This window comes from Runella sp. SP2 (genome assembly GCF_003711225.1).
In the GTDB taxonomy this organism is placed as follows: Bacteria; Bacteroidota; Bacteroidia; order Cytophagales; family Spirosomataceae; genus Runella.
The window spans coordinates 5,474,410-5,705,095 of record NZ_CP031030.1; the positions used below are offsets into that span (position 1 = coordinate 5,474,410).

The following is a 230,686-nucleotide window of genomic DNA, read 5'->3' on the forward strand; positions in this document are numbered from 1 at the left end:
TAACATAAAAAAGAAATGAGATTTACCGACTCAACCGCTAATTTAGGATTTTTAATATCGAAAGGAGACAGCGTATTAGTGACCTTTTTTAGTACGACCATCTGTCGTACTGATTCAAGGTATTTTAATGCCAGTATATCTTTCCCTTTTTGAATTAAAATTCGGGCTTTCAGCAAATACACATGCGCTAAATTATCCCGTTTTGAAAGAAGATTTTTTTCGTAAACTTCGATGGATTTATCTATATTTTTCTCTGCTTCTTCGTACCTTTTTTCCTCAAAATGGCACGCTCCCATAAACCAATATTGCTTAAACAAAATAGTAAAATAGGTACTAGAGCTTTGAGGTGAAAGATGGGCTAGTAATACAATGGTTTTTTTACATGTAGTCAAGGACTGAGCGAAATCTTTCTCCTTATAAAAAGTCCAAGCAAGTCCAGATAAGTAAGCTGCTTTGTCTATATCTTGTTTCAGATGTAGGCGCAAGGATTCTCGACGATACAGAAGCGCCTTGGAATGCTCCTCCATCAAATCGAAACATTCGGCTATACTACTACTAATAGTAGGAATATTATCTTTCAAATTATACGTAATAGACAACGTACGTGCTTTTTGAAAGTAATTCATGCTTTGTTGATAATCCTGAAAAGTTAGGAGCATTCGTCCCAAATTGATGTAATGATACACCACATACGTCGGTAAACGGGTTTCAACAGAGGGGTTTTGTTCAAGTGTTTGGTCAGCTCGTTGAAAATAAAAATAAGAAGAATCGGTATTTGACCGTGATTGGTAGATTGCTCCTAGGAAAGAATAAAGTTTGAAATGCGTCGTATCTGGTAGGGTAGCTAACTCAAGGAGATGCGCTATGCCTTTATGGCCAAAATGCGCTGCTTCCTGCAACCTCCCTTGGCCATAGTACAAACTACAAATATTCATACAAAAATACCCCGAACGATTGGGGTCTGCTCGGCTTACCTGCTGATATGCTTTCTGATAAAAAAAAATAGCTAACTGGGTACTGTCTTGGCGGGAAAAATATTCTGCTTTGTATTGGTACTGCTGCCAAAGTTTTTTTTGCGCTTGTTGCCCCATCCCCAAAAAAGGAATAACAGCCGAACTAAGCCACCATACCAAAACCTTTCGATTGAACTTCATTTGTATTTCACTTGAACCTGATAAGCTCCTCCTAAATTATCCGATATGTTATTGTCGTTGATGTTAAATGTCAACTCAAGGTACTGATTCATACCTTCTGTTTCGATTTCACATTGGTTGCCACAAAAGCTCCAAGTTTTATCGTTATTCAGTCGATACATAAGCGCTCCGTGGTTCATTCCTAAAACAATATTATACTGATCAATAGGAAAATTAAACAACCCTCTGTCCAAGCCAATAGGGGTGCTCACTCCCAACCAAAACCCAACGACGATACTACCAGATGCTTTCACACTGAGGATACTTTTTGGCGAGGTAAGTATAATTTTTTGAGTTATTTCACGATTAACCTGAAAGTTGAGCGGCAAAAAACTATACGCCAAATCGCGGCAAGCTTGGGGATATAATTGATTCACTAATAAAGAATCTTGCGTGGAAAGTTTGGGCGCTTGTTTTCTAAAGACAGGATTCATCATCGAACCTACTTCAGACGAAGTGTTCAGCCCTAGAAAAACACCTATTTGGTGCGTAAGGACCCTTGAAAGTGATTCTTTATCCCAAGGGTAGGACTCATCTAGCAAAATGACATTGGTGGCATTCTCACGTCTTGAAGCAGAAAGTGTATTGGCCTCCCCTCTCACTAAGCCAACTGGCATTTGTAGCGTAGTACTACCCATGGAAGATTTTGGAACAAATCGAATAGCTATTTCAACGCCAGGGGCTTGATAGCGCACAAATTGTAAATTGGGATTGGCTTTTCGCCACACATCAAATGCCTGCTGAATCGCTTCCTGCTGCGTGTTGTCGTCTAACCGATTGTAGGTATTTTCAGTCGAATATCTAAAAAGACAGGTAGTTTGTAGCTTACTTGGTGTAGCAACATGCTGAGAAGTAATGTAGTAAAAGGGAGCACTCTCAGGTGGCGCCATCACACAACCTCCCATTTGGGCCACCACCAATAAAATAAGTACGAGACGTTTGCCCATTTTATTTAAACACAGACACTGTAAACTAAAATATCCCAAACGAATAAATAGTAAATTTACAGTTATTGCGTCAAAATAGGCATCATCGGTTTATTTCTTTTTGAAGAATTTATCAAGCGTAAAATCTCACCCTCTATTTATGCTTTTTAGGATATTATTTATCTTCTCTCAATTCTCCGCTACTGATTTCCGTACTTCACGGCAGTTCCTGCCATGACAAAACCTTGGTAATCTTTTCCTGTGTAATATTGGTATTTGACGTTTACAATGGCGTGAGCGCCCATGCTTGTCGCTTGAATGATTAATTGATCAAGCAAAGCCTTTTTTTGCTCTTCGTCGTTGCCCCGGTACAGCATTCGTCCGCCTTTGGTTTGCTGGTTGCTCAACGGCACTTCCTTTTCTACTTTCACGGGGCCAATGGGTGTGTAAACCCGCGTTGTAGGCTGATTTTCGTAAAATACATCAATCGGATACGTTGCATCCGCCAGTTTGATAGGAATTCCCAAACCTCCGTCGGGGGTTGTTACAGGTCGCGCACACGAAAATATACCCAGCACAATGACTACCAAATAAGTAAATGGAAAAAGTTGTCGAAGAAATCTCATGGTTCAATTTTTCTAAAGTTTGCAACAGGAAACGTCATTGTAAAGTTTTTCACGACCAACACTCCCCACGGTTTGAAAGGAGCAATGTTAGGAAACATGTCGGCATTTATCTTGATGTCGGTCAGTTTTCCAAAATAAGCCTTTCCTTTCGCGCTGGGCTGCGTCACGACCCACTCGTCGCGAAGTTGCTGCGTAATACGCAAAGGCAAAAAGGCCGTTGTTAAAGGAAACGAAAAACTCCCTCGGCGTATTGTCGCTTCAAAGAAGGGGATATTTTCCCGTTTTGCCACCAACTTGTCGGTACGTTCGTCAAGGGCTTGAAAGTCAAAATCACACAATTCTTTGGGAATCCCCCAATTTTCGATGCCGTTCCAGACACTATTTGCGTCAGAAACGTAAATTTTTGAAATCGAAAACGTGTTTTTTTCCAGCATGTCAAATACCCCTGGAATAAAGAGCAATTCGCGGTACGGGCCAACGGGTGTGGTATGGTAATCGACTAACATCATACTTGCTAGTAAACCTTTGTAGTTATCTCTTTGATAATCAAACAAAAAACACTTTTCTCTAACAAATTTTTTGGGCAAGCGGTACAGGAAAATATAGCCATTTCCAGTCAACGACCACGGGGCAGTAGCTATTAGAGAAGGCGGCGGTAAGTGTTCGGTAGAAAGCATCTTTTTCAATAAAAAAGGGAGGCAAAGGCCCGTTTTGTAACATTTTCAAGAAAGATATAGACGAAACAAGCAATATAAAAAATAGAGGCACTTGTTTAACAAAAAAAATGGTACGAAATTTGTCACCGCTTTTCTAAGCAAATTATTTTTATGAAACAACGGAAACTTTACACACGGGTTTTTTCTGCGGCGCTAGCCTTACTGTTGCTCTTGACAGCAACGGCAGGAAAAGCATTGTCGCACCGTAAAGTTAGCCCGAAAAAGCCCGTTGCCGAACAAACTGCTAAAAAACAACAAAGTAACGACGAGCGTCCAGTCATTCAGGAAATGTCCCTGGAGGCGGTAGTGGCCCCCGCTATTTCGTTTGATTTTGAGCAAACATTCTACCTTCTTCCCAGCATTTGGTGCATCGAGCTTCCTTCGGTCAGTCTTCTTCCCAAGCGTTTCGATGTGTTTTATTACTTTTTCTCCTTTTTTCGAAACGTTTTCGGCCATTTTATTGCCAGCAACGCCCCCTAGTAGGTGCGTCGTTGCGACTTTGTGCCCATTGCTTTTTATCCATTAAGATGAAAACTGGAACGAAGTTCTGTTCCCTTGTCTTCTATTTCCCAATTCATACAAACTTCCGAGCGTTAGACGCTTTCGGAAAACTCCAATTCAATTAGTGTAAACCAATTTTATCAATCATAAACTAATGCAAAACAGACTTGGTATTTGGATTTTGACAGTGGTAGTAGCGCTTTTGAGTATTTACTACTTGTCATTTACGTTTGTAGCGCGTAGCATCCGTAGCGATGCAGACGCATTTGCTACAGGCAAGGATGGTGTTATTGACACCAAGAAAAAAGAACGCTATTTAGATTCTCTTCGCCGCGAGCCTGTTTACTTGGGTTCTACGTACCAAGAAGTGACCCAACGCGAGCTTGGCCTTGGTCTTGACCTTCAAGGTGGTATGCACGTCGTGTTGGAAGTAGCTCCTACCGATATTATGAAAGGCTTGGCAGGTGGCAACGCCCGCAACAGCCAAGTAACTGAAGCCTTGAAAAAAGCCGTTGAAGCTCAGAAATCAAGCCAATCTAACTTTGTGGATTTGTTTGTGACTGAATTTAAGCGTTTGGCGCCTTCAACTTCGTTGGCACAAATTTTTGCAAACAGTACCAATCGTGGCAAAATCAACAGTACTTCTTCTGATAGCGAAGTAACCGCTTTCTTAAAAACAGAAGTAGATGGTGCTACTAGCCGTGCCTTCCAAATCATCCAACAACGGGTGGACAAATTTGGGGTTGCTAACCCGAACATTCAGCGTTTGCCAGGAACAGGCCGCATTTTGATTGAGTTGCCAGGTGTGGACAACCCTGAGCGTGTGCGTCGCCTTTTGACTGGCTCTGCCAAATTGGAATTCTGCGAAGTATATACACTCAACGAAATTTCTCCTGCCCTCAATTCACTCGGAGCGTATTTGACTCAATTGGATTTAGAGAAAAAAATTGCGACCAAAGGTTCTGCTGCTGCCGACACTAGCAAAGCATCTGACCTCGCATCACAATTGGCTAAAGGAGCAAAAGCAGATACGACCAAAACAGACACGACGGCTAACCAAACTGGTTTGGCAAGCTTGTTTGTACCTATTTCACAAGGCGAACTAGGCGTGTATGCCAAAGATACCGCTCGTGCTAACGAAATTTTGGCTCGTCCAGAAGTAAAGGCCATGTTCCCATCTGACTTAATTGTTATGTGGAACCGTAAAGGTGTTGAAACTCTTGACAAGCGTAACGAAATTATTGGCGTTTATTTCATCAAAAAATCAGGCGGTAAAGCACCACTTGAAGGAGATGTAATTGTGGACGCAGGAAACGATTACGACGACCGTGGCCGCCCAGAAGTGACAATGCGTATGAATGCCGAAGGTGCCCGTAAATGGAGAAACCTTACGGCCGCCAACGTAGGTCGCCAAGTAGCGATTATCCTTGATGGTTTTGTTTATACAGCGCCTAACGTACAAAACGAAATCCCGAACGGAAACTCAAGCATCACAGGAAGCTTTACGGTAGAAGAAACCAAGGATATGGCCAACGTGTTGAAAGCAGGTAAATTGCCAGCTCCAACTACGATTGTTGAAGAAGCGGTTGTGGGTGCAACCCTTGGTTCTGAGTCTATCAATTCAGGCGTAATTTCGTCGCTGGTAGGATTATTAGTAGTATTAGTCTTTATGTTGTTCTATTACAACAAGTCTGGTTTTATTGCCGACATTGCCTTGGTTATCAACCTATTCTTCTTGATGGGTATCATGGCATCGTTGGGTGCGGTTCTTACCCTTCCTGGTATTGCAGGTATTGTTCTTACCATTGGTATGGCCGTCGATGCCAACGTACTTGTCTATGAACGTATCAAAGAAGAATTGCTTTCGGGCAAAGACATAAAACTTGCCATCGCAGACGGTTTCAAACACGCACTTCCTTCTATCTTAGACTCCAACATTACAACCTTACTTACAGGTGGAATTTTGTTCTTCTTAGGTACTGGACTTATCCTCGGTTTTGCCACTACCCTCGTGATTGGTATCGTTACCTCACTTTTTGCTGCGCTATTTGTGTCACGCATTATCTTAGAATGGTGGGTTGGCAAAGGAAACAAAATTGAGTTTTTCTCTAATTTCTCAAAAAATTGGTTCCAAGATACTCACTTTGACTTTATCTCTCGCCGCCGTGTTTATTACACTATTTCATCGGTGATTGTCGTTGCGGGTATTCTCTCAATGATTTTCAAAGGATTTGGTCTAGGTGTTGACTTCAAAGGTGGGCGTAGCTACGTCGTACGTTTTGAAAAATCGGTTACTACGACTGAAGTCAGAGAAGCATTGACAGATCCTTTTGGTGCTGCACCAGAAGTAAAAACATACGGTGGAACGGGTATTGGTGCCAACGAGCAGGTCAAAATCACAACCAGTTATTTGGTAGAAGACACTGCACCTGATGCCGATAAGCGTGCCGAACTTAAACTCAATGAAGGTCTAAGTAAACTTGGAAATAAAGCAACCATCCAAAGCTCACAAAAAGTAGGACCAACGATTGCCCACGACCTTATCATGACCTCGATGAAGTCTATTTTACTGGCTATATTAATCGTTGGTATTTATATCTTCCTTCGTTTCCGTCGAATGGGCTTTGTGTGGGGATCTGTGGTGGCGTTGTTACACGACGTACTCGTTACATTGGCCGTATTCTCTATTTTCAACGGAATCCTTCCTTTCTCGTTGGATGTTGACCAAGCATTTGTGGGTGCGATGCTGACCATCATGGGTTACTCAATGAACGATACTGTCGTTATCTTTGACCGCGTTCGTGAGTACCTCAACGACAACCGTGGCAAAAAAGAAAATATCTCTACGGTTATCAACAATGCCTTGAACAGTACCCTTAGCCGTACGGCCGTAACGGGTATTGCCACGATTTTGGTGCTCCTCATTCTCTTCCTTTTTGGAGGTGAAGTAATTCGTGGATTCTCATTTGCCATGTTGGTGGGTGTTATCGTAGGTACCTACTCTTCGTTGTTTGTAGCTACTCCTATCGTGGTTGACTCACTTACACGTGCACAAGCAAAAGAAGACAGCACTCCAGCTGATGCGAAAAAAGCCGCTCCTACTCGCCTTATCTCTGATTTCCCAGATGGCGTAGGTGAATTGGAAGCTCCGCAAGACGAAGAGCAACAAGAAAAACCTAAAAAAGAGAAAAAGGCGCCATTGATTAAGCCTTCTTTGAAAAAATAAGGGACATCATTCGTCACCAACAAAAAACGGAAGGCAAATGCCTTCCGTTTTTTGTTGGGTTGATGTTAGCTAATCAAGGCTTTTGTGAAGGCTATTATAGTATCCTGCAAAAACTGCACTTTGGATGAGTGTACCAACAATACCCGTCAATACATCACCAAAAGTAAACAACAATACTACAATCAAAACATAGAATGTAATCAATACGCCTGGACCAACTTGTTGTTCCTTATGTGCTTCCATTGAAATCAATGTTTGAGTGGTTGAAGAAAAATATCGCCGCAATTTAGGCAAAAAAACGTTCGACGCCCTTCTCCTTTTGTGATTTATTCTCCCAATGCTTTATTCAGTGCTTGCTCCCAACGAGCATAATTTTCGGCATAGAGTCCGCGAAGTACCTCGTTTGGCTCAAAAGTTGCGATTTGGTTTAAACCTTCAAACGCCGACTTCACGTCGTAAACCCCTACGCCAATTCCTGCCGCACGCGCTGCCCCTTGCGCTCCATCGGTGTCGTACAATTCGATGGTAGCGCCTGTTGTGTTGGCAAAGGCTTCGCGGAAAAGTGGACTCAAAAACAAGTTGGCATGACCTGCCCGAACGGTCTGCGTTTCTACGCCCATTTGGCTCATCACTTGTAATCCGTAATTGAGCGCAAACACAATTCCTTCTTGTGCAGCTCGGAAAACGTGCGCCGACGAATGGATATTAAAGTTTAACCCTTGCAAATGACCTCCTACCAATCGGTTTTCGAGTACGCGTTCAGCTCCGTTTCCGAATGGCAAAAACGTGAGTCCTTCCGCTCCGATGGGGGTTTGGGCTGCCAACTGATTCATTTCATCATAACCCAGTCCACCTGCAAAACGGCGCACCCAGCTGTTCAAAATTCCCGTTCCGTTGACACACAGCAATACGCCGTTGCGTTGTGCTTCGGGCGTACTATTGACGTGGGCAAAACTATTTACCCTCGAAAGTGGGTCGGCCGTAGGTTGGGCATTGATTCCATACACTACCCCCGACGTTCCTGCCGTCGTAGCCACTTCGCCTGGGTTGAGTACATTAAGTGAAAAAGCATTGTTGGGCTGGTCACCTGCGCGGTAGGCAATCGGGATGCCCGCTTTTAGTCCTAATTCTGCCGCCGCCGATGCCGACAGTTGGCTTTGAGGGGCAAACGTCCCAACGATTTCGGGAATAAATGAATTGTCGAATCCGTAGTAATCCAGCAGTGCTTGCGACACTTTTTGTTCCGCAAAATCCCAGAAAATTCCTTCTGATAAGCCCGAAACGGTCGTTTGAGGCGTGCCCGACATCCGAAGTGCTAGGTAGTCGCCTGGGAGCATAAAATGCCGAATCTGCGCATAAATATCAGGTTCGTTGTCTTTGACCCATTTAAGTTTTGACGCGGTAAAGTTACCAGGAGAGTTTAACAAATGCCCCAAACAAGCATCGCCTCCCATGTCGGCAAATGCTTTATTTCCAATTTCAACGGCACGACTATCGCACCAAATAATCGAAGGACGCAACGGACGAAGGTCTTTATCGACCACCACCAAGCCGTGCATTTGGTACGAAATTCCAATTCCTGCTACTAGCTCTGGAGAGAAATTGTATTTATTTTTGAGTTTGTGCGTAGCGTTTACGGCTTCTTGCCACCAGCTATCGGGATGCTGCTCTGCCCAACCTGCACGGTGCGCAATCATGCCCATTTCTTGCTCAGGCGAAGTGGCGGTTGCTACCGCTTTTCCCGTTTCAATGTCTAGTAGCGCAACTTTTACCGACGAGCTGCCTACGTCATAGCCTAAAAGATATTTCACTGATGCGTTCAATTTTAGTGTTTACGATAAAAGGAAAAAATGGTAAGTTTTACCTTATCCCCCAAAATTCTCTTTGGCATTCCGCCTAAGGATGACTTATTATTGTTATTTTCGTAGAAAAAATTATCCAAAACAAATGCTTGATTTTTTTACCACCGAACGATTGATTTGGCTAGGGGCCATTTACCTCGTTTTGTGCTTATTGGCGTACTTTATTCAACACAAATTTATCTTTAAACCTGAAAAACTCCCGCAAGATTTCGTCTATAATTACGAAGACCTATTTGAGGAGTTATTTTTTGAACCCGAACCTAACGTCCGCATCAACGCACTTCGTTTTTATCAAGACGACATTTCCCGAGGTCTCGTGGTCTATTTTCACGGCAATACGCGAAGCATCAAAGGCTGGTCTAAATACGCCAAAGATTTTACCCAGCATGGCTACGATGTACTGATGATTGATTACCGAGGTTTTGGCAAAAGTACGGGAAAACAAACCGAAGAAGGACTCAAAAACGATGCGCAGCACGTCTATAATAAAATGCGCTCAAAATACGGTTATTCCGAAGAGAAAATCATCATTTATGGACGCTCCTTGGGGTCGGGTTTTGCCACAAAACTGGCCTCGGCCAATCACCCAAAAATGCTTATTTTAGACGCTCCTTACTACAGTTTTACCCGCCTCACTACCCGTTTTTTGCCTTTTTTACCCGTTTCTTATATTCTCAAATTTTCGATTCGTACTGATGTCTGGATAAAGTATGTCAAATGCCCGATTTATATTATTCACGGGACCAAAGACCTGCTTATCCCTTTTCGGTCAAGTGTACGGTTGATGAACCTCATTCCCCAATCGGCTCGTCTTATTCCGATTTATGGCGGCGGGCACAACAACCTTCCGAATTTCCCAGATTATCACCGTCATTTGGATGACATTCTCAACGACCGTTTTGATTTGATTTTTGATAAATATGAAAAGCCGTTTTGACTTTATCACGTTCATCGGGCGTATTGATATTTTGTAACCAACGTTCGTCGGGACAAGCAAGCCCTGGCACGCCCATCTTTCGCAACAGTTTGGTGAGAGAAAACTCTCCCTCAGCCACTGCTTCCCTCAACCATTTTTCGGACGTTGGCTCCCAAATCCCCACCAAAGGCTCTAAAAATCCCGTGGAAGGATGTTTGAAAACAGTGGCAGGCAAGTGCGCTTCCCGATGGGTCACCAAATATTCCAGTGTTTTTTGGTTGACAAAAGGCATATCACAGGCCACCACCAACCACGGGGTAGATGGTTGAGAAAAAATAGCACTCGCAATTCCCCCCATTGGCCCGACCTCCAACGAATCCAACAAAAGTGGCGTATTTCCGAACAGGTCTTGTTGCTCTTTCCTACATGATAGGTACGTCGGTGCAACACCTGAAACCAATTCAAATAAGTATTCCCACTGAGGTTTCGCGTGATAAGAAAGCTGGCTTTTGTCAACCCCCATGCGCGTACTACGCCCTCCTACCAGAATGAGCCCGTTCATGGTTTTTGTAAGAACTCTAGTGCCCTTACTTCTGACCAATAAGCCCCTTTTTGGTCAAAACGTCGGGGTCGAAACCCGCAATGCCCGCCTTGCGCAGTAAGTTCTAGCCACACATTAGGCATATCTGTAATGGTCTTGATGGGCAAACTTTGGTAAGGAACCAACGGATCGTTTTCGGCATTCACAATGAGGGTTGGCACCGCAATTCCTTCGACAAAATATGTAGAACTACAGCGCTGATAGTAGTCATCCGCCCCGATAAACCCATGAAGAGGCCCCGTATAAATATGGTCAAAATCCCAAAACGTTTTTACCTTTTCCCATTGCGAAACATCGAAACGGTCGGGATATTGAGTAGCTTTTGCTTCAATTTTTGGCTTTAATGTTTGCAAAAAACGCCATAGATAAACCTTGTTTTCTGGTTTTTCGATGTTTCGGCTACAGCCCAACAAATCCATTGGCACGCTAAAAACCACCACTTTATGAATCTGCTTGGGCAACGTTTTCCCTTGTTCGCCAGCGTACTTTAGCGTTACGTTTCCCCCCAAACTAAAGCCCATGAGCGAAATCTCAGTATAGCCTTTGGCAATGGCATACTTCACCACAAAATCCAAATCCGATGTTTCGCCACTGTGATAAAACCGAAGCTGACGATTGATTTCTCCGCTGCAACTGCGGTAGTTCCACGCCAAGCAATCGTATCCATGATGATTCAGCAAACGGACCATTCCTGTGATGTACTGACGCGTACTGCTTCCTTCCAATCCATGCGAAAGAATCACCAAGGGTGGCTTTGAAGCAATGTCAGTAGAAGTTGAGGGTGCGAAACTCCAGTCAATATCCAGAAAATCATCGTCGAGCGTCGTGAGACGTTCACGCTGGTACGGTGGTTTAATTTTCCGAAACAAGGCAGGAAATATGCTCTGATAGTGGCCATTGGGAAGCCACCGTGGAGGCTGGTGGGTGTGCGTACGCAAAAGAGGCATAAACAAAACAACTTTACAAAGACAAACATAACTTTTCTTTGTCAAAGTTCAGCGTTGTTGTTAGTGCTTAATAAAAGGCTTGGCAATCACCCGTCGCCCGTCGCTTACCCGAATAAAATACTGTCCAGTAGGCAATTCTGACACGTCAAACTGGTTCAAGAAAACGCTTCCATTGTCATAAAGAAGCTTTTGCGTGAGCGTTCGGCCATCGTTGGTGATAATTTCGGCCGTTAAATCGTACGTATTGTCCGATTCATAAGCCACCGTCAAGGCATCTACCACAGGATTGGGATACAGCGAGAGCTTTTCTTTTAAGATTAAAATTTCGGGTGGAGTGTTCGTAATCGGGCTATTGGGCGCGTATTGGGTGTTGGTAAGTTCAAGTACTTTTGACGCAATCGAACATCCTCGCTGGGTAATTTCTACGCTATATTTTCCTGCGAGGGTTGCAACCAATCGTGGCCCTGTTGCGGTAGGAATCACCGTACCATTCAAAAACCAGCGATAGGTCATCCCTTCTCCTGTACTCGTTGTAAGACGAATACTTCCGCTTGGCGGAATAATTGTCCCGCTATTGGTTGAAATAACGGGACGCTGTAGCGACGAAACAAGTTGGGTGGACGGGGTTGTGACCACACAGCGCCCTGCCGTAATCACCACACTGTAATTCCCTGCTTCGGTAGGATTGAGGGTTGAGGCGGTTGCACCAGCAATATTTTCTCCATCCCGACGCCATTGGTATCTATACCCCGAACCCGCACTGGCAGTCAACAAAATAGGCGTACCTGCACAAATAGTCGCGGTACCTTCTGGGGTTATTTTGGCATTGACATTGGTCACAGCAACCGATATTGTTTTCGATTGTGCCGAACACTGGTATCCGATGGCTTTTACACTATACACTCCTGCTTGCGTAATTTCGTAGATAGGCGTAGTGGTAGTACCAATCACATTTCCATCTTTCAGCCATTGATAGGTGATGGCGTTATCACCCTTCACTTGAAGCTGCACTTTATTGCTGCTACAAATGGTGGTGTCTTGTCCTTTCAACACTTGCACTGCTGCCACACAATCTTGCGGCTTTACACCGCTCATAATCAATGTATAAGGTTGTCCGTTATTTTTTAAGGTGCGTTTATGCCGTACGGTCACGGTATAAACCTTCCCCGTCGGAGGAGTCAGAATGAGCACCTGTTCTACATTGTCCCGAATGTTGTCACCACCCGTAGCTGCTTGCGTGGGCTTGGTAGGGTCGAGCACCCAAGGGAAGTAGGTTGTTCCTGTTTCGTCGGTCAGCCGAACGTCCAAATCATTGATTAATTTCAACGAAGGGCTATCTACATTTTGGCTGGAAATACCCGTCGCAATCCCTTCAGGGTCGGTCCAAGAAAGCGTTACTATCAGCGGTTCGGTACCTGCGGCGATGACTTTTTGTTGGTAGGTTTCGTTTTGTTTCAACGTATTTTCCAACAATACGTGTCTATTCGCCGTATTAAGCACTACCTGAGCGGCTTTTTCGGCGTTCAGCAAGCCCCATCCGTACTCATAACTTGGACCCACTTTTCCTTTTGGGGTACTTGCAGTGTGAAGCACCAAGCCTTTCAACGTAGCCGAACGCATAAAATAATTTTGACGACGATAAAAAAGCTCTTGTAGCAAAATCAATGACCCTGATACATTGGCGCTGGCGGTAGAAGTGCCCGACATGGTCGCGTAGGCATTGTTGGAGGACGCAATCGAGGAAATAATGTTACTCCCAACCCCCAGCAAATCGGGTTTAATACGCCCGTCGTCTGTAGGTCCCCAACCACTAAAATCTGCCACTTTAAAATCAGTAATGGACGACCCTTGCAGTTGAATAGCGGCACCGCCCACCGTTAAAATATTTTTAGCATTTGCCTCCGACGGAATAGCGTCATAGGCATCATTGCGGCTGCGTTCCAGCAAACTGGTTTGGCTAGTATTTCTCAAAAAATAAGGAGAACCAATAGGTGGTCCCGTTTCGGCATGTTTGTTATCGGCCGATTTTACGATTAAGTAATAAGGGCTATTTGCGGCTAGTTGGTCTAAATCGCGGGCTTTGTCGTCATAAAACCCAAAACGATAATCTTCTGTTGCGCTAATTGACGTATTTCCCCACCATTCCCATTTAAGGTTGGGGTTGGTTCCTGGGCGATTTTCGTTAAAAACCCAACCTACCACTGGGCCATAGGCATGATTTGAGATGAGCATTCGAGACGCTTCTCGGGCCATTTCTACCAAATCGTCGGTATAGTCCCAAACGTCCAATTTTGCCCCGTAGGCCATTCCTTTCACCTGCGCGTTAACTCCTGCGGCAGCCATCGTTCCCGACAAGTGGGTGGCATGATCACTCAAGACCGTACTTTGATCTTTTAGGCGTACTCTACCTCCAAATTCAACGTGCGACAAGCGCGGTAAGCCACCGTCCCAAATACAAAGGCGTCCATCTAGCTCAGGTAAATCTCCTTTTAAGTCCACGCCAAGCCCACCACCAACGTAAAGCCCAGTAGTATGTGTTCCCATCGAAGCGACGACATTATGGCTGGTATAATAGACAGGTTCGCCGACTGCATCCACCCCTTGCAAAGTCAAAATTCGTCCGTTGGCATATTTTTTGCTAGTAAACCAACCCTTCTTTTTTGCATTTTTGAAAGCCCATTGACGATTTTGGGTATAGCGTTGTTGAAGGCCCTTGATGAATAAATGGGAGACAGAATCGTTCTTCAAAACTGGTTTAACTTGCGCTTGAGCGCTAGCGAAGAAAGTAGCGGCTGACAAACAGAGCACCATAGAACGCCTGTTTATCAGCCGAGTAAAAAAAAATAATAGTGTAAGGGGTAAAATAATCGCCATTCCTTTCAAGTACAGCGCGCGCTCTAAAGCTTCTGTATCGTATGCACAACGCGCATTGGTGTACCCTCCTCTTCGAATATAGCAAAAAACGTACCGCTTTGCAAAGAAGTTACGTTAAACTGCGTCCGAAATGTTTTTTCAATTTTTTCCATTTGCTGTTGTCCTACCATTCGGCCGCTTAGGTCGTAGAGCGCTGCTCTGATAGCCGTCGGTTTGCTATTGGTCGGCGACACGTATTCACATACCAAAAATGCGTGCGCAGGATTGGGATACACCCTGGAGGTTGCAACCGTCGATGCAGCATTGTCGTCCAAGGCAGTAATGGTAATTCTGACTTCGTCCGACACCACTTCTCCGCAACCACTCACATTGGCTCTTACGGAATAACTGCCCGTTTGAAACGCCGTAAACGTAGCCGACGTTGCTCCAGGGATTGGCAAGCCATTGATCAACCATTGATTACTTGTCGTCGCATTAGAACGAAGCGTAATTCCATCTACCACAGTAATGGTAGGCTTCTCGGGCTTACGGGTAGTTAAGGCAACTGGCGTCGATAACGTTGGCAAACAATTATTTACCGAAGTGCTTACCGCATAATTACCTGCCTGTATTGCCTCAAAACTGTTCCCTACGGCTCCGCTAACTGGCTGACTGTTGAAATACCATTGATAAATCCCCGCATTTACTGGTGCTTTCAGGGTAAGAGAACTACCTTCACAAATACTTGCGGCCCCGTCAAAACTAATACTTGGCGTGGACTTAGTAGCGGTTTTGGCGGCAATTGCTACTCTTTCACTCGGACAGCCAAATGACTTCACTTTCAAATCGTACAAATAATAATACGCATTGGTAAGGGTATCCACGGTATTGTTTTGGGTAAATAACGCTCCGCGCAACGCAATCACCCCAGGAATGCTATACGGGAAACCCGTGACACCAACATTGCTACGGTAAATCGTGGCACCGTTTTCGTATTCAATGGTGATTTTATAATTCCCCGCCTGCGGAATCGACAAATTGAGTGGATACACTTTCCCTTCGTCTGATGGGTCATCCGCATATTGTCCCGCAGGTGCACCCGTATTCGGTACATTGGGGTTTCGGCTGGCCGTCACGTCTATTGTCGTACTCGACACAAATCGGTCGTCAAGCCCCATGACGGTAAAAGTCAATCGACCTGGCGTAGCCGTGTATAATCGAGCACTTTCAAGAATCAAAGGTACTTCGGTTTTAATCAACGGCGCAGGCCCAAAATTTCCCGCATACGACCCTCCTCCGTAAAGCGACTTAGACGCTGGGCCTACATTCCCACTGAAGTCATTTAATGCTACATAAAATGTTCCGTTGGGGACTTTCAACGAGCTACTTGCAAAATTTCCAATCGCAAATGGCTTTGCTTCCGTAGGACTATCATACCAAAAAGCCGTGCCCGAATCCCGCGAAATCAAGGATAACGGATCCGCGTCACAGTAAGTCGCCGTAGCCGAAGTAACCGTTGGAACGGTGGCGACAGTCCGAACCTCACGAAGAACATTATTGGCCGTGTCTTGGTCGTTTTCAAGGTTAGTACGACAAATAAACTGGTAATTTTGACCAGATACCAGTTTCCCTAACAGTGCATCGGAGAGTGTCATAGTAGCCGTTGAAAAAGGAGCAATCGCTTGGTTAACAGCCCCGTTTATTGTTCCCACCAATGCACCAGAAGCATCCCACACTTGCACTGAAACGGGTATATTTTGTTGCGTTTCGGTTCCTACATTTCTCACCTGTACGGTGATATTTTTCAGTTGGTTACCACAAAAATTATTTTCTGGTGTTACCAACGACGCCAAGGCAACATCCCGCGTTGGACGAACATAACGAACCAGGTATTCTTGCGTTTCGCCTTTGGCATAGACCCCGCACGCCACCACCGACGAAAGTGAATTGGTTTCGACGCATACAATCCGTAAACGTGCCAAATTTCCTACCACTAACCCAGAAGGCACTTTTACATCCGCTTTGAATGTCGCATTGCCTTTTAGTACATCCGATGTCGCTACGTTTTCATTGGGATCATCAAAATCTCCGTCACCATTCCAATCCACAAATGCCTTAACAACTTTGTCAAAATCGCCTCCACAGGTTGTTAGTTTCACTTCCAATGGCAGCGTTTGTCCTGCCGCCACAGCGACTACTTGCGTTGTAAAATCGCTGTAGTCTTGGCAGCCCTCTTTTCCTGCTTGCACCACATTGCCGAATGTTACTTGGGCAATTTTGGTATCTGCGTTTGAACTTGCCTTCGATTCGCAAAACGCCTTTCCACCTATTCCACTCATAATCAAAGCATAAGCCTGTGATGTATTGGTTAACGTGGTCCCTTTGTGCTTTATCGTGATTGTATAAGTACGCCCAGGAACGGGATTGACAATACGTATTTGTTCGACGTTATCCCGAATATTATCACCCTGCGTTGCATTCGCCGACGGTTGATTCGGGTCTAGTATCCACGGCAATGATTCCGTCGTTCCATCACTCACACGTATGTCTAAGTCATTGATTAATTTAGGCGTTCGATTGTTAAAATTCGCCGCCGATACACTCGTGGCCTGGGATTCAGGGTCCGTCCAGCAAATGGTAGCCACCAACGGACCACGTCCCGACGCAACCACTTGTGTACTATAGACTTCATTAATCGCCAGCGTGCGTTCTGCCAATACATGGTTCAAATCACGGTTCAGAATCACTTCAGCTGCTTGCTTCATATTCAAAAGCCCCCACCCGTATTGATAGTCAGGGCCAGGATTACCTGCATCGTCGGCGGTATGAATTGCCAAGCCTTTCAGCGTTGACGAACGCATAAATTTCTTATTTTGCTGCTGATAAAGCTCCTGTAGCAAAAACAACGACCCCGATACATTTGGCGATGCCATTGAGGTGCCACTGAGCACTGTGTAAGCATTATTGGAGGTGGATGTTGTCGAAAAAACACTCACTCCTACACCCACAATATCGGGTTTAATGCGACCGTCATCGGTCGGCCCCCAACTACTAAAACTGGAAATTCGTGGGTCTGAAACTTGGTTATAGCCGTTGCTTAACACACTCACAGCGCCCACCGTCAAGGTATTTTTAGCATTCCCATAGGTCGGAATTAAATCATATCCATCTTGAGCTGCGCGTTGGATGGTGCTTGTCCGAGTTGAACTTCCCAAAAAATACGGTGTTCCAGCTGGAGGGCCATTCGAGCCCCTTGCATTTCCTGCGGAATGGACAATTAAATAATAGGGCGCGTTGTAAGCGATACGATCCCATTCACGCGCACGGGTGTCATAGAACCCCATTTTATAATCGTATTGCTCATTTACCGTTGAATCTCCATACCATTCCCATTTACGGTTCACATCGGTACCAGGGCGGGCTGAATTATAACGCCACCCCGAAACTGTTCCGTAAGAATGGTTAGAAATCAACACATCGGGAGCCACATTGACCATTTCTGGAGTATCATTGTTAAAATCATGGGCCAGAAGCGTCGCGGCATTCGACATTCCTTTCGCCCTAGGATTCACTCCCGTTGCGATCATGGTTCCACTGACGTGCGTAGCGTGGGCATCCGCCGTAGTCGCATTGTCTAGCTGAGTCACCCGTCCTGCCAGTTCGGTGTGCGTTCCAAGTACCAGTCCACCGTCCCATATTGCCAAGCGGTCTTTCATTGGCGCACTACCTCCTGTCAAATTTAGTCCCAGTCCGCCATCGTTATAAAGTGTATTTGTGCGTGTTGTGAAGGCAGCCCCAACGTTGGTTGTAGTAACATCATACAAAGGTTGCCCCGTTTCGCTTACCCCTGCCAAAATCATCACCGACCCATCGGGAAAGGACTGTCGTTCTACCCAGTTATTTTTCTTTGCTAATTGCTGCAACTCAGCCGCCGCCAATCTATATTGATTATCAATTGATTGTCGTACATTTCTAATCTTTTGCTGTTGTTCAGTCGAATAAAGTGGCGAGCGCTGGGCATACATAGTTGACCCAATCAGTGCCGACACACAGAAAATCAAGTAAAAACGAAAGTGCATGATGAAGCGATTTTTCTTTTTAAAACGTGAAAATGGGGCTTGAAGTTATACAAAACTCCGCAAATCATAGCAGTTTTGTACTCGTACTGGCACGCCTCCAAATACTGAATTCCCCGTCAAGTCATCCAGCACTTGTTCATCCGTTAAGTCATTAACACTAACGCCCGCGTGAGCTTGCGCCACATTTAGCCTAACTCCGTCTCGTCCATGCCCATAGCCATGCGGCAAACTCACTACACCAAGCATTATTTTTTCGGTCAGTTCCACCTCTACCTTTACCTCTCCCACCCGTGAAAGTACTTGGACTTTCGTTCCTGTTTCAATCCCTCGTTGTTGGGCATCCTGTGGGTGCATCAATAACGTACAACGGTTGCGTCCCTTCACCAAGCGCTCCGAATTGTGCATCCACGAATTGTTATCTCGAACGTGGCGTCTATTGATAAGCAATAAGTCAAAGTCTGAGGGCGGAGTTTGCGCCAATGCTTTTTTGATTCTTTCTACATCTTTGACTAATAACGCTGGAGCCAACCTAACTTTTTTATTTGAAGTCTGCAAACGTGCGGGTAAACAGGGCTCTAAAGCCCCCAAATCCAAACCGTGTGGATGTTGCCGAAGCGTATCTAAACTTAATTTATATTTCCCAAAACGCAGGGCTAAATCGACTTTTGCGTGCGGGTCTTCAGGAGTAAATGAGGGAGAATAATGACCCGTCAAACGAGCTGTTAGTTCCTGAAAAATCTCCCAATCATATTTCGCACCTGTTTCTTTGGAAAATAACGGCTCCGACCATCGTGCTACATTTCGGATGGCCAAGGCATTAAAAGTCAAGTCATAATGAGCTACCTCTAAGCCTGTTGCAGGGGGCAAAATGAGATGAGCATGGCGGGTTGTTTCGTTGATATAAATGTCGATGGAAACCATAAACTCCAAAGCTTCAAACGCCCAATCCAACTGCTGCCCGTTTGGCGTCGAAAGAATCGGGTTTCCGCAACTTGTAATCAACGCTTTTATTTGTCCCTCACCTTCCGTCAAAATTTCCTCAGCCAAGGTCGAAACGGGAAGTTCTCCCATAAACTCAGGCAATCCACGTACCCGACTTTGGTAACGGTTGTATTTGTTGTACTCCCCTTTGGAGGTAGCTAAAATATCCATGGCAGGTTGGGTAAACATGGCTCCACCCGCTTTATCAAGGTTTCCAGTGACGCAGTTGAGGGCATTCACCAACCACTGACAAGCACCTCCAAAAGCCTGAGTTGACAACCCAATTCTCCCATACGCAACCGCCGATGGGGCATTGGCAAACTCCCTAGCCAACTGTCGAATATGTGCTGTTTCAATCCCCGTACGTTCAGTTACCTGTTCAGGTGAAAAAGCCGCTACTAGCGCTTTCAACTCCTCCAATCCATCAGCATAGGCTGGCACTTTTTCTAGTTTTTCTTCAAAAATCACCTGTAACATAGCCAATAACAAAAAGACATCGGTAGCAGGACGGATGAAGAAATGGGCGTCGGCCTTGGCGGCAGTTTCGGTATAGCGCGGGTCAACGACCACCACTTTTCCACCGCGCTGTTGAATCGCTTTCAAACGATTTGCCACATCAGGTGCCGTCATCAAGCTTCCATTAGAGGCAAGGGGGTTGGCTCCCAAAATCAACCAAAAATCGGTACGGTCAATGTCGGGAATAGGCAGTAAAAACGGATGTCCAAACTGCTGCCAAGCGGCAAAATGGTGGGGTAATTGGTCGGCCGAAGTTGCAGAGAAAATATTTTTTGTCTTCAAAGCCCTCATCAGATTCGTTCCTGCCAAATACGTCCCAGAATTATGCACCGATGGATTTCCCGCATACATTGCGACTGCATCAGGGCCATCATTTGCCTGAATTTTCCCCAAACGAGCCGCGACTTCTTCCAAAGCCTCCTCCCAAGTTATTTCCTCCCATCCAGTAGCGGTTCGGCGCACGGGTTTCTTCAAACGATTGGGATCTTCATAAATATCTTTTAACGCCACGGCCTTAGGACAAACGTGCCCACGGCTAAACGGATCGCTTTTATCTCCTGCTATCGAAACCACTTGATGATCCGTGTAGTGGATTTCAAGACCGCAAATGGCCTCGCAAAGATTACACGCACGATAATGTACACTCGAATTTGTCATATTTTACATTCGTTTGATGCAATATAAATATTTTTACCAAACTTCTTTGGGAGGATACTTTTTTGATTTTCAAAAAGTTACTATCTTTGCGTCCCGTTTTGAAACAAAGCATCGTAACATCATAAAGCGCTGATACAGAAATGAAAAAAGGAATTCATCCAGATTACAGAGAAATCGTATTTTGGGATTTAGCAACTGATGACAAGTTCGTAACACGTTCTTGCGCCCCAACAAAAGACACTATCGAGTTTGAAGGAAAAACTTACCCTGTGTTCAAGGCCGAGGTAACTTCTCAGTCACACCCGTTCTACACTGGTAAAAATACATTGATTGACACGGCTGGTCGTGTTGACAAATTCCTTAGAAAATACGGAAAGAGATAATTCTTCGTTTTTTTACCACAAAAAAGGAGCTGCCAAAACAGCTCCTTTTTTTATGTCCATTGTGAAAGCTACGAATGATAAGGCGACGGGCTCACCGACGTCCAGCCTCCATCTACAACCAGCGACTGCCCAGTCACGTGCCCTGCCCCTGGCGAGACCAGAAACAGTGCCGCATTGGCAATATCTTGCACCGTTGCAGGGCGCCCCATGGGTGTAATTTTACTCCAAGTTTGGTTATATGCTGGATCTTCGGCCGTGCGTTCTGTCATTGTTGCGCCTGGTGCTACGGCATTGATGGTAATCCCATGGGGAGAAAGCTCCACCACCAAACTCTTCGCCAGCATTTCGAGGGCCGCTTTGGTCATGCCATAAGCTGCCAAAAATTGGTGCGCTTGGTGGCCTGTTACCGACGACATCAACAATACACGCCCTCCTTGCCCTTGTAGGCGCATCTGGCGCGCCGCCGCTTGGGTTAGGAAGAAACTACCCCTAATGTTCAAATCTAACAGCTGTTGAAGCGATTCTGGGCGATATTCAAAAAAATCGCCAAACGTAGTCATACCTGCATTTGCCACGATTGTCGTCAGCTTTCCAAAAACCTTCACAGCCTCAGCTACCATTGCTTGCACAAAGTCAACGTCGGCCGCATTTCCTGGATAACTGATACAATTTCCTCCTTGCTGCTGAATAGCAAGCGCTCCTTCGTCCGACAATGTTTTATCGAGGTCGTTTAGCACAACCGCCGCGCCCCGTTCTGCCAACTGACGGGCTATTTCTAAGCCAATTCCTTGGCCAGCCCCCGTTACAATCGCCACTTGGCCACTAAACTCTTTTTCTTTCATGTATTCGCTTCTTAGTTCTACCTACTTATTCGGTTGGTTTTTTACTCCACCAACTCGCCAACAATGACCCTGTAATGTTCATAATTGGCCCAAACAACGCTGGCGCTAACCCCACAGTTGCTACTTTCCCCATTTGTAGGGCAATTCCTGAGGCTAACCCTCCATTTTGCAAACCTACTTCAATAGCGACTGTTCGACAATCTTGTTCGGGAAGTTTCAATAATCTTGCACTCCAATACCCGAGCACATAGCCAGCCAAATTATGAATCAATGTACATACAATGAGTATTCCGCCCACCTTCAACAAACTATCCCGCCCCGCAGCCGTAATGATACAAATAATAACGGCAATTCCTGCCATCGAAACCAATGGCATGTATTTGTTTAGAAACGCAGTTTGACTTCTAAAGATTTTATTCACGGCCAACCCCACACCGATGGGCAAAATGATGATTTTTAAGATTTCAACCATCATCTTCATAAAATCAATTTCTATAAACGACCCTCCCAATAATTTCATCAAAAGAGGTGTAAGAATGGGAGCCATCAAGGTTGCACAAGAGGTTATCGTCAATGATAATGCCACATTTGCCTTGGCAATATACGCCATCACGTTTGAGGCTAGGCCGCTTGGTGAACAACCAATTAGAATAATTCCTGCCGCAATTTCAGCAGGAAAGTCAAAACTTACAGCCAAAGTATAACCCACCAAGGGCATAATAGTGAATTGACAAACGAGGCCAATGATGACACTTTTGGGAGATTTTGCAACCGCTTCAAAGTCTTTTGGGCTCATGGTCGTTCCCATCCCAAACATGATAATCTGCAAGAGCGGAACAATAAGGGTTTTTAAATGAAAGTCCCCAATTTGGGTAAAAGTTTGAGGGAAAAATAGAGCAAGTGTTGCCGCTACAATGATGGATAAGGTATAAAGGTAATTTTTCATGTGAGGTTAAGGAATATAAAATTAGGCAAAAGCCGCACCCACAAAAGCGTTGGTGCGGCCAAAAATACCCTGCGATAACAGGTTATGCTAACGACTTTCTTGCGTCGCGGTCGGGGTCATTTTTTACCACTGGCACATCATCAAGAATCATCGTTTCTCCTTTTCCAGTGGTGTATTGTGGCCAGTTAGGCAGGCCACCTCCGTTGGGGTTTCCTGTCCGTGCAAAATTGACAAACGATTTGGCCATTTTCTCTGAAAGTCGCCTTGGGCGCGCTCCCCCGCCCGTGTGCGTGAGCATCAAATCGGTATTATAAAACCAAAAACAAATATCGTCGCAGTGGAAAGCCCGCATTCGTCCATCAAAAAGAGGTGGTTGCCATCCAAACCAAGCCACATAAACAGGTGCTTTCTGTTTTACTTTGGCATCGGCAGTCGCAATTGCATTTTTACGATTACTTAATATCATCGACCAAATTTCGACTGGCTTTTTATCAGGGAATGTTTTTGAATAAGCATCCGCTACTTCTCCCGACTTTTCACCAAAACGCACTTTTAATTTTTCTTTGACATCATTCATCGATACTTTTTCGAGTGCAGAATCAACCCTACTCGGCGACTGCTCGTTGAAGGTTGTGGAGATAATCATCGGAATATCCGCTGAGAAATGCGCCGAATCGCTATAAAAAGGCGTCGCCGACAAAAACGTCCCATCTGCTACTGGGCTAAACCCGCCTCGCGCTAGGTTCAACCGCTTTGCTTCTTCGGCCATTTTGGCTACGGCACGATTGGCAATATCTATGTACTCACGCCACGGTATTTGTTGTAGCTTATCAATTTCATTCGACCCTAGACCTGCTTCTTTGAGTACCACTGCGCCTAGTTTTTCGGCGTATTCTTTGTTTACACCTCCTAATGATGATCCACTCAATGCCACCGCTTTATGAAACAGCCCTTTGGCCGACGGCATTGCCATCAGTGTACAAACTTTTGCCCCACCGCCCGATTGACCAATGATAGTGACGTTAGAGGCATCTCCTCCAAAGTTAGCGATATTGTCTCGCACCCATTCAAGGGCAGCAACAATATCTAACATACCAACATTGCCTGAAGCGGCAAATTTTTCACCTCCTACTCCCGCGATATTGGTAAAACCTAACGCCCCAAGGCGGTGGTTGAGGGAACAAAATACCACATCCCCCATTCGGCTTAGATTTTCGCCATGATACCCATCTTGCTCGATACCATTTCCATTAACAAATCCACCACCGTGCAACCATACAACGACTGGGCGTTTTTTGGTATCTAAAGCAGGTGTCCAGACGTTTATCCGAAGGCAATCTTCGCTTACATCGTCATAGTTCCAATGATCAACAAATGAGGCGTATTGGTCAGCATACCGCTTTTCCATGATTTGAGGTGCCGTATTTCCCCACCAAACAGCAGGACGCACCTCCGTCCACGGCGCTGGTTTTTGAGGTGGCATAAACCGATTTGCACCTGAGGTATCTGCGCCATACGGGATTCCTAGAAAAGTATGAATCCCTCTTAAAACAAACCCTCTGACTCGGCCATAGCTTGTATTTGCAACGGCGATGTTATCACCAACAAATAAAATTTGGTCATCTTCTTTTGGTTCAACGTTGATAGGATGCGCAGTGGAAGCAAAAGGGGCGCTTACTCCCGCCGTTGCGGCACTAAGTCCCAGCGTTTGAATAAAACTTCGACGATTAGCTTTCATAAAGTGAAACGTGTTTAAGAGTGAACTGGTAAAAGTCAACACTTTACAAAAGCCATTTAAAACAAAAAACTCCCCAAGAAATTGGGGAGTTTTTTGGATATTACTTTGATTTTTTATGCTTTAAACAACTCAATAAAGTTGTCGAACAAATAGCGTGAATCGTGCGGACCTGGCGATGCTTCAGGGTGATACTGTACTGAAAATGCAGGCTTGTCTTTTCGCTTAATTCCTTCAATGGTTTTATCATTGAGGTTGATGTGCGTTACTTCAACATCAGGATGCGCTTCGATTTCCTCTGGGCTTACCGCAAAACCGTGGTTCTGTGAAGTAATCTCACAAAGTCCTGTTTGGAAGTTCTTCACGGGGTGGTTCAATCCGCGGTGGCCGTGGTGCATTTTGTAAGTAGAAATTCCACTCGCCAACGCTAGGATTTGGTGTCCCAAACAAATTCCAAAAATGGGTTTGCTGGTTTCCAAAAACTTCTGGACTGTTTCAACAGCATACGGCATTGACGACGGGTCACCTGGGCCATTTGAGATAAAGAAACCGTCAGGATTCCAAGCCATCACTTCTTCAAAAGGAGTTTTAGCAGGGAACACCTTGCAGTAGCAGCCGCGTTGGGTCATGTTCAAAAGAATACTTTTCTTAATTCCATAATCCATCACCGCGATTCGGTACTGAGCCGTTGTTTCATCTCCCATAAAGTAAGGCACTTTCGTAGAAACTACCGACGACAACTCCAAACCTGCCATGTTAGGCACTTCTTTTAAGTGCTCCATGAGTGTTTTCTCGTCCAAGATTTCGGACGAAATGATTGCGTTCATTACCCCTTGTTGGCGAACGTGACGCACCAATTGGCGGGTATCCACTTCGCTAATTCCAACGATATTTGCTTTTTCAAAATACGTTTGGAGCGAAAAGTCAGCTGTTTTGCGAGAATAAATACGCGAGAAAGAGTTGCAAACCATCCCGCTAATTTTTACAGAATTTGATTCTTCCTCGCTGTCCAACTGTACACCGTAGTTACCAATGTGAGAATTGGTGTTGACTACAATTTGCCCAAAGTACGAAGGATCAGTATAGATTTCCTGATAGCCAGTCATACCAGTGTTGAAGCAAATTTCGCCACCCATTGTACCAATTTTGCCAAGCGCCAACCCTCTGAGGGCTGTTCCGTCTTCGAGAAGTAAGAGTGCTGGTTGTTGAGAACCCATTTTTTAGTTGGTGTTGAATAATTTGTTTTGCAAATTTCCAAAAAAAGGGGCTAAACTTTCGTTTAACCCCTTCTGTATTTTAACTTTTCTTCATTTTATAAAAATAATTCTGAGAAAAGTTATTCTTGGCCTCCGTTTAATTCGTCTTGCCAAGCTTTCAATTCATCAAATTTACCATCGCGAGCGAGGGCAGCTTGCTGAGGCCATGTGGCAGGGCTCTTAGAACCGATACCCGCAGCCGATACGATTTCTTGAATTGCTTCAGGAGTTGAGTCTGCCAATTGAGCAAAGGTTGTTACACCCGCAGCTACAAGCGCGCTTGCGATTTTTGGACCAATTCCTTCGATGATTTCAAGGTCATCAGCAGCAGTTGCTTCCGCTGTTTCAGCAACAACTTCTTCCACAACTGGTGCAGAAGCTTTTACTTCAGTTTCAGCTTTTTTACCACCACGACGGCTACGACGTGTTTTTGCTGCTTTTTCTTCAACCGCTGCAAGAAGCGTTTCGTTGAAGTCAACTAACTCAATCATACAAACTTCGGCAGCGTCACCTTGACGAGTACCCAATTTGATGATACGAGTATAACCTCCAGGACGGTTGGCGATTTTGTCAGCAACTGTACTGAACAATTCTTTTACAACCTCTTTCTCAGGGATGTAAGAGAAAACGATACGGCGGTTGTGCGTAGTATCTTCTTTAGAGCGAGTCAAAAGGGGCTCAACATATTTTTTGAGTTCTTTTGCTTTCGCTAAAGTAGTTTCGATACGCTTGTGGATAATCAATGACGAAGCCATGTTACGTAGTAAAGCACTACGGTGTGAGGAGGTACGCCCCAAATGGTTGTCTTTTTTACCGTGTCTCATTAGTTTGAGTTTTTGATTAGCTTCGAGCTGCGGAAACCGCGCTTCAGAATACTAACCGGTTGAACAATACATAAAAAGACCTTTCTCGTTACAGAGAAAGGTCAAAAGATTTTAGTCTTCGTCGAGGCGGTATTTCGCTACGTCCATACCAAACGTCAAATTCTTCTCAGCAATTAATTGCTCTAACTCAGTCAATGACTTTTTACCGAAGTTACGGAACTTCATCATATCAGCCACTTCGAGTCTTGCCAAATCACCAAGAGTTTTGATGTCTGCCGACTTAAGACAGTTATAAGCACGTACTGATAAGTCGAGGTCTGCCAAAGGCGTTTTCAACAACTTACGCATACGCAACATTTCTTCATCTACTTCGCTCACTTCGTCATTTTTCTGAGTTTCAAACGTCATCGTTTGATCAGAGAACAACATAAAGTGTTGAATCAAGATGTAAGCAGCGCCTTTGAGGGCTTCTTCTGGGTGGATAGACCCATCAGTAGTAACCTCAATAAGTAGTTTTTCGTAGTCAGTTTTCTGTTCTACGCGCGTATTTTCTACGCTGTACTTAACGTTTTTGATTGGTGTGTAAATGGCGTCAATTGGAATATGACCAATCGGCAACTCCAATGAACGAGGTTCGTCAGCAGGGACATAACCACGACCTTTTTCAAGGATAATCTCCATTTCGAAAGTCATTTGGTCGTCGATGTGACAGATAACTAGGTCAGGATTCAAAACCTGAAACGATGATGTAAACTTAGCGATGTCGCCAGCTGTTACCACCGATTGGTTTTTCACACTTACCGAAATTTTGTTATCAACCAATTCCGAAATTTTCTTAAACCGAACCATTTTGAGGTTCAAGATAATTTCGGTTACATCTTCAACAACTCCCTCAATCGAAGAGAATTCATGAAGAACACTTGGAAAACGAACGCTAATGATAGCGTAGCCTTCCAGCGATGAAAGCAGGATACGACGTAACGCATTTCCTATTGTTACACCGAAACCTTTTTCCAGCGGCTTGAACTCAAACAACCCGTGAAAGTCGTCGGCTTTTTCCATTACGACCTTGTCAGGCATTTGGAATGCTAAAATAGACATAGGATTAGCAGTTTTTTTAGAGTCCGAAGAGCGGTTATTAACCGCAAAAAAGTATGTTTTTCTAAACATACAAAAACAAAACCCTTGACGTGGTAATCCACCCCACAAGGGTTTTGTAGAATAATTTAAGACTATTTCGAATACAATTCGACGATAGCTTGCTCATTCACGTTTTCAGGAATCTGATCACGTTCTGGGTACTGAACAAACTTACCAACCATCAAACCGTTATCCCACTCAAGCCAGTTAAAACGTTTCGCTGCAGCTGTACGAGCTACGATGCTATCGTTGATAGTTTCAAGTGATTTTGATTTCTCACGAACGCCAACTACTTGGCCTGGGCGCAACGAGTACGAAGGTACATTTACGACTTCGCCATCAATAGTGATGTGTTTGTGAGTAACCAACTGACGAGCAGCACGGCGAGTAGGAGCAATTCCTAAACGATATACTGTATTGTCAAGACGTGCTTCGCAAAGTTTAAGCAAGTTTTCACCTGTAATACCTTCACGTACTGCTGCACGGTGGAAAAGGTTGCGGAACTGACGTTCCAAGATACCATAAGTATATTTTACCTTTTGTTTTTCTTGCAATTGAAGTGCATATTCTGACTTCTTGCTACGACGACCTCTGCCGTGTTGGCCTGGAGGGTAGTTCTTTTTACTAAGCGCTTTGCTTGGCCCTAGGATAGCCTCACCAAAACGACGTGAAATCTTCGATTTCGGACCTGTATAACGTGCCATGTGAATTGATTTAGAATAAACACAAAAATTACCGTAGGAACAATCTAGCAACCCCAGTGTCCAAATTGCTGATTGTTCGTACGGTGTTATAAAATCTTAAAGATTATACTCTTCTGCGCTTTGGAGGGCGGCAGCCATTGTGAGGTAGTGGAGTAATGTCCTTGATAGTGGTCACTTCAATACCTACGTTTTGTACGGTACGGATAGCAGACTCACGTCCAGAACCTGGTCCTTTCACAAACACTTCTGCTTTACGCATTCCAAGGTCATATGCTACTTGGGCACAGCTTTGAGCGGCTGTTTGAGCAGCATAGGGCGTATTTTTCTTTGAGCCTTTAAAGCCCATTTTACCAGCTGATCCCCAAGAGATAACTTGACCAGACAAATTGGTAACTGAGATGATAATGTTGTTGAAGGAAGCTTTAATGTGAATTTGACCCACTTGCTCCACTTGTACAACGCGCTTTTTTGCTTTATCCTTACGCTTATTTTGAGCCATTGTTTTAATCGGTATCTGTTAGCAGTTATCTGTTATCCTACTCATTATTTCAAACAAATAACGGACAACAGTTAACAATTATGAATTACTTCGTAGCCTTCTTCTTGTTCGCTACAGTCTTACGCTTACCTTTACGAGTACGGCTATTGTTCTTCGTTCTTTGTCCACGCAAAGGAAGACCTTTACGGTGACGCAAGCCACGGTAACAACCGATGTCCATCAAGCGCTTGATGCTCAATTGAACTTCTGAGCGAAGGGCGCCTTCAGTAGTAAATTCACCATTAATGATTCCACGAATAGCATTAGCTTCTTCGTCCGACCATTCAGCTACTTTTTTGTCGTAACTAATTCCAGCTTTTTCCAAAATTCTACGAGCGGAGCTACGTCCAATTCCGAAGATGTAAGTAAGCGAAATTTCGCCACGTTTTTTGTCTGGAATGTCAACACCTGCAATACGTGCCATATCTTAAATTATCCTTGTCTTTGTTTGTACTTGGGATTTTTCTTGTTGATCACGTAAAGTTTACCTTTACGGCGAATCACTTTACATTCAGCACTGCGCTTTTTAATAGACGCTTTTACTTTCATTTTTGTATTTGATTTTGGATTTTAGACGATAGGACTTTCAAAATCAAAACGAACTACTTAAAGCCCTACTATCTATTATCAAGTTGTTACCTTTATTTATACCGATAGATAATCCGAGCTTTAGATAAGTCATAAGGCGACATCTCTAATTTCACTCGATCACCCTGCAAAATCTTGATATAATTCATTCGCATCTTTCCGGAAATGTGAGCAATTACTTCATGCTTGTTTTCGAGTTGTACTCTAAACATCGCATTTGAGAGTGCTTCTACGATTATTCCGTCAACTTCGATGAGTCCTTGTTTTGCCATATACTCTTTTGGTAAGGAAAATTAGACGCTTACCATTAACGTCGTATTTTGGGTTACTTCTTCGATATACTTAAACGTTGTAAGAATTTCAGCTTTACCTTTTCGAACTAATACTGTATGTTCAAAATGAGCCGCTGGTTTTCTATCCGTTGTTCTAATTGTCCAACCATCTTTTTCTTGAACTACATTACGTTTTCCAAGTGTAATCATTGGCTCAATAGCAATAACGATTCCTTCTCTTAGTCTAGGGCCTTGTCCTTTTTTTCCATAATTTGGAACTTCTGGTCCTTCGTGCAGATTTCGGCCTACACCATGCCCAACTAATTCTCTTACAACACCGTATCCAAACTTTTCCACATAGGTTTGGACAGCATATCCTATATCTCCTACTCGTTTGCCTTCAACGGCTTGTTCAATACCTAAATAGAGCGACTGTTTTGTTCTTTTAAGGAGGTTTGAAACTTCAGGAATCACATTCCCAATCGGATATGTATAAGCACTATCGCTATGAAACCCATTTAACTTTACGCCACAATCAATCGAAATAACATCGCCTTCCTTTAGTTGGTACTGGCTTGGAAAACCGTGAACCACAATATCATTCAAAGAAATACAAAGTGCTGAGGGAAAACCATTATAACCTTTAAATGACGGATGTCCTTTATGGTCTCTGATAAACTCATCAGCAACTTTATCGAGCTGCTTTGTGGCCACACCTGGTTTAATCCATTTGGCTACTTCTGCATGTGCTTTGCCTAATAGCTGGGCACTTTCCTTAATGAGTAGTACTTCTTCTTCTGACTTGAGAAAAATCATCTTCTTTATTAGGCAGCTACAGTCTCAGTACGTCCTTTCACGCGCCCTGACTTCATCAAGCCTTCATAATGCTTCATCAATAAGTAGCTTTCTACTTGTTGTAATGTATCAAGTACAACACCTACCAAGATAAGAAGCGAAGTTCCACCAAAGAACTGAGAAAACTCCCTTGTCATACCTGACATACTCGCAAGTGATGGTAAGATAGCAACAACTGCTAACAAAATTCCACCTGGCAATGTGATTCGATCTAATACAGTAGCAATGAAATCAGATGTTGCAATGCCAGGTTTTACTCCTGGTATAAAGCCTCCCCCACGCTTCATATCATCAGATATTTGTTGTGGGCTGATTGCAATCGCTGTGTAAAAGAAAGTGAAGACAATGATCAAAGTTGCAAACAATACATTGTATTGCCAAGTCGTATAGTCATTGAACGTTGTAGCTATTGAACTAGCAACCTCACTTTTTTCTGCAAACAAACCAGCCACTAACGACGGGATAAACATAAGTGCTTGCGCAAAAATGATTGGCATTACTCCTGACGTGTTAAGTTTCAGAGGCAAGTACTGACGTTGACCGCCCATTACCTTGTTACCAACCACTTGTTTTGCATACTGAATAGGTACTCGACGTACTGCTTGAGTCAATGCTACTGCAAACATTACTACCACAAAGAGAGCAACAATTTCTGCAACAAAAATCAACAGACCACCACTACCGCGTGAAGCACCTTCCTGAACAATTGCTTTTGGAAAACGAGATACAATCCCAATCATAATTAACATTGAGGTTCCGTTTCCAATTCCCTTGTCAGTGATACGTTCACCTAACCACATACAGAATATTGTTCCTGCAGTAAGGATAAACACGGCTGAAATGGTGAAAGCTGCACGATCAATCAATAGAGCTTCCGAAGAGATGGTTGTTTGTAAATAACTCACCGATTGTGCGATGGTAACAAAGATTGTTAGTACACGCGTAATCTGATTAAGTTTCTTCCGTCCAGACTCTCCTTCTTTCTGCATTTTTTGAAAGTAAGGCAACGCCATCGTTAACAACTGAATGGCAATTGACGCAGAAATGTAAGGCATAATACCTAGCGCAAAGATAGATGCTTTCGTAAAGGCACCACCGAGGAAGGTATCTAATAAGCCTAAAAGACCTGAATTATTCACCTCAAGCTTGTCACTATCAATACCTGGAAGTACGATGTACGAACCAAGGCGATAGACCGCGATCAATAGAAGAGTATAAAGAATTCTACTTCTAAGCTCTTCGATTGAAAAGATATTTTTTAAGGTCTGTATAAACCGTTTCATGCGTTTTTAGATTTACCTGTGTAAAAAATCAGGCAAAGTTACGAAAATCTTTTGAATCAAGATTATAATGTAACCGCTTTACCACCTGCTTTTTCGATAGCCTCGGCAGCAGTCTTAGAAAAAGCGTGAACTTTTACTTCAACGGCAGCTTTTAATTCGCCACGATTAAGCACTTTTACTAAGTCTGTTTTAGATACCAAGCCATTGCTGTAAAGTGTCTCAATATCGATTACAGTAGCATTTGTTTTTTCAACAACTGCTTGGATTGCATCCAAATTAAGAGCTTTGTATTCAACGCGGTTGATATTCTTAAAACCGAATTTAGGTACTCGTCTTTGAAGCGGCATCTGTCCACCTTCAAAGTGACTTTTTTGGCTATATCCCGAACGAGACTGCGCCCCCTTGTGTCCGCGTGTAGAAGTTCCGCCCATTCCTGAACCTTGACCTCTACCCAAACGTTTTTTTGTTTTTACCGAGCCTGAAGCTGGTTTCAATGCGCTAAGATTCATTGCTATATCGCGGATTAAATCTCTTCAATTTTCACTAAATGATCTACCTTGCGAATCATACCTTCAAGGGCTGGATTCACATTAATCTCGACACTACGATTGATTTTGCCAAGACCTAAAGCAGCGAGCGTGCGTTTCTGGTCTCCTGGACGGCCAATCATACTTCTAACTTGTGTAATTCTTATCTTTGACATTGTCTCAAAAGATTATCCATTAAACACTGTGGCCAACTTTACTCCACGTTGGAATGCAACTTGGTGCGGAGCTCTCATTTTAAGAAGCGCGTCAATTGTTGCCTTCACTACGTTGTGAGGGTTAGAAGAACCTTTTGACTTGGCTAATACGTCGTGTACACCTGCGGCTTCTAATACAGCACGCATCGCACCACCCGCAATAACTCCAGTACCTGGAGCTGCTGGCTTAACAAATACTAAGCCACCGCTGAATTTTCCGTGCATTTCGTGAGGAACTGTTCCTTTAAGGAGTGGAACTTGCACGAGGTTTTTCTTCGCGTCTTCAATTCCTTTTGCAATAGCGTCAGTTACTTCGTTAGCTTTTCCTAATCCGTAACCTACAACGCCTTTGCCATCTCCAACGACTACGATTGCTGAGAAGCTAAAGCGGCGTCCACCTTTTACTACTTTGGCAACACGGTTGATAGCTACTACCTTTTCTTTAAGGTCAGCTTCGTTGTATTTCAAAGGTTTGATACTGTTTGACATATCTTTTTAGAATTTGAGACCACCCTCACGAGCGCCGTCTGCCAATGCTTTTACTTTCCCATGATACAAATAACCATTGCGGTCAAATACAACCGCACTTACGCCTGCTGCGAGTGCTTTTTCGGCCAATTTAAGACCTACATTCTTTGCATCCTCAACATTGACACTCGCTTTTGTAGCATCAAGTTCAAGAGATGAAGCAGAGACCAATGTTAGACCTTTTGTATCATCAATTACCTGCGCATAAATACGAGCATTTGAGCGGAAAACAGAAAGACGAGGCTTTTCTGAAGTTCCTTCTACTTTTTTCCGAATCCGGTATTTAATGCGCTGTCTTCTTTCGCTTTTTACTGAAGCCATGATTGCTTACAATTTTTTCAGATTACTGATTACTTCTTAGCAGCAGCTTTACCAGCCTTACGTCTGATTTGCTCACCCACAAAACGAATACCTTTACCTTTGTAAGGTTCAACCTTGCGGAACGAACGAATTTTCGCCGCGATTTGCCCAAGTAGTTCTTTGTCAATACACTCTAAGAATACTTTCGGGTTTTGTCCTTTTTCCATCGTTGCGCTTACCTTCACTTCTGAAGGTACTGCGAAATAGATACCATGTGAGTATCCAAGGCTAAGCTCCAAAATATTGTTGTTAACAGAGGCTTTATAACCTACCCCAACAATTTCTAATTGTGCTTTGTAACCTTCGCTTACGCCCACAACCATGTTATTAATGAGTGCACGGTAAAGTCCGTGCAATGCTTTGTGACGTTTTTGCTCAGTCGGACGAACAACTGTCAACTCGCTGCCCTCTACTTCCACCTTGATATCACGGTCAATATCACGAGTTAATGAGCCTTTAGGCCCTTTAACGGTCACGACGTTATCGTCTGACACTGATATTGTAACGTTTGCAGGTAGCGTTATCGGCTTCTTTCCTATACGTGACATTTTCTTTCAGGTTTTATCAGTAAACGTAACACAGCACTTCTCCACCCACGTTAAGTACGCGAGCTTCTTTGTCAGTCATTACCCCTTTTGAGGTAGATACAATTGCAACGCCAAGACCATTCAAAACGCGTGGCATTTCTGCTGAACCAGAGTACTTACGAAGTCCTGGCTTACTTACACGTTGTAAATCAACAATGGCAGACTGCTTTGTTACTGGGTTGTATTTCAAGGCAATCTTAATAGTACCCTGCGGGCCTGTCTCCTCGAACTTGTAGTTCTGGATAAAGCCTTTATCGTAGAGTACCTTAGTAATCTCCTTCTTAATGTTAGAAGCAGGTATTTCCACAACCCGGTGCTTCGCCCTTATGGCGTTTCTGATTCTCGTCAGATAGTCTGCTATGGGATCGGTTATCATTTCTCTACTGATTTGTTGCGTCCCTTCTGTAAAAGGGCTGCAAAGTTACGGAATTGATTTTGAAAACAAAAGCGATTTTTACCAACTTGCTTTGGTTACGCCAGGAATTTTTCCTTGAGAAGCCATTTCGCGGAAAACAACACGGCAAATACCAAACTTGCGCATGTATCCTCTTGGACGGCCTGTAAGGCGGCAACGGTTATGCAAACGAACTGCCGATGAACTACGTGGCAATTTGTCTAAACCTTCCCAGTCGCCAGCTTCTTTCAAAGCAGCACGCTTTTCAGCGTACTTAGCAACTAGCTTTTGCTTTTTCAATTCTCTTGCTTTTACTGATTCTTTCGCCATTTCCTTATTTCGTTGAAAAAGGGATTCTTATTTTTTACCTTTTGTAAAGGGCATACCAAGAGATTTCAACAACTCGTAACTTTCTTCATCTGTCTTTGCAGAGGTTACGAATGTAATATCCATACCTGAAATCTTATTCACTTTGTCGATTTGAATTTCAGGAAAGATAATTTGCTCTTTTACACCGAATGTGTAGTTACCGCGGCCATCAAAGCCTTTGTCGCTAATTCCTTGGAAGTCACGAACACGTGGTAAAGCGATGCTTGTTAGACGATCCAAGAATTCGTACATTTTGTCTCCACGAAGCGTTACTTTCACGCCGATTGGCATTTTTTCGCGTAACTTAAAGTTAGAGACCGCCTTCTTAGACATTGTTGGAACTGCCTTCTGACCTGCAATAAGCGTGATTTCTTCCAATCCAGCATCAATCAATTTCTTGTCAGATACTGCTGCACCGATACCCTTGTTGATAACAATCTTATCAAGGTGTGGTACTTGCATAATTGATTTGTATTGAAATTTCTCTTGCAAGTGAGATACGACTTCCTTCGTGTATTTCTCTTTTAATCTCGTAGTTGCCATTTTGATTATTAGTTTGTGGATTTCCGACCCACAGTTAATTTATAAGTGACAAACGAAAACTACTTTGAAGGATCTGGAATAAACTTCCCTGATTCTTTTGAATAGCGTTGTAGTTTCCCTTGCTCGTTGAGCTTGCGTCCTGTACGGGTTGGCTTACCAGTAGCTGGATCAATCAACATCAAGTTACTGATATGAATTGAGCCTTCTATCTTTTTAAGCTCACCTTGAGGATTCGCGGCAGTTGGTTTAACGTGTTTTGTGACAAGGTTAACACCTTCCACAATCGCACGCTGTTTCTCAACCAACACTTTGGTGACTTTGCCCGACTGGCCTTTTGAGTTACCAGCTATCACTTCTACTGAGTCTCCAGTACGAATGTGTAACTTGGGCTGTTTGTTGAATTTTCTTTCCATTGCTTACAATACTTCAGGTGCCAATGAAACAATTTTCATAAAGTTTTTCTCACGCAACTCACGAGCAACGGGTCCGAAAATACGGGTACCACGTGGTTCATCTTGGTTGTTGAGTAATACGACGGCGTTGTCCTCGAATCGAATGTAAGAACCATCTTTACGACGGATTTCTTTCTTGGTACGAACAACAACGGCCTTAGAAACTGTACCTTTCTTTATGTTGCCCGAAGGAATTGCCTGTTTAACTGTCACCACAACTTTGTCACCAATAGATGCGTAGCGTTTGCCAGTACCACCCAATACACGGATGACAAGTACTTCTTTCGCTCCACTATTATCAGCAACAGACAGTCTTGATTCTTGCTGTACCATTGTTATTTCGCTTTTTCAATGATTTCGACTAATCTCCAACGCTTATTCTTACTGAGTGGGCGTGTTTCCATTACGCGAATTGTATCGCCGATTCCACACTCATTATTTTCGTCATGCACCATTAATTTGGTAGTTTTTTTCATAAACTTACCGTATTTCGGGTGCTTTACTTTACGCTCTACCGCGACAACGCAAGATTTCTCCATTTTGTTGCTTACTACGCGGCCAACTCTGACTTTGCGTAAATTTCTTTCTACGGTTGTTTGTGCTGCTGCCTCCATTGTGTCGGTTATTTTACAATTGGGGTCTCCTGACCATTATTACGCGCTTGCGACTTTATTTTTAGCCGACAATTCCGTGATCAACCTAGCTATTAGGCGGCGCGTATTGCGAATACGCATCGGGTTTTCGATCGGAGATACGGCATGAGCAAACTTTAACTTTAAAAGACGATCTTGCTCTTCAGCAATCGTTTGCGTCAATTGTTCTACCGTTAGCGCTTTTATTTCACTATTTTTCATTTGACTAATACTTATTCTGCTTCTTCTTGATGATCGCGACGAACTACGAACTTAGTCTTAACGGGAAGCTTCTGAGCGGCTAGACGAAGAGCTTCATTAGCTAATTCGAGTGACACACCTGTGGCTTCAAATAAGATTGTACCCGCTTTTACTGGGGCTACCCAATACTCAGGAGCACCTTTTCCTTTACCCATACGTACTTCGAGAGGCTTCTTTGTGATTGGCTTATCTGGGAAGATACGAATCCAAACTTGACCTTCACGTTTCATTGCACGGGTAACTGAGATACGAGCTGCCTCAATCTGACGGGCTGTAATCCAGCCAGGTTCGAGCGCTTTAATGGCAAACGTACCGAAAGCAATTTGGTGGCCACGAGTAGCCATGCCTTTTTCAGACCCTTTGCTTTTTTGTTGTTTGCGGAACTTGGTTCTTTTCGGTTGTAACATGGTTCAGCAGTATTATTCGGTGTCAACTAAGACCCGTTTGCTTTCGATAATTACTTTTTCTTGTTACGGTTGTTGTTGTTGCGGTTTTTGTTGCCGCCACCGTTTCCACCACGACGGTCACCACCTTCGCGGTCACCACCACCTCTACGACGGTCGCCACGCTCTCCGCCACGGTCATTTCCACCGCTACGTTCTGCTGCTGCTGCACCACCGCTGATTGGCGATAAGTCACGCTTTCCAAAGATTTCGCCTTTGAAAACCCATACTTTGATTCCAATCTTTCCATAGACGGTCAAAGCTTCTGAGATAGCGTAGTCGATGTCAGCGCGAAGAGTATGCAAAGGTACTCGACCCTCTTTATACTCTTCAGTACGTGCCATTTCAGCACCACCTAAACGACCTGAAATCCGAACTTTGATACCTTGTGCTCCTACACGCATTGCTGAAGAAATTGCTTGCTTCATAGCGCGACGATAAGAGATACGGTTTTCAAGTTGTTGAGCGATTGATTCACCTACCAATTTAGCATCAATTTCAGGACGCTTGATTTCGTAGATGTTGATTTGGATATCTTTACCCGTAATCTTTTTAAGCTCTTCTTTGATTTTATCTACCTCGTTTCCACCTTTACCGATTACGATACCTGGGCGAGCCGTGTGAATCGTAAGCGTAATGCGCTTCAAAGTACGTTCAATTACTACTTTAGAGATGGCGCCTTTTGGAATACGAGCGGAAATATATTTGCGGATCTGCTCATCTTCAATCAATTTGTCAGCAAACTCACGTCCGCCGTACCAGCTTGATTCCCAACCACGGACGATACCGAGTCGCAGACCTACAGGATTAACTTTCTGTCCCATTCGTTATTGAAAATTTTAGGCTTCTTGTTGGATTAATTCTGCTGATGCATCATCTACCACAAGTGTAATGTGGTTTGAACGCTTACGAACGCGATAGGCACGGCCTTGAGGAGCCGGACGCAGACGCTTCAACATAGTACCGCCGTCAACGAATACTGTCTTTACATACAGTTCAGCGTCTTCAAGTTTAACATCCTCGTTGAGCTGTTGCCAGTTAGCTACGGCTGACATCAAAACTTTTTTCAAAACCGGAGCGGCAGCCTGTGGCTGATACTGCAAAATCGCCAATGCGCGGCTCACTTTCTGGCCCCGAATCATGTCGGCTACTAACCGCATTTTACGAGGTGAAGTGGGTACGTTTCTTAATATAGCTCTTGCTTCCATTTTCTTTGTGACTATTACTATCGCTTACCTTTGTCCTTTTTGGCAATGTGCCCACGGAAATTGCGCGTAGGAGAGAATTCGCCCAACTTATGCCCAACCATGTTTTCGGTTACGTACACTGGGATAAACTTGTTTCCGTTGTGTACTGCAAAAGTGTGACCAATAAAATCTGGGGAGATTGTACTGCGTCTTGACCAAGTCTTGATTACTGATTTCTTGCCCGAATCATTCATGGCATCTACTTTAATTTGCAGACGGAAATCAATGTATGGTCCTTTTTTTATCGAACGTCCCATTTATCTTCGATTATTTTTTACGTTTGCTAATAATCAAACGGTTAGAATACTTTTTCGGAGTACGGGTCTTTTTACCCTTCGCATATAAGCCCGTACGAGAACGTGGGTGACCACCTGACGCACGACCTTCACCACCACCCATTGGGTGATCGACTGGGTTCATCGCAACCCCACGTACACGTGGACGAATACCTAACCAACGTTTACGACCCGCCTTACCAAGGCTCACGTTCATGTGATCGGGGTTAGATACTGAACCTACCGTTGCCTTACATACTGCAAGAACCATCCGCATTTCGCTTGATGGCATACGCAATACTGCATATTTACCATCGCGAGCTACTAACTGAGCATAAGTTCCCGCACTACGAACGAGCTGACCTCCTTTACCTGGGTGCAATTCCACATTGTGGACGATTGTACCAATTGGCATCACAGCAAGCGGAAGAGCGTTTCCTACTTCTGGAGCTACTTCGCTTCCAGAGATAATTGTTTGTCCTACAGCAATACCTTGTGGGGCAAGGATGTAGCGTTTTTCACCATCTTGGTACTCTACCAATGCGATACGAGCAGAACGGTTTGGATCGTATTCTACTGTCATTACAGTACCTGGTACGTCCAATTTATTACGCTTGAAATCGATGATACGGTACATGCGCTTGTGACCACCGCCAATGTAACGAGCTGTACGACGACCTTGGCTGTTACGTCCACCTGTCTTTTTGATAGGGGCTAACAAGCTTTTTTCTGGCTTGTCGGTCGTAATTTCGTCAAACGACGGAGCCGTACGGTAGCGCTGACCTGGAGTTGTTGGTTTGAGCTTAATGACTCCCATTGTTGTTGTTCAATTATTTGCTACTTCAACGGTTTATTAAACAATATCAGCGTAGATATCAATAATCTCGCCTGCTTTCAATGTCACAATGGCCTTTTTGTACGTTGAAGTAATACCACTAATGGCCTTACCGCGTGACATTCTTGTTTTCTTTCTACCAATCGAGCGCATTGTATCTACGCTTGCTACCTTAACGCCGTACATCTTTTCGATGGCATTGGCGATTTCAATTTTATTGGCAGTTTTTGTTACCTCAAATACATACTTGCCCAAGTTGCTAAGAGCAGTAGCTTTTTCGGTCAATATTGGTCGCTTAAGTACACTCATTGTCTTACTTGTTCAAGAGATTTTCTAACTTCGACACCGCTGTTTCACTGATTAACAACACCTCAGCATTGATAAGGTCGTATGTATTAACATCACCTGCTGTAGTAATATTTGTCTTAGGAATGTTACGTCCTGACAAATACACATTGTTATTGTATTCTGGCAAAATAAGAAGTGTTTTCTTACCAGTAAGTGAAAGCGCGCTCAAAAACGAAAGGTATTGTTTTGTTTTTGGAGCATCAAACGTAAAGTCTTCTACTACCGAAATACCATTTGCTTTAGCTTTCTGTGAAAGCACTGACTTACGCGCCAACGCTTTTACTTTTTTATTCAATTTGAAGCTATAATCGCGTGGTCTAGGACCGAATACACGTCCACCACCTACGAATACTGGCGACTTGATTGAACCCGCACGAGCTCCACCAGTTCCCTTTTGGCGCTTGATTTTTCTAGTTGAATAAGAAACCTCGGCACGCTCTTTTGACTTGTGAGTACCTTGACGTTGATTGGCCAAGTACTGTTTCACATCCAAATATACTACGTGCTCATTTGGCTCGATGCCGAACACTTCATCGGAAAGAGAGACTGTTTTACCAGTCGCTTGTCCTTTTATATTTAATACTGAAAGTTCCATTGTCTTGATTCGCCGTTGCGATTGATTACTTTTCAATGATTACAAACGAATTCTTCGCACCTGGCACTGAGCCACTGATAACGACGATATTCTGCCCAGGGATTACCTTCAACACTTTAAGGTTTTGCACCTTCACGCGGTTGTTACCCATACGACCTGCCATGCGAATTCCTTTGAATACACGCGACGGAAACGAACAAGCCCCAATCGAACCTGGGTGACGTTGACGGTTGTGCTGACCGTGAGTTTGGCCTCCAACCCCACCAAAGCCATGACGCTTTACAACACCTTGAAAACCACGACCTTTGGCAGTTCCAACCACATCCACAAAGTCTCCTTCAATAAAAACGTCAGCAACTTCTAGCGTCTGACCCAAAGCAAGTTCTTGTGTGAACTCTTTGAACTCGACGAGCTTGCGCTTAGGAGTAGTTCCTGCTTTCTTGAAGTGACCCATGAGCGGTTGAGTCGTGTGCTTTTCTTTCTTCTCACCGAAACCGAGCTGAATAGCTTGGTATCCATCGGTTTCTTCGGTTTTTACTTGCGTTACTACACAAGGACCAGCTTCAATAACCGTACACGCCAGAGCCTGCCCGTCCGCATTGTACACGCTTGTCATTCCGATTTTTTTTCCTATTAAACCAGACATCTTTTTGATTTACAGCAGGTTATACAATTTATTTTACAAAATGGACTGCAAAGGTCAACATTATATTTTTGCATTCCAAATTAGCCTTCGTATTTATTTTCTGAGAGACACAAAAAAAGTCAGATGATAGAACACCTGACTTCAGTTGCAACCAAATTAAAGCTAGCAAACTAGCTAATTTTTGCTTTGAACTCAGATGCGGTTTCCTTAATTCAGGACCTTCACCCAATGTATGTCTTGACTAGAAAATATACGTCTTTTGAAAAGGCTTGCAAAGGTCTTAATTATTATTCAATATTACAACACATTACAGCAAAAAAGAAAAAATATTTTTTTGTTTTTGAGGCAGTTACGGCTTCTTTTCGCAAAATCTACCTAAATCCATATTAACTTTGGCATCATTTTCGTTATTGTCGCTGTAAACATACGAGGCTTAACCCGTAAAATATGACACAACTCCCTCTTCGATTGGCTAGTTTGTTGGTATGTGTGATTGGTTCTGTATCTGTTCTAGCCCAATCCTCCCGTAATTCTCACCTGTATCGTAATACTCCTGCTTTTGGGATTATAAAACTTAGTGTGGGAACTGGTATTTCGTATTACATGGGCGACATGCGCGCTAAGACTGATTTGCGCTTTATTCAACCTCACATTGCTGCGGCCATTACTTATCGTTTGGCCGAACGTTTTTCTGTACGCGGAGAAATTGATTTTTATCGTATTTCTGGAAAACAAGAAGGTGGGCCTATTTGGTACAATAATCTTTCGTTTCGTTCTGACAATCCTGCTGGGTATGTGGGCCTACAAGCAGATTTGTTCCGTTATCACGACGAACGGGCAGTGAATCCTTATTTATTTGGTGGAATTGGAATCACTCGCATTACGCCTAAAGCGCAGTATCAAGGAACTTGGCATAGCCTTGCACCGCTCCAAACAGAAGGTGTTGCGTATAAACGCAATGTGCGCATTGGGGTCATCGGGATTGGTACCTCTTGGAAATACAACGAGCGCTGGAGTTTTGCCGTCGAGTTGAGTAATAATTACGCCAATTCTGATTATTTGGACGATGTCAGTACAGTTTATCCCAATCCAACAGGAATGTCTGAACTTGCACTCCAACTTTCTGACCGCCGCCCAGAGCTTGACCCTGCGACACTTCCAACAGGGTTTCCTGTTAGAAATGAGGCAGGTGCGCAACGTGGAAACCCTAAAGTAAAAGATTCGTACGGTTTTTTATCGTTTCGGGCAGAATATCTCTTGGGAACCCAAGCTCGCCGTGCGGAGCGCCGAAAACTTAAATGTTATTATTGACGATTATCAGCGACGACCAAGGAATGTCAACTATGTTCAAATTAATTTTTCTTTGCGCGCTTTTTCAATCGCTTCCGCTTTGGAATGAACCTCTAACTTCCAATAAATATTTTTGATGTGAGTCCGAATCGTTTCTTTGTCAACAAACAGTTCATCAGCAATGGTCGTGTAGCTTTTTCCTTGGGCAATTCGCTCTAATACTTCCGTTTCGCGGGCAGTAAGGGGCGATTGGTAATTTTTTTGGAAGGAAGCAACCACCATTCGAGCAATATTGGTACTCATGGGAGCTCCGCCTTGGCGGATTTCTCGAATGGCGTCAATCAAACGACTTGGGGGCATATTTTTGGTCAAATAACCTCCAGCTCCTGCACACAATGCCTTAAATACTAACCCATCGTTTTCATATACCGTCACAACGATGAGCTGAGTTTGGGGACGGAGCTTTTTGGTACGTTCAATCCCTTCCACTCCTCCCATGCGAGGTAATTCCAAATCCATTAATACCACATCAGGGCGGTCGGTGGCCAGATTTTTGAGGTAATCTTCACAGTTAGAATAGGCTCCTACCACCTCAAAATCAGAAGTTTGACTTAAAAGTGCTGCAAAGCCTTCTCGGATAATGTAGTCGTCTTCGACCAAACAAAGGCGTGTTTTTATCATATTAAGTAACTGATTTTTAGTTTAATTATACACAAGGCCGCTCAAATAAAACGACAAAACCTCCGTGTTTAGGCGAAGTGAGTGTCGCTACACCGCCAATTTTTTCGGCCCGCGTTTGAATATTCATCAAGCCATTACCTGGTCGGCTTCGTCCTAAGTCCACGCCTCGGCCATTGTCTTGCCATTCGATACGTAATGAGTCAGCAGTGGGAACAAACGAAAGCGTGGTTTCGGTCGCCTGCGCGTGTTTGAGGGTGTTGCTCATGGCTTCTTTGAACAAAAGCACCAAATGCCGACTTGCACCCGTCGGTAAATTTACGCCACGAAGCGCATCGTTTAATCCTTCCACATTGAACCGTACCCCAGTTTTATCAAAAACGTCGTCGCCAAAATCCTTCAATCGAACCGCGATTTCATACAGGCTATCGTGTTCGGGGTTAATCGCCCAGATAAAGTCTTTGGTCCCTTGGTACATTCGATTGGCATTATCGCTGATTTTGGTCAACAATTCCCCTACTTCGCCTCCCGCTTGGCCATTCATTCGGTTTTTCACCAATTCGGTCAAAAGGGAAATTCGCGTGAGGGTATTTCCAAACTCATCGTGTAAATCTTGGGCAGCTAGTTTCCGAACGCGCTCGTTTTCCTCCAATTTTGCTCGCTCAAGCGCAAGCAGTTGTCGAACATGATTATCATAAAGCAGTTTTGCCACTGCCGCCACCAGTAGAAAAAGGAGTCCATAAAACCACCACGTTTTCCAAAAAGGCGGGGTAATCACCAGCGATAGCTGTAGGTAATCTCGGTCGTTCCACTTTCCTTCGTTATTGGCCGCCTTCACCCATAATTTATAATTCCCAGGATTGAGGTTGGTAAAATCGACAAAGCGACGCGTGCCCGTATAGACCCAATCTTTATCGAAGCCTTCGAGACGGTACGCAAACTGATTGCTAGAAGGATTGGTATAGTCCAATGCTGCCCACTCAAAGGAGAAAAAATTTTCGTCGTAATCTAAACGAATGGGCTGACCGCTCGCAATGATGCTATCTAAATGAACAACTGGTTTTTCAAACTTTTTAAAAGAACGTAGCAAAATCCGTGGGAGGTGGTTGTTTATCACCAATTCATCGGGGCGAAAACTGAGCAACATTCCGTTTCCACCCACAAAAAACTCCCCATCGGGGCTGCGATGAAAACCTCCCGAGTTGAATTCTAATCCTCCCAAGCCATCTTGGCTGGTGTAGGTGCGAAATGTTTTCTTTTCAGGATTGAAGCGAATAAGCCCTCCGTTGGTCGTCAACCACAAATTCCCCGCTTTATCGCTCATAGCCCCATAGACAAACGAATTGGTAAGGCCATTTTTTTCGGTAAAATGTTCAAATTCTACTTTTCCATTTTGGTGTTTTGCCAAACTCAATCCCTTGGCCGAACATATCCAAACGCGTTGTTTGGCGTCCACATGCACGTCCAATATCATATTACTAATGAGTGACTTTACATCGTTGGGATTGTTTTGAAACAAACGGGCGTATTGATTTTGCGCGGGCCAATAGATTAACCCTTGCCGCATTCCAATCCACATTCCTCCTTTGGCATCACGCTGGATCGTCCCTACTGATTCCAGTTTTGCTTTGGTGGTCTTAGAAACAGGCAGCTCTTTCCACGTACGAACTTTTTTTTGCGGGTCAATTTGTGCCAAGTATCCCCGCGTCCCTACCCAAACTTGTTGGCTTGGGTCTTCATAAATTCGCAATACCCACGGCTGACCGCCTTCGTACAGTGGCAGGTTAAACGGTTCAAATCGTTGCTGGGCATTGTCCAAATGAAACAACCCCGTATTTCCTCCTACCCAAACACTACCCTGTGTATCTTCCAAAGAGGTTTCGACGATGGTATTGGGCGGAGTTTTATACGTTCGGATGTCGTGCGTTGCCCGATGAATACGGTACAAGCCAGAATAAGAACCCACCCACAGGTGTCCTTTCTTATCGGTCGTTAACCCAAAAAACGTACGAGTAGCTACTGACTCTTGGGTAAAAAGACGTTCCCAGTGTTTAAATGTATTTTTGGAGCGACTGTATAATTGCACGCCCGCTTCGCGCGTTCCTATCCATACAATATCTTCATCGGCCTCATTGCCCTCGTACAAACAAGTGATATAGCTACTTTTCAAGCCGTTGGTATCAAAAAAATCTTCATCAAAAGCATCTAAAGGCACATACTGTTGCTTATCCGCTTCGTAGCGAAACCGATAGATACCTTGGCCACGTGTTCCGACCCACACAATGCCCAGGTGGTCGGTCATGAGCGAAGAAACAGATACCTTCGCAGGAAGTAAGGGGGTAATTTGAGCCAATAATGCTTTTTTCGCATCATCGGGACTACGTTTTGTTACTTTAAACTCCGTTTCATTGGCAGCCATAACCCACCAAGTCGTTTTTGTCTGAACCCAAATGGCCTTATTTTTATCTTCAATGATTTGTAAAATGACCGTTTTGAGTTGCGAACTACGTCGAAACGTCCCTTTGGCAAAATCGTAACAGTTCAATCCTTTGGCAGTACCTACCCAAAAGCGCTGTTTGGAGTCTTCGTGAAGCGTAGTAATAAAATCATCGGACAAGGAGGTAGAGTCAAAAGGCGTTTGACGAAAAACCTGCACTCGCTGGCCGTCGTAACAATTGAGGCCATCTTGCGTCCCAAACCACATCAAACCACGGTGGTCTTGTAAAATACAGTGAACTTCGTTTTGGCTTAGCCCCTCGTTGGTTCCTAAATGATTCCAAAAGTCAAAGCCAATCGGTGGCGCAGCGTTTGCCCAAGCCGCCCACATCCACATAAGCCCGATGAGTAGTTTCGTTTTCATACTTTCAAACAAAAGTATTGGTAACTGAGGGTTTACGCTTCCCCCAAAGTGGGTGAAATGTATTTTTGTCGTACCTTTGCATATTCAAAACGGATTTCATCAGAGTATCTGCTCTACATACCCCCTCGCAAGGCCAAACTTCTGATTATCTGCGGGGCTATGTAGTCATCAAAGAAACACAAAATACCAATGTTAGAACAGTTAGAAGCTATAAAAGAGCGTTTCGAAGAGGTCTCGCAACAAATTGTGCAGCCTGAGGTCGTTTCTGACCAAAAACGCTTTTCAAAATTGAGCAAAGAATACAAAGACTTAGACAAAATCGTACAGAAGTACCAAGCGTACAAAAAAGTACTGAGCGACATCGAAGGCGCTAAAGACCTCGTTGCCAATGAAAGCGACGAAGATATGCGCGATATGGCTAAAGCGGAATTGACGGAGCTTCAACCGCAAGCCGAAGAACTTGAAGCAACGCTCAAAGATATGTTGATTCCCAAAGACCCTAACGATAGCCACAATGTCATTCTTGAAGTTCGTGGTGGAACGGGCGGCGATGAAGCAGCGATTTTTGCGGGAGACTTGTTCCGCATGTATCAGCGTTTTTGCGACCGTATGGGCTGGAAAGTCGAAATCATGGACTTTACCGAAGGAAGTACGGGCGGCTATAAAGAAATCATTGCCAGTATCATCGGCGAAGACGTGTACGGTAAGCTCAAATTTGAATCAGGTGCTCACCGCGTACAGCGCGTTCCTGTGACCGAATCGCAAGGACGGGTACACACTTCGGCAGCAACGGTAGCGGTATTGCCAGAAGTAGAAGACGTTGAAGAAGTAGAAATCAACCCTGCCGACATCGAAATCATCACTTCGCGTTCGGGAGGTGCGGGTGGACAAAACGTCAACAAGGTAGAAACCAAAGTACAACTTACCCACAAACCAACGGGTATCGTGGTAGTATGTCAGGTAGAACGTAGCCAACACGGTAACCGCGAGCGCGCCATGAATATGCTTCGTTCAAAACTGTACGAAATGGAATTGAAGAAGCAAAACGAAGCCGTTTCGTCGCAGCGTAAGTCGTTGGTGGGAAGTGGTGACCGTTCGGATAAAATTCGTACCTATAACTACCCCCAAAGCCGCGTGACAGACCACCGCATTGGTTACACCATTTACAACTTACCTGCCTTTATGGAAGGTGAAATTGGTGATTTTATTGAGCAACTTCGGATTGCCGACAATGCCGAACGCATGAAAGAAGGAATCACGGCGTAACACGCTCGCATTTATAGCACCTGACAGCAGAAAATGTTGTCAGGTTTTTTTATGCTTTCTGGTAGCGTGCGTAGCAGATTTTCGTTAGATTTCGTTGTTTTTGTTCCCCTTTACAATCTTACCTTATCACATGGAAAAGCAAATTACCAAACATTACACCAACGGCGAAGTAACCGTTGTGTGGCAACCGCACCTCTGTGTTCACTCTGCCATTTGTTTTCGCGGGCTTCCTAATGTTTTCGACCCACGCAAACGCCCTTGGGTAACGACCGAAGGCGGAAGCACCATTGCGATTGTGGAACAAATTCAGAAATGTCCTTCGGGGGCTTTATCGTATTTTATGAATACCCAAGTAGAAGAGCAAGAACCCGTAGAAGTCGAAACCGAAACCATCATCGAAATTCTTCCTAAAGGGCCTTTGTTGGTTTATGGCAATTTAAAGGTCAAAGACGCAGCAGGCAACGAAACCAAAAAATCACAGGTAACAGCCTTTTGCCGTTGTGGCCAATCGGGCAACAAACCATATTGCGACGGCTCACACGTCACGGCCAAATTTGAAGGATAAGTAAATAGTACATTCGACCTTTGCGGGCGTACCTTTCTAAAACCCGAATTATCTAACTACCCCTATGAATTCACCTTCTACCGATTCTCGCCCCAAACGGTTACTGTCGCTCGATGCCTTGCGAGGCTTTGATATGTTCTGGATTGCGGGGGGCGAAAACATTTTCCATGCGCTGGCTGAAGCTACTGGCTGGGCGGGAGCCATCTTAATGGCCGAACAACTCTCTCACCCCGAATGGAACGGCTTTCGAGCGTATGACCTTATTTTTCCTTTGTTTTTGTTTTTGGCAGGCGTTTCTACGCCTTTTTCGCTCGGCCGCCGCATGGAGCAAGGTGCAGACCGCTCGCAATTGCTTCGCAAAATCATCCAACGCGGACTCACACTTGTCTTGTTAGGTATTATTTACAACAACGGACTTGAAATCAAACCCTTGTCAGAGATGCGTTTCCCAAGTGTTTTGGCTCGGATTGGTTTGGCAGGGATGTTTGCCCAAATTATTTACCTTTATTTCAGCACAAAAGCGCAATACATCTGGTTTGTTTCGCTATTGCTGGGTTATTGGGCCTTTGTGATGCTTGTGCCAGTGCCAGGTTGCGGAGCAGGCCACATGACGATGGAGTGCAACCCCGTGAGTTATCTTGACCACCTGATTATTCCAGGGCATTTGCACAAGGGCATCCACGACCCCGAAGGTTTGTTTTCTACCTTCCCTGCCATTGCTACGGGACTATTGGGTATTTTTGCGGGAAATTTACTCCACGCCGATGAACGCTCTACGAGCCGCCAACAAAAAACGCTTTACCTTTTTGTGGTAGGCATCGTTTTTTTAGTGCTAGGAAAACTTTGGGATTACGTTTTTCCCATCAATAAAAACCTTTGGACGAGCTCATTTGTGTTGTTTGTAGGTGGCTGGAGCCTCGTTTTATTGTCCATTTTTTACTGGATTATTGACGTTCAAAACTGGAACCGTTGGGCGTGGGTACTGGCCGTTATTGGTATGAACTCCATCCTTATATATATGAGCGATAGCTTCTTCGATTTTCATTATACCTCGGAGCGCATGTTTGTAGGAATCGTCAAGTATTTCTCTGAACCCTTCCAAAAGGTATTTTACAGCATTGGATTCGTAGTAGTCGAATGGCTCGTTTTGTACTTCCTTTATAAGAAGAAAGTCTTTTTGAAGGTGTAGGTCAGGATTTGTTAAATAAAAAAGGCGCTGGAAATAAAATTCAGCGCCTTTTTTATTTAACAGCTACGTAAACTGGTACGCCCACCAAATAAGAACTCCTTGTAAGGGCAATCGTAAAACAAGTATCCATTGAGGAATTTTATGAAATTTACCTGAAGTCAACATATAGATATTCGCAGGAAAAATGGCAATAAACAGCAAGATACATCCCCATGCCGCCGAGTTTCTTGTAAAATTCACCAACAAGCCTATTCCTAAAAGTATTTCTGCCACTCCCGATAAAAAAATCCACAGTTGGTGAGCAGGTATCCATGGAGGCATCATTGGTTTATACAATTTCGGATTGATGAGATGCACTACCCCTGCAATTATCAAGAGTCCTCCCAAGACATAGGCACTCATTCTTGTTCCGATTTTTCACGGTTGGCTAACTGCCCACAGGCCGCATCAATGTCTTTACCTCGGCTGCGGCGAACGTTAACCACGACGCCTTTGTCTTCCAAAAATTTGGCAAACTGAGTCAGCTTATCGACACCCGTGTTTTTGAAATCGGCTTCGGCAATGGGGTTGTATTCGATGATGTTTACTTTTGAAGGCACTTTTTTGGTAAACTCCCACAATTCCCTGGCGTCCTGAATGGTATCGTTGAAATTGTAAAACACGATGTATTCAAACGTGATGCGGTTCTGGGTTTTACGGTAAAAATGCTGCAACGCCTCCGCCAAGTTTTTCAACGAATTCGACTCATTGATAGGCATGATTTTGTTGCGCTTTTCGTCGTTGGCCGCATGGAGCGACAATGCCAAGTTAAATTTTACGCCATCGTCGCCTAATTTGGTAATCATTTTGGCGATACCCGCCGTAGAAACCGTAATTCGCTTGGGCGACATTCCCAGTCCATCGGGTGAGGTGATTTTTTCCACTGATTCAAGCACGTTGGCATAGTTGAGCAGGGGTTCACCCATTCCCATATACACAATGTTCGACAAAGGAATTCCGTAGTTTTCCTTGGCTTGGCGGTCGATGGCCACCACTTGGTCGTACATTTCCGCCGCGTCGAGGTTACGTTTACGATCCATGTAGCCCGTCGCACAAAACTTACAGGTCAACGAACACCCTACTTGGCTCGACACACAGGCCGTCATGCGATCGTCGGCAGGAATCAAGACCCCTTCAATTAGATGGCTATCGTGCAGTCGGAAGGCCGACTTGATGGTTCCGTCCGAGCTTTTTTGGGATTTGGCCGTTGCAATCGACTTTATTTCAAAATGGGTATCCAATAACTCCCTTGTTTTGAGCGAGAGATTACTCATTTGTTCAAACGACGTAGCGGATTTTTTCCACAGCCATTCGGCAATTTGTTTGGCACGAAAACCTTGTTCTCCGTGGGCCGCTAACCAGTCTTTCAACTGTGCCACCGACAGTTTACGAATATCTTGCTTTTTTATGGTTGTTGTTTCTATCATGTTATAAAGACGACAGTTTGGCCATTGCGATGAGCCAAACTGTCTTATTTTCTGCAAAGTTACTGGCTTTCAGGGCAATCATCCAACTTTCAGGACAATCTTCCCAAATTGGGCACCACTATCCATGTGTTGTAAAGCGGTTTCAATCTCTTCTAAGGCAAAAACTTGATCCACAATAGGCTCAATTTGGTGCTCCCCCAAGAAGTAAATCATATCGGCAAATTCTGCCTCCGTCCCCATCGTTGACCCATATATATTAAGTTGTTTGAAAAATACCTTCCCAGGCACGATGTCGGTAATATTCCCCGTAGTTCCGCCAAAAAAACAAATACTTGCTCCTGCCGTGGCAACATCTATCAATTTCGTAAAACTTGCCCCGCCTGCACTGTCGATGATGACGTTGAAATACCCACTACGGTCGCCCCCCGTGGCGGCAATTAGGTTTTTGGCCCAGTTAGCATCTTTGTAATTCACACCGCCTTTAGCTCCCAGCGCAATTGCCTTGGCAATTTTTTCGTCCGAACCCGACGTTACCCATACTTCTGCTCCCGCCGCTACTGCAAACTGAAGCACAAACAACGCCACTCCCCCGCCGATACCTGTTACCAGCACACGGTCACCCGCTTTCATACTTGCGCGCGACATGAGTGCCCGCCAGCCCGTCAAGCCAGCCAATGGCACGGCCGCTGCGGCTTCGTACGACAAATGGGTGGGTTTTGTCGCAAGGTATTTGGCTTCTACTTTGAGGTATTCGGCGAATGTTCCGTTGTCGGGCATTCCCAAAATTTTAAAGCTTTTACTGTAAAAAGCAGGATTTTCACCCCAATTGTGCGATGGGTTAATAATAACGTCTTTGCCTAGCCATTCTTCTGAAACGCCTTCTCCTACTTCTACCACCGTACCTGCACCGTCGGAGCCTAAAGTGGCGGGAAGTTTAATCCCAGGATAAAGACCTTGTTGAATAAAAACATCGCGATGATTGAGGGCGGCGGCTTTGATTTGCACCAGCACTTCACCCTTGCCCGCGCTTGGTTTTTCAACTTCTTGTACCGTAACGGTTTGTTTGATTTCTGGAAGAATAGCGGCTTTCATACAAAACAAAAAAGTTTTTTGAGTGTCAACTTCTTTCACAAACAACCTTTTGGGATGAATGGTTGACAGACCTCCAAAAATTTCGCTATTTTTGAACTAATAAGCCATGAATAGTTATGAAAGCCCCCTCTTTACTTTTGCTAGTAATTGCTTCGCTTTTTGTCCGATGCGCTACGGGCGAAACTGCCTTCAAAAAAGGAAGGCTCGACCTTGCCATTAAGCAATCGTCGTACCGCTTGACCAAACGGCCTTCGCATACCAAAGCAGCGAAGGTCTTCATCGCTGCCTACCAAACGCAGGAACGGATTCATCAAGAAAACATACAACTGCAAATCAGGAACAATCAACCCTTTAAATGGGAGGACGTCTTGTACCAATACCAGCGTTTACAACAAAATTTTCAACAGTTTTCAAAGTGCGCGGCTTGTCGTTCATTGATTCAGCCCCTGCCTCGCCCCTACACCGAAAGCATAGAACAGGTACTCGACCTCGCCGCCGCCGAACGCTACGAGGCAGGTGTTCTTGCGTTGAAATACCAAGGCAACCGCCAAGCGTGCAAAGAAGCTTTTGAGCATTTTAAAAAAGTAAAACAACTGCGGTCGTCGTACAAAGACGTGGATAAATTGCTGCCGTTGGCCAAAGAATATGCTACGCTTCGGGTGGTGATTGAGCCTTTTAAAGACGTGCATTCACTTTCCAAGAATGACTACCAGTATTTGGAGGAGAAACTAGCGGATGCTCTGTTTGATACTCGCCAACCGCACGAATTGGTTCGCTTTTACCCTCCAGCCCTTGCTCGTTACGACAGCATTCCACCTCACCATTTGATTCAACTTAGTTTTACCAAATACAGCTCCCAAAGCGAAACTTTGTCGTCGAGCTGCACGACCGTTGAAAGTAACGAAACGTACAAAGTAGGCACAAAAAAAATCAATGATACCACCGAGGTGGACGTGATGGAAAAAGTGAAAGGCAGTCTCACTACGCACCGTCGGGAGTTGTCGGCGAGTTGTCGGTTAGAGTTTAGAATTATTGATTTAGATACCGAGCGCCCGCTTCATTCTGATTATATCAACGATTGGGCAGATTGGGCCGAAGAATGGCATGAGTTTAGCGGAGACACCCGAGCCTTAAACGGCAAAGTACTGACTACCTCCAAAAACCTTTTTCCGCCCTCGGATACTGATTTTTTCCGAGACATGAGTAAGTCACTGGCATCGCGGCTGCGGAAGCGACTCCAAGATTTTTACCGAAAAGAGTGATTCTATTACCAAAACAAACGCGAAGAAGTATAATGACTCCGTGGGCCAAGCGTGACTCCTAGCGTAATTTCGTGCGAACCGCGCGTAGCCACTTGCAGCGAGGAAATGGGGTATTCGTAGGTGTAATTAACCCTCAGTTGCTGCGCTACTTTTGCGCCAAAAAAGGCTGTAAAAGACTCTAATTGGCGGTAGGATGCACCAAACCACAAGTCGGAAGAATAGCTTATTTTTAGATTCAAATCCCAAGATAGCGGCGCGTTTGATACTTTTTTTAACAAAATAGAAGGAGTAAAATCCCAGTCTTCTACCAATGGCAACCGATACCCCGCCGTCAGAAAAAAGTGTGGCACGACCTTACCCTGCCAATTGCTGCTAGTGTTTTTAAACGAGAGCGTTGAAGGCCAAAGTTGGTTTACCGAAAATCCACCAAAGAAATCAGTCGAATACACCCAAATACCCGCGTTTAGGTCGGGACGAATGACGGATAGTTTTCCCGATGACACCAAAGGGTCTTGTGGATTTGCCAAACGGATTTGGTCAAAATCAAGCGTATGCTGACTTAGTCCTGCCGTCAGCCCTGCGCTTACTTGCCACTCTTCATTGATTGGATAATGATACGCCCCCGTTGCGCCCATCGAAAACCGTGTCCACGGCCCAGTTTGGTCTCGCACGACCGTCAACCCTGCCCCTCCGTGTGCATCGGGCTGCGACGAATACCTCTCCCGCCCAAAACGAAAACGAGGAGTAGAGGCGGGTTCTACGCTAAAATCAGGATGGCCCAAAGGCAGGTGAGCAGTCAAATAAAACGTACGAGGGGCATCTTCGAGCCCGCCCCACTGCTGTCGATAGCCCACTCGGGCATCGGCATAGCTTTCGATTCCAGCTACGGCAGGGTTGATGAGAAAATGATTTTGTAAATACTGCGAATAATGAGGCACCTGTTGCGCAAAACTTGCTCCCACTACCAAAACCCCCATCACGGCCCACAAGGTAGTCTGCCCAAACACACGTTTCTTCCTGTCCAACTTATTTTTTCAAAAGGGTATCAGATTCAAGGATTTATTGCAAAAATCGCGCCTAAAATACCCTTTAGCTGAACTTTTTCAAAGCTCGGCGGTCGCAATTTTAGCCGACAAAATCGCCAGCGGAATTCCGCCCCCAGGGTGTACGCTTCCTCCTACAAAGTAAAGGTTTTTGAACTGACGGGAAAAATTAGCGTGACGAAGAAAAGCTGCAAAGCGATTGTTGGAGCTATTACCATACAGTGCCCCTTGCGAACTTGAAGTCTTAGATTCGATGGTGCGTGGGTCTAAAATCGCCTCACATTCAATCAATTCGGCCAAGTCAACTCCTAAATTATGGCTCAATTTCTGGATAATTGCTTTTCTTGTTTGCGCAATCAAGGCGTCCCAATCTTGCCCTTCATTGTTGGGCGCATTGACCATCACAAACCAATTTTCGCCCCCTGATGGTGCGTCGTCAGGTTTATATTTGGAGGTAATGTTGATGTAAACGGTCGGGTCGGAGTAGATGGTCTTCTTTTGAAACAAATGCTCAAACTCAGTACGATAATCGTTGGAAAAGAAGATGTTATGAAGCTCCAGTTCGTTAAACTGTTTTTTTACCCCCCAATAAAAAATCAGCGCCGAACTTGATTTGGGTTGGCGCAAGATACGTTCAGGTTGACGGGCGTTGGGGAGTAATTTCCGAAAGGTATTCACTACGTCCATATTAGAGACGACGACATCGAAGGTTCGCTCTTCTACTTTTTCGTTATTACCTAGCTGTAAACCTTTTACCTGATTTGCTTCCGTTATAATGGTTGTTACTTTCGTACCAAAATGAAACGTCACACCCAAGTCCTGCGCTAATTTCACCAAACTATCGGTGATGTCCACCATTCCTTTTTTTGGAAAAAATGCCCCAATATTGTACTCCAGATGCGGAATAATGTTCATCGTCGCGGGAGTTTCGTAGGGATTAGAGCCGTTGTAGGTAGCATAACGGTTGAACAATTGTACCACCCGTGGATTAGAAAATCGCCGTTCGTTGGCGCGGTTCATGGTAGTAAAAGCGTCCAAACGGTGCAAATTCGCGTAACCTTTGAGCGCATCTCGGTTAAAATACGTCCCCCATTTATGCAACGAACGGTGTAAAAACAGCTTCTCGGTGACGTCGTATTTTAGGGCGCTGTCGTCTAGGTGTTCCAACACGTCTTGCGCGGGTACTCCAAGCGTTTGTTCGAGCGCTTGTGCAAACTTTTGCTGGTCGGCATGGGCTGTTAGTCGAACCCCGTCATCCCAAAAATACCGACACACTTCTTCAAGTCGAATATAATCAAAATAGGCTTTGGGGTCTTTCCCCGACAAACGAAACAGTTCATCCACCAACTGCGGCATGGTAAACAACGACGGCCCCGCGTCGAAACGATAACCGTTTAACTCAAAACTCGAAAGTTTACCTCCTGGATAGGTATTGGCCTCAAAAACGTGCACTTTATACCCCTTATTGGCCAGTCGAATACTTGTGGCAATGCCCGCAATTCCTGCGCCAATGACCGCTGCTGTTTTCATTTGTGGTACGGACGTCCCGTCCGTTGGTTAAATTCCTTCACTCATTGTATAACGCACCTTCCGACTCACCACCACGACCTCATCTCCCACCTTAATTCGACCCGATTCTTGCGTAACGACGTTTTGGCCAAAGAAAATCTTATTGTTTCTTTTTCGGTAGCTGGACAGCGTACGCAGAGGTTCTTTGCCCGAAATTTCCCCTTTTTCTGGGTCAACCGTGGTCAGAATACAGCGGGCACAAGGTTTTACGCCGTAAAAGCGGACTCCTCCTATCGTGAACTCGTACCATTGGTCTTCCTCGTAAGGCTCGCCTCCTTCAAAAACAAAGTTGGGGCGAAAGCGTACCATAGAAACTGCGTCGGGCAGTCGAGTGTTTAAATCATCTAACGAAGATTGGCCAATCAACAAAAAAGGAAAGCCATCGGCGAAGCTTACGTTGACGTCGAAAGGGGCGTAATCTGGATCAGCCAAACGCGGCGAAGTATCAGGTAAATACATTAAACGCACCGAAAAACCCAACGCCTCCGTCAGCCAACGGTTACAGGCATCGTTGACTACTACGGCTTCGATGGTATCGTCCCAAACGGTCACGGGTACTAAATCGAAGGTTTCAGGAAGTGTAGGTACGGTCAACACGCCCAAATCGCGCGTGCGATGTCGAAGTTCCAAGCCATAGTCGGTCAAGGTTACCTCAATTAGCGCCATGGTCGGATGTTGACGCTGGGTCACAAAGCGATTGGCGTCATCAATCACCACCCAACGGCGGTCAAAGCGTAAGCCCCGCTCTTCGACTTCGGCCTGTGAAACCCGAATTGCGCCCAATGATTTGACGGGATAAATGTAAATGTCGGAAAGAATGAGTGAAGTGTTCATAAAACAAAGTAACGTCGATTTTCGTAGTTTTGGAAAAAATAGCAATACAGCTGTCCAAAATGCCTACTTACAAACACCTTTTTTTCGACCTCGACCACACTTTATGGGATTTTGAGCGCAATTCGGCCGAGTCTCTTTCTGAAATTTACCATACGTTTGAACTGCATAACCACGGTATTTTATCGCTTGGCGATTTTGTCAAAACCTTTATTGAAATCAATACGCAGCTTTGGGCTGATTTCGACCGTGGTAAAATTGCTCACGGCTATATCCGAGAAAATCGTTTTCGATTGGTTTTTGAGGCGCTCAACGTCGATAACCTCGCCGTTGGAAAAGACATGGGAGAAGAATACTTGCGGCTTTTACCCCAAAAAGCCCACTTGCTCGACGGCGCCGTGGAATTACTGGATTATTGTGCCAACAAAAACTACCAACTCCACATCGTCACCAACGGTTTTGATTCGATTCAAGCCTCTAAAATGGCCAGTTCGGGCATTCAGCAGTATTTTGAGCACGTCATTACCAATGAAAAAGCAGGGGCTAAAAAGCCTGATGCCCAGATTTTTGAGTTTGCACTGCGCTCCGCCAACGCCCACCCTGATGAAAGTTTGATGATTGGCGACAACTGGGAAGCTGACATTATGGGAGCGCTCCGCTTTGGCATCGATGCTGCTTTTTACAACCCCAAAAACCTAAAATTTGAGCAAACCCCTACCTATGATGTACAGCATTTGAACGAGTTGATGTCAATTCTCTGAGGTCGTGGTGGTAGGTTTACAAAAATCACAAACACCTTTTTTCCCACTTTCAATCAAGGTGTTTTTCTCCAACAAAGAAAGCTTTCGGACTTTAACGCCAATGTTTTGAAAGTCAATCGAAATCGTTCGTTTTAAATCTTCGGGGCGAAAACTGGCGCGATTGGCGGCTTCCGAAACGAGGTTATAAAACGCCCCCATGTAGGTTTTGAAACTGCGAATGGGGTAAGGCGCTAACCCAAAGTTTTGGGCATCGGCCTTGATTTGCTCGGCACTTTCGAGGCGTAAACCGAGGGTTTCGTGGTTAAAAACGTAGGCATCGGGCGACAATTGGGGCTGCGGTTGGCTCAAGAAGCGGTTCTGGTCAAACAAACCAATCGGGTAATTGAGCAATAACCCGCCATCTACCAGCACGTCGGCGGGAACTGTGCGCGGAGGGCGCGAATAAAAACGCCCCGTACTATCCATAAACACCGCGCAGTAATACAAAGGAATCGACATGGACGCCCGTACCGCGTCAGCAATCGCGAGGTTGGGGAAATTTTCGTACGAAAGCACCATCGGTTTTTGTTGCGTGAGGTTGGTGACCGTCACATACAAGTCTTTAAGGCAGCTGTCGCGTTGGGCAAGTTCGTGAAGTTCCCCAAAAGTCAACCCCGAATTTCCCGTTCTGATGTCGATTTTTTCGCCAATCCACCGTCGAAACGCATCCCCTCGGTACCAGCCAAAACGCTCCACCAATCGCTGAGCCCCTCCCACAAAAATGTATTGACCGTCGTTAAACGACTCTACTTTCATCTCGGAGACCAAGTCCGTCAACTCAGCCGCCGAATAACCTACCGACAGCAACGACGCCTGAATGGCACCTGCCGACGTTCCGCCAATGCGACGAATACTGTGCAACATTCCCCTTTGTTCTAGTTCTTGAAGCGCCCCACAATACGCCACCCCGCGAATACCACCCCCTTCGAGCACTAAATTATGGTACTTTTGCTGCGCCAATGCCGTTGACAAACCCCAAACAAAATGAATGAAAAGTCCGTTGATTAGGAGTCTAGGTAACACTTTTTGGGCCATAAAAACGTTTTTTTGTTGTGTAACGATTTTGCCAGAGAAAAATTGACCAACTGATGAAGCTTCTGCTACCAAATTTCACCGCACCACTTGTCCATTCCTTTGCGTCTCGCGGTTTGGCAGGGATTGTTTTAGGTGTATGCACAACTTTCACGGCATTGGCTCAGTCGTTTTCTTTTCAGTGGGACAATGCTGTTGCCGTGACAATTCAGGGGAAAAAGCTTCTTAACCCTTGGGCGGGTGGGCTAAACAACGCTCAGTTTTCTAAGATGCACCTCAACGACGATGGAGTCGAGGATTTGGTTGTTTTTGAGCGTTCGAGCCATTCGGTCAATACGTTTTTGGCCGTACCACAAGCGACTGGGCATCAATGGAAACACGCCCCTGAGTACGAAACGCGCTTCCCTGCGGACATGCTTCATTGGATGTTACTCGTTGATTTTGACCAAGATGGCCGCAAAGACCTGTTTACCAGCACCAACGGCGGTATTCGGGTTTTTAGAAATGTAGCTACCTCCAACGGCTTTTCGTGGTCGCTAATTGCTGACCCCATTCTTACGCAAGGTTTTTCAGGAAATATCAACTTATACGTTCCTTCCACCGACTTACCCGCGATTGCTGACATCGACGACGACGGAGACATTGACATTCTTACCTTCGATTTTACGGGGACTTCGGTCGAGCTTCATCAAAATTTTAGCAAAGAACAAAAAAGTACAAATCCGTTCATTTTTAAGAAAACCACCAACAATTGGGGACGCTTCAGCGCTACTTCCTTTTGTGACCAATATCTTTTTAATCTTCCACCTATCGACGTTGCACTCCAAAACCCCTCCAACGCGCGCATTGCCCACGCAGGAAATACCCTTTGGGTTGGTGACCTCAACGGCGACGGCAAAAAAGACGTGCTACACGGCCACGTTGCTTGTGACAACGTAGTGATGCTGACCAATGTAGGTGGAAACGGAATGGCAGCGCTCATTGGCAGTGCGCAAGCTTCCTTCCCTTCCATCACCCCCATCAATTTCCCCGTTTTTCCTTCTCCTTACTTAGAAGACATTGATGGCGACGGTCAAAAGGACTTGATTGCCAGCCCCAGCAGTACCGACATTGCTACCAATCCGTTGCTCAATTTACGGCAATCCAACTGGTTGTATAAAAACGAAGGAACTACTACCAACCCTAAGTTTACCTATCGTCAAATGGATTTTCTCCAAGATGGGATGATTGATTTGGGAGAAAACGCCACCCCTGCCTTAGCGGATATTGACGGTGATGGTGACTTAGATTTAGTCGCGGGTTACGGTGGTTTACGCGCCACTGATGGTTATCGGGCAGGCATTGCATTTTTCCGAAATACAGGTAACGCTACCCAAGCCGCTTTTGAATTTATCAATGAAGACTTTCTCGGGTTGAGCGCCCAGCTTTTTAAAAAAGAAAACGTAAGTTTGGTGAATGCCAAACCTTTTTTTGCGGATTTGAATGGCGATGGTACTACTGATTTGGGATTTTGGGCCAATACTTTCAGGGGAATGGATATTCGCTACCTGCCTAACCTCGCCCCTCGCGGACAAGCAATGCGGCTAGATACGAGTCGAATCACCAAAATGCCGCTTCCGAAAAATTTTACCAACGGAGAGAATTTACTCTACTACGACATTGATAAAGATGGGAAATTAGACGTACTGGTGAGTAAAAATTCGGGGAATGTGGAGTTTCACCAAAATGTGGGGAGTACGGCATCCCCCATCTACGAACTTAAAAGTGAAGCTTTTGGCGGAATTGACGTGGATTTTGAGCGCCGCGCGCAAGGCATGGTCGTGGCTGATCTCAATGCTGACCAAAAACCTGAGCTTATCATGGGGGATTTGCTGGGTCGCTTGCGTGTTTACCAAAACTTTACCACACTGACTACGTTTAAAAGCGATAGCAACCTCATTTTCAACGCATTTAGCAATAAATCCGAATTTATCCGCATTGGCGTGGGCCTATTTCCTGCGGTAGGAGATGTCAACGGTGACCAACTTCCCGAACTCCTTATTGGAAGCAATACGGGTGGGATACGTTTTTTGAAAAACAACTCACCCAAGGGCACTCCCACTGGCAATGAGCTGGAGTTTTTTGTGTATCCAAATCCTACTTCCAACTTTCTTTACGCCCAAGTTCCCGAAAAAGGAACGCTTGAGCTGTTTTCTATCAGTGGACAATTCATTAGCAGCATCATTGTTCCACAACCAACCACCGAGCTCCCAATGGATATCAGCAAATTACCTGCGGGCTTGTATCTCCTGCGTTTTACGACCGCCAATGACGTTAAAATGTCGCAAAAGGTAATAATAACCCGCTAAAACCGCCAAAGCGTACGCTGTATACCCCCAACTTTCACGGACGGGCCAGCACTCTACGCACCAGCGACGTGTCTGGGCAGGAAATCGACCTAAATCGGGTTCTAATTCGTACAAACGCATCAACGGCAACGATGTAAATAGCACGTAGCCAACAACCCAAGTAGGCTGCTGATTTAATCGCAACAGCAAAAATGTCAACACAAACGGCATTCCGTTAAATAAAATTCGGCTCGTATCACCTCCGCCAAACACACTGAGGAATAGCCACAAAATGAGTTGAATTTGTAAATGAGTTTTCACCTCACCCCCTGAGTCCCCCTCTCCTTGCAGGAGAGGGGGATTTTGAACGCTTTTCTCCTTCCAGGAGAGAGAAATAAAACGCTTACTGGGTGAGGCCGATAGCCACAAAGTTCCAAAAGCTAACAACCAGCTGATGGGAATTCGCACTAATAACTCTGGTTCTACGAGATAACGTTTTCCAACTCGAAGTAACGTTACCAAAGAGTTATTACGCCAATCAGACGTAGGTGAGGGGAAAAAATGCGAAGCTACGTAATACACCAACAAGGCCACCAATAGGGCTGATAATGCAATAAAAAAAGGCCGTTTTGGCTTGTTAAACACAAAGCTATTCACCCCATTCCACAAAGCCATACTTCCAAGGACGGCAATAAAAGACTCCTTTTGTAGCGTTCCTAAAGCGGCCACAAGCACTATAAAAAGCCAGTTTTTACTTTCTGAAACCAAAAAAAACAGCAAGAGCGTTAACCAAAAATAGCTTCCCACATCTGCCGTTACGGGGTCGGGCAGGTACATGCGCACCAGTCCTTTCCAATGAAAAAATATCCAAAACAACCCCAGCCCAATGACTGAAAGGCGAAAGTGAAGTCGTTGCCAAATCAATGTCAGTAGCCCTACGGTCAGCACCACAAACAAACCATTGAGGCCGACAAAATCTATTTTTAGGTCATGGAAGGGAAAATGCGCCGCCAACCACGGGCTCAAAGTTCGGGTATTGAACGGAAAAGAAAGCAGATAATCAGGCGTTAGACCCCGAAAATACCGATAGCTTTCCGCGTACTTATGCGCATCAAAACGCTTGTCCAACAATTCGTAGGAATATGTGGGCTGCACCATCGCGTACGTTAGGTACACTACGGCACTCAACCCCATCGCTATCCCGACGTTTTTTTTCATGTTGGGTTATTTTTGTTCCAACAAACAACCTTTCAAACCTTCTTCCAAGGTCTTCCACGGAAGCGGATTTCCTCCGATGCACTCCACGCGGCTATCGCGGCGGTAAGCAAGGTACTCAATCGAAAACTCGCCTCGAACCGAATTAATCAACACCCAATCGACACCCGTCCGAAACGCTCCTTTTACTCGTTCAACATGCTTGAGGGAAGTCACCCAAGCCTTCAATTTTTGTAAATCAAAGACCTCATCGGGCGAGAATACCCAACCGCAACTGTACCTTCCTAAACCGTGGCTTTCTTTCATCAACGGTTTGCCCACTTCAGGAATAGGCAGGTCGTGTGCCTCATCGTGATGATGGTGGTGGTGATGTTCGTGCTCATGGGCATTGGGGTGCAAAGCTTTGCGATTTGGAAAAGGCTCAATGTTCAACCAATTAGGGTCAACATCGCCCTGTTCGACGGCGCCAATTAGAATCTTCGGCGGAAACAGTTCTTTGGCCCAGCCCAAAAACTCACGCGTCAATTCTTCCCCTGCGAGGTCTATTTTGTTGGCAATCAACACATCGGAGAGTGTAATTTGGTCAATAAATGTCTCGTGCTCACGGTATTCCTCTTTGTCCCACTGCCGAGGATCCACCAAGCACACCGTTGCCCGAATATCAAGTACATCTTTCAAAAACTTTCCCCGAAGCATGTCCAAAATGGCCTCTGGATGCCCCATTCCCGTGGGCTCAATCAAAATCCGATGCGGTTTGATTTGACGCAGCACCAGCGTCAGGGTCATTTGCATGGGCAAATTGGCGGAGCAACAAATGCACCCCCCCGCGACCTCTTTCACTACTAAGCCATTTTCGTCTGTACCCGCAAAAGGCGTGTGGTCAATAGAAACCGCCCCAAATTCGTTGATAATCACCGCCCAGCGTTCGTCGGCGGGTTTGCGTTTAAGAATGTTTTGGAGCGTGGTTGTTTTTCCTACGCCCAAAAAACCTGTAATCAGATTGACGGGTATTTTTTGTAATGCCATTCCTACTATTGAATTTATAAGCAAACAGTAGAGTTACGTACTTCGTTTCAAATAAACAGTTAGCCTGAGCGTCTATTGTGATTTGGAATCAACTTTAAACGCAATTGGTGCAAGGACAATTAGTAGCGTTTCTCCTCCAAATTGGGGGAAAATACGCCCAAAATTGGCGATTCCGACTGTCTTTGTTACGTTTTACAACAATTCTGTTTTACCTTCGTTTTTCTGCAAATTTCACTAAAATGTTTCGACAACTCTGTCTTTTATTTTTGATTGGTCTTGCCTCGTTGAGCCACGCCCAACCCACAACCTCCAAATACGATCCACACGTATTATTTAACCCATTGTTTAACTATCAGCCTGCCAACGAGTTTCGAACAGGAAGCGGTGCACCAGGGCCTCGGTACTGGCAAAATCGTGCCGACTATAAAATTGCGGCTACCCTCGATGAAGGCGCTAATCAACTCAGCGGTGAAGTAGAAATTACGTACACCAACAACAGCCCCGAAACGCTCCCTTTTCTCTGGCTACAACTCGACCAAAATGCCTTCAATGACAACTCTCGCAGTGGAAAAACAACACCGCTCAGCGGTGGCCGTTATGGTAATTCGGGGTTTGAGGGCGGCTACGTGGTTAGCACCGTGACAGTCCAGCAAGGGAAAGGCAAAGCAGCACCTGCCGAGTACATTGTCGATGATACCCGTATGCAGATTCGTTTGGCCGAGCCGCTCAAGTCGGGTGGCGACATTATCAAAGTCAAAGTCACGTATTCGTTTAAAATTCCGTCGTACGCCTCCGACCGCATGGGAAAACTCGACACGCGCAACGGCATAGTTTACGAAATGGCACAATGGTATCCGCGCATGTGCGTTTTTGATGACATCGAGGGCTGGAACGTATTGCCCTACCTCGGTGCAGGGGAGTTTTACTTAGATTATGGCGATTATGAATACAGCGTCACCGTACCTTGGAACCACATTGTGGTAGGTTCGGGTGAATTGCTCAACCCTACTGAAGTACTCACTTCGGAGCAACTCAAACGCCTTGAAGAAGCCCGTAAAAGTGACAAAACGGTGATGATTCGCACAGAAAAAGAAGTAAAAGACAAAAACTCTCGCCCCAAACAAGAAGGAATGCTCACGTGGCGCTTCCGTTGTAACAACGCCCGCGACGTGGCCTGGGCTACCTCGCAGTCGTTTGTATGGGATGCCGCCAAAATGAACCTACCAAGCGGTAAACCCGCCTTGGCGCAGTCGGTGTACCCCGTCGAAAGTGCAGGCAATGACAGTTGGGGACGCTCCACAGAATACGTAAAAGGTTGTTTGGAATTTTATTCAAAATATTTGCTCGAATACCCCTACCCCGTCGCCAGTAACGTCGCAGGAATTGTAGGCGGAATGGAATACCCTGGCATTGTTTTTTGCGCCCACAACGACAAAAAAGAATCGCTTTGGGGCGTCACCGACCACGAATTTGGGCATACTTGGTTTCCGATGATTGTGGGAAACAACGAGCGTAAATTTGCGTGGATGGACGAAGGTTTTAATACTTTTATCAACATGCTTTCAACCGAGGCATTCAACGACGGCGAGTACAACCAAGACCGTTTGGACGATATTCAAAACATTGCCCCTACCCTCTTCCGCGACGGTGCAGATCCTATCATTACCATTCCAGACGTTATCAAAACGACCAATCTTGGTTGGGATGCGTATTACAAGCCTGCGATTGGCCTCAAGATTCTACGCGAAGTGGTGGTAGGCCGCGACCGTTTTGATTATGCTTTCAAACAATACGTAAAACGTTGGGCCTTCAAACACCCTACCCCTTACGACTTTTTCCGCAGCATGGAAGATGGCACAGGCGAAGATTTGGGTTGGTTTTGGAAAGGATGGTTTTACGAAAATTATAAACTCGACCAAGCCGTCAAAGAAGTACAATACGTAGAACAAACTCCCGCCAAAGGTTCGATCATTACGATTGAGAATTTAGAAAAGTGGGCCTTACCTGCCGTAGTAGAATTGGAAGAAACCAACGGTAAAAAAACGCGGATTCAACTCCCCGTTGAGGTGTTTCAACGCAGTGGTTCGTGGACATTTAAAGCCCCTACCAAAGGACCGCTTAAATCGGTCACGATTGACCCTGATTCAAAAACCCCTGACGTCAACCCTCGTAACAATACGTGGCGGCCTGCTCGCTACATTTCTCCCGACGAGAACTAATCAAATTAGATTCCCCCTTTCAGCCGAGCCCCGCAATGGTCTCGGCTTTTTTGTAATGAAACTAACAATATGTAATTTTGAAAAAATAAAAAACATCCATGACTACCTACATTACAGAACGCATAGCCATCAATCCAGATATATGCAATGGACGTCCGATTATTCGTGGAATGCGAATTACAGTCCAAACAGTCTTAGAGTTTTTATTTGCAGGAACTTCTCAAGAGGAGCTTCTTTATCAGTACCCAATGCTCGAACCCGAGGATATAGAAGCGTGTCAGCAGTTTGCGTAAAGAGTTTCACTCAATTATCCTCTCAGTTTGGCCAACAGCGCTCGAAATGAGTAGTAAATACAAACTCGTAACAATTTTCAAAGACCGTCTTGAAGCCATAGAATAAACGGCTTTTCTTCTTCCTTCAGCCGAGGCCCGCAATGGTCTCGGCTTTTTTGTGCTTTATTCCCTAAGAAATAGCCCAAAACTGCAACGCAAACACCAGAAGGTACGTAAATCTCAAAAGTACACACACATTGATACACCAATACTCTTTTTACCATCTGATACCATGAATCAAAAACGTTTTGCAGTAGCGAGCTTTGTCTTGGCTCTTATTTTGGTTTTTCAAGCCTGTAAAGACAAGGAAATCACCGCCGAAAACGCTGCCACCATCACATCATTAAATTGTTCAAGTGCTACCTTCTCAGCTTCTGCTACAAGCGGAGCTTCGTTTACTGCCACCTCGAGCGTCCCCTATACGGGCGGCAACGGCGCCTCCTACGCTGAAGGAACGGCCATTGCTTCTACGGGCGTAACGGGATTAACTGCTACCTTGTCGGCAGGTACTTTAGCTGATGGAAACGGCACCGCCAGTTTTGTGATTACGGGCACCCCTGCCTCGGCTGGAACTGCCAACTTTTCAATTGATTTAGGCGGGCAAACCTGTACGTTGGCATTGCCTGTCACTGCCTCAAAAGCGAGTGTCGCAACGCTCACGGGAACCGTAAATCCTACTACAGGAACCAACGGCGTGGCTTACACTGGCACAGTGACCATCACCTACACTGGCGGAAATGGCGGTGCTTATGATGTTTCGACGGCTTCATCGACGGGGGTAGAAGGGCTTACGGCTACTTTGGCAGCAGGCACGCTGGCCAATGGCTCGGGCACGCTGGTCTATAACATTGCGGGAACACCTACTTCGACGGGCACGGCTGTTTTTAACTTGAGTTTGGGAGGACAAACCTGCACGGTTTCGGTCGCTATCAGTGCTTCAAGCACCGCCTCTACTGCCAAAGACACCGTTGTGATTACCTATTCGGGAACCAGCGCTTCTGTTAGTAATGCCTTCCAAAACGACGGCGTAACAGTAACTACCAGCGGGGCTGATATCACCGTAAAATCAACCAATACCTCCAAAGAAATCGTGTACCTTTTATCGGGTACTGCCACCAAAGGAAGCTTTAAGATTTACAGCGAATACAAATTCAACATCACCCTCAAAGGCGTTAGCATTACCAACAGTGCAGGCCCTGCCATCAATATCCAGTCGAGCAAAAAAGCAACCATCAACGTAGTCGGCACCAACACCCTTGTCGATGGAACCACCTATGCCACCAGCTCAGAAGACCAAAAAGGAACACTTTTCGGAGAAGGGCAATTGAGTTTTATGGGAACAGGTACGTTGAACGTTACAGGTAACAACAAACACGCCATCGTATCCGACGACTATATTTACGTCAGCGAAGCCAATATCGTCATCAAATCGGCGGCTAGTGACGGTATTCACGCGAACGATTATTTTGCGATGGACAACGGAAGTGTTACTGTAACTGCCGCAACGAGTAATGGCATCGAAGCCGAAGAAGGCTACGTAGCCATCAACGGCGGGGTGGTCACCATCAATAGTGTCAACGACGGAATCACGGCTTCTTACGAGGGAACCGATGCTACCATTACGCCTTATGTTTTGATAAAAGGAGGCAAAATTACGGTCACAACGACGGGCGACAAAGGCAACGCCATCAAAAGCGAAAGCTACACAACAATTGGCAGAACCGATGCGGTTACACTTACGGTTTCGGGCAAAGGTTCTAAAGGAATCAAAACGGGCGGCGATTGCACCATTACCTCGGGTACGGTCAAAATTACCACCTCAGGAGCAGCTTATTACGATACTGCCGACGCCGACATTGCCGCCCCAGCGGGAATTAACTGCGACAAAAACCTCGCCATCAAAGGCGGAACGTTGACCGTCACCAGTACGGGAACAGGCGCCAAAGGCATCAGCGTTGACGGAACCGCCACCGTCAGCGGTGGAACAACCACTATCTCTGCCACTGGGACAAAATATACTTATAACACAGCCAATACCAGCGAAGCCAAGGGTTTTAAGAGCGACGGTGCTTTTGTGATGAACAACGGTGAACTCAACATTGCCGCTACCGACGATGGTCTAAAATCAGAAACGTCGATTACCATTAATGATGGCACCCTGATTATCACCAAAGCAACCGAAGGTATCGAGTCCAAAACTATCACCTTTGCGGGCGGACTTACCAACGTAACCGCCTCTAACGATGGAATTAATGCTTCCATGGGAACAACCACTGGTGGGACCTCATCCAATGACGGGAGTAATGTGTTCATTAAGGGTGGCATCATCATCGTTGCAGGAAGCGATGGAATAGACAGTAACGGAAATATTACGATTACTGGCGGAACAACCATCGTAGGCGGTCCCACAAGCTCACCCGAAGAGGGAGTGGACGTAAACGGCAGTTTTTTGATAAACGGAGGTGTCGTTATTTCAGGTGGCTCAAATGCCAGAATGACCAAAGCCATGAGTACAAGCTCTACACAAGTAAGTATGTACATCACCTCAAGTGCCCAACTAGCCTCGTCTTCACTATTACGGGTTGAAGATGCTTCTGGCAAAGAAATGGTAACTTTCAAACCTAAAAATGCCAATTATTATTTCCATTTCTCGAATCCAAGTTTAGCCAAAGGAAGTCAGTACAAAATCTATTTCGGCGGAACGTACACGGGCGGAAGCTACGTAGGTAACTCGTCAGGATGGGGCTTATACACGGGGGGCACGTATTCGAACACAGGAGCAACGCTCAAATCAACCACCACTACTTCGAGTTCTGCGACGGTCAATACCATTGCGTTTTAGGTCTTACTTTCATTCATTCAGGCAATACCAAGCCGAGGCACTGCGAAGTGTCTCGGCTGTTTTTTAATTCATAAAACGAGAAAAGTGTATATTTGAAAAGAAAAATGAAAAGGCTATGATAAATATTCAAGAACGGCTTAGTATCAATCCAGAAATTCGATTTGGTAAGCCTTGCATCAAAGGGACTCGTATCGCAGTATGGGATATTTTAGGCTGGTTAGCAAGTGGAATGAGCCACGAAGAAATCATTGAAGATTTTCCTCAACTCACCCAAGAGGACATTTTGGCGTCTTTAGCATTTGCTGCCAATCGTGAAGAAAATACCAAGATTTTGATTACAGCAGCATGAAGCTTTTATTCGACGAAAACATATCTTACCGAATTATAAAACAACTTATTGAAATTTTCCCTGAAAGCTTACATGTCAGTCGTATTGGGGTTTCCTTTCCAATTTCTGACCGTATAATTTGGGAATACGCTAAGAAAAATCAACTGGTCATCGTCACTTTTGATGAAGATTTTGAATCACTGGCTAACCTATATGGATTTCCTCCCAAGGTCATTATTTTAAAACTTGGCAACTCCTCCACAAAAGTCATTGCCTCTGTTTTAACATCAAAAGTTATTGACCTTGAACACTTCTATTTATCAAAGACTCATGGACTTTTAGAGATTTTCTAATTCTCTTAATACCAAGCCGAGGCACTGCGAAGTGTCTCGGCTATTTCTTTTTCCCCCTCCTCTTACTTTGTTGTTCCCCAAACGTACCATTATGTGAGAGATTGGCGTTAATTTTGCGGGGTTTTCTACGTTGAGCTTTCATACCATGTCATTTTTGAGATATACACTTTTTTTACTGCTGATTAGTTGTTCACTTTTTGCCCAGCCCAAACGCGAGTTTCGGGGGGTATGGATTGCCAATGTGGGCAATGTTGACTGGCCTTCTCAAAAAGGGCTATCGGCGCAGCAACAGCAGCAAGAACTTCGCGATTTACTGGATTTGATTCAATTAAGGGGCCTAAATGCCGTTTTTTTTCAAATTCGCAACGCCTGCGATGCCGTTTATGAGAGCAAACTCGAACCTTGGTCGGAATGGCTAACGGGACAGCAGGGTCAATCACCTGGCTACGACCCGCTTGCTTTTGCCATTCAAGAATGCCGCAAGCGTAACCTTGAGATTCATGCTTGGATAAACCCCTACCGTGCCGTCACCGATATTCGTCGGGCTTCTCTGGCCCCCAACCACATCGCCAAAACGCACCCCGATGTACTTCTATCCTACGGCTCGTTACGTATTCTCGATCCAGGACGGCCCGAAGTGCGCAACTTCGTCACCCGCGTGGTTATGGACGTCGTTCGCCGCTACGATGTGGACGGCATTCATTTCGACGATTATTTTTACCCCTATCCCGTTCCTAAAGTAAACCTAAACGACGAAGCGACTTTCCAAAACTACAGCCGAGGTTTTACCAACAAAGCCGATTGGCGGCGCGATAATGTCAATTTGCTCGTCAAAACGGTATCAGATAGTATCCGCCGCGTCAAACCTTGGATTAAATTTGGGGTATCGCCTTTTGGAATTTGGCGCAATCGCAGCAGTTCTCCCGAAGGCTCCAATTCTCGTGGTTTTGAGGCTTTTTCAGGCAATTTTTCCGATTCTCGCAAATGGGTGCAAGAAGGCTGGGTGGACTACATTGCCCCGCAAGTGTATTGGAGCATGGGAAGTACGACCGCCAATTATGCCCAATTGGTGTCGTGGTGGAGTGATAATGTCTCCGAACCTCACCTCTACATTGGTCACGGCGTCTATAAAGTCAATAGCGACTCTCACTGGAAACGTCCATTGGAAGTTCCGAATCAAGTGCGCTATAATCGTTCGTTTGAGAATGTTCATGGAAGTATTTTATTCAGTGCCAAAACCCTGAGAAATAACCCCAACCGCTTTTGCGATGCCTTGTGCCAAGAAGTATATCAAAGCCCTGCCTTGGTGCCTGCCATGCCTTGGAAAACCCAAGCAGCTCCGCCAAGCCCCAGAGAACTGACCGCCAAGCTTAACGATAATAACACAGTAACCCTCTCGTGGTCTTTTCCTTATCAATTGACTTCTGAGCGTGACAAAGCCCGCTATTTTGTGGTGTATCGCAGCAGCCAGCAATCGTCGATTGACTTGCGCTCAGCCCAAGCCATTCGAAGCATTGTGGTAAATACCGAAGGTGAATCTACCTTCAGTTTTACCGATAATCAAGTAAAGCCCAACACCAAGTACAACTACACGGTGAGTGCTTTTAATCGCCTGCACAACGAAAGTCAACCCACGGAAGCCAGTAGCTTAACCACCAATTCCAAACCGATTGAGGCAGCGCCCGAGCCAGAGAAGGTTATTTTACCATTGGCAACCCAACTCAAAAACGCGCCTATAGTAGCTAATTCCGAAGAGCCTATGGAAGCCGTTGCGGCCGCCAATGAAGAAGAAGAGGACGAAGAAGAACAAGAAGTAGAAGAAACCAAAACACCTGCAAAACCACAAAACACTTCGGTAGCTTCAACCGAGTCGGATGAGTTTCTTCAAATTTTTCCGAATCCATTTAATCAACAAATCAACATTCGATACCGCTTGCCCGCCGCCGCCGAAGTGTCGCTTTACGTGTATGATTCGCGCGGAACGCGAGTGGGTGCATTGGTTGTCAACAAGCAACAAGAAGCTGGCAATTACACCGTTCCTTTCAATGTACAGTTCATGAGTGAAGGTACCTACTACGCTCGACTCATGGCGGGAGAAGTGCAGAAAACCGCCAAAATTACCTTGAAGCATTAGGAATCATTAACAAAACTATTCACAATTTGGGCACCACTTTGGCGTTTTTAGCCCAAAACCATCTAATTTTTCTTTACTAACCATGAAACGTTTCGTATTAACAGCCGTTTTGCTTGTATCAAGCCTATCCATGTTTGCTCAAACATCTACCACCGTGGACAAAGACCCCATCAAAAAAATCGAGGTAACAGGTACTGCCGAACTCGAAATCGTACCCGACGAGCTTTATTTCACTATTTCGTTGAAAGAATATTTTAAAGACGAAAAAAACCAGAAAGACAAAGTTTCGCTCGAAACGCTTGAAAAGCAATTGATTGAAGCCGTCAAAAGTGCAGGTTTGCCCAAAGAAAACCTCTCAATCAGTGGCGTAACAGGCTACCGCGAGTGGACAGGCAAGAAAAAACCGCAGTACTTTTTGGCCGCCAAGCAATTTCAATTGAAACTTTCAAACGCGAATAATATCAACGACCTCATGGCCAAAGTAGATGACCGTGGCGTCGAATACGTAAACATGAGTCGGGTAGAACACTCGAAAAAAGAGGAATTCCGTCGCCAAGTAAAAATCAACGCCCTCAAAGCAGCCAAGGAAAAAGCAGGCTATTTGTTGGAGTCGATTGGTGAAAAACTAGGCGAAGTACTCGAAATCCACGAAGTAGAAGAAGGCAACGTCTATCCGATGTACAAACAGGCTCAGTACAACGTACGGATGATGGCCGCCGATGCTATGCCTGAGTCGGGTGGTGGACTTGAATACGAAAAAATCAAGTACAGCTACCGTATGAATGCGACCTTCCGCATTAAATAATTGGTTGTCAATCTTCAACCTACTCCAACCTCCCGAAAGTTTTGAACTTTCGGGAGGTTTTTTTTAGTCTGAATCTGCTTTCCACTCCACGCGCAACACCCGCGCATTAACCCCCAAATCGGCCATAAAGTGCATCCAATGAAGCTGCTGGGCCGAAAGGTGATCGGTCGGAGATTTTACTTCTACCAATTCAAGGCCTTGCTCTCCCCACACCATCAAATCGGGAAAACCTCGGGTGTTTTCGCGTAAATTCGTCGCCATTTCAAGCAAAATAGCCCGCAGCTGCATCGGGCTGAGGCTTTGGGCAATCAATTTCACCAATTCCAACAAGATTTCATTCCAATCGACCAGCACGTTGGCAATCCCAAACTTTTCGATAAACGTGCTTTCCAGCACTTGGGCAATTTTTTCGTTGGTATCCAATTCCGATAGTCGCTCACGAATTTGAGGCGCGCGTTTTCGGTAAAAATCGGGTTGATAAAAATCTGACGGCATTCGCTGCAAGGGATGATGGATGGCCTGAACGTTGGTGTCGTAAATAATTTCCCAAAAAATAAGCCCAAATAGCCCCCGCCAAGGATAGTTTTCAGCATGAACCGCCCCGTAGCCTTTTTCCACAAAATAATCGGCTACTCCTTGCTCCACCCGATACCGATAGCTAATCGGAATCTGTACGCTGCTCGATTCTTGCAGAAACCGCGTGACACTCTTTTTCACCCGTTTTTTGGTACTCGTAATTTTTTCTTGAAAATCGAGCGCAAAAAAACGCTCGTCAGCGTTTTGGGGGGCATGAGCAATCGCCTCGCACAACGCCATCGCTTCCTCTACAAAGCCCATCCGATGCAACAACCGAACCCGACGCTCCCGCGACGGAATTTGGTCAGTCAACTGATACACCGTTAGGGCCTGTTCGGGAAGTTTTTGACGTTCCAAAAAAGCCCCCACTCGATTTATCAACTTAACGTACCCAGGTTGTGCTACATCGCTGAGCGTGTGCAACGACGCTTGCCAGTTCATAAACCAGTCGAAAATTTCTTCGGGCGGAGTGGCTGCTTCCTGAAATTCGTAGAATTGCTGCGCTGTCAGCGACACCATAAACTTGTCCTCGGCGTCTTGGCGCGTGGCGAAGCGTGCCGTGTAAGCATCGTCGCGGTAGCGTTCAAAATTCACTTTGCCCAAATCACGCACCACAAACTCGGTCATGTCGGCATGACGATTGCCAAAAAACAAGAACTTCAGCATCATCACCTCCACTTCGTAGCCTACTTTAATCACAGGCTCCCCCAACAATTCGGGGGAATTGATGCGCGATACTAATAGCTCAAACGTAAACGTATGACTCAAAAAACGAATCAAATCGGGCTTTTTGAGGGGTTTGAGCGATAATTCAGTCGGCGGTGCTAATTTTATCCATTCTTCTTTGGTAAATAAATTCAGGATTTCGCTGGCATAAGCTTCGTGTTTTACGTCCAAAGACTCAATAAAACCCCGCTCTTCCAGTTCGTAAAGCGCCGCAGGAATATCTTCGAGTTCATTGTATTTCAACTTATTGGTTCTAAAAAAAAGCCCTCGCCGATTACTAAACCGCACAAAAAGGCACTGAGCATCCTCCGACAGCGCTCGAAAATCGGCGATAAACTGTTGCTCAGCATCGTTGAGGATTTCTCCGTAAAGCTTTTCCACAAACTCAACCAGAAATAAAAAGTAATCTAGGTAATACTTGGGCGGAAGTTCGACGGGAGATGTGGCTTCGTTGGGTACTAGCGACTCCATTTATGAGGGATTGAGTGGGTTATTGTTTGATTGTAGCTTTGGAATCGCAAAGGTGTGAGGTTGGATTCTCAAATCCAACTCCGAGGTTTCTCAAAACCTCGTTCACAACATTTGGTTTTAAGAAACCAATCAGCAGTTATTGTAACCGCTGGCACAAAAGCGTGCAGTTGGATTCTCAAATCCAACACCGAAGTTTCTCAAAACCTCACTCACAACTCTCGGTTTTGAGAAACCGAACAGCGGTTATTGTAACCGCTGACACAAAAGCGTGCCGTTGGATTCTCAAATCCAACACCGAGGTTTCTCAAAACCTCGTTCACAACTCTCGGTTTTGAGAAACCGAACAGCGGTTATTGTAACCGCTGGCACAAAAGCGTGCCGTTGGATTCTCAAATCCAACACCGAGGTTTCTCAAAACCTCGTTCACAAATCTCGGTTTTGAGAAACTAATCAGCGGTTATTGTAACCGCTGGCACGCGCTTTTGCGGACAAATGTCGTAAGTTTGCCGACAAAAATATTTTGAATATCAATTTTAGCAACTATTTCGTTAAAATGGTACGAAATTCGCTTTTTAGCGTAGAAAAGCCTCTAACTTCCATTTTGAAATGAAGTCAACTCTTATTGCTTTTAGCTGTTTTATTTTTCCAACTGCGTTTGTTTTTGCCCAGCTTAAAGTCGAAAACCTAGGCAATGCCATCAACTCCGAATACAACGAAATCAACCCCGTCATTTCTCCCGACGGCAAAACCCTCTATTTTGGGCGGGTAAGCCACCCCCAAAACGCCCACGGCCAAGAAGGAAGCCAAGACATTTGGTTTTCGGAATGGCAAAATAGCCAATGGAGTTTGGCCAAACGAATGACTCCTCCGCTCAACAAAGAGGAATACAACTGTGCCTACAGTGTCACCCCCGATGGCAATACCTTGCTGATTATGGGCGCTTACGACCGTGGTGCCTACGAAACGCGCGGATTTTCGTTTAGTAAGCGTACTGTCAATGGCTGGTCAGCGCCCAGTAAATTGAATATTCCAGGCTTGGAAGGAATGAGCAAAGGCGAATACATGTGCGGTTTTTTATCGAACGATGGAAAAACGCTACTCATGGCTTTTAGCGAGAAAAAACGTAGTACCAAAGACGATTTGTACGTGAGTTTTCTCCAAAAAAATGGCACTTGGACCAAACCCCAAAGCCTCGGCGTAGAAGTAAATACCGACGATTTTACGGAAACAACACCGTTTCTTGCCTCTGATGGCGCCACCATTTATTTTTCGAGCGACCGACCAGGGGGACAAGGTAGCAACGATATTTATTACACCAAACGCATTGATAAAACGTGGAAGCGGTGGTCAAAGCCTGTTAATCTAGGCCAAGCTATCAACACCGACGGCTACGATGCCTATTATACCATTGCAGCCGCAGGTGATTATGCCTACATGGTTTCCAAGAAAAACACCCTCGGCAAAGGAGACATCGTTCGCATTAAAATCAAGTCGGATGAGCCTTCAGCCGCGCCTATCGTACCTGCACCTGACCCTGTAGCATTGGTCAGTGGAAAGGTTGTTGATACCAAAACAGGCAAACCAATTGACGCCCGCATCATTTACGAAAACTTGGCCGACGGTACGGAAGTAGGAACTGCCCAAACCGACCCCCGCACGGGAGAATATAAAATCGTATTGCCCAAGGGTGTGAAGTATGGCGTACGGGCAGTGGCCAAAGACTTTATCGCTGAAGCTCAGAGCATCGACCTTACCAACATGAAAGGTGGGTTTCAGGAAGTAAACGGTACTAACCTCACGCTTGTACCGATTGAAATCAATGCGGTTGGGGTACTAAACAACCTCTTTTTCGATACTGGTAAAGCCGCCTTACGTCCCGAATCTAATGCCGAGCTTGACCGTATGGTGCTTACTTTCAACGAAAACCCAGGCTTGGTGATGGAAATTGGAGGTCACACAGACAACGTTGGTACGGATGCCGCCAACTTAAAACTATCGCAAGAACGTGCAGATTCTGTACGGGAATATTTTATTGGAAAGGGTATTGAACCCGACCGCGTGCAAAGTAAAGGATACGGAGAAGCCAAACCCAAAGCCACCAATGACACCGAAGAAGGACGCCAAATCAACCGTCGGGTAGAGTTCAAGATTTTGAAGAAATAAAGGCTCGATTTTAATCAAACAAAGGGGTGCTCACAGTTTTCCGCATCAGTCGGGGTGTGAGCACCCCTTCGCACGTCAGTCGGGGTATGAGCACCCCTCTGCACCTACCATTTCTCAATATCGATATGACGGCGGAAGTTACGCTTGGCGTGATTAAAGGGAATTGAAATTTTTAGCACGTTGGCTTCGGCATCAAATCGCGCCACAATTTCTTCTACATTTACGTCATTGGGTAAAAACAGATTGCCAATCGTACGGGCTGTTTTTAGGTTTTCTAAGCCTTCGGGGCGTTCGGCAAAAAGATTCACAAAGTGATATACCCAAAGGCGGTCATTGACCACATCTAGGCCAAAGTTATCAGCACTTACTCCTGCCATTTTCACTTTGACTTCATACCCTTCTTCGTGTTGCTGCACCACCAAAGTAGGCTCGCTCATGCCCCCGTTGGTGGTATTGGCGTAGTCGATGGCGGTAATTATATCTTGCGGAATTTCAATTTTTGCTTTCATTGTCGTAAGTGGTTGCTGTGTGATGATACAAGTACAAACCACATACCAAGCCTATTTTCACGACAAAATGGCTTTTTAACAAATATGCTAACTGCCAGAATGGCGTAAAAAATCCACAATTTCTTCCATTGGGTAAGGTTTTGCCCCATCAATCTCCATCAAATTGGCCAGCGAAGCGGGCGGTTGACCATAGGCTAAGAAACTTTCCCAAATGTACGTCACGTACCACTCGGGTTCTTGCCCCCAGCGCGTATCAGCCGCTTTCCGAATCCGAAAGGTCTCTTCTGAAATAACCGTAAAAAAGCAACGGTCGTACATCGAATTTAATTCAGCATCGGCAAAAGCTAAAAAACCTTCAACTACCACAACGTCAAATTGAGTCTGCAAAAAAGCAACCGTTTTACGCAACAGTTCAAAGTCAATCGAAGCAGGAATTTCCCAATCAATGTGATCACGAACGAGCGGGATGTCTTCAATTCGGTTCACAAAATCGTCTTGGTGCAGCGTAATGGCCTTTTTGTTTTGAGAACGTTCGTGCCAAACCAGTGTTTCGGCGAGGGTTGTTTTTCCAGAACGGCTACGGCCGCCAATGCCAATAATCATGGTATTTGGGGAGGGTTAAAGCACAAACATAAAAGCAAAGTCCCTCAAAAACAACAAATCCCGACAATTGTCGGGACTGTTGCTTCGGTTTTTAATTGTTGATTTTAAACTCTTATAGTGCTAACTCTTTTTCGGTCTCAATTGTTAGCACCTCGGTATCTTTTAATCGAACGGCCAATCCAAGCGTTTTGGGCACTTCGTAGTGGAAGAAAAACTTCATCGTATGAATTTTGCTCTCGTAAAAGGCTAATTCGTCGCCTTCAGGTTGTTGGGTGAGCAACGCATTTTTGGCCACGACTCCTTGTTTCAGCCACTGCCAGGCAATCGTAATAATGCCAAACATTTCCATAAACAACGTTGCATCCATCAAATAACGCTCGATGTCGCCCTGCATGGCATACGGCATCAAGGCCATTGTTACCTCTTGCAAACGACCCAGTTCGGCTTTCAACTTTTGGGCGTAAGGCTTCAACTCTTCGTGGGTTTCGGCTTCAGCAATGGTTTTTGAAACTTCGGCAAACAACAATTGAGCAGGTTTTCCGCCCTTCATTGTCATTTTACGTCCCAACAAATCCTGCGACTGAATACCCGTTGTTCCTTCGTAAATAGGCGTAATACGAATATCACGGTAGTACTGTTCGAGAGGAAAATCTTCCGTAAAACCGTATCCTCCAAGTACTTGCAAGCCATTACTCACCGCAACAAGCCCCATTTCGGTAGGGTATGTTTTCGCAATTGGTGTCAACAATTCGAGGATGAGGTGGTATTTCTCTTTTTCCTCAGGGTCTTCACTAGCATGAGCAATGTCAACACAACGCGCCGTTTCTAGCAGCAACGACAACGAACCTTCTACCACGGCTTTTTGTAAAAGCAACATCCGTTTTACGTCGGGGTGCTGAATAATCGGAATTTGTGGGCTATCTAATACGCCTTTTTCGTTCAAACGGCGACTTTGTGGGCGTTCTTTGGCGTACTGCACCGATGCACAATAAGCCGCCGACGCAATCGCCGCGCCCGTCATCCCGACGCCGATACGCGCTTCGTTCATCATCTGAAACATGTACGAAAGCCCTTTGTGTGGCTCACCAACTAACCAACCACGGCAGTCGTCGCGGTCCCCCATGGTGAGGTGCATGGCAGGTACACCGCGTTGCCCTAGTTTATGATATACTCCCGTTGAAGTTACGTCATTATCAGCGCCATCAAGGCGGTATTTCGGCACCACAAAAAGTGAAATGCCTTTGGTTCCTTTGGGAGCGCCTTCAATACGAGCCAACATCAAGTGAATGATATTTTCACACTGATCGTGGTCACCCGCTGAGATAAAGACTTTTTGTCCTTTAATCAAGTAGCTTCCATCGGCTTGCGGAGCAGCCGTGGAAGTAATGTCTGACAGCGAGCTACCCGCCTGAGGCTCGGTCAACGCCATCGTTCCTTGCCATTTGCCCGAAAGCATATTAGCGACGTAGGTTTGTTTTAATTCATCCGTACCAAACGAGTTAATCAACCCCGCTGCTCCTGAGGTCAAACCCGTGTACATCATGCCATTATTCGCAGCCATAACGATAAACCCTAAGCACGAACTCACCACCTCAGGAAGTTGTTGACCACCATCTTCAAACGAAAAACTTGTTCCAATCAACCCAGCTTCGCCCATCGCTTTGAGGTAATCGCCCACTTTCGGATGAACGGTCACTTTGCCATTATGCAGTTCGGGGGGATTACGGTCAAGGTCACGCAAATATGGATACATCAAGTTGTCCCCGATTTGGGTCACCGCATCAATCGTCATGTCAATTGTTTCACGGTCGTGAGCATTGAAATACGGGTATTTGTTAAGCGATGCAGCATCAAATACTTCGTGAAGTAAAAAGTTAAGATTACGACGGCTATAGTACTGTGCCATTGAAAGTTAAGTGTTTTAGGTATTATGCAAGCATACGGTTTGCAAATATAGGAGGAATTTCATTGAAACAAAAAAGGGAGACTCTGAACGCCCTGAGACACACTCTATTTATATCTTCAATGCGTATCATAGAAGTACAGCAAATAGAGTCGTCCAGTTTTTATCGGGCTGGCACGACAAATATGATGTACAATTGAGTAGATACGTATGTGACAGTTGGTTTAACAGATAAAATGAATATTTGTAACCTGAAAAAATGAAATCAATTCTTATTTATTCTCTCCTTTTATTCTCTACCCTACAAGCATCAGCACAGGCAAAGCGTGAGATTTTTTTTGCAGATGTGACCATCTTTGTAGAAGGAGGCAAATATTACCTTACTGGGTCAAAAAGTGGAAACGATGGGCCGCAGGGATTTGCCTTTTTAGAATCAAAAGACCTAAAAACATGGACACTCCCTGCTAAGTCAAAAGATTCGCTGGGGATGATTCTGACCAAAGGCGACCACACCTTCGGCACCAAGGGCTTCTGGGCACCCCAAATATTCAAAGATAAAGGCACTTATTATATGACCTATACGGCTGATGAACAAACCGTTTTGACGGAATCAAAATCGTTATTGGGTCCCTACAGGCAAAAAGAAGTGGAGCCTATTGATGGCACTGAGAAAAATATCGATTCCTATATTTTCAAGGACTCTGACGGCAAATATTACCTTTATTGTGTACGTTTTGACAAAGGGAATTACTTGTATGCCGCCGAATTTGACCTGAAAACCAAAAAAATAAAGCCCGAAACCCTGAAAAGATGTTTTGACCAAACCGAACCTTGGGAGGCAACGCCTAATTTTAAATCAGGCCCCATTATGGAAGGCCCTACGGTTATAAAATTGAAAAATAAATATTACTTGTTTTATTCAGCCAATCATTTCCAGAATATCGATTATGCCATTGGCTATGCCGTGGCTGATTCGCCCTTTGGCCCTTGGGTAAAATATAAAAACAACCCTATCATTCATCGTTCCATCGTTGGTGAAAACGGCTCAGGACATGGTGACCTGTTTGAAGGACTTGACAAACAACTGTATTATGTTTACCACATTCACAACTCAGCAGAAAAAGTAGGCCCGCGCAGGACACGCATTGTACCAGTCGTAAAACAATGGGATGAAAAAGCTGGTATTTACACGTTTAGTGTAAAAGGGGGCGAGGTCATTGTACCCGTAATTATTCCAGCAAAGCGTTCTAAAAACTAAACCCTATCAAAAAAGCCCAATGAGTTCATTGGGCTTTTTTGATAGTAAGAAATAATATTTACGCCAACGTGTTCAAGTCAAAAGGCAATCGACGAATGCGTTTTCCTGTGGCGGCAAAAACGGCATTGGCCAATGCAGGGGCAATCGGTGGCAGCCCTGGTTCACCCACACCTCCTGGTTCTGCACCACTTTCTACAATGTGAATTTCTACTTTGGGCATTTCGTTCATGCGCATCACTTGGTACTGGTGGAAATTGGTATGGTCTGATTGGCCATTGGTAAAGGTGATACCCTTTTTCACCGCAGCCGTAATCCCCATCACAATATTTCCTTCAGTTTGGGCTTTTACGTTATCTGGATTTACATAATGACCGCAGTCAATCACGGACACTACTTTTTCGATTTTTACACCCGTGCCTTGTTTTGCTACTGTCACGCAGCAGGCACTGATACTTCCAAACGATTTAAAAATCGCAATGCCTTTTCCCTGTCCCGCAGGCAGTTTTTCGCCCCAATTGGCTTTTTCGGCCAGCGTTTCTAGTACTTTTTTGAAACGGGCATCGCTCATCAGTTCCAAACGTGCTTTTAACGGGTCTTTGTTGGCCGCGTGTGCCAACTCATCGAAAAACCCTTCTTGACTGAAACCAAAGTTGGACGCATACACCGAACGCCACCAAACGATAGGGATTTCGGTAGGAACGTGGGTATAAGAAATTTTAAACGCAGGAATATTGTACTTCTGTTCTTTTTGACTCAACTCGCCACATACCCAGTCGTCGGGTTTATTGCTAGGCGCTTTAAATACCTGAAACTGAATCGACTCGCCAATCGGATGATGGTGGTAAGCCACGATGTTTCCTTTGGCATCCACCGCACCTTGCATCCGCGCCATCATTCCTGGGCGGTAAGGCCCTTGCGTGATGTCATCTTCCCGCGTCCACACCAATTTTACGGGCTTTTTCACGTCTTTTGAAAGAAAACAAGCCTCCAGTAGGAAATCGTGGTAGGCTTTACGTCCAAATGCTCCACCCAACAACGCTACGTTGATTTTGATGTGTTCGGGTTTTATTTTCAAGTACCCCGCCAAATCGCGCAATGCCCAGTCGGGCCCTTGAATCGGTGCCCAAACTTCGGCCGTACCGTCGTCTTTGATGTGCGCGATGGCATTTTCGGGCTCCATAGGTGCGTGCGCCAAAAAGGGCGTTTCATAAACAGCCTCCAGTTTTTTGGCAGCCGCTCCAAACGTCGCGGCAAAATCGCCTTCTTCTTCGGCTTTTAGTCCTTCTTTGGTCGCGGCTTCGGCGCATTTTTTAAAGTAAGCAGCCGTTGTCAACGTTTGCCCCAACGTACCGTTATCCCACTGCACTTTTACCGCTTTTTTGGCCGAAAGCGCCGCCCAATAATTATCGGCAATAATCGCGACGGCTTCCGAAGTGCGGTGTGGCATCGGACGCTCGCATTTGAGCACTTTTTGTACGCCTTTGATTTTCAGTGCTTCTGAGTCGTCGATAGAGACTACTTTTCCGTGAATCATCGGGCTGTGTAGCATCACGGCATACACCATGCCTGGCACTTCTACGTCGATACCATACACGGCTTTTCCCGTTACACGGGCAGGTACGTCCAAACGAGGCGCATATTTCCCAATGATTTTAAAATCTTTGGGTTCTTTCAATTTGGGGTTTTTCGGAATTTCAAGCTTCGAGGCATCGTCTGCTACTTCTCCGTAGGTCAACGACTTTCCGCTTGGACGGTGAATCACCTTTGCTTTTTCGGCATAGCACTCACTTTCAGGAACACTCCAGCGCTGGGCAGCGGCTTTGATAAGCATTTCTTTGGCCGCCGCTCCTGCTTGGCGAATCGGCGTCCATAATGCACGTACGCTACTGCTTCCACCCGAGGTTTGGTCACCGTATTTCCCTTTTCCGTCCGACTGCGCAATCGTCACTTGGTCGAGGCTTACTTCCAGTTCTTCCGCCAACAACGACGGAACGGCTTGGGTAGAGCCTTGCCCCATGTCAGGACGAGGGTTGATGAGGGTGATTTGCCCCGAAGGCTGAATCACAATAAAGGGGTTGATTTCGAGGGCCAACGACAGTGGGTCGGTACTCATGTTTACGACGGCATTGCCTTTCGCTAAACTCGATACCCCCAGTACAAAACTCGCCGACGAAAGTCCGAGGGTTTTTAGGAATGTTCTTCTATTACTCATGTCTTTTTTTGCGTTTTGAGAATGGATTACTTACCTCCCGACATTTCGCCTTTGGGTGATTTAGCTTTTGCCGCCGTATGGATTGCCTTACGAATGCGGTCGTAAGTGCCGCACCGACAAATGTGGCCTTGCATCGCACTGGTAATGTCGGCATCGGTTGGGGTAGGTTTGTCTTTCAACAACGCCGCCGCGGCCATAATTTGCCCTGATTGGCAATAGCCACATTGAGGTACTTGTTCGTCAATCCAAGCCTGCTGAACAGGGTGGAGTTTTTCTTCGGTACCAATTCCCTCGATGGTCGTGATTTTGCTTCCTACCACTGACTGAACTGGCAATACACACGAGCGAGTTGGGTGACCGTTCATGTGAACAGTGCAGGCGCCACACTGTGCCATTCCGCACCCAAATTTTGTTCCTTTCAATCCAACAACATCGCGAATGGCCCACAAAAGTGGCATTTTAGGGTCGATATCAAGGTCATGTTTTTTTCCATTGATATCCAAAGTGATAGCTGCCATAGAAGATAAAATAGCTTTGTTTTTTTAGTAAAGTTTAGGATAAAAACGGTCAAATCCAAGTACCTTGACCGAAGGTACATTTTTGCTACCTCACCCTGCACAAACAAAGGATGAATCGACAAATTTTAAAAAGTAAATTTTCTTACAATGAAGTAAATAAATGAGCTACTGAGTCATCGGTAAAACGCGCTTTTTGGGCAATGCCGCGTTTTAAAAGTCGAACATATTCTGATTTAGGAATCTCAATTGCCCCAAATCTACGTACATTGTCATTGATGAATTGGGTGTCTAGCAATTCATAGTTTTTCCGACGAAGGTTTTCAATCAAATAATGAAACGCGACTTTAGAGGCATTACTAACTGTATGAAACATGGATTCGCCAAAGAAAACTGCCCCAATAGCCACCCCATACAAGCCGCCAACGAGTTGGTTGTCAACGTAGGTTTCAACGCTGTGGGCAAAACCAAGTCGGTGTAGTTCAGTATAAGCATCAATGATTTCTTCCGAAATCCAAGTGTTTTCTTCATCGGGGCGCGGCGCGGCGCATCCCCGCATGACGCCCTCGAAATCGGCATTGATGCGTATTTCAAACGTGCCTTTATTGAGAACAGGACGCAATGACTTGGCAGGTTTGTACGTATCCAACGGAATAATAGCCCGAGGGTCGGGAGAATACCAATACAATGTACCATCGGAATCTGCCATCGGAAATATACCATTCATATATCCGTAAATAAGATCGTCGGCAGAGAGTAGAGACATATAACTATGAAAGGTGGTTGCAAACAAAAATAGTATCCAACGCGTTGAAAAACAAAAAAACCATGAAGTGGATTTATAGTATATTGTTGCTTATTTCAGCTTGTTCTGCTCAAAACTCGTCTTCTATGACACCCGAAACCCCTATTAATCAGGGCGAATATCGCTACCTTTCCCTTGGAGATTCATATACGATTGGAGAGCGCGTTGCCGAAAATGAACGATGGAGTGTTCAATTGAGTGAAATGCTCCGCAAAGAAGGTGTAAAAATTGGTACACCCGAAATTATTGCCCGTACGGGATGGACAACGGCCGAATTGGCAGAAGGTATTAAAAATAAGAATCCCAAAGGGCCATACAATTTGGTATCATTGCTGATTGGGGTCAACAACCAATACCGTGGCCAAAGTTTGGAACGTTACCGAACCGAATTACAAGATTTGCTTCAACAGGCGATTGGGTTTGCGGGGGGAAATATCCAGCGTGTATTTATGCTTTCGACACCCGACTGGGGCGTGACGCCTTTTGCCAGTGGCTCAGATACAAAAAAAATCGCGTCAGAGATTGACGCGTTTAATGAAGTAGCCCAACAAGAATGTGAAAAACTAGGGATTGCCTTTATTGACATTACCGCACTTTCAAGAACTGCCCAAAACGATGCGTCCATGATTACCTACGATCAATTGCATTTTTCGGGAAAAATGTACCGTCAGTGGGCTGAAAAAGCACTACCAACGGTACGTAGATTGCTCAAATAAGTTTATTTATTCAAAATGGCGAGTATCCATTTTTTGCCGAGCCAAGTCATCGCGGAGTGTTTTCGCCATTTTTACAAACATCTCGCCATCGCTGGTATCAAACCCATTCTGAATCAAGCCAATGGCTTCTTTTTCGCTGTCGTCGGGACGATCGAGTAAGTAGTATAGTTTTGCCAAGTTGTAGTAGGCCGAATAGCGCATTTTTTGTTCGCGCTTGTCGCTGCCTTTGTATTTTCTCTTCAATTCCTCAAAATAAGACATCACTGGCCCCAAGTTTTTTTCCAATACCTTGATGTTGCGAAACGCCGACATTTCAGTCATCAGTTGTTTTACGGCTTTGATGGCTTCTTGTTGAATAGGGTACTCTGGGTGGCTTTTTGAATCCAAAATCCACAAATGGTCACGGCCTTTCGATTCGTCAAACCCGTATAAATCCGCCAATTGTTGGTTGATGGTTGAAATGGTTCGGTTCACCCATTCTCTCGTAATTTCCTCCCGAATCAGAACTTGGTTATCGCGGTAATAATCACGAACATCCATTGAGTTCTTAAATTCACTCGTTTTGTACGTTTGGCTATACGAACCCGTTGAACCAGACATTACTTTGAAAGATTCATTAGAGACATTGGCCTGTTGTAAAAAACGATTTTTTTCCATCTCTTTGGCCTGTGCCTCTGCTTGTTTTTGGGTAGGCGTACGTGGCCCCATGATGGCATAATTACCTTCTGAGCTGTATTTTACTTCCGCCCAATAATATACTTTTCGTTCCGTCACTCGTCCATCTTTGTCTTTTTTCTCTTCTACCCGTTCTTTGATTTCGTAACCCAAAATTTTGAAGCTATTAAATTGTACTTCCACGCCTACTGTGGGGTTTTGGCCTACTTTATCAAACCCACCGACGCGAATTCGATCGTAGATTTGGTTGACATCCGTTACAATTCCGAGGCTTTTGGAAGTTTCTACTCGTACTCCAAAAGTACGCTTCGCAGGGTCGATGTATTCTTTGGGAAGTTTAAGATAACTATAATCAAAAGAAAAGCGGTCTAAATCCACCTTTTGAGCAAAAGAGCTTATACTTAAAAATACGACACAGGCTCCAAATAAGATATGTTTCATAAGTAGTTTAGATAATGTTAGAGACGCAATTTATTAAAAATGGGAATGTAAAGCATAAAAAAAGGTTCTGTACAATTTGTCGGGAATTTCCCTTCATTTCATACAGAACCCCTTAAATTATGCAATAAAGTAGGGCAATTTGAACTTCTCACGTGCTTTAAGACGAGAAGAAACCAACAAAGTCACCGATTTTTAATTGAAAAAAAAGTTGATACCTAGCGAAAACTGGAGCGTACGAACATCGGGACGGTCTTGGATACCGCGACTGTCTATTTGAAAAGAATTAAATTTTCCAAAAGTGCCCGTGGCGTTGGCGTGTAAGGCCAAATTGGGAGATAAAAAATAGTTTATCCCTGTCCCCAATGCCAAGGAAGAGCCTTTAAGCCGATATTCGACCAAGTCACCATTGAACAAAACAGGGTTGATGAGCAAATTCACTCCTGCCACCCCTCCTTCTACGTAGGGTCGCAACTGCTGGAGTGTTCCCCCAAAATGCACCCTAATTCCTGCCCCTAATGAAGAAATGCGGTAAGTGTCCCAGTCGTTTTTAATGGCAAATGTTTTGGCATTGTACTGCGCAAATACCTCAAAACGCTGATTCAGTCCATAGCCCAAACGCACTCCACCTCCCACACCCATAGGCTCTAATTCGTCTAAATTGAGAAAATAACTCGAAGACCAATTTCCCACTCCCGCATGAACACCAATGTTGAAGCCTTCGGTATTAGATTGAATATCTTGTGCTTTGACGCTTGCGGCATAGCCTAAAAAGCCCATCACCATTACAAGTAATTTTTTCCGTATCATGAGTAAATGTTGTTTAAAGTTGGAGTGTAAGCGTGCTACGAGACACGCGAAGATTGTTGACGCGGCGTCCTCGTTGAAATACGACTTGATCGCTTGATTTATCGCTGTATTCAGGAAATTTGACGGGCAACCACTGCCCATTGACAGCTTCAACCGCCTCAAAACGAAGCGATAAGAGGGCCTTTTGGGAATTGCTCGACGAGCGCGCGTCTTGCACAATGGCCCGCACCCGCGCACCCGTTTGCACCACTGTTACGCCGTCCACCGAAATACCTGAAACCGTTTGCAACCAAACCGTTTGTCCTTCTGATGCTTCTGAAGTGACCGTTTGCGAAAACTCTACCGAAAATGGTTCGTTTCTCACCTCCACCGTTACGTTTCGTTTGGAAGGTTCTTTTTTCACAATAGGTTCTTCTTTTTGTACGGGCTTAGGCTCTTCTTTGGGCGAAACGGCAACGGGCGCCTCTTCCCGAGGTTTTTCTTGAACAGGCGTTTTAGGCGACTCTTTTTTACGGACAGGTTTCTGCGTTTTGGGCTCGGTAGGCTCAGGTTCAATTTGCTTTGGCGCGGGTGGCAAGGAAACTACGGGCGAAGTCGTGGACGGTGTTGTTATAATTTGGCGGTTTTCAACAGCTACGTTTGTCGAATCAGGCTTTATTTCTTTGACCGTAGGCGAAATAGTTGGATGTAATTTAGAATGTGTGGTCGTGTCTCGGGCTACTTGTGACGTAGGCGTGGGGTCGGTATTGACAAACCAAAAACCAATTATTCCAAGCGCTATCACAATCGCCCCTAATAAAATTAAACCTTCCAAACTCAGCAGCTGTGATTGTAGTTTTGAGGTTTTTTTGGGAATGGTGTCAGAGGTAGATGACGCTAACCGCGTCGGCCCTACCTGTGGTTTATTCGGTTGGGCATTGGCCAATTTCGTGGCAGGCAGGGTTTTTCCTGATTTCCCCTCCGCCGTTTGCAACACAATCGGCCCCGCCGCCACCACCGACAATAGCGCGTATTTCAGTTCTGAAGCCTTTTCAAAGCGTTTTTCGGGCTTTTTTTGAAGTAATTTATCCAAAATTTCCTCTACCGACCTTGGTAAATCCGCCATCCGATTTCGGATGGGAATCGGCTTTTTGGTCAAAATTTGGGTAATGAGTGTGGACTCCGTCGTTGGCTCAAAGGGCATTTTCCCCGATAGCATTTCATACATCAGCACCCCAATAGCATACAAATCTGACTGCACCGAAGGCTCGGCTCCGTTGAGCAACTCGGGCGCCATGTATTCGAGGGTACCAACTACCCTATCAGCCCGCGTCAACCGTTGGCTACCTACCAATCGAGCAATGCCAAAATCCATCAATTTTACCACGCCTTCGTGGGTCAACATCAGGTTAGCGGGCTTGATGTCGCGGTGTAAAATGCCTTTGTTATGTGCGTGTTGTAGGCCATCCAGCGCTTGCGCGATAATCCGAAACGTCGTTTCTAACGACAATTTTCCGTGTTTGGTCAGCAACCGCTCAATCGTAAAACCATCCACTAACTCCATCACCATGAGGTTATCGGTGCGGTCGTGCAGCAAGTTATAAAGCGTGGCAACATTGGGATGGTTGAGCTGCGCCGACAACACGGCCTCGTTCCGAAAACGATCCATAAAGGTCGAATCTTTCAACAGATGCGGATGCAGCATTTTAATGGCCACAGGACGACGAAGTAGCGTATCCGTTCCTCGATACACCGTCCCCATCCCTCCTTCTCCGAGAAGTTCTTCGACGTGGTAATTCTGAATCGTGCGCCCAATCATAGTTGTCCTTCTTTACGTAAACGTTTATCCATTGATTTCTTCGGTGGGTCGAACCGACTGAAACGACTCGTTACTCATGCGCTCAACCAGCAATACCGTGATATTATCGTGACCACCTCGTTGTTTGGCCAATTCGACCAATTGATGTGCGGCCTCATTGAGCAGGGGAATCATGAGTAATTGCGCGATTTCGTCGTTGTTGAGGTAATCATACAGTCCGTCGGTGCAAAGCAGCAAGCGGTCATCATTTTCAAATAATTGGGGCAACGCTTGCACGTCAATCTCTACCTTGTTGTGCGTACCCATTGCTCTCGTGAGTACATTACGTTCGGGATGTTTTTCGGCTTCAGCCGTCGTAATAATACCCTGTTGAACCAGCGACTGAACGTAGGTATGGTCGTTGGAAAGCGGCAACAGTTGTCCATTTTTTAAAATATACGCCCGACTGTCGCCCACGTGGGCCAAAAATAGTTGGTCTTCACATACTGCAATCGTCGTGCAGGTCGTGCCCATGCCTCGGTAGCGCGTATTTTTGCTTGCCGTTTGCCAAATAGCCCGATTGGCTTTGGTCAACGCAAAAAACAAGCTTTCTTCGGGCGATTCTTCGCGTTGGTAATAAGTTTTAGCGATTGTTTCTACTGCCAATTGAGAGGCTATTTCGCCCGCAGCGTGGCCACCCATTCCATCGGCAACAATGGCCAAAAAACCTTTGGTGGTTCGAATCAAGGCCGTGGCAGGACGGACAAAACGCGCAGCATCTTCATTATTGACCCGCACACACCCGACGTCTGACACCACCACTGCGCGCAAATCCACCGAATTTGAGGAAGAGGCTTCCGCTGTTTTGCCCGATAACCATTTTTTCCAAAACATAGCTTTATCAGTAGTTATCTATTTTTAAACCAACGCTTTACGGGTAGTTTTTCAACAAATTCGGTCAAGTTATCCACCCAGTCGGTAAGCCCAAATCCATGGTCCGACTGCGGGCTTTCTAACTCTTGAATCAAGGCCGCCGCGCTGATGCGACTGGTCGGATTGACACGCAACAGTTTACCAATCAAGCGTTTGCTCCGTTTCGAAATTTGTGGTGCCAACAAATCGGGCTCGGTATAATCTCCTTTTTCAATCTTAACCCGAATCTCGGTTTCAGTACGTCCGTTGAAGGGCAAATAACCTGTCAGCATTTCGTACAACAAAACCCCCAACGCCCAGCAATCGGACTGCATACTTACCTTTCCTTGAAACTGCTCAGGAGCCATGTAATGCGCCGTTCCGACGATGTAGCCTTCTTGCGTCAACTTAGGTGTATAGGCCGATTTAGCGATTCCAAAATCAAGAAGTTTGGCAAAACTATCTTTGTTGACCTTCACATTGCCTGGCTTCAAATCGCGGTGAATAATTCCTTTTTGGTGTAAATGAGCCACTGCGGTAGCCACCTGCGCCAACACTTTCCACACAAACGACTCAGGAAGGCGTCCTTGGCGCTTGATGAGCTTTTCGAGCGTGATTCCCTCCACGTATTCCATAATGATGCAAGGGGTGCTGTCTTCGATAACGTATTCGTACAGAGCGGCAATGTGGGGGTGCTGTACCGAGGCTTGGATGTAGGCTTCGTTCCGAAAACGAGCCGCTTGGTCGGCACGGTACAGCACCTTGACGGCGGCCGTTCGGCGAGTAGTCTGATGCTGGGCCATGTAAACCTCCCCCATCCCTCCTGCTCCCAACCACTGCGTAAGTTGGTAGCCTCGAATTGTTCGATGTATTAATGGCTCTTGCATCACGAATTAGTTGATTACTTTGGTATTTCCCATCAATTCTAGTCCGTAGTGAATAGGTACGGCAAAGGTGATTCTTGTCGCATCAGCGCGGCTGGTACTGGCCGTAAAGATGCCAATCACATTTCCTTCTTTGTCAAACACAGGCCCTCCGCTGTTTCCTGCCCCCGTCGCATTCACGGTCAGCTGATAATAATCCCCAAAGGTGCTGTAATAGCCTACTACGCCACTTTCTTTAGACGTATTGGTCGTTCCTCGAATGACTTTACCAACGCTTCCATCCGTGACCGTTGGGTCGGGAACTGTCACCACTTGTGTAGTACGATTCGCAAAATCATTGCCTGCGGTTGCGACCACTACGCTGGGAGAGATGCCTGGGTAACCCATCGTTACCACTTTTTGGCCTGGAGCAATCGTCGCATCTGCATCTTTCATGGTCACGGCTTGCATTTCGCTAGGCAAATCAATTTTAATCATTGCCACATCGTGTTTGTTGGATACCCGAACCACTTTAGCAGGGGTACGCTGGTCGTTTTTGGCAAACGTTACATCTATATACGTATTCGTTCCATCAATGATTTTTCCTGAAACGGGCTTTTTACCAAACAGTTTTGTCTCGGCAGGTATCCAGCGGATGTTTTGGCCCATTTCTTGCGTGATAATTCCCGCTATTTGCATCTCTCCTCCTTGGAAACGGTACAATACCCCAGGGAAAGCGTCTTCAGGAAAACTATAATAAGAGTGCCAGCTTGCAGCAACGTGGCGGTTGGTAAGAATGTAACCTTCTTTTGACACTACAAATCCCGAACCGCTTCCTTGCAACGCAATGGGCTGTCCATTGGGCGTATTTTTCTTTAAATCAAGCAGAGGTTCGATTTGGCCATCGACTTCTACATAGACTGGAATGGGGCGGTCGATGCCCTTGTAGGTTTCATAGCGGTGGTAAATATCGTCGCCCGATGGCGCATGAACAAGTTTTGAACTAAACTCAATAAGCACCACTTTATCAATGTTGGCTTTGGCAATGGCTTCGGGGTCAAATGATTCTTTGACAACATTCGTAACGTTGGTAACCAAGGTTGTATCATTTTTGACGACGTTGGTAATTTGCGGGGCTATCTTGTCTTTAAAAGCAAAAAATGCCGCTCCTGCCACAATGATAAGCCCTGCTACAGACGCTACCAACGTGCGCTGTGATTTCTGTCGTTCGTGCGTGATGACGCGCTCAAACGTTTGCTTCCCGATGCCTGACTTTTCGGGAGAAGCCGCTGCTACTTCGGCAGGAACAAACTCGCTGGTGGGCTTCACCACTTCTACAAAACGCGTAGCAGGCATCAATTCGGCGGGGCGAGGATCTACATCAAATAAAAAGACGGGGCCATTGCTTCCCAGTTGCACCTCGTCGCCTGGCTGAATCGGCGTGCTGCCTTTCACCCGCACCTTGTTGACAAAAATTCCGTTTCGGCTGTTGTTGTCAATCAAGGTAAATGCCAACGGGCCGTCTTTGACAATTTTTCCGTGTTCGCGGCTCACCACGGTATCGATTTCGGGATCAAACTGCACGTCGCTATCGCCCGAACGGCCTAATGTGAGTTCGTTGTGTCGGCTAAAATCAAATTCTTCGATTTGGTTAGCTTTAGCACCTACAAGGTGACGAATGACAAAGTTTTTAATAGAAGGGTTCATTGCTGTACTATTTTAACTGTTTGAATGTTAGTTTCTGTTTTTGGGCGCGAAAGCTTTTTGTTTGTTTCTTTCTTGCTTTTGAGTGATACAAAGTTCCCCCAAAAGCCGACGCCAGTAAATCCAGAAACACCTACATTCTTTTTTAGGAAAACCTGTATTTTGAAGTATAGGAAAACCTATATGCCTTCAGTATGCTAGCCCCTGAGTCAGACGATAGTCAGACTCACCTCCTGCTAGGAATCCTGCTCTTTGACTGCAATAATGCTCGGTCTGACTGTCGTCTGACCTATTGCAAAACCGTAGCGGCTAGGCGTCCAATGTTGAGCGTGCGGGCGTTGGAGTCAATAATGTCGCGGTAGAGCCCGCCTTCGGCATACAAGCTTTCATGATTGCCACGGCCGATGATTTCGCCTTCTTGCATGACATAAATCTGGTCGGCATCCATGATTTGGCTGATATTATGCGAAATAATCAGCACCGTTCGATCCTTCTTTATGGCATCAATGCTGTCCTTGATTTGCTCGGCAGTAATTGCATCCAAACTAGCCGTAGGTTCATCGAGAAAAATAACAGGCGGGTTTTTGAGAAATAAACGCGCAATGGCAATCCGCTGCTGCTGCCCACCCGACAGCGCTTTGGCTTCCGATTGGTAACCTTTGGGAAGCTGTAAAATCTGGTCGTGAAGCGATGCTTTTTTGGCAGCTTCTATAATTTCTTCTCCCGTCGCTTCCAGTTTCCCGTAGCGGATATTTTCCTCCACTGTTCCCGAAAAAATATGGTTTTTCTGCATGACTAAGCCTACGTTTTCCCGTACCCAATGTTGGTCATACTCTCCCAACAAACGCCCGTCCAGCAAGACTTGCCCCCGCGAAGGACTGTAGAAACCTGTCAACACATTCATAGCCGAACTCTTCCCTGCTCCCGACAGCCCTACCAAGGCTGTGGTTTTGCCCGCTTCAATAGTAAGTTGAACGTTTTTGAGGGCTTGTTTACCATTAGGGTACACAAAATCCACCGCTTTCATCTCAAACGTACCTTGCATTTTTGGGCTTTTTACACCTCCCTCCGCTACGAGGTAGGTATCGTTTTCAATCATGTCAAAAAAACCTTCGGCGTAGGTAAGCGCTTCGCTGTACTCGTCATAGATACGGTGTAAATGCCGCACGGGAGCCGATACGTTGTTGAACAACATGATGTGTAACAAAATCGCCCCTACGGTCATTTGTTGGTTCAACACAAAGTAAATCGTCACCACAAACACCATAATAATCCCCAACTGCTCGGCAATGCTTTTGAGCCCATCGAAAAGGTAATTGGTACGGTGGTGCTTCACTTCGCTGTCTGATAAAAACTGCGTAAGCGTCTGCTGGCGACTGGCTTCGTAGCTTTCGCGCACAAATGATTTTACCACAAAAATGGATTCAATCAAGCTAAAAAGGGTATTGGCTTTCTCTTCCCGAAAGTGCTGAATGCTGTGTCGAATCGACTTTTGGCGGCGCGATTGCTCACGGCTAATAAGAGCATACAAAGGCATGACAACGGTAGCGCACACGCCCACCCAAACGTTTTTTTTGTACATCAATGCCAACGCCAGTGCGGCATTGGCAAACATGGGAACGATGTCCACAAAAATGTTTTTGACGGTTTTGGTCAGGCTTTCAATGCCTTTGTCGATGCGTTTTTCGAGTTTACCAATGGCATTTTGGGGCAACGCAAAAAACGACAAATGGTATGAGACCATCCGTCGAATGGTATAATTATGCAAATCTGCCGCTAATCGAAACCGCAAGCGATCGCTCAAAAACTTTTGCCCTAATTGAATCAGCAAGCTCAAGATTTCTTTGCTCAACAAAATCAGCACCAACCAACCCACCACCGTCCAGGCATCAAGCCCTTGGGTTTTGTCGCGGAGCATCAATTGCACCCGATTCACGGTATATTCCATCACAAGGGGCGTGACTTGCGCCAACAATGCCCCAATGGAGGTCAACACCAACGCCCCCACGAGGCTTTGGCGGTATTTTTGGACAAACGGCCAAAGTTTTTTTATCAACGTACTTGTGGACATAGTGCTTAGATTTTACGCATAAACTCGCGGGTATTGAGGGCAGCGTCGGATTCATAATCGTAGAATAGTTCGACCATCGACGAAACAATGTGGGGGTCGTCGGTCAGGAAAGCCGTGAGTTTTGAGGGGCGCCCGCTGGAATTGGAGCCACTACCCAAAATACACACGCACAACGTTTTCTGAATGCCAGGTTTGTTGTCGTTGGGCGTACTAATAAAGAGCTGTATGGGTAAGGTTTTGTTCACTTTTGTCACCCGAACACCCAAGTCTTGCATTTCGCGCATGGCCTGAGCGTGGTCGTTGTACAATTGCCGAATTAAGGCCGATTGGGCATCACCATTTTCTTGCCCATTGGTAGCAATCATAAACCGATTGTGGTGCGGCACGGCTTCGTTTACTGCCAACGGTGAATTGCTCCCGCTTCGGTAGGTTTCTACCGAGACGTGTTCGTTGAATATTTTGCCTAAATACTTCAAAAATGCGTGGCTTGCCCCTTCGTTTTGGTCGTTGAGGGTCACAAATTCCACGCGAGCGTCGCTGCCAATTTTTTGGAGATAAATGGCTGTTTCTTTGAGCTTATTTTCTACGTCCGAACAATCTCGCAGCAAACTTTCGGCTTTGCGGGCATAGTCAAACTGCGTGGCGTGACGAAGTTCGTGGGGTTTTAGGTCGGCGTGTTTTGCCACCAAATCCATCCGAAACGGCGAAATTGCCTCAATGCGCGCCGTATTCGACAGCACAAGCAGGTTATTTCCTTGGACTTTGGACAATTCTACCACCTTGTCGATACCTTCCAGCACATCTTTGGTTCCCTCCATCAGCTGCACTTTTTCGTTGACCTTCCCACTTACTTCGACCATAATCGAATTGAGCGACTTAGTGGCCTGCACGAGCAAGCTCGTTTGGGTCTTGAGGTGATCCATTTCTTGCTGGTTGGTGCGTTCTTTTTGGCGGTTTAGTTTTTCGGTCGTAACTGTCAGGTACAAGCCAATAAAAATCCCGACAATCCCCCCTACCAAACCCGCAATGTCCAGTTCGCGAATGTACTTATCAATACCAGGCCCAAAGTACGCGCTTCCGTCTGTCCACTTGCCTCCTTGAATCTGATAATCTGTCAAATAATGGGTCGTATCGGTAAAAATGTAATACCATTTGTACCCCAAGGAGATGAGCAAAATCACGAAAGGAATCAAAAAAAAGACCGTAAACAATACAGGGTGCTTTTTGGTAATGTCGAACAATACGCTAAAAAAGCCTTCGTCTTGCACTTCTGCGTCCGTGTGTTTGGGGTTTGGTTCGGACAGATGCGGTGTATTAGGATTCATGAGTAAAAAGGTTGACGATTGAACACAACAAAGGTCTTCCAAAATATCCCCATCGTAAATCCAGAAACACCTACATTTCGGGTATAGGAAAACCTGTATTTTTGGCCTTTACGCTTGTACTAGATGCTCTTTTATCGTTAATTTTCACCAAGTTCTCCAACTCGTTATACGCTCATGAAGAAATGGTTGTTTTGTATTTGGTGGTTTTCACTGGCAGCACAAGCCCAGAAAGCAGATTCGTTGGTGGGAGTTTTGAAAAAAGCCCCCAGTGACACCAACAAAGTGAACACCCTTTTCGAACTCGGTAGGGCCTATTGGCGGGAAGGAAATGACTCTTTGGCGCGGCTGTACTGTGACCAATCCATTGCCTTGGCCCAGCAGCTCCATTACCCCCGAGGAGAAGCCAAAGCGCGTTTGCAGTTGGTACGAATCGAATTTGAATACCTCACTGACCTAAAGACCGCTTATGCGCATTTGGACATGGCGTTGAAAAATGCTCAATCTATTCCTGACAAATCATTGGAAGGACAGGTTTATCTTCGTCGGGCGCAGCTGTACGAGTCATTTTTTGAGAAACAATCTCAAGTCAATCCTTTATTAAACAAAGCATTACGCCTTTTTATAGAAGCCAACGACTTGGTTTGGCAAGGAACTGTGTATGCTGAAATGGCCACGCTACTTACCAACGAAGGAAAATACGCCGAAGCCGTTGATTTGATGCTCAAAGCACGGCGTTTGCAAGAAAAAGCCAATGACATCAACGCACTGCGTTCTACGATACCCAATTTGGGCACTTTCTACGCTTCATTGGGTCGGTACAAAGACGCCCTCCAATGTTACAAAGACGCCGAAAAAATCGCCGACAAGCTCAACGATTTACGCCTTCGAGCGTATGTTATCGGGCAGCGCGCTGACATTTACGAAAAACAAAAACAATATCCCGAAGCGCTCAAGGCTTTCCAAGAAGCCGCCAAAATCCACGAAATGACCCGCTCTACCCAATGGCTCCCGCGCACGTACGGACGAATGGGTGGGGTCTATTTTCAGCTTAAAGATTACAAAAAGGCACTTTATTATACGACTATCGCCGACAGTGTGTATAAAAGCGAAATTGACTCCAAAGAATCGTTGGAACACGTATGTCAAATCAATTTTGGCAACATTTTTTTAGCCCAAAAACAGTATGAGAAAGTGGTCAAATACGCGACTACGGGCATCGAATGGGCTTCTTCTTCCCAACCTCCGCTTCGGAGAGAATTGGCCGAATACCATCGTCAGTTGGCTGAGGCATATACCCGTTTGGGAAAACCTGCATTGGCATTAACTCATTTTAAACAATTTAAGGCGGAGTCGGACAGTCTCATCAACAACGAGGTATTGCAAAAAACCATGGTTTCGTCGATGACCTACGATTTTGAGAAAAAACAACAAGTCAACAAACTCCGCATCCAAACCCTCGAAAACGAAAAACTGACCCAAACCCGAAACATCCTCCTTGGACTTTCGGCCATTGGGCTGCTGGGATTGGCTTTTGTGCTCTGGTATAACCGCCGTTTGAAGCTTAAAAACCAAGAACTCAGCCGTAAAAATCGCGAAATTGAGGAAGCCTTATTCAAAGGTCAAAAAATAGAACGTAAACGCGTCGCTTCTGAGCTTCACGATAACCTAAACACCAAACTCGCCGCATTTCGCTGGCATTTGGAAGCCATGCAAACCGACGAATTAAACGGCTTTAATCAAAAAATCCACGACAAACTTCTCGAAATGGCCAACGATGTCTATGCCGATGTCAGGCTCATTTCCCACAATATGCTCCCCGCCGAGCTCGAAACTGAAGGCTTGGCTTCCGCGCTCCAAAAACTGGTGGAGAAATTGAACATCAACACCAAAACACTCTTTCACTTGGTCACAACCAGCCCTTTTCCTCGCCTCCCGTCGTCGGTTGAACACCAATTGTACAATATTGCATTGGAACTAATCAACAACGTTATTAAACACGCCCAAGCAACCGAAGTTTGGCTCAGCCTCAGCCACAACGAAAACCAACTTTCGCTGACTGTAAGTGACGACGGTATTGGGATGCCCCAAGAAATCCATTCCGAGGGCATGGGTATGCAAAACCTTAAAAACCGTGTCGCATCCTTGCAAGGCGAGCTGTCTATCGAAAGTGAGCCCAGCAAAGGCACAAAAGTATCCGTCAACATACAGCTTTAAGCCAGTATCAACCCATGAAACCACGACTCGTCCTGCTGTTTTTACTTCCCTTCCAGCTCTTTGCTCAAAATACAGACTCGCTTCTGCGGCTTGTTCGTACGTTGCCTACGGGCGTTCACCGAGCCGAGGTATTAATAGATTTAGGAAAAAATCTGTGGATTGAAGGCAACGACTCATTGGCGCGCCAATACCTGAATGAAGCGGTGAAGCTTGGGCAAAAAAATAATTTTGGAAGGCAAGAAGCAGAAGCTAGGTTGCAATTGGTACGCATCGAACGCGACAACCTCGCCGATACTCCAACCGCGTATGCACACCTAGACGCTGTCGATATTCTCGCCAAAAAACTTAACGACAAGTACTTGGAAGCTTTTTCTTACATTCGACGGGCACACCTAAATGAGCCCAATTTTGAAAAGCAAAAAGAGATTCCCGCCCTTCTTGCTAAAGCCCAGCGTATTGTATCAGAAATCCATAACGACGAACTTCAAAGCTATATCTATGAGCGAGAAGCACTTCAGCTAATGAATCAAGCCAAAAATGCCGAGGCGATTGAGCGGATGTTTCAAGCCAAACGCCTGCAAGAAAAATACCCTGATTTGCGCATCCGTAGGTCTTCGGTGGGGAATTTAGGCGTTTTTTTTCTTTCGGTAAACAAATACGACGAAGCCTTGCGGGCATTTGAAGAAGCCGCTGTGATTGCCAAACAGCTTCGTGACCCACGCGCCGAAGCACACATTGCTAGTTATCAAGGCGAAATTTTGGAGAAAAAACACCGCTACGCCGAAGCGTTGGTGGCTAACCAAAGGGCCGTAGCCATTTTAGAAATGACCAAAAGCAACGGGAAACTTCCTCGCGCCTACGCCCGCTTGGGAGGCGTGTACATTGCCCTAAAGGACTACGACAAAGCCCTCAAATACAACCAAATGGCCGCCCAGCTGTATCATAAAACAATGGGGGGAGAAACCATGCAGCATCTTTCTCAGATTAATTTTGGAAAAATTTACCTGATTCAGAAAAACTACCCCTTAGTTATTCAAAAAGCGGCATTGGGACTCAATTGGGCACTTCAAAACGACCCACCACTCTTGGAAGAGGCCGCCGAATACCACCGCCAATTGGCCGTTGCCTACGAAAAATTGGGCCAACCCCTAAAAGCGTTGGAACATTTTAGAGCGTACAAGACTGAGTCGGATAGTATTCTCAACAACGAAGCGATTCAGAGAATTACCGCTTCGTCGATGACCTACGATTTTGAGAAAAAACAACAAGTCAACAAACTCCGAATCCAAACCCTTGAAAACGAAAAACTAACCCAAACCAGGAACATTCTCATTGGACTTTCGGCCATTGGGCTACTTGGGCTGGCTTTTGTACTTTGGTATAACCGTCGGTTGAAGCTAAAAAACCATGAACTCAGTCGTAAAAACCGCGAAATTGAGGAAGCCTTGTTCAAAGGTCAAAAAATAGAACGAAAACGCGTCGCTTCTGAGCTTCACGACAACCTCAACACCAAACTCGCCGCCCTCCGTTGGCATTTGGAAGCCATGCAAACCGACGAATTAAACGGATTTAATCAAAAAATTCACAACAAGCTACTCGAAATGGCCAACGATGTCTATGCCGACGTTCGGCTTATTTCCCACAATATGCTTCCTACTGAGCTCGAAACCCAAGGGTTGCACGCAGCTTTGCAGAAGTTGATGTTGCAACTAAATGTTAATTCTAAAACGGTGTTTCATTTTGTTACCAGTGGCTCAAATGAACGTCAACCTTCTCCAATAGAACATCAACTCTACAACATCGCCCTCGAACTTATCAACAATGTCCTCAAACACGCCCAAGCTTCTGAGGTTTGGGTAAGCCTGAGTCAGTCAGAACATCAACTTTCACTTACCGTGAGCGACAATGGCGTTGGTATCCCTGACGAAATCAAGTCCGAAGGAATGGGCATGAACAACTTACGCAATCGGATAGAAGCGCTTTCGGGCGAATTAACCATCGAAAGCGCCTATACACAAGGCACTAAAGTCACCGTTGGAATACCGATATAGAACGAAACTGACCAACCATGAAGAAAATTGTACTGAATTTCTTTTTGTTGTATGCACTCTCGACGCCTTTGATGGCCCAAAATCCGCTGCTGGATAGCCTCATTCAAAACATTGAAGGCTGGAGCAAAAAACCTCCTTCTATTGAGCGGGATACCAACCTCATTTTGAGCCTTAGCTTGCTTACCGAACGGTCTATTAATCTCGGGGATGCCCGCAAAGTATTTTTTCTGGATTCACTGTCTCGCTTTACTCAAAAGGTCAACTGGCTCAAAGGATTGGGGTTGTACCAACGGGCTTTGGGTAAAAAAAACGACGTGCAGGGCAATTATACCGATGCTTTTAATTACTACGAAAAAGCGATTCAACTGTTAAAAAAAGCAGGTGGTGACCCTTACGAGTTAGGGTATGCTTACGTGTTGGCAGGTTTTGTTCTAAATAATAATGGGCTGACCAACAAATGCTTAGAGTATCTTAACGCAGCACTCCCCTACGCCAAAGCCACCAAAAACAAAAACAATTTATGCTGGATTTATGATTTTTTGGGAGACTACAATTATTATGACTCGTTCGGCGTACGCAATTACCAAAAAGCCCTATTTTACTATCAAGAGGTCGAAAAAAACATTCCGTTTACGACCAGCCCAACGCTCAAAGCTGATAACCCGCATTGTTTGGCCAATGTATATATGAAACTCGGAAATGAATCTCTGGCCAATCAGTACCGCGATAAAGCACTGACCATCGCAAAGCATTACAACAACCGAGTCGTGATTTTTGCTACTTATGCCGACCTAGCCGATATTTACCAACAACGAAAAGACTATTCTAAAGCCATTGAATACCGCCTTGCTAGTCTTGATTACGCTCGAAAATCGGGCTGGAAAGAGATGGAATCGCGAGCCGAAAATTATATTTATACTACTTATAAGCTTGCGGGTGACTATCAAAACGCGTTGAAGTATTTTGAAGCCCACAAAGCGCATGAAGATAGTCTGGGACGGTTTTCGGTTCAAAAAGCCTACGACGAGCTACAGGCCAAATACAAAACGGAGCAACAACAACTTCGTATTACCGAACTTGAAAACGAACACCTTACCCGCACGCGCAACATCCTCATTACCTCTTTGTTGTTGGGTATCGGGCTGGTGCTCTACATCATTTGGAGCAACCAAAAACTACGTTCTAAAAATGACGAATTACAACGCAAAAACAAAGAAATCGAAGAAGCCTTGTTTAAAGGACAAACCATTGAGAGAAAGCGCGTAGCGTCAGAATTACACGACAATCTAAACACCAAAATCGCCGCGCTTCGTTGGCGGTTGGAAGCCCTTGATACCTCTCGCTATCCTCAAGCAGATCAAAAAATTCACGAGAGTTTGGTGCAAATGTTGGAAGATGTCTATGCGGATATTCGCTTAATTTCCCACAATTTACTTCCTCCTGAGCTAGAAACCCAAGGACTTATAGTGGCGCTGCACACCCTCACCGAAAAGCTCAATCTTAACACCAAAACGCATTTTCGGTTGGTTTCGGCCGACATTAACGAACGCTTTGACCCAAAAAAAGCGTACCAGTTGTACAGCATTACACTGGAATTAGTGAACAACGTGCTCAAACACGCCCAGGCCCAAAATGTTTGGATGAGTGTTTCAAAAAACGAGCAGTATATCATCCTGACCGTCAGCGACGACGGCGTGGGATTTCAAACAAAAAATCAAACCGATGGCGTGGGATTGCGCAACATCAGCGCCCGCGTTGAGGCATTGGAAGGGAATTGGGAAGTCGAAACAAAACCCCATGTAGGCACAAAAGTAACGATTGAAATTCCTTTCTAAACCAATTTATGCTTCACGGCGTACTTGATAATCCCGATGGCATTTTTTACGCCTAATTTACGTAGAATATTATGACGGTGCGTTTCGACCGTTCCGACACTGATAAAAAGGCGTTCGGCGATTTCGGAAGTCGAAAGTTCTTGGGCTATTAGTCGAATAATTTCTAGTTCGCGCGAGGTAACGGCAATGGGCTGCCCTGGCAGTTCATCGGTAGGGGTCGCTGTCAATGCCGACGGGCTTAGGAGTTCTTTCATCACCGCTTCGCTAAAGTATTTTTCACCACTTGCCACTGTTGTTAGGGCACGTTCTAGCTCGGCGCGATTGGCTTTTTTCATGACATAACCCGCAATTCCCGCCTGAAAAGCTTTCCGAATCGTATCGGCATCTTCCGAAACAGTTAGCATCAAGATTTTAAGTTGGGAAAATTTACTCCGAACCTGCAACGTCAAGTCCACTCCCGTCAGATACGGCATACTTAAATCCGTCACCAGCACATCGGCTTCGTTAGTTTCCAAAAAACCAAGTACTTTTCGGCTATCGTTTAAAGTACCTACAACTTCCATGTTAGGAATCGTAGAAATGAGCAGCGAAAGGCTATCGAGCACGATTTGATGATCGTCGGTAATAACAACACGAATTGGCATTTTTACGGGAGATTAGGGCTATTCAAAAGTAAAAGAAGATTCTTGAAAAATCAAAACCTGATTTCAAATCCCCTCATTCTTTGTCCTGACGCTTTAAAACCCTAATTTTGTAGCCCTTTCGTGGTTATAGTTTATAACATTCACCATTTACCAATTACAAAAAGTGGGTCCGATACAGATTAAACAGATTCTTTCCGAGGCCAGTGTAGGCAGCGAAGTGGTCGTCAAAGGTTGGGTACGTACCAAGCGTGAAAGTAAAAATGCCATTTTTATTGCAATTAATGATGGCTCGACCATCCATAATATACAGGCAGTAGCAGAACCTGGTCAAATCGCCGAAGATACCCTCAAGCTTATCACCACAGGCGCTTGCCTCAAAGTGACGGGCGAGCTCGTGGCGTCGCAAGGTTCGGGACAAGCCGTTGAGGTAAAGCTTTCAGATGTACACGTGTACGGTACAGCCGACCCTGACGAATACCCGCTTCAGCCTAAAAAGCACTCGTTGGAGTTTTTGCGGGAAATCGCTCACTTGCGCCCGCGTACCAATACCTTTAGCGCTATTTTGCGTCTTCGCCACGCGTTGGCGTTTGCCGTTCATAAATATTATAACGACAACGGTTTCTTTTACCTTCATACGCCTATCATCACGGCATCCGACGCCGAAGGGGCAGGTGAAATGTTTCGCGTGACTACGTTAAATTTGGACAAACTTCCTCGCACCGAAGAAGGAAAAATCGACTTCAAAGAAGATTTCTTTGGGCGCGAAACCAACCTCACCGTATCGGGGCAGTTGGAAGGCGAGCTTGGCGCCATGGCTTTGTCGAAGATTTATACATTCGGCCCTACGTTCCGTGCCGAAAACTCAAACACCACTCGCCACTTGGCCGAGTTTTGGATGATTGAGCCAGAAATGGCCTTTTTTGAGTTGGAAGACAACATGAACTTGGCTGAGGATTTTGTAAAATACGTGATTCGCTATGCGTTGGAAAACTGCGCTGACGACCTCAATTTCCTCCAAAAACGCCTCGAAGAAGAAGAAAAACAAAAGCCTCAAAACGAGCGTTCGATGCCGTTGTTGGAGAAACTACGCTTTGTGGTTGACAACAATTTTGAACGCGTCACTTATACCGAAGCCATCGACATTTTGTTGAAATCAAAACCTCACAAAGAGAAAAAGTTTCAGTACAATGTAGAATGGGGCATCGATTTGCAATCGGAGCATGAGCGTTTCTTGGTAGAAAAACACTTCAAAAAACCCGTGATTTTAATTAACTATCCACGGGCTATCAAGGCGTTTTACATGAAGCAAAACGAACCAAACCCTGCTGAACCAGGGCCAACCGTACGCGCGATGGACGTATTGTTCCCAGGCATTGGCGAAATCATCGGTGGCTCGCAGCGGGAAGAAGATCACGACAAGTTGGTAGCTCGGATGCACGAAGTAGGTATCGAACCAGAAGCTATTTGGTGGTACCTCGAAACCCGCAAGTTTGGAACGGCTCCGCACGCAGGTTTTGGACTCGGCTTTGAGCGCTTAATTCTTTTCGTATCGGGCATGGGTAACATTCGCGACGTGATTCCGTTCCCACGTGCACCAAAATCGGCTGAATTTTAAGCCTGTTTTGTCATTCCGTAAGAATCTATTTATTAGACCAGTATCAACTGTGTTTAAATCCTTTTTTGTAGCTTTGACAACTCTAACAGGGTTGTCAAAGCTATTTATAGACCTTTCTAATACATGAAAATAGAACTCAAAAACTTCGGCCCTATTGACCATTTCGAGTTTGATTTGGATAAAGACCTGCACGTGATTTACGGAGAAAACAACCTCGGCAAATCATATGCTATGAGTGCTGTTTATTTGATTTTGAAGAATCTATTATTTGTATCAGATAAAAATTTCAACGTACAATTAAAAGACCTGATTCATCAATCAGTTGCCATATCTTTTCCTACTCAACTAACTAATAATGGGACTGGAAAAGGTGTTGAAATTCTATTAACTTCATCAAAAGGCACTAGCTATCAAATTCAACTGAACGATTCTGAATCTCCTACCCTTACTTTGAGTGAGTTCATGGATGTAAAAGATTTATATTTTCTAAAAAAATACTCTCTTCATTACTTACCCGCTTCTCGTTCTGGGCTTTATAACGGCATAAATTCTCTTTCACCCATTATTGCTCAGTTATCCCAATTACGAAATTCCATTAAAGAAACTATTAGCATACCCACGTATTCGGAACCTATTTCTGATTACTTCTTACTACTAACATCTATTAATCAATTACCTAAAAACGAATCAATTACATCCATCGTAGAGAAAAAAATCCTGAAAGGAGAAGTTATTTTTGATAAGACACAAAAAAAGCTTTTATTCAAACAAGAGGGATTAACTTTTGACTTAGAACTCTCACAAACCTCTTCAATGGTAGCCGAAATAGCTCCTTTCGTTGCATTTATTAAATATATTGTCACCGATAAAAGTATCCTCTTCATTGAAGAGCCCGAAGCCCACTTACACCCTAAAATTCAGGTTGAAATGATGAAAGTGTTTGTCGAGTTGGTCAACGCTGGAGTCAAAGTAGTAATGACTACCCACAGCGATTACATGAAGGACACGTTGAGCAACTTGTTATTAGCAGGAGAAGTTTCACCCGATAAAGTCGCAAGTTATCACTTTGTGATGGGGGAAAATGGAAGCTACGACGCAGGCGATATGAAAGCAACTGAGGAAGGTATTGAAGACCACAATTTTACCAGCGTGTCGGTAGCGTTGTACGAAGAACGCATGAAACTATTAGAGAAACGCTACGCAGGCAGCCATGATTAGTGAGATAAAAAACGATTTGGTTCTCAAGAATTTTGTGAGAGAAAAATGTGAAGACGAAGGACTATGTGTTGACATTGACCCACGAATTCCACCAGAAAGGATAGTGATTATCAAGGTTGATGATTATTATAATAGTTTCAACGTAGAAAAACGACCTGCCTCTCCCGACTGTCTCATTATTGTTCAGTGCAGCGATACTACATTTTCAGCAACGATTGTTGAAATGAAAAACATTGATTATTCTGCGGGATTCACGGTTGAAAACATGAGGGAAAAATTTGATACCTGCTTAAATGACTTTATGCGAAAACAGTTTGCCAAATATTTTGACCGAGAATTTAAAAAAATCACCTTGTTTTTCGTAAATAGAATTGAATTGCATCGTGCTTCTGCTTACGATGACACTTTGAAAACGAAAATTTTGATGAATACGTTATTTACTTTTCGGGGTCGTCTTTGTAAAATAGAACTCAGATTTCCAACACCCGCCGTCAAGCCTTGTTAAACGATACAAAATACCAACATATACCATGCAAGAAGATAAACACATCGAAATCGAACAACAAATCAACGTCGAAATCTCAGAAGAAATGGCCGAAGGCGTTTATTCTAATTTGGCCATGATTGCCCATTCCAACAGCGAATTTATCTTAGATTTCATCCGTCTCATGCCTAACGTTCCTAAAGCGAAAGTGAAAGCTAGAGTTATTCTTACCCCTGAGCACGCCAAACGTTTGTTAGCCGCTTTAAAAGACAACATCCGTAAGTTTGAAGATGCCCACGGCGACATTCGCCAATCTGGCGAAGAAGAGTTTCCCTTTATGAATTTTGGCGGCCCAATGGGCGAAGCCTAAATGGAGTGTCGAGTGCGGAGTGCAGAATATCGAATAACATCGCACGCGTGCTCCCGTCTGCACTCCGCACTCGACACTTTAAATTCTGCACTCGACATTCTTTCTTCGACATTCTCCATGATTAGTTATAACCCCAAAGATTGGTGGAAGCTTATTTTTGCGTTCCACAAAAGCGACACTTTTCGCTCTTTATTACCTGGAATTCTGGGCGTTGCGGCTTACACAGTGGTGGTCGCTTACATCGAAAATGATATTTTTCACGCCTCTTTCAAAAACACTACCGTCGTTCACTCGCTGGTAGGTTTTGTGCTTTCGATGTTGCTTGTTTTTCGTACCAACACCGCCTACGACCGCTGGTGGGAAGGCCGTCGTTTTTGGGGGAGTTTTGTGAATAATTCACGTAACTTAGCGCTCAAACTCAACACGTTTCTACCCCATCATCCTGAAATCAGAAAGACGTTTAAAGTACTCATTACCAACTACATTCTTGCCGCAAAAGAACACTTGCGTTCGGGAGTGCATGTGAAGCACCTAGAGAATATAGGCGAATACGACAGCACGTTTTATAGCAAGAAAAAGCATGTTCCCAACCAAATTATGGGGGCGATTTATGACGAGGTCAATACCCTTTACCAGCACAAACTACTCACGGGCGACCAGCTATTTCTCATCAATGAAGAACTCCGCTCTTTCACCGACAACATCGGTGGCTGTGAGCGTATCAAGCGCACGCCCATTCCGTTTGCCTACAGTTTATTTTTGAAAAAAGTCATTTTCTTGTACGTATTTACGATGCCCATTGGGTTTGTGGTGGAGTTTAAGTATTGGGCAGCCCCCATTGTAGCCATCGTTTTCTACATCTTCGCCAGCATCGAAGTTTTGGCCGAAGAAATTGAAGACCCCTTCGGAACCGACGCCAACGACCTCCCTACGGATACCATTTACGAAACCATCAAAGCCAACCTCGACGAAATTCTATAAGCACACTTTTCAAGGTTTTTGAGGCCGAATATTTCGCAAACGTGCAGGGATTTGTACCTTTGCAAAACTTTTTTTGTGCTCCTGACCATGTCACAACTTTCCGTAAGGCACCTACTCGGCATCAAAAACCTCACCGAATCAGATATTTACACGATTTTAGATACGGCTACTCAGTTCAAAGACGTCATCAATCGGCCCATCAAAAAAGTCCCTTCTTTGCGCGATGTGACGATTGCCAACGTTTTTTTTGAAAACTCTACCCGCACTCGTTTATCGTTTGAATTGGCCGAAAAACGACTTTCTGCCGACGTAGTTAATTTTTCTGCTTCGGGAAGTTCGGTCAAAAAAGGGGAAACCTTGCTCGATACCGTCAACAACATTTTGGCCATGAAAGTCGATATGATTGTGATGCGGCACAGTAGCCCAGGCGCTCCGCATTTCTTGTCTGAGCGGATTACTGCCAATGTCGTCAACGCAGGCGACGGCACCCACGAGCACCCTACCCAAGCGTTGTTGGATGCGTTTTCCATTCGTGAGCAAATTGGTGATTTGGCGGGGAAAAAGATTGCCATCATTGGCGATATTCTTCACTCTCGGGTCGCGCTTTCTAACATTTTTTGCCTCAAAAAACTAGGCGCCGAAGTCCGCGTGTGTGGGCCAACCACGCTTATCCCAAAATACATTTCTTCGTTGGGCGTACAAGTGAGCCACAACGTGAAAGAAACGCTCCAATGGTGCGATGTCGCCAACGTGCTCCGTATTCAATTAGAACGCCTGCAAGTAAAATACTTCCCAAGCCTTCGTGAGTATTCGTTGTATTTTGGTATTAATCGTCAAATGCTCGACGAACTTGACCGCGACATTGTCTTGATGCACCCTGGGCCTATCAACCGTGGGGTCGAACTCACCTCTGATGCCGCCGATTCGCGTCAAAGTATCATCTTAAACCAAGTAGAAAACGGAGTAGCTGTGCGCATGGCGGTGCTTTATCTATTGGCTCAACAGTAGTTGGGAACTAATAGATAACCTATCATGAAAATACTACCAAAACGTCGTACGTTTACTGCGTACCTCGCAGAAGGTATTGCCTTTTGCTTCTTGCTCTTTTTTGCATTTTGCCCAACTTTTGCCCAAACGCGAACGTACTGCAACCCGATTAATCTGGATTATGGCTTTACTCCCATTCCCAATTTTTCGGAAGCAGGGCGGCATCGTGCCACCGCCGACCCCGTCATTGTCAATTTCAAAGGCACCTATTTTCTTTTTTCTACCAATCAATGGGGCTATTGGTGGAGCAAAGATTTGTCAAAATGGAACTTTATAAGTCGTAAGTTTCTCCTTCCGCACAACAAAGTCTATGACGAATTATGCGCCCCCGCCGTTTGGGCCATGGACGATACGCTCTACGTTATTGGTTCTACGCATACCAAAGAGTTTGCAATTTGGAAAAGTACCAACCCCACGGTTGATGACTGGAAAATTGCCGTTTCGGCTTTTGAAGGGGCAGCTTGGGACCCCGCCTTTTTGTACGACGACGACAAACGCCTTTACCTTTACTACGGTTCTAGCAATTTTTATCCATTGTACGGCTGGGAAATCAACCCAAAAACACTCCAACCCATTGGCGAACGTAAAGAACTCGTCCGCCTCCACGACGACCAACATGGCTGGGAACGTTTTGGCGATTATAACGACAATATTTTCCTCAAACCGTTTATCGAAGGGGCTTGGGTGGACAAACACAACGGGAAATACTACTTCCAATACGGAGCACCTGGAACGGAGTTTAACGGATACGCCGACGGGGTTTATGTATCGGACAACCCATTGGGGCCATTTACCTACCAAAAACACAACCCATTTTGTTATAAACCAGGAGGCTTCATACGAGGAGCAGGCCACGGCGGAAGTTTCAAAGATAATTTTAACAATTGGTGGCACATTACTACGGGTGTTGTGGCCGTCAAAAACAATTTTGAACGTCGTTTGGTCCTTTTTCCTACGGGTTTTGACAACGACGGCATTATGTATTCCAACACCACGTTTGGCGACTACCCTCATACGTTACCCACTGGCAAAGCTGACCACCTTAAAAGTCGTTTTACGGGCTGGATGTTGTTAAATTACAACAAACCCGTGCAAGTTTCGTCGTCGTTGAGTGGTTTTACGCCCAACTTCGCCGTGGACGAGGACATCAAAACCTACTGGAGTGCTACTTCGGCCAACGCAGGCGAATGGCTACAGAGCGACTTGGGCGAAGTATCGACCGTCAATGCCATTCAAATCAACTATGCCGACCAAGACGTGGACTCGATGTATTTGGGAAAATTTACCAATATCTATCACCAATACCGTCTATGGCATTCGCTAGATGGCAAAAAATGGCAGTTGCTGGTGGACAAAAGTAAAAACAAGACCGATGTCCCCCACGATTACATTGAGCTGAGCAAGCCCGTTGAAACGCGTTTTATTAAGTTAGAAAACCTCCACATGGCCACGGGCAAGTTTGCCATCAGTGGTCTGCGGGTATTTGGAAAAGGAAAGGGGAAAGTACCTAACGCTGTTAAAGGCTTTGTAGTACTCCGACAAGAAGACGACAAACGGAATGCGTGGCTCAAATGGTACCCCGAAAGCGGCGCACAGGGCTATAATATCCATTACGGTATCGCGCCCGACAAGCTATATACCAGCGTGATGGTCTATAACAAAAACGAGTACTACCTCAAAGCACTTGATAAAAATACGACCTATTACCTTTCGATTGAGCCTTTCAACGAAAACGGCATTGGGCAACGCACGGTAGTGATGAAAGTGGAGTAAACCCTTCCCGAAAGTTTGAAACTTTCGGGAAGGTGAATGATTATGATGTAAAACAAAAACGAGTACTACCTCAAAGCACTTGATAAAAATAGGGCAACGCACAGCGGTGATGAAGGTGGAGTGACGAGGAGTAAATTGACCTTTTGCTAAAAATCAGTTTCGTAGTTATCTTTGATAAAAAAAATGACCGATGAACTTAGACATATCCTTGAAGGAACTGGCAGAATTACAGAAACAGATCTTATCCAAACAACCCTCTTTTACCTTAGAAAAGGCCAAACAGCAAGTGGAAAGATTGAAAAATCAAAATTCGTCAATAAAGAAGACGAGGTAAAACACCTAACTACCTTTGCCTCTCGCTATCATCTTTGGTACACTGCAATACCTCAAAATGCCTATATTGGAGAAGGTAATGATTTTTTTCATCCAGAGTTAGGCATTATTCTTGAAGACCTTCACGACGAAAATGTATTAACTAATCAGGGACTTTTCTTTTTTATTGATAGTGCTATTTATTTGATTACCCATTAGAAGAAAGCACTATTGAAAAATACGCCCCATAGCCAATCAATACGAAGAAGTTATCTCAACCTTCCCGAAAGTTTTAAACTTTCGGGAAGGTAAAAAAAGGATTAGGCAGAGTTGCGCGCGGCGTTGATGATACCAAACATCGCCCGAATGACAAGCTTATTGAACACATCTACGTCAGCGGAAGAGAGCTCTCCACTTTGTAGTTTTTGAAGCGCGTACTGTTGAATCGTCATCAACGGCAAGACAATTCGCTCCCGAATCTTGATGGACTCTTTGGTGACTGGGTTTTGGTTTAATAAGTCTTTTTCGCCCGAAAACTCCAACATCAATCGAATACTACGCTCGTATTCCTCAAACATCATGTTCCAAATCGTTGCAAACTCTGGATTGTCTTGGAGGTATTTGGTAGCTGGATAATACGCCTTCATCAGCGACTGCATTGAGTTTTCGACCAACGTACGAACAAACAACGAACGCTTATAGAGCTTCTTCAAAGCATCCATTTTCCCTTCGTTTTTCAACGTTTCCAAACCTGACCCAAACCCGTAAAAACCAGGTACATTTTGTTTCATCTGGGCCCAAGAACCCACAAACGGAATCGCGCGGAGGTCTTCAAACTTGAGTCCACCACCGCTTCCACGCTTGTCGGGTCGGCTACCAATTTTGGTTTGTCCGTAAAAACGTAAAGGCGTAATTTTCTCCAAATACGGCACAAACGTCGGGTGATTTTTGAGTCCCAAATACGCATGATACGCCGCATCGGCCAACTCTTCCATCAGCGCCTTATCGGCCTCAGAAAGTTGATCCTTGGTGTTTTTGGACATAAAAAGATTGTTTTCCAACCCTGCCGTAAACAATCTTTCTAAGTTATAAATGGCCGTTGGCACTGTACCATAGTTGGAGCTAATGGTCTGTCCCTGAACCGTCAACTGAATTTCTTTGTCTTCAATATCTTTCCCCAACGACGCATAAAACGCGTGGTTGTTTCCTCCCCCACGACCTGGAGGCCCTCCACGACCGTCGAAGAAGGTCACTTTTACATCGTACTCGCGCGAAATTTTTGTGAGTTGCTCTTTGGCTGAGAAAATTGACCAGTTTGCCCGCAAATATCCTCCGTCTTTGGTCCCGTCGGAGAAACCCACCATGATGGTTTGTTGGTTGCCTCTCTTGGCTAAATGCGCCCGATAATACGGATTTTCGTACAACATTTTCATTACCTCCGACGCATTTGCAAGGTCATCTACAGTTTCAAAAAGCGGGACAATATCAACGTGCAAATCATCTGTTTTCCAAACATTTTTAAACAACGCCAATACTTCCACCACGTTAAGCGCACTCGCACAGTTGCTGATGACATAGCGGTGAGCTCCTTCTATTCCATTTCGTTTCTGAATTTCACGAATGGCCAACATCGAACCATAAATATCTTGCGTAATCGGGTCTTTGAAATCGCTTTCTGCCAACTCTACCTGCAACGACAACAAGAAATCTATTTTTCGTTTTTCATCCCAACTTTCATAATCAGAGAATGAGAAAACAGGAACTTGTTTTTCAATTTTCGTAAGAATTTCCTGCCACGCCAATGAGTGTTTAGGACTTACTTGACGAATATCCAAACTAGCAAAAAAGAAACCAAATAGCTTGATTTTCAACACTGTTTCATCCAACAACTCCACAAAGAGTGAATCGTGGTCGCGTACCAATACTTCCCGTGCTTGGCTCAAGTCCGCCAATAGTTCTTCGGCTTTGGTGTAGTGCTCTTGATCAGGATAATAAATCGCGTTGTTGGTCTTACGCTCTGCCGTTGAGATAAACTCTTCTACCCCATTAAAGGTCAATCGGCGTTTGAGGTATTTAATATCACGCCAATAACACTTGAGCAATATCTGGCGCAAACGGTCAGCCACCTCCAATGTCACGTCCGAAGTGACAAACGGGTTTCCGTCGCGGTCGCCTCCAGGCCAAAAGCCCAAGCGGAACAAACCCGTGTGTTTCCATTCGTTCATCGGTACTTCAAGGCCATTGAGCAGGCGTTGCACAAGCATCGGGATGGCTTTATAAAATACATTCTCCAAAAACCAACACAACGTCATGGCTTCATCCAGCGGCGTAGGCTTGTTTTTGTTGATAAAGCCCGTTTTTCCCAACTGCAATAGAAGATGGTTTACTTCCACAAAGTCATTGTCTTTGATGGATTCTTCCAAATCAGTGATGATACCAAGTACTTTGCCTGGGTAAAATTGCGTAGGGTGGGCTGTCAACACGATGCGTACACAAAAGTCTTCTAACTTACGAAGAAGCTTTTGGCGCAAATCGTCGCTATCGACCCGATTGAGAAGCTGCGTAAGCGACCCTTGCCCATTGCTGTCATGTGTGTGGTCAAAACCCGCATCTTCCACGGAATCAAACAATACAACTTGCCGTTCAATGAACTTGATTAAGTTAAATAGCAAGTCGCGACGTTCATCTTCGGTCGCATTTTCGGTATATTCCTCAAAAAACGACTCGATGATTTGCAAAGGGCTTTTGCCCGCATTAAACCCTTCCTCACTCGCCTGAACAAGCAACGGAAGAAGCGTACCCGTACGGTAGATGTCCTGAAACGGTAAGCTCAGAAACAGGCTGTTGAAAATGTTATATTTCGTTACAACAGCGTCTTGATAAACGTTAGGCATGTGGGTTGTTAATGTTAGGTGGGTATTAGACAGCGAATAAAAGCATAAAATTGTACATTTTCAAGAAAAAAGGCCAATTCTTATCAATTTTAATAATTAAAGTAGGGGTTTTATTGAAAATTTCTTAATTTAACCCTAACAATCATACGTTATGTTCAATTCTCAAACACAAAGAAGAAACCATTGTATGTTTAAACGTATCCATTTTTACTCGTTTGAAATCACTACTTTTTCTCTCGTTTGGGGTTGGCTTAGTTGGAACTGTTTCCTATGCGCAAGAATTTCGCCGCCGCGAAATTGACCCCACTTCATTTGTTCAGAACCTCCTGCCCATCACGGCAGAAGACCTCAATTATGGTACGGTCTATGAGAATCTGATTCAGCTCTACACTGCTCCACTCGACCTTAACACCTGCACGCGCGAAGAACTGGCTGCTACGTATCTTCTCAATGAACGTCAGCTCAATCGCTTCTTTGAGTACCGTACTCAGTTTGGAAATTTCCTGTCTATCTACGAGTTACAGGCTATTCCTGAGTTTGAGTTAGCACTGATTTACCGATTGCTCCCCTTTGTGACCGTCACTCCCCAAAATCGAAAGTTATGGAATGGATTGACCAATCCTAGCGACCATTATTTGTTGGTAAGAACGGAGCAACTTTTAGAACAAAAACGCGGAGCTACCGCAGATGCGCCCCAGTCACGCGATGGAACATTGCAGAAATTTGCGGGTAGTCCGCTGCAATGGTACGCTCGCTATCGCTACAGCCGAAGCCGCGACTTTAGTTTTGGCATTACGGCCGAAAAAGACGAAGGGGAAGCTTTTTCGTGGAAGCCTTCGGCGCACAAGTACGGCCCTGATTTTTTATCATTTCACGCCCAAGTACAGCACCGTGGGCGCCTCAAAAACCTCATTTTGGGTGATTACCAACTCCAAGTAGGACAAGGGTTAATTTATTCGGCGGGTTTTTCGCTGGGCAAAGGCATGGAAACCGTCTATACCATTCGTCGCCCCACGACAGGTATCCGTCCTTACACTTCTGTCACCGAAACGGGCTTTTTTCGCGGCATTGCGGCTACTTATTCTTTAGGCAAGCGCCTTGAACTTACCACGCTGCTTTCTCGCGTTCGGCAGAGTGGAACACTCACCGCCCAGCAAACCGTCAGCTCGTTCCAAACCGACGGGCTTTTTCGCATTCCTAATGAACTCCAATACCGCGCCAACCTCGTAGAACAAAACGCGGGAGCGCATTTGGTGTATCATCTTGACCGTGGGCAACTGGGTGCTACCTACCTTCATACTTCTTTTGACTATCCGTTGCAGAAGGCAGAAGCGCCACGCAATGAATTTGAATTTCGGGGAAAACATAATCACCTTTTGGGATTGCATGGCAACTATGTTTGGCGGAATTTTCATTTTTTTGGCGAAACGGCACGCTCCAAAAGCGGTGGAACGGGTACCGTTGCAGGCGTACTCGCCAGCCTCACCAAACGCTGGGATGCGTCCCTACTTTTTCGGAATTTTGACAGGAATTTTCACAGTTTTTATGCCAATGCTTTTGGTGAAAACAGCCGTAATATCAACGAAGCTGGGTTGTATTTGGGGGCAAAATACAGCGTTCATAAACGGCTAAAACTAGCGACTTACGTTGACCTCTATCGCTTCCCTTGGTATAAATATTTGGTCGATAAACAACCTACCAAAGGCTGGGATTATCTCGTACAAGGCACCTGGACGCCTTCCAAAAAATGGACGTTGTACGCCGTTTATCGGCAAGAGCAAAAAGAAAGAAATATCGCGTCTGATTTGTCAAAACAAAAATTTGTAACCCAAACCCTGCGCCGCACCCTTGTACTAAATGCCGAATACGCACCCCACCGCAGTTGGTCGTTTCGCAGTCGAATCCAAGGAGGGACGTTTGGCTACCACGGCTTCGAAGCCGACAAAGGATGGTTGGTGTTACAAGAAGTAACGGCCAAATGGGGCAAGTTGGCAGCGACCGCCCGCGTTTCTGCGTACAATACCGATAGCTACGACGCTCGTCAATACGCCGTAGAGCAGGATGTACTATACGCGATTTCGATGCCTGCTTATTATGAGCGTGGCTTTCGGCATTTTTTGTTGCTGCGGTATTCGGCAAATGCGCACACGGATATTTGGCTTCGGGTATCGCGTACAACCATGCCCGAACGCGACGCACTCAGCTCGTACGTGGACGAAATCCAAGGGACAAACCGAACAGATATTAAATGCCAAGTACGCTATCGCTTTTAGTGATTTTTAACAAATTTAACTTTGGCATAACTTTTGATAAGTGATGGTTAGTGTATCTAAAAGGTATATAACCCTCTGCTTTTCAATTGTTTTTTATGAATCGTTTTTACCGCTTTGGAATTTTTGGGCTTTTGATGATTATGTTTTTAGGCTGGATGATTAATTGTACTGGCACAAAAACCGCGTCGCATACCCCCTCGTTTATTCACCTCAATACTTCTGAAGTAATTACGTCAGACTGGATTGATGCTAACCAATGGGTGACGACAACGGTATTTGGTTTACCCGCTCGTACTTGCGAGCTAACGTCCAAACAATTGAGTCCGTCGTTGTTAGAAGAAAATCAATTGTATGTCTATTCTAAAATTGACGAGCAAGTCCATCCCATGCCTTTTAACATTCGCCAAAACAGCGCCGAATTGCGTTTTGACTATACCATGCCTACACCATCTACCCTAAAAATTGTAATGATTGGTTTGAAAGGCAACCTAAAACCCATGGGCGAGCAGCAGTACCGCTATGTGTTAATTCCAAATTCGTTGGTCAAAAAATCACCGATTAACATGGGCGATTATGAGATGGTCAAAACGGCTTTTCATTTAGAAGACTAATTTCTTTTTCTGATTTTCTTAAAAATGCCTATACTTGCCGACATCGTGCCAAGTATAGGCATTTTTGCGTTTGCCTAACCTCCAATTTACTATGCTTTATTACCTATTTTCGTATTTAGACAAGACCTTCAATTTCCCTGGGGCAGGGGTATTTCAATATATTTCGTTTCGGGCGTTGGGAGCTACCGTTACCTCGCTCCTCATCGCGGCCGTTTTTGGGCGACGTATCATTGATTTTTTACGCACCAAACAAATTGGCGAAACCATTCGTGACTTGGGACTTCAAGGCCAAATGGAGAAAAAAGGAACGCCAACCATGGGCGGGTTTATCATCTTGGCTTCCTTGTTAGTTCCCGTGCTCCTTTTTGCCAAACTCTCCAACGTCTATATCGTTTTACTGCTCATCACCGCCGTTTGGACAGGCTTGATTGGATTCGTTGACGATTACCTCAAAAAATTCAAAAACAACAAAGAAGGACTTCACGGAAAGTTTAAAGTCGTAGGCCAAGTAGGGCTCGGATTGATTGTGGGGATTACGTTGTCGTTTAACCAACACGTTAAAATTCGGATTTATGATAAACCCCTGATTAGCTCGGCCATTGGGGAAGTCCAGCGTTATAATGACCTCATTAATCCTACCGTGACAACACTCCCTTTCATCAAAAACAATGAATTTGACTATTCAAACCTTCTTTTTGGGCTTCTTCCCGACAGCTATTCGTGGATTATTTATACCATCGTCGCTATTTTCATCATTACGGCTGTTTCCAATGGCTCCAACATTACCGACGGTATCGACGGTCTTGCGGCGGGCACATCCATTATTATTGGACTTACGCTGGGCGTTTTGGCCTATGTATCGGGGAATGCCAAATTTTCGCAGTATCTCAATGTCATGTACATTCCTAACTCTGGGGAGATGGTAATTTTCGTAGCGGCTTTTGTGGGGGCCTGTATTGGATTTTTATGGTACAATTCCTACCCCGCCCAAGTGTTTATGGGCGATACGGGCAGCTTGATGCTCGGGGGCGTCATCGCCGTTATTTCGTTGGCGATTCGGAAAGAGTTGCTGATTCCTATTATGTGCGGAATTTTCTTTGCCGAAAGCCTCTCCGTCATCATGCAAGTGAGTTATTTTAAATATACTAAGAAAAAATTCGGCGAAGGGCGTCGCATTTTCTTGATGTCGCCGCTTCACCACCATTTTCAGAAAAAGGGATACCACGAAGCCAAAATCGTGGCGCGTTTCTGGATTGTGGGCATTATTTTGGCCATTGCCACCTTGGTTACGTTGAAACTCCGCTAACCAAACACCGCTTTTTTTTACAACGGCGAGCAACTTCAAGAAGTCACTCGCCGTTTTTGTTTTACACATCCAAAACAAGTAAAAACACGTAGATAAAAACCGTACAATCCCTCAGAAGGGTACGGGTAAAAAACTGCACTTTTGTAAACTTTTTCAATTAGTGTTTCCCTAACTCCAACAAATCATGAATAAGCTCTCGACACTGCTGCTGTGTGCCGCCCTTTTTGTTACTGGATTTTCACAAACTACCCTTGCTCAAACGCAGCCTACTCCAAGTATGCAAGAGCAATATGACAAACTCCACGGAATCAAGCCTAAAACGCCGACCACTGATAAATCAAAAGCAAAAACGAAAACTACTACCCAAAAACCTGAGAAAACCACCGCCCCCTCTAAACCTCCCAAGCAGGCCAAAACGGTTGAACCAGCCAAACCCAAACCTACTAAGCCTGTTCCTGCACCCGCGATGGCAAGCGAAGGTGGATTTGGGGTAAAAGTAGGTCTGAGAGGCGGAGCCAATTACAGTTCTATCACTTCAGATGCCATCAAAGCCAGCGGACTCACCGTTGATCCTCTATTGGGCTACCACGGTGGGTTGGTGGTAGAACTCGGTGGAAAAACATTTTCAGTTCAACCAGAAATCTTGTATTCTCAAACAGCCTATAAAATCAGCGCTTCCCAGTCAGGAAGTTTACTTACAGGCGAAAGTCGTGTCAACAGTGTGACCGTCCCACTTTTGTTCAAAGTATCGCTTGGCAATGGTCTAACGAAGTTTTTTATCAATGCAGGAGGTTTTGGAAGCTATGCCCTCAGTGCCAAGACAAAAACTACCTTTAGTGGCATTACGACTACCACTGACTTGAAATTTGATTCAGGTGATCAACGTCTCGAATACGGGGCTGTAGGAGGTGCAGGGGTAGCGTTGGGACTTGGAAGGGCACAATTGCTCATTGAAGGACGCTACTATTATGGTCTTGGCAGCGACGGTGATGTCCCTGCTGCAAGTAAAAGGTTTACGCGAAACATCCAAGGGTCAATAGGTCTGTTGATTCCGCTTGGGGGGAATTAATTAAACGAAATGAGCGCGTGAATTTATACTCACGCGCTCATTTCGTTTCTTGAAAAGTTCCTGAGCGAATAAATGCTTCTAGGGTATTGAGGTGCTGCGTAAACGCCGTACGGCCATCGTCAGTCGCGGCGTAGGTAGTGTTGGGTTTTCGTCCAATAAATTGTTTTTGAACACTCACATACCCTTGCTCTTCGAGCGCGCGCAGGTGGGTAGCGAGGTTTCCGTCGGTCAGTTGAAGGAGGTCTTTGAGGGCGTTGAAACTCAACGACTCATTGACAATCAACACCGACATGATTCCTAACCTTGCCTTACTCTCAAAAGCTTTATTGAAATGTTCGAGCATTTAGTGTGTCTTTTCTTTAATTGCAGTAGGGTAATCTGCTAGCGTTTTATGTCGTACTTAAAATACATGTAAGTTCCATAAACAATGTGAAGAACTCCAAATCCTAGCGCCCAAACCAGTAAGTTATATCCCGTCATAAACAGTGAAATCAATCCTAAAATTACTTCACAAATACCCAGGTATTCGACATCACGAACGGTGTATTTACTAGCATTGAGCAGGGCTAATCCGTAAAAAATGAGGGTTGCGGGAAAACTCACCCACAAAATACCTCTGTAAAACATCGCCAAGCAAAAAACCCCTCCCGTTACGAGCGGAATCATTAAGCTAATGACCAGGCGTTTTGATGTACTATTCCAAACACTTTGCCCCGACTTCTTTGCTTTACGAATGGTAAAGAACACCCCAAAAATTAATGCTAAAACCAAGACGATGGTTCCATCGAGGAGTACAAAACGCATCATTTCACCACGGGTAAGCTCCGAGACGTCGCTCATGCCATCGTAACTCAGCGCATCGGTTTTGAGACGTAAGTACGCCACTAACGCCCCCCCCAGTGCAACAATACCCGCGAATATCCCTGACAAACCGCTTAACGATAGGAATTTTGATGAGCGCTGCATCAAATCCCGAATCTCGGTCAAGGTTTCTAATGATTGATTGTGAGAATCCATCTGTTTATTTTATGGAATTTACATATTCAAGAACCAACACCACAGCTTACCGCCAAACACAATTGCTCCCACCACTACAGCTACTACTGATGTTATCATTACTCCTGCTGCCGCCAAATCTTTGGCCGCTTTGATTTGTGGATGGTAATCGGGCGACACCAAATCGCACAATTTTTCAATGGCCGTATTAAATGCTTCTGCTGCCCAAACTGCTCCTATCACTATCGCCACCAGCGCCCACTCAAAACGCTCTAACCCAAGCACAATTCCTAACAAAACTACTCCAAAAGCCGCAATAAGGTGAAAACGGGCATTGTTTTCGTAGCGAAACAATGCTACCACCCCTTCAAAGGCGTAGCTAAAACTACGAATCATTTTGCGAATATCAACCATCTAATTTATTCAGCCAAAACGCTTTCTACTGACAAAACGTTTTTTTCGTTTGATGCAAAGATAGGGAGAAGACATCAGAAAACTAACGTCCACTCCCTATCTAAGCACTTTTGGGCTAGGTTTTTAGTCCACTTTTACCTTTCCTCCTCCCGAATAACTTCTAAAATCGCCCGAGTACATGGCATCGGCACTCACGGGGCCAAGTGTGAATGTGCCTTTGGTAATGACCCGAACCATGTAATAAAACGTTTTGGGTTCGGACGTGGCGGTAGTATAATAACTGATACGGTCGTCGCGAATGTCAAAGTGGTCGGGAACGGTAGGTGCCTGAATCCACGGCATATCGCGGGGTTCGGTCAAACGTGGGTTTTCGATTTCAAACGACGCTGGGAGCAAATCCGTCACCACCACGTTTTCAACTGGCGAGCCGTCGGTGCTGCTGAGGCTAATCTTTACCACTACCAAGTCGTTTTGTCGGAACGTGCTGATTGGTTGTCCAAAGCGATTGAAGAATTGTTTACGGACGCGCAAACCTGCATCTTCTTCCGTATAAGTTCCTGTCGCACTGATGCCCTCCGTTTGGGCAAACCAATAGACCGAACCTTTGCCCGAGGCAGCCCCCAACCCCCGAAGTGGGCTATTTGTTGAAATTATTAACTCTTTTCCATCAAATTGATACCCTTTGCCATTGATAGTCATTTTAGCAGTTGCCGTCGAATTCGCGTTTTTCTTGGCCAATTTACCCAACGCCAAAAACGAGAATGCCGCTTCTTGGGTGTTGAGGTACGAACTCGACGCCATCGCTTCTGATAAGCGTCGGGCAAGTCGAGGAATTTGGAGGTTATTCGGATCAGTTTCAATGAGGGTATTGACCGTCAAAGCCAAGTTACGAATCGGACTAGCAAAACTTCCGCTCAGTCCTCTCGCCCCTACTGGAGGCACATAATCGGCGGGCAATAAGGCCTTATAACTGCGTTCGTCACCGATTTGCTTGTACGCCGCTGCCAATAAATAGCGCGTGTCGAGCGTCAATAACTGTTGATTTTGTTTGTAATAGTTCATCGACGCCCGATTGGCTTTTCCACCCAATGCCAAGACGTACAGTGAATACATGGTCGTGCGGCTCGCAATCGTCAACTGCGTATAGCCGCCTGTTTCGTTGTAAACGTAGTCATATTCCGTAGCCGCTGTTCCTGCTTTGGTCGTCAGGTAATCTAACATCCGCCCCAGTGCCGACGCATTCACCTCAAAACCAGCCCGTTGGGCTTCCAACAAAAAGTGCGTTGCATAGGCCGTTCCCCAGGCCGATTCCTCGGTACTGGCAGGCCAGTAACTTACCGCACCGTTGGGCAACTGCATACTTTCTACCTTTTGAATGGCCGCTTGAACGTTGAAAGTCGGGTTAAAATCGCTCTCGCCTGCTTTGACGAGGTAGGTTTTTGGAGCAATGGTTTTGGCCAAATCTCCAAAATAAATCTGGGGAAATGCCTTCGAAATCGTTTGTTCGATGCAACCATGTGGATAGCCAAGCAGGTAGTCGAGGGCTTTGGCATATTGTACCATCGGCGAACGGCTCACTACGATTCGGCTCGTTACGGTTGACGGGATAAAATCATTCCCTCGCAAATCGATGGTAGCAGTGCTACCGCCCGCAATCACTCCCGACTGACTCGCTTTGAGCAACGAAGCGGCAGGACGTACCGTCAGCTCCGTTTTTTCAACAAATTTCTCTTTGCCATTATTCACCGTCACAACCACCGAACCATTTCCCATCGCCTCGGCCGCTTTGATGGTAAAGTACGTTCTGGCTTCTTTTTCGGGGGCAATGCTTAGGCGCTGAGTTACCTGACTAACCGCCGATAACTTGCCACTGATAGCGATACTTGCCGTGACATTGGCCGTTGTTTTTTCGGTGTTGCTGATATTTACGGGGACAATTACCTCATCGGTTGGGCTCAAGAATCGCGGTAGGGCCGTACTAATGACAATAGGGTCGGCTACTTTCATATTTTTGTTATTCGACCCAAACGCATTGTCTTTGTACGCCACCGCCATAATGCGCAAATCGCCCGAAAACTGCGGGATGTCCACCTCAAACTCGGCTTCTCCGCTGAGCCCAGTTTCTAGTTGTCCCGACCAATACGCCACCAAATTCACCCGCCCATTAGAAAGAGGATTGATGCGTTTTTCCAAATCGTAGCCATCTCCCCCAACGCTGCTTGTGGAAGCCAACGATAATTCGGGAAAAAGGAACGGATACAAGTCGTGACTGTTGACTTCTAAGGCTCGTTTTTGGTAGAAAAACCCGTGAATATCTGGCGTTTGAAAATTTTTGATTTGCAAAATCCCTTCGTCCACCACCGCAACCGTTACTTGGGCATTCCGCGCAGTTTTGATTTTTATTTTCTGTTTGGTCTTTGAACGCGACTTCTCTACTGCCACAATTTCTACGGGAATTTTGGTGTCTTCTTCTTCCACTTTCACCGAGGCAAAACCGTGCGCTACCGTCAGCGGTAGGTTTGAATTATCCAACGGACGAATCAACGTAGCCGTGACGTAGGCATTGGGCAAATGCTCATCGCCTAATGAGAAGGTAAATTCGGCCGATTTGTTATCAGTTTCTAAGTAATGATGCTCCAATACCTGATTGCGCTCCACCGTCACCAATAATTTTCCCGCAAACGGCGTTTTGAACAACACCTTTGCCTTATCCCCGACTTGGTACGATGGCTTATCAAACTCCATCAATACCTCGCCTTCGTTGCTTACTTCAAACGACGAAGCCGACGTACCTCCCCAGCCGTAGGCATAAAAATGGGTCACAGAATACCCCGCTACCCCACCTGCACGGCGAATGCGAACTTCGTATTCTCCCGATACTGTGGGTACGTAACGTACTTCGGATAAGCCATTTTTGAACGAAATCACGTTGGAATACACGACTTTTTCCCGCTTTTTGGACGCATACCGTAGCTGGTCGTTTTGTTTTTCTACGACGGTTTGATACTCCATCCGCACAATGTCCACTTGGGCCGTCGCGGTTGCTTTTGGGCGACCGTCTTTGTCCACCGCCACCAAACCAATCGGAACGGGAGCGTTGAGCCCAACGTAGCTATCGGGCATTCGTACGCCATAAAAGACGTCTTGGGTAAAGACATCAAAGCGTTTGAGACGATTGACGGGGCGGCCTGTTTCGTCAAAAACCGTTACGTAAATTTTCCCTTCCAACACACCCACATCTTGGTACGTAGCAGGAAGCACAAAACCCTCTTTGGCCTGCCCGTTGTCGTCGGTTACTCCTTGGCGTACTGTATTTTCGTATTTGCTATTGTTAGGTATGTCAAAAATGTATTCCTTGTATTTTTCGGCAAAAAAGGCTTTTTTCTTCAACGAAAACTCCATTTCGTAGTTTCTCCCCGACGCGGGTGGGCCAAACAAATTGAGGGCTGTTGCGTTGAGTTGAATGGTTTGCCCCGTACGGTAATGGTCTTGGTTCGCTTTGACATCCACCTTGATGCGGTCGGGCATAAATTCCTCGATGCTCAGTTTTTTGGAGGTCAACAACACATCGTTGGCGTTATACACCTCCACGCTGTAGCCGCCCGTGACGGCCGCTTTGTCGAGTGCTACCGAGGTTTCTACGGCGCCTTGACCGTTAGTCGTTACCCGAAACGTCTTCAATTCTTTTCCATTGGGCAAAATCACTTTGATTTTCAACGGGATTTCACCCACACTTTTCCAATTTTGTTGACGAACGACCGTATTAAAGTGCACCGTTTCCCCTGGACGATAGATGTCGCGGTCACCATACACAAACGCCTCAAAACCCGACGCATTATCGCGCTTGCCTTCTACCTCAAAACGGGAGGTTTCGACTTGGGCGTCTTCCAACAACAAATAGTTAAAGTCCTGAACCGTGTTATCCTCTGAACGCGGCGTTTGGGCCACTACCATCGCAATTTTAAAATTCGGCGCTTTTTCCGATAACTTCTCAAATTTCACCACCCCGTCATTGTCAGTTTTTCCTTTTACGACGGTTTGGTTATTGGTCGAAACCAAGCTGACTTCCAACTTACCTAGCGGCTCGGCGGTTTTAATCGAGTTGGCAAACACCCACAATTCATCTTTGCCTTGTTTGGCAATGAGACCAATGTCCGACAACGACACCATTTTGATGGCGCGGTTGTACTGTTCGTCTTTTGACTGCACCGTCACCACATAAATTCCTCGAAACTCATTGCTCGCGTCGGGAATCCCCAAATTCAAGGCCGAAACGCCCTTTACTTTGGGCAGGTTATCGGTTTCTACCGTTTTGTCCACTACGACGTCGCTGAAAACTTGGTTGTAATCTTCGTCGTAGTTGTAATTTCCCGTAGGCCCCCAATTATCCTCACCCCCACCTAAGTACCCGTATTCTTCGTAACGGTTGCTGCGGAGGTACTGCAAAATGTTGTTTTCGTAAATCTTCGCAATTTTCACCTGTACTTTCGGAACGTTCACAATCTGGATGCCCACATTTCGCGCGCCTTTGGAAGAGAGGTAAATGGCTTTTTTGTTGACAAACGAAATGCTGGCAGGCATCAACCCAAAAAACAAATCTTTGCTAACGGGTTCTTCCAAACGCGCTCCCAGCACCCCCTGCACTTGGTCGGTGAGGGTGAGCACGTAGGTATCAGTTTCGTTAAAATCACCCCGAATGACGAAGCCATTTTCGGTCAATTCGGCTTTGGTCTGTACGGCAGGCTGAATGCTGTAATAGGTGCTCAAATCCTCGTTTTTCAGTTCTTGCGTCGTAATGACCCGCACCATGCCTCGGTTATTTTCAAAGCCCGTTTTTACATCTTTCACTTCAAGCGTTGTGGCCGATGGAATGGTACTTGACAAGGTCAAAGGCGCTGTGCTTGTGTAGGTTGTGTTGGGAACTTTTACCCCTTTTTCAACGGCGACTTCGAGCGGTTGTTCGTTTTTATCAGCAACGGCTTCCCCCAAAGCCACCGTCACCACAGGCGCGTTTTGCGTAGGAATGACGGAAGGACTTAGCTTTTTCTCGTCGCTTTTGGCACTGAGTTTTCCACCAATTTCGCCACTACTGAGGTCATAATTAAAATATAACTTGGTTTTTGCCAACGGTTTTCCCGTTTCGCGCGACTTAGTCCAGTAGGTTTCGGCTTCGGTAAGTTGGAGGTAAGGCGTATGAAACGTCACATCGTCGCCCGATAGGTCATAGCGTTTGTCGATGGTTTTCTTGGCCAACTCCTTACTCAATTCGGCGCGATATTCGGTCGCAGGTTCAAACCCACTCGCGGGCGAAAACACCAATTCGTTGGGGGCTGTCCACTTAAATTTTCCCGCCACGGCAGGAATAAACTCAATAAATTTGGTCGATTCCCAGCTGTTGAGTTCGGACGTGGGAACAATGTCTTTGTTGAACGTAAAAACCAAGTTTTGGGCGAGGTTGATTTCGTCTTCAAAATTTCGACCTACCACCCGAATTTCGTTGAGTTTTCCACATTGGGAGAGGAAGGTGGTGGAAAAAAGCGTAAGTAGAGCGAGTAACCTCACCCTAAATCCCTCTCCTGCTAGGCGAGGGACTTTGAAGTGCTTCATAAAGGAGCGCATTGGAAAGACGGTTTAGAATTTGGCCAATAAACGATGAAAGTTCGGTAAATTGTGAACAGTACGCAACAAAAAGTACGGCCAATTATTTGACGGCTTCGTGAGGACCTTTTTCGCAATTTTTTAGGGGGTACAGCACGTGTTTTGAAGTACTCGCCACATTTATTTTTATCGCTCCGATGGTTGTATTTGCTTTGGAGCATCATCTTAAACCATACAGCTATGCACATCAATAAATGGCGATTGTTCTGGATTCATTATGGGGTTTTATTGCTCTTACTTTTAATATGGCATTTTTTTACAAATAACTACCTCGAAATTTATCATGTTAAAAACGTAACCATTTTTATACCATGGCAGAGTATTGCTATACAGCTATTTGCAACTAAAAATGCTCCATTCATTAAAGCATTATTGATTGTCTCAATATCAACCTACTTTTACTTATTTATTTTTCAGGATTTAGTCCAAAAACAGTTTAAACGTTTTGCCATTAAATTTTGCCTCTTTGTTGGAGCCCTACTAATACTACAAATTATTCTGTGGGCTTTTTACGATTGGCTTCTCTTCAATTACACCTACGAATATGAAAAAGAACAGGCTTGGATTGAAACCCAAAAGGAAAACGGAAACCTTTTCCGCCCTTTTTCAGCTCTTTTGCTTGATTCGTTTCATATCCTTACCCAAAACAGATTTGTCTATGGCTTGCTTGTTTTAGGAGTAGATGATATTATCTTCTATCTCCTCTACACCGCCTTTTTCACCCTCATCATGTACGTTTGGCAAAGTCGGAAGCGAGAGGAGGAGTTGGAGAGACAGCAACGCGAAGTAGAAATTCAGTCCTTGAAAGCGCAGTTAAACCCTCACTTTCTGTTCAATTCGCTCAATACCATCTACAGTTCGGCCCTCACCGAAAAAGACACGCCCACGGCGCAGTTGGTACAACAATTATCGGGGATTTTACGGCACAGCGTGGAAGAAGTTCGTCACGAAAAAACATCCTTAGAAAAGGAACTGGCATTTATTGAAAAATACCTCGCCCTCCAACGCGCCCGCTTGCCGCAACACCCCCACGTATCCATCAATACGTCAATTCATTGGGACCAAGAACCTGCCGATATTGCACCGTTGTTGTTGATTCCCTTCATTGAAAATGCCTTCCAATACGGCATTAGTTTGGACACGCCTAGCTTTGTCACTATTCGCTTGACGATTGAAGACAAAAAACTCCATCTGCGCGTCGAAAACAGCCTTTTGACAGTACATGGCCACCAAAAAGGGGCAGGAACGGGCTTGCCAAACGCCCAAAAACGACTACAATTGCTGTATCCTCACCAATATACCTTGGCATTTGGCCCCGAAAAAGGTACTTTTCTCGTAGATTTGACGCTTCAATTGTAAACCATGAACGTTTCCACCATCGCCATCGACGACGAACCTGCGGCCTTGGCCGTTATCGAAGAATATACCCACCTTGTGCCATTTTTAACCCTAAAACAAACCTTTGTGAGTCCCAAGGAAGCCTTAGCTTTTTTGAAAAAAGAACGCGTCGATTGCGTGTTTTTGGACATCAAAATGCCCGATTTGCTCGGAACAGATTTCGCCCGTATTCTTCAAGGACAAACGCAGGTCATTTTTACCACCGCCTACCCCGAATTTGCCGTCCAAGGGTTTGACGTTCAAGCGTTGGATTATTTGCTGAAACCCATTGAGTTTACCCGTTTTTTACAAGCCGCCAATCGCGTCTATGCCCAGCAAAGCCAACGGGTGGAAGGACAGAGTTACATTTTTGTAAAAGAAGGCTACGATTGGGTGCGCGTGTCGCTGGGTGAAATTCAGTACATTCAATCAGACACCAATCTGTTGTTTATTTACGAACGCAGCCGCCGCGTCATTACGCGAATGACTGTCACCGAACTGCTTCGCATTTTGCCACCTGAGCGTTTTTTGCGCGTTCATAAGTCGTACATCGTCGCCATTGAGGCAATTCTCAAAATTGAACGACATCAATTGGTATTGGCCAAAACTACCATTCCTATTGGAGAATCTTATCGTGAGAGCGTGGAAAGGGTGTTGTTGGGGTAAAAAACAAAAAAGTTTAAATTTGTAGAAAAAGCATAAAATGACGACCGAACAGTTACTATTGGAAGAATTTAACAAATTACCTACCCCGTTACAGGAGGAGGTTTTGGACTTTATTGGTTATTTATCTTCAAAATACCAGTCAAAGCGTTCTGTGCCAAAACGTAAAGCGGGAAGTATGAAAGGATTGGTCACGTATATGGCTGATGACTTCAATGCTCCTTTAGAAGGCATATTCAATTATCACCTAAATTTAAAAGAACTATCATAAAACATCAAATTGGCCAAGTTTTGTAACTCGGTATTGTGTTTTTTCTTTTTCAAAAGTACCTTCTATTTGAATCACGCGGTTATTTTTATGAGCTTCTATAGCTTTTTGATATTCATACGAGTTTAAATAAATTACTACATTCGTATCTATGTTGCGTATAGAAGCACGCATTTTTACTTTATTTTTTTCACCATCAATATCTTTTGAACTTAATTCTACAACTTTCCCATAAATTGTTTCTTCAAAAATTTCATTTATTTTCTCTTTAACATTTTTAGTAAATATACGTAAAGTATCTATTTTATCTTTATTAAGCCCCTTAATCAAGGTTTTTTGAGGCTTATTGACACCTTTTAGTTCAACTTCTAAATCAGCCAAATCTGTTTCATTATAAAGCTCCCTTATAGCATCAATGACGTTAACATTAATAAAAGATTTGTGTTCTTTTAAATATGAATCTTCAAATGTTTCTGAATCCAACAAATCTTTATTTACAAAACTTAGTATATCGATTGCCTTTTTATTTACTTCTCTCGCTTGGATTTGGCTTTCAAATATATTCCCCATTTTAATGGTGTCATTTTTTGGCAACTCAATCTTCGTTATTAGGCTTCCTTTATCATTTCTCAAAAAGTTACATAGGTTAATATAACGCTCTGCCTCCTCAATTTGCTCAAGAATGTGGGGCTTCCCGCTTACTGTAAAAGCGGCAGTTTCGTGTAAGAATCTTCGGATTTTTGATAGTATATCAGGAAAAGTAGCAATAGATACTTTTCCTGATTTCATTTTTTCACCTTCTATATGAAAACTTATTATCTCTTTATCTTCTAAAATAATAGATTCAAGCTCTTCTGAAGATTCTTCATAAATAGAATTTAAAACTTCTATCAGTTTAATTATACTAGCTTCAAAATCTTCAAGGTAATATTTTTTAGGCAAATAGAGTAAATAATCCTCCCCAAAGGAAAGACTTTTTGGTGGGGAAAATACTTCATAACGAGGCTTATCCAAATGCAAGTTCCAATTCCTTTGAATTAGGAATTCTTTAAAATTTGCATATATTTGTTGCGATGACATGGCTATCCAAAATTTTCAAATAAAGCACTCAGCGAATCTATTGTAATCAAGTTTTCTTTTTGAATAAAAATCCGTTTCGTCCCTGTGTTATCCGTAAGAGTTTCGTCTTCCGCAGGAAAGTACCAATATACACATTTCTTTACAACTAGCTCATTTTCTGATACTTGCACCCAATATTTTTTGTCTTCAGGGAGTATAAAAACAAACAATAGTAAAGGTTTATTCAAGTTCCTTCTTTGAATCAAATCATTATATGTTTTTGATTCTAAGTCATATTTAATACCAGCGTTTTCAATATGTATACCCCGTTCAGTTGTTGATTTAGCCTGAATTTTTATCTCTCTTCCAGTATTAACTTTTCGTATGTGTCCATGTTCTTCTCTATATCCTACTTCAACTATAGAAAAATCTGTACCGTAGTCTTTATCTGTAGAAGCTATATCATACCCTAAGTAACTTGCCAAGATTTCCACATACTTTATTGATATAGCTTCTTTAATATGCTCTTCAGTAATCATTGGACATAAAAATATAGTACACAAAACTTATAAAACATATCAAAAGGCTTTTCTACTGATAAATAGGGGAGACGATAGCAGCAAAACCTGTATCGTCTCCCCTATTTATCAATGACTTCCCTAAACCAACGCCCCATACAACGCTTCGCGTTGGGCTTTTACGCGTTCGTCGGTGATGTATTCGTCGTAGGTCATCATCTTGTCCAAAATGCCGTTTGGCGTGATTTCAATGATGCGGTTGGCGACCGTTTGGATGAACTGGTGGTCGTGCGAGTAAAACAACATCGCGCCTTTGAAATCAATCAAGCCGTTGTTCAAAGCCGTAATCGATTCCAAATCCAAGTGGTTAGTTGGGTCGTCTAAGGTAAGGAAGTTGGCCGCCGAAAGCATCATTTTCGACAACATGCAACGCACCTTTTCTCCTCCTGACAACACACTTGCTTTTTTGAGCGACTCTTCGCCTGAGAAAAGCATCCGTCCCAAAAACCCACGGATAAAGCTTTCGTCTTTTTCTTTCGAGAACTGACGTAGCCAATCCACCAAGTTATCTTCGGTTTTGAAGAAATGGTCGCTGTCTTTCGGGAAATAAGCATTCGTAATCGTTACTCCCCATTTGAAATCTCCCGCATCGGGTTTTACTTGTTCGTGTAAAATTTCAAACAAGGCCGTGATTGCCAAGGTATTACGCCCGATAAAAGCAATTTTATCTTCGCGATTCACACGGAATGAAATATTTTCAAACAACTTCGTCCCGTCTTCGGCTGTTTTCGACAAGCCTTCTACCGCCAATATTTGATCTCCAATCTCGCGCTCAGGCTTGAAGTTGATGTACGGATACTTACGCGACGAAGGTTGAATTTCGTCCACGTTGAGTTTCTCCAACATTTTCTGACGCGCCGTTGCTTGTTTTGACTTCGCAACGTTGGCACTAAAGCGACGGATAAATTCCTCCAATTCTTTACGCTTTTCGTCGGCTTTCTTGTTTTGGTCAGCACGTTGTTTCAACGCCAACTGGCTTGATTCGTACCAGAAGGTATAGTTACCACCGTACAACTGCACTTTGCTAAAGTCAATATCAACCACGTGCGTACACACTTGGTCAAGGAAGTGACGGTCGTGAGATACAACAATGACGATGTTTTTGAAGTTGTTCAAGAAGTTTTCCAACCACATTACCGTTTCTACGTCCAAGTTGTTGGTAGGCTCATCGAGGAGCAAAATATCGGGGTTTCCGAAGAGTGTCTGTGCCAACAACACCCGTACTTTTTGGCTGGGGTCGAGGTCAGTCATTTGGGCATAGTGAAGGTCTTCCTTAATTCCCAAACCACTCAACAACGACGCCGCTTCGGGTTCGGCTTCCCAACCATTCATTTCGGCAAACTCCGCTTCAAGGTCAGCGGCTTTCTCACCGTCGGCTTCGGTAAAGTCTTCTTTGGCATAAATCGCGTCTTTCTCGAGCATGATTTCGTACAAACGCTTGTAGCCCATCATTACCGTTTGTAAGACTTGGTACTCATCAAACTCAAACTGGTTTTGCTTCAAAACCGCCATCCGTTGGCCTGGCGTAATTGCTACGCTTCCTGTTTGTGGGTCGATTTCACCTGAAAGAATTTTTAAGAACGTTGACTTGCCTGCTCCGTTGGCTCCAATTACCCCGTAGCAGTTTCCTGGGTTAAATTTAATATTTACTTCGTCGAAAAGCACTCGTTTACCGTAGCGCAACGACACATTTGAAACCGTTACCATTTAATGAATTGATATTTTCTGTGAAAGATGGTGCAAAATTACGAATTTTTCGGGTGAAAGTTGGCACTTATTCCTATCTCTGTTTGAAGAGTTTCTTGGAGGTAATTGTTTCAAATTTAGGGTTTATGTAGGTTTGTACATCAACAAATGAAATTCCATTGGAGACTTTAGATTTACACTCGCTTTCGTCAGATGAACTCCACGCTTGGGCTTTACAACAAGATGCCATCGACCCACTTCGCAAGTTTCGTTCTCAGTTTTTTATTCCTGAACAAAACGGTACTCCTTTGACTTATTTTTGCGGCAATTCGCTTGGTTTACAGCCCAAAGCCGCCCGAACGGCGGTTGAACAAGAGCTTACGACTTGGCAGCAACACGGCGTAGAAGGATGGTTTGAGGGAGAAAAACCTTGGCTAAGCTATCATCGGTATTGCCAACAAGCGCTTGGGCAAGTCGTAGGGGCTTTGGCCGAGGAAGTTTGTCCGATGAACCACCTTACCGTGAATCTTCACTTAATGCTGGTGTCATTTTACCAACCTACCCCTCAGCGGTACAAAATTTTGACCATCGCAGGTGATTTTCCATCGGATCAGTATGCCCTCGAAACCCATTTAAAATTCCGTGGCTATAACCCCGCCGATGCCCTCATCGAAGTAGCTCCTCGCGAAGGTGAATATACCATTCGACTAGAAGACCTCCTCGAAGCCATCGAAATCCACGCCAATGACCTCGCGCTGGTTTGCATGAGCGGCCTCAATTATTACACGGGGCAGGTCTTCGACATGCAAACCATCACCGCAAAAGCCCACTCATTAGGCATCAACGTCGGGTTTGACTTAGCCCATGCCGCTGGAAACATTCCGATGCAACTTCACGATTGGGGCGTGGACTTTGCCGTTTGGTGTTCGTACAAATATCTAAATTCTGGCCCAGGCGGCGTATCGGGGGTATTTGTTCATCAGAAACACCACTCGTCTAACCTTGTGCGCTTGGCAGGCTGGTGGGGCTACGAAGAAAATCGCCGTTTTGAGATGACCAAAGGCTTTGTGCCTATGGCGGGTGCCGCTGGATGGCAGTTGAGTACCCCCAACATCATGGCCTTGGCCGTTCACCGCGCTTCGTTGGCTATTTTTGAAGAAGCAACCATGCCGCTTATTCGTCAAAAAAGTGAAGCGCTGACAGGATTATTGGCAGAAATCATTCGTCGATTGAATGAATCGGGGGCCAAAATTGAAGTGATGACTCCAGCCCAACCCTCGCAACGGGGAAGTCAGCTTTCACTGTTGATTGAGGGCAAAGGCAAAGCTGTTTTTGATTATTTGGTCGAAAACGGTGTGATTGGCGATTGGCGCGAACCCAACTGTATCCGCCTTACGCCCGCCCCGCTTTATAATACCTTTGAAGAAGTGTGGCGAACAGGAGAAATTTTACGAGCGGTGATTTAAGCAGGAGCTTCCCGAAAGTTCCAAAAGCACCTTCCCGAAAGTTTTTGGAACTTTCGGGAAGGTATGACACAGACATTTTTATTTCAAATCCGCCAATTTATTCAAATCAATATCGCCAAGCACTGACTTTATTTTGTCGATACCCACACCGTTTCCGCGCACATTCACGATGTAGCGATTGGCGACTAGCACCGAAATTTCGCCGTCTTTTGAATCAGAATTGTATTTTTCAAACGCTTTGTGACCGTCGTATTCGGTTGTCTTTTCGTAGCCGTGTTCAGTTTCTTTATCCACCGACGCCATCGACCACGCGGCCATTCCCATCAGCGCTACACCCGTACCTGCGACGTCCACAATTTCGACATCAATACTTTGCCCGTTATCGTCGCTGTAATCGGCCTTGGCCGTAGATACGCCGAATCCCATCGCCGCCGTTTTTTCACTCGATGCTTCTTTGCGTTTTAATCCATCAGCATCAGCAGGCAGCAATTCCTTGAGCAGTTTAGGGTCAACCGTTTCTTTAGGACCCTCTTTCGACATTTTCTCAGCTTCGTCCGCTATTTTTTGCAGGGCTTCTAAGCCATTTTTTGGCTCTTCTTTGGCTTTTTCTTCTTCCGATTTCCCAGCACAGTTCCACAATACAACCGATAGTGATAACAGTAGGGCTAAAAACGAAATCTTTTTCATGAGTTCAGGATGATTTTTGTTAATAAAAAAAGGGGACTGGATGTCCCCTCTAAATTACATTTTTTTCAACACTAGCCCCCGTCTTACTTTCTAAAATTAGTATTCGGTTACAACTAGCTGGCATTTCACCCAATGCGGTTGGCTTCTTCTACCGAGGCATCAGTAAATATTTTTTGCTCTTTGTCTTTGTTTTTGTAAGCATATACCAAAAAGATAACCCCTAATAATACCGCAGGGACGCTCAGGATTTGTCCCATATTAAAGGTGAGCTCGTTTTCAAAGGCCACCTGATTTTCTTTGAAAAACTCAATAACAAAACGAAGCCCAAAAACCCAAATTAGGAAGATACCCAACAATAAGCCCTGTGGAGTTTGCGCTTTGCGTTTGTTCCAAATCCAAAACAAAAAAAGACACAGTACCAAGCACGCAATGGCTTCGTATAATTGGGCTGGGTGGCGCGGGTACTGCGTAAACTCAAAATTGTGCGTAAAGACAAAGCCCCAAGGCATTGTCGTTACTTTTCCTACAATCTCCGAGTTCATCAGGTTACCCATGCGAATAAAGCAGCCTGCCAAGGCAACGGTAATCACGATACGGTCAACCACCCACAAAAAGTTGATTTTTTTGGAACGAGAATAAATAAACAAGCCCAACAAAATACCTATGGCTGCTCCGTGACTTGCCAAACCCGCAAACGGAGGTGTAATAACTTGAAGAGGGTTTTTAAGCAGAACCTCGGGTTCGTAAAACAAGAAATGGCCAAATCGTGCTCCTATAACGGTCGTAATCACCATTGTCAATAAGAGCGAGTCCAGTAACGTTTCTTTTAAGCCTTCCTTGCGAAAAATGTGAGACATGATGCGCTGGCCGACCAAAAATCCTGACGCAAATAGCAATCCATACCAGCGAATCGAAAAACTACCAATGCTAAAAATTTCGGGATTAACATCCCAGATGATGTAGCCAAACATAAATGACTGATTTTGAATAAAGGTATCAATGATACTAAAACCTCTACAAAAATCAACAAAGATTATTAGAAGTACATAATGCTTTGGCTCGAAATGTTGAAATTAGCACCTAATCTACCAACAAATTACTGACTATAAGCAAGTTAAATATATACCATTAAAAAATAAGTTCAAATCGGAGGTTGTAAGCAACCTCCGATTTGTTAGAATTCCCACTTACCTTTTTGGTAAAAGTCCATGATTTGACGTTGAAGCGTCAATTCGTAGTTGGAACGAATGGCATTGGCTTCGGCGCGAGCTAGGTTTGCTTTCGCAAGAGTATATTCAAACACACTGGCCGTTCCAGCAGTTAATCTACTTTCGGCGGCTCCAAAATTAGCCCTCAACGACTCCACTTGGCTTTTGGCGGCGGCATAGCGGTCGATGGTCGCGGCCAGCAATTGCGTTCCTTGTTCAATTGCTTGGCGAAGTTGTTGTTTCACTAAACTTACTTGGTTTTCGGCTACTTGTTGCTGCACTTTTACCGTTTCAACGCGGGGGCGAATCTGCCAACGCCCCATGATGGGTACGTTCAAGCCCAAACTCAACGAGCCGTTTCGGGTAGCATCCAATTGTTTGAAATAGCTACGTTCGGCGTTTGATGACGCATAGAAGGCGCCAAAATTCCCCGATAAACTCAACGACGGCAAGTTATTGGCTTTGACAGCCTTGATTTGGCTCGCAAAGCTTCCCAAACGCAATTCACTGCTTTTGATTTCGGGCAACATTTTTACGGCATCTTCATAGATACTTTCAGCACTCAATGTCGTTGCCGCTACATCTCTTGATTCGACAGGGGCAAAAGTAACTGTTCCATCAGGTGGCAAATTCAACAATTGAAATACCGATAAACGGGCCAATTGCTCATTGTTACGGGCCGTTACTTCGTCAAATTTATCATTGGCCAACTGTGCCTTAATTTCGTACAACATATTTTGGCCTACCGTTCCTGCTGATACTTGGCGCTCTACCCGCTCTACTTGCTGCTGCGAAGACGCTACTTGTTCTTGGGCAGCTTTGTGCAAGGCTTCGGTCGCCAAAACTTGTACGTAGGCTTGCAGCAATCGGATAATTTGCTGGTTGAGGGTCGCTTCTTGGTTTTTGATAGCGGCATCCCGCAGGGCTATCCCCTGCTGAATTTGGTGCTGAATCTGGAAACCTTGAAAAAGAGGCATCTGAAAACCAACCCCTACGTAGTTGGTATTATATACTTGGTCGATGTACCCGTTGGTAAAACGGTCGATACTGCGGCCAAAGTTCAGGTTTTGACCCGCATTAAAACCAATCTGCGGCAACTGTTGCGATTTATTTTGCTGCAATTGCGCCGACGCACCCCGCGCTTGTAGTTGGCTCTCGCGGTAGGTAAGGTTATTTTTTTCAAGAATGCTTACGCACTCCTTGAGCGATACCGTTTTCTGTGCCATCACTGAGGTTGAAAACGCCAACGCTCCTATGGCTATTACCAGTTGAATTGTTTTCATTGAATTTCTACCAATAAATATGACTCCCTTCTTTACGAAACCCAGCCGTCTTTCAATCGAATGACTCGATTTCCGTAGGTGGCATTTACTTCTGAGTGAGTTACTTGTACGATGGATACTTTGTCTTTTTCGTTGAGTTCTTTGAACAACTCCATAATTTGCTCGGCTTGTTCAGAGTGCAAATTTCCCGTTGGTTCATCAGCAAAAATGATACTTGGTTCGTGGACAATCGCCCGCGCAATGCCCACCAACTGCTGCTGCCCTCCCGAAAGCTGGCTAGGGAAAAGGTCTTTTTTTGCGACCATATTGAAGCGGTCGAGCAATTCGGCCACCCTGCTTTTCCGCTCCGACGATGATGTTCCTTTGTACAACAACGGAGTTTCGATGTTTTCATAAACCGTCAGTTCGTCAATCAAATGGTAAGCTTGAAAGACAAACCCAATGCGGTGGCGGTGCAGCTCAGTACGTTTTTTTTCACTGAGTTTGTCAACGCGTTCGTCAAAGAAGAAATATTCGCCTTCGGATGGTTCTTCTAACAACCCTAAAATGTGCAAAAGAGTGGACTTTCCTGAGCCTGACGGACCCATGATGGACACAAACTCTCCTTCATTTATGTCTAAATTGATGTTTCGTAGTACGTACGTTTTCCCAAATCCTGCGGGATAATACTTAGAAATACCTTTGAGCTGAATCATGAATTGTGCTGTTGTATAATGTATAGTTTGTACTAATTACACGAGTTGTGCCAGTATGCTATTTTACTGATTACCAAGCATAAAGGCTCACCACAAAAATAAAAAACGTCCGAAAACGGACAACATTTGTACGTCTTCGGACGAAGGAAATATAGCTTTTTTAGGCGTAGGCAAAGCGCATTTGCTCTTTGCCAATTTGCCTTTTGCTTACTTATTTAGCGTAAGCGACCGAGCGCATCTCGCGGATAACGGTCACTTTAATCTGGCCAGGGTACTGCATTTCTTTCTCAATTTTTTGTGAAATATCAAACGAAAGCTTGCTGGCCGTTTCGTCGTTTACAGTATCTGAATTGACAATCACGCGCAACTCACGACCCGCTTGAATGGCGTAACATTTGTCCACACCTGGGAAGCTAGTTGCTAAGTTTTCGAGGTCTTTCAAACGTTGGATGTACGATTCCATCATTTCACGGCGAGCGCCTGGGCGAGAACCTGAGATAGCATCACACACCTGAATAATCGGCGACATCATGCTTGTCATTTCAATTTCGTCGTGGTGGGCACCGATGGCATTGCAAACTTCTGGATTTTCTTTGTATTTCTTCGCCAATTCCATCCCCAAAATTGCGTGTGGCAATTCTGATTCTTCGGGCCAAACCTTTCCAATGTCGTGTAGAAGACCCGCACGTTTAGCCAATTTGGCATTGAGCCCCAACTCGGCCGCCATGGCTGCGCAAAGACGCGCCACTTCGCGAGAGTGCTGGAGCAAGTTTTGACCGTACGACGAACGGAAACGCATCCGACCTACCATTTTCACCAATTCAGGGTGCAAGCCGTGTACCCCCAATTCGATGACGGTACGCTCGCCAATTTCGACGATTTCGTCTTCGATGTTTTTCTTGGTTTTAGATACCACTTCTTCGATACGCGCGGGGTGAATACGGCCATCTTGTACCAAACGGTGCAACGACAAGCGAGCGATTTCACGGCGAACAGGGTCAAAACCCGAGATAACGATGGCCTCTGGCGTATCGTCCACGATAATTTCGCAACCCGTAGCGGCTTCGAGTGCGCGGATGTTACGACCTTCGCGACCGATGATTTTACCTTTCACGTCGTCGCTTTCGATGTTGAATACCGAAACTGTATTTTCGATGGCATGTTCAGAAGCTGTGCGCTGAATCGTCTCGATAACAATTTTCTTAGCTTCTTTGGTAGCGGTAAGTTTTGCCTCGTCGATGGTATTTTTGATAAACGCCGACGCCTGCGTTTGGGCATCTGCCTGAATCGCTTCTACCAATTGCTGTTTTGCTTGTTCGGCCGTAAGGTTAGCGATGCGCTCCAATTGCTCCACCTGCGAGCGGTGCATTTTTTCGGCTTCTTCGCGGCGTTTGGTCGCTACTTCCGTTTGTTGTTCGAGATTTTTACGAAGACCTTCCAACTCATTTTCACGACGTTTGTTCTGTTCCGTCATCTGATTGAGTTGCTGCTCACGCTGCTTGATTTTCTGCTCGTTCTGAAGAATAATCTGTTTCTTCTTGTTTGAATCTTCCTCAAACTCACTTTTCAACTTGAGGTATTTTTCTTTGGCCTCAAGGATACGGTCTTTCTTTATATTTTCGGCCGAAATTTCTGCATTTTTGATGATCTCAGCGGCGCGCTGTTGAGCATCATCTTCCATCTTTTTATTGGCTTTTTTGATGGCAAAATACATGATAGCTGCTCCGACGGCTGCTGAGATGGCAGCATCAAGCAATAATATTGGATCCATTTTTTTGTGCTGTGTGTTTGTTGGTTTAACATATTCCCAACGCCCATCAACGAACGAAGCAAGACTGATTGGTTCAAGAACGATTTCGACAAAAAAGCTGGCTTTAGGGCTATGTTGTCGATTGGAAGTTATTTTGTATCGTGTCTAAATTCTTGAAGACATCTTCTTTCAATATCCTCAAATCATAGTCGCCTTTTAAGCGTGCTACCGTAGCATCAAGGCAGACCATCGACAGTATTTCTTCTAAATTTACTTCTCCTTTTTTATTTGTCATTCGATATTCTATTTGCTCTGTCACCAGTTTGGCGGCTTTCCGTATCAATTCTTCCTCAAACTCAGAGCTTGTACGAAGTTCAAACGATTTGTTACCAATTGTGATATTGATAGGAGGCCGTCTTTTTTTGGATTCCATTGGTGTCAAATCAAATAGTTCGTAACAGCGTTATCGTTTCCTCTATGTATCGAATGTAATCGTCCAATTTGCTATTCAGTTCCGTTATCGCGTTGGCGTTTTTCGGGTTTTTTACAATTATAGACAATTGTTTGAAATTATTTAACTTTTCCTTCAAAGAAACTTCTTTTTCTCGCAATTGTTTGTTTTCTGTTTTTAATGCTCTTAACTGTTGTCGGGTTTCTTTTAGTTCTTCACTTTGTTTTTCGTGCGCCTTTTCGAGCTGTTCAAAACGCATTTTTAGCTCGTCGTGCGTCACTTTTTCAAACTGTAAAGTAACTTGCAACGTATTGATACGCTGTTCTATCTGGCGAAACTGCGTATTGAGTCGTTCCAGCACATCGCTATTGCCATACGTTACAAGTTTCCGTTCCAAGTCTGGCATCGCTTAGTACTATTTACGAATCACTGCTCCCAACTCTTTCTCAAAAGCCATCATAAGCTTTTGCATCGTTTTGTCAATCACCTTGTCGGTGAGTGTCTGTTCCGTGTCTTGAAGGGTGAAGCTCACCGAGTACGATTTCTTATCCGCCCCGATATTTTCACCTTCATACACGTCAAAAACGTTCACGTTCGTCAACAAATTGCGTTCATATTTTTGAGCCAACTGACGAATCTGTTCAAAACTCACCGTCTTATCCAACACCAGCGACAAGTCGCGGCGTACTTCGGGATATTTTGAAACCTCTGTAAAGCGAACTTTGTCTTGGTATTGTTTCAACAAATACGCCCAGTCGAAGTCAGCATAAAACACAGGCTGCTTGATGTCGAGCATTTTGGTGTGTTTGCCTTTTACTTGTCCAAAGCTCACCACTGCTTTTTTCTTTACGGTATAAGTAAGGCCGTATTCAAAAACCGTTTTATCCTGAATCTCTTGTTTTTCAACTCCTTGCACTCGGAAAGCGCTGAGCACCAAATGTACCATAGAGGCTAAATCGTGGAACGCCAGCTTTTGGTCTTTAGCGACCCAACTTTCTGCTTGTTGGTGTCCTGCCATCAACAACACAAGGTGGGCAACGTCTTTGTATTTGCCTTCTACTTTGTGGTAGGTTTTTCCAAATTCACAAATCTTAAGGTCGCGCTGACGGCGGTTGAGGTTGTAGGCCAACGTCTCTAACCCTGAGAATAACATTGTCTGACGCATCACCGACAAATCTTCGCTCAATGGGTTGAGCATGACCACATCTTCCCCAACCAAACTTGCCCGCACGGCTTCGTTGTAGGCTGGTTTGGTGAGCGAATTGGTCATGGTTTCGTTGAAGCCATTTCCTGCTAAGATATTGGCAATGCGTAATTTTTGTTTGTCGGGATCCACCAACGGGAAGCCCGAGAGGAAGTTGGCCGACAAGTGTTCCGACAACTCGATGTTATCGAACCCATAAATCCGCAAAATTTCTTCCACAATGTCTGCCTCACGTGTCACATCAACGCGGTAAGGCGCTACCGATGCCAAGAAACCTTCGGGCGTTTCGTTTTGGATTTCGATGTCGAGGCTTGTCAAAATCTGCTTAATCAAGTCGCGATCAAGCGATTTTCCAATCAAGCGGTCAATGTTGCGGTATTTTACGGCTACCTCGTGGTTCGGAATCGGGTTAGGATAAATATCCACCACTTCCGACGCAATGTGTCCACCTGCTACTTCCAGTATCAGCAATGCCGCCCGTTTGAGGGCATAAATGGGCATGTTAGGGTCGGTTCCACGCTCAAAACGGAAAGACGCATCGGTTTTGAGGGTATGGAAAGTACCCGTTTTACGAATCGACGCTGGAGAAAAATAAGCAGATTCTAAGAAAATCGCGGTTGTATTTTCGGTCACCCCTGACTTGGTTCCCCCAAAAACACCACCGATACACATGGGTTCTTCGGCGTTGCAAATCATCAAGTCACGCTCAGACAGCTTGCGTTCTATGCCGTCGAGGGTCACAAAAGGAGTTCCTTCGGGTAGATTTTTCACGATGACTTTATTGCCCGTGATTTTCGACGCATCAAAGGCGTGTAGTGGCTGTCCTAATTCGTGGCAAATGAAGTTGGTGATGTCCACGATGTTGTTAATCGAACGTACGCCCACCGCTTGCAACTTTTCTTTGAGCCACTCGGGCGACTCACCCACGGTCAATCCTGCCAAGCAAACACCCGCATAACGTGGCGCAGCTTCGGTATTTTCGACGGTTACTTCAATGGGTGACGGAAGATTGGTAATGGGCAACTGGTCGAATGCTTCCACCGATGGTTTGGTTAACTCACGTCCCCAAACAGCTTTCAAGTCGCGAGCAACACCAAGGTGCGACGCCGCGTCGGCACGGTTAGGAGTGAGACCAATTTCAATCACGTAGTCGGGCAATACGCCAAAATACTGCGCAGCAGGAGTTCCGTTGGGCAAATCGGTGTCTAGCACCATGATACCCGCGTGAGAATGACCGATACCGATTTCGTCTTCGGCACAAATCATCCCTTCCGACGGCTGGCCGTAAACTTTACGTTTTCCAATCGTAAACGGCTCGCCTTCGGTAGGATAAATGGTTGCCCCGACGGTAGCGACAATCACTTTTTGTCCCGCCGCCACGTTGGCAGCTCCGCAGACAATCGTGCTTGGTTCGCCTGCGCCAGTATCAACGGTGGTGAGGTGTAATGTTTTTTCTTTGACAGTAAACGGCTCGCAGGTGAGAACTTCTCCTACCACGATTCCTTCCAATCCGCCTTTGACACGTTCGACGGGGTCGATTCCTTCTACTTCCAAGCCCGTTGCGGTCAATAATTTACCAACTTCTTCGGGAGACTCCTGAATATCAATGAGTTGTTTAAGCCAATTGTAAGAAATTTTCATAGATTACCCAGCCCCCTGCCCCAATGGGAAGCTCTTTTATGGTACGTACAAATCCCCCTTTGGGGTGAGGGGCTTTATTTGTAACGCAAAATTAGGGGTTTTTAGGGAAATTTATGACTTTATAAAGTGGGTTGTTGTGGCCAAAGGCGCTGTATTACTCTGACCGCAGCGAATCAACGGGATTTCTCAGCGCCGCTTTGATGGCTTGATAACTGATGGTGAGACAGGAAATAAAAAGCATCAGTAGGGCGGTATAACCAAAAATAGGCCACGAAACCTCTATCCGATAGGCAAAACCCTGCAACCATTGCTCCATAAAATAATACGCAATCGGCGAAGCTACCACCACAGATATTAAGACCAACTTTAAAAAAGAATTGGAAAATAAGACCACAATACTAGGTACCGAAGCGCCCACTACTTTACGAATTCCTATCTCTTTGGTACGTTGCTGAATGGCCAAGTGCGTCAATCCAAACAAACCCATGCCGCAAAGAATGATTGAAAGCAAGGTAGCGAAGCCAATGATTTTCTGCCAACGCTGTTCCTGAAGATAATCCCGGTTGTTGAGTTCATCCATAAAATTATAGGCATACACGGCGTTAGGCAGGGCTTTTCGATAAATACGTTCAAAGGCCGTGAGGGCTTCTTGCTGTCGATTTTTGTCAATTTTAAGCCAAATACCACCATAATACACGTCGTTGGTAGCCATTACCAAAGGTGGGATTCGTTCGCGCAATGACCCAAAATGAAAATCTTTTACTACCCCCACGATTCGCGCGGGTGTTTTCAGAAAAAAGTCTTCCGTAGTCACCAAAGCGCCAATGGGGTTTGTCAGACCCGCCTCCCTCACAAACGACTCATTCACAACCACTTCTACTTTACTCGAATTTAAAATAGTTCTCCCTTCTTTTAAACGAATCCCCAACACTGCCAAGTAATTCGGGTCAATGTTTTGATACGTACTTTTTACCGTGCGTTGATTCACCTTGGCTTTATAATTAGCCCCTCGCTCTTCTCCAAAAGAAATTTGCACAATGGATGGCTCTTTGGCTACTTCGTTTCGAATGAACTCCGCCAAGGGTTTGGTTTCGCGGTTACCACTGATGTACGTCCGAATGACTTGGTACGGATTATAACCTAAATCTTTGGTACGCACGTAGTTCATTTGTTGGTAAAAAACAATGGAAGCAATGAGCAAAATAGCCGCTAACGCAAACTGAAGAACCACAAGGCTTTTTCCGAAAAACCCACTTCCCGATACTTTTTGCTTTCGGTATAAAACTTCGGTAGGATTGAACTTGGAAAGCACAAAAGCAGGGTACAAACCCGCCAACAAAATATTGACCATCAAGACCCCACTGAAGACAAAGAAGAGTTTCCATTCAAAAACTTCGGAGAGAAGTATTTCCTTGTTGGCCAACTGATTGAACACAGGCAACAGCACCAAAATAAGCACAAAAGCCAGAAAAAACGCCGCCACACACAGCAAGGCGGATTCGGCTAAAAATTGAACAATAATTTGCCTTTGGCGGCTGCCTGTTACCTTGCGAATCCCCACTTCTTTGGCCCTTTTGAGCGAACTTGCAATGCTGATATTGACAAAATTGATACTTGCCATCAACAGCATAAACAAAGCTATCCCCAAAAAAATATAGGAATAGAGCGGATTGCTGTAATTGATGGCGCCGCCTTCCCCGCCCGTTTGAAGTGGGTACAAATGAATATCAGTAATAGGTTGAAGCCCATAGGTAACCTGGGGATCGTGGCCGTTTTCTTTGATTTGTTCTTTGGCGAGTCGGGCATGAACTTGGTTGAATTTCTTACAAACCAACGATTTGTCGGCTTTGGGATTCAGCACGACAAACGTACCGAGGTAGGCATTTAGCCAATAGGTATCCGTAAAGCTCAATTCCATAAAGCTGAACGGATGCAGCACATCAAATTGAATGGACGAATTTTTGGGAGGATTTTCCACCACACCCGAAATCACCAACGGTTTCCCCAAACGGTCGGCCGAAGGGTCAGCTTCCATGTGTAAAAGTTGGCCAACGACGTTGGTAGAATTGAAAAATTTCAGCGCTGTTTTTTCGGTAATCACCACCGACCCCACATCGTTTAACACTGTTTTGGGGTTTCCGTGAAGGAGTTTAAAGCTAAAAACATCAAAAAAATGACTGTCCACAAACAGCAACTGTAGTTTCAGGGCTTTGCGGTTGGTGCGAATATCCCCAAAAATAGCCCCTCCCATGATTCTGACATAGTCTTCGATTTCGGGCACGGACGCTTTGAAAGCTGGGCCTTGTACTTGCCCCGTTCCTCCCGTGGTTTGAGGATCTTCGCCTTTGTTCTGAACAGCCGTTGTCGTAATTCGATATAAATGAGGGCTTTTTTGATGAAAATTATCAAAGCTATGTTCATCTCGGATGTATAAAATCGCCAACAACACACAGCTAAGTCCAAACGCCAAACCAATGGTATTGATGGCCGAATACAGCCGATTGTGCCAAAGGAGGCGCAGCGCGATTTTGAAGTAATTGCGTAGCATGGAAAAAAAACGGTTATCAGGGTATTTTAAGAAGCAGCCACTTCCAGGCGATAGCCAACACCGTGAACGGCCACAATTTTTAGGGAAGTGTCCTCCTGGAGTAATTTTCGTAGGCGAGAGACAAAAACATCAATACTGCGCCCCACAATAATGCCCTCGTCTTCCCAAACCGATTTTAGAATAAACTCTCTTTCAAGGAGTTGATTCTGATTTTTCACAAACAAGTGGAGCAATTTTGCCTCGCGGTAGGTCAGGCTTTGTTGTGTGTTAGCAATGTAAAGCATTTGATTTTCTAAATCCATACTCGATGCTCCAAACGTCAGTCGTGCAGGTGCAGGTTTTTCAATCGGCTGTTCGTGAAGTGTTTTAATGACTGACGCAGTGGTCATTTTTTTTCGCGACCATACCCCGTACGAAATGCCGACCAAGACCAAGCCTAGCCCTAACGTCCACCAAACGGGATTCGTTGAGGAGGGAGAATTGGCAGAAAGTGCAAACGTTACTTTTACATTATTGCATCCCAAAAGTTGCTCACGCCCAATGCAAGCCACTTCTTTACTTTTGGAATAATCTAAAAAGGTATATCCTAGTTGCAGTTCATTGGTTTTACAGTCGATGACCGCTACATCGTAGTTGATTTTGATGCCATGAAGGTCAAAAGATTCTTGCAACAAAGATGGTAACTGACTGTAATTGAAGGCCCTACTTAGTTGTAATACATAGGTACCTTCCGCTGTTTTTTTGACCGCAGTAATGCGAGACGTAGAATCACCACTTGCCAATAAAAGGCGATGTCCTGTACGGCGAAGTGCCAGATTGACTTTCTCCTCAAATCGTTGCGAAGTGCTCGATTCGGGGGCAGAAGTAAACCAAGCAAACCGCCCAAACAGCAAGCTGATGACCAACAATGAAGCCCCAATTGCCAATTTCCCCGTCATGATTTCCATAAGTTCTGTATCAAATTTAGTAGAAATAGCTTACAATCAGTAACGTACTACCAAGGGCCGTTTTTTTTCACTTGATAAAAGCGCTTGCCATCAAAACGATAGAGCCCTTGTCCCGTACCCCACCACATGTTTCCTGATTTATCCTGATACATACTTTGAACACAGCAAGTGAGTCCGTCTGCTACTGTAAACACGGTAAATGCTTTAGTATTCGACAAGGAAACAGAAGGGTCAAAGCGCGTCGTGCTGCCTCGGGCGGTAATCCAAACAATACCTGATTGCTCAATGATGATTCCCCAAAACTCCGTTCCGCCTAATCCGTCTTTGGACGTGTATTCGGTAAATCTTTTTCCCACTTCCTGTTTTGGGTCGTATTTGCAAATGCCATTTTTCATGGTAAACCACATATTACCCGCTTGGTCTTGGGCAATTCCTCCCGCGTAGTTCTCCCCCAATAGTTCTTTTTCGGCCACATGAGTAATAGCATTATCCCCTTTCTGTTCAGGGTCATAACGAAAGACCCCCTGATTAGAAGACGCAAACCAGATGTTACCGCTTTTGTCCTCCATGACGCCAGCAACGTTTACAGTAGCAAGTTCTTTAAACAATGAAAAACTTTTTCGGCCCTCGCTATCGGCCACAGGGTCATAGCGGTAAACGCCGCCATGCGTACCAACCCAAACCGTGCCCGATTTATCAACAAGAATGCCTTTTCGAGTAATGTCAACGTGGTTCAGGCCATCTTTTTGATTATAATTTTTAAATCTTTCCCCGACTGCCCGTCTGGGATCATACTTATACACGCCTTGGTCGGTGCCAAACCACATATTGCCTTCTTTATCTTCATTGATGGCATAAACGGTTTGGTTATAAAACCCGTCGGGATTGGAAAAGTAGGTCAAGGTTTTTTGATCGTACCTCACGACGCCTTCCCCTATGGTACCAAACCATAAATTCCCTTTTGAATCCTGAAAAATACTTCGGATGTATTGGCTGACCAGAGTCGTGTCAAAATCGGGCGCCAACCCCACAGACTTAAAGTTTTTTATGATTTTGGGGCTTGGTTTGGACGTATTTGAGCCTTTTTGTGTGTTTGTTTTTTCTTGTCCGCTGCAAGATGTACAAAAAATAACCACAGAGACCAAGGCATAAATAGGAAGGTATTTCATCATTTTTTTGAGACGTTAAAAGGGGCGCTATTTTTTTCTAATTTTATTTTTTACCCGCAGAAAGCCGCAGAATTACAAACGCTGATTCTCGCTGAAAAAGGGCTTTATATGGTCATTAATCAGCGCCTTCTGCGACTTTCAATCGGCGTAAATCAGCGGGTAATAGTTAAAGAAAGCTGCCTAGCAATATAGATTGTTGGCTTAGTTAATATCTTCGTTCAAAAGACTTGCCATTGAAACGATACACACCATTGGGACCTCCGCCAAACCACAATTCACCCGCTTTGCTTTTGTAAATAATCCAAGTAAAGTCACCATCCAGACCATCTTTTTGAGTGAAATTTTTCATGGTATGCCCATCGTATCGCCACACAGCTACAGGGGTTTTTTCCATCATATTGATACACGCCTGGTCCACCTTCAAGTTTATTGTAACCCGCAGTTTCATCCCCTTTAAACCAAAGGTCACTATCCGTTAATTTCCACCCGTTTTTTGAATCATATTTTTTTTCATTGTAAACAGTCATTTTTTCACCATCATATCTACTTAACCCAATTCCACATTCAAACCAGATGATACCATTTTTATCTTCATAAATACTTCTCACCTGGTTGTCACTCAATCCGTTTTGGGTTGTAAAATAGTGCAACCGACCATTCTGAAGCATACACACACCTTCGTTATGACTGCCAAACCAAATATTTCCTTTACTATCTTCTAAAATTGAACGAACTCCTTTGGTGTATTTCAACCGTGTGGTGCCAATTTGAGAATGAACAACAGGTTTTGTCTATCTGATTTTACTTTCATTGTAAAAGTGTCTTTTAGTATGACCTACAATAGAAATGATATTGATTAATGATATGACAAATGATTTTAAACTCAACGATTCATATTATTTCTGACCCGCTGCATTCACTAGATAAATCAATCCTGGACGCAACGAACAGATTCTGCGTAAGAAACAGAGGCAGGAAAACGGAACGCTTTTGTTTTAAGTGGTTTTTCCCCTGGGCCACCATAACTGAAGTTCCATCCCCAGGCTTTACCCTCCTCACCCGAAGGTGTGGACGTCCACCAAAAACCCATAACACTCATCACCTCATAAAGATTATTTCTACGAATACCTGCCGGATGACCGTTAAACCCGCTGCTGTTAGTACCGTTGCCGTCTTCCGCCCAACCTTTGACGCTTTTCAGGGCTTCGCTGGCCTTGTCCATTCCACCGAATTTAGTCACCAGCATAGACCATTCGCTATCCGTTGCTAAATGCCAACCGCTGGGGCAGGCTTTTTTCGCGGCTTCCCAAGTGTAAAGCAAGCCGAGCTCTTTTCGATTGCTCTCTTTGTCATCATAAGCGTAGCTCTCCTGCACTTTGTAGTTCAGGTTTTGGGCCATCCAAGTAACTATGGTATCGGTCGAAGCATTTTTAAAGCTGAACGTTTTATACGTTTGCCCATCGCGTGAGTCGGTAAAAGTGCCAGTGGATTGGGCAATGCCTGCCTGAGTAAAAAACAAGACAACAAGTAGCGTAATGGTGTGCTGTTTTACCATATATACTTCGGATTGAAGCTACGTGGTCAGACGGTAGTCAGACCACGCATCCTACTCTGGGGTCTGACTACCGTCTGACCCCTTCAATGCCTAACAGCCATCGCCATTTTGAGCCGTCACTTTCTTAAAATTAAGAGGGAAAAGGTATTTGGTAAATACCACTTTAGGCTTTTGATTTTCGGCCGCATTTCCTACGGTTTCTACCACCAACGCGTCGCCAAAACGTGCCCGTGACACCAAAAACCCAATTTCAGCTTCGTATTGCTCTTTTCCGTTGGTTTGTCCTCCAAAACTCACTTTTTGGTCACCGCGTTTTAGGTAAATACGGAAAGGCATTTTTGAATCTGACTCTAATGAATTTACGGTCAAAACGCCACTGCTCACGGTCGATAGCTCCGTTTGGTTCAGTGGTTGGCCGTCTAAGCGCAAAGCCACGGTCATTTTAGCGTCGTTGGTCGAATTAGTGGTTGGAACAGCGGTGGTTGCCGCTACGAAAACGAGCATACCGAGGGCAGCAAGTCCAATAAATGATAGTGTTTTCATGATTGTAAAGAGGTTTGATAGTTAGTGAATTACGATTTCATTATGAGGGAGTGCGTAGGAGTCTTTTAATGTCAATAGCACGATTGCGTCTCCTTTGTTGCACTTTGAAAGCACGTTTTTGATGTCCACTTTTTGGTACACTTCTTTCGAGAACATTGTCAACGTTTTGCTGTTTTTGTCCCGAATCGCCACCATGAAGTCAATCGCTGCCGTTTGGTGCCACTGGTTGTTTTCGTAGGTCGCTTCAGCCACCGAAAGCGTCCCCTGCGCGTCTTGCGTCAAGGCACACTTTCCCGTGGGAGAATAGTCATCGACTACCATCCTATTATCAATAAAAACCGCCGAACAATTTGAAAATTTGGTCTGCGCTTGCCCTATCAATGACGCGCCCACGAAGCCCGCCACGCACCACATTCGTTTCAGTGTTTTCATTCTCTTTAGGTTGTTTATAGGTGTTTACTCCTTTGATGTTGACAAAGGTATTTTCACCCACAAAATCTTCTAAATTTTTCCCGTAAAAGAATGTAAACGAAATGTAAAAGTTTGTTATTCGACTTTTATCGAATGCGTAGGGTTTGATAATGAAGCTTTTATGGTTTGCACACTTACCAGAAGAATGATGACAATTCCGAAACTTCCTGCCACAAACGCAAACGATGTCCAGCTCATTTCGACCCGATAGGCGTAGCTTTGAAGCCAATTTTTCATACTCACAAACACCAACGGAAACGCGACTGCCATCGCCAAGGCCGCTACCACCAAAAACTCCCGCAAAAACAAGCCCACCAAACTCGCAGGCGAAGCGCCCAAGACCTTACGAATTCCGAGTTCTTTGGTACGACGCGTCACACTGAGCGACACCATGCCGATGACTCCTAACAATACAATGATAATGGCCAACAAGGTAGCCGTGTGGGCAGCTTTTTTGAGGCGAATTTCGGTTTGGTAGAGCTTTTGAAGCATGTCGTCCAAAAACTTATACTCAAAAGGAGCGCCAGGGAGTAATTCTCGCCATTTGTGTTCTACCGCCGCAACACCCGCTGCCACGGTAGCAGGCCGCAATTTGAACGAAAAGTAGCGATAGTTATTCAGGGTTTTGAGGTGAACGAAGGCCAATGCTCCCACTTGGTCGCGCATGGATTGAAAATGAAAATCTTTGGTGACGCCCACGATGTGAAAAATTTGTCCAAACCCTACCAAACGCACTTGCTGACCAAGGGCATTTTCGGGCGTAAAGCCGAGTTTTTTAGCCGCCGATTGGTTGATGACGAGCGGTACTTGAGCACCTATTGCTGGATTTTGCCCAAAATAAATCCCGCTCGCCATCGGAATTTGGTAAGTTTGGGCGTAATGTTCGTCGGTTTGCAACACAGGCATAAACGTCGCTTGAGTAGAATCCTGCCCCAGCTTAAAAATGCCCGACTGAAACCCCGTACGTCCGTCGGGGATTTCGTACGACAACGATACCTCGCTCACCTGCGGCAAACGCGCCATTTCATTGCGAATGGTTTCCATTTTGGCCACGCCTTTCGCCGACCAATCGCGCGGGACAGACGCCCACACAATCGCCTCTTTGGAGTATCCCAGTTCTTTATCGAAGAAATAATTGACCTGATTCGTGATAATCACTGCCGCTCCAAACACAAACATCGCCACCGAAAACTGACCTACCATGAGCGAATATTTAAAAAGGCGGTTTTCTTTCACGTTTTTGAGCTTGCCTTTGATGGACTCCACCGAGGGCAAAGAAGAAAGCACAAACGCAGGATATGCTCCCGCCAAGCCACCTACAAGTACCCCTAAACCGATGCCTGCCGACAAAAAAGCCAATGGGGCATCAGAAAAATGAAGGAGCTCTTTTCCCAAAAACTCACTAAACGATGGTCGTAAAAGTTCGTACAAGCCCCACGAAACAACCGTGCTGAACAGGGCCAAAATGGTTGATTCGGCCAAAAACTGCCGCATCAATTGGGTTTTTGTACTTCCAAGCGACTTCCGAACGCCAATTTCCTTGAGACGTGCCGCCGAGCCACCCATCGAAAGGTTGACGAAATTGACCACGGCCATCAGCAAAATAAAAAACGCAACCAAGCTCAAGGTAAGTATTGTCTTGTTCACGAGTCCGTTGTTGTCTTCGCGGTAAAGTGTGGAAAGGGGGGTAGGAATAACTTCGATGTTTTCTTGAATGACTTTGGACGAATGGGTGGCTATCAGCTGTGCAATCGCTCGTTTTAACGCGGGAAGGGTTGCTCCTGCTCGGAGTTTTACGTAATTGACCACATACACGTTGTCCCAAGAGGTGATAGCTCCGTCGCGGCCAAAGAAGGCCAAGCTCCTCAGCGGAAGTAAGATGGGGGTTTCGCTCGACACAAATTGCGTCACGGAATTGTAGGGGATATTGGCCAAAACACCTGACACCATGAAATCGCGGCGCTCGCCCGAAAATGACTCAATTTGAAGCGTTTGGCCCACGACGTTGGTTTTTCCGAAATATTTCAAGGCCGTTTTTTGCGAAATCACCACCGAATTGGGCTGACTCAAGGCTGTTTTGGGGTCGCCGTCCAACAACGGAAAACCGTACATCGACAAAAGTGTAGAATCTCCCAGCTGAAGGTCTTCTCGGAAATTTTTGTCACCCTTTGACACCACCGATGTCACACCATCAAAGTGATAATAGTCTTCTACCAACGAAGGGAAATTTTCTTTCAAAGCCTTGGCCAGCGGCGCAATGGTCGTGATTTCGATGCCCATGTTGGGCTGTTTCCATTTCGATTTGAGAATGTACTGTCGGTCGAGGTCTTTTAGTTCGGCGTTCACCCGCCATTCTCCCCAAACGTAGCTTCCCATCAGCATCGTAAAGGTAATGCCCACTGAAAGCCCAAAGACGTTGATGATAGCGTATAACTTGTTCTTTTTCAGGCTGCGCCAGCCGATTTTGAAGTAATTCTGAAGCATGGTTTTGTACGTTTAAAATGGCACAGCAAGGTACGTACAAAACGCATTGACGGTCTGTTAAAAAACCTTAATTGTTTGAACATCGTAGATACGTTGCATGCAACGTATCTACGGAAAATCATTCTGATTTCAACGATTTTACGGGATTCATCAACGCTGCTTTGACCGACTGAACGCTGACTGTCAGCAAGGCCACCGCCAATACCCCAACGGCAGTAGCCGCTATGACCCACCAACTGATTTCGGTCTGGTAGGCAAACTCTTGCAACCACTGACGCATCAGATAATACGCGACGGGCGTGGCCAACACGACCGCGAAAGCAATCAGCTTGAGAAAATTGGTTGAGAGCATTACCGTAATGCTAAGCACCGACGCCCCCAACACTTTACGAATGCCAATTTCTTTGCGGCGGCGCTGTACGTTATAAGCCGTCAATCCCAAAATACCCAAGCACGAAATCGCAATGGCAAACACGGCAAAAATGCCAAACACTCGATTAAACTGGCGCTCATTTTGGTATTGGTGGGCAAAATTTTCGTCCAAAAACCAGTAACGAAACGGCTCTTCGGGGTAGATCTTTTTCCATGCCAATTGCATTGCACCAAGCGACGCTTCCAATTGTCGTACATTCATTTTTAGGGTCAAATATCCCAGCTCTTGCGGCGCAAAACAGTAGTAAAAAGTAGGCTTGGGTGCACTTTTGAGCGATTCGATGTGAAAATCCTCTACGACCGCCCCTACCGTCATGGAGGAATTATTCTCGCTATTTTCGTAGGCAATTTGTTGACCAATAGCCGCTTCGGGCGACGGAAAGCCGAGCGCCTTTCGCATGGTTTCGTTGATGGTAATGGTGTTAAATCGCGCTACGCGGTCAGGGAAGAATTGATGTTTTCCTGCCAACAGCCGAATCCCAAACAAAGGGAAAAAGTCTTGGTCGGTTTCCACAAAATAGGAAGTAATTTTGGCAAAATCAGGTTTCTTTACCCAATGAAGCGGACGGTTGCTTCCCGCAATCGTGTTGATGCCCAAACCTGGAACGATGTTGGACGAAGACGCGCCTTCAATCCCTACAACCTTTGCACATTCCGACTTAAAAAGCGCTAGTTTTCTAAAAATAGTACTGTCTCGGTTGTCTTCAGACGCAGGTACTTTGACCGACACCAACTGGTCGAGTTGTACACCAAGTTCGTGGTTATTGAGGAAATGTAACTGCTTTTCAATCACCAAAACGCCAAAAATCAGCCCCGCCGAGCAAGCAAACTGAACCACCACCAAGCTTTTGCGAAGCGTTTCGGTATTGCCCGCCACAAATCGCCCCCGCAGCACTTCCACGGGTCGAAACCCCGAAAGCTGCAAGGCAGGATACAGCCCCGCCACAAACCATATTAGGACAATAAACCCAATACTTACGCCCCAATATACCCCATCGACGGTGTTACCCGCCGATAAGTCGCGGCCAACGATGCCTCCAAACCAATCGGTTGACAGCTGCACACCTACTACTGCTGCCCCGAAGGCCACGCTGCTTATAACAAAGCTTTCCCACAAAAATTGTTGAGTGAGCGTGCCACGGCTTGCGCCCAGCACTTTTCGTACGCCTACTTCTTTGCCGCGTTCGTTGGCAAGTGCCGTTGTTAAGTTGATGTAATTCACAAAAGCAATCACCAATATCACCAAAGCAATGATACCCAAAAACTGCACCGTGCGCGCGCTGCCGTTGGGTTCGAGTTCGTAGGTAAGATTGGAATGGAGGTGAATGTCTTTAAAAGGCTGAATCACAAGTTGGATTCCTTCTTTTTTGAGAAAGGTTTGGTTGATTTCGGTTAATTTTTTGGTCACCCCGTCGGTCGAAGCATCGGGCGCTAGTTGGAAATAATTATAGTCCCAGTACGACTCAAAGTTGTCTTCGTGCCCCCGCGCGTACCGCGACGCGTACGACACCAACATGTCAAACTTGAGGTGGGTGTTTTGAGGTGGGTCTGCCACCACTGCCGTCACGGTGTAAGTTCCTGCTAGGCGACCATCTTTGAGACGCAGCCCTTTGCCAACTACCTGTTCATTCCCAAACAAGCGCTTGGCCGTCGTGCTGGTCAAAATGACCGTATGAGGTGCCGTCAGGCAATTTTGGGCGTTTCCTTCCACGATTTTTTGGGGAAACATGCGCAAAAACCCCTGGTCGGTGGCGTAATAACGACGAATATCAAAAGGCTGATTGCCGACTACGACCGTAGCTTCGGGCGTATTGCCACAGTACAAACGAGCGTAATCGACCACACTTGGCACGGTTGCTTTGAGGGTAGGCCCTACGGCGCTGTGCGTGTTGGCGTCTTGGTTAACGACCGTTTTCCCATTGAGGGTTTGGTTATACACCCGCCAAATCGACCCCGCGTGTGGGCTTTGTAAATCGTACGTTTGTTCGTAACGCACGTACCGAAACAACAACAAACTCGCCGCCATTCCCAACACAAGACCCGCAAAATTGATGGCGGTAAAAATCGGTTGCTTCCGAAGCAAAATTTTGATGTAGTGTAGTAGCATGATTATTCCGTTTTCAAGGTATTGGCAGGATTGGTCAACGCCGTTTTAAGGGCTTGGTACGCTACGGTTCCTAAGGCAACCACCATCGCCACGGCCCCCGCAAAAACAAACATCCAAGCATTTATCTCGACGCGGTAAGCAAAATCTTGAAGCCATTGATTACCAAAGTAGTAGGCTACGGGACAAGCAATGAGAATGCCGATAAGCACCAGTTTCAGGAAGTCTTTTGACAAAAGCGCTACAATGCTCGTAACGCCCGCACCCAGCACTTTCCGAATGCCGATTTCTTTGGTACGTTGTTCGGTTACGAAGGTAGCCAAGCCAAACAATCCCAAGCAAGCAATCAAAATAGCCACCAACGACGTGTAGGTCAAAATCTGTTTCCAGCGCAAATCGTCGGCGTAGCGTTCCATCCGAAAATCTTCCAAGAAATAATATTCCAAAGGAAGGTAGGGAACGTACTTTTTATACACTTTCTTAATCTGCGCCAATGCTTCTTTTTGGTGGTTGGCGGTAATTTGTACGTGAACACAGCCCGCTTGCCGACGGGTATCGCGCGCCCACACGATGGGTTTTATTTTCTCCTTGAACGAAGCATAGTGGAAATCTTTCACAATCCCGACGATATTCAATGCTTTATCTTGTTGGCGAATAGACAGGGTAAAAGGGTTTTGACCTTTAGGGACAAATTCCCGTACAAAAGCCTCGTTGACAATGATGTTCGAGACCGTATCCAACGCATATTTTGACGAAAAATACCGCCCTTGCACCAACGGAATTCCCATCAATTGCAAATGATTTTCGTCGATGTACTCGTAGTAAGTATAGTCGGTACTTTTGCCATTAATCTGGTAAATGGTGCTGTTCCAATCCCCTGATTTGCTGGAAACTTTTTCGACGTACGGCAATTGCGCCAACTCATTTTTGAGCGGTGCGGCTACTTTTTCTATTTGATCCCAAGGTAGCCAAAAGCGAAGAATATTGTCGGTTTTGTAGCCAAGTTCGGCCTGAGCGATGTAATTAAACTGACGAGTCGCAATAACCGTCCCGATAATCAACACTCCTGCCAACACAAACTGAAACACAACCAATGCTTTCCCGAAGGTTTGTCGGCCTGTTAGTTTAAACGGCCCACGCAAGGTTTCGATTGGACGAAAACCTGATAGCACCAACGCAGGGTAAAATCCTGCTAAAAGCGCTACCAAAAACAACAGTGCGCCAAAAAGCACCAAGGTAGTCGGTTGAAAAAGGTACGTGCTTTCGAGGTGTTTGTCGGTCAATTCGCTGAAAGTAGGCAACAACAGATAAGCCAATAACCACGACGGAATAAACGCCAAAGCAGTCAGCAAAAACGATTCTCCCAAAAACTGCGCTAAAATGTGCTGACGCGTGCCTCCCGTTGCCTTTCGGATACCAATTTCTTTGGCGCGTTTGAGCGAGCGAGCCAGCGTAAGATTCACAAAATTGATACAGGCAATGACCAAAACCAACAACGCCAACCCTGTCAAAATCTTCGGATAACGCTCATTTGACCAGTATTCTAAGCCATTGGAGGCATAATATTCGGGGTTTAAGTGGATTTCGTGCAAGGGTTGCAGCTTAAACTTCATTTCGTAGGTTTTTCCCTCTTTGTTGTCTTTACGCACACTTTCTAAAAAATCAGCGGTGTACTTCTTTGTCACGGACTCCATTTTTTTGCCCAACTGCGCCACGTTTGCTTTGGGATTCACCAGCAAAAACGTGTTCAAACTTGCATTAAACCAATTTTCATCGTTGGCGCGCTGCTGAGGGTCAGGTGAAACGAGGTGGTCGATAGACATCAACAGATCAAACTGAATCGACGAGTTGGCGGGCGGATGTTTGACTACCGCCGCCACCACAAACGGCTTAAAAGCCGCCCCTTCATCACCGATTTGGATTAGCTTCCCCACTGGGTCTTGGCTTCCAAAATACTTTTCGGCCATGCGGTCGGTAATCACCACGTTTTTTAAATCCTTGAGGGCTGTGCGGGCGTCTCCTGCCAATACTTCAAACGAAAACATGGTCAACACGGAGTTGTCGGCGTACATCAAATTCTCTGTAATCCCTTCATTACCTTTCTTCACGAGGGTATTCCAGCCGTTTTTAAAGCGGCAATACGCCTCAAAATCACCTAGTTCACGCACAAACGCGGGGCCTTGCGGCATCCCTGTGTTTCCCATTTTACTCAGATTACCTTGCAGGTCTTTGCGGTCTTGTATCAACCGAAAAATCTGCGGGCCTTTCGCGTGCATTCGGTCAAAGGACAAATCATCTTTGACGTACAGCATAATCAGCATCACCACCGTCAGGCCGAGGGTGAGCCCTGCAAGGTTGACAAACGAATACACTTTGTTTTGCCAAAGGTTCCGAAAAGCGATTTTGAGGTAGTTGCGTAGCATGGTGTTTAGGTCGAATTATTCCGATTTCAATGATTTAACAGGATTCATCAGGGCGGCTTTAAATGATTGAACGCTTGTTGTCAACAGAGCGATGAAAAGGCTCAGTAACGCGGCTATTACAAAATACCACCCACTTATTTCGATTCGATAAGCAAATCCCTGAAGCCAGGTACGTAGTAAATAATAAGCAATAGGAGAGGCTAGAATGATACCCAAAAAAACGAGTTTCAGTGATTCGCCTGAAAGCAACCGAACAATACTAATACTACTTGCACCCAGCACTTTACGTATTCCAATCTCTTTCGTACGTTGTTCTGAGGTAAAAGTAGCCAACCCAAATAGCCCTAGGCACGCTATCAGGATAGCAAAACCTGTAAAGGCAAAAATGATTTTCCCAATACTAATTTCATACTCATAAAGCTTACGATAAGCTTCATCAAGAAAATAATAATCGAATGGCTTATCTACTTTATAGCTATCATACACATGCTTTATGACCGCTATTTTCTCCCGAACGTTGGCATTTTTTTCTAACTTGAGGTAGATGTATTCATGAAATACATCGTTTTTGTGAATAAGAAGCGCCATTGGGCGAATCTGACGATGCAGTGGAGAAAACGGAAAATCTTTGACCACGCCTATCAAGTGTTTCTGTGTTCCGCTACCAATATCAAGGGGGTGTTGGTAATTTTTGGCATTTATTCCTAGTGCTTTTGCCGCAGCCTCATTGATGACGATAGAGCCATGACTATCTTGAATTTCCTTTGAGGTAGGCGTAATGTCCCAATGCACACGCATAGTGTTAATAAATTCTTTATCAACAGGAAAACTATTTACACTGACTACTTTATTGGTGTGCAATGCTTTTACATCCAAGCTATTCATGTATCCGCCATAAATTGGTAAATCCGAGGAGGTCACAGATTCCACCCCGCTGATTTGGCTAAGGCTATTTTTAAGAGATGTATAATGTTTGTCAATACCAGTTTCGGGATCTAAACGAATCCCGATGACCTGTTCGCGTTCCAAACCAACATCTTGCCTGAGAAATAAATCCAATTGTTTTTTGATGAGTATAGAAGCGATAATAAGTACAATCGAGATAGTGAATTGAAACACTGTCAGCGATTGCCTTACGGTTGTCACTCCCTTACCCATTCCTAATTTTCCCTTCAAAATAGAAATTGGAGCAAAATTCGCAAGGAGAAGCGCAGGATAACTCCCTGATAATAGGATACTAACCAAATAAATTCCAATAGCAGGTAGCCAAAAATAAGGTGTCCATATAAAAGATGTCTCAATCTTGAGCTGTAATAGCTCATAAAAAACAGGTCTTAATAAACCAAAAAATAATAGTGCTCCCCCAAAAGCCAAGCTTACAAAAAGGGTAGATTCCAAATAAAATTGGACAATGAGGGATTTACGCGCCGCTCCTACGGTTTTTCTAAGCGAAACTTCTTTCGCACGAGTGGTTGCGCGGGCCGTTGTGAGACTTACGTAATTGATGAGTGCCAAACTCAGTATTAGAGCCGCAATGATACCGAACGTATTAACTGTTCTTTGAATGCTTTTATGGGAAGCTTCAAAATGGTATTGGGGCAAATGGTATAAATAAAATTTGTCATTTTTGCTCCTGATTTTTGCTTGTTCGCTTAAAACTGACGGGATTTTAGAAGCAACAGTCGCAGCATTACTTGCATTTCTTAACAATAAATAGGTGTCAAATCCACCCGTAGCCCCAACCGACTCCAGTTCTTTGTTTGCCTGCTCTTTTCCCAAAATAGATTCGTATCTAGCACGGTCCATGGCACGTTGGGTTTCGATATCGGCCAAAAAGTTAAATTGAATCGAGGAGTTTATTGGTGGGTCAGCAACAACCCCAACGACTTCAAAAAGATGTTGTTTGTCATATGTAATTGTTTTTCCAATTGGGTCAGTACTACCAAAATACTTTCTAGCCATACTTTCAGTAAGTACCACTGTGTATGGACGCGAAAGAACAGTCTGACGGTCTCCTTTTAGTAGGGGAAAAGAAAATACCTCAAAGAAACGATTGTCGGCAAAACCAAAGCCCGATTCGTAGTTTTTATGCTGTACATCGGACATGATTTGCTTAGTGGAATAGCTACCCACTTTAATGCGGGCATAATTTTCAACCTCAGGCGAAGCCTGCTGAACAGCTTCCGCAAAGCGATAAGACATCCATGGGACAGTATAAGATTGTTCGCCTTCCTCATGCTTGTATTCTACTTTTACAATGCGGTCAGCGTGTTCGTGAAAACGGTCAAAGCTGTACTCATGAGCCACGTATAGCACAATCAGCAAGGTAACTGCCAAACCCATTGCCAGCCCTGCAATGTTGATAAAGCTGAAGACCCGATTTTGCCAAAGGTTCCGAAAAGCGATTTTGAGGTAGTTTCGTAGCATGGTGTTTACGTCGAATTATTCCGATTTCAATGATTTAACAGGATTCATCAGGGCGGCTTTAATCGACTGGTAACTTACGGTGAGAAATGCAATTACGACCGTCAACAGCCCCGCAAACACAAAAATCATTGGATTGATCGTAATTTTGTACGTGTATTCTTCCAACCACCGATTCATTATCCAATATGAAAGTGGGCTGGCTATCACAATGGCCACCAAAACAGGGCCGACAAACCCTTTTGACATCAATAGCACAAGTTGAAACACGCCCGCTCCCAGTACTTTTCGTATCCCAATTTCTTTGGTTTTACGCTGCGTCAGCGATAAAGCCAATCCTAGCAAGCCCAAACAAGTGATAAAAATGGTTAAAAATGAAAACCCTTGGGCCATGGCAGAAAGGCGCGCGACGCTTTCAAATTTTTCGTTGTAGGCTTCATCCACAAAATGATACTCAAACGGATAGTTAGGATTATATTTCTTAAAAATCGCCTTCGCTTTTTCTAGGTTTTCTTTAATGGGATTTTCGGGGTTATATTTGACATGAAGCGCGTTGAAAAAATTCATTTTCGCCCCCGCAATTGTCACCGCATTCACTTCACGAAAAGGTGATTGCATCACAAAATCTTTCACCACGCCAATCACCTGAAACTCCCAACCTCCGTCAGTGATTTTTTCGCCAATGGGGTTTTTGAAACCCATCATCTTCTTGGCGGTTTCGTTAATAATTACCCCCGAAGAATCGGTTGGATAAGATTTTAAATCGAAATCACGGCCTTCGATAATTTGTAACCCCAACGTTTTTACAATTTGATCATCCGCTCCAAAACGGTCAATGTTCCTGTGGTCGTCGGTGGCTTTACCTCGCCATTTCATTCCACCCGTGTTGCTCCAAGCTTCGGTAATTGGTGAAAAGGTCTTGACCACCGAAACTGCCGCGTTACTTTTCAGTAATTCGGTCTTAATGAGGTCATAATTTTTAGATATATCTCCTTCAACTGCATGGTACACCAAGTTTTCTTTGTCATAACCGACTGTCCTATTTTGGGCATATTCCAACTGTTGTTTGATGATAATTGTACAAGAAATGAGTAACACCGAGCACACAAACTGGCAAACGACCAGTATTTTCCGTGGTGTAAGGGGCGAAGTAATATTGATGTAGTTTCCTTTGAGTACTTGCAAAGGATTAAAGCTAGAAAGAAACAACGCAGGATACGAACCCGCCACTAGCCCCGTTGCTACAACAAAGACCAAAGCACATCCAATCCATTGATAATCAAACCAATTAATCGAAATTTTTGATCCAATAAGCTCATTAAAAGTAGGGAGGCTTAACGTGACAATGACCACCGCCAATCCGCCTGCCAACAAAGCGATAAGAATGGATTCGAAATAAAACAGTTTGATAAGTGAAAACCGAGTAGCCCCCGACGCTTTTCTGACCCCCACTTCTTTGGCTCGTTTTTCGCTCCGAGCAGTGCTTAAATTCATGAAGTTGATGCACGCAATCAGCAATATCAAAAGGGCAATGACCGTAAAGTTGCGAACTTGCTCAATTTTACCACCTTCTTCTACCCCATTTTTAAAGCTTCCGTAAAGCCGCAATCGTTCAAGAGGATAAACGAAGGTCTCCCAGTTGGCTGTTTCTTTGTCGTAACGCTTTCTTAGGTGTTTGGCTTTGAGGTTAAACGCTTGGGCATCTGTTCCTTTTTTTAGTAACACATAGGTAGTGGTAGAGTTGTTACCCCAGTGCAAACTCTCCATGTTGTTGACCACCTTGAACCGCCACGGCACCAAACAATCAAAATTAAAATCGGTGTTGGATGGCAGTTGTTTTACGACTCCTGTCACCACAAAATCACTTTCGTTATTGAGCTTGATGATTTGACCAAGCGGGTCGCTATTTCCGAATAGTTTTTGGGCAAAATCCTGTGTGATTACCACGTTATTGACGCCGTTTAGGCAGGTTTTGGCGTCGCCTTTGAGCAATGGAAAGGTGAATACGTCCAAAAAAGTAGAATCCACTACCTGAACAGTCCCTTTAATTTTGGTCTCTTTTGCTTGAACCAAATATTTATCTGGCCAATCGACCCGCACCATTTTTTCAACTTCGGGATAGTCTTTTTGGAGGGCAGGTCCCATGGTTTGAGGTGTAACGTTCCAGCTACTGGTCTTGCCTTTTTCAGTGACTTGATTCCACGCCTGAAAAATTCGGTCTCGGTTTTCGTGGGTGTTTTCAAAGTTCATTTCGTCATTGACCCAAAGTAAAATCAATGCCGATGCCGAAAATCCGATGGCCAGTCCTAAGATATTGATACTGCTAAAAGCCCTATCTTTCAGCAAATTCCGAAAAGCGATTTTGAGGTAGTTTCGTAGCATGAGGTTTAGGGGTTTGTGACGTAGAGACGTTGCATGCAACGTCTTTACTCGGATTTCAATGATTTGACAGGATTCATCAGGGCGGCTTTAATCGACTGGAAACTCACCGTCAAAAACGCCAAAAGCATCGTGGACACGCCCGCTGCCACAAAAATCCACCACGGAATTTCGACCCGAAACGCGAAGTCTTCGAGCCAAGTGTTCATCGCGTAGTAGGCTAGCGGAGCGGCAATCAAAAAGGCAATTCCTACTAACTTCAAAAAGTCTTTGGAAAGAAGGCCCACGATGCTCCACAAGCTAGCCCCCAGCACTTTTCGAACGCCAATTTCTTTGGTACGCTGCTCGGCGATGTAGGTGATGAGCCCAAACAAACCCAAACAAGCAATAAAAATCGTCAGAATGGCAAAAATGAGCGCAATGGTGCCGACTCGCTGCTCGGCCTGGTACATTTCGTTGAAAGAATCATCAAGAAAATGGTAATTGAACGGCATCCCCGTCGAGAGTTGTTTCCACTGGGCTTCAATTCGCTTGATAAGTTGCTGCGGGTCAGCTGTATTGATTTTAAAAGCCATGTCCCAGCCACTACGCCCGTACCGAAAGCTCAAAGGGCCGACGTTTTCCCGCATCGACGAATAATGAAAATTTTTCACTACGCCAATTATCGTCAGCGTACTTGTTTCGGAACCATTGCCAGTACCCGTATAGAGGTTTTTGCCCACGGGGTCATCATATCCCAACATCTTCGCCGTTTCTTCATTGATAATAATCGAGCTAGAATCTGCCCCAAATGCTTTGGAAAAATTACGCCCCTTGATGATTTCCATGCCCAAAGTCGGAATGTATTCTTCATCAATCACCCAGTTTTGCATGTTAAATCCGTTTTTCACGTCAATGATGGGCGTTTTTGAGTACGAATTATCGCTACGCGACGAGTTGGCTACGGGTAAATACCCCGCAAAAGCCCCCGCTTTTACCCCCGCCATTTTTTTGGCTTCTTCCTTAAAAACGCGGTTATTTTCTCCCAACGACGACGTACCCGTCACCACCAACACTTGGTCTTTTGAAAATCCGAGGTTTTTGTGTTGGATGTAATTGAGCTGACGGTAAATGATAAAGGTAGAAATGACCAATACCAACGACGTCACGAACTGGAACGTCACCAACGCATTTCGGAAATTGGAGCGTTTAAAATTGGCATTGAGCTTGCTTTTGAGGACTTCAATTGGCTTAAACGACGACAAGAAAAAGGAAGGATAATAACCTGCCAACACCCCAACACCAAGCGGTAATGCCAATAAAAAAGGCAAGTACGCAGGTTGATACATTGTAGTCGGCGTAAATTCTTTGCCCGCAATTTGATTGAAATAAGGCAACAATACCGTCGTAAATACCAACGCAATGCCAAAAGCCAAATAACTCGTCAGTATCGACTCAGCCATAAACTGACCAATCAAACTGTTTCGTTCGGTGCCTAATACCTTCCGAATCCCCACTTCTTTGGCGCGGTTGGCCGAGCGAGCCGTGCTCAAATTCATGAAGTTGATGCAGGCAATGAGCAGTAAAAACAAAGCCACAATCGAAAAGATATACACATATTCGATATTGCCATTGACCCCAAACTCGTATAATTTGTTGGATTTGAGGTGAATGTCCAGCAGCGGCATCAGCGAATACTGAATGTAATTCCCCGCTTTTTTGAACTCGTCCATGCTTTTAACATCTATGAAGGCTTTGGCTTGTGGGAGAACATATTTGTCAACCAAACCGTCAAATTTATTCTCAAGTTGCTTATAATCAACTCCTTCTTTTAGCTTGACATAGGTATAAAAATTGTGGCTCAAGAAATTTCCGAATGTGTAATCCACATTTTTGAACGAAAAAATAATATTGGTTCTGAAGTGCGAATTTTGAGGTATATCTTCATACACGGCCGTTACTTTATACTCTTGAGGATTGTTAACTCCCGTCGCTAGGATTTTTCCCACCGCAGAGCCAGGCCCAAAAAACTTCTGAGCAGCCGACTGACTAATGGCAACGGTGTTAGGGGCATTGAGGGCTGTTTTGGCATCACCTTCCAACACCCGAAATGGAAAAACTTCAAAAAAGGTAGAATCTGCATTGACGCAGTTGTGTTCTACCAAAAACTCATTGCCTTTTCGGATAAATCGGCGACTGTTTTGGGCATACAAACGCGTGTATTGCTCCACCTCAGGATAGTCTTTTTTGAGCGTTGGGCCAAAAGGGTCGGAGCTTAGTGCCATTTTCATCTCGGTTCCCCCAAATTTGATGTCTGACTGTACGCGATAAATACGGTTAGCATCTTTGAGGTAGCGGTCGTAGCTCAATTCATCGACTACGTACAGCGAAATCAGCAAAAAACAGGTAAGCCCAATGGCCAACCCAAAAATGTTGATGACGCTGTAAAGTTTGTTTTTGAGGAGGTTTCTCCAAGCAATTTTGAGGTAATTCCGTAGCATGATGATATGGTTTTTATTCCGATTTCAATGATTTTACAGGGTTGACCAAGGCCGCACGTAGCGCCTGGTAACTAACCGTTAGCAACGTAATGACCAGTGCACCAGCAGCAGCCACGGCAAACACCCACCACGAGATTTCAACTCGATAATCGTAGCCATTCAACCAATCATTGAGGTAATAGTACGCAATCGGACTGGCAATGAGGCTCGAAAGCAACACCAAGCCGACAAAATCGCGAGAAAGCATTTGCCACAAATTAGGAACACTTGCGCCCAACACCTTCCGAATGCCGATTTCTTTGGTGCGTTGCTCGGCCACGAAGCTCGCCATTCCGAACAAGCCCAAACACGAAATCAGGATGGCCAAGACTGCAAAATAGAGCGAAAGCGTACCGATACGCTCTTCGGCCTTGAACTTATTACCGTATTGTTGGTCAATAAATTCGTACGAAAAAGGCACATTCTGCACGTACTTTTTCCAGATGCGTTCGAGGGTGGCAATGGATTTACTCGAACTTTGAGCAGGGTTGAGTTTGATGGTAAGATTATACAAATCCTTATCGCGGGTATGATACAACGACGGGCGCACGGGATAAAACGGCGACTCAGCCATAATATCACTCACTACCCCAATGATGGTATAAGGCTTTCCATTCCATTTTAAAATTTTACCAATGGGGTCTTTGAACCCTAAAAACTTCGCCGCTGCCTCGTTGATGATAAACGCCGCCGAATCGGTGGCAAACTCACGAGAGAAATCGCGGCCTTGTTTAATTTTCCAACCCACCGTTTTGCCCCATTCTTTGGTGACACGACTGTTTGGAAAATCAACGCCCAAGTTCGGGTCTTTCCCTTCCCAATCAAAACCGCCGTTGGTATTCCACACGCCCGTAAGTGGACTGTTGGAAGCCGTCAATTCTTCAATGGCCCCCGCCGATTTCAGTTCTCCTCTAAATGCCTCAAAGTGATCCTGAATTTCTTTGTCCATTCCCATGCTTATCAAGCCGTTACGTTCATAGCCAATCGGGCGATTTTTAGCGTGTTGAATTTGTTGGTAAACGATGATTGTGCCAATAATCAATACCACCGAAACCGTAAATTGGGTCGTTACCAACACCTTGCGCGGAATGGCCGCCCATTTTCCCACCCGAAACGTCCCTTTGAGGACTTTCAAGGGCTGGAAAGACGATAAGTATAACGCTGGATAACTTCCCGCCAACAAACCCGTAAGCGAAATAAACGACAAACTAAGCAGCCAAAAAACGGGATTTGCCCAAGGAAGTTCAATTTTCTTATCAGCTACTTCATTAAAAAATGGCAGACACAGTGTGACCAATACCAGTGATACCACAAAAGCAAACACCACCACCATGTACGACTCCGAAAAGAACTGATTAATCAACTGCGACCGCACCGACCCTACGGCTTTGCGAATACCCACTTCTTTGGCGCGTTTTTCGCTGCGGGCGGTGGCTAGGTTCATAAAATTGATGCAAGCCAACATCAACACAAACACCCCAATGATACCAAACATCCACACGTAGCGAATGCTTCCTCCTGTGTTGATGCCTTCTTTAAACTCACTTTCCAACGCCCATTTACTCATGGGGTGCAAAAACGCCTCCCATTTATACTTCAATTCTTCCTTACTCAGATTGTTGGCTTTGACATTTTTAATGCGTTTGGAAGCCGCCTGCATTGATACATTATCTGCGACTTGGACGAATGTCTGGCTAAAGTTGCTATCCCAAGGGTCTTCCATTGTTTTTACCCAAGGATTGTCAATCAACCAAAGCGACCACGGCATGATGACCTTCACGTTGCGAAACGAGGTATTGTAAGGCAAATCTTCGTAAACACCCGTCACCTTCACGTCGTAGGTTCGGTTGATTTTCAGCGTTTTGTCCAACGGATTTTGGTCACCAAACAGCGATTTGGCCACCGATTCCGACAGCATAATCGAGTACGGGTCTTTTAAGCCTGCGTACGTTCCGTAGCGCATTTTGAGGCTAAGCATTTCAGGTGCGCCTTCTTCAAAGTAAATCCCCGATTTTGTTACGTGGTTGCTTCCTAACGACAACACGTACGAGCCTTCCCACGAGGCCTGCACTACGTGCTTGAAGCTACTCCCGTATTTTTGCCGAATTTCGGGGGCCATCTGGGCAGGATTAGAGGTTTGGGTTCCAATTTTCCCGTTGAAAGTAGCGTGCTGCATGACCTGCGCGATACGCTCATAATTTTGATGGTAGGTATCAAACGACAATTCGTCGTTGACCCAAAGTCCAATCATCATAGCTACTGCCATTCCCACCGCCAGTCCACCGATATTGATGAAACTGTACATTTTGTTTTTGACGAGGTTGCGCCACGCAACTTTGAGATAATTCCGAATCATGGTTGTATAGGATTATTCTGTTTTCAATGATTTTACAGGATTAACCAAGGCGGCACGAATGCTTTGGTAACTGACTGTCAGTATCGCAATTCCGATAGCGATGGCGCCTGATAGTACAAACATCCACCATTCAATTTCAATGCGATAGGCAAATTTGGACAGCCATTGCTTCATTACGTACCATCCCAAAGGTGCGCTAATGATCATCGCCATCCCAACGAGCTTAACAAAATCAACAGAGAAAAGCCCAAAAATATGCGCAGTAGTCGCACCTAATGATTTACGAATCCCAATTTCCTTGGTGCGTGATTCGGCCATAAACGAGACGACACCGTATAATCCCAAACAGCCGATAAAGAGTGCAATCACTGCCAAAAGGCGAAAAAGAGCATAGCTACGTTCTTCACCTTGGTAAAAATTGGCAAGGGTTTCATCCAGAAATTCGTACGAAAAGACAAACTCAGGAAAGATACTTTGCCACACGGTTTCTACCTCTTTCAGTAATTGACTAATACCTTTTACTCCTCCTTCTTGGCCTGCCAGTTTCATTCCTAAGGTAGTATAATTGCCTCGTTGGGTCGTTAATACGCTTGGTTCTACCTGATCACGGAGCGAAAACACGTTAAAGTCTTTTACGACCCCCACAATTTGTTTTTCAATGTCTTCTCCCGCCACTTTCATTTTCTTTCCAATAATTTGTTCGGGATTTTGAAAGCCTAAGCGTTTTACAAATGTTTCGTTGACAATCAACTCTCGAATTGTATCAGCGGGAAGGTAATTACGTCCTGCCAATAATTTTAACCCATACGTCCGAATGTAAGAAGTATCTGCGGGACGCATCACGACGCCATAGTCGGGTTCTTTCTCTTGGTTTTCGAACCGAAAACCAGTACTCCAGTTGAATGCAGAAGATGGCGTCGTCATCGAAAAACTAAGCGACTGGACGCTGGGTAAGCCTGCGAGTTTAGCCCGTAGGTTTTCCAACTGACCTGGTTCATTTCCAGGAAGCTTTACTGTCAAAATAGCATCGCGGCTAAAACCCAAATCGGCCGAACGGAAATAATCCATTTGGTAATATGCAATGATGGTACCGATGAGCAAAAATTGAGACACTGCAAACTGCCCAATAATTAACCCCCGACGCAACGTAAAATAATGCGCCGAGCGGGTTGTTTTCATTTTTCCTTTGAGGGCCAAAATAGGTTGATAACCCGACAAAATCAGCGCGGGATAGAACCCCGTCAGCACGGTGGTGATCACGCCGAGTCCTGCCAAAAAGGCCAATATGACAGGACTAAATAAGTTTACAGCGCCTGTCGTGATATTTAATAAATCACTGACATAGGGCCATGCAAGCTCTGCCACTAGAAGAGCCAATACCACGGCAATGCTTGTCAACACGCTCGTTTCGCCCAAAAACTGTCTTAGTAGCTGGCTACGAGTACTTCCCAGCACTTTTCGGACGCCTACTTCTCGCGCCCGACGAATTGCCTGGGCAGTCGCCAAATTGACGAAGTTGATACAAGCCGTCACCAAAATGAAAATGCCAATGAGGGCCATTGCCCAAATCATTTCAATGCTGACACTACGTCGAGCAAAGTTAGTGGTATTCGTTGCGAAGTGAATATCGGTCAACGGTTGTAACGCATATTTAAACTTCTTGGCATCTTCTGGAGAGTGGTATTTTTTTACGAAACTGACCAGTTGGCTTTCCATTCGAGCCAAAGTGAGCGATGGAGGCAACAATAAGTAAATCTGCGCCCCACCATAGCTCGATTTCCAGTCGTCGATGGGAGAAGTATTTCCAAACGTTACCACAGAAGCATGGGTCAAAAAGACATCGAAGGGAAAACTACTGGTAGCAGGCGGCGCTTGTACAATACCCGTTACCACAAAATCCATTTGGTTATCTACCCGAATTGTTTTGCCCATTGGGTCGGTATCCCCAAAGTACTTACGCGCCATTCGCTCCGAGAGCACCACCGTATTCGGGTTAGTGAGCGACTGCGGGCTACCTTTTTTCCACTGATAATCAAAGAGATTGAAGTATTCAGGTTCGGCAAATGTAATTACTCCATCGGGTTCCTGAAACCGTTTTTTCTCCGTTACAGCAGTTCCTCCTACCGATACTACCGCTCTTCTCACACGGCTTACCATCGTCAGTTGGTGTTTCAATTCAGGAAAATCGTTTCGTAGTGCTGCCAATGCGGGGAAGGTAATTCCCGTATTTGGTGTTTCGGGAGAGCTTTTAGAGACACCAAGCATTCGATAAATATGGTCAGCATGACGATGATGACGGTCAAAACTTAGTTCATACCGAACTGCCACAAACAAGACCACACAACAGGCCAGCCCCAAGGTTAGCCCTAATACATTGATAATTGAGTAACTCCAATTACGCTTTAAAGCACGAATGGCCGTTTTAAAATAACTTGTAAGCATCGTTTTTTATTTCAGGTGAATCTATGTTTTTATGAAATACACCTTGTTTTTAGCAAGGTCTCGGAAAGCGATTTTAAAACAGTTTCTTAACCTACTTTTAGTTGATGGGCGCTGTAAATCGCAATGTATTTCCGCTTGGGTCAGTAACATAAAATTCTCTTCTGCCCCAAGTTTGGTCTATTGGCCTCAAATGCACAGGCGATTCTATTCTATGAGATTGATTTAGTCCTCTTTGGGTATATTTTTCAAAAAGGATATCTACATCATCCACAAGCACATTGATATCCAAGCCAGATACACCTTCCCAAACAGAAAGCTGTAATTCTGCCTCTCCGTTTATTAAATCCACCCCCCAATCATCGAATGTAAAATCTGGGTACTTGATTTCAAAGTCAAGGATTTTGGTGTAGAAATCAATAGCTTCTTGAATATCTCTTACTTTAAAAAAAGGGACTATTTTCATGATTTTAAGTAATGTTGTTAAACAGTTACTACTCTGTCTTCAGGCTTTTTACAGGATTCATCAGCGCTGCTTTTAGCGACTGAAAACCGACCGTCAGGCACGCAATCCCGATGGCCAACATGCCTGCCGCCGCAAATACCCACCACGAAACTGTGATGCGAGAGGCAAAATCTTTCAGCCATTGTTCGGTCAAATACCACGCAATTGGCGAAGCAATCAGAATCGCAATAAGCACCAATTTGAGGAAGTCTTTGGACAGCAGTGCCATGATTCCAACTGTGGATGCCCCCAACACTTTGCGAATCCCAATCTCTTTGGTACGAGACTCAACGGTGAAAGTGGCCAAGCCAAACAACCCTAAACAAGCAATAAAAATCGCCCACAACGACGCCGTCGTGAAAATACGGCTGTATTGTTGTTCGGATACATAAAGTTTGTTGTAATTGTCATCGACAAAAGAGTAGTCAAACGGATTGCCAGGGAAGTATGTCTTGTACAATTTATCCAAAGCCGCAATTTTTTCAGGCATTCGGTCGGCGGTTAATCGGATGGTGAAATAGGTACTGTTGTTTTGGGGATAAAAAATGATAGGATCAATCGTTCTTTTCAACCCTGTATGATGGTAGTTTTTCACCACCCCAATCACGTCCAAATAACGCTCATCCCACTTGATTTTGGTACGAAGGGCTTCTTCTGCGTTCGCAAATCCCAATAACTCTACCGCTCGTTCATTGAGCAATACTTTACTATTTTGGTTCCAATCTATATCACATTCGGCGGGGGTAAAGTTGCGCCCCGCTTTGAGGTCGATTTGATAAGTTTTCAGAAAACGGTCGCCAATGATGGCAAACGAGTACGAAATGAGTTCATCGCCTGGTTTGGTTTTAGGTTGCGTAAAACCTGAGGTCGCAAAATTATACCAACCGCTCGGCACCGCCCCTGAGGTCGCGTAGTCTTTCACAAACGTTTGTTGCATTAGCTCGTTCTGAAACGTCGTTTGGCGAACTTTGTAAGTAGCATCTTTGCCTACTTCTGGCCCACGAACCACCAACAATTGCTGCGGATTTAGTCCCAAGCTCTGCGTTTGCATGTGGTGTAGCTGACGATAAATGACCATCGTCGTGACGACCAAGCACACCGAAATCGCAAACTGAAACACCACCAATGATTTTCTCAGTAACCCACCACCCGACGTTTTGGCTAACTGACCTTTTAAGGTTTTAACAGGGTTGTAATTGGAAAGTAAAAAGGCCGTGTATCCCCCAGAAAATAACGAACCTAAAAGCAAAATGCCCAAGCCCCAAGCCCATACCGACGTAGAAGCCAAAGAGGCAAAAGACAACGGCGTCCCGATAAGTTCATTAAAAAATGGCTGAAGTAAAAGTACTATCAGCACAGCTAATCCAAAACTTAGGAAATTGACCAACAGCGATTCGCCCAAAAACTGCCGCACCAAGTGGCTTTGTGTTGCGCCCACCACTTTCCGAACCCCCACTTCGTTGGCCCGTTTGAGCGACTGAGCCGTCGAAAGGTTGACGTAGTTGAACCAACCAATCACCAGAATCAAAAACGCAATTCCCCCCAACATATAGACGTATTTGAGATTTCCTTGCGTAAGGTACGTGTCGCTCAAGGAAGCCGCCAAATGCACGTTTTTGAGAGGTACAAGACGAAACTTTACGCCGTCGTTTTCTTTGCTGAGTTCGTTTCTTAGGGCGGTTAGTTTTTTCTCAAAAACTGAAGGGAGAACGTTGTTATTGAGTTGAAAAAATGTATTAATATACTGATTATCAATATTCTCTAAATTAACCCAGTCGTTACCGTGCAAATTGGCGGGATGACGTAGCGTTTCCAACGAAAACACCATGTCGTATCGAATGTCTGAGTTGGTAGGCATATCGGCATAGACCCCTTCTACCGTAAAAGGGTTGGTGTCAAATTGATTGGAAAGCATCAACACTTTCCCTAAAGGGTTTTCGGTACCAAAATATTTTTTGGCATAAGAAGCCGACAAAAACACTACGTTTGACTTTTCCAATGCCTTGGGAGAACCTGCAGTAAGTGGAAAATTGAAAAACGAGAAAAAATTACCCTCTGCGTAGCTAATGTTGGTTTCGCGGAATGCTTCGGTTTTAGCACCTTCTCGCCGTACGATGCCTTGCGCCATCCCGTCGGCAAAACGACAATAGTCCTTGATTTCGGGGAAGCGTTGTTTGGCGCGTGTGGCCCAGCCTGGCTCTACTTCACCCCACATGCTACCTTTGACATCTTCGTTGAGAAGTCGATACATGGAAGACGCATTGGCATGAAACTGGTTAAAGCTTTTTTCGTGGCTCACGTATTGCAAAATCAACACAAAAGCTGCGATACCCATCGCCAAGCCAGTGATGTTGATGAAACTATATATTTTGTTTCGGAGCAAGTTCCGAAAAGCGATTTTGAGGTAGTTCTGTAGCATGGGATGTTCAGGTTTACCCTCTTAGTCCCAAATGCCATACCAGAAAGACAACTATTTGATAATCAATTTTTTAAAATAAATAAAAAGAAATAAAAATGTCCATAAACGGACAAATTCAGTTCGTTTATGGACAGGGTTGTAGAGACGTTGCATGCAACGTCTCTACAAGGATGGCGATTTATTCCGATTTCAACGATTTTACAGGATTTGTCAAAGCGGCTTTGGTAGCTTGAATAGCGACGGTCAAAAGAGCGATAAAAATGGCTAAGCCGCCCGCCAATGCAAAAATGTCGATTTTCAGTTGGACTTGATAGGCAAAATCTTGCAGCCATCGGGTGGCAGCATAATACGCAATCGGAAACGCAATGACATTGGCCACGATAACCAACCGAAGAAAATCTTTTGAAAGCATCGTAACAATGTTGGCAACACTTGCCCCCAGAACTTTTCGTACGCCAATTTCTTTCGTTTTTTGTTCGGCCGTAAACGTGATAAGCCCAAAAAGACCCATACAGGCAATAAAAATGGCAATGACCGTAAAACCTGAGAAAAGGTAGCCCATTCGTTGTTCGGCGCGGTATTGTTGGTTAAACGCCTCGTCCAAAAAGTAATACTCGAACGGGGCATTAGGCTCATATTTTTTATAGCTTTTTTCAATCGAAGCTATCTTTTGTCGGACATCTACCTTGGGGTCTAAGCGCAAATAAAGAGCCCGTAAATGCGTTGTATCTTTGACAACTTTTAACATCATAGCTTCCACTTTCGACTGCAAAGAAGCGAAGTTAAAATCTTTCAAAACACCAACGATTTCGGCTTTTTTTGATTCTTTATCAAACACATCCAGTTTCTGTCCGATAGGTTTATCGCTTATTTTTAATTTACCCACTGCCGTTTCATTGACCACCAATTGGTTCCCGTGAGCCAGTTCTTCGAGGTTATCGGGCTTGTGCTTCCATTCAAGACCTAAGAGTTTAATAAAGTTTTCGTCCACCACCATATTATTGAGACTCACATCTTCATTGGTAGTCGGAGTTTTGGTAAAAAACATATTCCAGCCTCCCGTAAATAAACTCAGTGACGAAGCACCCAACTGACGAATACCCACGCTTTGAACCAAGTCATTCCGAAACGCAGCATAGTGTTTTTGCGCTTCTTTGGAAAGCGTGATGACCAACACTTGCTCTTTGTTCATGCCTATTTTCTTGGTTTGCATGAAGTGTAATTGCCGCTGCACTACCATACTGAAAATAATCAGCACAATTGATGCCCCAAACTGAAAGACAATAAACACGCGCCGCACACGACCTCCTTGGCCTGCTGCCGAAAACTTGCCTTTTAAAATGCTGACAGGTGAAAACTTTGACAATAGCAACGAAGGATACGAGCCTGCGATAAGTGCCGTAGCAATAACTAACCCCAACAAAATAGACAAAAATAAAGGGCCTTTCACAAACGAATCGTCGATGGATAAGGATAAAAGTTGGTAAAAGGGGGTTTTTAGGAGCTGAAACAGCAATAAGGCAAGGGCAAAAGAAAGCAAGCTTATGAGCACTGACTCTCCGTAAAACTGCGATGCTAAGTGATGGCGATGTGCTCCAAGTACTTTACGGACGCCTACTTCCTTGGCTCGAATCGTTGAACGAGCTGTGGTAAGGCTCATATAATTGATAAGCGCCAACAGCAACACGATGCCTGCAATACACAGAAATATCATCACATACTTGGTGTTCGAAGAATCACCCCAGTTGTTTCCGAGGTGAGTTTCCAAAAAAGGTGTTAGCTGATACTTTGAATGCGACTCTAATTCTCCTTTTTTATCTGTGAGTAGCGTTGGAATTATAGCCTCTACTTTTGCAACAGCTTCAGGATTTTTAAGCAAAAAATAGGTTTCATAACTCCCCATTCCAACGACATCGTCTGCCTCGTAACGCTGGTTTGGGTCGCGTTTCATAATCCCCTCAAACGTTGGCAACGAAGCAATAAAGTCAAAGTGAAGCGATGAGTTGGTGGGCAATTTCTTCACCACTGCGGTCACCTTCAACGCTTCATTTTTGTTATAAATCAAGGTTTTACCAACAGGGTTTGTGTTCCCAAAGTATTTTTTAGCCATGGTCTCTGTCATTACCACCGCGTTGGGTTCGTTCAGGGCCGAAGCGGCACTCCCATTGACAAATTCAAACGCAAATACGTTGAACAACGAGGGCTCAGAAAAGTAAAATCCTCGCTCAAAAAACTGATGACTTTCATCGGATTTTATGACTACATCGCCACGAAACGAAGAAGCAATTCGTACAAAATCTTCGACCTCTGAGTTAGCCTGTTTTATGGCTGGGCCAAAGTTTTTGGAAAGCTGGTTAAACTGAACGGTATTGCCCCCAAAATTCATTTGGATAAAGGTATGAAAGATGCGTTTTCCCTTAGTATGGAAACGATCATAGCTCAGTTCGTGCGAAACGTACAGCAAAATCAGCATACTTACAGCCATTCCAACAGCAAGTCCCGTGACATTAATAAAGCTAAAAACCTTGTTTTTAAGCAAATTTCGCCAAGCAATGATAAAATAATTACGCAGCATGATTATTCCGATTTCAACGATTTTACAGGATTCATTAAGGCCGCTTTAATCGACTGAGTACTGACTGTCACCATGGCAATGCCAATTGCCACAACGCCTGCTACCACAAATACCCACCATTCTATTTCAATACGATACGCAAAATCATTGAGCCAGTAGGTCATCGCATACCACGCTAAGGGAGAAGCGATGAGGATGGCTATCAGTACTAATTTTAGAAAATCGGCAGATAAAAGCGTCGTGATGCTGGCAGTGGATGCACCAAGCACTTTGCGGATTCCAATTTCCTTGGTACGCTGTGCCGTGACGTAGGCCGACAAGCCCAACAGACCTAAACAAGCCAGCACAACGGCCAAGGCGGAGAAATACGTAAACACTTGATTGATACGGTTTTCGTTGGCATACATTTGGTTGTATTCGTCGTTTAAAAACGTGTAGGTAAACGGACGATGTGGCGCAAACGTTTTCCATTTATTTTCCAAAAAAGTCAGTGTTTGTGGGAGATTATTTCCCGTCAACTTGACCAGCAACACATTCCCCCAAGTGACTGGAAAAATCACCAATGGCCCAATCGGCTGTTTCATTGAGGCAAAATGAAAGTCGCGCACAATGCCTTTGACTTCACCCGTTCGGCCACCTACGCGTACTTTTTTACCAATCGCTTCGGCAGGTTTCCAACCCAGTTGCTTTATCATCGTTTCATTCAACAAAAAGCGGTAATCGGCTTGGCTCTCGTCTTTGCCTTTGAGTCGTTCCATGTCTTCTGATGATAAATCATTTCCTGCAACCAACTCCAAATTGAGCGTTTCGGCCATGTCTTCATCACAGGGAAAAGCTGTAATCATTTTTTGCACAGGCGCCGATGTTCCCTCCGTCTCAAGCCCATCGCCCCACTTAATGAACGTGGGAGTTTCATAGGCCAGCGAAATACTTTTTACATTCGGATTTTGCCGCAGTTCGTTCTTCAAAACAGGCAAATTTTTGTTAGTTCGCTCGTCGGTCGTGAGCGCAATTACGTGTTGTTTGTCGTACCCCAGCTTTGTGTTTTGAATAAAATGCAGTTGGTTCTTAACCACCAACGTTCCAATGACCAAAAACACCGAAATCATAAACTGCAACACAATCAGCGACTTACGAAGGGCCAAGCCCGAAGCCGTATTTTTAAATGCGCCTTTTAGTACTTTGATCGGTTGAAAATACGATAACGCCACCGATGGGTAACTCCCTGCAATACAACTGACAACCAACCACGCTCCTATCAGCGCCCCTATTCCTGCGGGTTGAAGTAGTATTTGCAAAGTCAGTTCGCGTTCGGACAGGGTATTAAATACAGGCAACAACAACACTGTCAGCAGGATACTGAGCAGCAAAGCCACCAGCGTCACCACCATTGATTCGCCCAAAAATTGCCAAAACAATTGCCCACGTACGGCTCCCATTACTTTACGAACCCCTACTTCTTTGGCACGCTCCGTCGCACGGGCCGTTGTAAGATTCATGTAGTTGGTGGTCGCAATAATCAAAATGAGCAACGCAATCACCGAGAAAATATAAATGTAGCGAATATCGCCAGAAGCAATAATACCGCCTTCTGCCTCAGACCGAAGGTGGACGTCCGTAAGAGGTTCAAATTGATACGTCAGAAAGTTATTTCCTGTCATTTCAGTTTCGGCCGACTGCTTACGCATGTAAGCAGGTAGTTTGGCTTGCAGCTGCGATGCCGAAGCAGATGGTTTCAACAAAAAGTAAGTGACATAATTGGCGGTCCACCACATTTCTGTTTTGGCGGCTGAGAGCGACATAAACGACGCCACAAAATCAAACTGAAGTTGAGAATTGGAAGGAGCATCGGCCGCAACGCCCGTTACGGTATAATCCACTCGGTCTTCTAACCGTAAGATTTGACCAATAGGGTTTTCATTCCCAAAATACTTTCGCGCCATCGCTTCCGTCACCACCACTTTGTTGGTGCCATTCAGGGCCGTTGCCGCGTCGCCTTTCACCAACGAAAACGAGAATACATCAAAAAACGTAGAATCAGCCCACAAAAAGCGAGATTCATTAAACTGTTGTTCTCCTTTTTTTATGACTACTTTTTGTTGCGAAAAGGCGGGGTCCGCCACGCGTACAAACTGTTCAATTTCGGCAAAATCACGTTTCAACGCTGGCCCAACTTTCGTCCCTGTCATCACTGTTTTATTGGCCGTTCCTTCAATGCTATAGTGCATTATGGTACGAACAATTTGCTGCTTGTTTTTGTGAAATTGGTCAAAACTCAACTCATGCTGAATGTACAACACAATCAACATGCAAGCCGTCAAGCCCGCCGCCAAACCAAAAACATTGATAAGCGTAAACGACTTGTGTTTCCAGAGGTTTCTGAGGGTTGTTTTTAGGTAATTCTGAAACATAGCTATTCGGATTTTAACGATTTTACAGGATTTACTAAGGCGGCTTTGACCGATTGAAAACTAATAGTGACCAATGCAATGACGATGGCAATCAGGCTTACCCACACAAACGTCCACCCACTGATGGTAATGTGATAGGCGAATGACTCCAACCAGCGATTTAAGGCATAGTAGGCCAGCGGCGAGGCAATCACAATGGCCAAGGTTACCAATTTTAAAAAGTCTTTGGACAAAAGCGTCAAAATATCCACCACCGAGGCGCCCAACACTTTTCGGATGCCAATTTCTTTGGTGCGTAGTTCGGTCGATAACGTGACCAAACTAAACAGCCCCAAGCACGACACAAAAATCGTGAGGAATGCAAAGGCATTAAACAAAGTCATCGTAAGGTGATCTTTTTGGTATTCTTTTTCGAGGGTGCTATCCAAAAATGAATACTCAAACGGCTCAAAAGGATAGTGTTTTTGCCAAACGGCGCGGAGCAAAGGCAGCTGTTCGGGGTTAGTTTTGAGCATCAGCGTATTAGGTGGGCTTTCACTCCAAATCATCGCCATGGGCTCTACCAAATTGTGCAACGATTTAAAATGAAAGTTTTTGACCACTCCTATCACCGTTCCTTTTTTACCTACCCCTTCGATTGACTGCCCAATTGGCTGTTTCCAACCGCTCATTCTCACAAAAGCCTCGTTGACAATAAAACCGCTTCGTTTGTCCGAAGGATAGGCAGACGAGAAATTGCGACCTTGTGCTAATTTAAGTTCAAGCGTAGAAAGATAACGGTCATCAACAAAAAAGAACAGGGTCATCACCTCCCTCGCTTTGCCATTTACCGTAAAATTGGTTGAAGCCAACGATGCAGGTTCAAACCCCGACCCCGCCGTAATTTCAGAAATAGCGGGATATTTTTTCAAACTAGCCGCCAGCGCGTATCCTTTCATCTGAGCCAACGAATCGGCAGGGAGCTGTATCGTCAGTACCTTATTTTTGTTAAAACCCAACGAATGATTTTGCAGAAAATCCATTTGTTTGTACATCACCAACACGCCCGCAATCATCCCAACGGCCAGCATAAACTGAAAAACGGTGATTGTCTGTCGCAGTTGAAAACCGCCGCTTGTTTGATGAACTCCTCCCCGCAATGCCTCCGCAGGGCGAAAAGCTGAAAGTACAAAAGCAGGGTACAGCCCACCGAGTAAGGTAGTGATAGCCAACCCAACGCCCGCCCATACGCTCAGTTCCATACCAGTCATTTGAAACTGGGTTTGAAGTAAATTGTTCATTATAGGAACAAACACCTGCAAAAGCACAAGGCCAATCACCACCGATAAGCTACTAATCAGCAGTGATTCAAACAAAAACTGCCAAATCAACTGAGAGCGCAACGCCCCGTTGGCTTTCCTGACGCCCACTTCTTTGGCGCGTTCGGTTGCGCGGGCCGTCAGAAGGCTGATGTAATTGAGTAGGGCAATCACCAAAACAAATACGGCCAAAAAAGAAAATAAGTACCCGTATTGTTTGTTGCCTTTGGGCGTGTCTTCCAACTTACCTTGACTGTAATGGACATCGGTCAGCGCCTCCGCTCGAAACTCCAGCGAATAGTCTTTCGAATCCATTTTTGTTAGTTCGGGCTGAATGTATCGCCGACTGATGGCGGCCATTTTTTTCTCAAAAGCCGCGTTATCAGGTATTCCACGGAATAAGACAAACGTATAAGCAGACAAATCCTCAATCCAAGAATTTCCCTTGTCAAAATCGTGGGAAAGAAGGGCGCGAATTTTTAAATCGGTATTGGTCGGTAACTCCGCCATCACCCCCGTAATCTGATAAGGCTGCTTGTTGATTTGTACGGTTTTTCCCAAAACATCAGTAGTACCAAAGTATTTTTTGGCCAATGTCTCCGTAAGTACGACGGTTTGGGGTTGGGTCAGGGCTTGACGGGCATCTCCTGCTACCAAAGGAAACGTAAACACGTCAAAAACCGAGGCATCGGCATAATACACATCTGATTCGTTGTACACTTTGGTACCTTGGCTAAACGTAGCAGCCATCGACTGAAAACGGACGGCTTTTTCTACTTCAGGATAATTTCGGTTCAAAAAAGAAGCCAATAAATTGGGCGTATTGGCCAACTCCATCGGGGCTTCGGGGGTTTTTAAATGAGACGTAACCCGCACAATCCGCTGGGCTTTTTGGTGAAAAACGTCGTAGCTCAACTCGTGTCGAACATAGATTGCCATCAAAGCACAGGCGGCTAGTCCTATTGATAACCCCACGATGTTGATGCTCCCATACAGTGCATGACGTCTGAGGTTACGAAAGGCAATTTTGAAGAAATTGAAAATCATACGTTTGAGAAAGTAGAAAAGGTGGCCAATAAAAAATGCAGAAAAGTGCCGCAACGACGGCACTTTTCTGCTCTATTTTCTTTACTGTACTTAAAATCAATTAAAGGCTGTATGAATGTTGTTATTTGTTCTCCCAAAGCTATGCCAGCCCACTAACTCACTAAATAACAATCAATTACAACTCCATAAAAACAAAAAAGTGTCCGAATGTGGACACTTTTCGTACGCGAGTGGACAACTACTTAGTCTTTTTTGCCGCATTCGCCTTTGGTGAAACTAATCCCAACGCGCGTGGCTTCGCAGGCGTTTCCGTAGGTCTTACCGTTGCATCCACAAACAGGGTCGTACTGTGCCGTGCACATCATTCCGTTATCAGGCTTTTCGACACACTCACTCGTAACTTCTTCTTTTTGGCAGCCTACCAATCCTGCAAGCACCAGCGCCACAAACATTCCTTTTTTCATCGCTATGACTGTTTATTTGAAGCTATGACGCCTTTCTGTGCAAAAAGGTTGGAAAAAAAACTCACTATTCTGTTCGGAGGGATTTGACAGGATTGACCAACGCCGCTCTGGTAGCATAGTAGGCAATCGCTCCAATGGCTACCACCAATACAATAACAAAGAATAGGCCCATCAAACCAATATTCAACCCCGCGTAGAAAGTGAACATTTTATTCATAAACATATTTTCGACCAACCCAATCGGCAAGGCGACCACCGCCGCGATGAACAACAGTTTCAAAAAGCTCCACGATAAAATCCGAACGATTTCCCACACACTGGCGCCCATTACTTTACGAACACCAATTTCTTTGTAGCGTTTTTCGGTGCTGTAGGTTACCATGCCCAGCAAGCCCAAGAGCGCAATCACAAAGATAATAAGTGACGCTAAGCCCATCATTTTCATGTCTTCGGCGGGATAATAGCGGTCGTACAGCTCTTTTTCGTACCACGAATACCCCAATTCTTTGTAAGGACTGTATTTTTTCCAAAGGGCTTTCATGTCGGCCAAAAACGCTTCTTGGTTGGCTTGTGGGTTTATTTTTACCGACACCATCGAAAACTGCGCAGGATTGTAATGAAACACCAGCGGCTCTTTCTGGTATTGGTAATGAAAATGGCAAAAATCTTTGACCACTCCCACCACTTGCAAGGGAGTTGTGCCATTGATAAACACCTGCTGACCAATGGCTTCGCGCGGCGTACCGAGCCGCAAACGCCGCACACCCGTTTCGTTGAGCAGCACAAAATTCCCCGCCGAATCGTTTAGCGCAACGGGCAAATTTTGTCCCGCTACCAGCGTTAGCTTCATGTTTTCAATGAAGTTTCTGTCCACCGAATAATAATAGGTCGGCACATTTGCATCTTTTTCGTGCACCTTGATGACTTGCTGCGACGGCACACTTCCAAAAGGCATCGACACAAGACCGACTTTCTCGACGTCTTTGTGTTTGCTGATTTCGTCCTTCAACAATCGGTAATTCTGGTCGGCCAACGACAGGTTAAAAATTCCTTTTCGGTTGAAATTGTCGTTTTCAGTCGCCATATAGCTAAACTGATTGTACAAATGCCCAATCATAAACATAAAGCCCAACGTTGCCACAAACTGAACGACAATCAGGCTTTTTCGGAAGTTTATTTTTCCAAACGAAACAGGACCTAAAACACCCTTCAGCACCATAGCGGGCTGGAATTTTGACAAAATGAGGGCAGGAAGTACCCCCGCCAAGATTCCCACTAGCAACGTAAAAGCCACAAAAACCCCGCCAATCAACGTACTGTTTTCGACCTCCCAGGTCAGCCATTGTACGTATATGTATTGTTTCATCAAATACAGTAACACCAGCCCGACGCCAAAAGCAAAAAAGGCAATGATGACGGCCTCGCAAATAAACTGAAACACCAACTGCAATCGAATGGCCCCCATTACTTTTCGAACGCCCACTTCTTTGGAACGACTCAACGACCGCGCCAACGTCAGGTTGGTATAATTGAAACCCGCCAACAACAAAATCATCAACGGAATCCCAAAATTGAAGTAAATGTCCTGCATCGAATCCACGTAGGGGTTGTAACGCAAATCCTCCACGCTTGGTGAAATATCGGCCAATACTTGTTTACGAAATACATTGCTCTTTTTGGCTGATACTAGGTTAATGTTTGTCTTTTTGGCCACCGCCCCCAGCGTCAATTCTAAGGCGTTTGGTACTGCATTGGGCTGGAGTCGCACAAACGTATGGGTTTCATACTTACCCCATCCAGCACGCTGCTTCACTTCTGGACGAAATTTTTCCAATGTCGCCATCGACACCATGACATCGCTCCGAAACTGCGTTTGTTTTTTGAAGTGTTTTAATACGCCCGTCACCGTCATAGCGCCATAGGTAGGGTGTACCAAGGTTTGCCCAATGGGGTTGGCTTCATCAAAAAACCGTTTGGCAGCTTCCTCACTCATTATCAATGTATTGGGAGCAACTGCTACGCTTCCTTTGGCCAACTTAAACCCAAAAATTTCAAAGAAAGTAGGCTCAACGTACAACGTATTGACCCGCAGCGATTTAAAAGGCGTATTGAGTTCCCAACCAAAATCGCGCACCACTTTGGTCGCTTTTTCGATATGGGTGTAGTTGTTTTTTAATTCATCCGACAGCAAATAGGGCGAAGACGCATACTTCGTGACGGTTCCATCTTGTGTTGTTTCGTTGGTCAATATTCGAAAGATACGGTCGGAATGAGGGTGAAAATTATCAAACTCAAACGTGCTTTGAAGGTGCATCAAGGCCAACAAGGCAAACGGAATGGCAAGCCCCAAGCCCATGATGTTGATAAAGGAAAAAAGTTTGTTTTTCCAGAGATTCCGAAAGGCTATTTTGAGGTAATTCTTGAGCATCTTGCTATTTTTAAACTATTGTAGAATAATGTGCCCTATCGTTAAAATCGCGGTTGTGAGCAACCGCTCCCACCGTGCAAGCGGTTGCTCACAACCGCGATAAATTCGCTGTCCATAATCGAATATCAACGAATAGCCCCCATTGGGGGTTGGGGGCTACTCTGCTTTCAACGATTTTACTGGATTAGTCAACGCAGCTTTAAAGGACTGGTAGCCTACGGTTAAAAGCGCAATGAATACGGCTACTGCCCCCGTTGCTACAAACATTCCCCAGCCAATCTCAATCCGATACGCAAAATCAGCTAACCACCTGTTTATCAAATAATACCCAATGGGCGACGCTATCAGAAGCGCAATCAGCACAAGTTTCAAAAAATCTTTGGATAAAAGAGCCGTTACCGAAAAAACTGAAGCCCCTAGCACTTTCCGAATCCCAATTTCTTTGGTACGCTGCTCCGACATAAACAAGGCCAAGGCAAACAACCCCAAACAACCAATAAACAAAGCCAACCCCGTAAATACCATGATGATAGAAGCCGTATGTTGCTCCGAACGGTATAAATTGGCAAACGACGCATCCAAGAAATCATACTCAAAAGGCACGTTTGGAATCGCTCGTTTCCACATTTCGGTTGCTTTTTGAATCGTTGCTTTTTCGGTTCCTGGCTGTAGGCGAACGGCGAGGTACGAACCCCACGTTCGGTACGTTTTTGATGACTCGTGGAAAAGTGCTGTCGGGTCTATCACCGTCCGCACCGACCCCAAATGAAAATCTCGCATGACACCTATCACCTGAAAACGCTGATTGTTATTACCAGGGTATCGCATCCATTTTCCAATGGGGTTTTTCCAACCAATGGCTTTCACTGCCGTTTCGTTCAAAATCACCGATGCCGAGTCGGCAGGGCTGTTGGGACGGAAATTTCGTCCTGCAATGATTTCTAGTTTTAGGGTAGGCGCAAAATGCTCATCGGTCATAAACGAACTTATGGGTAAATTTTGCACTACGGCATTGGCTTGTTCACCCTGCTCAGGCTCGTAAAAATCACCAAAACTTCCCAACGAAGGCAAAAAAGTAGAATGGGTGGCTTCCGTAACTTCAGGAAGCTGTTTGAGTTGCTGGCGAAACACTTCTCGTTCCGACGGATTGGCAAAATGCCGTCCGTTTTTGATAATCAACACATTTTCTTTCTCCATTCCGAGCTTGGAGTGTTGAGCAAAATACAACTGACGGTACATGGCAGTTACTCCCAACATGAGCACAATCGCCACCGAAAACTGAAGCACCACCAAGCCACTTCGCACCAAGCTAAAGCCGCCATTGGCACTACCTGTCAATTTCTTCATGCTGTCGGTCGTCTTGAAACGTGAGAGGTACAGCGCAGGGTACAAACCTGCGACTAACCCAGTGATGACTGGCAACGCCACAATGACGCGCATCACGTCGAAAGAAGAGAGTGAATCGGGGGTAAAGGCAATTTGGGTCAATTGATTGAATAAAGGCAATACACTCCATGTAACCACCACTGCCAATAAAAATGCCACACCACTCAACAGCGAAGACTCGACTAAAAACTGTCCTACCAAACTGCCTTTTGACGAACCCAAGGCTTTACGTACCCCGACTTCTTTGACACGTTTCATGGACCGCGCCGTCGATAAATTGATAAAATTGACACAGGCCAACAACAATATGATAAGTCCACCAAGGGCAAGCGTCCGAACTTGATTTCCGTCACCGATTGTGGTGAGACGACTTGATAGCTGCGGATAGCCCAAGTGGAGTTTCGTTAATGGCAACAACCGAACGTCGTATCGGTCGCCGCGTTTGAGTTGATCTTCAAAATTTTGTCCTACCCGCTCAAAAGCCGAAGGCGCGTGTTTGCGCACCATGGCAGGTAGTTTGGTTTCAAGGACAGCGATGTTAGTTTCAGTCAACGGTTGACGAAATTTCACCCACGTATCCACTTGTAACCAAATCCAGCTCCAAGAAAAGTTTTCAACTACCCGAAAATCTTTGACAGGCACCAAAAAGCCAAAGCTAAGCGAAGAGTTAGTGGGCAAGTCTTTTACTATTCCCGTTACTTTAAATAAACGATCATTAAGCGAAAGCGATTTCCCGATGGCTTGCGTTGTTCCGAAGTATTTTTGCGCCATTTTTTCGGTTAAAACAAGGCTCAACGGCGCATTGAGCGCATTTTTATCACCTTGTACCATCGGAAACTCAAACAACGACAAGAAGGTAGAATCAACCGCCAACGCGCTGGATTCACTAAAAACGGTACTTTCTGTTCCTTCGCTTTGACGAATCAGGACATCGCCTAGCGCAAACGTCCGTGCCGTCATTTCAACTTCTGGGAATTCAGCCAAACGCATTCCCAGTGGCGGTGGGGTGTTGGTGGTAATGCCTTCGGTATCACCCATTTTCAAATCCAATGCCGCCGCCGCAATGCGATTGGCATGAGGCAAAAAAGTGTCGTATTGTTTTTCGTGAAAATAATACGTCGCCAAAAGCCAACACGCTACCATGCCAATGGTCAACCCAACGACATTGACCAACGTGTAAAACGGCTGACGAATGGCGTTTCTAAAAGCCAGCTTTAAATAGTTGAGAATCATTTTGGGAGAACGATTTAGTACATTATTAAGTGAATCATTTCAATTATCTCACCCGCAGATGCCGCAGACTAATACAAACGCAGATTTTCGCCGAAAAAGGACTTAATGAAGGGGTTCATCTGCGGCTCTAAATCTGCGCCAATCTGCGGGTAAAACTTTACACAACCTTGAGTGCTTAGATACTTAAGCTAGCACACTTATTCTGTTTTTAAACTCTTGACGGGATTTGAAAGGGCAGCTCCAATGGCTTGAATACTCACCGTCGCAAAGGCGATGCTTACGGCAATGAGACCTGTTACGACAAAAATCCACCAGTAAATTGGGGTTCGATAGGCAAAATCAGCAAGCCAAGCATCCATGGCCCACCACGCTAGGGGTGACGCAATGACAATGGCAACAGCTACCATTTTCAGGAAGTCAATCGACAACAGCAGCGTAATGCTACCCACCGATGCTCCCAACACTTTACGAATACCCACTTCTTTGGTACGTTGCGAAATCACCATGATGGCAATGGCAAATAAGCCCATGCACGAAAGCAAAATCGCCAACGTGGCCGCGCTAAAAAACATTTGCGCCATGCGAGCTTCACTTTTGTATTGGTTTTCGGCATTTTCGTTCAAAAACGACCCTTGAAATTCCGATTTGGGGGCGAGCTCGTGGTAGGTTTTCTTCAACAAAGCGATGGTTTCTTCCGTATGATCAGGGGCGATTTTGACGAATATATAGTTAATCCCAAAGCCATTCATAAAGAATGTGACGGGTTCTATTTCTCGGTGAAGTGATTCAAAATGAAAGTCTTTGACTACGCCTATGACTTTTTCCTTACTCTCTGTATTGAGGATAACGCCCAGTGGATTTTTGACGCCCAATTGTTTGGCCATCGTTTCGTTAATGACCACCGAGTTGACGGTATCGGTAGGATACGCTTCTGAAAAATCGCGACCGTCTATCAATTTTAGCCCCAACGTTTTTACGTAGTCGTAGTCGGCAGTACGCATGTTGGTTTGGAGGGTACGGCCATTTTGTTCAAATCCTAATACTGATTTAGAAAAAGACCCGTCGAGCCCACGTCCCAAATTGACATCACAGCCCGTCATGCTGTAAATGCGTGGCTGACCTGCCAAACGGTTCCGAAAATGCTGCAACAAGCGCTTGCCCGACACCTCATTCCCAATCGGAATACTATATACTTCGGAGGTACTGAAACCCAGTGGTTTGTCGCGCAAAAATTTAATTTGAGTCCACACAATCATTGTACACGCGATAAGTAACACAGCCATGGCAAACTGAAACACGATGAGCGAATTACGAATCCCGCCCGAACGACTACTGAGTTTGATTTTTCCTTTTAGTACTTCGATGGTATTGAAGCGGGTAACGGCCCACGCAGGATAGCCACCCGCAATGAGGGTAATAAAAGCAAAACAGCCCAGCATCGCGACCAGCAAGACAGGTTCGGTCATGGTTTTGAGCGTGATACTGGTTTTAAAAATCGCGTTGTATTGGGTATTCAGCAAATACGCAATCGCGATACCAAGCCCAAAGGCAAAGACACAAATGATGAATGCTTCACCCCAGAACTGACCCACAATTTGGGTTTTAAGCGCTCCAAGGGCCTTACGCATTCCCACTTCTTTGGCCCGCCCGAACGATTTTGCAATGGATAAATTGACGAAGTTGATGGCCGCAATCAGCAAAATCACAATGCCAACAATCAACAACACATACGGAAAAAACTTGTTGATGGCCTGTCCTCGTCCCCCTACTTTGGTGTCAAAGTGTGTATCCGACAGCTTCATCATTCGGGTACTCATCACCTCACCGCGTTCGTCTATTTTGGCTCCCTCTTTTTTAAGCTGTTCGATGCTTCCTTTGTAATATTTGGCCGTAAAAGCTTTTAAACCCTTCTCAAACGTATCGGGATTGGTCCCTTCTGCTAACTGGATATACAACGAATTTTGGCTTGCATCCCAGCGGTCTTTGTTGTTGTTATACTCGCCTAGGTTCTCCATCCGCACCAGCATTTCGTTGGCGATACTGGTGTTCTCTGGCCCTTTTTCAAGAATGCCACTTACCACAAACGCATGGGGTAGATTGTCATAAATTAAGGTGATGGTTTTTCCCAAAGCGGGCTGTTCCCCAAAAATACTTTTGGCTACATCCTCCCGCAACACCACGTTACTCAACTCGCTCAATGCCTTCTTGGGGTCTCCTTGGAGCAATTGGTACCCAAACATTTTGAGGTAATCTTCATCCGTGAACGCCATCCCTCTGTTAATAAGTTTGTCATCTTTTAACACTTGACCTGGACTTGTCACGATGCGTGTGGCGGCTTTTACCTGTGGGTAATCGGTTTTGAGGGCAGTCCGCATCGGTAGCGGCATGGTATTACCGTATTTGGTCTCTTCCGCGTTGTTGATTTTGTCATAAACCCGATAAATATCTCCCTTTTTTTCATGAAACATATCGAAGGTGAGCATGTCGTAGGTAGTCAGAAACAACAAACTACTAACGCCAAATGCTACGGACATTCCAATGAGGTTGATGAACAAATAGGTTTTGTTCTTCCACAAGTTTCTAAGGGCAATTTTTAGATAATTTTTAAGCATGGCTTACTGGAAAAAGTGTTTTTTATGTTACTATTTTTGGAGAAACAACGCGTGTTGTCTTTCTAAATCTTCTTTTTTGACAAAGGTAATTGGCACAAACTCGTCCGTAGGAGCTCCTATGTAATACAACGACCAATCATGGTCATACGACGAAAGAATATGCCGCAGGCAGTCGGCACGGTCAACGCTGGGGAGGCCGCATTCGTCCCAATAAAACAATTCTACGCGGTAATGAAGGGCTTGCTTTTGGCCATTGATAGTTACTTCAATCTCAATGTCTTGCTTGCCTAGCTGGGTCGGAATCGGAATTGCAATGTGTGCCATGTCGTTAAGGATTTAGAAGTGAATACAAAAACGGTGAAAGCAGAATCAGTTCTTTTTTCCTGACAAAGGTCACTTGTATCGACTTCTCGGTGGGAAGTCCTATGTAATACAGTGACCAGTTTTGGTCATAGGTTGAAATAATGTGGTTCAAGCAATCGGCACGGTTGGCGGGAGGTACCCCGTATTCATCCCAATAAAACGACTCCACCCGATAGTGCAAAGCCTGCCGTTGCCCATTGATGCTGACCTGTACATCAATGTCTTGTCGTTCAAGATTAGACGGAATCGGTATAGCGATGTGTGCCATAGGGTAAATACTGTTTCATGTCTTAATCTACAGCACGGGGCAATACTTATGCCACATACATATCTATTTAATAATCAGAAAATTACATAAATCCACAAACACAAAAATGTCCGTAAATGGACGATTTTTCGTTCACTTACGGACAGGAGATTTCTAGTTATATTGTATTTATGCAACCATATAAGTCATATAAGGGCATATAAGTTTTTCTTATAATCTCTTATATGTCTTATATGGTTAAAAAAAATTACTTCGCTTTGCGGATGTAAATATTGCCGTGCATGTTTTTCATCATCACTTCGCTGCCACCACCGTTGACTTTGCCTTGAATCCAATCGTCGATGCTCACTTTGTACATGCCGTCTTTGGTAACTTTGTTGGATTTTGGCTCGCTTTTGTCGGCATCAACGTCAAAATCGCTGTAAATCTCTCCACGATCGGATTTGAGTTTTACGTTAAACTTCGCCGAAGGTGGGAACGTCACGTCGATGCGGCCGTTGAGCGACGTAAAGGCCATCGGAGTATCGGAGGTCACGCTTTTGAAATTGGCTTTCACTTCGCCGTTGACCGTCGTTGCTACCGCCGAACCTGACACGTTGGTGAGAATAATATCGCCGTTCACGTTGTTTACTTCCAACGTCCCCGTTACGTTTTCAACGACAATATCGCCTTGATTAATGGTTCCTACTTGCAACGAAAACTGCTGAGGTACTTTGATAGACAATACCGCAGGGCGCTTCATCAAATTGGAGGTCACTTTTACGTGGTTATTGCGTTCCTCGGCGGTGAGTTCAATCCCCCCACGGCTCGTTAATTTTTTCATACCCGTCGCCAATTCATCGTTTTTGCCTTCGGTTTTCTTGCCGTTGTAGGCATCGACTGTGGCGTCGATAATGACGTCCTTGCCCGAATATCCCGTGATTTTGATGGAACCGCTGATAATTTTTATTTGCAAACTACCTGGTTTACTGGGATCAGTGAGAGGTACGACCAATTGTTCCTTGATTTCTCCTTGGGCGTAGGTCGGTGTTGCGAGGTTCATGGCTGCAAGCGCAACAACCGAAAAAATGGTTTTGATGCTGGTTTTCATACAATTATGATTGTTTCTTGATATAAATATTTCCGTTAAATGTTTCAAATCGGAACAGTTTCCCGCCATTCCCAATCCGCACCGAAGTTTCGGTATTGAGTTTATAAACAGTGGTTTTGTCGCCGCGCTGTTCCTGATTTTTCACCACTTTTACGGGTAAGGTTTCTACATTGTCAAAATCGGTGTAAAATTCACCTCGGAAGCTTTTAAACTCGCAGTCGGCCGACAACGCGGCGGGATAACTGATACGGATGTCGCCGTTGAGGGTTTTGTACGACGACTGGCCTGGCGGAATGGCTGTGTAGTTGGCGTCCACGTTGCCGTTGACGGTTCGTAACTTAGTCGCACCTTTTACGTTTTTCAACGTAATGGCACCATTTACATTTCCAACCTCCAACATCCCTGTCACATCGCTCACCAGTACTTCCCCACCGTTGACGGTCGATACGTGTAGGTTCATCGAATAAGGCACTTTCACCTTAAAATTCAATTTGTAGTGGTATTCGATGTGTCGATTGTTGTTGCGATTGTTCCAACTACGGTTAGGCCGCGAATCGTAGGGCTCAATGAGATACGCCATCACGGTATCCGCATTCTGTTCCACCACAAACTTAAATTCGGCTTTCCCTTGGTCTAAGATTTCCTTGGTTTTGCCCGAAATGGTTTTATCCACGTCGATGATGACCTTATCGCCCGAATACCCTTCAACTTGAATCGAGCCGTTGATGTTGTAAATGGCCAAAGTACTGCTGGCTGCGTTTTGGGTCAAGGTAAACTCCTTGGTTGTGTGTTCTTTAAATTCCTGCGTTTGGGCGGCGGAGTGGGTACAAGAGAGCACCACTCCCGCTAACAAGGGGAGAATGATTTGTTTCATGGCTATACAGTTGGATGGTTAAATTAAGATAAGTCTTTGATAGTTTGTTGGAATTTACTTTTCACCAAGTCGTTGAGGTCTTCGCGGCGAAGCATCTGTTTGAAAGCTTTAATAGAGCGTTTTTCTTGGAGTTTTACCATTACATCGGCCAATGCCACTTGCACCAGCGGGGATTCTTGCTTTGTCAAAGACAGCACCAGCCCTTGCCGAACGTCGGGGTCGTGGGCTAGTTCGGCCAATGCCTCCAACGTCACGAGGCGCACGTTTACGTTCGGGTCGTTGTTGAGCGTAGTAAAGAGTGCTTGCACCACTTTATCGTCCACATCGGTGATTTCGCGGGTATAACTTACGGCTTTGAGGCGCTCACTGGCCGACGGGTTTTCAATCAGCGAAAGCATCATCATTTGGCGCATTTCTTGGACTTCTTTGGTGAGCGTATCCATTTTTTCTTGGTACGCTACTTCTTTGGGGCGCATCAGGAAATACCCGCCTAGCACGCCCACACTCATCAGGCACACACTGTAAGCCACCCGTAGCGCCAAACGGGGCGTCCAGAATTGTTGTATTTTATCAAAAATCGCTTTCCACTGGCTACGGCTCGACGGAGCTTCGTTTTGTTTATAGGTTTCGAGCATGGCATAAAACCCTTCGCGCATTTGCTCGGTGTTGGCTTTGGGTGCGGGAACTTGCCCCATGAGCTGCCACAGTTGGCGGTCGGCGTCAAAAGCTACTTTGCACTCGGCGCACTCTTTCAAATGATGATATATGGCTGTTTGTTCGGACTCGGTTAATTCGTTGGTCAGCCAGCCCGTTAGCCGTTCTTTTGCTTGTTCACAGTTCATGAGCTTTGCTTCCTTTTTCTGAGGTCAAAAAATTCTTTTTCAATTCTCCCAGCGCTCGGTGTACCCGTACTTTTACGGCGCCTTCGGTAATGTTCAAAATACGCGCAATTTCTTCGTATTTTAATTCTTGGTATCGACTCAAGACCAGCACTTCGCGGTGATCAGGACTGAGCCGTGCCATGGCATTTTGCAAGGCATCCAATTCTTGTTCTTTTTCCAATTGCTCATCGGCAGCAACTCCCCCTCCGAGGCGATCCGATAAGTCGGCAATATCGTAGGCGCGTCCTCCCCAGCGTTCTTGCTGTCGAAACGAATCGTTCAAAATATTCCGCGCCAAATGATACATCCATGTTCTAAATTCTCCGTCGCCATTGAACGTATGTCGGTACTTGAGCATTCGGTAAAATACATTTTGTACCAAATCTTCGCACGCATGGGCTTGCCCAGTCATGTGGTACAAAAAAGCGAATAACGGCCGATGGTAGCGCTCAAAGAGCAATCCCATCTTGTCCAAGTCTCCCGCTTTTACTTTAAGCATGAGTGCGTTATCCGATAGTGTATTCAAGCGATGATGGCTGTTTGTAGGTGATTTGTACGTGGAAACTCCCGAAGTGGGGGAAGGTTACAGAGAAAATTTTATTTTTTTTCTACTTCTTCTCTTACGGTCACTCTTTTTGTTCTAATAATACCCTCAATGCCCGTTTGCCATCCTCATTGTTTGGAGACAAAGCTATTGACTTTTGATACATAGCAATGGCTGCTTCTTTCTTACCACTTTGAGCCAATGCCTGCGCGTAACTGTCGTAAGTATTACCGCTTTTTGGATAAAGTAACGTATTAATTTTAAATACTTCCAACGACAATTCATTATGATTAGGAAAAGGCGCTTTGAGCAAGTCATAGCCTAAGCGATTCATTTCTAGTTCATCTACGTAATAATTGGTGCTGTCATTTTTTAATTCGTTGAACTTAGTGGCGGCTTCATCAATACCTTTGTTTACCAATATTTCTCCATAAACTTTTGCTAATGATTTGGTGAGCCGAATGGGTAAGGCAGGCGTACCATTCAACAAATTAGAAATCGAAACCATGACTTGTATTGGATTATTTTCGGTGTTGTCGTAGAAGAGAATCGTTTGGTTCTTAGTGAGATTGCGGTGCATAAATGTGGTTAGACCAATAATGCGCCCATCATGAAAAATAGAGGTGTCGGCGGGCTCGGTCTTACTTGTATAAACATTCCACCCTAAACCGTAAGAGCGCGTACTGCCGCCCATGCGAAATGGCTTTCCGTCGTTTAGTACAACAGGCATAAAGGCTGTTTTCATCAGTGCTAAAGAGAGGAGCTTGCCAGCAGAAAAGGCATTGTCAAAGTGCCACAAATCTTCTATCGTACTTATGATGTTATTGGATCCCATCAAACTACCCAAATGATAATAAGTATAATGCTCGGCAGGGTTTAGGGAATCGACATTATGGTAGGTGGGGCTATAAAAATTGAGTAATGTATAGCGTGATGTATTGGCCATGCTAAGTTCACGGACGTAGGTTTTTTTCATACCTGCAGGCGTGAAAATATTCTTCTTCATGTAGTAAGCAAAAGAGGTTTGGCTTACTTTTTCCACCAACAATGCCAATAAAAAATAATTAGCATTGTTGTATTGCCATCGATTCCCCGCCGTAAAGTTCAACGGCTTATTTAAGGAAACTAGGTGTTCATAGGCTTTTTGAGTGCTAATAATCTCCTTTGGGTGCGCTTTTATGTAATCCTCCTCATAGCGTTCTACGACAGGAATACCTGATGTTTGGGTCAGTAAATGTTGAATTGTAATTGCCGTGTAGGGAAAATCGGGGAAATAACTAGCAAAAGTATCTGTTAGCTTTAGCTGCCCTTTTTGTACTAACTGTAGCACTGCAATCGCCGTAAAAGGTTTGGATAAAGAAGCCAAGTTGAAATGAGTGGTGTCTGTATTGGGAATGCCCCGCCCAAAATCAGCATATCCTGAGGATTTTTTATAAATAACTTTTCCCTCCTCGGTTACCAAAAGAGTTCCATTGAATAAATGATGATTGGCTAAAGAGGTTACAAAAGAATCAATTCGAGCTACCTTTTGATTGATAGGTGTCGTTTGCTGCGAAAACCCAGCGTGGTAGCTCATGATAAATAATAGAAAGAAGGCGCTATCAAAAAGGCTGTTTTTTTTCATAATAAAGTAAATGAGAAAAAGGTTGTGGAGAGTTTGTACGTGGAAACTTCGCATCTCAAAAAAAGTTACCGCTATTTTGTAATGTTTTTTCAACTCGCTCGTCTATGCTTTTGAAATGGAACTCAAAGCTTTTACCCAACTCATCCTCCCAACGCAAGGCCGCCTTTTTAGATTGGCCAAGTTGTTTCTTCGCAACCGCGAAGAAGCCGAGGATACGTTACAGGAGGTGTTGATGAAGCTTTGGACCCATCGGCAGCAGTTAGAATCGTACCAAAACGTAGAAGCGTTTGCCGTACAAATGACCCGTAACCTCTGCCTCGACAAGCTCAAATCAAAAGAATGGCAAAGTCGTGCAGGGGAAGCCAATTGGGAAGAGGTAGAAGAGCAAAAAGTATCGCCCTACCAGCAAGTGGAGCTATCAGACAGCGCGGCGCTGATGCGCAAACTGATAGACGAACTGCCCGAAACGGCTAAGCTGATTCTTCATTTGCGCGACGTGGAAGAGTACTCGTTTGAAGAAATAGAGCAAGTCACGGGGATGAACGTCAACCACCTTCGCGTGGTCTTGTCGCGAGCACGGAAAGAGGTACGGGATAAGTTTTTAAAAATTCAGGCGTATGAATCTGGACATTGAACAATTAATAGAAAAGTATTACGAAGGCGAAACTACCCTCGAAGAAGAGCAACAGTTACGCGCTTTCCTTCTGAGCGAAAATGTGCCTGCTCACCTAGAAAATGAGGCCAAGCAGTTTCGGTATTTTGCCCAAACGCGCAAAGAACAGCCCTCGGCGGGGGTAAGTTACCGCACAGTTACTGAACTTAGCAAACGAAGCAAAGTGCGCTCGTTGAGTTCTTGGGGCTTGCGAATCGCCGCCAGTCTCACTTTGTTGGTGGTAGGTTTTGGGTCGGGGATTTGGTACACACAGCACGAAGCGGGGCTTTCGGAAGAAAATAGCCAAATGGCTGAAATGAAAAAAACCTTGCAAGCTCCTGAGCAAACATCGGCGAGTGAACGCATTTTGGCCGTCAACCAGAGTTATGAACTTGCGCAAGGTGATGAAGAAATCACACAGATTTTGCTTAATACCATGAATTTCGACGAAAACGTCAACGTACGACTCGCGGCTTGTCAAGCGCTGCAACGCTTTGAAAATGAGCCGATGGTGCGCGATGGACTGATTCAATCATTAAAAATTCAAACCGACCCCAGTGTTCAGTTGGCATTGATTGAAGCTTTAGTGCTCATGAAAGAAAAGCGAGCCGCTTCCGAAATGCTACGTTTGGCCAAAAACCAAGAAGTACTGGAAATTGTACGTCGCAAAGCCGAAGAAGGGGTTTTCCACCTAAAACAAGAAAAACAAACGAATAATACCTAACAATTAACGGTGCGTAAGCACTCAAAAACCATGAAATCAACCGTGTTAGTATGCGCCCTGTGGATGGGGTGCAGCGTGGGACTTTTTGCCCAAGAATTTAAAGCGAAGTTGGCCAACAGCAAAGACCGTAAAATCAGCATCGAAATGGATGCCAGTACCCTCAAAATCGAAGGCTATGACGGTGATGAGGTCATTATCAAGGGAAATGGATTTCAGGCTCCGCCCGAACAAGCCAAAGGGTTGCGGTCTTTGTACAACTCGGCCGTCGATAATACAGGCATTGGACTGGCTGTGACCAACCAAGCAAATGGCCTAAAAATCGAAAAAGCATCGCGTAAATCGACGTCGTATATCCTCAAGGTTCCCAAAAAAGTGGCGATTTTGTACGAGCAAGTCAATTGGAACGCAGGGAACATTTCTATCAGCAACGTAGAAGGGGATTTGGAAGTAAAAACCAACAACGGTAAAATTGAACTTCTCAACGTCACGGGGCCTGTCGTGGCCAATAGCACCAACGGCGACATCAAAGTAGTCTATTCGAGTCTCAACCAAGAAAAACCCAGCGCCATTTCTTCCATTAGTAGTGCCATTGACGTGAGCCTGCCCACCAATGCCAAATCGACCCTCAGCATGAAGTCTATCAGTGGTGAAATCTACACCGACTTAGACCTTGACTTGAAAAATGCCAAAGAAGGCATGTCACGCGTGGGAGGTGGTCATAGCATCAACGCAACCACCAACGGCGGCGGCGTAGCGATTAAACTTAGCAGCATCAGCAATAATATTTATTTACGTAAACAGTAACCCTTCTTTACTACCCATATAGCCATGAAAACTTTTTCACTGATACTCTTTGTAAGTACGTTGACCCTAACGGCTTGGTCACAAAAAATTATTACCAAACAATTTCCATACTCCGCCGCTCAAACCGTCAACCTCAACCTCAAGTTTGCTGACAGTATTCGGGTGCGGTATTGGGATAAAGCCGAAGTATCGGTTCGGATTTCGGTTCTTATCAACGGCGGGCGGCTTAACGATGGCTTGACCGTAGAAAACACCACAAATGCCCAAGAGATTAGCCTAAAAACGAATTTTGACAACGAAATTCTAAAAAAAGGCAAAGCCGAAGACTGTCCCGACTCAAAACATAGCTGGCGCACCCAGCGCGACGGCCAAGATATGTACGTTTGTAGCACCATTCATTATCAGGTATTTTTGCCGCGCAACGCCAAATTAAAACTCGAAACCATCAACGGCAACGTGGACATTCAAGGGGCAGCGGCGCCCGTTTTTGCCAAGAGCATCAGCGGCTACATTGATTATAGTTTGCCCAAATCAAAAGGGGCGAACTTGGCCATGAAAACCATTACGGGCGAAGTTTATACCGACTTAGACATTGATTTCAAAAACAAGCGCCCCAAAAACCCGATTGTGGGTTATTTGCTAGAAGGTTCGGTCAATGGCGGCGGTCCCGACATTCGCTTGGAATCAATTAGTAATAACGTGTATGTTCGGAAAAAAGACTAATCCCGACTAACCTCCACACCAACCCTGATGGCAGCAGCGCTGCACGCAGCAGTCCCCTCTCCAGCAAGGAGAGGGGGTGAAACCGCAAGGAAAGTTCTGCGATATAGCGAGAAAAACCTCCTTTCCGTCGAATATGTTTGGGATTCCACGCGCATCTCCCCAACTTCGTAGCTTTACTTCTACGCGCATGGAACTAACCAAACCAACTAGCACACTCACGGTGGTTTTGCACATAACCGTGTGGTCGCTGCTTGGCTTTATCGTTTTATTCTATCCTCCCCTTACATGGGATTTTAAGGTGCCATTAGGATTCTGGCTCAAACAATTGGCCAATTTCATTATGATGGTGGCTGTTTTTTATTTTTCTGCCTACTACCTGGTTCCCAACTATTTAGTAAAAGGCAAAAAGCTTCTTTTTTCCCTTTCAGCCGCTTTTTTGGTTGTCCTCTATTTGGTCATTGCACGCATCATTGAGGTACCCATTCTGAACGTACCTGAGCAATTGGCTGCTGTTAGAGGGTGGAAACACACAAAAAGTGTTTACAGCATTGATGTCCATTTGTTCATGGTCGTAACAATGGTGACCGCCATCAGCATTGGGTTTGCGATGATTCAGCGGTGGCAGGCTGCCGTTCAATTACACGAACTCGTTGAAAAACAACACATAACCTCCGAATTGGCGCTATTAAAAGCCCAAATCAACCCCCACTTTTTCTTCAATACCCTCAACAACATTTATGCCCTTACTTACTCTGACGTGCCGTTGTCGCGCGAGGCCATTCTGAAACTGTCTCGGATGATGCGGTATGTCCTCTACGATACCGTCCTCGACCGAGTGTTGTTGAGTCAAGAAATATCTTTTATGAATGATTACATCGAACTGATGAAGTTACGGCTTCATTCGTTTACGAAAGTAACCATCGAAGCGCCCAAGCCCGACCAAGATTATTCGGTAGCGCCCATGCTTTTGTTGCCTTTTATTGAAAATGCGTTCAAACACGGCACGAGCTCGCTGCACAAAACCGAAATTTTGATTGTGATTAAGGCCCAAAATGCTGTTTTGGATTTACACGTTTGGAACCAAATTCATGCCAATACCGATGCGATTCCCAATACAGGAGGGGGGATTGGATTGGTAAACACCCAACGCCGCCTTAATTTAGTGTATCCCGAGCGACATGAACTGATCATTCACGAAGACACCAGCCTTAGGACTTTCACCGTTGATTTGAAAATACAGCTATAATACTTACGCGTTCCAGCCATGAAGTTAAATTGCATCACCGCCGACGACGAGCCGCTTGCCCTTGGGCTTATCAGTGCATTTGTTCAGCAAACGCCGTTTTTAAACCTTGTTGGTCAATACGCCAACGGCGTCGAAGCCCTCCAAGCCATCCACAACCAACCTGTTCATCTTATTTTTTTAGACATTCAAATGCCCAACCTCAACGGCATGGAATTGGCACGTATCATTAGTCAAACTTCTTCTTTGGGGCAAACCAAAATCATCTTCACAACGGCTTACAACCAATTTGCCGTAGAAGGTTACAAAGTCGATGCGCTCGATTATTTGATGAAACCGTTTGGGTACGAAGAGTTTTTAAGGGCGGCCACCAAAGCCAAAAACTACGTTGAACAATGGTCGGAAAACAACAGCCACGGCTGCATGTTTGTGAAATCGGACTACAAAATGGTACGAATTGATTTTGACGCAATTCTTTACCTTGAGTCCATCAAAGACTACGTTAAAATTCACCTCGCTCCTCCTCAGCCCCCCGTCGTTACCCTGACTCGCTTGAAACTTATTGAAGACAAGCTTCCTCCTTCTAAATTTTTGCGTATTCACCGTTCCTTCGTTGTTGCCATTCCCAAAATCGACTCATTAAGCCGCAATACCGTTCAGATTGGGAATATATCCCTTCCAGTTGGAGATTTATACAAAGATACCTTTCAGGAACTGATGGGTTTGTAAAAAGACGGGGTTTAAAAGAGAAATTTGCGTTTCTGTCCATAAATACTGCCCTTCTAACTGGTTTTTGTTGCCAGCATCCGCCTTGAGGTGTACCTTTGGATGTTTATAAATAAATAGAATGGTAGTGCATACACCGCTTTTGTGATACATTGGCGGTGTTTTAGTGCTATTTTTGCTTCTAAAGGCTTACCTTTGCCTTTATTCCCCAACTTCATTAACACTTTTTCTATGCAAAAATCCCTAGGCAAATCCATTCTCATTGGCCTATTTAGCACTTGTTTTGCCACCAACATTATGGCCCAAAACCCGTTTTTTGACACCTACAAAACACCTTTTGGCGTGCCTCCTTTCCACCTCATCAAAAATGAGCATTTTGAGCCTGCGTTTGTGGAAGGAATCAAACAACAAACGACCGAAATCGCCGCTATTACCAACCAGAAAGCAGCTCCTACATTTGCCAATACCATTTTGGCGCTGGAAAACAGCGGCGATTTGCTTGACCGAGTGGGTGCAGTATTTTACAACTACAACAGCGCCAATACCAGCGACGCCCTCCAAAAAATCGCCCAAACACTTTCGCCCCAACTCTCGAAGCACCGCGACGATATTCAGCTCAATGCCGAGTTATTCAAACGGGTTAAAGCCGTTTATGACCAACGTAATCAGCTCAAACTAACGACCGAACAACTCACTTTACTCGAAAAGACCTACAAAGGATTTGTAAGAAGCGGAGCAGCCCTTCCTGCCGACAAACAAGCACGTTTGCGTAAAATCAACGAAGAATCGTCGTTGTTGACGCTCAAGTTTGGCCAAAACATTTTGACTGAAACCAACGGTTATAAACTGGTTATTGATAAAAAAGAAGACTTGAGTGGCTTACCATCTTCGCTCGTAGCTGCTGCTGCCGAAGATGCAAAAAAACGCAAACTCGAAGGAAAATGGGTATTTACGCTGCAAAACCCGAGCATCATGCCGTTTTTGCAGTACGCCGATAACCGCGCCCTCCGCGAACAAATCTTCAAGGCGTATTTGGAACGCTGTAACCACAACGACGCCTCCGACAACAAGGCGATTATGTCTAAAATCGTGGCACTACGGGCCGAAAAAGCAGCGCTTTTGGGTTATGAAAACCATGCGGCTTACGTGCTAGAGGAAAGTATGTCGAAAACCCCTGCCAAAGTGAGTGATTTTCTAAACCAACTCTGGACCGCTACTGTCCCTGTCACTCAGCAAGAAGCCTCAGAATTGCAGACATTGATGGACAAAGAAGGCAAAAACGAGAAATTGGAAAGCTGGGACTGGCGCTACTACGCTGAAAAGCTTCGCAAGCAAAAATACGACCTTGACGAAGAAGAGCTTCGCCCGTATTTTCCGTTGGAAGGTGTGCGCCAAGGAATTTTTACGTTGTGCAAAAAACTATATGGTCTAACGTTTGAACGCCGCACTGACATTCCCGTTTACCACGAAGAAGCGGAAGCGTTTGAAGTAAAAGAAGCCAATGGCCAACATGTAGGCGTGATTTATATGGATTTTCACCCACGGGCCAGCAAACGCGGCGGCGCTTGGATGACGAGCTACCGCAAGCAAGAAACTGAAAACAGCAAACGCTCGGCTCCCGTCGTTTCTATCGTTTGTAACTTCTCTCGTCCTGCGGGCGATGCACCTGCCCTCTTGAGCTTGGACGAAACGCGTACGTTTTTTCACGAATTTGGGCACGCGCTCCACGGGCTACTTTCCAACGTGACGTACGGTAGTTTGTCAGGCACTTCGGTTCCTCGCGATTTTGTGGAACTACCGTCTCAAATCATGGAAAACTGGGCGACCGAGCCTGAAATGTTGAAGCTGTACGCCAAACATTACAAAACAGGTGCCGTCATTCCTGATGTGCTTATCGACAAAATGGAAAAAAGTAGCTTGTTCAACCAAGGGTTTGCCACGAGCGAATACTTGGCGGCATCGTTGTTGGACATGAGCTATCATACCCTCAAAGCTGACCAAGCCCCCACCGACGTATTGGCGTTTGAAAAAGCGGCCATGGATAAAATTGGCTTGATTTCGCAAATTCCTCCTCGTTACCGTACCACTTACTTCCAGCACATTTTTGCGGGCGGATATTCTGCGGGTTATTACAGCTACATTTGGTCGGCGGTGTTGGATGCCGATGCCTTTGAAGTGTTTAAACAAAAAGGACTATTTGACCAAAAATCAGCCCAATCGTTCCGCAAAAACGTCCTAGAACGCGGTGGAACAGACGAACCGATGAAACTTTACCGCAATTTCCGTGGCGCCGAACCTGACATTAAACCGCTCCTTCGCCGCCGTGGATTGCTGAGAGAAGCGAATTAAATCGAATGACTTAAATAACCTCATCCCCACCCTTCTCCTTTCTGGAGAAGGGCTTTTTTTTACCACATCTTTAAAAATGATGCTCGTAGTACGTATTTTCCACACGGCCATCTTCGTGTAATTTCAGAATGGCGTAGCCTGGTGGTGTTTCTTGATAATAGCCTGGTTGCGCTGATTTTGCATCGCCTTTGTCCCACCAAAAACCGCTCATAGCGCCGTTGCAATAATAATGAACGTTGTTGTAAACCGCCGCATCCAGTAAATGCTGATGCCCGCTCAAACACACCCGAACTTTGTCTTTGTGTTCATAAAACAACTCTTTGAGTAGTTTGTGGTCTTTGTGCTGTCCCCCTTCCCACGATGCCGTGACGGTCAAGATGGGATAATGCGACATGAGCAACACAAAATGTCCTTTAGGAACGGCTTGGAGTTCTTTGCGAAGCCACATTAGCTGCTCTTGGTCCAGCGAAATGCCTGGGTTATTGCCGTCCAACACCATAAAATGCCAATTCTTTTTGTTGAAACTATAATAGCGGTGCGGCATCTTCGCTCTTTTCACCACATAACCAATGCCATACATTTCATCTTCTTTGGAAGGAGCTGCCCACCAAGGGTCATGATTCCCGATGCAGGTGTAAAGTTCGTAGCCATCAAAGCTCGACTTACATTCGTCCCAAGCAGCCCATTGTTCCAATACGCGCTCACGGGTAATGTCTTTATAATCAGCAGCATGAATAGTGTCTCCTGTATTGAGAAAGAAGTCTATTTTTTTGGTTTTCACTTCCTCCAAACACTTTCTAAACCGCGCTGGAATCCCATTTTCGGGGCGAATGTGGACGTCGGTAATGTGGCCAATCGTCAAAACGGGTTTAGGCGCAGACGCCTTAGGCGAATTAACCGACGAATTGACCCCCGCTGCGGCGGTCATAGCTAAGGGAAAGTTCTTAACAAAATTTCTTCTTTTCATGGAAACGGTTTGTTTGGAGCTCAAATATAGTTAATATATACTAAACAATAGTTTACCAATTAACAAATTCGCGCCGTTTATCCACTTTCCGGCCTGTTCATTTGCCTAAAAAAACTTTTCATCAGCCCATAACGGCATTTTATCCTTTCGATTTTAGGCTTTATCCTTTTTTGTTTCCCGAATGCCTTTTTGTGTTTCAACTTTGTAACGTTAAAACCAAACGGCCATGAAACAAATATCTCTACTTCTCGCCATTACACTTTGTATTTTTGCATTTTCGGGTTCAGTACACGCCCAATTTCCAATGGGTGGAGCTGCTCCCGCCAAAGCACTCCCTGGCACAGCAGGTGACCAAACACCCAAAGGCAGCGCCAAAATCACAGGCTTCGTTGTTGATTCTTCGGTAACCAAAGCGGTTGAATTTGCAAGCATTGCGCTCTACAACAAAACGACTGGTAAGGCTGTTGATGGCACCATCGCCGACGAAAAAGGGAAGTTTGTTCTCAACAAATTGGCCGATGGAAATTACCAAATCCTGATTTCTTTCCTTGGTTTTAAAAACAAAACCATTGACAATATCACCTTAGCCAAAGGACAAGACCTTGACTTGGGCGTTATCAAACTTTCGCCTAGCGTGCAGACACTCAGCGAGGTAGTTGTAACGGGCCAAGCAGCCATTATCGAAGAAAAAGTGGATCGTTTGGTCTATAACGCCGATAAAGACATCGCAGCCAAAGGCGGTGACGCCACCGACGTGTTGCGTAAAGTACCTTTGTTAACGGTCGATTTGGACGGGAACGTATCACTTCGCGGAAGCTCTAATATCCGCGTCTTGATTAACAACAAACCAAGCACCATCATCGCCAGCAGCATTTCGGACGCGTTGAAGCAAATTCCTGCCGACCAAATTAAGACCGTAGAAGTAATCACCAGCCCATCGGCCAAATACGATGCGGAAGGTTCGGGCGGGATTATCAACATCATCACGAAGAAAAACAGTTTACAAGGATTGAACCTCAACGTGGATGCAGGAGTAGGTAACCGTGGTTCTTCGCTGTCTCTCAATGGCAATTACCGCAAGGGGAAAGCTGGACTTACGTTGGGAGGTTTTGGCCGTGCCAACTACAACACCATCACCAAAACGAGCATGGATCAAACGAGTATTTCAAACGGAGTTTCGACGCTCATTCGTCAAAAAGGGGATGGCTACAGCGAGTTTTTGTTTGGCCAATACAACTTAGGATTTGACTACGATTTAGCCAAAAACCAAAGCCTAACGGCGGGGGTTCGCTACGGTGCTCGTAACATGAAAAGCCAACAAGATTTGATTACTGAACTTTACAACAACGGGGTAGCAGGCACTGGTTCTCGCCGCGACGTGGACGTTAAAAACTTGTCGGGAACGGTCGATGTCAACTTGGATTACCTTCATACGTACAAAAAACCACAGCAAGAATGGAGCGTATCGACGCTGTATAGCCGCAATGATTTGACTAACAACTTCGACGCCAATATTTTGGGTGGCGAAGGAAACTTACTAAGCCGTCAGCGCAACTTGAACTCTAACTTGAACCAAGAGTTTACCCTCCAAACGGATTACCAAACGCCCATCAAGAAAAATCAAATGATTGAGTTTGGGGGAAAAGGCATCTTCCGTCAAGTAAACAGCGACTACCGCTTTTTGGCCGCTGGTTCCACTGGTGATTTCACTACCCAAGCAGGTCAGCCTGCGGGTGAGTTGCTTTACCACCAAAACATTGCCGCAGGATATAGCTCTTACACTTATACCACCAAAAAGCGCTACACTTTCAAAGGAGGTTTGCGTTATGAGCATACGTTTATCGACGCCTCTACTCGTGAGGGCGGGCCGATTGGAGTCGCCGACTATGGCATATTGGTGCCTAGTTTGAACGCCTCAAAAACCATCAAAGGAACTACCCTGAAATTAGGTTACAACCGTCGTATCCAACGCCCAGGTTTGCAACAATTGAACCCTAACTTCAACTCTGCCAACCCTCAAAACATCAGCGTTGGTAACCCAGAACTACGCCCCGAGTTGACCGACAACATCGAATTAGGTTTGAGCAAAACCATCAAGAAAGTGTTCATCAATGCCTCGTTTTTTGGACGTTATACCGACAACGCCATCACCCAAGTACGTCGCCCCTCTGATACCCTGTCGGGTGCTATCATCACCACTTTCGAGAACATCGGTCGTCAACAAGCGTACGGAACGAATATTTTTGCCAACATTGCATTTACCTCGAAGTTTAACGTAGGATTGTTCTCCAACATTTTTTACACCAAAATGACAGGACAAGCCCTTGGTTTGAACGGTGTAACCCAAGACTTTACCAACGACGGTGTTAACGTAAGCGGTGGTCTGTTTTCACAAGCGCAGTTTAAGAACGGTTGGGGAGTGCAAGCCTTCGGATTTATGCAAGGCCGCCAAGTGCAGCTTCAAGGGTTTCAGGGAGGATTTGCTTTCTACACCTTCGGGGTGAAGAAAGATTTCAAGAACAAAAAGGGAAGCCTTGGATTAGCGGGTGAAAACTTCTTCAGCAACCGCTTCAACATTCACTCGGAGCTTAAATCACCTGTGTTTAACCAAGTTAGCAACGTGTATCTTTACAACCGTGGGGTGCGTTTGACTTTTACTTACAAACTTGGTAAAATGACCACCGACGCACCGAAAAAGAAAGCCCGCTCGGTCAACAACGACGACGTTAAATCAGACGGTGCAGGCCAAACAGGCGGTGCTCCTGGAGGAACCCAACAGCGCAACCGATAGTCACTTTTTAACAAAATTTTCGTCTATACAAAAACAACCATAACTAAAATGAAAACTAACAAATTCCTTGCCGCAGCCTTCGTTGCCTTTGTATCAGTAGGTGCTTATGCCCAAACCGTAGATGAAATTGTCGATAAACACGTGGCTGCCTTGGGTGGCAAAGACAAATTGAACAGCGTAAAAAGTCTCATTATTGAACGTTCGCTTGCCGTACAAGGCATGGAAATTCCTAACAAAACGATTTTGATGGTTGGCAAAGCTGCCCGTTCGGAATCATCGGTCATGGGAAACACCATGGTGCAGGTATTTGATGCTACCTCAGGCTGGATGATTCGCCCAACAATGATGGGCGGAACAGGTGAGCCCGAAGATATGCCTGCTGAAATGGTAAAACAACAAGGTGGTCAGTTAGATCCGTTTGGTGGATTGGTCAACTACAAAGAAAAAGGCAACAAAGTAGAGTTGATTGGCTCAGAAAAGGTGGACAAAAAAGACGCCTATCACCTTAAACTTACTACCAAAGACGGACAAATAGTAGATGAATACATCGATGCAAACTCGTTCATGATTGTCAAAGTAAAAGTATCAGCAGGTGGTCAAGACAGCGAAATTTCTTTCTCTGATTACAAAGCAGTAGAAGGTATTCCGTTTGCTAATACCATGGAAATGACAAGCCAAATGGGTGCCCTTTCGTTTGCTACGACCAAAGTAACCATCAATCCTCCCGTTGACGAGTCTATTTTTAAGAAGCCTGTGAAATAACTAGCACGCACTACAGTTGGCTGTTAATTGTTATCAGTTAACCGCTTTATATAACACAAAAGCCACCTTGAACGGGGTGGCTTTTGTGTTTATTTATGAGTTCAACGTTTTTCAAAACCGACTAGCCTCTGCGGTAAGGACGGTTGTCAAAACGTTGTGAGTGATGGTACGCCGTCCAGCGGTCGCGTTGGGCTGGCGTCAACACCGACCAAATGTCTTGTTGTTTCTCACGCTGCAAACGTTGGTATTCAAACTGGCTCAACCGACGGTTTCTGAACAAACGGTCGTATCGGTCTTCGATGCGCTTGATTTCGTTTTCTTGCTTCCGCGTCAACTTCACTACGTTGTCGAGTCGGTTGATATTTAGCTCTTCCAACGCGTTATCTACGCGAGGATTTGCTGCTTGAGGAGCCGCTGGCGATGGACGATAATCGCGTTGGGCGTTTACATTGGCGATGCCCAAAATGGCGAAAGCGGCGATGGTTACGATGGTCTTTTTCATGGTTGTTGCTGTTTTAAATTGTGTGTTTAAGTAATTGCTTTACGATTCTTAGAACAATTACCACCACCACAGTTTAACGCTTCAACTCCATCAATCGGCTGACTGGTTGTTTTAGTCGATAGTTTCAAAAAACTTATCTATCAACGCCCTGCTGCTTCTCGCTTTTGCTGGCCGATACCTTAAAAACCAAAGACAGTGGCCAAAATAATGCTACGTTGAACGCCCGAGCCCAGTTAGGCTTATTTTCACGACTTTCTCTCGCAACGTACCAAAGCAATACTATTCCTGAAATAATTAAGGCAGCTGTCATTTTAGTTGTGGATTTTGTTTAATCAAATGTAGTTCTTTAGTATCAACCCCTTGTCCAGAATATTACTATCGGCAAATATTTGATTATGAGTGGATTGGCTTTAACCTCGTTGAGGCTAACGATTTTTTCGCTTCAGTTGCAAATAATCCAAGAAGTAAATCACTTTTACCGAAATATTGTTGTTTTGGTCGGCTTGAAGGGTGTTTTGGAGGTTATCAAAATACCGTTCGTCCACGAGGCTAGAGCTATGGAAAGTAGCATTTTTCCAAACAGCATTGAAGAAACTACCTGGCGCAAACTGCCACGTATAGACCATGTCCACGTTGAAGAAATTGACGTTTCGGTTGAGTGGGTCACTCAATTTGGCGCGCGGCTCCAACGAACCGTCTTTCTGCAAGGTAAAAAACTCCTTATTGTTGACGACACTCGAATAATGCCGCGCTCTGAAGGTCAACCACATTTTGTTGGTAAAGCTGTATTTGAGGTTCACGACGTTGTTGATGGTGTTGACTTTACGCAGCGCCATCACGATGCTGTTATCGTCCAAAATCGTGGTAAAACCAATACTGCGCGGCCGAGGTTCTAACCCAAGCAGGTGACTTACCGATAATTTACTGTTGAATCGGTAAGTTTGGTTGATGTATAAATCCAAGCCGTTTAGCTGGTAGAAATTGACGAAAGCGCGCTCAAATGCCTCCACCGAATAAGAGTATTTTTTGGCAGGGTTGCTTTCTATCCAGCCGCCGACCGTCACGCTATTGCCACGGGCATACATGTAGCCCGTTTTGCGTGGTTCGTAGAAATCGTTCTCTTTCGGGCGGAAATTAAGCATCAATCCAAACCAAATCAGTTTTTTGGTCTGGGCATTAAAATTAAACTGCACCCGCGATTGCTGGTACTTCGATTTGATGTCACCAATAGGCGAATACAACGAACTTATGTTGGCATTGAGATTCAAAAAGATTCGGTTATACCACCCTTTGGGTTCGGTGTAGCGGTAACCTACGTACATGCGGTGATTGATGAAGTTGTTGTTGGTAAAGTACCCTAAATCATTGCTTGTAAACTTGGTATCTGTCAATTCTTGGGCTGCGTTGAACGTAAAACGACCACTTGTTTTGGCAAACGAAATGGTGTGACTATAGCCTGTGCTGTTGTCGGCCGTGTTTTTAAAATTTAAACGACTAACGGCCGCGCTTCCCGCCAAGTTGTAGGTATTGGTTTTGTCAAAAAAGCTAAACAAACCCGCGCTTACATTGGCGTTGTAGTTGTTGTTTCCTCGAATAACGCTCGTGTTGACAAAACTCACGCTGGAGTTGTGTTTGAAGGTTTGGTCTAACACCGCAATGTTGTAATTGGTGGTTGGGTCGGTTTCAAAGCGTCGGGTTTGGCCCGTTTCAGTGTTTTCAATCACGGCGTATTGGGGGCGAGTAATGGCGTTCAGAACCCCGATTCCCAGCCCATTTTTGGTACGTCCCGAAATTTTGGTAGCATTGAGAAGCTTCGACTCCGTGGGGTTTTTCGTCACTCTTTCTCCAACTTCTAAATCATCATAAGCACGTCCCAAATGAATCGGTGTTCCGCCAATTCGGCGCGAATAAAACAAGTTCCCTTTGTTGAACAACTCCGTCCCTTCGGTAAAAAAGGTACGGTTTTCGTTGAATTTTACCTCAAACGGACTCAAGTTCAACACTTGATTGTCGCTTTGTACTTGCCCAAAATCAGGAATAAGCGTGGCATCAAGCGTAAATGCTTGGCTCAGTCCTACTTTTACGTCCATCCCGCCAGACATTTGGTGCGTCCAATCCTTTTGGGCAGGTTGGGTGGTTGGAAAATGGTTGGCATAGACCGAGAAATAAGGCGAAAATTGCAAACGCAACGGCGGTTTAATATCCTTAATTCCCGTCCATAGCCCTTCTTGGGTCAAAAAGCCGTTGACATTGGGGTCAATGGCATTCCAAGTATATTGTTGTTCGGTTTTTCGACGGCGGCGGGTGATGTTTAGCCCCCAATCTTGTACGTTGGATTTGCTAAAACGAATGGCCGAGTATGGTAAAAACACCTCAAACGACCAGCCTTTGTCGTGCATCACCACGGCGCTTTGCCATACGGCATTCCAGCTAAAATCTTCTCCACCGTTATCGCTGTTGGTGTTAGACGTCATTTTGGCGTCCCATTGCTCGCCCAGCGGCGTTACAAAATACTCAAAGCCATTAAGTTTGTCGTTGTAAGTATCGAAGATAATACCGATGTAATCGTTCATCCCAAATCCGTCCCGACCTTTGAGTTCTTTTGAAATACTGTCGAGGCTACGTTCGTAACAGGTTCCACCAAAATAAATCCCTTCGTCGTTGTACATCAAGAAGGTTTCGGTGTGGTTGCCTTGCTCTTCTTTGCGTCCAATCACGGGGCGAAATTCGGTGTAATCGTCCGCTTTGGCGGCTTCCTTCCACGCAGGGTCGTTTAGTTTTCCATCAATCAATACGGGCAGGGTAGTGCGTTGGGCGGGAAGTTTTTTGGAAATTACTTGCCCCATAAGGAGAGAGGTTTGCACCAACGCAAACCCCCAAAAAAGAATAAATGTCTTTTTCATCGACTGTTTAGGTAATGAGAATGGCTGTAAAAATTAACTACACAAAACTACTTCAAACTCTTTTGGCGGGGCTGTTAAAGAAACTTAAAAAATGGCTGTTGGAATAAAGATGTATTTCAAAGAGCATTCGTTGCATAAAGCTTCATTTATTTTGAACTACAGAAATTTGACGTGAATACTCTTTATTCAAAAAAAAGTTACCGAAGATTTTTCTTTCTTCGGTAACAAGTGGATATAGCAACAGGTGTATTCTTTATTCTGACTTCAAGCTTTTGACAGGATTGGTCAGAGCGGCTCGAACCGATTGATAACTTACCGATACAAACGTAATGAGGAGCGCAATGATGCCCGTGGCAATAAAATACCACCATTCGATGGTCGTTCGATACACAAAATCATTGAGCCACTGCTTCATCAAATAGTACGCGACAGGAAAGGCAATAAACATCGAAACGACCACTAATTTGATAAAGTCCTTGGAAATCATCAGGGTAATGTGGCTTACGGTAGCTCCCAACACTTTACGAATACCGATTTCTTTGACGCGTTGTTCGGCCACAAATGTCACCAATCCAAACACGCCTAAGCAAGCAATAAAGATGGAAAGCATCGAAGCAATGCGGTACAATAAGCCCAATTGTTGCTCAGTCTTATAATATTTATCCAATTTATCTTCCAAGAAGCTACCATTTACAACTACTTCTGGGAAAACTTCACCATATATTTTTTCGATTTTGGCGACCGTTTCGGTAAGGTTGGCGGAGGTTATTTTCACTCCACTTCTCCAATGGTATTTTTCTAGTTTGGCAATCATCACGGGGCGAATGGCATCGCGGGCCGACCCAACCTGAAAGTCTTTGACCACCGCTACAATCGGCGCGGGATCCCACCCACCTACTCTGATCATTTTGCCAATGGCCATTTCAGGATTTTTGACGTTCAATTTTTTCAAAATAGTCTCATTCACAATGATTTTACGCAATGTATCGCTCACTAAATACGGGCTACCTGCAATGATTTTTAAGCCGTAGGTAGCGGCGTAGTCACCATCGGCAAGCTTCAAATCAGAGTTAAACGGAGCATCTTTGGGCGAATTATCGTACGAAAAGTTTACCTGCCAATTGTTTTGCGACGAAGGCTCGTCGCTCGAAAACGACACCGCTTCTACTTCCGAAAGTTGTTTGAGACGGTTGCGAAAGAGGTCATAACGGTTTCGGTACTCCACGTCCATCGCCAAGGTATATACGCCCGTTTTTTTGAAGCCTAAATCCATTTTACTGATAAACTCCATTTGCTGAAAGTTGACAATGGTGCCAAAAATCATCACCAAGGCAATTGTAAACTGAAAGACAATCAGCCCCTGACGCAAAGAAACTCGCCCTGTCCAATTGGTTTTGGCTTTCTGACGAAACGCATCCAACGGTGAAAAGGATGAAAGAATGGAAGCGGGATAAATGCCTGACAAAATATTAATCACAAAAAACAACACTCCTACAAACACCCAAAGCATGGGTTCTGAAAAAGGTTGGGCTTCGCTCGGAAAGTCAAATAACTGAGTAAGCAAAGGCAGCGCCATCGAGGCCAAAGTGAGCCCCAAACCAATCGCAATACCGACCACCACCACAGTTTCAATCATAAACTGGCTCACCAACTGACGATTGGCACTTCCAAGGGTTTTGCGAACACCCACTTCTTTGGCGCGCTTGCTGGCAATGGCCGTAGAAATGTTGATAAAATTGATGCAAGCCATTAAAATAATCAGTACTCCGACGAGTGCTACCCCGATAAGCTTGTTTTTGGAAACAACGCGGTCGCTGTAGTTGCCATAACGGTCGTCGTAGTGAACAGTAGAAAGCGCTACGGCTGAATGTTCTTTTTTATCGTTGGTATCCTCAGTGTAGTGTTTTAAACCAAAGGTTTTGAGCAACTTATTGACATTGTCAGCCGAAAAGCCTTTGGGCAGCAACACGTAAATATTGTCCATGCTACTGGTAGAACCCCAATCACTAAACGTACCAAAGCCAAAAGTGGCAGGGTTTTTTCGTTTTGTTTCGTACGAGAAAAGGATATTTACGGGAAAATCGGTATTGAGAGGTGCGTCCTTCAGGATACCTGCCACGCGCATCGTTATTACGTTGTTGACTTTGACGTATTTCCCTACAGCATCCGTGTAATTTCCAAAGTACTTACTGGCGTATTTTTTGGTCAACACCACTACGTTGGGCTCTTTCAGCACCTGAGGTGTTCCGATAAGCCACTGATAATCAAACACGTCAAAAAACTCGGGGCCTGCACAAATTCCCTGTTTTTCTTCATTATATTTCACGGAAGTATTGGTGCTTTTGGCGTCGTTGCCAAGCACCGTAATCTGCGGGTCAATCGTTCCGCACAAAGGCACTACCTTTTCAAACTGCGGGATGTCTTGCGGCAAGGCATCCACCATCGCTAACGGAGCTCCAGAGGTATGCTCTACATTGCCATCGGCGTAGGTATTCTTCCGAACAATGCGGTAAATACGGTCACTTTTTTCGTGAAATGTATCATAGCTCAACTCAAAATGAATTAAGGAAAAAAGGAGCACAACTGCCGCCACACCAATCGCCAGTCCTGCCACATTAATGACCGAATAGACACGATTTTTTGAGAGGTTTCTCCACGCGATTTTGAAGTAGTTCTTTAGCATAGGTTCAAGTCTCAGTTTTTACAGAATACTTTTTCAAAAAAACCGTCAAATAGCTTGCCAAGTACCAAACACTGAGACAACACACTGATTATCAATAGCATAAAAAAGCAAAAACTAGCCTTAAATGTCCGTTTTCGTACACGATTGTACGCCAAAGGACATACGGATTGTTTATTCCGATTTCAATGTTTTGGCAGGATTGGTTTGTACCGCCCGCCAGGAAAAATAACCCACGATAGCCAACGAAACACCCAGAACCAGTAAAAGAAGAGCCACCATCGTGAAATAGCTAACGCCGTTGTGGAATACAAGGTAACTATTCATGTACAGCCCTACTGCCACTCCCAGCGGAACTGCAACGACAGCCGCAATGCTAAGCAGTTTAATAAAATCGGCGGCCATCAGTCTCATCACTTCTTCCGCAGTGGCTCCAATTACTTTGCGGATGCCAATTTCTTTGGTTCGCTTCTCTAAACTGTACGTCAGAATGCCAATAAGGCCCAAAATAGCTACCACAAAAATGACAATGCTTTGCATACCCGCAAACTGCATGTCTTCGTAGGGATAATAACGCTCATACATGTCGGTATCAAGCCACGACGCATTCATTTCGACGTACGGATGGTGTTTTTCCCAAAGCGAGGCCAAGGTAGCTTCTAAAGATGCTCGGTCGGTGGCGGGCGACGTCTTCACGCACATCACCCTAAATGCCGCAGGCTGGTACTGAAACACGACGGGTTCGATTTTGTGTTCATAATCGTAGTGGCAAAAATTGGCTACCACCCCAACAATCGTCGCCGAAACGGTATCGTTCAAAACGATGAGTTTCCCAATCGCCTCTTGGTCAGCACCTAAGCGCAAATGCTCTACCGTTTTTTGATTCACTACCACTAAGGGCAAAGCCGTTTCAGACTTACTTTCGGGCAGGTTTTTACCCGCTACTATTTTTAGCCCCATGTTGTCGATAAACTGGTGGTCAGCCGCGTAAAAAAACGCGGGTTTGGGTGCTTCATTTTTGGTGTTTTTTATCCCAATATAAGGAGGAGTATTGCCAAAGCTCAGTGATGTGTAGCCGATTTTTTCAACTTCTTTGACAGTGCTTACCTCCGCCGCAAAGCGTTCGCTAGGCGTTCCTGTCAGGTGAATGTTCAATCTATTTTCGCGTTGGTAATTTTCGTTGTCATTGGCCATGTACGCTATTTGGTGGTACGCGTGCCCAATGAAAAAAATATACACCAGTGCAATCGTAAACTGAACAATTATCAGCGATTTACGAAAACCTATTTTACCAAAACTCGCGGGCGAGACACTCCCTTTGAGTACTTTGATGGGCTGATAAGAAGACAATACCAAACTCGGAGAAGCCCCCGCAATGATTCCCAAAATGAAGTTAAAGCCCAAAAACAGCAGGATAAGATATTCCCAATGGTCAATCTCCCACGTAAGCCAAGAAACGTGAATAAACGTTTTTATCATCCACAGAAACAACAACCCCATGCCGAGGGCGAGGTACGAAATCAGCACCGATTCGGTCAAAAACTGAAAAATGATTTGCGATTTGGTAGCCCCCGCTACTTTTCTTACGCCTACTTCGCGGCTTCGGTTCATCGAACGAGCCAGCGTGAGGTTGATGTAGTTTAAGGCTGCGAGAACAAGAATAATCAACTGAAACCCAAAATTGATGTAAATGCTTCGGACGTCTTGAACGTAGGGGTCATTTTTCAATTCTTTTTCCGAAGGTGAAATCTCACCCAAGGCTTGTGCCTGAAAAGCCAAACCCTTTCCTGCCGCTGTGCCCAGCAATTTGTTGACTTCGCTCGAAGTTGCGCCCAATTGTTTGTTAAATGACGCGATGCTTCGCCCTTTCGATAGCTTGACAAAAGTATGGGCCTTTAATTCCGACCATTCTTTTGTTTTTTCACCACCGCTCAGGTATCCCGCTAAAGGCACCAGCACATCGGTTCTAAACTGCGTTTTTTGCTGGTTAAAAGGCTTCAAAACGCCCACTACTTTAAAACCACCGTAAGTTGGATGTTCCAAAATTCGTCCGATTGGATTTACTTCTTTAAAAAACCATTCGGCGGTCTCGTGGGTAAGCACCACGGTATTGGCTTCTACGGGATAGCTGCCTTTTTCCAAAGGAAAATGAAAGACTTGAAAAAAGGCCGCATCGGTGTAAATCGCCCGTACGTTTTTGGTTTTGATTCCGCTACTCAACACCCATTTAGAATCACGAACAAGCGTCGTGGATTGTTCGATACCCGCCCATTTTTCCTTGATGTATTTCCCCAACGCTACGGGACTCGACGCCCAGTGCGTCATTTCTCCATCTTCTTGCTTTTCATCGGTGATGATTCGGACGATGCGGTCGCTTTCTTGGTGAAAATTATCGTATTCGTAATAAGAAACGATTTGAATCAACGCCATTAGTGCCGACGGCAACGCAAGACTCAGACCAAGCAGGTTGATAAAAGAAAACAATTTGTATTTCAGCGCATTACGAAAAGCGATTTTGAAATAATTACGTATCATCGTTGGACTGTATAAATAGGTTGTGGGATACTGAGACCGTTTGTCTTTGGCAAATGGCCGTAAAAGTTTGATGGCATTCAAGGTATATTTCCAATTGGCTTTGCGCTGGCCAACGGTAGCTACCCAATGGCTGTATAATTCCAATAAATCACCTTCTACCTCCTCAGAAGTGTTGGGGTCGGCCCACCATCTCAGCAGTGTTCTGGCCCAGCGTGGTGGTGTGTGCGCCATTTATTCCGATTTTAAAGATTTGACGGGGTTAACTAACGCCGCTTTGATGGATTGAAATGCAACCGTCAACAGGGCAATTCCAACTACCAATAGGCCCGCTACAGCAAATACCCACCATTGCAATTCAATCCGATATTCAAAATCTTGAAGCCACTGATTCATCGCATACCAAGCGAGCGGTGTGGCAATGACAATACCGATAAGTACGAGTTTGAGAAAACTGCCAGACAATAAAACCACTAAGTTGGGCACAGAAGCCCCCAATACTTTCCGAATACCGATTTCTTTGGTTCGCAATTTCGACTCGTGCGCTACCACCCCAAATAACCCCAAGCAGGAAATAATAATAGCCAAGCCCGAGAAAGCATTCAGAATCTGACTCATGGTGTCTTCTTTTTTGTAGAGCGTAGCCATTCGTTCATCCAAAAAGGTATAACTAAACATCGTATTAGGCGCCACTTTTTCTACCGTAGTTTTCAGATAATGGATGGTTTGTGGAATGTTACCTGCGGCAATTTTAACCAATATATTTCCCGTCCAAGCGGGTTTGTATTCCAACACCAGTGGCTCTACTTGGCTGTGAAGAGAAGCAAAATTATAGTCTTTCACTACCCCTACAACTTTCCCCTGCACGCCCATTGAGTGATTTACGATGATTGCTCCTACTGGATTTTTTAATTCCAATATTTTGGCGGCTTTTTCATTGATAATGAACGTAGCGGAGTCGTTGAATTGCCGTGAAAAATTACGCCCTTCTTTCAAGGGAATATTCAATACCGTTAAAAAATCTTCATCAATGCGACTCACTTTAAAAGAGGGAAACTCCTTGCCAGCAGGAGGGTTCAGCGGCGTAATTCCCTCGACACTTAAATCATCCCCAATCAAATTGGAAGATTGGCCTACGGCTACAACGTTGGGATTGCGCGTCAGTTCATTTTTGAAAACCGCTGAATTAGCCAATACCTTTTCTTTTAAATTGCCATAGAGTTTTATTGCTATTACTTGTTCTTTGTCAAAGCCTAACTCTTTGTTTTTGAACAAGTTCATTTGCTGATAAATCAAAATCGTAGAGCTAATCAAAAAGCCAGAAACTACAAATTGCAATACAATGAGGCTTTTTCGCAATACCGTTGCTGATGATTTGGGGAGCTTATCCGATTTTAGCGATGCAATTGGGTCAAATTTTGAGATAAACAGAGCTGGAAACAAGCCCGACAACAACCCCACGAATAAAACCATCGCAATCATTATCAACAAGTTAGCAGGTTGAAGAAATTCCCAACCCGAAAGTTGTTTGCCCGCCATTGAATTATAAAACGGAATGACAAGGCGATAGAGACAAATCGCAATCAGTCCCGAAAGGATGATTAAAATAAACGCTTCACCCAAAAACTGCGTCACCACCTGTGCCTTTTTAGCACCCAACGCCTTCCGCATTCCAACTTCTTTGGCGCGTTTGAGTGCCTGGGTAGTAAAAAGATTAATGAAATTAACACAAGCAATAATTAGAATCAGAATTTCAACAGCAATGAAAATATAGACATACAAAATACTGCTGTTTGGTCCCATTTCTTGAATCAAATTGGAAGTAAGGTGAATGTCGGTCAGTGGCTGAAGGCGGGCTGTACTGGCAAATTCGGCTACTTTTTTCTTCTCTTCGTCGCCGTTGGGTTGATAAAATTTAACGTAAAAGTCGTTCAGCCGTTTTTCTATTTTCTGGGCGTCTTTTGCGTCTTTGAGCAAAATATAAGTCCAACCAAACATCCAACCCCTACTGCTCGTCCAGTCTGGGGAAGTTTGTTGGTAAAACGTAGGCATCGAAACCAAATAATCAAACTTGAGATGGCTATTATTGGGCAGATTATCAACGACAGCCCGTACCCACAAATCTTCTTTGCTATCAAATGTCAATTTTTGGCCAATTGGATTTTGAGCTCCAAAGAATTTTTCCGCCGTTTGTTTCGTAATCACCACCGCTTCAGGCTCTTGCAATGCTTTGAAAGGATTACCACTGATGGGTTTTAAGTCAAAAACAGTCACTACAGAAGAATCTGCATAATAACCCGACGTTTCGGCTTGTTTGTCGGGGCCGTTATTGGTGATTTGTGAACCTCTGCTAGAAAAACGAACGGCATCTTGAATCTCAGGAAAGAAGTTCATCATTTCTCTCGCCAATGGAGGTTGCGATTTAGACCATTCGGTGGTAACCATTCGGAAGATACGCTCGTGCTTCGGAAAGTCTTTTTCGTAGCTCAATTCTTCTTTGATGTGTAGCGTTAGTAGCAAACCGCAGGAGAGCCCAAGGGCTAAGCCGATAAGGTTGAACGAGCTATAAACCTTCTGTTTGAGGAGGTTACGAAAAGCGATTTTGAAATAATTACGTATCATCGTTGGACTGTATAAATAGGTTGTGGGATAATCAGATCGTTTGTCTTTGGCAAATGGCCGTAAAAGTTTGAGGGCATTCAAGGTATATTTCCAATCGGCTTTGCGCTGGCCAACGGTAGCTACCCAATGGTTGTATAATTCCAATAAATCACCTTCTACCTCCTCAGAAGTGTTGGGGTCGGCCCACCATCTCAGCAGTGTTCTGGCCCAGCGCGGTGGTGTGTGCGGCATTTATTCTGATTTTAAGGATTTGACGGGATTTACTGTGGCGGCTTTAATAGCTTGATAACTCACCGTCAACAGTGTAATGCCAACAGCTAAAATGGCCGTTACCACAAAAATCCACCCCGAAACCTCGGTACGATAACTGTATTGTTGCAACCAGTCATTGGCAAAATAATACGCGACGGGCGAAGCAATGATAAGCGAAACCATTACCAATCCGATAAATTCTTTCGAGAGCAACCCCCAAAGATTTGGAACAGATGCACCCAGTACTTTACGAATCCCGATTTCTTTGGTGCGTTGTTCGGCCACAAAACTGGCCAGTCCAAATAATCCCAAACAGGAAATAAAGATGGCTAAAACTGCAAATAGCCCCGAGAGCGTTTTGAGCCGTTGCTCATTTTCAAACTGACTGGCGTATTCTTGGTCTATAAATTGATAATCAAATGGATACGCTGCATTGAATTTTTTAAAAATCTGCTCGATAGTCGCAAGGTTGTCTGCGGTAGTATGATTAGGATTGAGTTTAATGTGCATCGTATTAAACCACGCCCCTGGGCCTTCAATCACTGTAGGAGGTATATCTTCGTAGGGTGACCCCGTTAGATAATCTTTCACTACTCCCACCACTTTCCACTGCGTTTTTCCAGATTTACTAAACAGGAGTTGGCCAATGGGATTTTTAAAGCCCATCAACTTAACCGCCGTTTCGTTCAAAAGCACCGAAAAACTATCTGTAGGGTATTTCGTAATATCAATGTCTCGTCCTTCTATCAACTGTAACCCTGCGGTTTTAACAAAGTCTGCATCGGCACTGAATAACGTAAGGGCGGTATTAGTGTCTTTAGGGGCTTCACCAGCCCAGCGTAACCCCCACGTACGTGAACCACTTTCCGTGAGTCGGTTCATGGTTTTGGTCACCGAGGCGGCACTGCCCGAACGGAGCAATTCTTGCTTGAGCAACGCATAGTTTTTATCAATATCACCCACAAAAGGAACGTGAATCAAGTTGTTTTTTGAATACCCCATTGCTCTATTCTGCGCATGTTGTATCTGATTTCTCACCACCAAAGTAGAAATGATGAGCAAAATAGCAAACGTAAACTGCGTTACTACCAACAACTTACGCGGCGACACAGCGGCTTGGCTCTTTTTAAATTGTTTTTTGAAAATCCCAATGGGGTTAAAAGACGACAAGTAAAAAGCAGGATAACTCCCTGCCAACAAACTTGTAAATACCAAAAAGGCCAGTGTCCAGAGCCAATACGTAGCATTGGAATACGGAATGACGAGTTCGGTATTGATGAGTGTATTGAAAGAAGGTAGCGCCAATTCAACAATCAACAAGGCAAGAAGCCCCGCAATGCCCGCTGTCAGAAAGGCTTCCATCATAAATTGCCCCACCAACAGCCCTTTGCCAGCCCCTGCTGCTTTCCGAATCCCCACTTCTTTGGCTCGCTTTTCGGAACGAGCCGTGCTGAGGTTCATAAAATTGATGCACGCAATCAACAAAATAAAAGCAGCAATCAACCCAAACATTCGCACCATTTCAATACGACCACCGACCGATTGCCCATTTTTAAATTCATCGTACAAATGCCAGCGGTCGAGCGGAAATACAAAATGAGTCCAAACATCATTGCGCCCTGCGTAGCGCCGCGTTAAGTCTTTGATTTTTGCGTCAAAGGCCGCCACATTGGTATTGGGTTTTAAGAGCAGATACGTTGGGGTATTGTTACTGAGCCAGCTTTCATTGATAGACCCGTCGCCGCGTTTTTTTAGGTAGTCCCAAGGCAGTAAATACTCAAAATGAAAGTCCGTATTGGGCGGCAAGTCTTTTAGAACACCTGTCACAGTAAAATTGTCAGAGGCATCAATTTTAACAGTCTTGTTTAGCGCCTCTTCGTTCCCAAAAAGCTTTTTAGCCAACTTTTCGGTAATGACAATAGAGTTTGGATTAACTAACTGCTCCATTTCTCCACCTTGCAGCAGAGGGAAACTAAATAATTGGAAAAAATCAGGGTCCACAATGCTTCCTTCAATCCCTGAGATGCTTTTATCGTTGGCTGTGATCAAAAAACTGTTGGTTCCCTTCACGCGAGCAAAGGCTTCTACTTCGGGGTACTCCTTTTTTAGGGTTGGTCCGAGCGGTTGCGACGTCACAGGAATGGCATACGCTTCCCCATCGACGTTGGCCGCTAGGCCATATACTTGGTAAATACGGTCTTTGTTTGTGTGAAACGTATCAAAGCTGATTTCGTTTTGCAACCACAATATGATCAAGAACGTACCTGCCATCCCGATGGCCAAACCAGTAATATTAATAACAGAAATACCTTTGCCTGCGACCAAATTTCGCCAGGCGATTTTGAAATAATTACGTATCATCGTTGGACTGTATAAATAGGTTCTTGGATAGTGAGCCCGTTTGTCTTTCGCTAACGGACGTAAAAGTTTGATGGCATTCAAGGTATATTTCCAATTGGCGTTTCGCTGGCCAAAAGTCACTACCCAATAGTTGTATAATTCCAATAAATCACCTTCTACCTCCTCAGAGGTGTTGGGGTTGGCCCACCATCTCAGCAGTGTTCTGGCCCAGCGCGGTGGTGTGGGAGTTGTGTTGCGCAAACCCATGCTTATCCGCCCATTAACTGCAAGGTTTGAGTAGGCAAAGCTGCCCAAAGCTCCTCTCGCACTTGTTTGACTTCTACCAGCGCTCTTCTTCCTGCGGCCGTCACCGTAAAAAATCGTTTGCGACGCCCACCGCGCTCAGCCGTCGCACCGCCCATCTGAGAAGCCAGAAATCCCTTCTCTTCCAAGCGTTGCAGGGTCGTATGCACGGAGCTAAACCCTACCGAGCGCCCCGTTTTTTGCTCCAGTTCTTGCGTGACGGTCACACCGTAAGCTTCTTCGCCCAAAATGGCCACCGTTAGCAAAACGATTTCTTCAAATTCTCCCAAAAAGGTTCGTTTCATTGGATTAATTTATTTCCTCCGATAATGTCGATAAAATACCATGCCAAAAACAAAAAAGCCCCTTTTGAGGGCTTTTTACAGGTTTTTCAACCAAAACGATTGTCCGCTATTGGACAATATTCGGTGTATTATCGGACACGTGTAGAAAAGAGAAAATTAGCTAGGGTAATAGAGCATACTCTTTAAAGATGGATAAATATGATGTTTCTATTGATTTACGAGTTCTCAAATATCTTCCTTCAATATATCTCTATTTCCTCAAATAATTATATATTTTCCAATCACTTGATAAAAATTGCAAAAGAAGTGCGTAGAAAAGCATACCTTTTTTATTTTTGGGTGAATAATGGCCATAAATATATAGTTCATGCGTATAACTGATGATGCATACCGCTTACCCACTTTAAAAGCGCTTCGTTTTAATAAAATTTTAGAGACCGGAGCAAATAAGCCTGGCATTATAAATGCTCGAGATTTATCTATTCGCCAGTCTTATGACAGTGTCGTCAAATTTAGAGGGGCAGAACGCATGAGCCCTGAGGCTTGCGCCCGTGAACTGCTTGCCGCATTTATTGCTAAGCACATGGGTATTCGAGTAGTGGAACCTGTTTTAGTAGAAATAGTCCATGATTTTGTTGAAACAGAACGTGGCCAACCTCATTTTCAAACTTTATCGAAGAGCATAGGATTAAACTATGGTTCCATTTATTTACCTAATTATGACACTATACCAGTATTTCAACCACTTAACGACTATGAACTAACTCATGCACAAAAAGTTGTTTTGTTTGATTTGTTTATTCAAAATTGTGATCGTCGCCACGAAAAGCCTAACATAATGTCAAACGGGCAAGAGCTAGTGATTTATGACCATGAATTGGCTTTCAGTTTTGTTCATGACATTTTTAGGAATAAACGACCTTTTGAGTTACGAGAGGCTGACAAAAGTTGGATAGATTCACTATTTTTGCTGCCTAAAATAAAAAAGCTTCCAATCCCAGAAGCATACTTCATAGAAGCATTAGAAAGTTTAGATAATATTTTTTGGGATAAGGCGTTTGAGCTAATACCACAAGAATGGCAGACCCAACAACTTCAAGAGATTCGAACATACTTGACTGAAATAGTCAATAACGCTTCGCTATTTACTCAATCCATTAAAACACTTTTCATATGACAACCTACGAATACCAGATACTTCGATACCTACCAGATCAAATTGGTGGAGAGTTTGTTAACGTGGGTTTAGTACTGTTTGACCCTAAAACAAACTTTTTGAAAGCGGGCTTTCTACGTAGTGTTAGCCGTGTAACAAGCTTCTTTACTGGGCTTGATGGGCGCCATCTTCATCGACGTTTGCGACACATGGAAGCCATGATGGATGATTTTTCCTATCAATTAAAGAATTCATTTCAGTTTGAGACGTATTTAAAAATTAATGCTGTAACATCACGTTATTTAGCTAAAGACGACACTGCATTTCAGTTTTCTGAAGTGAAGAGAGGCATTGATGATGATTTAAATTTAGCCTTTGATGAATTATACAGCCGCTTAGTAGAAGAGCATATACCAGAAAGCTCAGAGTCAATTCGTAATGACTATGACGTTTGGCAAAAATTATATCGACCTTTCTTAGAAAAAAAGGGGGTTATTTCTCGACTAAAAGCTCATCAAGTTGAAACTGAGAAAGACACTATAATCTTTAACTACGCTTGGAAGAACGAAATCTGGCATTGTTATCAGCCTGTAACTTTTGATTTAAAGAAAAGTGATTCCATAAAAAATAAAGTATATAAATGGATAGGAATGCTAGATGAACTCAAAACCGCAAAAGAAGAGCTTGAGATTAGATTGCTAACAGCTTTGCCAGACCAAGATGAAGAATTATTGGCATTTATTTTAGATAAGCTTGATCAGAAAGTTTTTGGTTCTGCAAAAGTCTCTGTAATAAGGCAAAATCAGGCAGAACAATTTGCAAGCCAAGTTCAAGCAAAAATCGTTCAACATGAGAAAGGGATTCTAAAAGAAAATTAGAACCGACTGTATTTGCTAAATACAAGGCTTGAAGCCTTGTGTCATCTAGATTCACAATTATTTTTATTGTCATTCCAATTAACTTCAATTGCAACCTAGATTTTGTACTTGCATAACAGTATAAATATCACTTCTTATTCCGTTTTCAACGATTTCACGGGGTTAACCAAGGCCGCTTTGATGGCTTGGACGCTGACGGTTGCAAGGCTAATTCCAACGGCCAAGATAGCCGTAGCCACAAATATCCACCATTCGATACCGATACGGTACTCAAAATTTTGGAGCCATTGGCTGAGCCCGTAGTGGGCCAATGGAAACGCGATGACGTTGGCAATCACTACCAATTTAATAAAATCTTTGGACAATAACCCCGTGATATTGGCAATCGAAGCTCCCAATATTTTGCGGATACCAATTTCTTTGATGCGCTGCTCGGTGGTGAACGTGGCCAATCCAAATAAACCCAAGCAGGCAATTAAAATCGCAAGAATAGAGAAGCTCAACAGCAATTGGCCTGTACGCTGTTCAATGGCATATTGTCGGTCTAAGTCCTGATTCACAAACCCGTAGCTGAAAGGATGATTCGGCTCAAACTGTTTATAGATACGGGCCATGTCGGCCAAAGCTTGCTGGGTTTGACCAGGCTGTGTTTTGACCAACAGGTTGAAATAAAACTCTTTAGGTCGAAAGCGAACGATGAAAGGGTCAATTTTTACGCTCATTGGGCGGAAGTGAAAATCGCGCAATACCCCTACAATTTCACCTTCCAAACCCCAGAAGTTTACTTTTTTACCCAATGCCTGCTGAGACGTCCAGCCCATGCGTTTGGCAGCAGTTTCGTTGATGAGGTAAGTGCCAAATTTGTTACTCGTATCGCTCGCGATGTGCGACGAAAAGTTGCGTCCAGCGGCTAATTTCATACCCGTAGTTTTCAGAAAATCGGCATCTACGTTGATTTGCGTAATCAATACTTCATCTTTGGGTGCCTTTCCTGGCCATTCGATATAAGAAGTGTTTTGGACATCTACCAGCGTATTGGTCGTGGCCGATACCGAGGCAATACTACCTTGTTTTAGCAATAACTCCTTCATTGTCAATGACTTTTCACGCAGGTCGCCCTTCAGACGTACATAGAGCAACTGTTCTTTATCAAAACCCAATTTTTTGTTTTGCATAAATTGTAATTGCTGGTACAGCCCAATGGTACCAATGATTAAAACAACCGACATCACAAACTGCGTCACCACCAGCGTTTTCCGAAAACTTGTGCCTGATTTTTTATCAAAAATGCCTTTCAAAACGCGTACTGGACGGAAAGAGGACAAATAAAACGCAGGATAAAGCCCCGTTAAAAAGCTAATAAGCACCAAAACAACCGCCATGGAAGCCCAAAATAAGGGCTCTTGAAACGGCAATGTCATAGGTTTACCCGACAAGTCACTGAAAAAAGGTAGCAACAAATTCAATAGTACAAACCCGACTCCCAGTGCCAAACTGGTCATCAACAGCGACTCTCCCCAAAATTGAACGATAAGGCTGGAACGCAACGCACCTACGCTTTTGCGCACCCCCACTTCGCGCGCTCGTTGGGTAGCACGGGCGGTGGATAAATTGATAAAATTAAACAAGGCAATAAACAGCACAATCAACCCCACGGCCATGAAAATCTGGACGTAACGGATGTTGCCACGTTTTCCCCAATCCGTCCCAAAATCGAAGTTAGAATATAAATAAATATCGCGCAAAGGTTGCAGCAAAAGGGGCGTTTCGTTGTCTTTGTCGTATTTTTTGAGCTGTCCTGCCAATTTTTGAGCAAAAATAGTCGCATTGGCATCGGGCCTGAGTTTGAGGTAAGTATGGTAATTGTTACTGTTCCAATTGTAACTCCATTTGTCGTTCAATTGAAAATAGATAAAAGGCAACAACACATCGTATTGAAGATGCGAACGGGCGGGCGCGTTTTCAACGACGCCCGTCAAACGAAGGGACCGTTTTTGACTATATTGAATCGTTTTACCCAAAATAGACTGAGCGGACCAGTTTTTTCCAAAAAAGCGTTCGGCGACGGCTTCACTAATCACGACTTCATCGGGAGAGGATAAAACGGTTTGTGGATTTCCTTTCAAAAGTTTAAAACCGAAAAAAGACAAAAACGACGCATCGACCACTCGCATTGCTTCGGGCTCCACCGTCTTTTGCTCGTACTGAAGCAGCCCCGACCACGCCCCTACGCGCACGGTTTCGGCAATTTCAGGAAAGTCATTTTTGAGCGCAGCAGCCAGCGGCCCAGGCGTTACGGCAACGTTGTAAAGTCCTGTGGCTTGTTTTTGCCTTTCAGTGATTCGGTAGGTGTGCTCAAACTGCGGCACAGCGCGGTCGTATTGGTATTCGTCCCATACGTATAAACCGATGGCCATACAGCAAACCAGTCCCATGGCCAAGCCTGCGATGTTGATGAGCGAAAAAGTAGGATGCTTCAACAGGTTCCGAAGCGCGATTTTAAAATAGTTTCGTAGCATAGCTGGGCTGTAGGAATAAGTTTGAGGATACTGAGAGGGTTTTCGTTTGATATACCGTGGCTGAAAAAAGCCCAGCACGTCGCGCCAGTAACGCCAACGAGCGCGCCGCGCACCCACGCGTTTGACTTGGTACTCAAATTCTTCGTGCAAATCGCCCTGCACTTCTTCCAGCAAGTGAGGCGCGCAGAAAAACTGCAAAAAGCGGTCGGCAAAGCGGGGTGGTTTGTGATGCATGGGGTGTTGGGGTTGGGTGCAAAGGGTAAATTGGCAAGGGGCAAGTTTGCAAGGGACAAAAGGGTTTGCTTTTTTGTCAATTTGCCATTTGCTATTTTGCCTCTTTTTTATTCAGATTTTAAACTCTTCACGGGATTGACCAAGGCGGCTTTGGTTGCTTCGTAAATTACCGTCAGGGTAGCGACAAGCAGTGTGATGGCAATGGTTACTACGAATATCCAAGGCTGAATCGTGATGTGAAACTTAAAATCTTGCAGCCATTGGTTCATAAACCACCACGCAATGGGCGCCGCAACCAGAAAGGCGACGACAATCAAACGGGCAAACTCTTTTCCAAAAATCCATAAAATCTGTGCAAGGCTGCTGCCCAATACTTTCCGAATCCCAATTTCCTTGGTTTTCTGCGCTGCCATGAAAGAAATAAGACCGTACAATCCCAAACACCCAATAAACACCGCAATGAGCGAAAACAGCTGAATGAGTTTTAGCATCAGTGCCTCCGTTTCATAAAACGACGCGATGTGTTCGTCCAAAAAAGTGTATTCGTAGATTTGATCAGGGTGCATTTTACTCCAAGTTTTTTCCACCGCAGCCATGGTAGCAGGGACGTTGGCTGTGCTGATTTTGACGGCATAATTGTTGTAAAAATCACTGGCCGAAGGAATACAAACGGGATTGATGTCTTCGTGAAACGAATGGTCGTGAAAATCTTTGACCACGCCCACAATCGGCCCAGTCATGTTGCCATTAACGCGGAGATTTTTCCCTAGTAAATCTGAGGGCGAGGCTACGTTCAATTTTTTTGCAAACGTTTCATTGACCAAAAACTCTTTTACAGTATCCGAAGGGTATAAATTTCTGCCTGCTACCAGTTTTAGGTCAAACGTAGAAAGATAATCATTGTCGGCAGCCCTTACTGATACCCTAAACGACTCCTCTTCTGAGTGGTTATCGTAGTGAGGAGCTGTTTGCCAGTGACCATTGGAGGCAGGGGCAGAATAACACAGCGACACCTGTTCTACGCCTGCCAAGCTTTGCAGTTGCGCCTTGATGGTTTTGGCCTGTTGGGGCGTTGAGGCAATGGGCAGTAGCATGATAGCGTCTTTATTAAACCCTAAATCTGCTTTTTGGGCATAATAAATCTGGCGCGCAATCACAATCATCCCGATGATTAGTACCTGCGAAATCGAAAATTGAACAACAATCAAGGCGCGGCGCGTATTGAAGCCTCCGATATTTTGCTGAGAAAGTTTGCCTTTGAGCGCCAAAATAGGTTGAAAACCAGCAAGAATTAATCCTGGATACGAGCCCGCAAAAAAAGTGACAATCAATATCAACGCAGGGATAAACATTACCAATCGCCAGTCACTCAGCAAATTAAGCGATATTTCGGTGGCAAACCACTGATTAACATACGGTAAAGCAAGCGCGGCCAACCCCAACACAATGCCCCCTGCAATGGTTGCAATAAGACCCGTTTGGGCAATAAATTGCCAAAATAACTGCCCGCGAAGGCTTCCAAGTACTTTCCTTACGCCCACTTCTTTGGAGCGGTTGAGGGCTTGGGCCGTGGCCAAATTGATAAAATTAACGCAGGCAGTTATAATCAAGAAAAGCCCAATCAGCGACAATATCCACAGGGTCTGCTTGTTCATAGCCCCTCCGTACTGGGCGTTAAAATGCACATCGTTAAGGGGTTGTAGTTTGTAATGGTGTACGTTTTTGCTGGTAGGCCGATACCTCTTCACATAGGCAGGAAACACTTTTTCTACTTCCGACGGTAACACCCCTGATCTAAGGCGAACAAAACATTTCATCGAGCTTTGAATCCCTCCCCAAGCATCGTCGCTGCCAAGCCAATCGTTGTAAGATTTGAGGGTGGGATAAGAGACAAAAATCTCGGCTTTTTGGTCTGAGTTGGTCGGTAAGTCTTTCAACACGCCCGTTACCCGAATGTCAAGCTTGTTGTCCACCCGAAAAATTTGATTGATAGGGTTGGCATTACCAAAGTATTTACGCGCAATTCGCTCGGTAATAATACCCGTATTGGGTTCATTTAGCGCATTTTGAAAGCTACCAACCGACAATGGGAAATTAAAAATGGCAAAATACTCGGGCTCTGTAAACGCCACACCTTGAGGTTCTTTAAACTTATTGAGTCCTTTTTCTGCCTTTATTGAGATGAGCATGTCCTCGAAAGTACAGATTCGCCCTACTTTTTCGGCAAAAGTATAGTCATTTCTAAACACTTTTCCCAGCGGGCTTGGCACAGATGATACGTACGAGATATTGTCGCGGTGCTGCTCGGTGACAATGCGATAAATGCGGTCGGAGTGCGCATGAAAATTGTCAAAACTCAAGTGGTATTTGACCAAAAGAAAAATAAGAAGCCCGCAAGTCATGCCAAGCGATAATCCCAACAAGTTGATGGAAGTATAGACTTTGTTTCGTTGGAGGCTTCTGAGTGCGATTTTAAAATAGTTGCGTATCATAATTAGGCTGTATGAATAGGTTTGAGGGTATTGAGAGGGTTTTCGTTTGATATACCGTGGCTGAAAAAATCCCAGCACGTCGCGCCAGTAACGCCAACGAGCGCGCCGCGCACCCACGCGCTCAACTTGGTACTCAAATTCTTCGTGCAAATCTCCCTGCACTTCTTCCAGCAAGTGAGGCGCGCAGAAAAACTGCAAAAAGCGGTCGGCAAGGCGGGGTGGTTTGGAGTGCATGGGGCGTTGGGGTTGGTTTGCAAAGGGCAAGTTTACAAGAGGCAAAGGGCATAAGGGGGTACTTTTTGCCAATTTGCCCTTTGCTATTTTGCCTTTTGCCTCTCTTTTTATTCAGATTTTAAGCTCTTCACGGGATTGATCAAAGCGGCTTTTATGGCTTGGAAACTAACAGTGAGCAACGTAATGGTCAGCGCCCCTATGCTTGTCAAGCCAAAAATCCACCATGAAATCGACGTTCGGTAGGTATATTTTTGTAACCATCCCTCCATGAAATAGTAAGAAATAGGCGCTGAAATCAGGCATGATATAATTACCAATACCACAAAATCTTTGGAAAGCATTTGCCATAAACCAACAACAGACGCACCTAGTACTTTACGAATACCTATTTCCTTCGTGCGCTGCTCGGCCACAAACGACGCCAGCCCAAATAAACCCAGACAAGAAATGAAAATAGCGAGGACAGCGAAGAAAGTAGCCAGTTTTCCGATGCGTTCTTCAGCTTTAAATTTGGCATTGTATTCTTCATCCACAAATGTATAATCAAATGGCACGGTCGGAACAATTTTCTTAAAAACAGCCTCAATTTTTGGCAATGCCTGACTGATACTTACAGATGGATTAATTTTGACATTCAACCAGTTAGGCTTCCCATTAATGGGTTTTATGTAAAAAATAGCAGGTTTAACGGGCTCATAAGGAGACTCCATTACCATATCTTTTATAATACCTATCACTTGAAAGTAGGCCGTATTTTCGCGAAACTTCCAGCTGATTGTTTCGCCAAGAGGATTTTGTAATCCCATGTATTTCATGGCAGCCTCGTTAATAACGATACCCGAAGAATCAGTGGCATACTTCCTCGAAAAATCTCGACCTTTTACAAACTGCCAGCCTACAGTTTTGCCATGCTCATGGGAAACGGTTAAGGTGCTGAAACTTTTGTCTTGCTCGGGCTTTTTTCCTTTCCACTCCAAACCATCATTGTTTGAAGACACCTGCGTCATTCGTCCCATTGATGCCGATATTTCGGAAACGGCACCTGTATTTTTCAGTTCAGTTCTAAGTATCTCATGTTTCCCCGAAAAAGCATCAGATTTCATGGCCAACATCAATAACCCTTCGCGGGTATAGCCCACAGGACGGTTTTTAGCAAATTGAACTTGGCGATACACAACAATCGTACTGATAATGAGGGTAACTGAAATGGTAAACTGAAAAACGACTAAGACTTTTCGGGGTGTAAACGCAAAGCGATTGACAACGTTTATGCCTTTCAAAACTTTGATAGGTTGGAAAGAAGACAAATAAAAAGAAGGATAACTACCTGCTAACAGCCCAGTTACAAAAATAAAAAGCAGACAAAATAGCCAAAAATAAGTATTAGTCCAAGGTATACTTATCGCTTTGGCAGACAAATCATTGAACCAAGTGAGCGTAAATAGCAGCAGAACAAAAGCGAGAAAAAAAGACAGCAGTACCACTAAAAAAGACTCGCTAAAAAACTGGCTGATTAATTGACCTTGAACCGACCCAATCGCTTTGCGAATACCTACTTCTTTGGCACGTTTTTCGGAGCGAGCTGTACTTAAATTGACAAAATTAATGCAAGCCAATAGCAGTACAAATGCCCCAATAATACCAATTAACCAAACCATTTGAGTAGGTTCGGGATTTACGGCTCCGTTCTTAAACGGATACAAATGCCAATTGTGCATCGGATGTAAAAATACCTGTGGATTTTCAGCGACCTTGTCTTTTAAGTCACCAATATTTTTCAGTTCAGCATCTTTGATTGTTTTAGAAACGCGCTCAAAATCCGTCGTTGGTTGAATTTCTACGTAAACTTTCAAAAAATGGTTGTGCCAATTGTTAGCAGATTCCCTCACCCAATCATTGTCCGATACCCACAAGTCAAACGGTGCAAAAAAGTTGATGTCATTAAATACTGAATTAAGTGGCAAATCTTCGTACACGCCCGTGACGGTGACATCTAATTTGTTATTGATTTTCATCACCTGATTAAGTGGGTAGGTATCCCCAAATAGTGCTTGTGCCGTAGAAGCCGAAATCAATATAGAATGAGGGTCGTTAAGACCCGCCCAACTACCATAAATCATTTTTAAGGAAAGCATTTCGGGAGCTTTTGCTTCCATAAACTGGCCTTTCCTTAAAAATTTATTCTCACCTGCCGTCAGAATATAATCTCCTGCATTTGAAGATGTTACAATATATTTAAAGTTATTTTGGTAATTCGTTTTTAATTCTGTTGCCAGCGGATACTGCACCGAATTAGAGTAACCTACATTTCCTTCATCCGTTTCTCTGATCATCACTTGGGCAATCCGCGCATAATTCTGGTGGTATTGGTTGAAACTCAATTCATCCCAAACCCAGAGCCCACTGAGGATAGCCACGGCCATACCTACAGCCAAGCCACCGATATTGATAAAAGAATAACCCTTGTTTTTCAACAGGTTCCGAACTGCGATTTTAAAATAATTACGTAGCATATTGAGGCTGAATAAATACGTTTGAGGGTATTGAGAGGGTTTTCGTTTTATATATCGTGGCTGAAAAAAGCCCAGTACATCGCGCCAATAACGCCAACGAGCGCGACGCGCACCCACGCGCTCAACTTGGTACTCAAATTCTTCATACAAATCTCCATGCACTTCTTCCAGTAAGTGGGGCGCACAGAAAAACTGCAAAAAGCGGTCGGCGAGGCGGGGTGGTTTGTGGTGCATGAGACTTAGATTGACATCGTTAGTTTCAGGGGATTGGCCATACGTTCCCAAAAACCAGCACGTACTTCTTGGATTTCTTGGAGCGTGCGCTGGCCAAAGGCCGTTACTGAAAACAAGCGTTTGCGGCGCCCGCCGCGCTCGTTGGTAGGCTCCCCCATTTCCGAGCGCACCATTCCTTTCTCTTCGAGCCGCTGCAAGGCCGAATGCACCTGATTCAAGCGAACGCTGCGGTCGGTTTGTTCAATGATTTCGTGCATCAGCAATACCCCGTAGGCTTGGCCGTTTAGGACAGCTACCGCGAGTAAAACGATTTCTTCAAATTCTCCTAAGTACGTACGTTTCATTCGGATTTGATTATTTCTATTTTTGCTGAGCAAATAGTTTGCCAGTAAAAAAATAGCAACACAACAAATTGATTATCAAATAAATAGATATTTTACGATTTTATTTTGATTGTCCATAATCGGACAAGTTTGTACGCTTTAGGACAATGATATTCACCGATAAAAACCCCTTCTCAAAGGGTAAAGAGAGTCGCTTCCTTACTTTTGTCCAAAAAACAAATCATTGATTTTATGAAACACACTGCCAAATACTTCTTGTGCGGACTGTTGCTTTCGTTGGGCGCATTTTCTGTTCAAGCACAAAAAAATCCTGAGGACAAAGCAGGTTGGCGTTTAGGCGCTCAATCGTACTCGTTTCGTTTGTTTTCCTTTGCCGACGCCCTGCGCAAAATCGACAGCTGCGGCCTGAAATACGTGGAGGCGTTTCCAGGTCAAACCATCGGGGGCGGTATTGAGGGAAAAATGGATTTTACGATGGATGCCGCGAAGCGTCAACAAGTAAAAAAACTCATCGAAGACAAAGGCATTACCATTGTGGCCTACGGGGTAGTAGGGGCCAAAACCGAAGAAGAATGGAGAACTTTGTTTGAGTTTGCCAAAGACATGGGCGTGATGAACATCAACTCGGAGCCGTCAGCGGCCCAAATGCTCATGGTTCGCAAGTTGGCAGAAGAATACAAAATCAACGTAGCGTTGCACAACCACCCCAAACCTTCACGCTACTGGCACCCCGATACGGTCATTGCAGCCATTGCGGGCAGCAAATACGTAGGGGCTTGCGCCGATATTGGTCACTGGGTGCGGTCGGGACTTGATCCCGTCGAGTGTTTGAAAAAGTTGAACGGGCACGTGATTGGTATGCACTTCAAAGACGTCAAAAAAGATACCCCCGACGGAAAGTACCACGACGTGATTTGGGGAACGGGAGACTGTAAAGTGGAAGCGGTGCTTGGTGAATTAAAACGTCAGAAATTCAAAGGCCCAATTTCGGCCGAATACGAATACCACTGGGAAAACAACGGCCCCGAAATCGCCGAAAGCGCGAAAAACTTCCGTGAAATTTATACGCGAGTGAAAGCTTCGCAGTAAAAGAGGCAAGGGGCAAACTTGCAAGTAGCAAAATAGAAAAACGTTCCAAGTTTTTGAAACTTGGAACGTCTGTTTTTTAAAACTACTCCGACTTTAAACTCTTCACAGGATTCATCAACGCCGCTTTGATGGTTTGAAAACTGACGGTCAAGAGGGTAATTATCAAAGCTCCTGCGCCCGTTAAGGCAAAAATCCACCAAGAAATCTCGGTATGATAGGTGTATTTCTGTAACCATTGACTCATAAAATAATATGCAATGGGCGACGCAATACACAGCGAGAGAACCACCAACACTACAAAGTCTTTCGACAATAAGCCCCACAAATTGGCAGTCGTTGCCCCAAGTACCTTGCGTACCCCCATTTCTTTGGTGCGTTGTTCGGCCACAAACGACGCCAACCCAAACAAGCCCAAGCAACTGATAAATATCGCTAAAATAGCAAAAATGGAGGCTATTTTACCCAAACGTTCTTCATTGGCAAACTTTTTGGCGTATTCTTCATCCACAAATTTGTAATCAAACGGCACCGCAGGATTGTACTTTTGAAATACCTCGGCTATTTTGCCAACGGCGGTAGAAGTCGCCATTGTCTGATTTAGTTTGATGTTAATCGTGTATTGGTTGTTGTAATCCAACAAAAATACCGTGGGTAATATCGGCTCAAAGGGCGAACCCATCACAATGTCTTTGATGACACCAATCACCTCGTAGCTTTTCCCGTTCCATTTTACGGTTTCGTTAATGGGGTTTTTCAAGCCCATGTACTTTACGGCCGTCTCATTGATGACAATGGCCGAAGAGTCTGTTGAAAACTTCTTGGAAAAATCGCGTCCTTCCCGAAACCGCCACCCTACGATTTTGCTGTAGTCGTGCGTCACCCGGAAAGTCGCAAAATTATCTTCAAAGCCTGGGGCTTTACCCTTCCATTCAAACCCACTTTGGTTTTCCCACACATCCGTAATCGGAGAAGAAGAAACCGCCAAGTTGGTCACCGCCCCCGACTGAAGTAGTTCATTTCGAATCACTTCGTAGTTTTGGTAAAGGTCGGGTGTAATCATATAGACGGCCATCAGTCCTTCTTTATCGTACCCCACGTTTCGGTTTTTTGCGTGCTGGATTTGGAGATAAATAACACTCGTACCAATGATTAACACAGTGGAAACGGTAAACTGCATCACTACCAGAACTTTCCGTGGCGTCGGTGCAAAGGCTCCTCTCCGCAAACGCGACGACGGGAAACCGATTCCTTTGAGCACTTTTATCGGTTGAAAAGAAGACAAGTAAAACGCAGGATAGCTCCCCGCCAATAAGCCCGTCAATACGCTAAAGCTCAGTACTGACAACCAAAAAACAGGATTTGACCATAACATTGTTATTTTTTTATCGGCCAACTCATTGAAGAAAGGCAACGCCAGTTGCACCAAAAGCAACGCAAA

Annotated in this window: 185 protein-coding genes (2 of these 185 running past the window's edge); 52 read left to right on the forward strand and 133 right to left on the reverse strand. The window is 44.8% G+C overall.

Annotated elements, in window-relative coordinates; translation table 11 throughout:
- The 4 genes from DTQ70_RS22045 to DTQ70_RS22060 all read right to left on the reverse strand — a co-directional run.
- On the reverse strand, positions 1-1,154 hold the beginning of the coding sequence (locus tag DTQ70_RS22045; protein ID WP_122932823.1) for a CHAT domain-containing protein. It extends 1,687 nt beyond the left edge of the window; only the first 1,154 of its 2,841 coding nucleotides appear in the window; the start codon lies at positions 1,152-1,154; its stop codon lies beyond the left edge, outside the window.
- Positions 1,151-2,140 carry a matrixin family metalloprotease gene (locus DTQ70_RS22050; protein ID WP_122932824.1) on the reverse strand — a complete coding sequence of 330 codons (990 nt, stop codon included), beginning with the start codon at positions 2,138-2,140 and terminating at the stop codon, positions 1,151-1,153. Before DTQ70_RS22050 ends, DTQ70_RS22045 begins: the two co-directional genes overlap by 4 nt.
- 179 nt (positions 2,141-2,319) lie before the next feature.
- Complete coding sequence (locus DTQ70_RS22055) at positions 2,320-2,745, reverse strand: heavy metal-binding domain-containing protein (RefSeq protein WP_122932825.1); 426 nt, start codon at positions 2,743-2,745, stop codon at positions 2,320-2,322.
- A complete protein-coding gene (locus tag DTQ70_RS22060) occupies positions 2,742-3,422 on the reverse strand; it encodes a hypothetical protein (protein WP_122932826.1) in 681 nt (226 codons plus the stop codon). Before DTQ70_RS22060 ends, DTQ70_RS22055 begins: the two co-directional genes overlap by 4 nt.
- Before the next feature lie 150 nt (positions 3,423-3,572).
- On the opposite strand from DTQ70_RS22060, the gene DTQ70_RS22065 reads away from it, so the two are divergent.
- Positions 3,573-3,941, forward strand: coding sequence for a hypothetical protein (locus tag DTQ70_RS22065; RefSeq protein ID WP_122932827.1), 369 nt, complete (start codon positions 3,573-3,575; stop codon positions 3,939-3,941).
- 175 nt (positions 3,942-4,116) lie between these two features.
- Positions 4,117-7,188: a protein translocase subunit SecDF gene (gene secDF / locus DTQ70_RS22070; RefSeq protein WP_122932828.1), complete on the forward strand. Its 3,072-nt coding sequence runs from the start codon at positions 4,117-4,119 to the stop codon at positions 7,186-7,188.
- A gap of 69 nt (positions 7,189-7,257) precedes the next feature.
- Here secDF and DTQ70_RS30840 read toward each other — a convergent pair whose 3' ends face one another.
- Both DTQ70_RS30840 and DTQ70_RS22075 read right to left on the reverse strand, forming a co-directional pair.
- Positions 7,258-7,431: a hypothetical protein gene (locus DTQ70_RS30840; protein WP_164490156.1), complete on the reverse strand. Its 174-nt coding sequence runs from the start codon at positions 7,429-7,431 to the stop codon at positions 7,258-7,260.
- 83 nt (positions 7,432-7,514) lie between these two features.
- On the reverse strand, positions 7,515-8,999 hold the full coding sequence (locus tag DTQ70_RS22075; RefSeq protein ID WP_122932829.1) for a xylulokinase: 1,485 nt from the start codon (positions 8,997-8,999) through the stop codon (positions 7,515-7,517).
- Positions 9,000-9,135: 136 nt separating this feature from the next.
- Between DTQ70_RS22075 and DTQ70_RS22080 the strand changes: the two genes are divergently transcribed.
- Complete coding sequence (locus DTQ70_RS22080; RefSeq protein ID WP_122934513.1) at positions 9,136-9,987, forward strand: alpha/beta hydrolase; 852 nt, start codon at positions 9,136-9,138, stop codon at positions 9,985-9,987.
- On the opposite strand, the gene DTQ70_RS22085 is transcribed toward DTQ70_RS22080, so the two are convergent.
- The 5 genes from DTQ70_RS22085 to DTQ70_RS22105 all read right to left on the reverse strand — a co-directional run bounded on the left by DTQ70_RS22085 (position 9,938) and on the right by DTQ70_RS22105 (position 20,600).
- Positions 9,938-10,528 carry an NTP transferase domain-containing protein gene (locus DTQ70_RS22085; RefSeq protein WP_122932830.1) on the reverse strand — a complete coding sequence of 197 codons (591 nt, stop codon included), beginning with the start codon at positions 10,526-10,528 and terminating at the stop codon, positions 9,938-9,940. The two genes, DTQ70_RS22080 and DTQ70_RS22085, sit on opposite strands and share 50 nt — an antisense overlap.
- Positions 10,525-11,514, reverse strand: coding sequence for a YheT family hydrolase (locus tag DTQ70_RS22090; protein ID WP_122932831.1), 990 nt, complete (start codon positions 11,512-11,514; stop codon positions 10,525-10,527). Before DTQ70_RS22090 ends, DTQ70_RS22085 begins: the two co-directional genes overlap by 4 nt.
- A gap of 60 nt (positions 11,515-11,574) precedes the next feature.
- Positions 11,575-14,262 carry a S8 family serine peptidase gene (locus tag DTQ70_RS22095; protein WP_164490157.1) on the reverse strand — a complete coding sequence of 896 codons (2,688 nt, stop codon included), beginning with the start codon at positions 14,260-14,262 and terminating at the stop codon, positions 11,575-11,577.
- Between the two features lie 149 nt (positions 14,263-14,411).
- On the reverse strand, positions 14,412-18,446 hold the full coding sequence (locus DTQ70_RS22100) for a S8 family serine peptidase (RefSeq protein WP_122932833.1): 4,035 nt from the start codon (positions 18,444-18,446) through the stop codon (positions 14,412-14,414).
- 45 nt (positions 18,447-18,491) lie between these two features.
- Entirely contained in the window at positions 18,492-20,600 is a 2,109-nt protein-coding gene (locus DTQ70_RS22105; protein ID WP_122932834.1) for a molybdopterin oxidoreductase family protein, read from the reverse strand.
- Positions 20,601-20,740: 140 nt separating this feature from the next.
- On the opposite strand from DTQ70_RS22105, the gene DTQ70_RS22110 reads away from it, so the two are divergent.
- Entirely contained in the window at positions 20,741-20,983 is a 243-nt protein-coding gene (locus tag DTQ70_RS22110) for a type B 50S ribosomal protein L31 (protein ID WP_037300150.1), read from the forward strand.
- 68 nt (positions 20,984-21,051) lie between these two features.
- Here the strand turns inward: DTQ70_RS22110 and DTQ70_RS22115 are convergent, their stop codons facing one another.
- The 33 genes from DTQ70_RS22115 to rplC all read right to left on the reverse strand — a co-directional run bounded on the left by DTQ70_RS22115 (position 21,052) and on the right by rplC (position 41,223).
- Positions 21,052-21,825, reverse strand: a complete 774-nt coding sequence (locus DTQ70_RS22115; protein WP_122932835.1) for an SDR family NAD(P)-dependent oxidoreductase — start codon at positions 21,823-21,825, stop codon at positions 21,052-21,054.
- Positions 21,826-21,850: 25 nt separating this feature from the next.
- Positions 21,851-22,771 (reverse strand): bile acid:sodium symporter family protein, encoded by a 921-nt coding sequence (locus DTQ70_RS22120; RefSeq protein ID WP_122932836.1) that lies wholly within the window; start codon positions 22,769-22,771, stop codon positions 21,851-21,853.
- A gap of 82 nt (positions 22,772-22,853) precedes the next feature.
- Positions 22,854-24,509 (reverse strand): carboxylesterase/lipase family protein, encoded by a 1,656-nt coding sequence (locus tag DTQ70_RS22125; RefSeq protein WP_122932837.1) that lies wholly within the window; start codon positions 24,507-24,509, stop codon positions 22,854-22,856.
- Between the two features lie 113 nt (positions 24,510-24,622).
- On the reverse strand, positions 24,623-25,723 hold the full coding sequence (gene carA / locus DTQ70_RS22130) for a glutamine-hydrolyzing carbamoyl-phosphate synthase small subunit (RefSeq protein ID WP_122932838.1): 1,101 nt from the start codon (positions 25,721-25,723) through the stop codon (positions 24,623-24,625).
- Between the two features lie 119 nt (positions 25,724-25,842).
- Positions 25,843-26,586 (reverse strand): 50S ribosomal protein L17, encoded by a 744-nt coding sequence (rplQ, locus tag DTQ70_RS22135; protein ID WP_122932839.1) that lies wholly within the window; start codon positions 26,584-26,586, stop codon positions 25,843-25,845.
- 111 nt (positions 26,587-26,697) lie between these two features.
- Positions 26,698-27,687, reverse strand: a complete 990-nt coding sequence (locus tag DTQ70_RS22140) for a DNA-directed RNA polymerase subunit alpha (protein ID WP_122934514.1) — start codon at positions 27,685-27,687, stop codon at positions 26,698-26,700.
- A 131-nt stretch (positions 27,688-27,818) separates the two neighbouring features.
- Positions 27,819-28,430: a 30S ribosomal protein S4 gene (gene rpsD / locus DTQ70_RS22145; RefSeq protein ID WP_028523607.1), complete on the reverse strand. Its 612-nt coding sequence runs from the start codon at positions 28,428-28,430 to the stop codon at positions 27,819-27,821.
- A gap of 103 nt (positions 28,431-28,533) precedes the next feature.
- The gene (rpsK, locus tag DTQ70_RS22150) at positions 28,534-28,929 is read right to left on the reverse strand and encodes a 30S ribosomal protein S11 (protein WP_028523606.1); all 396 of its coding nucleotides are present in this window, start codon (positions 28,927-28,929) and stop codon (positions 28,534-28,536) included.
- 85 nt (positions 28,930-29,014) lie between these two features.
- Complete coding sequence (gene rpsM, locus DTQ70_RS22155) at positions 29,015-29,392, reverse strand: 30S ribosomal protein S13 (RefSeq protein ID WP_028523605.1); 378 nt, start codon at positions 29,390-29,392, stop codon at positions 29,015-29,017.
- A gap of 8 nt (positions 29,393-29,400) precedes the next feature.
- Positions 29,401-29,517 carry a 50S ribosomal protein L36 gene (rpmJ, locus tag DTQ70_RS22160; RefSeq protein WP_028523604.1) on the reverse strand — a complete coding sequence of 39 codons (117 nt, stop codon included), beginning with the start codon at positions 29,515-29,517 and terminating at the stop codon, positions 29,401-29,403.
- Between the two features lie 92 nt (positions 29,518-29,609).
- On the reverse strand, positions 29,610-29,828 hold the full coding sequence (gene infA, locus DTQ70_RS22165) for a translation initiation factor IF-1 (RefSeq protein WP_013927416.1): 219 nt from the start codon (positions 29,826-29,828) through the stop codon (positions 29,610-29,612).
- Between the two features lie 21 nt (positions 29,829-29,849).
- Positions 29,850-30,644, reverse strand: coding sequence for a type I methionyl aminopeptidase (gene map / locus DTQ70_RS22170; RefSeq protein WP_122932840.1), 795 nt, complete (start codon positions 30,642-30,644; stop codon positions 29,850-29,852).
- 8 nt (positions 30,645-30,652) lie between these two features.
- On the reverse strand, positions 30,653-31,966 hold the full coding sequence (gene secY, locus DTQ70_RS22175; protein ID WP_122932841.1) for a preprotein translocase subunit SecY: 1,314 nt from the start codon (positions 31,964-31,966) through the stop codon (positions 30,653-30,655).
- Positions 31,967-32,028: 62 nt separating this feature from the next.
- Positions 32,029-32,475, reverse strand: coding sequence for a 50S ribosomal protein L15 (gene rplO / locus DTQ70_RS22180; protein ID WP_122932842.1), 447 nt, complete (start codon positions 32,473-32,475; stop codon positions 32,029-32,031).
- A 14-nt stretch (positions 32,476-32,489) separates the two neighbouring features.
- Entirely contained in the window at positions 32,490-32,669 is a 180-nt protein-coding gene (gene rpmD / locus DTQ70_RS22185; protein WP_028523600.1) for a 50S ribosomal protein L30, read from the reverse strand.
- Between the two features lie 12 nt (positions 32,670-32,681).
- On the reverse strand, positions 32,682-33,197 hold the full coding sequence (rpsE, locus tag DTQ70_RS22190; RefSeq protein ID WP_028523599.1) for a 30S ribosomal protein S5: 516 nt from the start codon (positions 33,195-33,197) through the stop codon (positions 32,682-32,684).
- Positions 33,198-33,203: 6 nt separating this feature from the next.
- Entirely contained in the window at positions 33,204-33,557 is a 354-nt protein-coding gene (gene rplR / locus DTQ70_RS22195; protein ID WP_028523598.1) for a 50S ribosomal protein L18, read from the reverse strand.
- Between the two features lie 29 nt (positions 33,558-33,586).
- Positions 33,587-34,144: a 50S ribosomal protein L6 gene (gene rplF / locus DTQ70_RS22200; protein ID WP_028523597.1), complete on the reverse strand. Its 558-nt coding sequence runs from the start codon at positions 34,142-34,144 to the stop codon at positions 33,587-33,589.
- A 16-nt stretch (positions 34,145-34,160) separates the two neighbouring features.
- A complete protein-coding gene (rpsH, locus tag DTQ70_RS22205) occupies positions 34,161-34,559 on the reverse strand; it encodes a 30S ribosomal protein S8 (RefSeq protein ID WP_037300144.1) in 399 nt (132 codons plus the stop codon).
- A gap of 78 nt (positions 34,560-34,637) precedes the next feature.
- Positions 34,638-34,907, reverse strand: a complete 270-nt coding sequence (gene rpsN / locus DTQ70_RS22210; RefSeq protein ID WP_028523595.1) for a 30S ribosomal protein S14 — start codon at positions 34,905-34,907, stop codon at positions 34,638-34,640.
- A 27-nt stretch (positions 34,908-34,934) separates the two neighbouring features.
- Positions 34,935-35,489 carry a 50S ribosomal protein L5 gene (rplE, locus tag DTQ70_RS22215; protein WP_122932843.1) on the reverse strand — a complete coding sequence of 185 codons (555 nt, stop codon included), beginning with the start codon at positions 35,487-35,489 and terminating at the stop codon, positions 34,935-34,937.
- 59 nt (positions 35,490-35,548) lie between these two features.
- On the reverse strand, positions 35,549-35,902 hold the full coding sequence (gene rplX / locus DTQ70_RS22220) for a 50S ribosomal protein L24 (protein WP_122932844.1): 354 nt from the start codon (positions 35,900-35,902) through the stop codon (positions 35,549-35,551).
- Positions 35,903-35,905: 3 nt separating this feature from the next.
- Positions 35,906-36,274 carry a 50S ribosomal protein L14 gene (rplN, locus tag DTQ70_RS22225; RefSeq protein WP_028523592.1) on the reverse strand — a complete coding sequence of 123 codons (369 nt, stop codon included), beginning with the start codon at positions 36,272-36,274 and terminating at the stop codon, positions 35,906-35,908.
- A 2-nt stretch (positions 36,275-36,276) separates the two neighbouring features.
- Positions 36,277-36,555, reverse strand: a complete 279-nt coding sequence (rpsQ, locus tag DTQ70_RS22230) for a 30S ribosomal protein S17 (protein WP_028523591.1) — start codon at positions 36,553-36,555, stop codon at positions 36,277-36,279.
- A gap of 39 nt (positions 36,556-36,594) precedes the next feature.
- Positions 36,595-36,795, reverse strand: a complete 201-nt coding sequence (rpmC, locus tag DTQ70_RS22235; RefSeq protein ID WP_028523590.1) for a 50S ribosomal protein L29 — start codon at positions 36,793-36,795, stop codon at positions 36,595-36,597.
- Positions 36,796-36,806: 11 nt separating this feature from the next.
- Positions 36,807-37,241 carry a 50S ribosomal protein L16 gene (gene rplP, locus DTQ70_RS22240; RefSeq protein ID WP_122932845.1) on the reverse strand — a complete coding sequence of 145 codons (435 nt, stop codon included), beginning with the start codon at positions 37,239-37,241 and terminating at the stop codon, positions 36,807-36,809.
- 50 nt (positions 37,242-37,291) lie between these two features.
- Complete coding sequence (rpsC, locus tag DTQ70_RS22245) at positions 37,292-38,101, reverse strand: 30S ribosomal protein S3 (RefSeq protein ID WP_122932846.1); 810 nt, start codon at positions 38,099-38,101, stop codon at positions 37,292-37,294.
- Positions 38,102-38,116: 15 nt separating this feature from the next.
- Entirely contained in the window at positions 38,117-38,485 is a 369-nt protein-coding gene (gene rplV, locus DTQ70_RS22250; protein ID WP_122932847.1) for a 50S ribosomal protein L22, read from the reverse strand.
- Positions 38,486-38,502: 17 nt separating this feature from the next.
- Positions 38,503-38,781 carry a 30S ribosomal protein S19 gene (rpsS, locus tag DTQ70_RS22255; RefSeq protein WP_028523586.1) on the reverse strand — a complete coding sequence of 93 codons (279 nt, stop codon included), beginning with the start codon at positions 38,779-38,781 and terminating at the stop codon, positions 38,503-38,505.
- Between the two features lie 10 nt (positions 38,782-38,791).
- Positions 38,792-39,616, reverse strand: a complete 825-nt coding sequence (rplB, locus tag DTQ70_RS22260) for a 50S ribosomal protein L2 (protein ID WP_028523585.1) — start codon at positions 39,614-39,616, stop codon at positions 38,792-38,794.
- A gap of 36 nt (positions 39,617-39,652) precedes the next feature.
- Positions 39,653-39,943: a 50S ribosomal protein L23 gene (gene rplW / locus DTQ70_RS22265; RefSeq protein ID WP_028523584.1), complete on the reverse strand. Its 291-nt coding sequence runs from the start codon at positions 39,941-39,943 to the stop codon at positions 39,653-39,655.
- Between the two features lie 4 nt (positions 39,944-39,947).
- Positions 39,948-40,577 (reverse strand): 50S ribosomal protein L4, encoded by a 630-nt coding sequence (rplD, locus tag DTQ70_RS22270; RefSeq protein ID WP_028523583.1) that lies wholly within the window; start codon positions 40,575-40,577, stop codon positions 39,948-39,950.
- A 25-nt stretch (positions 40,578-40,602) separates the two neighbouring features.
- On the reverse strand, positions 40,603-41,223 hold the full coding sequence (gene rplC, locus DTQ70_RS22275; RefSeq protein ID WP_028523582.1) for a 50S ribosomal protein L3: 621 nt from the start codon (positions 41,221-41,223) through the stop codon (positions 40,603-40,605).
- Between the two features lie 447 nt (positions 41,224-41,670).
- On the opposite strand from rplC, the gene DTQ70_RS22280 reads away from it, so the two are divergent.
- Entirely contained in the window at positions 41,671-42,534 is an 864-nt protein-coding gene (locus DTQ70_RS22280) for a hypothetical protein (protein ID WP_164490158.1), read from the forward strand.
- A 36-nt stretch (positions 42,535-42,570) separates the two neighbouring features.
- On the opposite strand, the gene DTQ70_RS22285 is transcribed toward DTQ70_RS22280, so the two are convergent.
- Positions 42,571-43,194, reverse strand: a complete 624-nt coding sequence (locus tag DTQ70_RS22285) for a response regulator transcription factor (RefSeq protein WP_122932849.1) — start codon at positions 43,192-43,194, stop codon at positions 42,571-42,573.
- A gap of 25 nt (positions 43,195-43,219) precedes the next feature.
- Entirely contained in the window at positions 43,220-46,051 is a 2,832-nt protein-coding gene (locus tag DTQ70_RS22290) for a sensor histidine kinase (RefSeq protein ID WP_122932850.1), read from the reverse strand.
- Positions 46,052-46,240: 189 nt separating this feature from the next.
- Between DTQ70_RS22290 and prfA the strand changes: the two genes are divergently transcribed.
- From prfA to DTQ70_RS22305, 3 genes are all read left to right on the forward strand, one after another.
- Positions 46,241-47,317, forward strand: coding sequence for a peptide chain release factor 1 (gene prfA / locus DTQ70_RS22295; RefSeq protein WP_122932851.1), 1,077 nt, complete (start codon positions 46,241-46,243; stop codon positions 47,315-47,317).
- 130 nt (positions 47,318-47,447) lie between these two features.
- A complete protein-coding gene (locus DTQ70_RS22300; protein WP_122932852.1) occupies positions 47,448-47,882 on the forward strand; it encodes a (4Fe-4S)-binding protein in 435 nt (144 codons plus the stop codon).
- Between the two features lie 64 nt (positions 47,883-47,946).
- Entirely contained in the window at positions 47,947-49,071 is a 1,125-nt protein-coding gene (locus DTQ70_RS22305; RefSeq protein WP_122932853.1) for an acyltransferase family protein, read from the forward strand.
- A 63-nt stretch (positions 49,072-49,134) separates the two neighbouring features.
- Here DTQ70_RS22305 and DTQ70_RS22310 read toward each other — a convergent pair whose 3' ends face one another.
- The 3 genes from DTQ70_RS22310 to DTQ70_RS22320 all read right to left on the reverse strand — a co-directional run bounded on the left by DTQ70_RS22310 (position 49,135) and on the right by DTQ70_RS22320 (position 51,629).
- Entirely contained in the window at positions 49,135-49,473 is a 339-nt protein-coding gene (locus DTQ70_RS22310) for a DoxX family protein (protein WP_122932854.1), read from the reverse strand.
- On the reverse strand, positions 49,470-50,537 hold the full coding sequence (rlmN, locus tag DTQ70_RS22315; RefSeq protein ID WP_122932855.1) for a 23S rRNA (adenine(2503)-C(2))-methyltransferase RlmN: 1,068 nt from the start codon (positions 50,535-50,537) through the stop codon (positions 49,470-49,472). Before rlmN ends, DTQ70_RS22310 begins: the two co-directional genes overlap by 4 nt.
- A 78-nt stretch (positions 50,538-50,615) precedes the next feature.
- Positions 50,616-51,629, reverse strand: coding sequence for a zinc-binding dehydrogenase (locus DTQ70_RS22320; protein ID WP_122934515.1), 1,014 nt, complete (start codon positions 51,627-51,629; stop codon positions 50,616-50,618).
- A gap of 116 nt (positions 51,630-51,745) precedes the next feature.
- Here DTQ70_RS22320 and DTQ70_RS22325 point away from each other — a divergent pair, with 116 nt between their 5' ends.
- Entirely contained in the window at positions 51,746-52,891 is a 1,146-nt protein-coding gene (locus DTQ70_RS22325; RefSeq protein WP_122932856.1) for a hypothetical protein, read from the forward strand.
- 5 nt (positions 52,892-52,896) lie between these two features.
- Here the strand turns inward: DTQ70_RS22325 and DTQ70_RS22330 are convergent, their stop codons facing one another.
- From DTQ70_RS22330 to DTQ70_RS22340, 3 genes are all read right to left on the reverse strand, one after another.
- Entirely contained in the window at positions 52,897-53,916 is a 1,020-nt protein-coding gene (locus DTQ70_RS22330) for a type IX secretion system membrane protein PorP/SprF (RefSeq protein ID WP_164490159.1), read from the reverse strand.
- A 78-nt stretch (positions 53,917-53,994) separates the two neighbouring features.
- Entirely contained in the window at positions 53,995-55,464 is a 1,470-nt protein-coding gene (gene crtD, locus DTQ70_RS22335) for a 1-hydroxycarotenoid 3,4-desaturase CrtD (protein WP_122932858.1), read from the reverse strand.
- A 27-nt stretch (positions 55,465-55,491) separates the two neighbouring features.
- The gene (locus DTQ70_RS22340; protein WP_122932859.1) at positions 55,492-56,337 is read right to left on the reverse strand and encodes an MOSC domain-containing protein; all 846 of its coding nucleotides are present in this window, start codon (positions 56,335-56,337) and stop codon (positions 55,492-55,494) included.
- A 59-nt stretch (positions 56,338-56,396) separates the two neighbouring features.
- On the opposite strand from DTQ70_RS22340, the gene DTQ70_RS22345 reads away from it, so the two are divergent.
- Positions 56,397-57,095 (forward strand): YjjG family noncanonical pyrimidine nucleotidase, encoded by a 699-nt coding sequence (locus DTQ70_RS22345; RefSeq protein ID WP_122932860.1) that lies wholly within the window; start codon positions 56,397-56,399, stop codon positions 57,093-57,095.
- Here DTQ70_RS22345 and DTQ70_RS22350 read toward each other — a convergent pair.
- The gene (locus DTQ70_RS22350; protein WP_122932861.1) at positions 57,084-58,169 is read right to left on the reverse strand and encodes a patatin-like phospholipase family protein; all 1,086 of its coding nucleotides are present in this window, start codon (positions 58,167-58,169) and stop codon (positions 57,084-57,086) included. The two genes, DTQ70_RS22345 and DTQ70_RS22350, sit on opposite strands and share 12 nt — an antisense overlap.
- Before the next feature lie 53 nt (positions 58,170-58,222).
- Between DTQ70_RS22350 and DTQ70_RS22355 the strand changes: the two genes are divergently transcribed.
- Positions 58,223-60,514, forward strand: coding sequence for a T9SS type A sorting domain-containing protein (locus tag DTQ70_RS22355; protein ID WP_122932862.1), 2,292 nt, complete (start codon positions 58,223-58,225; stop codon positions 60,512-60,514).
- Here DTQ70_RS22355 and DTQ70_RS22360 read toward each other — a convergent pair.
- Positions 60,434-61,711: a hypothetical protein gene (locus DTQ70_RS22360; RefSeq protein ID WP_122932863.1), complete on the reverse strand. Its 1,278-nt coding sequence runs from the start codon at positions 61,709-61,711 to the stop codon at positions 60,434-60,436. The two genes, DTQ70_RS22355 and DTQ70_RS22360, sit on opposite strands and share 81 nt — an antisense overlap.
- A 6-nt stretch (positions 61,712-61,717) precedes the next feature.
- Positions 61,718-62,734, reverse strand: a complete 1,017-nt coding sequence (locus DTQ70_RS22365) for a GTP-binding protein (RefSeq protein ID WP_122932864.1) — start codon at positions 62,732-62,734, stop codon at positions 61,718-61,720.
- A 239-nt stretch (positions 62,735-62,973) separates the two neighbouring features.
- On the opposite strand from DTQ70_RS22365, the gene DTQ70_RS22370 reads away from it, so the two are divergent.
- The 7 genes from DTQ70_RS22370 to DTQ70_RS22400 all read left to right on the forward strand — a co-directional run bounded on the left by DTQ70_RS22370 (position 62,974) and on the right by DTQ70_RS22400 (position 71,747).
- Positions 62,974-64,953 (forward strand): M1 family metallopeptidase, encoded by a 1,980-nt coding sequence (locus DTQ70_RS22370; RefSeq protein ID WP_122934516.1) that lies wholly within the window; start codon positions 62,974-62,976, stop codon positions 64,951-64,953.
- A 98-nt stretch (positions 64,954-65,051) separates the two neighbouring features.
- Positions 65,052-65,246 (forward strand): DUF433 domain-containing protein, encoded by a 195-nt coding sequence (locus DTQ70_RS22375; RefSeq protein WP_122932865.1) that lies wholly within the window; start codon positions 65,052-65,054, stop codon positions 65,244-65,246.
- Between the two features lie 271 nt (positions 65,247-65,517).
- Positions 65,518-68,127 (forward strand): carbohydrate-binding domain-containing protein, encoded by a 2,610-nt coding sequence (locus DTQ70_RS22380; protein ID WP_122932866.1) that lies wholly within the window; start codon positions 65,518-65,520, stop codon positions 68,125-68,127.
- A gap of 115 nt (positions 68,128-68,242) precedes the next feature.
- Positions 68,243-68,476: a DUF433 domain-containing protein gene (locus tag DTQ70_RS22385; RefSeq protein ID WP_122932867.1), complete on the forward strand. Its 234-nt coding sequence runs from the start codon at positions 68,243-68,245 to the stop codon at positions 68,474-68,476.
- Entirely contained in the window at positions 68,473-68,808 is a 336-nt protein-coding gene (locus DTQ70_RS22390; protein ID WP_122932868.1) for a DUF5615 family PIN-like protein, read from the forward strand. The genes DTQ70_RS22385 and DTQ70_RS22390 overlap by 4 nt, the downstream gene beginning before the upstream one ends.
- Before the next feature lie 145 nt (positions 68,809-68,953).
- Positions 68,954-70,942, forward strand: a complete 1,989-nt coding sequence (locus DTQ70_RS22395; RefSeq protein ID WP_122932869.1) for a family 10 glycosylhydrolase — start codon at positions 68,954-68,956, stop codon at positions 70,940-70,942.
- Between the two features lie 82 nt (positions 70,943-71,024).
- The gene (locus DTQ70_RS22400; RefSeq protein ID WP_122932870.1) at positions 71,025-71,747 is read left to right on the forward strand and encodes an SIMPL domain-containing protein; all 723 of its coding nucleotides are present in this window, start codon (positions 71,025-71,027) and stop codon (positions 71,745-71,747) included.
- 63 nt (positions 71,748-71,810) lie between these two features.
- On the opposite strand, the gene DTQ70_RS22405 is transcribed toward DTQ70_RS22400, so the two are convergent.
- Complete coding sequence (locus tag DTQ70_RS22405; RefSeq protein ID WP_122932871.1) at positions 71,811-73,520, reverse strand: VRR-NUC domain-containing protein; 1,710 nt, start codon at positions 73,518-73,520, stop codon at positions 71,811-71,813.
- A 606-nt stretch (positions 73,521-74,126) separates the two neighbouring features.
- Between DTQ70_RS22405 and DTQ70_RS22410 the strand changes: the two genes are divergently transcribed.
- Positions 74,127-75,683, forward strand: coding sequence for an OmpA family protein (locus DTQ70_RS22410; RefSeq protein ID WP_122932872.1), 1,557 nt, complete (start codon positions 74,127-74,129; stop codon positions 75,681-75,683).
- Positions 75,684-75,787: 104 nt separating this feature from the next.
- On the opposite strand, the gene DTQ70_RS22415 is transcribed toward DTQ70_RS22410, so the two are convergent.
- From DTQ70_RS22415 to DTQ70_RS22425, 3 genes are all read right to left on the reverse strand, one after another.
- Entirely contained in the window at positions 75,788-76,192 is a 405-nt protein-coding gene (locus DTQ70_RS22415) for an Hsp20/alpha crystallin family protein (RefSeq protein ID WP_122932873.1), read from the reverse strand.
- Positions 76,193-76,279: 87 nt separating this feature from the next.
- Complete coding sequence (locus DTQ70_RS22420; protein ID WP_122932874.1) at positions 76,280-76,795, reverse strand: uridine kinase; 516 nt, start codon at positions 76,793-76,795, stop codon at positions 76,280-76,282.
- 112 nt (positions 76,796-76,907) lie between these two features.
- A complete protein-coding gene (locus tag DTQ70_RS22425) occupies positions 76,908-78,701 on the reverse strand; it encodes an acyl-CoA dehydrogenase (RefSeq protein WP_122932875.1) in 1,794 nt (597 codons plus the stop codon).
- Positions 78,702-78,957: 256 nt separating this feature from the next.
- Here DTQ70_RS22425 and DTQ70_RS22430 point away from each other — a divergent pair, with 256 nt between their 5' ends.
- Complete coding sequence (locus DTQ70_RS22430) at positions 78,958-79,956, forward strand: glycoside hydrolase family 43 protein (RefSeq protein ID WP_122932876.1); 999 nt, start codon at positions 78,958-78,960, stop codon at positions 79,954-79,956.
- A gap of 58 nt (positions 79,957-80,014) precedes the next feature.
- Here the strand turns inward: DTQ70_RS22430 and DTQ70_RS22435 are convergent, their stop codons facing one another.
- The 3 genes from DTQ70_RS22435 to aat form a co-directional block, all read right to left on the reverse strand.
- Positions 80,015-82,168 (reverse strand): molybdopterin cofactor-binding domain-containing protein, encoded by a 2,154-nt coding sequence (locus tag DTQ70_RS22435; RefSeq protein ID WP_122932877.1) that lies wholly within the window; start codon positions 82,166-82,168, stop codon positions 80,015-80,017.
- A 26-nt stretch (positions 82,169-82,194) separates the two neighbouring features.
- Positions 82,195-82,686, reverse strand: a complete 492-nt coding sequence (locus tag DTQ70_RS22440; protein WP_122932878.1) for a (2Fe-2S)-binding protein — start codon at positions 82,684-82,686, stop codon at positions 82,195-82,197.
- 142 nt (positions 82,687-82,828) lie between these two features.
- A complete protein-coding gene (gene aat / locus DTQ70_RS22445; RefSeq protein ID WP_122932879.1) occupies positions 82,829-83,449 on the reverse strand; it encodes a leucyl/phenylalanyl-tRNA--protein transferase in 621 nt (206 codons plus the stop codon).
- A 62-nt stretch (positions 83,450-83,511) separates the two neighbouring features.
- On the opposite strand from aat, the gene DTQ70_RS22450 reads away from it, so the two are divergent.
- The gene (locus tag DTQ70_RS22450) at positions 83,512-84,204 is read left to right on the forward strand and encodes an SGNH/GDSL hydrolase family protein (RefSeq protein WP_122934517.1); all 693 of its coding nucleotides are present in this window, start codon (positions 83,512-83,514) and stop codon (positions 84,202-84,204) included.
- A 6-nt stretch (positions 84,205-84,210) separates the two neighbouring features.
- Here DTQ70_RS22450 and DTQ70_RS22455 read toward each other — a convergent pair whose 3' ends face one another.
- The 8 genes from DTQ70_RS22455 to DTQ70_RS22490 form a co-directional block, all read right to left on the reverse strand.
- Entirely contained in the window at positions 84,211-85,320 is a 1,110-nt protein-coding gene (locus tag DTQ70_RS22455; protein ID WP_122932880.1) for a hypothetical protein, read from the reverse strand.
- Positions 85,321-85,512: 192 nt separating this feature from the next.
- Positions 85,513-86,127 carry an outer membrane beta-barrel protein gene (locus DTQ70_RS22460; RefSeq protein WP_164490160.1) on the reverse strand — a complete coding sequence of 205 codons (615 nt, stop codon included), beginning with the start codon at positions 86,125-86,127 and terminating at the stop codon, positions 85,513-85,515.
- A gap of 13 nt (positions 86,128-86,140) precedes the next feature.
- Complete coding sequence (locus tag DTQ70_RS22465; RefSeq protein ID WP_122932882.1) at positions 86,141-87,925, reverse strand: serine/threonine-protein kinase; 1,785 nt, start codon at positions 87,923-87,925, stop codon at positions 86,141-86,143.
- Between the two features lie 24 nt (positions 87,926-87,949).
- Complete coding sequence (locus DTQ70_RS22470; RefSeq protein ID WP_122932883.1) at positions 87,950-88,798, reverse strand: Stp1/IreP family PP2C-type Ser/Thr phosphatase; 849 nt, start codon at positions 88,796-88,798, stop codon at positions 87,950-87,952.
- A 14-nt stretch (positions 88,799-88,812) separates the two neighbouring features.
- The gene (locus DTQ70_RS22475) at positions 88,813-89,703 is read right to left on the reverse strand and encodes a serine/threonine-protein kinase (protein WP_122932884.1); all 891 of its coding nucleotides are present in this window, start codon (positions 89,701-89,703) and stop codon (positions 88,813-88,815) included.
- A 6-nt stretch (positions 89,704-89,709) separates the two neighbouring features.
- Complete coding sequence (locus DTQ70_RS22480; RefSeq protein ID WP_122932885.1) at positions 89,710-91,386, reverse strand: trypsin-like peptidase domain-containing protein; 1,677 nt, start codon at positions 91,384-91,386, stop codon at positions 89,710-89,712.
- Between the two features lie 286 nt (positions 91,387-91,672).
- The gene (locus DTQ70_RS22485; RefSeq protein WP_122932886.1) at positions 91,673-93,454 is read right to left on the reverse strand and encodes an ABC transporter ATP-binding protein; all 1,782 of its coding nucleotides are present in this window, start codon (positions 93,452-93,454) and stop codon (positions 91,673-91,675) included.
- A 5-nt stretch (positions 93,455-93,459) separates the two neighbouring features.
- Positions 93,460-94,779, reverse strand: coding sequence for a hypothetical protein (locus DTQ70_RS22490; RefSeq protein WP_122932887.1), 1,320 nt, complete (start codon positions 94,777-94,779; stop codon positions 93,460-93,462).
- A 174-nt stretch (positions 94,780-94,953) separates the two neighbouring features.
- On the opposite strand from DTQ70_RS22490, the gene DTQ70_RS22495 reads away from it, so the two are divergent.
- Genes DTQ70_RS22495 through DTQ70_RS22505 form a run of 3 tightly spaced genes read left to right on the forward strand, consistent with a single transcriptional unit; the run spans position 94,954 to position 100,879 of the window.
- Complete coding sequence (locus tag DTQ70_RS22495; protein ID WP_122932888.1) at positions 94,954-96,993, forward strand: tetratricopeptide repeat protein; 2,040 nt, start codon at positions 94,954-94,956, stop codon at positions 96,991-96,993.
- A 14-nt stretch (positions 96,994-97,007) separates the two neighbouring features.
- Positions 97,008-99,044 (forward strand): sensor histidine kinase, encoded by a 2,037-nt coding sequence (locus tag DTQ70_RS22500; RefSeq protein ID WP_122932889.1) that lies wholly within the window; start codon positions 97,008-97,010, stop codon positions 99,042-99,044.
- A gap of 17 nt (positions 99,045-99,061) precedes the next feature.
- Entirely contained in the window at positions 99,062-100,879 is a 1,818-nt protein-coding gene (locus tag DTQ70_RS22505) for a sensor histidine kinase (RefSeq protein ID WP_122932890.1), read from the forward strand.
- Here the strand turns inward: DTQ70_RS22505 and DTQ70_RS22510 are convergent.
- On the reverse strand, positions 100,876-101,523 hold the full coding sequence (locus tag DTQ70_RS22510; protein WP_122932891.1) for a response regulator transcription factor: 648 nt from the start codon (positions 101,521-101,523) through the stop codon (positions 100,876-100,878). The two genes, DTQ70_RS22505 and DTQ70_RS22510, sit on opposite strands and share 4 nt — an antisense overlap.
- A gap of 163 nt (positions 101,524-101,686) precedes the next feature.
- Here DTQ70_RS22510 and asnS point away from each other — a divergent pair, with 163 nt between their 5' ends.
- The 8 genes from asnS (at position 101,687) to DTQ70_RS22550 (ending at position 109,542) form a co-directional block, all read left to right on the forward strand.
- Positions 101,687-103,138 (forward strand): asparagine--tRNA ligase, encoded by a 1,452-nt coding sequence (gene asnS, locus DTQ70_RS22515; RefSeq protein WP_122932892.1) that lies wholly within the window; start codon positions 101,687-101,689, stop codon positions 103,136-103,138.
- 123 nt (positions 103,139-103,261) lie between these two features.
- Positions 103,262-104,356, forward strand: a complete 1,095-nt coding sequence (locus DTQ70_RS22520; protein WP_122932893.1) for an AAA family ATPase — start codon at positions 103,262-103,264, stop codon at positions 104,354-104,356.
- Positions 104,349-104,861, forward strand: coding sequence for a hypothetical protein (locus DTQ70_RS22525; RefSeq protein WP_122932894.1), 513 nt, complete (start codon positions 104,349-104,351; stop codon positions 104,859-104,861). Before DTQ70_RS22520 ends, DTQ70_RS22525 begins: the two co-directional genes overlap by 8 nt.
- Positions 104,862-104,886: 25 nt before the next feature.
- Positions 104,887-105,210: a DUF3467 domain-containing protein gene (locus tag DTQ70_RS22530; protein WP_122932895.1), complete on the forward strand. Its 324-nt coding sequence runs from the start codon at positions 104,887-104,889 to the stop codon at positions 105,208-105,210.
- A 117-nt stretch (positions 105,211-105,327) separates the two neighbouring features.
- Positions 105,328-106,191 (forward strand): bestrophin family protein, encoded by an 864-nt coding sequence (locus DTQ70_RS22535; RefSeq protein ID WP_122932896.1) that lies wholly within the window; start codon positions 105,328-105,330, stop codon positions 106,189-106,191.
- Between the two features lie 87 nt (positions 106,192-106,278).
- The gene (locus DTQ70_RS22540; RefSeq protein WP_122932897.1) at positions 106,279-107,199 is read left to right on the forward strand and encodes an aspartate carbamoyltransferase catalytic subunit; all 921 of its coding nucleotides are present in this window, start codon (positions 106,279-106,281) and stop codon (positions 107,197-107,199) included.
- A 24-nt stretch (positions 107,200-107,223) separates the two neighbouring features.
- The gene (locus DTQ70_RS22545) at positions 107,224-109,011 is read left to right on the forward strand and encodes a family 43 glycosylhydrolase (RefSeq protein ID WP_229599989.1); all 1,788 of its coding nucleotides are present in this window, start codon (positions 107,224-107,226) and stop codon (positions 109,009-109,011) included.
- Positions 109,012-109,194: 183 nt separating this feature from the next.
- The gene (locus tag DTQ70_RS22550; RefSeq protein ID WP_122932898.1) at positions 109,195-109,542 is read left to right on the forward strand and encodes a hypothetical protein; all 348 of its coding nucleotides are present in this window, start codon (positions 109,195-109,197) and stop codon (positions 109,540-109,542) included.
- A 101-nt stretch (positions 109,543-109,643) separates the two neighbouring features.
- On the opposite strand, the gene DTQ70_RS22555 is transcribed toward DTQ70_RS22550, so the two are convergent.
- Positions 109,644-112,217, reverse strand: a complete 2,574-nt coding sequence (locus DTQ70_RS22555) for a phosphoenolpyruvate carboxylase (protein ID WP_122932899.1) — start codon at positions 112,215-112,217, stop codon at positions 109,644-109,646.
- Between the two features lie 215 nt (positions 112,218-112,432).
- Here DTQ70_RS22555 and DTQ70_RS22560 point away from each other — a divergent pair, with 215 nt between their 5' ends.
- The 4 genes from DTQ70_RS22560 to DTQ70_RS22575 all read left to right on the forward strand — a co-directional run bounded on the left by DTQ70_RS22560 (position 112,433) and on the right by DTQ70_RS22575 (position 117,476).
- Entirely contained in the window at positions 112,433-114,490 is a 2,058-nt protein-coding gene (locus tag DTQ70_RS22560) for a helix-hairpin-helix domain-containing protein (protein ID WP_164490161.1), read from the forward strand.
- A 95-nt stretch (positions 114,491-114,585) separates the two neighbouring features.
- Positions 114,586-115,101 (forward strand): hypothetical protein, encoded by a 516-nt coding sequence (locus tag DTQ70_RS22565; RefSeq protein WP_122932901.1) that lies wholly within the window; start codon positions 114,586-114,588, stop codon positions 115,099-115,101.
- 91 nt (positions 115,102-115,192) lie between these two features.
- Entirely contained in the window at positions 115,193-116,407 is a 1,215-nt protein-coding gene (gene mraY, locus DTQ70_RS22570) for a phospho-N-acetylmuramoyl-pentapeptide-transferase (protein ID WP_122932902.1), read from the forward strand.
- A 184-nt stretch (positions 116,408-116,591) separates the two neighbouring features.
- Complete coding sequence (locus DTQ70_RS22575; protein WP_122932903.1) at positions 116,592-117,476, forward strand: porin family protein; 885 nt, start codon at positions 116,592-116,594, stop codon at positions 117,474-117,476.
- A gap of 37 nt (positions 117,477-117,513) precedes the next feature.
- On the opposite strand, the gene DTQ70_RS22580 is transcribed toward DTQ70_RS22575, so the two are convergent.
- The 4 genes from DTQ70_RS22580 to DTQ70_RS22595 form a co-directional block, all read right to left on the reverse strand.
- The gene (locus DTQ70_RS22580) at positions 117,514-117,819 is read right to left on the reverse strand and encodes a transcriptional regulator (RefSeq protein ID WP_122932904.1); all 306 of its coding nucleotides are present in this window, start codon (positions 117,817-117,819) and stop codon (positions 117,514-117,516) included.
- 38 nt (positions 117,820-117,857) lie between these two features.
- Complete coding sequence (locus DTQ70_RS22585) at positions 117,858-118,493, reverse strand: hypothetical protein (RefSeq protein ID WP_122932905.1); 636 nt, start codon at positions 118,491-118,493, stop codon at positions 117,858-117,860.
- Between the two features lie 18 nt (positions 118,494-118,511).
- Complete coding sequence (locus tag DTQ70_RS22590; protein WP_122932906.1) at positions 118,512-118,886, reverse strand: diacylglycerol kinase family protein; 375 nt, start codon at positions 118,884-118,886, stop codon at positions 118,512-118,514.
- 123 nt (positions 118,887-119,009) lie between these two features.
- On the reverse strand, positions 119,010-124,505 hold the full coding sequence (locus DTQ70_RS22595; RefSeq protein ID WP_229599990.1) for an alpha-2-macroglobulin: 5,496 nt from the start codon (positions 124,503-124,505) through the stop codon (positions 119,010-119,012).
- 219 nt (positions 124,506-124,724) lie between these two features.
- On the opposite strand from DTQ70_RS22595, the gene DTQ70_RS22600 reads away from it, so the two are divergent.
- From DTQ70_RS22600 to DTQ70_RS22610, 3 genes are read left to right on the forward strand one after another with little or no spacing between them, the layout of a single operon-like run.
- Positions 124,725-125,903, forward strand: coding sequence for a sensor histidine kinase (locus tag DTQ70_RS22600; RefSeq protein WP_122932908.1), 1,179 nt, complete (start codon positions 124,725-124,727; stop codon positions 125,901-125,903).
- A gap of 3 nt (positions 125,904-125,906) precedes the next feature.
- Positions 125,907-126,587 (forward strand): LytTR family DNA-binding domain-containing protein, encoded by a 681-nt coding sequence (locus DTQ70_RS22605; protein WP_122932909.1) that lies wholly within the window; start codon positions 125,907-125,909, stop codon positions 126,585-126,587.
- Between the two features lie 37 nt (positions 126,588-126,624).
- A complete protein-coding gene (locus DTQ70_RS22610) occupies positions 126,625-126,855 on the forward strand; it encodes a DUF2281 domain-containing protein (protein WP_122932910.1) in 231 nt (76 codons plus the stop codon).
- Here DTQ70_RS22610 and DTQ70_RS22615 read toward each other — a convergent pair.
- The 3 genes from DTQ70_RS22615 to DTQ70_RS22625 form a co-directional block, all read right to left on the reverse strand.
- Positions 126,850-127,932, reverse strand: a complete 1,083-nt coding sequence (locus DTQ70_RS22615; protein WP_122932911.1) for a hypothetical protein — start codon at positions 127,930-127,932, stop codon at positions 126,850-126,852. The two genes, DTQ70_RS22610 and DTQ70_RS22615, sit on opposite strands and share 6 nt — an antisense overlap.
- A gap of 2 nt (positions 127,933-127,934) precedes the next feature.
- Positions 127,935-128,450, reverse strand: coding sequence for a DUF4365 domain-containing protein (locus tag DTQ70_RS22620; RefSeq protein ID WP_122932912.1), 516 nt, complete (start codon positions 128,448-128,450; stop codon positions 127,935-127,937).
- Positions 128,451-128,570: 120 nt separating this feature from the next.
- The gene (locus DTQ70_RS22625) at positions 128,571-130,196 is read right to left on the reverse strand and encodes an ABC-F family ATP-binding cassette domain-containing protein (protein ID WP_122932913.1); all 1,626 of its coding nucleotides are present in this window, start codon (positions 130,194-130,196) and stop codon (positions 128,571-128,573) included.
- Positions 130,197-130,354: 158 nt separating this feature from the next.
- Between DTQ70_RS22625 and kynU the strand changes: the two genes are divergently transcribed.
- A complete protein-coding gene (kynU, locus tag DTQ70_RS22630) occupies positions 130,355-131,641 on the forward strand; it encodes a kynureninase (RefSeq protein ID WP_122932914.1) in 1,287 nt (428 codons plus the stop codon).
- A gap of 78 nt (positions 131,642-131,719) precedes the next feature.
- Here kynU and DTQ70_RS22635 read toward each other — a convergent pair whose 3' ends face one another.
- The 40 genes from DTQ70_RS22635 to DTQ70_RS22825 form a co-directional block, all read right to left on the reverse strand.
- Positions 131,720-132,328: a transposase gene (locus DTQ70_RS22635; protein ID WP_122932915.1), complete on the reverse strand. Its 609-nt coding sequence runs from the start codon at positions 132,326-132,328 to the stop codon at positions 131,720-131,722.
- A 125-nt stretch (positions 132,329-132,453) separates the two neighbouring features.
- Positions 132,454-133,299: a prolipoprotein diacylglyceryl transferase gene (lgt, locus tag DTQ70_RS22640; protein WP_122932916.1), complete on the reverse strand. Its 846-nt coding sequence runs from the start codon at positions 133,297-133,299 to the stop codon at positions 132,454-132,456.
- A 203-nt stretch (positions 133,300-133,502) separates the two neighbouring features.
- Entirely contained in the window at positions 133,503-134,819 is a 1,317-nt protein-coding gene (locus DTQ70_RS22645) for a TolC family protein (RefSeq protein ID WP_122932917.1), read from the reverse strand.
- A 32-nt stretch (positions 134,820-134,851) separates the two neighbouring features.
- A complete protein-coding gene (locus DTQ70_RS22650; protein ID WP_122932918.1) occupies positions 134,852-135,514 on the reverse strand; it encodes an ABC transporter ATP-binding protein in 663 nt (220 codons plus the stop codon).
- Positions 135,515-135,725: 211 nt separating this feature from the next.
- Complete coding sequence (rny, locus tag DTQ70_RS22655; RefSeq protein WP_409050432.1) at positions 135,726-137,228, reverse strand: ribonuclease Y; 1,503 nt, start codon at positions 137,226-137,228, stop codon at positions 135,726-135,728.
- 166 nt (positions 137,229-137,394) lie between these two features.
- Positions 137,395-137,697, reverse strand: a complete 303-nt coding sequence (locus DTQ70_RS22660; RefSeq protein WP_122932920.1) for a cell division protein ZapA — start codon at positions 137,695-137,697, stop codon at positions 137,395-137,397.
- Between the two features lie 10 nt (positions 137,698-137,707).
- Positions 137,708-138,112, reverse strand: coding sequence for a hypothetical protein (locus tag DTQ70_RS22665; protein WP_164490162.1), 405 nt, complete (start codon positions 138,110-138,112; stop codon positions 137,708-137,710).
- Between the two features lie 18 nt (positions 138,113-138,130).
- Entirely contained in the window at positions 138,131-140,560 is a 2,430-nt protein-coding gene (pheT, locus tag DTQ70_RS22670; RefSeq protein ID WP_122932922.1) for a phenylalanine--tRNA ligase subunit beta, read from the reverse strand.
- A 154-nt stretch (positions 140,561-140,714) separates the two neighbouring features.
- Positions 140,715-143,108 carry an ABC transporter permease gene (locus DTQ70_RS22675; protein ID WP_122932923.1) on the reverse strand — a complete coding sequence of 798 codons (2,394 nt, stop codon included), beginning with the start codon at positions 143,106-143,108 and terminating at the stop codon, positions 140,715-140,717.
- Positions 143,109-143,134: 26 nt separating this feature from the next.
- The gene (locus tag DTQ70_RS22680; RefSeq protein ID WP_229599991.1) at positions 143,135-144,055 is read right to left on the reverse strand and encodes a winged helix-turn-helix domain-containing protein; all 921 of its coding nucleotides are present in this window, start codon (positions 144,053-144,055) and stop codon (positions 143,135-143,137) included.
- A 47-nt stretch (positions 144,056-144,102) separates the two neighbouring features.
- Positions 144,103-145,227 (reverse strand): two-component regulator propeller domain-containing protein, encoded by a 1,125-nt coding sequence (locus DTQ70_RS22685; protein ID WP_229599992.1) that lies wholly within the window; start codon positions 145,225-145,227, stop codon positions 144,103-144,105.
- A gap of 202 nt (positions 145,228-145,429) precedes the next feature.
- Positions 145,430-145,573, reverse strand: a complete 144-nt coding sequence (locus DTQ70_RS30845; RefSeq protein ID WP_164490163.1) for a hypothetical protein — start codon at positions 145,571-145,573, stop codon at positions 145,430-145,432.
- The gene (locus DTQ70_RS22690) at positions 145,536-145,976 is read right to left on the reverse strand and encodes a two-component regulator propeller domain-containing protein (protein WP_229599993.1); all 441 of its coding nucleotides are present in this window, start codon (positions 145,974-145,976) and stop codon (positions 145,536-145,538) included. The genes DTQ70_RS30845 and DTQ70_RS22690 overlap by 38 nt, the downstream gene beginning before the upstream one ends.
- Positions 145,977-146,152: 176 nt before the next feature.
- Positions 146,153-146,779, reverse strand: a complete 627-nt coding sequence (locus tag DTQ70_RS22695; RefSeq protein ID WP_122932926.1) for an FISUMP domain-containing protein — start codon at positions 146,777-146,779, stop codon at positions 146,153-146,155.
- Between the two features lie 90 nt (positions 146,780-146,869).
- Positions 146,870-147,322, reverse strand: a complete 453-nt coding sequence (locus DTQ70_RS22700) for a hypothetical protein (RefSeq protein ID WP_122932927.1) — start codon at positions 147,320-147,322, stop codon at positions 146,870-146,872.
- Positions 147,323-147,343: 21 nt separating this feature from the next.
- Positions 147,344-147,754, reverse strand: a complete 411-nt coding sequence (locus tag DTQ70_RS22705; protein ID WP_164490164.1) for a hypothetical protein — start codon at positions 147,752-147,754, stop codon at positions 147,344-147,346.
- 114 nt (positions 147,755-147,868) lie between these two features.
- Positions 147,869-150,277 carry an ABC transporter permease gene (locus DTQ70_RS22710; RefSeq protein WP_122932929.1) on the reverse strand — a complete coding sequence of 803 codons (2,409 nt, stop codon included), beginning with the start codon at positions 150,275-150,277 and terminating at the stop codon, positions 147,869-147,871.
- Positions 150,278-150,395: 118 nt separating this feature from the next.
- The gene (locus DTQ70_RS22715; RefSeq protein WP_122932930.1) at positions 150,396-152,816 is read right to left on the reverse strand and encodes an FtsX-like permease family protein; all 2,421 of its coding nucleotides are present in this window, start codon (positions 152,814-152,816) and stop codon (positions 150,396-150,398) included.
- A gap of 2 nt (positions 152,817-152,818) precedes the next feature.
- Entirely contained in the window at positions 152,819-155,236 is a 2,418-nt protein-coding gene (locus tag DTQ70_RS22720; protein ID WP_122932931.1) for an ABC transporter permease, read from the reverse strand.
- 15 nt (positions 155,237-155,251) lie between these two features.
- The gene (locus DTQ70_RS22725; RefSeq protein ID WP_122932932.1) at positions 155,252-157,663 is read right to left on the reverse strand and encodes an ABC transporter permease; all 2,412 of its coding nucleotides are present in this window, start codon (positions 157,661-157,663) and stop codon (positions 155,252-155,254) included.
- 15 nt (positions 157,664-157,678) lie between these two features.
- Positions 157,679-160,042 carry an ABC transporter permease gene (locus DTQ70_RS22730; RefSeq protein ID WP_122932933.1) on the reverse strand — a complete coding sequence of 788 codons (2,364 nt, stop codon included), beginning with the start codon at positions 160,040-160,042 and terminating at the stop codon, positions 157,679-157,681.
- Between the two features lie 44 nt (positions 160,043-160,086).
- Positions 160,087-162,519: an ABC transporter permease gene (locus DTQ70_RS22735; RefSeq protein ID WP_122932934.1), complete on the reverse strand. Its 2,433-nt coding sequence runs from the start codon at positions 162,517-162,519 to the stop codon at positions 160,087-160,089.
- A 13-nt stretch (positions 162,520-162,532) separates the two neighbouring features.
- Positions 162,533-164,914, reverse strand: coding sequence for an ABC transporter permease (locus DTQ70_RS22740; RefSeq protein WP_122932935.1), 2,382 nt, complete (start codon positions 164,912-164,914; stop codon positions 162,533-162,535).
- A gap of 12 nt (positions 164,915-164,926) precedes the next feature.
- A complete protein-coding gene (locus DTQ70_RS22745) occupies positions 164,927-167,356 on the reverse strand; it encodes an ABC transporter permease (RefSeq protein WP_122932936.1) in 2,430 nt (809 codons plus the stop codon).
- Between the two features lie 97 nt (positions 167,357-167,453).
- Positions 167,454-167,819, reverse strand: coding sequence for a VOC family protein (locus DTQ70_RS22750; RefSeq protein WP_122932937.1), 366 nt, complete (start codon positions 167,817-167,819; stop codon positions 167,454-167,456).
- A 28-nt stretch (positions 167,820-167,847) separates the two neighbouring features.
- Complete coding sequence (locus DTQ70_RS22755; RefSeq protein WP_122932938.1) at positions 167,848-170,277, reverse strand: ABC transporter permease; 2,430 nt, start codon at positions 170,275-170,277, stop codon at positions 167,848-167,850.
- 178 nt (positions 170,278-170,455) lie between these two features.
- Positions 170,456-172,852, reverse strand: coding sequence for an ABC transporter permease (locus DTQ70_RS22760; RefSeq protein ID WP_122932939.1), 2,397 nt, complete (start codon positions 172,850-172,852; stop codon positions 170,456-170,458).
- A 2-nt stretch (positions 172,853-172,854) separates the two neighbouring features.
- Entirely contained in the window at positions 172,855-175,263 is a 2,409-nt protein-coding gene (locus tag DTQ70_RS22765) for an ABC transporter permease (protein WP_122932940.1), read from the reverse strand.
- 2 nt (positions 175,264-175,265) lie between these two features.
- Positions 175,266-177,608 (reverse strand): ABC transporter permease, encoded by a 2,343-nt coding sequence (locus DTQ70_RS22770; protein ID WP_122932941.1) that lies wholly within the window; start codon positions 177,606-177,608, stop codon positions 175,266-175,268.
- A gap of 242 nt (positions 177,609-177,850) precedes the next feature.
- Positions 177,851-178,072 (reverse strand): Kazal-type serine protease inhibitor, encoded by a 222-nt coding sequence (locus DTQ70_RS22775; protein ID WP_122932942.1) that lies wholly within the window; start codon positions 178,070-178,072, stop codon positions 177,851-177,853.
- A 64-nt stretch (positions 178,073-178,136) separates the two neighbouring features.
- Positions 178,137-180,500, reverse strand: a complete 2,364-nt coding sequence (locus DTQ70_RS22780; RefSeq protein WP_122932943.1) for an ABC transporter permease — start codon at positions 180,498-180,500, stop codon at positions 178,137-178,139.
- A 156-nt stretch (positions 180,501-180,656) separates the two neighbouring features.
- Positions 180,657-183,119 (reverse strand): ABC transporter permease, encoded by a 2,463-nt coding sequence (locus DTQ70_RS22785; RefSeq protein WP_122932944.1) that lies wholly within the window; start codon positions 183,117-183,119, stop codon positions 180,657-180,659.
- Between the two features lie 197 nt (positions 183,120-183,316).
- Positions 183,317-185,731: an ABC transporter permease gene (locus DTQ70_RS22790; RefSeq protein ID WP_122932945.1), complete on the reverse strand. Its 2,415-nt coding sequence runs from the start codon at positions 185,729-185,731 to the stop codon at positions 183,317-183,319.
- A 30-nt stretch (positions 185,732-185,761) separates the two neighbouring features.
- A complete protein-coding gene (locus tag DTQ70_RS22795) occupies positions 185,762-186,055 on the reverse strand; it encodes a hypothetical protein (RefSeq protein ID WP_028523494.1) in 294 nt (97 codons plus the stop codon).
- A gap of 4 nt (positions 186,056-186,059) precedes the next feature.
- Positions 186,060-186,362, reverse strand: coding sequence for a hypothetical protein (locus DTQ70_RS22800; RefSeq protein WP_122932946.1), 303 nt, complete (start codon positions 186,360-186,362; stop codon positions 186,060-186,062).
- A gap of 247 nt (positions 186,363-186,609) precedes the next feature.
- A complete protein-coding gene (locus DTQ70_RS22805) occupies positions 186,610-187,452 on the reverse strand; it encodes a DUF4097 family beta strand repeat-containing protein (RefSeq protein ID WP_122932947.1) in 843 nt (280 codons plus the stop codon).
- A gap of 4 nt (positions 187,453-187,456) precedes the next feature.
- Complete coding sequence (locus tag DTQ70_RS22810; RefSeq protein WP_122932948.1) at positions 187,457-188,326, reverse strand: DUF4097 family beta strand repeat-containing protein; 870 nt, start codon at positions 188,324-188,326, stop codon at positions 187,457-187,459.
- Between the two features lie 23 nt (positions 188,327-188,349).
- On the reverse strand, positions 188,350-189,168 hold the full coding sequence (locus DTQ70_RS22815) for a zf-HC2 domain-containing protein (RefSeq protein ID WP_122932949.1): 819 nt from the start codon (positions 189,166-189,168) through the stop codon (positions 188,350-188,352).
- The gene (locus DTQ70_RS22820; RefSeq protein ID WP_122932950.1) at positions 189,158-189,706 is read right to left on the reverse strand and encodes an RNA polymerase sigma factor; all 549 of its coding nucleotides are present in this window, start codon (positions 189,704-189,706) and stop codon (positions 189,158-189,160) included. Before DTQ70_RS22820 ends, DTQ70_RS22815 begins: the two co-directional genes overlap by 11 nt.
- A gap of 127 nt (positions 189,707-189,833) precedes the next feature.
- Positions 189,834-191,327, reverse strand: a complete 1,494-nt coding sequence (locus DTQ70_RS22825) for a serine hydrolase domain-containing protein (protein WP_164490165.1) — start codon at positions 191,325-191,327, stop codon at positions 189,834-189,836.
- Between the two features lie 163 nt (positions 191,328-191,490).
- Here DTQ70_RS22825 and DTQ70_RS22830 point away from each other — a divergent pair, with 163 nt between their 5' ends.
- The 7 genes from DTQ70_RS22830 to DTQ70_RS22860 all read left to right on the forward strand — a co-directional run bounded on the left by DTQ70_RS22830 (position 191,491) and on the right by DTQ70_RS22860 (position 198,596).
- Positions 191,491-192,009, forward strand: coding sequence for an RNA polymerase sigma factor (locus tag DTQ70_RS22830; RefSeq protein ID WP_122932952.1), 519 nt, complete (start codon positions 191,491-191,493; stop codon positions 192,007-192,009).
- Positions 191,993-192,751, forward strand: a complete 759-nt coding sequence (locus DTQ70_RS22835; protein ID WP_122932953.1) for a HEAT repeat domain-containing protein — start codon at positions 191,993-191,995, stop codon at positions 192,749-192,751. The genes DTQ70_RS22830 and DTQ70_RS22835 overlap by 17 nt, the downstream gene beginning before the upstream one ends.
- A gap of 30 nt (positions 192,752-192,781) precedes the next feature.
- Complete coding sequence (locus DTQ70_RS22840) at positions 192,782-193,555, forward strand: hypothetical protein (RefSeq protein WP_122932954.1); 774 nt, start codon at positions 192,782-192,784, stop codon at positions 193,553-193,555.
- Between the two features lie 24 nt (positions 193,556-193,579).
- On the forward strand, positions 193,580-194,278 hold the full coding sequence (locus DTQ70_RS22845; RefSeq protein WP_122932955.1) for a hypothetical protein: 699 nt from the start codon (positions 193,580-193,582) through the stop codon (positions 194,276-194,278).
- A 133-nt stretch (positions 194,279-194,411) separates the two neighbouring features.
- A complete protein-coding gene (locus DTQ70_RS22850; RefSeq protein ID WP_229599994.1) occupies positions 194,412-195,524 on the forward strand; it encodes a sensor histidine kinase in 1,113 nt (370 codons plus the stop codon).
- 18 nt (positions 195,525-195,542) lie between these two features.
- Positions 195,543-196,250 (forward strand): LytTR family DNA-binding domain-containing protein, encoded by a 708-nt coding sequence (locus DTQ70_RS22855; RefSeq protein WP_122932956.1) that lies wholly within the window; start codon positions 195,543-195,545, stop codon positions 196,248-196,250.
- 294 nt (positions 196,251-196,544) lie between these two features.
- A complete protein-coding gene (locus DTQ70_RS22860) occupies positions 196,545-198,596 on the forward strand; it encodes a M3 family metallopeptidase (protein WP_229600160.1) in 2,052 nt (683 codons plus the stop codon).
- A gap of 70 nt (positions 198,597-198,666) precedes the next feature.
- Here DTQ70_RS22860 and DTQ70_RS22865 read toward each other — a convergent pair whose 3' ends face one another.
- Positions 198,667-199,563: a metallophosphoesterase gene (locus DTQ70_RS22865; protein ID WP_122932958.1), complete on the reverse strand. Its 897-nt coding sequence runs from the start codon at positions 199,561-199,563 to the stop codon at positions 198,667-198,669.
- A 226-nt stretch (positions 199,564-199,789) separates the two neighbouring features.
- Between DTQ70_RS22865 and DTQ70_RS22870 the strand changes: the two genes are divergently transcribed.
- The gene (locus DTQ70_RS22870; RefSeq protein WP_122932959.1) at positions 199,790-202,354 is read left to right on the forward strand and encodes a TonB-dependent receptor domain-containing protein; all 2,565 of its coding nucleotides are present in this window, start codon (positions 199,790-199,792) and stop codon (positions 202,352-202,354) included.
- Positions 202,355-202,402: 48 nt separating this feature from the next.
- Positions 202,403-203,116 carry an outer membrane lipoprotein-sorting protein gene (locus DTQ70_RS22875; protein ID WP_122932960.1) on the forward strand — a complete coding sequence of 238 codons (714 nt, stop codon included), beginning with the start codon at positions 202,403-202,405 and terminating at the stop codon, positions 203,114-203,116.
- Between the two features lie 121 nt (positions 203,117-203,237).
- On the opposite strand, the gene DTQ70_RS22880 is transcribed toward DTQ70_RS22875, so the two are convergent.
- The 8 genes from DTQ70_RS22880 to DTQ70_RS22910 all read right to left on the reverse strand — a co-directional run bounded on the left by DTQ70_RS22880 (position 203,238) and on the right by DTQ70_RS22910 (position 217,555).
- Entirely contained in the window at positions 203,238-203,618 is a 381-nt protein-coding gene (locus DTQ70_RS22880) for a hypothetical protein (protein WP_122932961.1), read from the reverse strand.
- 133 nt (positions 203,619-203,751) lie between these two features.
- Entirely contained in the window at positions 203,752-203,928 is a 177-nt protein-coding gene (locus DTQ70_RS30850; RefSeq protein ID WP_164490166.1) for a hypothetical protein, read from the reverse strand.
- Positions 203,929-204,043: 115 nt separating this feature from the next.
- Positions 204,044-206,521, reverse strand: a complete 2,478-nt coding sequence (locus DTQ70_RS22885; RefSeq protein ID WP_122932962.1) for a DUF5916 domain-containing protein — start codon at positions 206,519-206,521, stop codon at positions 204,044-204,046.
- A 253-nt stretch (positions 206,522-206,774) separates the two neighbouring features.
- On the reverse strand, positions 206,775-209,204 hold the full coding sequence (locus DTQ70_RS22890) for an ABC transporter permease (protein ID WP_122932963.1): 2,430 nt from the start codon (positions 209,202-209,204) through the stop codon (positions 206,775-206,777).
- A gap of 171 nt (positions 209,205-209,375) precedes the next feature.
- Positions 209,376-211,967: an ABC transporter permease gene (locus DTQ70_RS22895; protein ID WP_122932964.1), complete on the reverse strand. Its 2,592-nt coding sequence runs from the start codon at positions 211,965-211,967 to the stop codon at positions 209,376-209,378.
- Complete coding sequence (locus DTQ70_RS22900) at positions 211,968-214,586, reverse strand: FtsX-like permease family protein (protein ID WP_122932965.1); 2,619 nt, start codon at positions 214,584-214,586, stop codon at positions 211,968-211,970. It lies immediately after the preceding gene.
- On the reverse strand, positions 214,587-217,214 hold the full coding sequence (locus DTQ70_RS22905) for an ABC transporter permease (protein ID WP_229599995.1): 2,628 nt from the start codon (positions 217,212-217,214) through the stop codon (positions 214,587-214,589). It abuts the gene before it with no gap.
- Positions 217,215-217,216: 2 nt separating this feature from the next.
- Positions 217,217-217,555 carry a PadR family transcriptional regulator gene (locus DTQ70_RS22910; RefSeq protein WP_122932966.1) on the reverse strand — a complete coding sequence of 113 codons (339 nt, stop codon included), beginning with the start codon at positions 217,553-217,555 and terminating at the stop codon, positions 217,217-217,219.
- Positions 217,556-217,922: 367 nt separating this feature from the next.
- Here DTQ70_RS22910 and DTQ70_RS22915 point away from each other — a divergent pair, with 367 nt between their 5' ends.
- Together DTQ70_RS22915 and DTQ70_RS22920 are read left to right on the forward strand one after the other, a co-directional pair.
- Positions 217,923-218,732, forward strand: a complete 810-nt coding sequence (locus tag DTQ70_RS22915) for a HipA family kinase (RefSeq protein ID WP_122932967.1) — start codon at positions 217,923-217,925, stop codon at positions 218,730-218,732.
- Entirely contained in the window at positions 218,729-219,589 is an 861-nt protein-coding gene (locus DTQ70_RS22920) for a DUF3037 domain-containing protein (protein WP_122932968.1), read from the forward strand. The genes DTQ70_RS22915 and DTQ70_RS22920 overlap by 4 nt, the downstream gene beginning before the upstream one ends.
- A 134-nt stretch (positions 219,590-219,723) precedes the next feature.
- On the opposite strand, the gene DTQ70_RS22925 is transcribed toward DTQ70_RS22920, so the two are convergent.
- The 4 genes from DTQ70_RS22925 to DTQ70_RS22940 all read right to left on the reverse strand — a co-directional run bounded on the left by DTQ70_RS22925 (position 219,724) and on the right by DTQ70_RS22940 (position 228,159).
- Positions 219,724-222,342 (reverse strand): ABC transporter permease, encoded by a 2,619-nt coding sequence (locus DTQ70_RS22925; protein WP_122932969.1) that lies wholly within the window; start codon positions 222,340-222,342, stop codon positions 219,724-219,726.
- A gap of 107 nt (positions 222,343-222,449) precedes the next feature.
- Positions 222,450-225,068 carry an ABC transporter permease gene (locus tag DTQ70_RS22930; protein WP_206019567.1) on the reverse strand — a complete coding sequence of 873 codons (2,619 nt, stop codon included), beginning with the start codon at positions 225,066-225,068 and terminating at the stop codon, positions 222,450-222,452.
- A 107-nt stretch (positions 225,069-225,175) separates the two neighbouring features.
- Positions 225,176-227,815: a permease prefix domain 2-containing transporter gene (locus tag DTQ70_RS22935; protein ID WP_122932970.1), complete on the reverse strand. Its 2,640-nt coding sequence runs from the start codon at positions 227,813-227,815 to the stop codon at positions 225,176-225,178.
- Between the two features lie 5 nt (positions 227,816-227,820).
- A complete protein-coding gene (locus tag DTQ70_RS22940) occupies positions 227,821-228,159 on the reverse strand; it encodes a PadR family transcriptional regulator (protein WP_122932971.1) in 339 nt (112 codons plus the stop codon).
- A 231-nt stretch (positions 228,160-228,390) separates the two neighbouring features.
- Here DTQ70_RS22940 and DTQ70_RS22945 point away from each other — a divergent pair, with 231 nt between their 5' ends.
- The gene (locus DTQ70_RS22945) at positions 228,391-229,248 is read left to right on the forward strand and encodes a sugar phosphate isomerase/epimerase (protein WP_122932972.1); all 858 of its coding nucleotides are present in this window, start codon (positions 228,391-228,393) and stop codon (positions 229,246-229,248) included.
- An 82-nt stretch (positions 229,249-229,330) separates the two neighbouring features.
- Here the strand turns inward: DTQ70_RS22945 and DTQ70_RS22950 are convergent, their stop codons facing one another.
- On the reverse strand, positions 229,331-230,686 hold the 3' portion of the coding sequence (locus DTQ70_RS22950; protein WP_164490167.1) for an ABC transporter permease. 1,281 nt of this gene lie beyond the right edge of the window; the window shows 1,356 of its 2,637 coding nt (coding positions 1,282-2,637); its start codon lies off the right edge, out of view; the stop codon is at positions 229,331-229,333.

Coding starts and splice junctions, on each gene's coding strand:
- DTQ70_RS22345 (WP_122932860.1), top strand. CDS start 56,397: ATGCCTACTTACAAACACCTTTTTTTCGACCTCGACCACACTTTATGG.
- DTQ70_RS22430 (WP_122932876.1), top strand. CDS start 78,958: ATGAAATCAATTCTTATTTATTCTCTCCTTTTATTCTCTACCCTACAA.
- rpsS (WP_028523586.1), bottom strand. CDS start 38,781: ATGGGACGTTCGATAAAAAAAGGACCATACATTGATTTCCGTCTGCAA.
- DTQ70_RS22380 (WP_122932866.1), top strand. CDS start 65,518: ATGAATCAAAAACGTTTTGCAGTAGCGAGCTTTGTCTTGGCTCTTATT.
- DTQ70_RS22300 (WP_122932852.1), top strand. CDS start 47,448: ATGGAAAAGCAAATTACCAAACATTACACCAACGGCGAAGTAACCGTT.
- DTQ70_RS22325 (WP_122932856.1), top strand. CDS start 51,746: ATGAAAGCCCCCTCTTTACTTTTGCTAGTAATTGCTTCGCTTTTTGTC.
- DTQ70_RS22350 (WP_122932861.1), bottom strand. CDS start 58,169: ATGGCCCAAAAAGTGTTACCTAGACTCCTAATCAACGGACTTTTCATT.
- DTQ70_RS22925 (WP_122932969.1), bottom strand. CDS start 222,342: ATGCATCACAAACCACCCCGCTTTGCCGACCGCTTTTTGCAGTTTTTC.
- rplN (WP_028523592.1), bottom strand. CDS start 36,274: ATGGTACAGCAAGAATCAAGACTGTCTGTTGCTGATAATAGTGGAGCG.
- DTQ70_RS22470 (WP_122932883.1), bottom strand. CDS start 88,798: ATGTTTTGGAAAAAATGGTTATCGGGCAAAACAGCGGAAGCCTCTTCC.
- DTQ70_RS22280 (WP_164490158.1), top strand. CDS start 41,671: ATGACACAACTCCCTCTTCGATTGGCTAGTTTGTTGGTATGTGTGATT.
- DTQ70_RS22575 (WP_122932903.1), top strand. CDS start 116,592: ATGAATAAGCTCTCGACACTGCTGCTGTGTGCCGCCCTTTTTGTTACT.
- rplE (WP_122932843.1), bottom strand. CDS start 35,489: ATGGCAACTACGAGATTAAAAGAGAAATACACGAAGGAAGTCGTATCT.
- DTQ70_RS22850 (WP_229599994.1), top strand. CDS start 194,412: ATGTTTGGGATTCCACGCGCATCTCCCCAACTTCGTAGCTTTACTTCT.
- DTQ70_RS22320 (WP_122934515.1), bottom strand. CDS start 51,629: ATGAAAGCCGCTATTCTTCCAGAAATCAAACAAACCGTTACGGTACAA.
- DTQ70_RS22460 (WP_164490160.1), bottom strand. CDS start 86,127: ATGATACGGAAAAAATTACTTGTAATGGTGATGGGCTTTTTAGGCTAT.
- DTQ70_RS22505 (WP_122932890.1), top strand. CDS start 99,062: ATGAAGAAAATTGTACTGAATTTCTTTTTGTTGTATGCACTCTCGACG.
- DTQ70_RS22775 (WP_122932942.1), bottom strand. CDS start 178,072: ATGAAAAAAGGAATGTTTGTGGCGCTGGTGCTTGCAGGATTGGTAGGC.
- DTQ70_RS22865 (WP_122932958.1), bottom strand. CDS start 199,563: ATGAAAAGAAGAAATTTTGTTAAGAACTTTCCCTTAGCTATGACCGCC.
- DTQ70_RS22425 (WP_122932875.1), bottom strand. CDS start 78,701: ATGGCACAGTACTATAGCCGTCGTAATCTTAACTTTTTACTTCACGAA.
- DTQ70_RS22830 (WP_122932952.1), top strand. CDS start 191,491: ATGGAACTCAAAGCTTTTACCCAACTCATCCTCCCAACGCAAGGCCGC.
- rpsE (WP_028523599.1), bottom strand. CDS start 33,197: ATGTCAAACAGTATCAAACCTTTGAAATACAACGAAGCTGACCTTAAA.
- DTQ70_RS22490 (WP_122932887.1), bottom strand. CDS start 94,779: ATGAATCCTAATACACCGCATCTGTCCGAACCAAACCCCAAACACACG.
- infA (WP_013927416.1), bottom strand. CDS start 29,828: ATGGCAAAACAAGGACTCATCGAAGTTGACGGAATAATCGTAGAAGCA.
- rpmC (WP_028523590.1), bottom strand. CDS start 36,795: ATGAAAAATAGTGAAATAAAAGCGCTAACGGTAGAACAATTGACGCAA.
- DTQ70_RS22855 (WP_122932956.1), top strand. CDS start 195,543: ATGAAGTTAAATTGCATCACCGCCGACGACGAGCCGCTTGCCCTTGGG.
- DTQ70_RS22615 (WP_122932911.1), bottom strand. CDS start 127,932: ATGTCATCGCAACAAATATATGCAAATTTTAAAGAATTCCTAATTCAA.
- DTQ70_RS22880 (WP_122932961.1), bottom strand. CDS start 203,618: ATGAAAAAGACCATCGTAACCATCGCCGCTTTCGCCATTTTGGGCATC.
- DTQ70_RS22635 (WP_122932915.1), bottom strand. CDS start 132,328: ATGAAAAAGATTTCGTTTTTAGCCCTACTGTTATCACTATCGGTTGTA.
- DTQ70_RS22090 (WP_122932831.1), bottom strand. CDS start 11,514: ATGCCTCTTTTGCGTACGCACACCCACCAGCCTCCACGGTGGCTTCCC.
- DTQ70_RS22620 (WP_122932912.1), bottom strand. CDS start 128,450: ATGATTACTGAAGAGCATATTAAAGAAGCTATATCAATAAAGTATGTG.
- DTQ70_RS22885 (WP_122932962.1), bottom strand. CDS start 206,521: ATGAAAAAGACATTTATTCTTTTTTGGGGGTTTGCGTTGGTGCAAACC.
- DTQ70_RS22590 (WP_122932906.1), bottom strand. CDS start 118,886: ATGGTTGATATTCGCAAAATGATTCGTAGTTTTAGCTACGCCTTTGAA.
- DTQ70_RS22360 (WP_122932863.1), bottom strand. CDS start 61,711: ATGAAAAAAAACGTCGGGATAGCGATGGGGTTGAGTGCCGTAGTGTAC.
- DTQ70_RS22055 (WP_122932825.1), bottom strand. CDS start 2,745: ATGAGATTTCTTCGACAACTTTTTCCATTTACTTATTTGGTAGTCATT.
- rplV (WP_122932847.1), bottom strand. CDS start 38,485: ATGGAAGCAAGAGCTATATTAAGAAACGTACCCACTTCACCTCGTAAA.
- DTQ70_RS22765 (WP_122932940.1), bottom strand. CDS start 175,263: ATGTTTCAGAATTACCTAAAAACAACCCTCAGAAACCTCTGGAAACAC.
- DTQ70_RS22565 (WP_122932901.1), top strand. CDS start 114,586: ATGAATCGTTTTTACCGCTTTGGAATTTTTGGGCTTTTGATGATTATG.
- DTQ70_RS22920 (WP_122932968.1), top strand. CDS start 218,729: ATGACAACCTACGAATACCAGATACTTCGATACCTACCAGATCAAATT.
- lgt (WP_122932916.1), bottom strand. CDS start 133,299: ATGTTTGGCTACATCATCTGGGATGTTAATCCCGAAATTTTTAGCATT.
- DTQ70_RS22815 (WP_122932949.1), bottom strand. CDS start 189,168: ATGAACTGTGAACAAGCAAAAGAACGGCTAACGGGCTGGCTGACCAAC.
- rpsN (WP_028523595.1), bottom strand. CDS start 34,907: ATGGCGAAAGAATCAGTAAAAGCAAGAGAATTGAAAAAGCAAAAGCTA.
- rpmD (WP_028523600.1), bottom strand. CDS start 32,669: ATGTCAAAGATAAGAATTACACAAGTTAGAAGTATGATTGGCCGTCCA.
- DTQ70_RS22680 (WP_229599991.1), bottom strand. CDS start 144,055: ATGGAAATCATGACGGGGAAATTGGCAATTGGGGCTTCATTGTTGGTC.
- DTQ70_RS22930 (WP_206019567.1), bottom strand. CDS start 225,068: ATGCACTCCAAACCACCCCGCCTTGCCGACCGCTTTTTGCAGTTTTTC.
- DTQ70_RS22600 (WP_122932908.1), top strand. CDS start 124,725: ATGCACATCAATAAATGGCGATTGTTCTGGATTCATTATGGGGTTTTA.
- rpsC (WP_122932846.1), bottom strand. CDS start 38,101: ATGGGACAGAAAGTTAATCCTGTAGGTCTGCGACTCGGTATCGTCCGT.
- rplD (WP_028523583.1), bottom strand. CDS start 40,577: ATGGAACTTTCAGTATTAAATATAAAAGGACAAGCGACTGGTAAAACA.
- DTQ70_RS22645 (WP_122932917.1), bottom strand. CDS start 134,819: ATGAAAACAATTCAACTGGTAATAGCCATAGGAGCGTTGGCGTTTTCA.
- DTQ70_RS22895 (WP_122932964.1), bottom strand. CDS start 211,967: ATGGCGCACACACCACCACGCTGGGCCAGAACACTGCTGAGATGGTGG.
- DTQ70_RS30850 (WP_164490166.1), bottom strand. CDS start 203,928: ATGACAGCTGCCTTAATTATTTCAGGAATAGTATTGCTTTGGTACGTT.
- rpsM (WP_028523605.1), bottom strand. CDS start 29,392: ATGGCACGTATTGCAGGTGTTGACATTCCAGACAAAAAACGTGGCGAA.
- DTQ70_RS22455 (WP_122932880.1), bottom strand. CDS start 85,320: ATGAAACATATCTTATTTGGAGCCTGTGTCGTATTTTTAAGTATAAGC.
- DTQ70_RS22675 (WP_122932923.1), bottom strand. CDS start 143,108: ATGCTACGCAATTACTTCAAAATCGCGCTGCGCCTCCTTTGGCACAAT.
- rlmN (WP_122932855.1), bottom strand. CDS start 50,537: ATGATAGAAACAACAACCATAAAAAAGCAAGATATTCGTAAACTGTCG.
- DTQ70_RS22530 (WP_122932895.1), top strand. CDS start 104,887: ATGCAAGAAGATAAACACATCGAAATCGAACAACAAATCAACGTCGAA.
- secY (WP_122932841.1), bottom strand. CDS start 31,966: ATGAAACGGTTTATACAGACCTTAAAAAATATCTTTTCAATCGAAGAG.
- DTQ70_RS22935 (WP_122932970.1), bottom strand. CDS start 227,815: ATGCACCACAAACCACCCCGCCTCGCCGACCGCTTTTTGCAGTTTTTC.
- DTQ70_RS22890 (WP_122932963.1), bottom strand. CDS start 209,204: ATGCTAAAGAACTACTTCAAAATCGCGTGGAGAAACCTCTCAAAAAAT.
- DTQ70_RS22750 (WP_122932937.1), bottom strand. CDS start 167,819: ATGAAAATAGTCCCTTTTTTTAAAGTAAGAGATATTCAAGAAGCTATT.
- DTQ70_RS22745 (WP_122932936.1), bottom strand. CDS start 167,356: ATGCTTACAAGTTATTTTAAAACGGCCATTCGTGCTTTAAAGCGTAAT.
- DTQ70_RS22480 (WP_122932885.1), bottom strand. CDS start 91,386: ATGAACCCTTCTATTAAAAACTTTGTCATTCGTCACCTTGTAGGTGCT.
- rplO (WP_122932842.1), bottom strand. CDS start 32,475: ATGAATCTTAGCGCATTGAAACCAGCTTCAGGCTCGGTAAAAACAAAA.
- DTQ70_RS30845 (WP_164490163.1), bottom strand. CDS start 145,573: ATGAAAAATTTCACTCAAAAAGATGGTCTGGATGGTGACTTTACTTGG.
- DTQ70_RS22870 (WP_122932959.1), top strand. CDS start 199,790: ATGAAACAAATATCTCTACTTCTCGCCATTACACTTTGTATTTTTGCA.
- DTQ70_RS22395 (WP_122932869.1), top strand. CDS start 68,954: ATGTCATTTTTGAGATATACACTTTTTTTACTGCTGATTAGTTGTTCA.
- DTQ70_RS22735 (WP_122932934.1), bottom strand. CDS start 162,519: ATGCTACGGAATTACCTCAAAATTGCTTGGAGAAACCTCCTCAAAAAC.
- rplR (WP_028523598.1), bottom strand. CDS start 33,557: ATGGCTTCAGTAAAAAGCGAAAGAAGACAGCGCATTAAATACCGGATT.
- DTQ70_RS22760 (WP_122932939.1), bottom strand. CDS start 172,852: ATGCTGCGTAATTATTTTATCATTGCTTGGCGAAATTTGCTTAAAAAC.
- DTQ70_RS22525 (WP_122932894.1), top strand. CDS start 104,349: ATGATTAGTGAGATAAAAAACGATTTGGTTCTCAAGAATTTTGTGAGA.
- rplW (WP_028523584.1), bottom strand. CDS start 39,943: ATGAGTGTACTTAAGCGACCAATATTGACCGAAAAAGCTACTGCTCTT.
- DTQ70_RS30840 (WP_164490156.1), bottom strand. CDS start 7,431: ATGGAAGCACATAAGGAACAACAAGTTGGTCCAGGCGTATTGATTACA.
- DTQ70_RS22710 (WP_122932929.1), bottom strand. CDS start 150,277: ATGCTTCAGAATTACTTCAAAATCGGCTGGCGCAGCCTGAAAAAGAAC.
- DTQ70_RS22800 (WP_122932946.1), bottom strand. CDS start 186,362: ATGGCACACATCGCTATACCGATTCCGTCTAATCTTGAACGACAAGAC.
- DTQ70_RS22715 (WP_122932930.1), bottom strand. CDS start 152,816: ATGCTACTACACTACATCAAAATTTTGCTTCGGAAGCAACCGATTTTT.
- DTQ70_RS22110 (WP_037300150.1), top strand. CDS start 20,741: ATGAAAAAAGGAATTCATCCAGATTACAGAGAAATCGTATTTTGGGAT.
- DTQ70_RS22500 (WP_122932889.1), top strand. CDS start 97,008: ATGAAACCACGACTCGTCCTGCTGTTTTTACTTCCCTTCCAGCTCTTT.
- rplX (WP_122932844.1), bottom strand. CDS start 35,902: ATGGAAAGAAAATTCAACAAACAGCCCAAGTTACACATTCGTACTGGA.
- DTQ70_RS22785 (WP_122932944.1), bottom strand. CDS start 183,119: ATGATTCTCAACTATTTAAAGCTGGCTTTTAGAAACGCCATTCGTCAG.
- DTQ70_RS22060 (WP_122932826.1), bottom strand. CDS start 3,422: ATGCTTTCTACCGAACACTTACCGCCGCCTTCTCTAATAGCTACTGCC.
- DTQ70_RS22900 (WP_122932965.1), bottom strand. CDS start 214,586: ATGCCGCACACACCACCGCGCTGGGCCAGAACACTGCTGAGATGGTGG.
- DTQ70_RS22730 (WP_122932933.1), bottom strand. CDS start 160,042: ATGCTACGAAACTACCTCAAAATCGCTTTTCGGAATTTGCTGAAAGAT.
- DTQ70_RS22450 (WP_122934517.1), top strand. CDS start 83,512: ATGAAGTGGATTTATAGTATATTGTTGCTTATTTCAGCTTGTTCTGCT.
- DTQ70_RS22550 (WP_122932898.1), top strand. CDS start 109,195: ATGACCGATGAACTTAGACATATCCTTGAAGGAACTGGCAGAATTACA.
- DTQ70_RS22795 (WP_028523494.1), bottom strand. CDS start 186,055: ATGGCACACATTGCAATTCCGATTCCGACCCAGCTAGGCAAGCAAGAC.
- DTQ70_RS22080 (WP_122934513.1), top strand. CDS start 9,136: ATGCTTGATTTTTTTACCACCGAACGATTGATTTGGCTAGGGGCCATT.
- DTQ70_RS22475 (WP_122932884.1), bottom strand. CDS start 89,703: ATGCAAGAGCCATTAATACATCGAACAATTCGAGGCTACCAACTTACG.
- rpsH (WP_037300144.1), bottom strand. CDS start 34,559: ATGATAACCGATCCCATAGCAGACTATCTGACGAGAATCAGAAACGCC.
- DTQ70_RS22120 (WP_122932836.1), bottom strand. CDS start 22,771: ATGAAAAATTACCTTTATACCTTATCCATCATTGTAGCGGCAACACTT.
- DTQ70_RS22845 (WP_122932955.1), top strand. CDS start 193,580: ATGAAAACTTTTTCACTGATACTCTTTGTAAGTACGTTGACCCTAACG.
- rpmJ (WP_028523604.1), bottom strand. CDS start 29,517: ATGAAAGTAAAAGCGTCTATTAAAAAGCGCAGTGCTGAATGTAAAGTG.
- DTQ70_RS22285 (WP_122932849.1), bottom strand. CDS start 43,194: ATGATAAAAACACGCCTTTGTTTGGTCGAAGACGACTACATTATCCGA.
- mraY (WP_122932902.1), top strand. CDS start 115,193: ATGCTTTATTACCTATTTTCGTATTTAGACAAGACCTTCAATTTCCCT.
- DTQ70_RS22875 (WP_122932960.1), top strand. CDS start 202,403: ATGAAAACTAACAAATTCCTTGCCGCAGCCTTCGTTGCCTTTGTATCA.
- DTQ70_RS22390 (WP_122932868.1), top strand. CDS start 68,473: ATGAAGCTTTTATTCGACGAAAACATATCTTACCGAATTATAAAACAA.
- DTQ70_RS22720 (WP_122932931.1), bottom strand. CDS start 155,236: ATGCTACGCAACTACCTCAAAATCGCTTTTCGGAACCTTTGGCAAAAC.
- DTQ70_RS22660 (WP_122932920.1), bottom strand. CDS start 137,697: ATGGAATCCAAAAAAAGACGGCCTCCTATCAATATCACAATTGGTAAC.
- DTQ70_RS22495 (WP_122932888.1), top strand. CDS start 94,954: ATGAAGAAATGGTTGTTTTGTATTTGGTGGTTTTCACTGGCAGCACAA.
- DTQ70_RS22825 (WP_164490165.1), bottom strand. CDS start 191,327: ATGAGCTACCACGCTGGGTTTTCGCAGCAAACGACACCTATCAATCAA.
- map (WP_122932840.1), bottom strand. CDS start 30,644: ATGATTTTTCTCAAGTCAGAAGAAGAAGTACTACTCATTAAGGAAAGT.
- crtD (WP_122932858.1), bottom strand. CDS start 55,464: ATGAAAACAGCAGCGGTCATTGGCGCAGGAATTGCGGGCATTGCCACA.
- carA (WP_122932838.1), bottom strand. CDS start 25,723: ATGGGTTCTCAACAACCAGCACTCTTACTTCTCGAAGACGGAACAGCC.
- DTQ70_RS22805 (WP_122932947.1), bottom strand. CDS start 187,452: ATGAAAACCAGCATCAAAACCATTTTTTCGGTTGTTGCGCTTGCAGCC.
- DTQ70_RS22410 (WP_122932872.1), top strand. CDS start 74,127: ATGAAGTCAACTCTTATTGCTTTTAGCTGTTTTATTTTTCCAACTGCG.
- DTQ70_RS22305 (WP_122932853.1), top strand. CDS start 47,947: ATGAATTCACCTTCTACCGATTCTCGCCCCAAACGGTTACTGTCGCTC.
- DTQ70_RS22465 (WP_122932882.1), bottom strand. CDS start 87,925: ATGATTGGGCGCACGATTCAGAATTACCACGTCGAAGAACTTCTCGGA.
- rplC (WP_028523582.1), bottom strand. CDS start 41,223: ATGTCTGGTTTAATAGGAAAAAAAATCGGAATGACAAGCGTGTACAAT.
- DTQ70_RS22625 (WP_122932913.1), bottom strand. CDS start 130,196: ATGGTAACGGTTTCAAATGTGTCGTTGCGCTACGGTAAACGAGTGCTT.
- rpsQ (WP_028523591.1), bottom strand. CDS start 36,555: ATGGAGGCAGCAGCACAAACAACCGTAGAAAGAAATTTACGCAAAGTC.
- DTQ70_RS22610 (WP_122932910.1), top strand. CDS start 126,625: ATGACGACCGAACAGTTACTATTGGAAGAATTTAACAAATTACCTACC.
- DTQ70_RS22695 (WP_122932926.1), bottom strand. CDS start 146,779: ATGGTAAAACAGCACACCATTACGCTACTTGTTGTCTTGTTTTTTACT.
- DTQ70_RS22580 (WP_122932904.1), bottom strand. CDS start 117,819: ATGCTCGAACATTTCAATAAAGCTTTTGAGAGTAAGGCAAGGTTAGGA.
- DTQ70_RS22780 (WP_122932943.1), bottom strand. CDS start 180,500: ATGCTCAAGAATTACCTCAAAATAGCCTTTCGGAATCTCTGGAAAAAC.
- DTQ70_RS22510 (WP_122932891.1), bottom strand. CDS start 101,523: ATGCCAATTCGTGTTGTTATTACCGACGATCATCAAATCGTGCTCGAT.
- DTQ70_RS22840 (WP_122932954.1), top strand. CDS start 192,782: ATGAAATCAACCGTGTTAGTATGCGCCCTGTGGATGGGGTGCAGCGTG.
- pheT (WP_122932922.1), bottom strand. CDS start 140,560: ATGAAAATTTCTTACAATTGGCTTAAACAACTCATTGATATTCAGGAG.
- DTQ70_RS22860 (WP_229600160.1), top strand. CDS start 196,545: ATGGCCCAAAACCCGTTTTTTGACACCTACAAAACACCTTTTGGCGTG.
- DTQ70_RS22725 (WP_122932932.1), bottom strand. CDS start 157,663: ATGCTACGAAACTACCTCAAAATCGCTTTTCGGAACCTTTGGCAAAAT.
- DTQ70_RS22365 (WP_122932864.1), bottom strand. CDS start 62,734: ATGGCATTACAAAAAATACCCGTCAATCTGATTACAGGTTTTTTGGGC.
- DTQ70_RS22355 (WP_122932862.1), top strand. CDS start 58,223: ATGAAGCTTCTGCTACCAAATTTCACCGCACCACTTGTCCATTCCTTT.
- DTQ70_RS22435 (WP_122932877.1), bottom strand. CDS start 82,168: ATGAGTAATAGAAGAACATTCCTAAAAACCCTCGGACTTTCGTCGGCG.
- DTQ70_RS22685 (WP_229599992.1), bottom strand. CDS start 145,227: ATGATGAAATACCTTCCTATTTATGCCTTGGTCTCTGTGGTTATTTTT.
- DTQ70_RS22835 (WP_122932953.1), top strand. CDS start 191,993: ATGAATCTGGACATTGAACAATTAATAGAAAAGTATTACGAAGGCGAA.
- DTQ70_RS22340 (WP_122932859.1), bottom strand. CDS start 56,337: ATGAACACTTCACTCATTCTTTCCGACATTTACATTTATCCCGTCAAA.
- DTQ70_RS22375 (WP_122932865.1), top strand. CDS start 65,052: ATGACTACCTACATTACAGAACGCATAGCCATCAATCCAGATATATGC.
- DTQ70_RS22100 (WP_122932833.1), bottom strand. CDS start 18,446: ATGCACTTTCGTTTTTACTTGATTTTCTGTGTGTCGGCACTGATTGGG.
- DTQ70_RS22545 (WP_229599989.1), top strand. CDS start 107,224: ATGAAAATACTACCAAAACGTCGTACGTTTACTGCGTACCTCGCAGAA.
- DTQ70_RS22770 (WP_122932941.1), bottom strand. CDS start 177,608: ATGATTTTCAATTTCTTCAAAATTGCCTTTCGTAACCTCAGACGTCAT.
- DTQ70_RS22520 (WP_122932893.1), top strand. CDS start 103,262: ATGAAAATAGAACTCAAAAACTTCGGCCCTATTGACCATTTCGAGTTT.
- DTQ70_RS22905 (WP_229599995.1), bottom strand. CDS start 217,214: ATGGGTTTGCGCAACACAACTCCCACACCACCGCGCTGGGCCAGAACA.
- secDF (WP_122932828.1), top strand. CDS start 4,117: ATGCAAAACAGACTTGGTATTTGGATTTTGACAGTGGTAGTAGCGCTT.
- DTQ70_RS22385 (WP_122932867.1), top strand. CDS start 68,243: ATGATAAATATTCAAGAACGGCTTAGTATCAATCCAGAAATTCGATTT.
- DTQ70_RS22440 (WP_122932878.1), bottom strand. CDS start 82,686: ATGGCAGCTATCACTTTGGATATCAATGGAAAAAAACATGACCTTGAT.
- DTQ70_RS22820 (WP_122932950.1), bottom strand. CDS start 189,706: ATGCTTAAAGTAAAAGCGGGAGACTTGGACAAGATGGGATTGCTCTTT.
- rplQ (WP_122932839.1), bottom strand. CDS start 26,586: ATGAGACACGGTAAAAAAGACAACCATTTGGGGCGTACCTCCTCACAC.
- DTQ70_RS22065 (WP_122932827.1), top strand. CDS start 3,573: ATGAAACAACGGAAACTTTACACACGGGTTTTTTCTGCGGCGCTAGCC.
- DTQ70_RS22370 (WP_122934516.1), top strand. CDS start 62,974: ATGTTTCGACAACTCTGTCTTTTATTTTTGATTGGTCTTGCCTCGTTG.
- DTQ70_RS22790 (WP_122932945.1), bottom strand. CDS start 185,731: ATGCTTAAAAATTATCTAAAAATTGCCCTTAGAAACTTGTGGAAGAAC.
- DTQ70_RS22105 (WP_122932834.1), bottom strand. CDS start 20,600: ATGACAAATTCGAGTGTACATTATCGTGCGTGTAATCTTTGCGAGGCC.
- DTQ70_RS22555 (WP_122932899.1), bottom strand. CDS start 112,217: ATGCCTAACGTTTATCAAGACGCTGTTGTAACGAAATATAACATTTTC.
- DTQ70_RS22940 (WP_122932971.1), bottom strand. CDS start 228,159: ATGAAACGTACGTACTTAGGAGAATTTGAAGAAATCGTTTTACTCGCG.
- DTQ70_RS22485 (WP_122932886.1), bottom strand. CDS start 93,454: ATGTCCACAAGTACGTTGATAAAAAAACTTTGGCCGTTTGTCCAAAAA.
- DTQ70_RS22755 (WP_122932938.1), bottom strand. CDS start 170,277: ATGCTACAGAACTACCTCAAAATCGCTTTTCGGAACTTGCTCCGAAAC.
- rny (WP_409050432.1), bottom strand. CDS start 137,228: ATGTATTTTGCCATCAAAAAAGCCAATAAAAAGATGGAAGATGATGCT.
- DTQ70_RS22650 (WP_122932918.1), bottom strand. CDS start 135,514: ATGATTCAGCTCAAAGGTATTTCTAAGTATTATCCCGCAGGATTTGGG.
- DTQ70_RS22535 (WP_122932896.1), top strand. CDS start 105,328: ATGATTAGTTATAACCCCAAAGATTGGTGGAAGCTTATTTTTGCGTTC.
- DTQ70_RS22420 (WP_122932874.1), bottom strand. CDS start 76,795: ATGATTATTGGCATTGGCGGCCGTAGCCGTTCTGGAAAAACAACCCTC.
- DTQ70_RS22415 (WP_122932873.1), bottom strand. CDS start 76,192: ATGAAAGCAAAAATTGAAATTCCGCAAGATATAATTACCGCCATCGAC.
- rplP (WP_122932845.1), bottom strand. CDS start 37,241: ATGTTACAACCGAAAAGAACCAAGTTCCGCAAACAACAAAAAAGCAAA.
- aat (WP_122932879.1), bottom strand. CDS start 83,449: ATGTCTCTACTCTCTGCCGACGATCTTATTTACGGATATATGAATGGT.
- DTQ70_RS22125 (WP_122932837.1), bottom strand. CDS start 24,509: ATGAAAGCTAATCGTCGAAGTTTTATTCAAACGCTGGGACTTAGTGCC.
- DTQ70_RS22915 (WP_122932967.1), top strand. CDS start 217,923: ATGCGTATAACTGATGATGCATACCGCTTACCCACTTTAAAAGCGCTT.
- DTQ70_RS22310 (WP_122932854.1), bottom strand. CDS start 49,473: ATGAGTGCCTATGTCTTGGGAGGACTCTTGATAATTGCAGGGGTAGTG.
- DTQ70_RS22910 (WP_122932966.1), bottom strand. CDS start 217,555: ATGAAACGAACCTTTTTGGGAGAATTTGAAGAAATCGTTTTGCTAACG.
- rpsK (WP_028523606.1), bottom strand. CDS start 28,929: ATGGCTCAAAATAAGCGTAAGGATAAAGCAAAAAAGCGCGTTGTACAA.
- DTQ70_RS22700 (WP_122932927.1), bottom strand. CDS start 147,322: ATGAAAACACTATCATTTATTGGACTTGCTGCCCTCGGTATGCTCGTT.
- DTQ70_RS22115 (WP_122932835.1), bottom strand. CDS start 21,825: ATGAAAGAAAAAGAGTTTAGTGGCCAAGTGGCGATTGTAACGGGGGCT.
- DTQ70_RS22705 (WP_164490164.1), bottom strand. CDS start 147,754: ATGAAAACACTGAAACGAATGTGGTGCGTGGCGGGCTTCGTGGGCGCG.
- DTQ70_RS22400 (WP_122932870.1), top strand. CDS start 71,025: ATGAAACGTTTCGTATTAACAGCCGTTTTGCTTGTATCAAGCCTATCC.
- DTQ70_RS22290 (WP_122932850.1), bottom strand. CDS start 46,051: ATGAAAACGAAACTACTCATCGGGCTTATGTGGATGTGGGCGGCTTGG.
- rplB (WP_028523585.1), bottom strand. CDS start 39,616: ATGGGAGTCATTAAGCTCAAACCAACAACTCCAGGTCAGCGCTACCGT.
- prfA (WP_122932851.1), top strand. CDS start 46,241: ATGTTAGAACAGTTAGAAGCTATAAAAGAGCGTTTCGAAGAGGTCTCG.
- DTQ70_RS22945 (WP_122932972.1), top strand. CDS start 228,391: ATGAAACACACTGCCAAATACTTCTTGTGCGGACTGTTGCTTTCGTTG.
- DTQ70_RS22140 (WP_122934514.1), bottom strand. CDS start 27,687: ATGTCTATTTTAGCATTCCAAATGCCTGACAAGGTCGTAATGGAAAAA.
- DTQ70_RS22595 (WP_229599990.1), bottom strand. CDS start 124,505: ATGCGCTCCTTTATGAAGCACTTCAAAGTCCCTCGCCTAGCAGGAGAG.
- DTQ70_RS22540 (WP_122932897.1), top strand. CDS start 106,279: ATGTCACAACTTTCCGTAAGGCACCTACTCGGCATCAAAAACCTCACC.
- DTQ70_RS22085 (WP_122932830.1), bottom strand. CDS start 10,528: ATGAACGGGCTCATTCTGGTAGGAGGGCGTAGTACGCGCATGGGGGTT.
- DTQ70_RS22740 (WP_122932935.1), bottom strand. CDS start 164,914: ATGATTCGGAATTATCTCAAAGTTGCGTGGCGCAACCTCGTCAAAAAC.
- DTQ70_RS22605 (WP_122932909.1), top strand. CDS start 125,907: ATGAACGTTTCCACCATCGCCATCGACGACGAACCTGCGGCCTTGGCC.
- rplF (WP_028523597.1), bottom strand. CDS start 34,144: ATGTCACGTATAGGAAAGAAGCCGATAACGCTACCTGCAAACGTTACA.
- rpsD (WP_028523607.1), bottom strand. CDS start 28,430: ATGGCACGTTATACAGGTCCGAAATCGAAGATTTCACGTCGTTTTGGT.
- DTQ70_RS22585 (WP_122932905.1), bottom strand. CDS start 118,493: ATGGATTCTCACAATCAATCATTAGAAACCTTGACCGAGATTCGGGAT.
- DTQ70_RS22050 (WP_122932824.1), bottom strand. CDS start 2,140: ATGGGCAAACGTCTCGTACTTATTTTATTGGTGGTGGCCCAAATGGGA.
- DTQ70_RS22405 (WP_122932871.1), bottom strand. CDS start 73,520: ATGGAGTCGCTAGTACCCAACGAAGCCACATCTCCCGTCGAACTTCCG.
- DTQ70_RS22810 (WP_122932948.1), bottom strand. CDS start 188,326: ATGAAACAAATCATTCTCCCCTTGTTAGCGGGAGTGGTGCTCTCTTGT.